The sequence below is a fragment of the Rhodococcus sp. IEGM 1307 genome (assembly GCF_030056915.1).
Classification (GTDB): domain Bacteria; phylum Actinomycetota; class Actinomycetes; order Mycobacteriales; family Mycobacteriaceae; genus Rhodococcus_F; species Rhodococcus_F opacus_D.
Window position 1 is genome coordinate 55,486 of record NZ_JASHKW010000012.1, and the last position, 228,920, is coordinate 284,405.

The following is a 228,920-nucleotide window of genomic DNA, read 5'->3' on the forward strand; positions in this document are numbered from 1 at the left end:
GGTGATGCGCGGAATGGAGCAGTGCCTTCGCCGTGCGGAGTCGGTCTCACACCGATTGGTCGTGGAGAGCGTGGAACGTTCGGTCCCGGCGAGTCTGGGGTATACCTCGCCGAAGAAACTCCTGATCGACGTGCTCCGGATCTCGGGCGCGGACGCGTCCGCCCGCGTCACCGCCGCCCGCGAGCTCGGGGTGTGGCACACTCTCGCTGGCGTTCCGATGCCACCGGTGTTGCCGGAAACCGCTGCGGCACAGAGCGACGGTGACATCGGCACGGATCATGTGCGGGCGATCGCGAAGGTGATGCGCAAGATTCCCCACGCCGTCGACAACGACGCGGTGGCCGACGCCGAGGCCGTACTGGCCACGTTGGCGAGGAGCGGAACCCCGGAGGATGTGGAGCAGGCGGGGCATCGGCTGCTGGCATACCTGAATCCGGACGGGAACCTTGGCGACGACCGCGACCGGAAACGCCGACGGGGCATCTCGATCGGCCGGCAGGACACCGAACTGATGTCGAGAATCTCCGGTGAACTCGACCCCGTCGCGCGGGCGATGCTCGATCCGATCCTCGCAAAATGGGCGCGGCCCGGAATGAACAATCCGGACGATCCCGACTCACCGGCCGGTGACGGCGAAGACCCGTCGATCGATCGTGACCTGTTGGCGGCGGCGGCCGCCCGCGATACCCGCACCGCAGCGCAGCGCAATCACGACGCCTTCAGCGCAGTGTTCCGGGCGCTGCTCGAGTCGGGGGTGCTCGGCCGGCACCGGGGTCTACCGGCCACAGTGATCGTCACGATGACACTCGAGCAGTTGGAGCAGGCGGTCGGGGGCCTGGCCACGACAGCCACAGGTGGGGTGCTCCCCATCGCGGACGCATTGGCGCTGGCCGAGGAGGCGCATCCGGTGCTCGCGCTGTTCGACCATGCGGGTCGTCCACTGCACCTGGGGCGGCGGCGTCGTCTGGCCAGCGCCGATCAGCGGCTCGCCCTGATCTCCTCGGACGGGGGTTGCACCCGGCCGGGGTGCTCGGCACCGGCGAGTCTGTGTGCGGTGCACCATGTCACGGACTGGCACAAGGGCGGACACACCGACATCGAGGGTCTCGCCCTGGTCTGCGACACCTGCCACGCTCAGGTCAACGACGGTCCGGCCGGGTGGGCGACGAGGTCCGCGCCCCGCCACTCCGCATACGCCGGCCGAACCGAATGGATCCCGCCACCACACATCGACCCCACCCGAAGACCCCGCATCAACCACCGACATCACCCCGGTGAGTTGATCGAGGATGCGCGGCGGCAGCTCACCCACAGTCCACCAGCAGGTGCCGGGGACCTCGCAGCACCGGGTTGGGCCGGTAGGGCGGCGGGTCCTCGACGAGGCGCGGATTGGGGAGGCGGCGGATGAGTTCGGCGAGCGCCATTTGCCCCTCGAGGCGGGCGAGGGGTGCGCCGAAGCAACTGTGGATGCCGCTGCCCAGACCCACGTGCTGGTTGTCCGCGCGGTCGGGAACGAACTTGTCGGCGTCGACGAAACGTTCGGGATCACGATTCGCCGATGCCAACGCGAGGACGAGGGGCGAACCCTTCGGGACGGTGACACCGTCGATTTCGATGTCCACGATCGGCGTGCGCTGGCCCAGGAGATGCACGGGCGGTTCGAAGCGGAGCAGTTCCTCCACGGCCTGCGGCATCAACTGCGGTTCGGCGCGAAGACGTTCGAGAACGTCGGGATTGCGCAGCAAGGTCAGCATGCCGTTGGTGATGAGGTTGACGGTGGTCTCGTGCCCGGCGATGAACAGCAGGATGGAGTTGGTGACCAACTCGACGGTGTTCAACTGACCGTCGGGCCCCGAATCGTTGGCAAGCCCCGACAACATGTCGTCACCGGGTTCGCGGCGACGGTCCTCGATGAGACCTGCCATGAACATGGCCATCTCCATCTGAGCCTTCTGCGCCACCTTCACCTGATCGTTGTCGGCGCTGGCACGCCGCGGGTCGATGGCTGTCACCAGCGCGTCGGCCCAGGCGTGGAACCGGGGTTCCTCCTCGTGGGGCACCCCGAGTAGTCGGCAGATCACGGTGACGGGGAAGGGGTACGCGAAGTCGTCGACGATGTCGATGCGCTCCTTACCGTCCAGCCCGTCGACCAGCTTCGTGACGAGTGCGGCGAGTTCGCCACGCATGGAGTCGATTCGGTCGGGGCTGTGCGGCGGACCGAACTGCCGCGTCGTCAGTCTGCGTAGTCGATCGTGCTCGGGCGGATCGAGTTTGAGGAAGGACTCCGGCCCCTCGCCGGCACGATCCGATCCGGGGAGTCCCGGTCCGCGGTTGTGCAGGTCGGAGCTGATCCGCGGGTCGTGCAGGAGTGCCTTCACGTCGTAGTACCGTCCGACGAGGTAGGAACCGTTGTCCTGCGGCGCCACCCGAGTCTCACGAAGTTCCTCGTACAGCGGATACGGATTCGGCCGGCTCGCCTGGTCGGTGATCCGCTGGAACAGCTGCGCACGCGACATGGACACTCTCCCTGTTACTTCGGTAGCGAGACGAACTCGACGCGACGTTCGGTGGGCAGATGGCCGGTCACCGCGACGGTGGGGCCGTGGCTGAGAACGGCCGGGTCCGGCAACTCCGACGCACGCACCTCGAACGGCTCCTCCCGGTCCATGACATCGAAGTCGGGGGGAAACGCCGCGGCAGACTCGATCAGTCCCCGGTAGAAGTCGAGCCACTTACCCTGATTGAACGCCACAGCGGCCGTGACGCGTCCGCGGAAGCCGTATGCCGCCACGAAACGCCGGTCGGCGACGGACCCCTGCGTGATCACCACCTGATCGGAGTAGGTGGGGATGCCCACGGACTTGATGTTGACGCCGAACTGGCTGGACCAGAACGCCGGAATCTCGAGGTGCGGCCGCCGGCGGAGACCGTCGTGGATCATGTTGTGCGCCGCCACCTCGGCCTGACCGATCGCGTTACCCCAGTGCTCCAATGCCAGCAGCTGGTAGTCGTAGAGCGGATGCGGTTGCCGCGCAACGTCGCCGGCGACGAACACGTTGTCGGTGACGATGCCGTTGATGTCGAACGCCCGGCAACCGGCGTCGCACGTGACTCCGCGGGGCCCGGCGGCGAGGCCGGAGCCGAACAGCCAGTCGGTGTTGCGGATACTGCCCTGCGCGACGATCGCCACGTCGACGTCGAGTGTGGTCCCGTCCGACAGATGCGCACGGCACAGCTGCCCGTTGCCGTCCCCGTCGAGCCCGGTCACCGTGACCCCGGTGCGCAGGTCGACGCCGTGGTCGCGTTGCATGTCGGCCGCGACCGCCGCCACCACTCCGCCGAGCGCGCCGACCAGCGGTGCCGGGCCGCGTTCGGTGACCGTCACAGACAGCCCGCGTTCCCGGCACACCGACGCGATCTCCGAGCCGGTGAACCCGGCCCCGATCACCAGGACATGACGTGGTCCGGCGGACAGTCGCTCGTTCAGCCGGCGTGAGTCGTCGCAGGTTCGGATGGTGAAGACGCCGTCGAGTGCGGCCTCGGACGAATTCGACCACGGCCTGGCGCGGACGCCGGTCGCGATCAGCACCTTGTCGAACTCGACGGTGTCGCCGTCGCTGAGAACCACCCGGTTGTGCTCCAGATCGAGACTGGTGGCCCGCACGCCGAGCCGCCACTGCGCGTCGAGGTCCGGGCGGAAGGGCAGCGCCGCGTGGTCGGGCGGCATGATTCCGAGGAGCACGGCCTTCGACAGCGGGGGCCTGTCGTACGGCTCGTAGGGTTCGTCGCCGATCAGGGTGAGGGAACCGTCGAAGCCCTGCCCCCGCAGTGCCTCCGCGGCGCGCAGGCCCGCGAGCGACGCTCCGACGATGACGATCCGCACGTCACTGCCCATCGTGTCGGTCGGGGATGTCCGTGGTGATGGCATGCACCGGGCACGCGGCGGCGGCTTGCGCCACGTGGTCGCGTTCGTCGTCGGTGGGGCCCGCGTCGTAGAGAAGAGCCTCTTCTCCGTGCAGGGTGAAGACGCCGGGTGCGAGGAACACGCACTGCGCGTAGCCCTGGCACCGATTGAGGTCGACGACGAGTTTCACGTCAATCATCCCGATTCTGAACAGTTCTGGTCACACGGGTCCACAGGACTGCGCGGCGCACGGCCGTCCGATCGCGTCGGGCGGAGGGCCTCCACCCGGAAACCAGTATTACGGAACGGCCAGTCTGTTCGGTTTCGATCCGCTGTTCTGGAGCCATTCAGAAATGTCGTGCCGCCCGCCCCCTACCGACGGGTAGAACCCTGGAGTAGTAACGCGAGTTACAAGTATCTTGCCGGAGTTCGTATCCTGCTGGCGAGAAACAACTTTCGGACACGGTCTCGATTCGGCAACACGGACGTCCGGATCGTGATGTGATGTGATGACAAGAGACCGGCAACGCCCAGTGGCGACACCTCAGAGGCGGAAGATTGACGATCGAAGCTCACCGCGACACCCGCGCGACACGGCACCTGTCCGCTTTGGACGCTGCAGTACAGATCCTGACCACCGCGCGCGGTAGCTCGTACAGCGCGGACCAGGCCTTCGACGAACTACTCGACTCCTCCATGCGGCATCAGGTCGATGTCGGGGATCTGGCGGAAGCTCTCGCCGACCTCGCCGACGGCGTGCACCCCGACGCCGACGACCATCGACGGGCACGGGACGTGGCCACCCGGGAATGGGGAGCCCTCCTGCCCGGCGACACCGGCTAACCGGCGCAGTCGATACAGGTCTGCGCGGCAGGCAGCGCGTCGAGTCGCACATCGGCAATCGGCAGACCGCACCGAATGCAGAGACCGTACGTCCCACGGTCGAGTCGCTGCTGCGCCGCCGCCAGGTCCTCGACCTCGCGCCTCGCGTCTGCCAGTAGAGCCGACACCTGGGCCCGTTCGAAGGCGATCGTCGAGCCCTCGGGGTCGTGTTCGTCGTCGTCCGTGGTGAATTCCGACCCCTCCACAATTGCGGTGAAGCGGCCGGTCAGCGAGGCGATGCGGCGTTCGGCATCGGCGCGTTCCTCGGCGATTCGGGTGCGGTGTTCCGGCACGGTCATGCCTGGATCAACATCGGCGAGGGTCCGGTGCTTCCCTGATAATCCGCTCGATCGATCCGGGACTTTCTGACAGGCTTCCCGGCATGGCACGCACATTCGAGGAGTTGGTGGCCGAGGCGGAATCCGTGTCGGTGGACGGCTGGGATTTCTCCTGGCTGGACGGCCGGGCCACCGAACAGCGGCCGTCGTGGGGGTATCAGCGTCTGATGAGTGAACGCCTCGCGCGCGCGGACGCCGCTCTGGACATCCAGACCGGGGGAGGGGAGGTCCTCGCCGGTGCAACGACGATGCCTCCCGTGATGGTGGCGACGGAATCGTGGCCGCCCAACGTCGCGAAGGCCACGGCGCTGCTGCATCCGCTCGGTGCGGTCGTGGTGGCCGACGCGGACGAACCGCCGCTGCCGTTCGCCGACGGCGCCTTCGACCTAGTGACGAGCAGGCATCCCGCGACGGTGTGGTGGGACGAAATCGCCCGCGTCCTGCGACCCGGAGGCACGTACTTCTCGCAGCACGTCGGGCATGCGAGTGTCTTCGAACTCGTCGAGTACTTCCTGGGGCCGCAACCGGAGAAGGTGCGGCGTGGCCGCCACTACGAGGACGAGAGTGCGGACGCGCAGGCCGCCGGTCTCGACGTCGTCGATCTCCGCTTCGAATCTCTGCGGATCGAGTTCTTCGACATCGGCGCCGTCATCTACTTCCTGCGCAAAGTGATCTGGATGGTGCCCGGCTTCACCGTCGCGGAGTACCGCGAACGTCTGCGGGAACTGCACGACCTGATCGAGGCGGAGGGGCCGTTCGTGGCCCACTCGACCCGCTTTCTCATCGAGGCCCGCAAACGCGGCTGACTCAGCCCATCGACTTCGACCCGTCGAGAGCCTCCCTGATGATGTCGGCGTGCCCGGCGTGCTGGGCGGTCTCCCCGATGATGTGGAGCAGGACCCGGCGCGCGGACCAGCGTGATCCCGGTTCGAACCACGGCGCCTTCGGCAGCGGATGCGAGATGTCGAGGTCGGGCAGCGAGGCCACGATCTCGTCGGTCCGGTGCGCCACCTTCGCGTAGCGGTCGAGGACGTCGGCCAGCGTCTCGTCGTCGCGGAGGGTGAACTCCTTCTCGCGATCGTCGGTGCCGGTGCCGTCCGCGGGACCGCCACGCACGGCGTCGGTGCCGCGCACGATGAAGTCGGCCCACACCCGTTCGACGTCCGACACGTGTTTGACGAGTCCGCCCAGGCACAGTTCGCTCGCCGTCGTGCGCTGGGCCGCCTGTTCGTCGGTGAGGTCCCGGACGGTGTAGCGGAGGAAGTAGCGGTGTTTCGCCAGCGACTCCAGCAAGTCGGCGCGCTCGCCGGTAGTCGACGATTTCGCGGTAGAGGTCACGGTGATCACCTGCTCCAGCCGGTCCGATGATGCGCATTCGACCGGAGCGGTCAGTTGCCGTGCACGGTGACATAACCGGTCGCGCGGCCGTGGGTGTCGAGTTCCCACCCCATCCGCTTCCGGGACCGGAGCGTGACCGACGAGTCGATGATCTCGAGGCTGGGGGCCCGGCTCTCCAGCCACTCCTGCACCCGCAACAGGTCGGGCAGCGAAGGCACCCACATGCTGACGAGGAAGTTCGCGGGTCCGGTGAGCGACATGCACAACCTCAGTTCGGGCCGGGCGTTGACGATCTCGACGACTTCCCGGTGTGCACGCACGGGCAGGCGACACCACCACGTGACGGTGATGGGCCACCGCGTCGCGTCCTGGGCCACGTCGCAGCGCAGCACCACGGCCCGGGAGCGCAGCAACCCCGCGAGCTGTCTGCGAACCGACGACGCGGGCCGGTCGATGACCGAGGCGATCTCGCGCGCGGATGCCCGGCCGTTCCGGGTGAGTTCGCGGACGAGCGCGCGGGCGACCTCGTCGGTCAGGCTTTCCGGCCGCGCCGATCCGGACTGCGGAGGGGTGTTCTCCAGTGCGGCGATCGCGGCGGACTGTGCCGTGTCCAGGGAATCGAGGCGCCAGCGGCTGCCCTCGGCGTGGAGTGCGGTGCACGTGTGGGTCCGGGTCGAATTGACACTCGGGTGGCGGGGCAATTCCTCGAGCACCAGGTCCGACAATTTGTGCAGGGATCCCGTCTGCACCGTCAGGATGAGGTCCCGCCCGCGCGCCGCATGCTCGATCGACGCCACCCGCGGGTCCCGGGTGAGCGCCTCGACCAGTGCCTTCGTGCCGCTGAGATCGCACGTCACCTCGATCATGGCGGTGAACGCACCGGCGCCCGTCATCGGCGCGGGGTACGCGGTGATCCAGGCCAGTCCGCGTTCGGTGATCGACTCCCACCGCCTCGCCAGCGTCGCGGACGTCGTCCGCAGGATCGGGGCGAGCTCGGACCACGTTGCGCGTGGACGAATCTGCAGTGCATGAATGAGCGAAAGCTCGGATTCTGTCAGCGTTTCGCTCATAAAACCTTCCATCAATCGGCGCAGATGATCGTTTTCGACGATCTCGGCGGTCCGTCGCTGTGCGGATCACAGCATATGACCACCGACGCATTCGGTCGAGAAAGTGACCACCGACATAAGGGAGAGCAATGAATCTCGTGGACGACGCCCGCGCCCTCCAGGGCGACCTCGTGCAGTTGCGTCGCGTGCTGCACCGCGAACCGGAGGTCGGACTGAACCTGCCGCGCACGCAGGAACGTGTCCTCGAGGCGTTGGCCGGCCTGCCGCTCGAGATCTCGACGGGAACGAACACGACGTCGGTGACCGCGGTGCTTCGCGGCGGCAGGCGCTCGATCGACGCCGCGCAGACGGTGCTGCTGCGCGCCGACATGGACGGACTCCCGGTCACCGAACAGACCGGACTCGACTTCGCGGCACAGAACGGCGCCATGCACGGATGCGGGCACGACCTGCACACCGCCGCGCTGGTCGGCGCCGCCCAACTGCTCAGCCGTCATCGCGACCAGTTGGCGGGCGACGTCGTCCTGATGTTCCAGCCCGGTGAGGAGGGGTGGGACGGCGCCAAGGTGATGGTGGACGAGGGTGTCCTCGACGCCGCCGGCCGCCGCGCCGACACCGCCTACGGCATGCACGTCTTCTCCTGCCAGAAGCCGCAGGGGCGATTCTTCTCCAAGGCGGGGACGCTGCTCGCGGCGTCGTACAAGCTGACGGTCACGGTGCGCGGGGCGGGTGGACACGGATCGTCCCCGTCGACCGCCCGGGATCCGATCACCGCGATGGCCGAGATGATCACGTCGCTGCAGATGATGATCACCCGGACGTTCGACGTGTTCGACCCCGTCGTGGTGACGGTCGCGAACGTGCAGGCCGGGTCGCGGCACAACATCATCCCCGACGATGCGCGGTTCGAAGCGACGGTCCGGTGCTACTCGCCCGCCACGTATGAGAAGGTGCCGGCGGCGCTGCGCCGGGTGCTCGAGGGGGTGGCGTCCGCGCAACGGGTCGAGGTCGACGTCACCGTGGCCCCGGAGTTCCCGATGACGATCAACGACGTCGACGAGGTCGCGTTCGGTGCCGAAGTGGTCAGCGACCTCATGGGCGAGGACCGATACGAGACGGTCACGCACCCGATGGCCGGGTCCGAGGACTTCTCCTACGTCCTGCAGGAAGTGCCCGGTGCGTTCATCGGACTGGGCGCGTGCATGCCCGGCGCCGATCCCGCTGCCGCTCCCATGAACCATTCGCCCCGAGCGCAATTCGACGACGCGGTGCTCGCCGACGCCGCCGCCATCTACGCCGGACTGGCCGTTCGACGGCTGGACAAGGCCCGGTCCGACAATGCTGCTGTGGCGGCGGGGAGCGACGCACGATGACCGAGATCGCCACCGAGAGCGGGACCGTGAACACCGTCCAGCAGAGATCCGAGCGCTGGGAGAAGACCCGCGCGATCGTCGGCGTGGGCACGGGCAACGGGATCGAGTACTTCGACTGGACCGTCTACGCGACGTTCGCCGCGTTCTTCGCCCCGCAGTTCTTCCACACCGGCTCCGCGGTCTCCGACCTGCTCGCGTCGTTCGGCGTCTTCGCCGTCGGATTCGTCGCCAGGCCGTTCGGCGGTCTGCTGTTCGGCTGGCTGTCGGATCGGCGGGGACGCAAGCTGTCGATGACGCTCGCCGTCGGACTGGCCGCGGTCGGCAGCCTGATCATCGGTCTGACCCCGACCCATCAGACGATCGGTGTCGCGGCGGCGGTGGTCCTCGTCGTGGCGCGCCTCGCGCAGGGCGTCGCGCACGGCGGTGAATTGCCCTCCGCGCAGACCTACATCGTCGAATTCGCGCCGACGGCCCGGCGTGGACTGTGGTCGAGTCTCATCTACATCTCCAACACCACCGGAGTCGTCGTCGGCACGCTTCTCGGCGCACTGCTCACGACGACGCTGAGTTCGGAGCAGATGGCCGACTGGGGGTGGCGGGTGCCGTTCCTGCTGGGCGGCGTGCTCGGGCTGTTCGTGCTGTGGATGCGGTCCCGGATGAAGGAGACCGAAGTCTACGAGGAGTCGGGTGACGAGACGGCGAAGCAGTCGATGTGGCAGCTGTTCCTGGCGCACCGGCGGCAGGTGTTCCAGATCCTGTTCTTCACGGTCGGCGGCACCGTCGTCTACTACGTGTGGGCCGTGTCGGCGCCGGCGTACGCGATCACCGTCCGGGGCATCGATCCGTCCGGCGCTTTGTGGGCGGGGGTCGGCGCGAACCTCGTACTGATTGCGTCGCTGCCGTTCTGGGGTGCGTTGTCGGATCGGATCGGACGCAAACCGGTGCTGTACATCGGCAACGTCGGTATCGCTGCCCTGCTGTTCCCGCTCAACGCCATGATCGGGCACAGCGCGGTCACGCTGTTCATCGCGATGGCGATCGCCCTGTTCGTGATGGGCGCGATCCTGTCCGTGATGCCCGCGATGATGGCCGAACTGTTCCCGACCGGATTACGTGCCGCCGGTGTCGGAGTGCCGTACTCGATCGGTGTGGCAGCGTTCGGCGGGACGGCCGCATACGTCGAGACGTTCTTCGCCGACCGCGGTACGCCGGAACTGTTCGAGTGGTACGCGCTCGCGCTGGTCGCGGTCTCGATCGCCGCACTGTTCACGATCCCGGAGACCCGGGGACGGGATCTCGCGTCCCAGACGTAGCGCACGTGAGTGGCAAAGTGTGCTCCCGCACGCTTTGCCACTCACGTGCGGGGAGGCTCTATCTTGAAGCGGTGAAGACACACTCGGTACGTATGGCGCGAGCCGCGGCAAGTGTCGCGATCGCATCTCTGACGGTGGGCGGCACCTGCCTCGCCTCCCCGGCCGCGTTCGCCGACGAGGCCGAACGCGCGCCGGGGAGCGTCGTGGAGGTCGAGCCGCTACCGGCCGACCTCTGGATCCCCGGCGCTGCCGACGCGCAGCGAATTACCTACTGGTCGATCGGGTCCGACGGGAGCCCCGCACTCAGCAGCGGCGCCGTGTACGTGCCATCGGGGGAGGCGCCCGACGGGGGATGGCCGGTGGTCGCGTGGGCGCACGGCACGTCCGGGCTCGCGGACGACTGTGCTCCCTCGCTCGTCGGTCCCGCGCTTCCCGAGCGTGACTACCCGTATCTCGGACGCTGGCTCGAGCAGGGATATGCCGTCGTCTCCACCGATTACGTCGGCCTCGGCACACCCGGTGTGATGCCGTACCTCGACGGAAAGGTCGAGGCGCACAGCGTCGTCGACTCGGTGAAGGCCGCCCGCGCCGTCGACGAGTCCCTGTCGAACAAGTGGGTGGTGGTCGGCCAGTCGCAGGGTGGCGGTGCCGCGATCACCACCGCCCGCTACGCCACCGAGTACGGCGGCGAGACGCTCGACTACCGCGGGGCCGTGGGAACGGGTGTGCCCGCGAACATCGAGCTGACACTGCTGCCGCTGGGCCCGGGGGTGCCGCCCACGGCGATCCCCGCCGGCCTCACGTCGTACCTGTTCTACATCCTCGCGGGACTGCGGTCGGCGCACCCCGAGATCGACCTCGACTCGTATCTCACCCCGCTCGGCGCCCGATACGTGGACGCCGCGGAGCAGCTGTGCGTCAACGACCTCCACGACGCCGCGGAGGGTGTGGTGGTCGGCGACCTGTTCAGTAAGCCGCTGAACCAGATCCCGAACTTCCATGGGCTGCTCGTGGACTACATGGGCGTCCCGACGAGTGGGTACGACCGTCCCCTGTTCATCGGGCAGGGGCTCACCGACATCGACGTGCCCGCGCCCTCGGCGTTCTCGCTGGTCGCGGCACTGACCGCCAACGGTGAGCCGGTCACGTTCAAGACGTATCCGACCGACCACAGCGGCACTCTCGTCGATTCGCAGGCCGACACCATCCCGTTCGTGCGGGGGCTGTTCGACGAGTGAACCCGGCACTGTCCAGATTCCGGACAGTTGCTCGCCGCGCCCACAGGCACTATGGCGTGGGTCACACTGGGTGGGTACGTTCGGGTGTGAGTCGTGCACCGGTGCACGACCCGACCCGCGCGCGGCAAGGAGTCGAGGTTGGAGTTTGGCGGCATGACCGGGCACGCGGCGATGCGGCCGGAGATCGCGTTGTCCTGGAAGCGTTCGGCGCTCAGCGGCCTGGAACCGAGTTCGACGCCGACCGGTGACCCCTGCTCCGACCTGGACAAGTCCAGCCGGCTGCTGCAGGCGGCCCGGCCCGTCCTCGACGAGATGGAACAGCAGATCCAGGGCACCGGATTCTGTGTCCTGCTCGCCGACCGCGACTGCCGCATCGTCGCCCGGCTCTTCGACGGCCCCCGACTCGAGCGCCTGATCGACGGTGCCGGGGCGGTGCTGGGTTCGCGGTTCGGCGAGGACTGCGTCGGGACCACCGCGCTGGGGACGCCGATGGAGGTCCGGCGTGGAGTCGTGATCCACGGCGAGGAGCACTACCTCGAGCGGTTCAAGGACCTCAGCTGTTACGGACACCCGATCGTCCATCCGGTGACGCGCCGCGTCGAGGGCATCCTCGACATGACGGGCGTCGCGTCGCGCGCCAACCCGCTGTTCGCCCCGTTCCTGGCCCGCGCGGCCGGGGACATCGAACGACGGCTGCTCGAAGGGTCCCGGGTGTCTCAGCAGCGGCTCGTGGACGCGTTCCAGCGGGTGTCGCCGCAGAATCAGATGGCGGTCACCGCGATCGGCGAGGACATCCTGCTCAGCAATCGGGTGGCGCTCGACCTGCTCCAGGTGTCCGATCACGCGACGCTGCGAGGACTTGCCGCGGACCTGCGTCCGGAGCAGTCGAAGACGGTGCGCATCCAACTGTCCTCGGGCGAACCGGCGTTGGTCCGCGCCGACCGCGTGGCGGGCACGGACGGCGGGGCCGTGTTCGTCGTCCGACCGGACCGCCGGACCAGCACCCCCATCCGGCGCGGCAAGTCCCCGTCGAGTTCCGTCGTCGAACGCAGCAGGTCGGAGTTGTCGCGGCTGCGGGAGACCCGGGATCCGGTGGTGATCAGCGGAGAACCGGGAACCGGCAGGACGACGGCGGTTCGTGATCTGGCCGGCGACCGGTCGCTCGTATGTATGGACGCCGCCGCCATCGCCCTCGACGGCGCCGACGCGTGGATCGACCGACTTCTCACGCTGGCGGCCGGACCCTCCGCGGTCCTGGTGATCGAGGAAGTGCAACTGCTGCCCGAGTCGATGCTGCCGCTGGTCGTGAAGATGCTGGCGGCCGACGCGGGGCCACGCATCGTGATGACGAGTTCCCCTCTGGGTGACCTGCCGCCGGGCGTGGCGGGTCTGGTGGGCCGCTGCCCCGGACAAGTGGTGCTTCCGCCGTTGCGACAACGCAGCCGCGAATTCGCCGACATCGCGCAGGGGATCCTCGATTCCGTCGATCCCGGTCTCCGGCTCACCGCGAGCGCGCTCGACGCTCTGATCGCCCGCGACTGGCCGGGCAACATCGCGGAACTGTCCGTCGTGCTGCAGGCTGCCGCGGGCAGGCGCAGCAGCGCGAACATCGCCGTCGTGGATCTACCCGACCAGTATCGGACGCCGACACGGGTGTCCCGGCTGGCCGGCCGCGAGCGCGCCGAACGGCAGGCCATCGTCGACGCACTGCAGGAGTGCGGCGGCAACAAGGTGCATGCCGCGGCCGCGCTGGGCATCAGCCGCAGCACGCTGTACGTCCGGATCCGAGCCCTCGATATCACCGTCTAGCTGCAGTTTCATCCACCGATCCGCGACCGTCCGGAGGTGTCCGAAGTCAGGACAGTTAGTGATATGGCAACCAGTGCACTATGAGCCACGTCACATTCACAACTTCGGAGGTTTTGATGACAGCGACGATCGAACCCAGCCAAGCGGAACTCTTGCCGTCGGTACGGAACTTTCTGTCCGGCACCAAGCGATTCCTCGTCGGAGGGCAGTGGGTGGAATCGGCGAGCGGTGAGACGTTCGAAACGATCGACCCGGCCACCGGGCACGTGCTGACCACCGTCGCGCGCGGCGGCGCCGAAGACGTCGACCGCGCGGTCCGGGCCGCTCGTACGGCATTCGACGAGGGCCCGTGGGCCACCATGAAGCCCAACGAGCGGGAACGGCTGATCTGGCGGGTCGGCGACATCCTCTCCGAGCGCGCCGAGGAATTCGGCCAGCTGGAGGCGCTGGACAACGGCAAGTCGGCCGGCATCGCCGCGGCAGTCGACGTCGCCTGGTCGGCCGACATCTTCCGCTACTTCGCGGGCTGGGCCACCAAGATCGAGGGCAGCACGGTCAACGTGAGCATGCCGTTCGTCCCCGGTGGCCAGTTCCATGCGTACACGCTGCGTGAACCCGTCGGCGTCTGCGGTCTGATCGTTCCCTGGAACTTCCCGTTGCTGATGGCCGCATTCAAGCTGGCCCCCGCGCTCGCCGCAGGCAACACGGTGATCCTCAAGCCCGCGGAGCAGACCCCGCTCACCGCGATCCTGCTCGGTGAGGTGTTCGAGGAGGCCGGCTTCCCGCCCGGCGTCGTCAACATCGTCACCGGCTACGGCGATGCCGGCGCGGCACTGTCGGCCCACGACGACGTCGACAAGATCGCGTTCACCGGCTCCACCGAGGTCGGGAAGAAGATCGTCGACGCCGCAAGGGGCAACCTCAAGAAGGTGTCGCTCGAACTCGGCGGCAAGAGCGCCAACGTCGTGTTCGCGGACGCCGACTTCGACGCCGCCGTCACCGGATCGCTCAACGCCTGGCTGTTCAACCACGGCCAGTGCTGCGTCGCAGGCACCCGGATGTTCGTCGAGGACAGCATCTTCGACGACTTCACCGCAGCGGTCGCCGAGGCCGCGAGCCAGGTCAAGATCGGCCCCGGACTCGACCCCACCACCCAGCTCGGACCGCTGGTGTCGCAGGAGCAGTTCGACAAGGTCACCGGCTACCTGGCCGCCGGACTCGCCGACGGCGCCCGCGCCCTCACCGGCGGAAAGCGCTGGGGCGACACCGGCTTCTACGTCGAGCCGACGGTGTTCGTGGACGTGAAACCCGAGTTCAGCATCGTGGAGGAGGAGATCTTCGGCCCCGTCGTCGCAGCGCTCCCGTTCAACGCAGAGGAGGGAGTCGCGAAGGCGGCGAACAGCAGCATCTACGGCCTCGCCGCCGGAATCTGGACCAAGGACCTGTCCAAGGCGCACCTCACGGCCCGTCAGCTCAAGGCCGGTTCGGTGTGGATCAACCAGTACAACGGGTTCGACACCGCCATGCCGTTCGGCGGATACAAGCAGTCCGGTTGGGGACGTGAGCTCGGGGCGACCGCCATCGATCTCTACACCCAGACCAAAGCCGTCAATATCGCACTCTGACCGTCACTCAACGAGGAGAAGACATGAAGACCAAAGCAGCGGTTCTGTTCGAAACGCACAAGCCGTTCGAAATCGTGGAACTCGAGCTCGACGGTCCGGGCCCCGGCGAAGTGCTCATCAAGTATGTGGCGGCAGGTCTGTGCCACTCGGACCTGCACCTCACCGACGGCGATCTGCCACCGCGTTTCCCCATCGTCGGCGGGCACGAGGGTTCCGGCATCATCGAGGAAGTCGGCCCCGGTGTCACCAAGGTGAAGCCCGGCGACCACGTGGTCTGCAGCTTCATCCCGAACTGCGGCACGTGTCGGTACTGTGCCACCGGCCGCCAGAACCTGTGTGACATGGGCGCCACCATCCTCGAGGGTTCGATGCCCGACGGCTCGTTCCGGTTCCACTCGGGCAAGCAGGATTTCGGTGCCATGTGCATGCTCGGCACGTTCGCGGAGCGCGCCACCATCTCGCAGCACTCGGTGGTGAAGGTGGACGACTGGCTTCCGCTGGAGACCGCCGTCCTCGTCGGCTGCGGTGTGCCGTCCGGTTGGGGCACCGCGGTGTACGCCGGCGGAGTGCGCGCCGGTGACACCGTCGTCATCTACGGCATCGGCGGACTCGGCATCAACGCCGTGCAGGGCGCGGTCAGCTCCGGCGCCAAGTACGTCGTGGTGGTGGATCCGGTGGCGATGAAGCGGGAGGCCGCCCTGAAGTTCGGCGCCACCCACGCGTTCGCGGACGCCGCGACCGCGGCGGAGAAGGTCAACGAACTGACCTGGGGGCAGGGCGCCGATCAGGCCCTCATCCTGGTGGGCACCGTCGACGAAGAGGTGGTGCAGAACGCGACCGCCGTCATCGGCAAGGGCGGCACCGTCGTCATCACCGGCCTCGCCGACCCCGCGAAGCTCACGGTGCACATCTCGGGAACCGACCTGACCCTGAACCAGAAGACGATCAAGGGTTCGCTGTTCGGCTCGGCCAACCCGCAGTACGACATCGTCCGCCTGCTGCGCCTGTACGACGCGGGTCAGCTCAAGCTCGACGAGCTGATCACCACCAAGTACACGCTCGAGCAGGTGAACGAGGGCTACCAGGATCTGCGGGACGGAAAGAACCTGCGTGGCGTGATCGTCCACGAGCAGTAGGCGGCTTCGCCGCCCGTGCGCCTTTCTGGTTGTGCTAGCTACCAGAAAGGCGCACGGGCGCGGAGCGCCACACGTCGGCGAGCAGGTCGTACGTCTTCAGCCAGGACTCGGTGTTCTCGGCATGGGAGGCGACGATCAGCTCGTCGGCCTGCGCGTGCTCGGCGAACTCGTCGAGGTACGTCTTGACCTCGGTCGGCGTTCCGACGGCGGAGTAGCGCACCATCTGCGCGACCTGCTGACCCGCCGGGGACGTCATGATGAGGTCGACCTCCTCGGGGGTGAATTTCTGCCCCCGACCGACCATCTGCACCACCCGCCGCCGCAGGGACGCTTCGAACTGCCGGTGCGCGTCCTCGGTGGTGTCCGCGGCGATGGCGTTGACGCCGGCGATCACGTACGGCTCGGACAGATCCTCGGACGGCTCGAACCGCTCCCGGTACAGCGTGACGGCGTCGACGAGCGAGTCGGGGGAGAAGTGGGACGCGTTGGCGTAGGGGAGTCCGAGCTTCGCGGCGAGCTGTGCGCCGAACGTCGAGGACCCGAGAATGTAGAGGGGAACGTTGGTGCCCTTGCCGGGGATCGCGTCGACGCCGGGAACCCGTGACACACCGCGGAGGTATGCCTGGAGTTCCAGCACGTCCTGCGGGAAGCGGTCCGCGGACGCCGGGTCGCGGCGCAGCGCATACATCGTCTTCTGGTCGCTGCCGGGGGCGCGTCCGAGTCCGAGGTCGATGCGACCGGGGTGCAGTGTCTCGAGGGTGCCGAACTGCTCGGCGATCGTCAGCGGCGCGTGGTTCGGCAGCATGATGCCGCCGGCGCCGAGCCGGATGCTCTCGGTGTGCGCGGCGACGTGCGCGATGAGGACGCTCGTCGCGGATGAGCCGATCGACGGCATGTTGTGGTGCTCCGCGTACCAGATGCGGCGGTACCCGCGGGTCTCCGCGAGTTGTGCGAGCTTCACGCTCGCATCGAAACTGTCCCGCGCCGTGTCGCCCTCGCGGATGTAGGCCAGATCGAGAATCGACAGAACAGCGCTCACGGGATTCGTCACCTTTCGTCACCAAGAACAGGCGCGAGAGGCTAGCCTCGCGCACTACCTCTGGGTCCAACCGCAGAGGTAGTGCGCGTATTCCTGGCTGCCGGAACGGTCAGGCGTCGACCAGGGGACGCAACGTGCGCCCGGTGAGTTCGACGATGCCGGGTTCGTGCCCGTTGGCGACGAGGTTGAGGACGATGCCGTCGATTCCCGCGTCGAGGACACGGGTCTTCAGCTGTTCGGCCACCTCGTCGGGGGCACCGCAGAACTGCCGGTCGGTGGCGGCGGCGCGTTCCTCGTCCGACGCCGTCGACAGGTCGACGCCCTGCGTGAGCAGGAAGTCGTGCTGAAGCTGCCGGGCGCGGTCGCCGTCCTCGTCGATGATGACGAAGGCCAGGTAACTGGTCTCCAGCGTGGACCGGTCGCGACCGATCTCCGAGCACCGGGTATCGAGAGCCTCGAGCTTGCGCGGCAGTTCGCGGGCGTTGCAGATGATGTTCAGGTGGTCCGCGAACCGGGCGGCGAGACCGAACGTCTTCTTCTCACCGCCACCTCCCAGCATGATCGGCAGGTCGTCGCGGATCCGCGGCTCGTTGATCGCGTTCTCGACGTGATACCACTTGCCGTCGAACGTCGGACGTTCGCCGTGCAGCATCGGCGCGATGATCTGCAGTGCCTCGTCGAGCCGTTCGAATCGGTCGGTGAACGTGCCGAACTCGTAGCCGTACTGCGTGTGCTCGAGTTCGAACCAGCCGGCGCCGATTCCGAGGACGGCCCGACCGCCGCTGGCGACGTCCAGGGTGGTCACCGCCTTGGCAAGCATGGGCGGGTTGCGGTAGGTGTTGCCGGTGACCAGCGCGGACAGCTGGATGTTGTCGGTGGCCGTGGCGAGGGCGCCGAGGGCGGTGTACGCCTCGAGCATCGGTTCGTCGGGCGCACCGATGCCCGGCAGTTGATAGAAGTGGTCCATCACGAATGCGGTGTCGAAGCCCGCGGATTCGGCCTCGCGGGCCTGCGCGATGACGGTCGGGAACAGGTCCGCGACGGGAGTGGAGTAACTGAAATTCGGCATCTGGTATCCAAGGCGAATAGTCACCCGTTCGACGCTACTCGGGTGGCGGCGCGGGCACCTCCCCGAATTCGGAGGGTAGGCGGGTACGCACCCTGGGGTGCCTGGTGAAGGCGGTGCGGGGCGAGGAGGCTGATGGTTGGTGCCATAGCAGTCGCCGATCCGACATCCGCGACGACTCTGCGCAGTGGGGTGGTGGAGTGCAGAGCGCAGCCTGAGGGGGAAAGATGAATTTCGATTTCGATTCGCAGCAGCAATCCGGCGGCACGGCGTGCGCTTGCCCGGAAAGGCCCGCGCCCGTCCGGCCCGACGTCGCCATCGTGGAACGCCCGCTCGGGCGCCCGGCGCGAGTGGCCGTGGGAGCCTTCCCGCTGACCGCGGCGCAGCGATCCATCTGGTTCGCGCAACAGCTCACGCCGGAGATCCCGTACGTCATCGCCCACTACGTCGATCTGCGCGGTCCGGCCGACCTTGCCGTTCTGTCTGAAGCCACCCGGCGCGCGAATCGCGAATTCGGCTGGGGAGCGGTGCGCCTGGTGGACATCGACGGGCAGCCGCATCAGGTCGTGGACCCAACCGTCGACGACCGAGTGCCCACCACCGACCTTCGCGGCGAGGGCGATCCCGTGGACGCTGCCCACCGCTGGATGCGGAACGACCGGAGCGCTCGCACCGACATGTACGACGGACCGCTCCTCGTCTCGCACATTCTGCAGCTGGGCGACGATCACTACTACTGGTACTCCCGCGCTCACCACATCGTGTCGGACGGGTACGCCGCGATGATGCTGATGAGCCGCACGGCCGAACTGTATGTCGCCGCCATCGAGGGCAGGGAGCCGCCGGACAGCCGGATCGTGGGGCCCGAACGTCTCGTGCGGGAGGACGCGACCTACCGTGCCTCGACCCGGTTCGCCCGGGACCGCGACTACTGGCGCGAATCCGGCGGCGACCTGACTTCGGTCCTCAGCCTCAGCGGTCGCACGGCGCGACCGGACATCGACGCGGGGACGGCGACCGGGCACCCGAGCCCGAGCAAGAGCTCACGGAATTCGACGGCGGTGACGGTCGCCGCCTTCGCCTCCTACCTCGCCAGGATGACCGGCGTCGACGACGTGGTCCTGTCGCTTCCGGTGTCGGCGAGAACGACGGCCCGCCTCAGGTATTCGGGCGGTTCGGTCTCCAATGTGATTCCGTTGCGGCTGAAGGGAATCGGCTCTGTCACCGTCCGTCAGGCGGTCGGAACCGCCGAGGCGGCGTTGACAGCGGCACTGCGGCATCAACGCTACCGCCGCGAGGACATCGGCCGGGACCTCGCCACGGGCGGTGTCGAACTCCTGCATTTCGGTCCGGTGGTCAACGTCATGATGTTCACGAAGGAGATCACGCTCGGCGCCGTGAACGGGACGGTCCGGGTACTCACCACCGGTCCCGTCGCGGACCTCGCCGTCAACATCTATCCGGGGGCAGAGGGCAGCGCCGCCCGCATCGACTTCGAGGGAAATCCGGCACTGTACGACCACGCCGAACTGACCGGACATCATGCGCGGTTCCTCGCCTACCTCGACAGGTTCACCGCATCGATCGAGTCGGAACGACCGGTCGCCGACCTCGACGTCTTCCTCGCCGGCGAGCGCGGAGAATTCGCTCCCGCGCAGGGACTTCCGGATGCCGACCCGATCACACTCGACCGTCTCCTCGCGGGGACCGTCGCCGACCACCCGGAGGCGATCGCGATCCGCGATCGCGGACGCGAACTGTCCTACGGCGACCTGGACCGGCTCGCCGGCCGGCTCGCCCGCGTCCTGACCGGTCGGGGCATCGGGCCCGAGAGCATCGTCGCGGTCTCCATCCCGCGGTCGCTCGAGTCGGTGCTGGCGTTGTGGGCCGTCGCGAAGGCCGGCGCGGCCTACGTTCCGATCGATCCCTCGCACCCGCGCGCTCGCATCGCGTACACCCTGGACGATTGCGGCGCGACGGTCGGGCTGACCGTCCACTCGGAGCGTTCCCGACTGCCCGGCACCGTCGCATGGTTGACCACGGATATCGACGACCTCGAAAACCTCTGCGGAGAAACATATTCCGAGACATTTCACGATACGGAACGGACCCGTCCGCTGCTCGTGGACCATCCCGCGTATCTGATCTATACGTCCGGGTCGACGGGAGCGCCGAAGGGCGTCGTCGTCACCCATCGCGGCCTCGCCAACCTCGCGCAGGAGATTCGGGACAAGTACGCGGTGTCCGCGCGTTCTCGTGTCCTGCATTTCGCCTCACCGAGCTTCGACACCGCGCTCGTCGAAGTGCTCGCGGCCTGTGTCGGCGGCGCGACGCTCGTCGTGACCCCGCCCGGGGTGTTCGGCGGTGAGGAACTGTCACGACTGTTGCGCGACGAACACGTCACTCACCTCCTGATGACGCCGTCCGCCCTGGCCGCCGTCGACTCCTGCGTCATGGACGAACTGGAGTTGGTGCTGGTCGGAGGGGAAGCGTGTCCGCAGGAGCTGGCGCGGCGGTGGGCCGGTGGCCGGACCATGCGGAACGCGTACGGTCCGACGGAGACGACGTGCAGCGTCACTCTCACGGATCCTCTGTCACCGGACGAGCGGATGACGATCGGCTCGCTCATGCGCGGCGTGGACGCGGTGGTTCTGGATCACCGTCTACGTCCGCTTCCGCCGGGCGCTGTCGGAGAGCTCTACCTCGCCACCCCGGCACTCGCCCGGGGTTACCATCGGCGCCCCGGGCTGACCGCGTCCCGGTTCGTCGCCGACCCGTTCGGTCGCAGCGGCTCCCGGATGTTCCGCACCGGCGACGTGGTGCGCTGGACGGCGGCAGGAACGCTCGAGTTTCTGGACAGGGCGGACGACCAGATCAAGATCCGAGGTTTCCGTGTCGAGCTGGGCGAGATCAATGCCGCGCTGAACACGCATCCGGGCGTCGCGTTCGCCGCGACGGTGGTGCAACGGAATTCGGCCGGAGATCCGACCCTGGTGTCCTACATCATGGCCGACGGGGACGCGTTCATCGATCGCGAGGCGTTGAAGGCGCACCTGGCACGATTCCTGCCCGACTACATGGTTCCGAAATCGATCATGCTCGTGAACTCGATCCCGTTGACGCCGACGGGGAAGCTCGACCGGGCGGCGCTCCCGCTGCCGGAGTTCGGCTCGGATTCGGTGCCTCATCGTGACCCGGAGACCCCGGCCGAGCGCCGCGTCGCACGGGTGTTCGCCCAGGTACTCGGCGTGGATACGATCGGCGCCGACGATTCCTTCTTCGATCTCAGCGGCGATTCGCTGTCGGCCATCCGGGTGGTCGCGACGATCAACGCCGAGCTGGGCACCACGCTGGGCGTGCGCGAACTCTTCGATGCACCGACGGTCGCGGCACTCGCACGGACGATCGCGGACGCCGGCGCACATCCGCAGAACGCGGGGCGGTCCGGCGGACCGAAATTGGGCGTCGCACCACTGCCGGACCGGGTGCCGCTGTCCCCGTCGCAGTACTACATCGACCGCACCAAAGGGGAACGCGCTCTCCACAGCATCCCGTTCACGGTACGAGTGCGCGGCGGATTCGACGTCGAGGTGCTGCGCTCGGCGATGGCGGATGTGCTGGGCCGACACCGCTCGCTGCGGACGGTGTTTCCCGACTCGCCGTCGGGGCCGTACCAGCGTGTGCTCGACGTGGCCGATGCGTTGCCCGACCTGACTCCGGTGGAGACCGGCGCCGCGGACGTGAAAGCGCAGACGTCGGAGCTGCTGTCCGCGGGATTCGACGTGCGGCGCGAGCCTCCTCTGCGCGCCCGGCTGTTCCGGCTCGGCGACGGCGACCACCTTCTGGCCTGCGTCGTCCACCACATCGCCGCCGACGGCTGGTCGCTCGCGCCGTTGGCACGAGATCTCGCCGACTCCTACCGTGCCCGGGCGAACGGCAGTGAGCCCGCATGGGAGCCTCCGGTCGTGCACTACGCCGACTACACGGTGTGGCGCCGGGCACTGCTCGGTGACGAGGCCGACCCGGACAGTGTCGCGTCCCGGCAGATCGCCCACTGGACGAAGGAGCTGTCGGGACTTCGGGGGGAGCTCGCGCTGCCCACCGATCGCCCCAGGCCGCGCCGGTGGACCTACCGAGCGGGGCGACTTCCGTTCTCCCTCGACGAGCATGCGCACCGCGGCCTGCTGGCCACCGCGCACGAGCACCACGCCAGCCTGTTCACGGCGCTCAGGTCGGCGGTGGCGGTCATGCTCGCCCGCGTCAGCGGCGACCCCGACATCGCGATCGGAACTCCGATCGCGGGCCGGGGAGACCCGGCGCTCGACGACGTGGTGGGGATGTTCGTCAACACGCTGGTTCTGCGCACCCGGGTGGACCCGACAATGACGCTGTGCGACATCGTCGATCGGTCACGCGGCGTGGAGCTTCGGGCTCTGGCAAATGCCGACGTGCAGTTCGAGCGACTCGTCCAGGTGCTCGACCCGCCGAGGTCGCCGTCCCTGCACCCGCTGTTCCAGGTTGCGCTGTCGCTGAACAACTTCGCTCCCGCTGCCCTGAACGTGTCCGGGCTCGACTTCGAGGTCACACCCCGTCCACTCGACATCGCCAAGTGCGATCTGCACTTCCACTTCACCGAACGTCACGACGTCGACGGGAGGCCCGCCGGAATCGATGCCGAACTGGTGTATTCCGCCGACCTCTACGACGCGTCCACCGCACAGGGTTTCGTCGACACGCTGCACACCATCGTCGACCCGATCGGTAGGTGACCCCGCGGAATCGACGTGGTAGAGATAGCTCATGAGCGGCATCCGGAGATCTGGTCGGGCAGCGGCGCTCGTTGCGGTCTTCCTCGCCATGGCCGCCTGCTCCGACCAGACGGGCACCGCAGTGAGCGAGCCGCCGACAACGACGACCGTCACCGCCGCGGACACGCCCGGCACCGAGGCGACCACGCCCGCGGGCCTGCCCTACACGGAGACCGAGCTCCAGGTCACGGGTTCCACCGGCCGCGTCGGCTACGACGTCCTCATCCCGCAGATCGAGGGTGGAAATCCGGCGGTCACCGCCGAGTTCAACGAATCGATGCGCGCCGCACTCCAGGACCAGATCGACGGCTGGGGCACCGACGCCTTCACGCTGAGCAGCCAGGAGCACAGCGTCGCGCACATCGGCGAGCACGTGATCAGCGGGCTGCTGGTGACGTCGTGGAACGCCGACCCACCCGGTGCGCATCCGACACCGATCGTCGCGACGGTGGTGGTGAATGCCGACACCGCCGCGCCGATCACGCTCGGTGATCTCTTCCCCGACCTGCCGGCGGGACTGCAGACGCTGTCGGACGAATCCGCGCGCCTGCTCCCCGCGACGGTCGCGGGAGCGGACTTCGAGCGCAGCGGCATCGAGCCGACCGAGGCGAACTTCGCGAACTGGCTGGCCACCCCGGCAGGCATGGAGATCCATTTCAACGACTACCAGGTGGGGCCGCACGCCATCGGACTCGTCACCGTCACCGTGCCGTGGGACGCCCTGGCCGACGTGATCGACCCCGCTCTCGCTCCCGTCGTGTCCAGTTAGGCGCTGCCCGACCGCTCACCGGGAACGAACCTGTGGCTGCCCGGTGCCGCGACCTACCGTCCCAGACAGGCCTTTGCTGCCGAATGTGTCTGTCGAATGGGAGAGGAGCGCGCCCGTGAGTGCACGCACCGAAGTTGATGCTCGTGCGAATCGGATCGGCGACGTGGACGCGGTTGTCGTCGGCGCGGGATTCGCGGGACTGTACGCCGTCCACAAGTTGCGGAGCCTGGGGCTGACCGTCCAGGGCGTGGAGGCGGCGGGAGGCGTCGGCGGAACGTGGTTCTGGAACCGCTATCCCGGCGCCCGGTGCGACGTGGAAAGCGTCGACTATTCGTACTCGTTCTCGCGGGAACTCGAGCAGGAGTGGGACTGGAGCGAGAAGTACGCCACCCAGCCCGAGATCCTGGCGTACATCAATCACGTCGCGGACCGGTTCGACCTGCGCGACCGTTTCCTGTTCGGCACCCGGGTGACCTCCGCGGAACTGGACGAGGAGTCGCTCCGGTGGGAGGTGCGCACCGACCGCGGCGACGTGCTGTCCGCCCGGTACTGCATCTTCGCGACCGGCGCGCTGTCCACCGCGAACATGCCGAACATCGCCGGCCGTGAATCGTTCACCGGGGACACACATCACACCGGACAGTGGCCGCACGAGGGTGTCGACTTCACCGGCAGACGGGTCGGGATCATCGGCACCGGTTCCTCGGGAATTCAGTCGATTCCCCTCATCGCCGAGCAGGCCGAGCACCTGTACGTGTTCCAGCGCAGCGCCAACTACAGCGTCCCGGCGGGCAACCAGACGTGGGACGACGAGATGCGGCGCGCGATCAAGGCGGGATACGACGAGCGCCGACGGCTGTCCCGGGAGAGCGGTGGCGGCTCGCCGTACAACGCACATCCGAAGTCGGCGCTGGAGGTCTCCGACGAGGCACGTCGCGAGGCCTACGAGACGCGATGGAAGCTCGGCGGGGTGCTGTTCGCGAAAACCTTTCCGGACCAGACGAAGACCGAGGCCGCGAACGCGACGGCACGCCAGTTCGCCGAGGAGAAGATCCGCCTGCTCGTCGACGACCCCGCCGTCGCGGACAAGCTGATCCCGAACGATCACCCCATCGGGACCAAGCGGATCGTCACCGACACCCACTATTTCGAAACGTACAACCGGCCGAACGTCACCCTGGTGGATCTGAAGGCGGCGCCGATCGAAGCGATCACCCCGTCGGGGATCACCACCGCCGACGCCGACTACGCCCTCGACACGCTGGTGTTCGCCACCGGATTCGATGCCATGACCGGCGCCCTCGACCGCATGCGGATCGTCGGGCGCGACGGTGTGTCGCTTTCCGAGTACTGGAGTGAGGGGCCGAAAACCTATCTCGGTCTGGGTGTTCCGGGGTTCCCGAACCTGTTCGTCGTGACGGGGCCGGGAAGTCCGTCGGTGCTGGCGAACATGGTGCTCGGCGCCGAACAGCACGTCGACTGGATCGCGGACTGCATCGAGCACCTGTGGGAGAAGGACCACGACGCGATCGAGGCGTCCGTCCCCGCCACCGAGCAGTGGGTGGAGCACTGCCGTGAGCTCGCCGCGCAGACCCTGTTCCCGTTGGCGAACTCCTGGTACATGGGTGCCAACATTCCGGGCAAGCCCCGCGTGTTCATGCCGTACCTCGGGGGCTTCGGCGCGTACGGGCGGATCTGCGCGGACGTCGCGGAGGAGGGGTTCCGCGGTTTCGAGTTCAGCCGTTCCCGGACGAGGCTGGCCGACCCGGTGGGATAGTTTCCCAGACATTGGTCAGCCGCGCAGACAATTGCCTGCGCGGCTGACCAATTCGTGGGAGAACGAGGTCGAGATCAGTCGGGGAGTGCGTACGTGGCCCACGCCTGCGCGAGCACGTCACCACCCTGCGTGCACGTGACGGTGACGTCCGCCATGCGTGTGCCGTCCTGGACGTACGTCTGCTGCAGCGACGCGGAGAAGTCCGCTGCGGACGGCACGGCCCGCCGGATGCGGGTGCGGAACCTGCGGAGAGTCCCGGGGAACTGCTCGGCGCAGTAGCGCTCCAGCAGGTCCACCGACCGGTCGTCGGACGTCGGAGTTCCGGTGAAGCTGTTCGTCCAGAACTCGAAGACCAGCTGCTCGTCGCGGTTGCGGAAGCGGACGAGCAGGTCGTGGTCGCCCACCCTCCGGACCTGCGGGGACAGGGCGTCGTCCGACGTCCGGTGCGGTCGCAGCAGGAGGAAATCGTGCTCGACGGCCGCTCCCGGCTCGGGTGCGACGACCACCCCGCTCGGGACGGCGTCGGCGCAGAGCCGGCGAACCTCCGCTGTGTACCGCTGCGAAGAGATGAGTGCGGCCATCGTTCCTCCCAATTTCCGGGTATGTGATCCGCACGGTAGTCGCCGCGGCCCGTAAACGGGGGGTGTGGTCCCTGTGATCGGGACGCCGAACTTCCGCTCTGAGGCGTGGATGCGAAAGCCTCTCGCTGAGTGGGAGAGTCGGGTACCGCAGCCGACCGCGTGCGTCGACTATGAGCTACACCACACCCCGAGGGTGTTCTTGACGTACAGCGAGGCGGAGGTAGACATGGCGCGCAACAGTGCCGTTGACGGCGACGAAGTCCGGATGATCGAAGTGGGATCGGCACCAACGCGTTTCGCGCGGGGGTGGCATTGCCTGGGTCTGGCGAAGACCTTCAGGGACGGCGCCCCGCATCAGGTCGATGCGTTCGGGACGTCGCTGGTGGTGTTCGAAACCTCGGACGGGACCCTCAGCGTGCTCGACGCCTACTGCCGTCACATGGGTGGCAACCTGGCGCACGGCACCGTGAAGGGCGATTCCATCGCGTGCCCCTTCCACGACTGGCGCTGGGGCGGCAACGGCAAGTGCACGGGAATCCCGTATGCGCGACGCGTCCCGCCGCTGGCGCGGACCCGGGCCTGGACGACCATCGAGCGCAACGGGCAGCTCTACGTCTGGAACGACCCGCAGGGCAACCCGCCGCCCGCCGACGTGACGATTCCCGAGATCGAGGGATTCGGCTCCCCGGAATGGACCGACTGGACCTGGAATTCGCTGCTCGTCGAGGGATCGCACTGCCGCGAGATCGTCGACAACGTGGTCGACATGGCGCACTTCTACTACGTCCACTTCTCGTTCCCGCGTTACTTCAAGAACGTCTTCGAAGGGCACGTGGCCACCCAGTACATGCAGTCGACGCCCCGCCACGACATCTCGGTGGGCACCAACTACGACGACCCCAATTCGACGCTGCGTTCGGACGCGTCGTACTTCGGCCCGTCCTACATGATCGACAAGCTGTGGAGCGAAGCGAACGGCATGATGATCGAGACTGTGCTGATCAACTGCCACTACCCGGTTACCGCGAATTCGTTCGTCCTGCAGTGGGGCGCCATGGTGAAGAAGCCCGAGGGGCTGTCCGACGAGGTGGCGAACGGCATGGCGGCGCAGTTCGCCGAGGGCGTGGAACTCGGGTTCAAGCAGGACGTCGACATCTGGCTCAACAAGTCGCGCATCGACAACCCGCTGCTGTCGGAGGAGGACGGGCCGGTGTACCAGCTGCGTCGCTGGTACCAGCAGTTCTACGTGGACGTCGAGGACATCACCGACGACATGACCAAGCGCTTCGAATTCGAGATCGACACCACCAGGGCGGTGCAGAGCTGGGAGGCGGAAGTCGCCGACAACCTCGCCAACGGCGTCGTGCCGCTCGACACCAACGCCTGAGCCGGCTCCGAGAAGAAGGACACGACAGATGACCCACGAGGTTCTCGACAACATCATGGCGATCGCGGATCAGCTCCGCGATCAGGCGCCCGAGGCCGAGCGGATCGGCCGGCTGCCCGACGACACGGCGAAGAAGCTCCGCGAGGCCGGGCCGATCAAGCTGCTCCAGCCCGGCAAGTACGGCGGCTACGAGGCTCATCCGCGCGAGTTCGCGGAGACGGTCATGGCCGCCGCGTCCCTCGACCCGGCCACGGGCTGGGTGTGCGGCATCGTCGGCGTGCACCCCTGGCAGCTGGCGTTCGCCGACCCGAAGGTGCAGGACGAGGTGTGGGCGGCCGACAACGACACGTGGATGGCCTCGCCGTACGCGCCGACCGGGATCGCGACCCCGGTCGACGGCGGCTACCTCTTCAGCGGACGCTGGCAGTTCTCGTCGGGAACCGATCACTGCGACTGGATCTTCCTCGGCGCGATGCTCGGCGACAAGGACGGCGCGATGGCCCTGCCGCCGAAGATGCTGCACATGATCCTGCCGCGCAGCGACTACGAGATCGTCGAGGACTCATGGAACGTCGTCGGCCTCAAGGGCACCGGTTCCAAGGACATCATCGTCCGGAACGCGTTCGTCCCCGACTACCGGGTGATGGACGCCGACGAGGTCATGAACGGCACCGCGGTGCAGAAGTTCGGGCGCACCGAGACGCTGTACAACATGCCGTGGTCGACGATGTTCCCGCTCGGGATCTCCTCCGCCGTGGTGGGAATCGCCGAGGGCGCTCTGGCCGCTCACCTCGACTACCAGCGCGACCGCGTCGGAGCGCAGGGCACCGCGATCAAGGACGACCCCTACGTGCTGTTCGCCGTGGGCGAGGCCGCCGCCGACATCAACGCCGCACGCCAGGAACTGCTCGCCAACGTCGACAGGATCTGGGACCTCGTCGAGTCGGGCAGAGAGGTCACGTTCGAGGACCGCGCGGCCGGGCGCCGGACGCAGGTGCGTGCCGCGTGGCGTGCGGTCACCGCCGTCGACCAGATCTTCGCCCGCTCCGGCGGCAACGCGCTGCGCATGGACAAGCCGCTGCAGCGGTACTGGCGGGACGCGCACGCCGGGCTGGCGCACGCCATCCACGTGCCGAGCACCGTCTACCACGCCTCCGCGCTCAGCTCGCTCGGCCTCGACCCGGCCGACAACCTCAAGTCGATGATCTGACCGCCGTCGGACCTCGAAAACAGCAGAAGGACAACACATGACAGACATCAAGGGGCTTGGCTACGTCAAGATCCAGACCAACGACCTGGAGCGGTGGCGCACGTTCGCGTTCGACGTGCTCGGATTCGCCGAGGGATCGGGCCCGGACGAGGACGCCCTGTACCTCCGCATGGACGAGCGCGCGGCCCGCATCGTGATCGTGCCGGGCGAGACGGACGAAGTCGTCACCATCGGGTGGGAGGTCCGCGATCATGCGGGCCTGGTCCGTGTCCAGGAGGCGGTCGAGGGCGCCGGAATCGCCGTCAAACCGCTGTCGGTGGAAGAGGCCGACGCCCGCCGCGTCGAAGAGGTCGTCACGTTCCAGGATCCGACCGGTGCGACGATCGAGGTCTTCCACGGCGCCGTCCTCGACCACAGCCCGGTGGTGACCCCGTTCGGCGCGAAGTTCGTGACGGGGGCGCAGGGTCTCGGCCACGTGGTGCTGCCGGTGATGGATTTCAGCGGGGCGTTCGACTTCTACACCGAGGTGCTCGGCTTCCTGCCCCGCGGCGCCTTCCGCATCCCGGCACCGCCGGAGTTCGGTCCGATGCGGGTGCGCTTCCTGGGCGTCAACGAGCGGCACCACAGCCTGGCGCTGTGCCCCGCACCGCACGGCGGGGCGCCAGGACTGGTGCACATCATGGTGGAGGTCGACACGCTCGACGCCGTCGGCCAGGCGCTCGACCGCGTCGTCAAGGACGGGTTCTCCGTCTCCTCGACCCTCGGCCGCCACACCAACGACAAGATGGTGTCGTTCTACGTGCGTGCCCCCGGCGGCTGGGACATCGAGTTCGGTACCGAGGGGATGAAGGTGGACGAGAAGTACTACTCCGCGGAGGAGATCACCGCCGACAGCTACTGGGGCCACGACTGGTCCGGAAGCGAGCCGCTGGCGGCCATGTGACGGGTATCCGGGCCCGGTGCACGCATCCACTCGATGCATGCGCCGGGCCTGTGGGCTGTTCGGGGCCGTTCGTCCAGCGCTATTGCAAATAGGTATATGCCTATTTATAGTAAGTGTCGCCAGTCACACACCGCGTCGCCGCACCGAGCAGCGCCGCTACGGAGGTCCCCATGACGACGACACTCAGCCCCACCCCCACCGCCGGCCTCGATCGCGCCGCCCTTCTCCTCGACGCCTTCGACGGCCCGGGCAGGCTCACGCTCGCGCAGATCGTGCGCCGCACGGGGCTTCCGCGCTCCTCCGCGCACCGGATGCTCGAACGTCTCGTCCAGCTGCGGTGGCTCCGCCGGGAAGGCCGGGACTACGAACTCGGCATGCGGCTGTTCGAACTCGGGTCGCTGGCCGTGCACCAGGACCGTCTGCACCGGGCCGCCCTGCCGTTCCTGCACGAACTCCACCGGCTCACCGGGCACGCCGTGCACCTCGCGGTGCTCGAGGGGATCGACGTCGTCTACCTGGAGAAGATCGCCGGACGGTTCGGCGTCGGGTTGCCGTCCCGCGTCGGCGGCCGCCAGCCCGCGCACTGTACGAGTGTCGGCAAGGTGCTGCTGGCCCATTCGCCCGAGTCCGTGGTCGACCGCGTCGTCGAAGCGGGTCTGCCCCGCAGCACACGATTCAGCATCGACTCGCCCGCGGCGTTCCGTGCCGAGTTGCAGAAGACCCGCGAACGCGGAGCGGCGTACGACCGGGAAGAGGATCTCGTCGGCGTCAGCTGCGTCGCCGTGCCGGTGGGTACCGACGACAACGTGGTCGCGGCCATCTCCGTGTGCGGTCCGAGCAGCCAGATCAAGCTCGATCACCGCCTGACCGCGCCGATCCGCATGTCCGCCAAGGGCACCTGGCGCAACTACATGGCGACCGCGACGCCGGCCGCCGGCCGCGCCGACCGATACTCCGCCTGAGGCGGGACGAAGGAGCACGAATGCCGCTCGACGAACAGGCCGAGACCATCCTCCGGGGACTGAACGAGAACTTCCCCCGGGTGGAGACCATGACGGGCGCCCAGGCGCGGGCGGCGACGAGGGCGGGACGCAAGGCCGTCGCCGACCCCGAGCCGGTCGGTAGTGTGCGCGACCGGGAGATCCCCGGCGGGGCCGGACCGATTGCCGTGCGGATCTATTCGCCGGCAGGGCATCCCGCGGAATCCCTGCCCGTCGTCGTCTTCTTTCACGGCGGCGGGTTCGTGATCTGCGACCTCGACAGCCACGACGGCTTCTGTCGCGCGATGTGCAACGGGATCGGCGCCGTCGTCGTCTCCGTCGACTATCGACTCGCCCCGGAATCGCAGTGGCCCGCCGCAGCGGACGACGCCTACGCCGCGACGTGCTGGGTCGCGCGGCACGCCCGCGAGTTCGGCGGCGATCCGGATCGTCTTCTCGTCGCCGGCGACAGCAGTGGGGGCAATCTCGCGGCGGTCGCGGCGCTGATGGCCCGGGACCGGGAGGCCCCCGCCGTCACCGGGCAGCTGCTGATCTACCCCGTCATCGAACCGGTCTTCGACACCGAGTCCTACGAGCTGTTCGCGGAGGGTCATTTCCTCACCCGCTCTGCGATGCAATGGTATTGGGATCAGTACCTGCCGACCCACCGCGAGACCGTACCCGCCTACGCCGCCCCGGTCCGGGCCGAGGACCTCGGCGGGCTTCCGCCCGCGATCGTGATCACCGCCGAACGTGATCCCCTCCGGTACGAGGGGGAGAAGTACGCCGGGGCGCTCGCCGACGCCGGTGTTCCCGTGCAGTGCCGGCGGGTCGAGGGAATGTTCCACGGATTCTTGACGATCGACGCGATGGCCGCGGCGCAGACCGCGCGGCGGGAACTGTGGCCTCGGCTCCGGAATCTGGTGGCCGAACCGGTGCGGACTCCGTCCGACTAGTCTTCGCGCTCCGTCTCGTCGTCCGCGTCCCGTGCCGCCTTCATCGCGGCCTGGTACTCCTTCTGCGCCTCACGGGAACGCCGGATCGAATGCGATGCGGTCGGTTTCGGCACACCGGGATGTTCCGGCGTCCCTTCACCGTGCATCCGCTCGACGGCCTCGTCGATGTCGGCGAGCATCTGCTTCGCGAGCTCGCTCTCGGCGGCGTAGTACCGCTCGGACCACTTGTTGACCATGTGCGCGAACGCCCACGTCGGTTCGACGTCGGAATCGCGGGCGTCGAGCGCGGCCTGCCTGCTCATCCCCTCCACGTACGAGATGTGCTCCTTCAGGGCATCTTTGAGCTGCTCCGGCTCGGTGAGGTGACCGAGCCACATGCGCAGCATCACGCCGTGCTTGAGGACGGGCGGATCGATCGGCGCCTCCCGCGCCCAGCTGCGCATGACGGCCATGCCCGCGTCCGTGATCTTGTACAGGCGCTTGGGTTTCACCCGTGCCTCGTCGTCCACGACGGTCCGGGACGTCACGTATCCCAGGTCCTCGAGCTTCTTCAGCTCCGAATACACCTGGCTGAAGGACGGGCTCCAGTAGAAGAAACGCACACTGTACGACGCCCACTTCTTCAGGTCGTAGCCGGACAGTTCCTCGCCGAACGACAGGATGCCGAGTACCGGCCAGCTCGTCGATCGGAGGCCGGCGAACCCGGAGCTCTGTGTGGGGTCGGACGATGGCATTTCCCGAGCCTATCAACCGTGCGCCGACTGCCGGACACGCGAAACCCTGCCGCTGGGCGGGACGGGGCATTCCCCGCCTGCAGGCGCCGCGGCCAGGCTGAACGCAACCCGTCGATCCGAGGAGACACGATGACCCGAACCGAAGAACCCGTGCCGCCGACGGCACGACGCATCGACCCCGCCGAGCTCAAGTCGGTGCTCGGCCACTTCTGCACCGGAGTCACGGTGATCACCGCGCACGACGGCGAGAGCCCACACGGCTTCACATGTCAGTCCTTCGTGTCGCTGTCGCTGGACCCGCCGTACGTGTCCTTCAGCCCCGCACGGACGTCGACCAGCTGGCCGCGGCTGCGGGCGAGCGAACACATCTGCGTCAACGTCCTCGCCCACGACCAGCGCGACGTGTGCGGGACGTTCGCGACCAGCGGCGCCGACAAGTTCGCCGACGTCGGGTGGTCGCACGCCCGCAACGGTGCCCCTGCGCTGGACGGTGTGCTGGCCCAGGTGCAGGCCACCGTCGAATTCGAGCACGACGCCGGCGACCACACCATCGTCGTCGCGCGCGTCACCGGTCTGGACGTGCTCAGGGATGCGCCGCCGCTCCTGGTGTACCGCGGCGGGCTCGGCATCTTCACCGCGGCCACCTAGCCGCGCTGTCTCCCGCTCCGCGGGAAAGGCTGTGGGAAACAGCAATTGACACCGGCAGAGTGTGATCGAGACCACTTCGGAAGGTGTGCACGATGAGCGTAGACGAGCAGAACTGGGACCGGGAGGTAGATCTCCTGGTGATCGGCAGCGGTGCCGGTGGCATGACCGCCGCCCTCGCCGGGGCCGAGCGAGGGCTCGACACCCTCGTCGTCGAAAAGTCCGGGGTGTACGGCGGTTCGACGGCACTGTCGGGTGGCGCCCTGTGGATTCCCAACTCGCCGATCCTCGTCCGTGAAGGCCGCGCCGACGACCCCGACGACGTCCGGAAGTACCTGGAGTCGATCGTCGGCAACAGCGTGCCGGCCGAGCGCCTCGACGCGTACATCGAGCAGGGGCCGGCCATGATGCGGTTCTTCGAACAGAACTGCCCGCATCTCCGGTTCTCCTGGTGCGAGGACTATTCCGACTACCACCCCGAGAACGTGGGCGGACGGCCGAAAGGGCGGACGGTCGAACCGCTGCCGTTCGACATGAACCAGCTCGGCGCCGACGGCGACCTGCAGCGGCCGAACTCCCTCGCGATGCCCGGTGGGCTGTACATGACGTCCACCGAGTTCCGTCACCTCAACATGGTCTTCCGCACCTGGGCCGGACGCAGGACCGCGCTGGGCGTCGGCTGGCGTTCGGTCGTGGCGATGCTGCGGCGCAGGCGGATGGAGACTCTGGGGCAGGCCCTCGTCGGGCGTCTGCGGCTCACGCTCCAGGAGGCCGAGGTTCCGCTGTGGCTGAATTCCCCGCTGAAGGGTCTGGTCACCGACGAATCCGGAGCCGTCACGGGCGCGGTGGTCGAGTCCGGGGGACGGGAACTGCGCGTGCGCGCCCGCCGCGGCGTCATGATGGCCACCGGCGGGTTCGAGCAGAGCGAGGAGATGCGCAAGCGGTTCCTCCGGGAAGGCGGCAAGGACAACTACAGCGCCGGCTCACCCGACAACACCGGAGACGGAATCGTCGCCGGCGAGCAGGTCGGCGCGGCCGTCGATCTGATGGACGACGCGTGGTGGATGCCGTCGTTCCGGCGGCCGGACGGCATCATGCACGTCCTGGTGTCGGAGCGGTCGATTCCGCCGTCGCTGATCGTCGACCAGAACGGCAAGAGGTTCACCAACGAGGCGTCCCCGTACGTGTCGTTCGTCCACGACCAGATCGCCGGTGGTCACGACCCGGTGTGGTTCGTTTTCGATTCGAAGGCCAAGAGCCGCTACCAGTTCGGTGGTGTGATGCCCGGGCAGAAGTTCCCCGCCGAGTGGTTCGAGACGGGGCTGATGCAACGCGCCGCAACCCTCGGCGAACTCGCGCAGAAGATGGGCGTTCCCGCGGAGTCGCTGACCGCGGAGATCGCCCGGTTCAACGGTTTCGCGCGTGCGGGGGTCGACGCCGACTTCGGTCGCGGCGACAGCGCCTACGACCGGTACTACGGCGACCCGCGACTGCCCAACCCGACCATGGACGAGGTGGAGAAGGCCCCGTATTACGCGGTGCGGATGGAAGCAGGCGACCTCGGCACCAAGGGCGGGCTCGTGTGCAACGAGCACAGCCAGGTGTGCCGCAGCAGCGGCGACCCGATCCCCGGGCTCTACGCCACCGGCAACACGTCGGCGTCCGTGATGGGCAACGACTACGCCGGTGCGGGCGCGACGATCGGTCCCGCGATGGTGTTCGGCTGGGTCGGCGCCCGGCACGCAGCCGGGGCGGGGCCCCGCAGTGTCACCGGGGCGGTGAGCTGAGTGCTTCCGGTCGAATGCCGGCGCTGCGGTAACGCGGTGCTCGTGGAGAAATACAGCGAGGCGCACACGAGCGTGCAATGGCTGGGCGACGCCGAGCAGACCTGCCCGGAGTTCGCCCGGCGTGCGCAGGAGGGGGAGCACTCGATGTTCGTCCCCACCTGCGGCGCGCTGCGCGGATCGATCGACGACGCGGTGGAGGACGGGCGGGTGGGGCTCTCCCTGCGCAGCTACCCGACTCCCGGCCGCCTGGACTAGAGAGGACAACCGATGTCACGGATGGCAGGCAAGGTCGCCTTCATCACCGGTGCCGGGAACGGCATGGGACGCAGTCACGCGGTCCGGCTCGCGGAGGAGGGCGCCGACGTCGTCGTCGTCGATCTGCCGTCGGCCGAGGCGGATCTCGCCGAAACCGGAAGGCTGGTCGGCGAACTCGGCCGGCGCGCGGTCGTCGCCCACGCCGATGTGCGTGACCCGTCGGCGTTGCGGGCAGCCGTCGACGCCGGAGTCGCGGAACTGGGACCCCTCGACGTCGTCGTCGCGAACGCGGGTGTCTGCGACAACCCCGGCCCGGCGTGGACGATTGACGACGCGGTCTGGCACCGATCGCTCGACGTCAACCTCACCGGTGTGTGGAACACGGCGAAGGCCGCGGTCCCGGCGATGCGGGACGGCGGCGGTTCCGTCGTGATCGTCAGTTCGACCGCCGGTATCAAGTCGGTGGCCGGGGCCGCCCACTATTCGGCGTCCAAGACCGCCGTGGTCGGGTTGGCCCGGACCCTCGCCAACGAACTCGGACCGCAGTTCATCCGGGTGAACGTGCTGCACCCCGGCGCCGTCGGTACCCGTATGACCCTGAACCCGGAGACGATGGCACGGCTGCGGCCGGACCTCGAGAATCCGACCCGGGACGACGTCGTCCCCGTCCTCGCGGCGAACCACATGCTGCCCGTCCCGTGGCTGGACTCGCGGGACGTCAGCAATGCGCTGCTGTTCCTGGCCTCGGACGAATCGCGATACATCACCGGCACACAACTCGTGGTCGACGCCGGACTGACCCAGAAGGTGTAGAGATGACAGGTCGAGTGAACGGAAGAGTCGTCCTGGTCACCGGTGCCGCACGCGGGATCGGCCGGGCGCAGGCGTTGCGGTTCGCACAGGAGGGCGCGGACGTCGTGGCCGTCGACCTGTGTGGCCCGGTCGGCACGGTGGTGACGCCACCGGCGAGTCCGGAGGACCTCGAGGAGACCGCGAAACTGGTCCGGGACACCGGCCGCCGGATCGTGACCGCGCAGGTGGACGTGCGTGACGGCGCGGTGCTCGCCGAGGCGGTCACTGCGGCGGCCGGCGAGCTGGGCGGGCTGGACTTCGTGTGCGCCACGGCAGGCATCACGTCCTCGGGTGCCGCGCTGGACCTCGACGCCGAGACGTGGCAGACGATGCTCGACGTCAATCTGACGGGGGTGTGGCAGACGTGCAAGGCGGCGGCGCCGCACCTGATCGAGCGGGGCGGCGGGTCGATGATCCTGACGAGTTCCATCGCCGGTCTGCGCGGGCTCGTCGGCGTCGCCCACTACACCGCGGCCAAGCACGGGGTGGTGGGCCTGATGCGGTCGCTGGCCAAGGAGCTCGCGCCGCACCGGGTGCGGGTGAACAGCGTGCATCCCACGAACGTGGACACGGACATGATCCAGAACAACATGGTGCGGCGGGCGTTCCGGCCCGACCTCGAGCACCCCACCCGCGAAGAGTTCGCGGCGGCGGCCGTGACGATGAACATGCTGTCGATTCCGTGGATCGAGCCGGTCGACGTGGCCAACGCCGCGCTGTTCCTGGCCTCGGACGAGGCGCGGTACATCACGTCCGTCGCCCTGCCGGTCGACGCGGGCAGCGTCAGCCGATGACCGATGCGGGCAGCGTCGGCCGGTAATCCCCGAGTCCGCCCCCCACCTGACGATCCGTGGTAGAACAGGTGTCAGTTTTGGGGGCGGACGAAGGGTGAATTCCGTGGATCTCGAGGCCGTCGCCGCGATCAGCAGGCTCAAGTACGCGTATCTGCGCGCCCTGGACACGAAATGCTGGGACGAGTTCGCCGACACGCTCCTTCCCGACGCAACGGCGAACTATGGTGAGCATCTCGCGTTCGAGTCGCGCGACGCGCTCGTCGAATTCATGAAGTCGAATCTGGGGCCGCAGACCATCACCGAACACCACTGCGGTCACCCGGAGATCGACGTCGACGGCGACACGGCGACCGGACGCTGGTATCTGTCGGACACCGTGCTGATCCCGGAACACGACATGGTGCTGCGCGGGGCGGCGTTCTACTCCGACCGCTACGTCCGCGGACCCGACGGCCGATGGCGGATCGCCCACACCGGATACGAGCGGACCTACGAGGCGGTGATGTCGCTGGCCGACATTCCCAGCTTCCGGCTGACGTCCAACCGGTGGGCAGCCGACACGGAACCCGGCAAAGGAGACTCGTGATGGGGACACTGGACGGCAAGGTCGCACTGATCACCGGCGCCGGTCAGGGCGTCGGCGCCGGCATGGCGTTCGCGCTGGCCAAGGAGGGCGCCCGGATCGCGGTGGTCGGGCGAACGGAGTCGAAACTCGTCGACACGTGCGCCGCCATCGCCGACTTCGGCGGCGTCGCCGAGCCGATCGTCTGCGACGTCAGCAAACGCGATCAGCTCGGCCCGATGGTCGACCGCGTCGTGGATGCGTTCGGTGGCATCGACATCCTCGTCAACAACGCCAACGCGAGCGCACTCGGACCGCTCCTCGACATCACTCCGAAACTTCTCGACCGCGCCATGGCCGTCGGCCCAGTGGCCACCCTGTTCCTCATGCAGCTGTGCTACCCGCACCTCAAGGCGCGTGGCGGCGGCTCGATCATCAACCTCGTCAGCTCCTCGGCGGTGCGGTGGGACACCAGCGGCTACGGGCTCTACGCGGCCACCAAGGAGGCGATGCGCTCGCTGACCCGGACCGCGGCCAGCGAATGGGGACCCGACGGAATCCGCGTCAACGCGATTGCGCCGCACGCACTGTCCCCGGGCCTGAAATGGTGGACGGAGAACAATCCCGAGGAGGCCGCCGAGTTCGTGAAGTCGATCCCGCTCGGCCGGATCGGTGATTGCGAGCAGGACATCGGACGTGCCGTCGTCTTCCTCGTCGGCCCCGACGCCGGGTACCTGTCCGGTGCCACCATCCCGCTCGACGGCGGCCAGGCGCGCTGGAGCTGATCGCCGACGATTGCCCCGAGCTTGCTCATTTCCCTCCCATCCGGTAGGAATTGCGTCGTGCATACGACTCACCTGGTGCGACGCCTCACCGTCGACCTGTGCCGTACGTGCGCCAACATCTGTTGTTGCTGATGGTCCGGCGCGCGTACCGCGTGCTGTCCACTCCTCGGTAGCCTCCGGCATCCGGTCATTCCTCACGCATTCTCCGCGTTCGCAGGTCCGGGCCGGTACGCCCGTCTCCAGGCACCATCACCCTCGCGGAAAGACATCATGAGCACTGCATTCGAAACCAGAACACCGTCGCTGACGCTCGACAAGTTCGGCCCCCACTTCGGCGCCGAGATCATCGGCCTGGACGTCGCGTCCGCCACCGACGACGAGGTGGCCGCGATCCGTTCGGCGTTGACCGAACACAAGGTGCTGGTCCTGCGCGGTCAGTCACTCGGCGACGCGAGCCACATCGAGTTCGGTCGCCGTCTCGGCCGGCTCACCGCGGGGCACCCCGTCCACGACAGCGGCGACGTCGCGCAGGAGGTGTACGCCCTCGACAGCCAGGACAACGGTTTCGCCGACGTGTGGCACACGGACGTGACGTTCATGAAGCGACCGCCACTGGGGTCGATCCTCCGTCCCGTCGTCCTCCCGCCGCACGGCGGCGACACCAACTGGGCCGACAGCCAACTCGCGTACGAGTCGCTGTCGCTGCCGGTCCGGCAGATGATCGATCAGCTGACCGCGGTGCACGACGGCAACCGCGAGTTCGGGTACTACCTCGCGCAGAAGCGTGGCGGCAAGGGAAACGTCTGGGACGGTGAGGAAGTCACCGCGCTCGTGCCTGTCGAGCATCCCGTCGTGCGGGTGCACCCGGAGACGGGACGCAAGGGCATCTTCGTGAACCCGGGCTTCACGTCCCACATCGCCGGAGTGTCCGAGGCGGAGAGCCGGGGAATCCTCGACTTCCTCTACGCACACCTGACCAAACCCGAGCACATCGTGCGGCACCGCTGGCGCCTCGGCGACCTCGTCCTGTGGGACAACCGCAGCACCGCGCACTACGCCAACCGCGACTACGGCACCCAGCACCGTGTCATGCACCGCATCACGCTGGAAGGTGACGTGCCCGTCGGCCCGCAGTAGAGCAACCTGCGCATTCGCCGGGCGGGCAGCGTCCGCAGCGACTACCGTCACGATCCGTGACCCCGGCATCGGACATCTCACGACGCAAGTTCCTCGCCTCCGCCGCTGCGGCCGGTGGCGCCGCCTTCCTCAGTTCGTGGGCGGGCCCGGTGATCGACCGCGCCTACGCGCAGGACCCGGGCGGTAGCGGGTCGTTGAACGACATCGAGCACTTCGTCTACCTCATGCAGGAGAACCGCTCGTTCGACCACTACTACGGCACGCTGTCGGGGGTGCGCGGCTTCGACGACCCGTCACCGGCGTGGCAGCAGTACGGCTGGACGCCGGGTGCCGGTCCGACCCCGACCGGGTTTCTCAACCCGTTCCGGCTCGACACCACGCAGGGCACGCACCTCGACGGCGAATGCATCAACGACCCCACCCATTCGTGGGGTCCGCAGCACGACGCGTGGAACGGCGGCGCGATGGACCGGTGGATGCCGGTGCACATCGCGCACGAGGGGCCGCTGAACGGTCCCGCGACGATGGGCTACTACACGCGCGCCGACATCCCGGTGCACTACGACCTCGCCGACGCCTTCACCATCTGCGACCACTACTTCTGCTCGGTACTCGGACCGACGGACCCGAACCGGCTGTACTGGATGACGGGCACGATCGACCCGGACGGGCTGGCCGGCGGGCCGCTGGTCGAGACGCCGACGGTGATCCCCAGGTTCGTCTACTCCTGGCGCACCTATCCGGAGAACCTGCAGGAGGCCGGCGTCAGCTGGAAGGTGTACGCCAACAAGGACCTCGGCCCCGTGTCGAGTGTCGCGCTCGACGGGATGCTCGGCTGCTTCACGCAGTACAGCGACCCGAATTCGGAACTCGCTCGCCGCGGTCTCGATCCGACGTACCCGAACGACTTCCGGGCCGACGTCGCGAACGGCACGCTGCCCGCGGTGTCCTGGATCGTGCCCAACATCTTCACGTGCGAGCATCCGGCGCTGCCCCCGGCCGCGGGCGCGGTTGGGATCGTCGAGGTACTCGACATCCTCACGTCGAACCCGGCGATCTGGGAGAAGACGGCGCTGATCATCAGTTACGACGAGAACGGCGGCTTCTTCGACCACGTCACCCCGCCCACACCGCCGCCGGGCACCCCGGGTGAATATCTGACGGTTCCGCTGAACACGGTGTCGGAGAGCGAGAACAATCCGGGTCCGATCGGTCTCGGTTTCCGGGTTCCGTCGCTGATCGTCTCGCCGTACAGTCGCGGCGGCCTCGTCGCGTCCGACACGTTCGACCACACGTCGCAGCTCCGGTTGCTGGAGAAGCGGTTCGGTGTGCCCGTCCCCAATCTCACCGAGTGGCGCCGCGGCGCCGTCGGCGACATGACGTCCGTGTTCGACTTCTCGTCGGCACCGAACGCCGGCGTTCCCGCGATGACCGACCCCGGGCCACGCCTGCAGGCGGCGATCGCGCAGTGCGGGCCGAACGTGGCCGCGGGGACGCTCAACGCCGGTGCGCCCTACCCTGTCCCGCCGAATTCGATGCCGGTGCAGGAACAGTCACCGCTGCGGCGTCGCCCCAGCGGGCTGATCTTGTAGCGGTCTCTCCTCAGAGGCGCACCGCCCGGCCCTCGTCGATAGACTGCAGGACCGCCAGTGCGGCGGTCACCGAACGCAGTCCGTCGTGTCCGGTCGCCACGGGTTCACCGTCCCCGCGGACGGCGTCGACGAACGCCCGGATCCCTGGTGCGTACAGGTTGTCGACGGTTTCGAGCGGGACGGTCGTGTCCTGGCCGTCCGCGACGATCCGCAGCGTTCCGGTGGGATCGGGGCGCATGCAATCGCCTGCGACGAGAGTGCCGGACGTTCCGTGGATCTCGAATCCGGTGACGGCGCGCGGGACCGTGTACGCGTCGTGGAGCGAGAACAGGGTGGACGTGCCGAGCACGCCGCTGGTCATCACGGCGTCCGCCGGACCCTCGCTGAGTCCCTGGCGCACGCCGACCGCCGTCACCGTGGTGGGTTCCATCCCGGTGACGAAGCGGAGCGTGTCGATGTCGTGCACCGCGAGGTCGAGGACGACCCCGCCGCCGACGCCGTCGAGGCGCCACCCACGCAGGGCCTGGCGCAGCAGAATGGCGTTGCTGACGCGCACCGACAGGAGGTCGCCGATCGCACCCTCCGCCAGCAACTTTCGCGCCGCGCGATGAACGGGATGGGTGCGGAGATGATGGTTCGTCGCGAAGACCACCCCCGCGGCCGCAGCCGCGTCGACCATCTTCTGCGCCTGAGTGACGTCGAAGGAGAGCGGCTTCTCGCACAGCACGTGCAGACCGGCGTCGATCGCGGCCATGGCGTGGTCGAAGTGCTTGTCGTTGGTCGAGGAGATGTAGGCGGCCTGGACGTCCCCGCCCACCGCGTCGCGCAGGTCACCGGTGGCGGACTCGATGTCGTGGGTCCTCCGGTAGTCCTCGGCGCGCGCCGCGTCGCCGCTGAGCACGACTGCCGCGGTCTGCCCGCACTCCCGCAACGCGGGGAGTACGCGTGTGGCGGCGACGTTGCTCGCACCCAGAATCGCCCACTTCATGAGCTTCGGTCCTTCCTCGGGCCGGTGGGTCCGGCCTTTCCTCGGCGGGACTGTACGCCGAGTTCCGAGAGCGCACTACTGTTCGATATGCGAACTGCCGGGCCGATCCGAGCTCATGGGCGGAGTGCGTCGACCTCTTCGCCGGAGGTCGAGGGATCCGGCGTCTCGTCGGTGGTCCCGCGCGTGCGCTGGCGGTAGATCCCGATTCCGACCACGGCCACGGCGAGTCCCATCGAGACGTACATCTGGCTCCTGGTCTCCGGCAGCACGAGCATGCCGACGCAGAGCGCGATGATGGCGGCGATGGTGCACCACGTCAGGTACGGGAACAGCCACATCTTCAGCGACAGATCCTTGCCCTCTGCCTCGAGGCTGCGCCGCATGCGCAGCTGCGACACCGAGATCGCCAGCCATACGAACAGGGCGATCGCGCCCGAGGAGTTGACGAGGAACAGGAACACGGTGTCCGGGTACAGGTAGTTCAGGCCCACGGTCAGGAACCCCACGACCGTCGAGACGAGGACGGCCTGGCGGGGAACGCCTGACGATCCGATCTTCGACAACGAGGCCGGCGCGTCGCCGCGGCGGGAGAGCGAGAAGATCATGCGGCTCGCCGTGTACAGGCCGGAGTTCAGGCAGGACAGCACGGACGTGAGCACGACGACGTCCATGATGTTGCCCGCCGCCGGGATGCCGAACGAGTCCATGACGGCGACGTACGGGCTCAGCGCGACGGAGGCGTCGTCCCAGGGGAGCAGCGTCACGACGACGGCGATGGAGCCGATGTAGAAGATGAGGATGCGCCACACGACGGAACGCACGGCGTTGCGCACTGCCGCCACGGGGTTGGCGGATTCACCGGCGGCGATGGTGGCGATCTCGGCGCCGAAGAACGAGAACACGACCACGAGGACCGCCGCGAACACGGCACCTGCCCCGTTGGGGAAGAACCCGCCGTGGCCGGTGAGGTTGGTGAGCCCGGGCGCTTCGACGCCGGGCAGGGCTCCGCAGATCGCGAGGACGCCGAGCACCAGGAAGATGACGATGGCCGCGACCTTGATCGACGCGAACCAGAACTCGAACTCGCCGAACGACTTCACGGACGCGATGTTCGTCAGCGTCAGCAACACCATCAGGATCAGTGCCCAACTCCACTGCGGGACGTCGGGGATCCAGCGGTTCATGATGACGGCACCGGCCGTCGCCTCGATGCCGAGGACGATGATCCAGAACCACGCGTAGAGCCAGCCGATGCTGAAGCCGGCCCAGCGGCCGATCGCGCGGTCGGCGTACGCCGAGAACGATCCTGTCTCGGGGTTGGCGGTCGACATTTCGCCGAGCATGCGCATCACGAGGATGACGACGATTCCTGCGAGCGCGTAGGCGACGAGTACGCCGGGGCCCGTCTCGCGGATCGCGACCCCGGAGCCCACGAAGAGGCCTGCGCCGATCACCCCCGCGATAGCGATCATCGAGAGGTGCCGCTTCTTCAGTGTGTGCTGAAGCTGCGGATCGGTGGTTCCTGACATGGAGAAATCCCTTCGGCGCTACTCCGGGTGTGATGTGCGTCGCTGATTCGGAAAAGTGTGTACGAGTCGTGGGGGCTCTGGAACCGCCGATTCGGTGAATTTCGGGCCGGCGAGATAGACGAAACGGCAGTACCACGCATCTGCGTCTTCTTGACAACGCGGAAACGCTATGGCTACCGTCACATTATTCGACCAGCGGACATGCGTTCGGTATACGAACGGGGCTTGTCCGGCACAAACGTAGACGGGACATCGGAATGAGCGATCACGCCTTCACCCCGGCAGCCGAGAAGCAGGCGCGAAGAGCAGCGCTGAGCAGTTTCGTCGGCGCGGTCATCGACTGGTACGACTTCCTGCTCTACGGGTTGGTCGCGGCACTGGTCTTCAACTCGGAGTTCTTCCCGAACGTCAGCCCGGCGATCGGGACGCTCGCCGCGTTCGCGACGTTCGGCGTCGGATTCCTGTTCCGGCCGCTCGGCGGCGTCGTGTTCGGCCACTACGGCGACCGCATCGGACGCAAGCGGATGCTGATCCTCACCGTGCTGATCATGGGCACGAGCACCGCCCTGATCGGGCTGCTGCCGTCGTTCGGGTCGATCGGCTGGTGGGCACCGGTCCTGCTCGTGACCCTCCGCGCCATCCAGGGCTTCGCCGTCGGCGGCGAGTGGGGCGGGGCCGCGCTGATGGCCGTCGAGAGCGCGCCGCCGAAGAAGAAGGCGTTCTACAGCAGCGGAGTGCAGGTCGGCTACTCGGTGGGGCTCATCCTCGCCACCGGATTCGTCATGCTCATGAGCAACCTGACCACCGAGGACGCGTTCAGTCAGTGGGGGTGGCGGGTTCCGTTCGTCGCCAGCGTCGTCCTGGTCGGTATCGGTCTGTGGATCCGCGCCGGCGTGCAGGAGAGCCCCGAATTCGTCGAGAAGGTGGAGAAGGTAGAGGAGGAGCAGACCGCGCAGGACAAGAAGCGGATTCCGCTCGTCGAGGCATTGCGCAACCACCCGAAGGCATTCCTCCAGATCATCGGTCTGCGTTTCGCCGAACTGTTCTCGATGTACATCGTGACCACGTTCGCGTTGAGCTACTCCACCCAGGAACTAGGGATGGAGCGCAACTTCATGCTCAACGTCGGCCTGCTCGTCGGTGCCGTGGGTATCGGCACCATCCCGCTGTTCGCGTGGCTGTCCGACAAGCACGGCCGGCGACGCGTCTACATCCTCGGCGCCCTGATCGGCGCGGTGTGCGCGTTCCCGTTCTTCATCTTCCTCGAGAACGGGTCGATGATCGGCACCGTCATCCTCGCCGTGCTCCTCGTCAACATCTCGCACGACATGGTCGTCAGCGTGCAGCAGCCGCTGTTCACGGAGATGTTCGGGGCCGAGTACCGGTACAGCGGCGCGGGCGTCGGATACCAGGTGGCCAGCGCGATCGGCGGCGGCTTCACCCCGTTCATCGCGGCAGCGCTGGTCACCGCCAGCGGCGGGTCCTGGCACCTCGTGGCCGTGTACCTCGCCGGCGGCTGCATCGTCAGCGCCCTGATCGCGTGGCGACTGCAGCCCGATGCGAGTACCGACGCGTCGGACGCCGCGACACCCGCGAAGCTCGCGAACGCGCACTGAACATGGCGGTCAGCCGAGGGACAGGTCGGAACCGATCCGCTCCGCGGTCGCAACGAGTTTCGGCACCACCGACACCTCGACGTCGTCCCGCGTGTACTGCGTGCCCTGCAGCGAGGAGTTGAGGGCGGCGACCACGGCGCCCGTCCTATCCCGGATGGGAACGGCCGCGCCGCGGATGCCGATCTCGAGCTCGTTCTCCGACATCGACCAGCCGTCGGCGGCGACCTTCCGAACCTCGGCGCGCAGTTGCTCGACGTCGGAGATCGTGTGGGGTGTGAAGGACTGGAATTCGGTGGCCTTCAGGTAGTCGTCGAGCGCGTCGGCCGAAAGCCCGGCCAGCAGAACCCGTCCCGTGGACGTCGCGTACGCGGGGAACCGCATGCCCACCGTGATCGAGATGCGAATGATCCTCGGCGAGCGGACCCGCGCCACGTACACCACGTCGGGACCGTCGAGGATGGTGACGGAGATGGTCTCGCCCAGTTCCTTCGCGAGAGCCTCGATGTGCGGGTCGGCGACCTGCGGCAGTCGCAGCGCGGCTAGGTACGAGAAGCCGAACCGCAGCACCCGGGGGGTGAGCGAGAAGCTGCGTCCGTCGAGACGCAGAAAACCCTTGTCCACCAGGGTGAGCAGAATGCGGCGCGCCGTGGACCGGGTGATCCCGACAGCCTGCGCCACCTCACTCAGCGTGCGTTCCCGGTGCTGCTCGTCGAAGCATTCGAGAACGGTCAGGCCACGGTCCAGGGACTCGAGGAAATACCGTTCCCCCGACGCCGGCTGCTCGGCCACCTCAGCAGCCACCTGTTTCGCACACGCCGTCATGCTACCGGGCGGCTAGGCGTGCCGGAGCCGGCTGAACGCCGCGTCCAGTGTGGCCAGTCCGCTCGTGTCGATGAGAAAATCGGATTCGAGGCTGTCCCGCAGTTCGTCGACGGTCGCCAGGTCGCGCCGCTCGGACGTCCCGCCGAGGTGGTGCACCGTCAGTCGCGTACCGGCCAGGGCGTAGCGGCGGTCTTCCGTCGCTCGCGCCGCCATCAGTCCGGTCACGAAATGCGATCCGGGCCAGGTCGACAGGTACCAGTTGGGGGCCTCGTAGTCGACGGGGAACTGCCTGGTGAGGTCGAACCGGTAGATGGTCCGCCACTCGTCACCGACGAGTGCCTGCATCGCGTAGTCGCCCGCGACGTCGACCAGCCGGAACGGTTCCAGCGGCGTGTCCTGCATGGTGTCCAGTTCGAGGCGCAGCGTGGTGTTGAGCGTCATGCCGCCGAACCCGACGTCGATGAGCCGCCGCTCGCCGGCCACGTCGACGAGCAACAGCATGTGCGAGCGCGGAGTGACCGCATCGATCGGAGATCCCCACAGAACCCGCGCGGCGAGCGGCGTCACGTCGAATCCGAGCTCGACCAGGACAGCGCGCAGCAGGAGATTCTGCTCGAAGCAGTAACCGCCCCTTCGGGATTCGACCAATTTCTGTTGCAGTGACGGCAGGTCGAGCCGGTTCGGTGTGCCGAGGAACGGGTCGAGGTTCTCGAACGGGATCGACCGGGCGTGATGTGCGGCAAGCTGGTTCAGCGTCGCCGTCGTCGCGGATCGGTCGCCGTCGTACCCGATCCGTTCGAAGTACCGCTCCAGATTCAGATCGCCCGCAGTGGCCACGGAGCACAGTCTAAGCGCGGCGAATGACCGATCAGAGGTCGTCGGGTGTTGCCGCGAGGTAGGCGGCGCCGCGCGGCGCGATCCGGTACCCGACGTCGAGGCTGTGCGTCAGCCCCGGTTGTCGGAGTCGTGATCGAGCTGATCCGGACCATCCCCGAGACGGTGTGGAACTCCGAGCCTCGAGCACCCGCGGAGCGGCCCAGCGGCGGAAGGCGACCGTGACGGTGCCGTCCGCCACCCCCTGCGCGATCTTCTGCGGAATGATCACCCGCCGTCACCTCCTCATGTGAGTGGCGATGCGTGGTCGAGGATACTTTGCCACTCACCTGGGGGAGGATGGACAGGGTGCGGTCGCGTGACGGGAGGACACCCATGGGACGGCGACTTTTCTCGGCCACGGCGTTGCTGGTGGCCGTTACGTGCGCGGCTTGCCAGTCCGAGGGGACTTCCGCGCAGCCGTCGACGAGTACCGCGGTCGCCGCGCCGGCAGGCAGCGAGCCCACGGTGATCGCCGCCGACCTCGACGTGCCGTGGGGGATCGCGCTCCTGCCGGACGGGACGGCACTGATCGCGGAACGGGACAGCGGCGCGATCCGGCACCTGCAGGCGAACGGCGACACGACCGTGATCGGCGAAGTGCCCGGTGTGGCGGCGCGGGGCGAATCGGGACTGCTGGGCCTGGCCGTCTCACCGGCCTACGCAACGGATCAGATGATTTACGCGTACCTGACCACCGACGACGACAATCGGGTGGTCGCCCTGCGGTTCGACGGCCGCAGCCTCGGCGAGCCGGCCCCGATCCTGACGGGCATCCCCGCCGGATCGATCCACGACGGCGGCCGGATCGCATTCGGGCCGGACGGCAACCTGTACGTCTCCACCGGTGAAGCCGGTGACCGGCCACGCGCCCAGGACCCGTCCTCACTCGGCGGCAAGATTCTGCGGATCAACCCCGACGGGTCGATCCCGGCCGACAACCCCACCCCCGGTTCACCGGTCTGGTCGCTCGGGCACCGCAACGTGCAGGGCCTCGCGTGGGACGACGCCGACCGGTTGTGGGCCACCGAATTCGGGGCGAACACCTGGGACGAGGTGAACCTCATCGAACCCGGCGGCAACTACGGATGGCCGGAGGTCGAGGGGCGGTCGGGCGAGGCGGGCTTCGTCGATCCGGTGGTCCAATGGTCCACCGGCGAGGCGTCCCCGTCCGGGCTCGCGTTCCAGGACGGCGCGCTGTGGGTCGCGGCGCTGCGCGGCGAACGACTGTGGCGGATCCCCGTGGCCGGTGACGGCGCGCTCGGCGAACCGCAGTCGCTGTTCGACGGAGAGTACGGGCGACTGCGTACCGTCGTCGCGACACCGGACGGTGCCGTCTGGTTCAGCACCAGTAACCGTGACGGGCGCGGCGATCCGGGGGAGGGCGACGACCGCATCCTCATGCTCCGCCCGTGAGTACTTGTTAACCGCGGGCGGTTAACAAGTACTCACGGGTCAGGAGGTCCAGGGGACGATCGGCGGCTTCACCCACATGATCTTCTCGTCGCGGTGCGCCGGGGTGGCGGCGGGATGGTCGGGGTGGCGCTCCGCCCACGCCGATTTCTGGTCGAGCAACTCGACCACGGTCAGCCACGTCTCCATGGTGCTCGGCGGGTTCGACCCGGCCGCCCGGGCGAGTTTCCGCAGCGTGCCGTCGGTGAGGTCGAGGAGTTCCTGACCGCTGATTCCGCGATCCCACACATACCGCGCGAGTCCCATCGCCTTCTCGCGACGTCGCTTCGCAGCGCCTTCGGTGTGCGCGAAGTCGACTTCCTGAGGTTCCATCGTCTTCCCTTCTCGTGCGCGTCACCACGGTAGGTCACCCGTGTCTCGTCCCGGTATCGTGGGAGGACGATTCTCGCAGCAGACGCGAGCGGACGGCGCGAGCAGTAGGGAAGACGGACGATGGGCAGGCAGCGCGGCGGTCGGGCTGCCCGGACATCCGACGGGGGTCCCGTCGCCGGCGTGTACCCGATCGACACGGGCACCTGCGAACTCGCGGAAGACCACCTCAATCCGCACGGCTGGGTGCTGAAGGTGAATGGGGTCGAGAGTTCCCACATCGACCTGTCGGACCCGACGCACCTCGATTTCGAGTACATGCGGTGGATCGCCGAGCTGGTCGCTTCGCACTGGGGGACGGATCAGCGGGTGCGGGCCCTGCACCTCGGCGGGGGCGCCTGCTCACTTGCCCGGCATCTCGCCGCCCGGTATCCGGACGCCCGGCAGGTGGTGGTCGAACTCGACGGTAAGCTCGCCGAGTTGGTGCGCGAATGGTTCGACCTCCCGCGGGCCCCACTGCTGCGGCTGCGGGTGGGGGAGGCGCGGGCGGTCACGGAGACGCTGACGGAGTCCAGCCGCGACCTGATCGTGCGCGACGTGTTCGCCGGGAACACGACTCCGGCGCCGCTGACGACGACGGAGTTCACCGGGCACGTGCGACGGGTGCTGGCGCCCGGCGGGATCTATGCGGTCAATTGCGGTGACACCCGCGACCTCGTCCTGGCGCGCCGGGAGGCGGCGACCATCGGCAGCGTGTTCCCGCACACCACGATCATCGCCGATCCCGCCATGCTCAAGGGCCGCCGCTACGGCAACATCGTGATCGCGGGCAGCGACGTGCCGATCGGCGACGACCCCGCACTCGTCCGCACACTGCTGGGTGGTGGTGTGCCTGCCCATGTCTGGGACGACCGGCAGGTGCGGACGTTCGCCGGTGCGGCGCGGGCGCTGCGCGACGCGGACTCCGGGAGCTAGACCAGCACCCAGATCAGCGAGGCCATCGCGAAGCCCACCACCGACAGGATGGTTTCGAGCACCGTCCACGTCTTCAGGGTGTCTTTCACCGACATGTTGAAATACCGTGACACGATCCAGAATCCGCCGTCGTTGACGTGGCTGGCGATGATGGATCCGGCCGACACGGCGATCACGATCAGGGCGATCTGCGGGGACGAATAGTTTCCGGCTGCGATCGACGGTTCGATGACGCCTGCGGTGGTGACGATGGCGACGGTCGCCGAGCCCTGGGCGATGCGGAGTGCGCAGCTGATCAGGTACGCGGACAGGATGACCGGGAGACCGAGTGCGTCCATCGAGTCGGCCAGGGCCTGCCCGACTCCGGTGGCCCGCAGCACCGCGCCGAAGAACGCACCGGCACCGACGACCAGCAGGATCATGCCGACCGGCTTCAACGCCGCCGCGGACATCGCACCGATCTCCTGCGCCGTGATTCCGCGCCGGGTCCCGAGCAGGTACAACGCCAGCAGGACGGCGATGGTCAGCGCGATCGTGGGTGTGCCGAGGAAGATGAGGACCGACAGCAGGGTCGAGCCTTCCTCGAGGACCACGTTGCCGACCGTCGCACCGAGGATCAGCACCATCGGGACGAGGATGATGAACGAGATCAGCCAGAGCGGCGGCGGGTTCTTGTCGGCTTCCTTCTCCTCCGGGATGAACTCGTCCGGGACCTCGATGATCACCCGCTTGCCGATCCAGCTACCCCAGACGACGCCACTGACGAACCAGGCGGGGATACCGCACGCGAGACCCATGATGATGATCCAGCCCATGTCGACGTGCAGCAGACCGGCCGCGGCGACGGGGCCCGGGTGCGGTGGCAGGAACGCGTGCGTCATGGACAGGCCGGCGAGCATCGGCATCGCGTACATCACCAGCGACTTGCCGCCGCGCTTGGCCGCCACGTACACGAGCGGGGCGAGGATGAAGATGCCGATGTCGAAGAAGACCGGGATGCCGAGCACGAGTCCGGTGACACCCATCGCGAGCGGAGCGCCCTTGGGCCCGAACAACTTCAGGAGCCGTTCGGTCAGGACGTCGGCACCGCCGGAGCGTTCCATCATCGCGCCGAGGACGGTGCCCAGGCCGATGATCGGGGTGATGTGCCCCAGGATTCCGCCGAACCCCTTCTCCAGGATCGAGTCGGCCGCCGACGTCGGGGTGCCGACCAGTTCGACCACCGACACTCCAGCGATGAGCGCGACGCCGACGCCGACGACGATCAGCGCGATGAACGGCTCGAGCTTCAGCTTGATGATGAGGATCAACAGCACGGCGATGGATACCGCTGCGAGAGTGAGTAGTCCGGCTGTGTCGTGCTGCAGCCAGTCGACGAACGACGTCATTGCGTCTCCAGGGGAGGTGGTGGGGTCGGGCGAGAGTGGGACTAGTTCGAGAGCGCGGCGACGAACGATCGTGCGCGGTCGGTGATGTCGGTCCAGTTGCCTGCCGCGACGCTGGACGGTGGGACGACGCTGGTGCCCGCGCACACCGCCAGCGCACCGGCGTCGAGGAACTGGCGGGCGTTGGAATCGTTGATCCCACCCGACGGCAGGAGTTCGACGCCGGGATACGGGCCGTGCAGGTCCGACAGGTAGTCGGGGCCGAGCCGCTTGGCGGGGAAGATCTTCACCGCGGCCGAGCCGAGGTCGACGGCCATGGCCACCTCGGTGGGGGTGAACGCGCCGAGGAAGACGGGAACCGACCGTCCCGTCGCGACTTTCGCGACGTCCGGTCGAAGGCCGGGGGTGACGAGGAACCGGGCGCCGGCGTCGATCGCGGCGGCGGCCTGATCGCCGGTCATCACGGTTCCGACGCCGAGGATGCTGCCTGCCGCGGCTGCGGCGTCGGCGGCGCGACCGAGATGATGGAGCACATCGGGCGTGGTGAACGTCAGTTCGACCGTCCGGATTCCGCCCTCGGCGAGGGCGTGGCACAGGTCCGCGGCGTCGGGGATGGTCTCCGCTCGCACCACCGTCAGTACCCGGTCGGCACGCAAAATGTCGATCTCGGTCATCGAACTGCTCCTCCTTCTTCGCGGCGCAACGATCTTCCGGCGGTCGCGCCGGTCAGGCGGCCGTCCTCGAGGGCGAGGCGGCCACGAACGAATACGTGGGTGATACCGGCCGCGGCCTGGCGCGGCTGCGCGTAGGTCGCGGTGTCGCTGACCGTCTCCGGATCGAAGAGCACGAGGTCGGCGGCGTAGCCGCGGCGGACGAAGCCGCGATCGACCAGCCGCAACCGCGTCGCGGCTCGGCCGCTGAGGTGACCGACGCACTCCTCGAGGGACATCAGGCCGAGGTCGCGGCTGTAATGCCCGAGGTAGCGTGCGAACGTTCCCCACCCGCGCGGGTGCGGTTTCGCGCCGACCAGCAGTCCGTCGCTGCCGCCGGTGTGCCGGGGGTGCTGCATGATCGCGCGCACGTTCTCCTCGTGGCCGACGTGTTGCAGGATGCCGCTGCCGAGTTGGTCGCGGATCAGGATGTCGATGCACACGTCGAAGGGGTCGCGGTTCTCGGCGGCGGCGATGTCCGCGACGGTCTTCCCGACGTAGTCGTCGAGTTCCGCGTTCTGCACGCCGCTGATCTCGAGCGTGTGCCACTCGGCGATCACCCCGTGGCAGCCGTCGGAGCCGGTGACCTCGAGATGCTCCCGGATGCGTTCGAGGGCAATCGGATCCCGGAGTCGATCGAGCGTCTGTTCCATGCTGCCCGCCGACGCCCAGCTGGGCAGGATCGCCGACAGCGTGGTGGCGCCGGGAAGATAGGGGTAGGTGTCGAGGCTGATGTCCGCGCCCGCGGATTCGGCCGTGTCGAGCAGGGCCAGCAGTTCCGGGGCGCGGCCCTTGTTGGGTCCGAAGTTCAGCGTGGCGTGGGCGAGATGCAGAGCGCACCCGGCCCGCGACGTCAGGTCGACCATCTCGGCGTAGGCCTCCATGGCGCCGGCGCCGTAGGACCGGTGGTGCGGGGAGAAGTAGCCGCCGTACTCGGCGACGGTCCGGCACAGTGCCAGCAACTCCTCGTTGTCCGCGTACATCCCCGGCGTGTAGGTCAGCCCCGCGGACAACCCGACGGCACCCTCCGCCATCGACTGCGCCACGATCCGCTGCATTTCCTCGATCTCCGACGGTGTCGCCGGCCGGTCGTCCCAGCCGACCACCAGCGCCCGGACGACCCCGTGCGGGACGAGATACGCGACGTTGGTGGCGATACCGCGGTCGAGTCGGTCGAGGTATTCGCCGACGCTCCGCCAGGAGAAGTCGAAATCCGAGGGATCGGTGTTCCACCCCGCGATCTTGCGCCGGACCACCGCGAGCACGTCGTCGGTGACGGGTGCGTAGGACAGCCCGTCCTGACCGAGTACCTCGGTGGTGACGCCCTGGGTGATCCGCGACGGGTGCTCGGGGTTCAGCAGGATCTGCAGATCCGAGTGGGCGTGCATGTCGATGAAACCGGGCGCGAGCACCAGGCCGTCGGCGTCGATCACCCGATCCGCGCGAGGGCATCCGGTCTCGGAGTGATCTGCCTCGGGCCGGATTTCGGCGATCCGGTCTCCGTCGACGAGCACGTCGGCGCGGTACCGCGGCGCCTCCGAACCGTCGACGACGGTGGCGGAACGGATCAGAGTGGTCATGATGTGAGTCCTCGGCCGGGGGATCAGAAGAAGGTGCGGATCAGGTCGACGACGACGGGATCGTCGGAGTCGTCGCCGACGACGGGAATCCAGCGCCACTTGTCGAACGCGGTGCACGGGTGGGAGAGACCGAGCCGGACGACGTCCCCGACACGCAGATCGTGTTCGGGCCGTGCGGGATCGAGCCGGAGGAACGCGTGCTGGTCGTTGACGGCGGTCACTTCGGTGCCGTCGAGGGGCCGCGGCGTCGCCCCGAGTTGGCCGGCGACGGCCTGCGCGGTGGGGAGTCCTTCGTCGAACGGGACGTCGCGCTTGCCGGCGTCCAGCAGGGCGAGGCCCGGCTCGGGGCGGGACACCACCCGGGCCCACGTGTGCATCGCCGACGTGAGACGACGCGCCTGCCTGTCTTCGCTGCGGCCGAACGGTGAGATCCCGGTGTAGAAGCCGTCGTCGTGGATGATGTATGCGCCGGCGCGGACCACCACTTTGGTTCTGCCGCCGGCAAGTTCGGCGAGCACCTCGGCGACCACGTCGAAGTAGGCGCTGCCGCCCGCGGTCACGTACACGTTCCGACCCTCGGGGTAGCGACCCTCGGCCTCGAGCCGGCGATGCAGTTCGGCCATCGACCGGAGGTAGGTGCGGACCCGGGTGAGGGATTCCTCGGAGGCGTCGTGTGCGAGGGCGCCCTCGTAACCGGAGACGCCGGCCAACCGCAGTGCGGGGCTCTCGCCGATACGGTCGGCCACCTTCACGGCCTCGGCCACCGAGCGTGCGCCGGTGCGTCCTCCCTCTCCGCCGAGTTCGACGAGCACGGGCAGCGGACGGGCCACCGTGACGTCCGCGAGTGCCGCGGTCATCGCGTCGACCGTCTGCGGGGAGTCGGCCCACATCAGGACTTCGAGTTCCGGGTTCGCGTCCATCTGCTCGGCCAGCCACCGCAGCGCGGTCGGGTCGACGAGCGAGTTCGCGATCTGCACCCGGCGCGCGCCGAATCGCACCGCCACCCGGAGCTGACCGAAGTTCGCGAGCGTGATTCCCCACGCGCCGCTGCGGATCTGCCGGTCCCACAGCACCGGAGACATCGTCGTCTTCCCGTGCGGAGCGAGGTCGACCCCGTGCGCCTCGCACCAGGCCGCCATGGTGTCGAGATTGCCGGCGATGGCCGTCTCGTCGAGGACCATGACGGGTGTGCTGAAGGCGGACAGCCGCGGCTGCGTTCCGAGGAACTCGGTCTTGGTGAGGCCGTTCGCCGCGGAGGGGAGGGCTTTGTCCACGTCGGACAAGCGCAGCTCGTCGAGCTCCGCCAAGGCGCCGGAATCGAGTGTGTCCGGTCCGCTGATCGTCATCGTCGATCCTGTCGTTCGGGTTCTGTGGGGCTGGTCTTCATCGGGGGGGAGGGCTGTGAAGTGCACCGTTGCGCTGTATGCAACGGTGATTGCGTTTTTGAGTCAGTTATGTCTAGCATTGGCCTGGGTCATCGTCAACGGTCCGGTGTGGCATGCATCGCCGGGGCGAGGGCTCTCGAAACGCAACTCCAGTGCCGGTCCGAGCAGTCGTAGAGGTAACAAGTGCAGGAATCGACCCCCACCCCCGAGTCCGGTGTCGCGTGCCTCGGTGAGGCGATGGTCCTGGTGGCCCCGGACTCGACACTCCACCTGGCAGGCGCCGAGGCGAACGTCGCCGCCGGGCTCGCCGCGCTGGGTGTCCCCGCCGCCTGGGTCGGACGCCTCGGTGACGACGAGTTCGGCACCCTCATCCGCACCGAACTGCAGGCGCGGGGTGTCGACGTCCGCGCGATCGAGGTCGATCCCGACCGGCCCACCGGGCACTACTCGAAAGCCACCGCCCTCGACGAGCACGGCGAGCCGCGAACGGACAGCCTGTATTCCCGGGCGGGTTCGGCGGCGTCGGCCATGGATCCCGGCTTCCTCGACGGGCCGGCGGTGGCGGACCTGTTCGGCCGCGCCGCCGTGGTCCACTGCAGCGGAATCACACCGGCCCTGTCCGATTCGTGCCTCGCGCTGATGCGGAGACTGCTCCGCGACCGGCCGGGAATCTCCGGTGTGGTCAGCTTCGACGTCAACTGGCGTGAGCAACTGTGGCCGGACGGCGACCCGCGGATGGTCGTGGAACTGGCGAATCTCGCCGATCTGGTTCTCGTCGGCGCGGACGAGGCCCTGCGCGTTCTCGGCACCGCGGATCCGCACGAGTTGCGGCTCATCCTGCCCGCCCCGGCCACCGTCGTCGTCAAGGACGGAGCGCATCGGGCGCTGGCCGTCGATCGCAGTGGCCGCAGTGTGGCTGTTCCGGCGCTCCGCGTCGACGTCGTCGAACCCGTCGGCGCGGGCGATGCCTTCGCCGCCGGATATCTCAGCGGTGTGGTGCGCGGCGAGGATCAGGCGCGGTGCCTGCGCCGCGGACACATCGGTGCCGCCGCCACCCTGACGGTGGCCGCGGACTCGGCGCCACCGCCGCCCGCCGAACTGCTGGACGAGCTGCTCCGGTGCTCCGAATCGGATTGGGCGGCCACGAGCGTCACCGCCAACGGTTTCTCCCCCCGAGAAAGTGGAGTGAACGGATGAGTCAGAGTGTCTCCCGCGCCCTGCACCTGCTGGTGCAACTCGGCAACGGTCCCGCCAATCTCGACCAGCTGGCCGAATCCACCGGGGTCCACAAGACCACCGTGCTGCGGCTGCTGCGAACGCTGTCCGACGAGCGGTTCACGTTCCGCGACAACAGCAACCAGTACCACCTCGGTTCCCGCATCTTCGAGCTCGCCGCGCAGGCCACCGATCAGCGGGAAGTCCGGCGCATCGCGTCACCGCACCTCGTCGCGTTCAACCGCGAATACGGGCGCACCACACACCTCGCGGCGATGGAGGGCGGTGACGTGGTGTACATCGACAAACTCGAATCGCACGACCAGATCAGGATGTACTCGCGAATCGGGCTGCGCGCCAACCTCAATTCCACCGCGGTCGCGAAGGTGATCCTCGCCGACCTGCCGGATTCGGAACTGCGGCCCATCGTCGACTCGATGGACTTCTCGGCCCGCACCGCCAACACGATCACGACGCCCGAACGCTACCTCGACGAGATCCGCATGGTCCGGGAGCAGGGCTGGGCGCACGATCAGGAGGAGAACGAGCCGTCCGTCAACTGCATCGGGGTGCCCATCCGTGGCGCGTCCGGCCGCGTCGTCGCCGCCGTCTCCGTCTCGGTGCCCGACGTCGTGCTCAGTTACGAACGCGTCCTCGACCTGCTCGAACCCCTTCAGGCCGTGGGGGCGCGGATCTCCCGCGACTGCGGATACCGCGCCCAGCCCTGACCGTCCCCCGTCCACCCGAAAAGTAACGACACACAGGAGAATCGATATGTCCGACACCACCGTCATCCGCACCGAAGGCGCCCCCGCCCCCGCGCACACGTTCAGCCAAGGCATCAAGAAGGGCAACATGCTCCAGGTGTCGGGGCAGGGTCCCATGGACCCCGTCACCAACAAGTACATCGCGGAGGGCGACGTGCGCGAGCAGACCCGTCGCACCCTCGAGAACGTCAAGGCGATCCTCGAAGCCGGCGGCGCGAGCGTGGAGGACGTGTTGATGTTCCGCGTCTACCTCACCACCCGGGACGACTTCGCCGCGATGAACGACGTGTACGGAGAGTTCATCGCGGCGAACGTGCCGAGCGGACAGCTGCCGTGCCGGACCACGGTGTTCGTCGACCTCCCGCACGAGGTCATGCTCGTCGAGATCGACGCGCTGGCAGTGACCGGCTAGGTCGCTACGCGGTGACGAGGTGCCGGCAGCTCATCCGCGGCGACATGGGCAGCTCGGTGAAGACGGGCTCGGACGTGTCCGCCGTCGGCACCTCCAGGTAGAGGTGGCTGCCGTCCGCCACGACCCCCTGCGGTTGCAGGCCGATCAGCTTAGCCACCACGTACGTGGCGCTCAGGCTGGTGACGTCGCGGATGATGCCGAGCCGCAGCAACGACCGCGTCTCGGCGATCGCCTCCTGCTCCCCGGCCCGCAGGACCAGCCGCAGCCCGGGCGACAGGGCCTGCGCGGCCACGGACACCGCGATGTTGTCCAGGTCGTCGGAGCCGACGGCGGCCAGCGCCAGGGCGCGGCCCACGCCCAGTCGCTCGAGGAGTTCACGGTCGCCGCCGTGCCCGACGACGGTCGGGATGTTCATCGACCGCACGAGCCGGAGGTTCTTGGCGTGGGGGTCGCGTTCGACGCCCACCACCGCGACACCGAGGGCCTGTAGCTCCCGGCACAGCCGGAGCCCGACCTGGCCGAGGCCCACCACGATGACGTGACCCGAGCGGGGCAGGACGCGGCTGCCCACCAGGCCGACCAGCCGGGGGCCGAGCAGGCGCTCGATGATTCCGGCGGTGAACATGGCCGTGAAGACGACGGTGAACAGCATCGCCACCGAGGCGAACACCGCGTAGGCGGGGCTGCCGTGGGTATCGGTTCCCGGGCCCACGGTGGTCACCACCCGCACCGCCTCGTTGAACGCGTCGAGCGGTGCCACGTGCTGGCCGAGCATCAGCCACAGCCAGTCGGCGAACAGGACCGCCAGGAGTCCCGCGAGCCCACCGAGCAGGATGCGCGTGCCGATGTCGTGCGACCGCAACAGTCCGGTTGCGCCGGTCGCCGCGGTGCGCCACCAGTTCCGCCGGGGCAGGTCGACGTGCGCGCCCTCGGGGTGGCCGTCGATCATGCGGACCGTCAACATGTGCTCGCCCGCGTGCCGGGCCGCGACGAGTTCGGGTTCCAGGCACGGACCGGCGAGCGTCGGTGCGGCCAGGTCTGCCGGTGACGTCACCTCGCACTGCGGGAGCAGCTGTGACAGCTGGTCCGCGACCGTGCGGTCGAAGATCGTCACCACCAACGGGATCGACGCCGAGATGTGCGCCGCGGCCAGCGCGTAGCGCAGCGCGACGACGTCGTCCCGCACCAGTACGGCCATACCGCAAGGTTCGTCCGCCATCGCCAGGCGGAGCTCGTCGTCGTCGGGGGCGACGAGATGGCGTACGTGAAAGTCCCTTTCGCGGAGGGATGCACAGACCCGTCGGGCCACGGTGGTTTCGCCGATGACGAGATATGAGTCGTTCACGTGTGGTCCTTCCGGCTCGGGATCACGAGAGCGTACCCGAGAAGAACCGCAGATCCCACACGAGAATGTGTACCGGTCAGTATCCTGAGATTTCCTGGAACACGTTACCGGCCAATGTTTTTCCGATCCCGGTGCCCTACTCGTCGGTAGGGCCCTGGACCGCGACCAGGGGCAGCCGCGACTCCGCACGGGAACACCGCTTCGGCGTCCGTGGTTGGGTGAGACATGACCCTCGATGCGAATGACGACCGGCGCCCACTTCTCGACCTCGTCGCCGCACACAACCGTGCGGTCCTCGCGACGATCAAACGTGACGGGCGCCCGCAATTGTCCAACGTGATCTATGCCTGGGACCCCGGCACGCAGACCGCGAGAGTGTCGGTGACGGCGGATCGGGCCAAGACCCGGAACGCCGCCCGCGACCCGCGGGTCTCGCTGCACGTCAGCGCGACCGGCTTCTGGAGCTACGCGGTCGTGGAGGGAGACGCGGAACTGAGCGCGGTCGCGGCCGATCCGCACGACGCGGCGGCGGACGAGCTCGTCGACGTGTTCCGGCTCGCGTCCGGAAAAGAGCACGACGACTGGGAAGAGTTCCGCCGCGCGATGGTGTCCGAGCACCGGCAGGTACTCCGGGTCCGCGCGACGAAGGTGTACGGCATGGCCCAGTTGCCCTGAGTGTGCGAAACGTAGCTGTGGCAGCCGGTCGGAGCCGGTGGGACGATTGAGTCATGCGCAGGAGACGGTGGCCGGCGGCACCGCCGCCTGCCACGGAGGGAATTGTGGTGCACGGGCCGGTGGAGCTCGTGACGAGCCGCGACCTGAGCCTGAGACTGGCGGAGGTCGTCGCGCACCCGACGGGCATGCTGCTGCGCGTCGAGCTGACGGCGAGAGGCAGATCCGCTGATCTCGCGCGGCACGAGACGCGTCCGCTGGACGATCCCGACGACCCGTCGGCGCGGTGGTCGTATCTCGCGGTGAACGTGCAGGTCGACGACATGGAGGGTGTCGCCGATCCACGCCACCCGCATTCGACGTCGAAGACCGACGCCGCGGACGCGTCTGAATATCACTCCGCGCCGCACTACTGGATCAGCGACTACCCGGAGTCGGGGACGATCACACTGACCGCGGCGTGGAAGGAAATAGGACTTCTGCCGAGAACCCGGACGATCACTCTCGGCCCGAATCCGAGTATGCGACCCGCCCGCTAGTCGTCGCGGGTAGACATACGAAGGTGCCCTTCGGCGCCGTGGGAGCGCCGAAGGGCACCTTCGCCCTGCGAGGGGAACGCAGATCAGGGCAGGGAAACCCAGGTGCCGAAGAACCAGAATCCGTGCGGGCTCGGCGCGGGGGTCTGCTGCTGTGGAGCGTGCTGCTGCTGTGGAGCGTGCTGCTGCTGAGGCTGCGGCGCCTGCTGCTGCTGGGCCGGGGCGGGGTTGTGGCCCACCGGGTCGGCGCTGGCAACGCCGGCTCCGATGCCGAGGGCTGCGAGGGCGATGCCACCGGTTGCGACGGCCTTGGTCACGACGGACTTCATGCGGTTCCTCCTGGAACGTATCGGATGCGGTGTCAGAACTTCCTGACACCGATCAGAGTGCTCCCCGTCCCTGCCGCAACTCTTCGCTCAGCCTGTCAATCGCCTGGGTGTCAGTGAGGCTGCTCCGCCAGTTTGGCGGCGATCACGCCGTTGAGCCGTTGCAGACCGCTCGGAGTGATGCCGTGGATCTGCCCCTCGATACTGCGCACGACATGCGTGTCGCTGAGGACCTTCTCACTCGACTGGATCAGAACCGTTCCGGCGCCGGTGAAGTCGAACTGCCGTTCCTCCCCGGAGTTGATTCCCATCATGTGGGCGCCCGCCGCGAGGAAGTTGCTGATCCACCCCTGGTCGTAATGGTGACTCGGGGACGGGCAGTCGGCCCACCCGACGAGCGCCTCCGGATCGATCCGCAGCGGCGGCTCGGCGAACATCACCGGGCCGTTGGACGACGCCAGGAACTTGCCGGTCCCGATGAGCGTCAGGAATCCCGGCACGATGGACTGGTTCAGGGCCAGACCCGGTTCGAACGCAAGGAGATTCGACGCCCGGATGGTGAGGTTGCCGTCGTCGAGGTCGTACGAGTTGATGTCGTAACCGCGGTCGCCGATGATCAGTTTCCCGAATCCTTCGGCCACCGCATAGTCGCCCATGTACAGCGGTGCGGAGAACTGGTTGGCGACCATGTGCAGTGCGGCGCCGTGCAATCCGTGGGTCAGGGCCTGGAACTGCATCTGACCGTAATAGGCGATCATCGCACCCTTGCGGATGAACCAGGGCGCGGTGAGGTCGATGCAGAATGCGTAGCTGTTGTCGGGAATGTTGTCGCTGGCGCCGAGAGTCGACGGATTGTGGATGGCGGTCACAGTTTCTCCTCCGAAGCCTGAACGTAGACGAGGCCCTGACCCGTGCACTGCAATTGCATTGCTTCCCCGACCCCGCGACCCATGGCCTCACGCCAGCCGACGGCGGATTTCAGTTCCACCTGGACGCTCCCGTACGTGCCGACGAAAGCGTCGGGGTCGACGAACACCGGATTCGGGCCGCCGACAGGGAGTTCGATGAAGCCGCCGTGTGCGAGCAGCACCGCCGACCCGTACCCGGACAACTGCGTGGTGAACATTCCGGTCCCGGAGAGGGCGCCTGCCGCCGCGCCGCGTAGGGCGCCGAGCATGCCGCGTCCGCCGCCACCACCGCCCTGACTCGTCACGGAGATCACCGAACTCTGCAGTCCCGCATTGTGCGCGAGCAGCCGGGACGCCTCGACACACAGCGCGCCACCCTGCGACATGTCGACGACATGCACCTCGAGTCCGGCGTGACCGTAGTGCACCTCGCCCTGCCCCTGCGCGAGCATCGTGCGTTCGTGCTCGCCCTGCATCATGCGTCCGGCCATCCGGGTGAAACCACCCATGCCCGCCATCGACTGGGAACCCGGCACCTGATGCGGCGAGAACTGCACCTGACCCGTGTAGAACAACATCGCACCCGTGCGCGCCACCACACCGCCTGCGGCGCCGACGTCGACCTTGACGACCTTCGAGTTCACTTTCGAGAAGACCATGGGGCTCACCGCTCTGCCGGTTGAATGGAGACGACGCCGTGACCGTCCCACTTGAGGGAGAAGGCCTCACCGTTGCCCTGGCCGACGGCGCTGCGCCACGACACGTCGGTCACGAACGACTGCGTCACCTGCCCGCGCGCCGAGACGAACGCGTCGGGATCGACCACCAGCGGGTACTGCGGCGACACCTCGAGGTGGATGAGTGGCCCGCCCGCCGACAGCAGTGCCACCTGACCCTGGCCGGAGACGGTCGTGGTGAACAGGCCCTGACCGCCGACCCCGCCGCGTAGTCCGGTGAACGTGACGTTGGTGTTCAGGTTGCCGCTCAAGGCGAGCAGCTGCTGCGATTCCACCTGCAGGGTCTCGTTCGCCAGGTCGACGACGGAGACGTACTGACCGCCCACCGCGAGGTACACGACACCGTGGCCGGAGCATTCCATCAGCGACAGGGCCTCACCCGTGGCGCGCCTCTTCATTCCGGCGAGGACCCCGTCACCGCCACCGAAACCTGCCGACTTGAAACTGACATTGCCCTCGTAGGCGATCATCGAACCCTGTATCGCCCGGATGGTGGTTCCGGCGAGCTGCGCCTCCACCACCTTCTTCGACTTGTCGAGCAGCCGCCCCATGGGTGCCCTTTCCAGTGTCGAGCGGCAGTGCCCGTGACCGAGTCACGAGCACTGCCGCTGGATGTGAGTACAGGCAGAACTTAGCCGACGGACACCGGGTCCTGCTCGTCTACGTCGTCTTCCGCTTGGCCCGCCGTCGCGACGGCCTTGCGGTTGCGGACGATGCTGGAGATGAAGGCGGCACCGATCAGGGCGACGCCGACGAGTCCGGTGACGTTCTCGTTGACGTGGTAGCCGATGGACACCAGCAGGATCACGGCCAGTGCGCCGATGGCCCAGTGGGCGCCGTGCTCGAGGTACACGTAGTCCGACAGGGTGCCCTTGCGGACCAGGAACACCGTGATGGACCGGACGAACATCGCGCCGACGAAGCCGAGGCCGAGGGCGATGATGATCGGGTCGGACGTGATCGCGAACGCGCCGATCACACCGTCGAAGGAGAATGACGCGTCGAGGACCTCGAGGTAGAGGAACAGGAAGAACCCGGCCTTACCGGTGGCCTTGGCCAGCTCGGTCGGTCCGCCCTTGGACCCTTCGACCAGTTCTCCGTCTTCGTCTTCCCCCGGAGTGTTGAACAACTCACCGAGACCGTTGACGGCGATGTAGGTGACCATGCCGAGGACGCCCGCGATCATCACCGTGGAGACCGTGTCCGCGGGGGCGATGTACGCGGCGGTGATCAGCAGCAGGGCGCCGGCGATGATGACGGCCAGCTGGTCGAGCTTGCCCGCGCGGGCAAGGGGCTTCTCCAGCCAGGACAGCCAGGTGATCTCCCGCTCTTCCAGGATGAAGCCGAGGAACAGCATCAGCAGGAACATGCCGCCGAACGCCGCGATCTGCGGGTGCGCGTCGGTGAGCAGCGTTTCGTAGCTGGCGCTGCCGTCGGGGAAGTACGCGGCACCGTCGGCAGGCGGGTTGAGAGCCAGGTCGAGGGCGGCGACGGGGCCGAGACCGGACGCGAGCCACACGATGACGAGGGGGAAGACCAGACGCATACCGAACACCGCGATGACGATGCCGACGGTGAGGAAGATCTTCTGCCAGAACTCGCTCATCCGGCGGAGCACGGTGGCGTTGATGACGGCGTTGTCGAAGGACAGTGAGATCTCGAGGATCGACAGGATCACCACGAGGAGGACGGCCTGGGGGCCTCCGTAGAGCGCCGCGATGATGATGGAAATCACCGTCACGGCGAAGGAGAGACCGAATATTCGCAGAACCACGAAGCGTGGCCTTTCTCTAGTGGGCATGCAGGGTGGCTACTGCAGGTGGACGAGCACCGGGGGAGGGTTTCACGTCAGGGCCGTGAAACCCTCCCCCGGCTGGAGAACGTGACGACTGTCAGACGTTGACGCCGTAGTCGCGGGCGATACCGGCCAGCCCGGACGCGTAGCCCTGTCCGATGGCGCGGAACTTCCACTCCGCACCGTTGCGGTACAGCTCGCCGAAAACCATAGCGGTCTCGGTCGACGCGTCCTCGGACAGGTCGTAGCGGGCGAGCTCGTTGCCGTTGGCCTGGTCGACGACGCGAATGTAGGCGTTGCGGACCTGACCGAACGACTGCGAACGGGTCTCCGCATCGTAGATCGAGACGGGGAACAGGATGCTCTCGATGTTCGCGGGGACCGCCGCCAGGTTGACGTTGATCACCTCGTCGTCGCCCTCGCCCGCACCGGTGGTGTTGTCACCGATGTGCTCGATCGAGCCGTCGGGGGAACGCAAGTTGTTGAAGAACACGAAGTGCTGATCCGACACGACCTTCTTGTCGGCGCCCGCACCGATGGCACTGGCGTCGAGGTCGAAGTCGGTGCCGGTGGTCGAGCGGGCATCCCATCCGAGTCCGACAGCCACCGCGGTCAGGTTCGGCGCCTCCTTCGTGAGAGAAACATTGCCGCCCTTGGTCAAGCTGACGCCCATTCAGGGGTCCTTTCGAGAGGAGGTGGGTGGACCCTCGACAACTGTCGAAGTTCCGGGTTCGTCGTGCAACACCACGATAATGAATTTGTCCGACTTGTCCCATCCCGCGAACTGTCCACAGGTTTGTGCACAGGCAATTCCGGACCACTCGGGGTTGTCGGCCCGACCAGTACGATTCAGGACGTGACGAGCGGATGGGCGGGACGCTTCCGAGGAAGAGCCCGGGGCGACGACTCGGCTCGTCGCGCCCACGACACGATGGTCGCAGCGTTTCTCGATATGGACAACCGGCAGAGCATCGCCGCCGCGGCCGTGGACGCCTCGGACCAGCTGACTCCGGAACGCGGAATCCGGCGGGCCTGGGAACCGGTTCGCGACGGGTGCTACCAGGCCGCGACGGCGTACCTGGCGGCGGAAGACCAATTCGAGAACGTGCAGACACCCGCGGCGGCCGCCGCGTACGAGCAGGTGACGCGGCAGTTGGTGGCGGCGACGCAGTCTCTCGACGAGTTCTATCGCACACATCGGGGCCATCTCGAGGAGTCGACCGCGATGCTGGCGGCCGTACCCCAACTCGCCCAGCAGGCGCTTCAGGTCGCCTCCGCGGCGCAGCAGCGGGTGCAGACCGAGGGCGGCGCGTACGCCGGCTACCCGTCGGTGCGCGACCGGGGAGCGGCGCTCGAGGCCGCGGTCGTGGCGCTGCAGGGCGCCCGTGGCGCCAATCCGGTCCGCGAAGCGGCAGCGCGCGTGCGGGAGGAGTCGGCGGCGCTCGAGAAGGCACTGGCCGCGGCCCCGTCCAAGGAACTGGACGCCGCTCACGCCGTGTCGTCGGTGACGACGAGGATCGCCGCGGTGCAGACGCGGGCGGAACGGCTGGCGCCCGCCTACTCCGCCCTGCTGCGCGAGTTCAACGCGGCCAGTTCGGCGGATCTCGTCCACAACGACCGCGAGAGCCGCAGGCACATCGAGCAGGCGCAAACCGATCTGCAGCAGGCGCAGAAGGCTCTGACCGCCGGAAATCCGGAGGGGGCGCTGGATCTGACCGCCGCCGCGCGGACCCATCTGGTCGACGCCGAGGCGAACGTCGACGGTGTCACCGATCGCCTGCTGTTGCTGCGGGAGGTCCGCGAGAACCCACGGGCCAAGGAGAACGAGATCAGATTTCGCCTCCGCGACGCCCAGATGTTGGCTGTCAATCGTGGTCTCGTGCGGGAATGGGGATCGGTCCTCGACGCTCAGCTCGAGCGGATAGACCGAATTGCAGGGACACTGACCGGGAGGCATCCCGACTACTGGGCGTACGTCGCCCAGCTCGATGCCGTGTCGGCGTTCATTGCCGAGGTGGTTCAGAAGATGAGAGGACACACAGGACAGCGATGACATGGGGGGACGATGAGCATTAGCGAAGAAATGATGCCGGCTGCGGTAAAGCACGTTCGGCACTTCCACCACCTCGATCCCGGGACGCACGGCCGGCTGTTCCTGCACGCTCCGCAGGCTCTCGGGCCGGACGAGGATCGCACGGTGCTGGCCGTCGCGCTGGGCGCGACGCTGTACGTGCCTGCGACGAGGTCCGACCTCGCGGACACGATCCTTCGCCGGTCCGGTGACGGGGTCTGCTCGATGGTCCTGGACCTCGAGGACGCGGTGGCCGACGATCAGGTGGAGGCGGCGCTGCTCAACGCCGTCGACGCGCTCGATCGGCTCGCCGTCCACGGTGGTGCGCGGATGCAGTTGTTCGTGCGGGTGCGGGCGGCCGAGGACCTTCGGCGGATCGCCGACCTGCTGACCACCGGCGTCGAGGTGTTGTCCGGATTCGTGATCCCCAAGTTCGGTGGTGCGACGGGACGTGCATTCCTCGACGAGCTGGCCGCGGCGTCGGAGCGGCTCGGCAAGCACCTGTACGCGATGCCGGTGCTCGAATCGCCGGCACTGGTGCACCGGGAGACCCGCGACGACGAACTCGCGAAGATCGGTGAACTGCTCGTCGAACACCGCGAGCGGATCCTCGCCGTGCGCATCGGCGCCACCGACATGTGTGCCACGTTCGGCATCCGCCGCGACCGCGACCTGACGATCTACGACGTGCGGGTGGTCGCGGACGCGATTGCCGGCATCGTCAACTTCCTGGGCCGCGCCGACGACACCGGACACGTCATCACCGGTCCCGTGTGGGAGTACTTCGCCGACCACGAGCGGATGTTCCGGCCGACCCTGCGCGCCACGCCGTTCGAGGAGCACAACGAGGTGCGGTTCCGTCAGCAGCTGGTCAGCCGGGATCTGGACGGTCTGCTGCGGGAAATCGCCCTCGACCGCGCCAACGGCATCCAGGGCAAGACGGTCATCCACCCCACGCACGTCGCGGCCGTGCACGCCCTGTCCGCGGTGACGCACGAGGAGTACCACGATGCGCTCGACATTCTCGGCGCCGAGGGCGTCGGCGGCGTCCAGGCGTCGGGATACCGCAACAAGATGAACGAAATGCGCCCGCACCGCAGCTGGGCCGAGAAGACACTCGTCCGGGCGAAGGTGTTCGGCGTGACAAACGAGGGAATCACGTTCGTGGATCTACTGACCGCTCTGGCCGTCCGATGAGCTCACCCACTGCCGTGCGCGCGGTGCCCTGGGCCACGGAACACCTGGGGTTGACGCTCGCCCACGTGGGTTCGGGCACGGGGCTGACCATCCCCGAACTCGTCGAGCCCGGCCTGCGGCGCAACCCGCGTCGTGCCCACCTGCTCGTCTCGACGGTCCTCGGCAAGCACGTGCCCACCGACCCGGGTGCCGTGATCGGCGCGGGCGACCGTCTCGGCGATCTGGTCGCCGACGTTCTCGGACCGGATGCAGATCCCGTGGTGCTCGGATTCGCGGAGACCGCAACAGGTCTGGGGCATTGTGTCGCGGCCCGGCTGCGCGCTCGGTGTTACCTGCACTCCACGCGCCGGGACGTCCCCGAGATCGGGACGTCCGCCGGGTTCGAGGAGGGGCACTCGCACGCGACCAGCCACCAGCTGCAGCCGACGTCCGTCGAGTTGTTCACGGGCGATCGCCCTCTCGTCCTCGTGGACGACGAGATTTCCACCGGCGCCACCGCGGTCGACGCGATCCGCGCGTTGCACCGGCAGAACCCGCGCAGCCGTTACGTCGTGGCGTCGCTCGTCGACATGCGCGAGCAGGGCCACCGGGACGCTGTCGACGCCGCCGCCGCCGAACTGGGGGTGCAGATCGACAGCGTGAGTCTGGCGGTGGGGCGCACCGAGCTTCCCGACGGCCTGATCGACTCGGTCGGTGCCCTTCCGGAACCGGTGCTCAACCCCGTCGGTGAGCGGACCGGGGCCGTCGAGCGCGCCGACATACCGTGGCCCGCAGCGGTTCCGGAAGGTGGCCGGCACGGGTTCCTGCGGGAAGACACCGAAGAGTTCGATGCGGCCGTCGCGTCGGCGGCCGCGGTGCTCCGGGACCGGCTCGATCCGCAGCGCCCGGTGATCGTCGTCGGACACGAAGAGCTGATGTACCTGCCTCTGCGAATTGCGGACGCGCTCGCCACGTCCGGTGTCCGGGTTCGTTTCCAGACGACCACGCGGTCACCCGCCTACGTGCTCGACCAGCCGGGATATCCGCTGCGCCGAGGATTCCGTTTCACAGCGCCCGAGAACGGTGAAGCGCAGCCGCGTTTCGTCTACAACGCCGAGTGGCCGGACGAGGACGCCGTCGTGGTCGCGGTGATCGACGCCGCGGCCGACACCGACCGGCTCACGGCGGCCGGCGGATTCCTCGACGTGCTCACCGCGTCGGGGACGGATGTGCTCCTGGCCGTCGTGTCCGGCGCCGACCCGCGGTCGCTGCGCGCCGCACGTGCGGGAGCGTCGACGTGACGGCGCCGCTGACCGGCCCGGCGTTCGGTTCGTACTCCGCCGACGAGGTGGGCTGGCTGCTCAAAGACCTGTCGCACGTCGACCTCGAAGCCGATGTCGCCGAGCGGGAGCGCCGAATCCAGTCGGGTGAGTCCCACTACGCAGAGACGCTGCCCATCGAGTACCAGCCCGACGCGGAGTACCGCGAGCTGTTCGAGAAGGTGCTGCAGGACAGCTCCATCCGGCTGGCGCGCGCCGTGGGGACGGTCACCGACCTCGTGCTGGCCGAGCGGGGCCGCGACGTCACCCTCGTGTCACTGGCGCGGGCGGGAACCCCGGTGGGTGTGCTCATGCGCCGCTGGGCGCGGGACGTCCACGGGTTGACGCTGCCGCACTACGCCGTCTCCATCGTCCGCGACCGGGGGATCGACGCCGTCGCGCTCGACTACCTTGCGCGTCATCACGACTCGAAGAACGTGGTGTTCGTCGACGGCTGGACGGGCAAGGGTGCCATCGCCCGCGAGTTGTCGCAGGCACTCGCCGAGTACCGCGAAGCCGGTGGCGCCGAATTCGACGACGACCTCGCCGTCCTCGCCGATCCCGGGCACTGCGTCCGCACGTTCGGCACCCGCGACGACTTCCTGATCGCCTCCGCGTGCCTGAACTCGACCGTGTCGGGCCTGGTGTCGCGGACCGTCCTCAACGACACACTGATCGGACCCGGCGACTTCCACGGCGCCAAGTTCTACGCGCACCTGGCGGGCGAGGACGTGTCCAATCATCTCCTCGATTCCGTCGGCGCGTCTTTCGGGGACGTACGCGAGCACGTTCCCGGCGACGTCGAGGACCTGCTGCGGTCGGACCGCACCCCCACCTGGGACGGCTGGAAGTCCGTCGAGGCGGTCCGGGAGCAGTACGGGATCTCGAGTGTGAACTTCGTGAAGCCGGGCGTCGGCGAGACCACCCGGGTGCTGCTGCGCCGGGTGCCGTGGCGGGTGCTCGTCCGCGATCTCGACGCCCCGGAGCACGCACACATCCGGCTACTCGCCGCCGCGCGGGCGGTCCCCGTCGAAGAGGTCCCCGGCCTGGCCTATTCGTGTATGGGCCTGATCAAGGATGTGACATGACCGCGCTGATCGCGACCGACCTCGACCGCACCATGATCTACTCGCGCGGGGCCATGGAACTCGCCGTCACCGAGAGTGACGTGGCCGAGCGGCCCGGCGACGAGGACCTCCTCTGCGTCGAGGTGTACGACGGCAAGCCGCTGTCCTACGTCACGTCGGCCGCCGAGGCCATGCTGCGGAAGCTCACCGCGTCCGCCGTGGTCGTGCCTACCACCACGCGCACCGTCGCCCAGTTCCAGCGCATCGACCTGCCGGGGGCGCCGTGGCGGTACGCGATCACGACCAACGGCGGCAACATCCTCGTCGACGGGGTGCCCGATGCGGGCTGGCGGTCGGGTGTCGACATCGCGATGGCCGACGGTGGAGCCTCGCTGGTGGAGGTCGGCGCCGAGCTGAGCCGACGCATCGACGACAGCTGGGTGCGTTCGTCCCGGGTGGCCGACGAGTTGTTCTCCTACCTGGTCGTGGACCTCGACGCGATGCCGGCCGGCTTCGTCGAGGAGTGGAACGACTGGTGCGTCGACCGGGGATGGGGGGCCTCCCGGCAGGGCCGCAAGATCTACACGATGCCCGACGCGGTGTGCAAGAGCCGCGCGGTCGCGGAGGTCCGTACGAGGCTCGTCGACGACGGAGTGCTCGCGCCGGAAGCGCCCGTGCTGGCGGCCGGGGACGGGGCCCTCGACGCGACCATGCTCAGTGCCGCCGACGCCGCCATCCGCCCCCGGCACGGCGAACTCGAAACCCTCGACTGGCAGCACCCGACCCTGTCGGTCACCGGAAGCAGCGGTATCGCCGCTGGTGAGGAGATCCTGCGCTGGTTCGCGGACCGTGTCGCGCGGGGTGCGGGGACGACGGCCGTCGGCTCTCTTTTGTAGGTTGTAGGCAAACAGACCAAACGGGACAAACCCGACGCTCCCACAGTGAAGGAACCACCGCAGTGTCCACTCCGCTAGCCAAGGGTCAGAACGGCCCGCTGAGCGTCGACGACGTCATCGTCTCCCTCGAACTGACGGCCGCCGCCGACCTGTCCGCGCTGCTCGTCACGGACTCGGGGAAGGTCCGTTCGGACGCCGACTTCGTCTTCTTCAACCAGCCGACCGGTCCCGGGGTGCAACTCGTGCCAGGAGCCACCGGGCAGGCGGCCTCGCTGAAGGTGTCGCTCGGCGCGGTGCCTGCCGACATCGCGCAGGTGCGCGCGGTCATCACGCTCGACGACGCCACCAGTAGCTTCGGCCGCTCCGCGCCGCCGACCGCCCGGGTCGCCGACGGCGCCGGAAACTCGCTGTACGAGTACAAGATCGAGGGGCTGAACTCCGAGTCGATCGTCATCGCGCTCGAGCTGTACCGACGCCAGGGCGCCTGGAAGGTGCGGGCCGTCGGGCAGGGCTATGCCGGCGGGTTCGCCGCACTGGTCACCGATCACGGCGTGTCCGTCGACGACGCCCCCGCACCCGCCGTCGCTCCCGTCCAGCAGCCGCCGGCGCCCGCACCGGCACCGCAGGCCGCCTACCCGCCGCCCGCCGCACCGGTTGCGCCCCCGGCTCCCGCTGCACCCCCCGCACCCGCCGCCCCGTCCGCTCCGGCCGAGGTCAGTCTCACCAAGGCACGACCGGTCAGTCTCTCCAAGGGACAGAAGGTCACGCTCCGCAAGGACGGTGGTGTCGCACTGACGTACATCCAGATGGGACTCGGCTGGGACCCGATCGAGAAGCGCGGCATGTTCGGGAACCGTTCCGCCAACGTCGACCTCGACGCGTCGGCGGTCCTGTTCGCGGACAACAACATGGTCGACGTCGCCTACTACGGTCAGCTGACGTCGAAGGACGGGTCGATCCGGCATCAGGGCGACAACCTCACCGGTGAGGGCGCCGGCGACGACGAGGTGATCCTCGTGGATCTCACTCGCATTCCGCCGCACATCTCGACCATCGTGTTCATCGTGACGTCGTACCGCGGGCACACGTTCGAGCAGGTGAAGAACGCCTTCTGCCGCCTCGTGGACACCACGTCGTCGGCCGAACTCGCCCGGTTCACGCTGCAGGGCGGGATGCCGTTCACCGGAATGGTGATGGCCAAGGTGTACCGAGTGGGCGGCGAGTGGAAGCTGCAGGCCATCGGTGAGGGCATTCAGGCCAAACACGCCGGTGAGGCCGCGCCTCAACTCGCCCGCTTCCTCGGCGTCTAGGGGCGGCGGTGACGGTCCACCTCGTTCCGGGGCAGAACGCCCCGCTGCCGTCGCGCGTACTGAGTTTCCGCGCAGTCGATGCGACGCCGATCGACGTCTCCGTGTTGATCGTGGACGGCGATCTGCGCACGCTGTCCTCGGACCATTTCGTGTTCTACAACCAGCGCCGCGCCGCCGGGGTGGAACTCGACGCGGACGGAACGGTCCGGCTGCAGCTGGACGAGGTGGACGCCGCTGCGGCGGGCGTGCTCTGCGTGGTCAGTGTCGATCCGGCGTCCCCGAACGGTCGGGCGACGCTGGCCCGCGAGGGGCTGTCGGCCACGCTCGCCGACGAAAATGGTCTTCCCCTGGTCGTTTTCGACGTCCCGCTGGTCGGTTCCGAGGCGGCCGCGATCTGCCTCGAGATCTACCGGCGCGGCACCGAATGGAAGGTGCGGGCCGTCGGGCAGGGATACGACGGCGGCCTCGCCGAACTCGTCTCCCGGCACGGGGTCGAGGTGGACGAACCCGCACACCCCGTCGCCGAACAGATTCCGGCGACACCCGGTCCTGCGGGCATCCCGCTCGACCCGGCCCACTCGTTCGAGAGGGCGTGGATGATCTTCGAGGATGCCGCCCGGTCCGCGGCCTCCTTCCGATCCTCCCGCGACTACGCGCAGGCGCGGCTGGACGACGAACTGTCCGAGTCGGTGGCCGACCCGTCCACGCGCAACAGTCCCGCGGTCGTGCAATCGCAGGCCAGGGCGCAGGAGCGGTGCGATGCCCTCGTCGCCGAGGCGCAGCGCAAATTCGACGGCGAGACTTCGCAACTGGCCGACGAACTCCGCGCCATCGACCCGCTGCTGCCGCGGTCGCTGGCCACCTTCGAATCCGCCGCCTGGACGAGCCCGGTCACCGCCACCGCGGTAACGGACGGGCTGAGGCTCGGCGAGTTGTCCGCACCCGATCTCGGTGAGCTGCGGGTGCCGTTCTGCGTCCATTACCCATTGGGGCGTCCGCTCTGGATCGTCGGCGATGCTGCCGAGGCCGCACCGGTGGTCGCGGCGCTGGCGGCGCGCATGCTGGTCGCGTCACCTGCGCCGGCGCAGCGGTTGGAGGTGGTCGACCTCAGCGGCTCGCTGCGCACGTTCACCGAACCCCTCGGCGCACGTCTGGCTTCGCCGGTCGTGTCCTCGGCGTCCGACATCACCGCCCGCCTCATCGCGCTGTCCGAGAGCGTCGACCTCGCCGAAATGGCGGCCCGCAGCGGAATCCGCGACACGCTGCCGGAGCCGCGGCTGGTGATCCTGGGCGACTTCCCGCACGGGTACGGCGCTGAGGACGCCGCCCGCATCGTGCACCTCGCCGATCACGGTCCCGCGGTCGGGACGTCGCTGATCATCGTCGGCGACAGTGCCTCGGCAGATTCGGATCCGGGTGTCGCGGTGCTCGCACGCATCGCGCAGCAGGTTCCGACGTCGGGGGTCCTCACCGTCTCCGACCCGTGGACCGGCAACGACTGGATTCTGACACCCGACCGGCTCCCGGATCACCCCCTCCACCGGGCCTCGGTGCTGGATTCACTGACCGGGCAGTAGATCCCTCGCCGCGAGCTCGCGTCACTCGTCGGGCAGTTCGACCCCGAGTTCGAGGGCCTTCGCGGCGACGGCGTCCGGGAAGACGTTGCGGAACAGGAACAGGTCCTGCCCGATCACCCAGCCGGGGGCGAGTTCCGTGGCATACCGCTCGAAGTAGCCGAGTTGCTTCCCGAACAGGACGAGTTCCTCGGGGCTGGCGACGCCCCATTTCTTGCCGATGCCGATCAGCGCCATGATGAGTTCGCTGAGCCGCAGCTCACCGAGGTCCCGGCCCAGCAGGGGTGCGAGGGCGGCGGCCACCTGGAGTCCGATCTCGTCGTCGGTGGCGTCGTTGTCGGTCGCGTAGCCGAGGCCCCGGATTCCGCGGGCCATCCGGGAGAAGTCGCCGTCGATCAAGGTCGCGTAGAACATGTCGCGCAGGATCTGCCGCCACGACTCGGGGAGCTCACCGACGATGCCGAAGTCGAGCATCGCGATGCGTCCGTCGTCGAGGACCCACAGGTTCCCGGCGTGCACGTCGCCGTGGAACGGGCCGTGGAGGATGACGGACTCGATCCACACCTTGACGCCGCGGCGGATCAGCATCCGGGTGTCCATGTGGACGAGGTCGGGGAACCGGTCGAGCGGCAGGCCGTACATGCGTTCCATGCAGATGACGTGCGGGCCGCAGTAGTCCCAGTACACCTCGGGGGTGGTGACGCCCTTGTTGTCGCCGAACGCCCCGATGTTGGTCCTGAACCGGGCCTGCCGGTCGGCCTCGACCGCACTGTTGAGTTCGGTCATCGTGGCCGCGTGGAGGTCGCGGATGATGGCGGTGGCGTTGGCGATGCGGAAGAACTCGAACAGCTTCTCGAGGATCCGCGCACCCCAGTACGCGGTGCGCAGGTCCACCACCATGCGGCGGAAGATGTCGGGGCGTTGCACCTTGATGACGGCTTCCCTGCCGTCGGGGAGTACGCAGCCGTGTACCTGCGCAACGGAGGCGGCCGCGAGGGGGACGTCGTCGAACGACGTGAACAGCGCGTCGACGGGATGCCCCAGGTCGGCTTCGATGACCCGGCGGGCCTCGTCGGCGGGCACCGGCGGCACGTCGTCGAGACATCGCAGACAGGCGTTGGCCAGCGGGGCGGGGAACACGCCGGAGGACGACGCCATCAGCTGACCGACCTTGACGAACGTCGGGCCCAGCACCTCGAAACCGTTGACCAGGCCCTCCGACGCCGCGTCCGCAAGGGTGCGGCCGCGACGTCGGACAGGCCAGGTGACCAGCGCGAACAGGGTGTAGGCGACGACGACCACGCCGATGACGATCGCCCGCCACAACTCCGCGGCGCGGAAATGGTCGAGGCTCGCGGAGTGCACGGTCAGGGCTGCAGGTGGCGGCCCCGAAGCGTACGGGCCGACCGGACGTGCCGTTGGCTCTTGCACAGTTCCTACCTTGCGTTCAGTCCTGCCTGCCGTTCAGAAGGGGACCATACCCCGACCGTTTCGGCGAACCCCTTTCAGTATGCGGTACCCGCCATCACATCATTTCGTTAGCAGAACTCAGAGTCCCAGCGCGCCTGCGAGTTCCCGCAGGGCAGGCACCGGATCGTCGCCTGCGGGGAGTACCTGGATGGCCACGTGATCGGCGCCCGCATCCAGATGTTCCCGGAGGCGACCGGCGACGTACTGCGTGTCGCCGTGGGCGGCGAGCGCGTCGATGAGGTCGTCGCTGCCGCCGTTCTCGATCTGCTCGTCGGTGTACCCGAGCCGTTTCAGGTTGTTGACGTAGTTGCGCAGGTGCAGGTACGGATTCTCGACGGCCGAACGTCCGATGGGGCGAGCGCGTTCCGGATCGGTGTCCAGCACGACCTTCTGCTCCGGCGCGATCACCGGGCCCGGGCCGAGCAGCTCCCGCGCTTCACGGGTGTGCTGCGGCGTGGTCAGGTACGGATGGGCGCCGGCGGCGCGGGCTGCGGACAGTTCGAGAACCTTCGGACCGAGCGCGGCCAGGACGCGTCGTCCCGCCGGGACGCCGGCAGCATCGAGGGCGTCGAGATACTCCACGAGCGCGGCGTACGGCTTGCTGTAGTTCAGGCCGGGCTGTTCGGGATGGCCGACGCCGATGCCGAGGAGGAAGCGCCCCGGATGACGGGCTTCGAGCCGGTGGAACGAGGTCGCGACCTCGTCGGCGGGGGCGGTCCAGATGTTCACGATTCCGGTCGCGACCGTGATGGTGGATGTCGCGTCGAGCAGGCGTTCGGCGACGTCGAGGTCGGCAGGCGGGGAGCCGCCGATCCAGATCGCGCCGTAGCCTGCCGATTCGATCGCTGCACCCACGTCGGGGGCCAATCCGCCGGCGTGACGCCAGACGCCGAACTGTCCGAGCTGCGGGGTTTCTGCTGTGGTCTCCGTCATGTGGCGTGCAACCTTCCCTCGTGGACATTCATTCCGGTGTTTCGGATTGTGGCTCTCAGGCCTGGTGCAGCCAGGAGCGGAACAGGAGCGCGCCCGCGGCGGCGAGCACGAGCGCGACGGGAACAGCCCACACCGGGCCATCCTCGCCGAGCAGACGCCGAGTGAGTCCGGCCAGCAGTGACGCGATGGCCTTCAGGATCCACATGGCGACCGGCACGAGCAGCACACCGAGCACGAGATGCACCAGCCACGCGCCGGCGAGCGTCGGGCCACCCCAGCTGTACTCGTAGGAACCGTCGGTGATCAGCCCGTAGAACAGGCCCCGGAACGCGGCGATCACGCTGAGGAACGCGAAAAACCAGGCCACCATCCCGATCAGGAGCGACAGCAGCGAGTGCGCCAACACGCGCAGCCACGACGGCGAACGCCGGTCGATCCGCTCCGACTCGCTCGGGTCGGCGGCAGCGAGTTGCCACCGCCCGGCCCAGCCATGTCGTCCGGTCGCCGCCGCGCCGAGCGAGACGAGGCCTGCGGGAAACGCCCTCAGCGCGAACAGGGCACGGCGAGCGGACTCGGTGGTGAACGGGTTCACCGTCGTCGAGTCGGCCTGGTCAGTTGACATGGCTCGACGCTATCGACCGACTCCGCCACCGCACATCATCCTGCAGAACGATATTCGCTACCGCAGGGGTAGCGGATCAGCTGCCGGGCGCCCGGTACTCGGCGTCCCGGCCCACCGCGTCGTCCACCTGCTCCGGCGTCAGCAGCACCACCGATTCGGACCTCGCCGCACCGGAAGCGGTGGTGCGGATCCCGAGCGCGGCGGCCGCGACGTCGTCCGGCACGTCGCCGATCACGAACAGATCCCGGCCACCCAGTGCGAAGTAGCAGGATTCGACTGTGCCCCCGACGCTTTCGACCATCTGTGTGATCGCGTCGCGTCGTGCGGTGCCGCCTTCGGCGAGTAATCCCTTCGCGCCTTCCGGTGAGTACGTGACCTGCCAGAGATATCTCGGCATCAGTGCCTCCTCGATTGTGGGTCCTCTCATGGTTCTCCCGGGACGGGCCACATGCAATAGGTTCCGGCGCTAGGGTCGTGAGATGGCTGAGGCCCGCGTAGGTATCTCCGGCTGGACGTATCCCGGTTGGCGCGGTGACTTCTACCCGGACGGTCTGGCCCATCGCAAGGAGTTGGCCTACGCCGCGGGGCGATTGACGTCGATCGAGATCAACGGGTCCTTCTATTCGTTGCAGCGACCGACGAGTTACGCGAAGTGGCGTGACGAGACACCGGAGGGTTTCGTGTTCGCCGTCAAGGGCGGTCGCTACATCACCCACATGAAGAGGCTGGTCGGCGCCGAGGCGGCGCTGGCGAACTTCTTCGCATCCGGGGTGCTCGCGTTGGGTCCCAAGCTCGGACCGCTGCTGTGGCAACTGCCCCCGACGCTCGCGTTCGATTCGACGAGTCTCGCAGCGTTCTTCGACCAGCTGCCGAGGACGACCACCGATGCCGCGGCGCTCGCGTCTCGACACGACGACAAGCTCACCGACGACAGGGCGTGGACGGAGACGGACGCCGATCGCCCCGTCCGCCACGCGCTCGAGGTCCGGCACCCCAGTTTCGACACGGAGGAGGCGAGGGAGTTGCTCTGCGCGCACGACGTCGCGTTCGTAGTCGCCGACACGGCAGGCCGGTACCCGTACGTGGAGGCAGTGACGAGCGATTTCGTCTACGCCCGGTTACACGGCGACAAGGAGTTGTATGCCAGCGGATACACGGACGAGGCGCTGGACGAGTGGGCCCGCAAGTTCGAGCGGTGGCTCGGGCAGGGACTCGACTGCTTCGCCTACTTCGACAACGACATGAAGGGGTACGCGCCGTTCGACGCGCTGCGGCTGATCGAACGGCTGCGCTGAGTGTCGGTGCCCCATGGCACAGTGAGCGCTGATCGACGGAGACGAGAAGAGGATCTACCGGATGTGGCCCACTCATTGGCCTGCTGTCGCGCGTGACATCGCCGAGGCATTGGACGCCGCCATCGTCGCGGGGCGCGCGTCGGACGCGTCGGCGCTGACCGAGGCGACGGAGGAACTGGCGGCCCTGCCTGCGGAGCAGGTCGGTGCGGTGCTGGCGGGGGTGGTCCGGGAACTCCTCGAGACGTTGCACCCGGACGGTCTGACGGGAGAGGACGTGCAGGACGTCCTGACCCGCTGCGCGCGGGCGGCGGCACTCTGGTTTCCGGCCGTCGACGTCGACTCGCTGGTCACCGTGCTGACCGGTGCACTCGGCGTGGCCGATGTCGAGGAGGACCCGCGCAGACCGGAGCGTGCGGTGGAGGCCGCGATCCTGGTGATCGCCGATCTGCTGAGTGCGGCGGAGGTGCCCGCCGACGGTTACGTCCGCCGGGCGCTCGACGAGATCGCGCGCGCCGAAACCGTCGAGATGCCCTGATTCGTTCAGAGTTCGGTGCGGATGTGATCGGCCAGCCGGGCGATCCGGTCCTCGTTGCGGCGGTAGTGGGTCCACTGGCCGATCCGATGGCTGGTGACCAGTCCGGCGCTCTGTAGGGCGGCCATGTACTGCGAGGCCGTCGATTGGGAGACCTCGGCCCTCGCCTGAATGTGCTTCAGGCACACGCCCACCTCTTCCGCGGGTTCGAGCTGTGGGGGAAAGCTGTCGGGGTCCTTCAGCCACTGCAGGATGCGTACGCGGGTCGGGTTCGACAGCGCCTTGAAGACGAGGGCCAGGTCGGTCGCGTCCGGAAGTTCACTCACAGACCCATCGTACCGCCATATCGCGATTTTCCGATATGTGTGCTTCACTCGGTATATCGCAATTTCGCGATATGACGATAGGAGTCGAATGATGGCGAAGCGCAGAGTTGCAGTGGTCGTCGGTGCGCGCGGGGTGATCGGCGGAAATCTGATCGACCACCTCGAGGCAACCGGGGAGTGGGAGATCATCGGACTGTCGCGACGCGGCGGACCCGACACCGGCCGGGTGCGGCACATCGCGGTCGATCTGCTCGACCAGCGCGACGCCGCCGAGAAGCTGGGTGAACTGCGCGACGTGACCCACATCTTCTACGCCGCCTACCAGGACCGTCCGTCGTGGGGGGAGCTCGTCGCGCCCAACGTCGCGATGCTCGTCAACACGGTGAACGCGCTCGAACCCGTGGCTGCCGGGCTCGAGCACATCAGTTTGATGCAGGGCTACAAGGTCTACGGCGCGCACCTCGGACCGTTCAAGACGCCGGCGCGCGAGAGCGACCCGCCGCACATGCCGCCCGAGTTCAACGTGGATCAGCAGCAGTTCCTCGAAGGCCGTCAGCGCGGCAAGAGTTGGACGTGGTCCGCGATCCGCCCCTCGGTGGTGTGCGGATTCGCTCTCGGCAATCCGATGAATCTCGCGCTGGTGATTGCCGTCTACGCGACGATGTCGAAGGAACTCGGCGTGCCGCTGCGGTTTCCGGGTAAGCCCGGCGCGTACACGAGTCTGATCGAGATGACCGACGCCGGACTGCTGGCGGAGGCGACCGTCTGGGCCGCGACCACCCCCGAGTGCGCGAATCAGGCGTTCAACATCAACAACGGCGATCTGTTCCGCTGGGACGAGATGCTGCCGAAGATCGCGGATTTCTTCGACCTGGACGTCGCACCGCCGCTGCCGATGTCGATGGACGTCGTCATGGCCGACAAGGAGCCGGTGTGGAACGACCTCGTCGCGAAGCACGGGCTGGCGCCGACGCCGTACTCGGACGTCTCGTCGTGGGCGTTCGGCGATTTCGTCTTCGGCTGGGACTACGACGTCATCGCCGACGGTTCCAAGGCGCGCCGGCTGGGTTTCCACCGTCACGTCGAGACCGAGCAGATGTTCCTCGACATCTTCCGCGACCTTCGGGCCCGGAAGGTCATTCCCTGAAAGACAAGGGGACTACCGGCGAAGCCCGGATTCGACGTTGGCGGCGATCCGCCGGAGCAGCCCGGCCAGGACGGCGCATTCGTCCTCGTCGAGCCCGGCGAGAAATTGCCGATCGCGTTCGACGCGCTGCGGGAACTCGGTGTCGACGAGTTGCCGCCCGGACTCGGTCAGGTGGAGCAACACGACGCGCCCGTCGCGTTCGAACGGTAGCCGTTCCACGAGTCCCAGCCGGGCCAGGCGGTCGACGTGTTTGGTGGTGGATGCGCCGCTGAGCATCGTCACGGCGGTGACCTCGCTGGCCCGCAGTGGCCGATCGCTGCGGGCGAGTACACACAGGACGTCGAACTCGGCGCGCGAGACCCCGCTCGCGTCCAGGGCACGGTCGAGTTGCTGCAGGGCCTGGGATCCGATCCGGGTGATGCGGCCCATCACTTCGATCGGTGACGTGTCCACTTCGGGATGGGTCTCGGCCCATTCGCGTCGAACGCGATCGGTGAAGTCCTCATCCGGACGTGGGGCAGTGCTCATGAAAACCATCGTAGCGACCAACTTCACACTAATTCAGAACTATTTTACTAGTGAAGTATACGGTACGCTGAGGCCATGCAGGCTTCCCCTCGATACGCACCCGACCTCAGCCGGCTCCATCACTCCCGTGGGGCGCTGGCCTATTCGATGGCGCCGTCGACGTGGCGCGGTGCGTTCGAGGTCCGGAACGCCGACGCCACCATCGCTCCCGCGCTGCGGGTGGGTGCGGCGACGGCTCTGGTGCTGGTCATCGGTGGTTTTCTCGGGCACGGCAACCTCGCGGGCTTCGCGGCACTCGGTGCGCTGACCGCCGCGTTCGGTCGATACGAGCCGTACCCGCGGCTCGCCCGCAAGGCGGGACTCGTCGGTGTCGCGCTCATCGCCTTCGTCGCCGGGGGAGCGCTCCTCGGTGCGGCGGGACTGTCACTCTGGCTGCAGATTGCGGTCATGTCCGTCGCGTCGGGCGTCGCCGCCTGGCTGCTGGCGGCGTTCCGCATCGCCGGTCCCGGGCCGGTCATCCTGGTCTTCGCGGCCACCGCGGCGGTCGGACATGCGACCCAGCTGTCCGATCTCGGCCCGGCGGTCGTGGCCGTGGCGATCGGTGTCGTCGTGGGCTGGCTCGCCGCCATGACGCCCTGCCTGTTCGTTCCTCTCGGTCCCGCCCGGCTGGCGGTGGCGCGGGCACTCGCCGCTGCCGCGGAACTGCAGCGTGCACACGACACCTCCGCGATCGCGTCCGCACGCAAGGCCATCGACAACGCGCGTGACGTGATCGCCCACAGCGGGCGGGGCCGGGACGGGCACTCCCACCAGTTGTTCGCGCTTCTCGCCGAAGCGGACACGGTCGTCGATCGGTGGGCGCACGAGCGTGACCACGACACTCTGCGTGCGCTCGTCGATCACGAGTCCGAACTGCGTAAGGTGAAGCGCCGCAGTGATCTTTCGGCCTTCGGTGCGGAGACCCCGGTGCTGCCGCAGCCGGGTGGCTTCTTCGCAGACGGCCTCCGTGCGCTGCGGTCGCGAGAGGGGATCGTCAACGCGGCCCGTATCGCCGCTGCCGCCGCGCTGGCCGGATGGATCTGTGTGGCAATGGGATTGGAGCATCCGCTGTGGGCGTCGATGGGCGCGATGGCCGCGATGCAGGGTTTCAACTTCAGCCAGACCGTGCAGCGGGGAATTCAACGCCTCGTCGGTAACGTGGCGGGCGCCGTCCTCGCCGCCGGGCTGATCGCCGCCGCGATGGGGTACTGGCAGACCGTCGTGGTCATCGTGGTGCTGCAAACCGTGACCGAACTGGTGGTCATCAAGAACTACGCGTTCGCGTCCGTCGCCATCACCCCCATGGCTCTGCTGCTCACCGGTCTCGGGTCGGCGGTCGCACCGGACATCGCGGTGAGCCGCATCGTCGACACGCTCGTCGGTGTGGTGGTCGGGGTGATCGTCTCCGCTGTCGCGATCAGCCGGACCGACCACCATCACGTGGGCTGAGGCCGCTCAGATCCCCGTCGCGGAGACGTAACCGGCGAATCCGATCGCGCACGCGCCTGCGCAGAGGATCAGGGTTCCGCATGCCACCGGCCACGCGATCGTGCGCCGCGCGATGCGCGCGATCGTGACCATTCCGCCGATCACGGTCACGAGTGCGGCGACCGCGAGCGCCACGCACACCGCGATCCACGCGTTCTCGGCGCTGCACGTCTCGGGCGGGCAGTAGTCCAGGAACAGCAGCCAGAACAGTCCCGCGACCGCGGAGATGCTGGCGACGGCGACCGCGACGACGAGTGCGGCCGCCGACACCGCCACGTCCCAGCCGTTCAGCCGCGGCTGATCGTCACCCGTATACGGGTGATTCCATGGCTGTGGCAGAGGCCCCCCAGGCTGCATTCCCGTCACAGTACATCGGACTCCGGGAGGATCGGCGGCGGCAGCGCAGCCCCGTCCGGGCGCAACCCGGCGAGGAACACCGTGATCAGCCGCGGAACGAGATTGGCCGTCGCGTCCTCGAACATCAGCACGTGGGGCCGGGTGAGCATGGCGATCCCCATGATGATCTCGAGCGGCACGACGTCCTCGCGCACCAGCCCGACGTCCTGGAGCCGGTGAATGAAGTCGGTGACCGTCGCCTTCGTGAGCTCCCTCGACTCGCGGACGTCGGGTGGTAGCTCGTCGAGACTGTTGACCAGCGCGGGAACCAGCGCTCCCATCCGCAGTTCGACCACGGCGTCGACGAACCGCCGCCACGCTCCCTCGGGGTCGTCGCCGCAGTCGTCCAGTCCCCGGACGGCGAGTTCCCGGACTTCGGCGAGCGTCGTCCGGGCCACGGCGTGGGCGAGCTCGTCCCGGCTCGGAAAGTTCCGGTAGAGGGTGGCGATCCCGACGCCGGCTCGCGCGGCGATGGCGTCGAGGGGCGCGTCGTGCCCGCGGTCGGCGAACACCACGCGGGCGGCCTTGATCAGGGTGTTGCGTCGTTCCAGCGCGTCTGCCCGCACGATTCCACCTCTTCCGTTGACAACCCAGCATAACCGGAGGAATATTCTCCACAAGGAACGGAGGGATTTCCTCCACTTAGTGAAGGGGAGTCCGATGACCACCTCGGATACCGGGACAGTCGCGCCGCGCACGGCGCCCACCGGGCGGTCGGCGCACGGCCCGTCCGATCCCGTAAAACTGACCGCTGTCGTGCTGGGACTCACCGCGGTGATCGCGCTCATGCTGCTGGCGTTCGCGTTGCCGGCCGTCAACAGCGGCCCGCACGACCTCCGGCTGGGCGTCGCCGGACCCGACGCGGCCGCCACCAGGGTCGACAACGCGCTCGCCGCGGGACACCCGGGCGCGTTCGTCACCGAGCGCTTTCCCGACGCCGACGCGGTCCGGACGGCGATCGAACACCGGGAGGTGGTCGGCGGCATCGTCGCGACACCGGACGGCATGAAGGTCCTGTCCGCCGGCGCAGGCGGGGCGCCCGTCGCGCAGACGATGAACGGCCTCGCGGCGGGCATGAGCAAGACTGCGGGACAACCCGTTCCGGTCGAGGACGTCGTTCCGCTGACGGCCGACGACCCCGCCGGCGTCGGTCTCGGCGCCTTGGCGCTTCCCCTGGTCTTCGGTGGCATGATCCCCGCGCTCGCGCTCGTGCGGCTGTTTCCGCGCAGTGTCGGGCGACGGGTCGCCGGGGCGGTGCTGTTCGCCGTGAGCGCCGGGGCGGTGCTGACGGCAATTCTGCAGTTCGGCCTCGGAAGCGTCGACGGCAACTACTGGACGACCACCGGTGCTGTCGTGCTCGGCATCGCCGCCATCTCGCTGACCGTTCTCGGGCTCGAATCGGTGCTGGGCACAGCGGGATTCGCGCTCGGAGCGGTGACTATGATCTTCCTTGCCAACCCGCTGTCCGGACTGGCGACGTCCGCGGCGTGGCTGCCGTCGGGGTGGGGCGCACTCGGTCAGTTGCTGCCACCAGGAGCGGCGGGAACCGCGGTGCGATCGACGGCGTTCTTCGACGGACACGGAGCCGGTGCGGCGGTACTCGTGCTGACCTGCTGGGTTCTGTTCGGGCTCGGCCTGTGCCTGGCATCCGGACTGCGTGAGCGCGGACTGCGTGAGCGGCGCGCCGGGGAAGAACCGGCCGTCGCCTGACGCTGTGGTTTGATGGCGGCATGGGGGAACGACGGATCGTCCGCCGACTGGTCGGCATCGGAGCGGGCCTCGGCGCGCTCGCCGTCCTCGTCGTCGCGGCCTCGACGGTGTGGATATCGCGGGAGGCCTCCGGCCATGTCTACGACGTCGACGACGCACCCGAGGCACCGGTGGTCATCGTCCTCGGCGCGCAGGTGCGCGACGGCAAACCCCGGGAGTACCTGGCCGGACGCCTCGACGTCGCCGTCCGTCTCGTGCAGGACGGCCGCGCGCGGGCGGTCCTCGTCTCCGGTGACGGAGCAGGCAGATCCGGCGACGAGATCGCGGCGATGACGGACTACCTGGTCGAGAAGGGCATTGACCCCAGCAAGATCGTCGGCGATCGATACGGGCTCGACACCTACGACACGTGCGCTCGCGCCGTCCAGACGTACGGTGTGACCACGGCGCTGATCGTCACGCAGGGATTCCACGTTCCCCGCGCGGTCGCGCTGTGCCGCGGTGCCGGGATCGACGTCGCCGGTGTCAACGCCGGATGCGAATGCCGCCCGATCACGATGGCCAGGAACACCGTGCGCGAATCGCTGGCCCGGCCGAAGGCCGTCCTCGACCTGCTGTCCGGGCGCGATCCTGTGGTGGTCTCCGAACCGGAGGACTCACTCGGGAAGGCGCTCGCCGCCGAGGACTGACCTCGAAGCGCCGCGGTGGGGAGGGCGCGTCGGTAGGCTTCTCCCGTCGACGATCGGGAGGCGGACGATGGTTGGTGCACGACCGGATCCCGGTCCGCGTGAAATCCGGAAATGGCGTCGCTACCTCGCCGACGAACGCGCCGAGGCGGCCGTCTACCGTGACCTCGCGAAACGTCGGACCGGTGAGGAACGCGAGATTCTGCTGGCGCTCGCCGACGCCGAGGGACGGCACGAGGCGCACTGGCGCGGGCTGCTCGGCGAACATGTCGGCAAGCCCGTGCGCGGTGATCTCCGCACTCGCATCCTCGGTGTGCTGGCCCGTCGGTTCGGATCGGTGTTCGTGCTCGCCCTCGCGCAGCGCGCGGAGACCCGGTCGCCGTACCCGACCGACGTCGACGCCACCGACGCCATGGGCGCGGACGAGCGGATCCACGAAGAGGTGGTGCGGGCGCTGGCGGCGCGCGGGCGAAATCGGCTGTCCGGCACGTTTCGTGCCGCCGTGTTCGGTGCCAACGACGGCCTGGTCAGCAACCTCGCCCTCGTGCTCGGCATCAGTGGTAGCGGCGTCGACAATCACATCGTTTTGCTGACCGGCCTCGCCGGTCTGCTCGCGGGCGCGTTGTCGATGGGTGCGGGCGAGTATGTCTCCGTGCGGTCGCAGCGTGAACTGCTCGAGGCGTCGGCGCCGGGGCAGGGCGCCCGTGAGGCAGTGCCGCTCCTCGACGTCGACGCGAACGAACTTGCACTCGTGTACCGCGCGCGGGGCATGCCCGCGCAGGACGCCGAGAAACGCGCGGCCGACGTGCTGCGGAGAGCCGTTCAGCCCGAGCCCGTTTCGGGTACGGAAACCGCCGACGAGCACGAGGCCATCGGCACCGGGCTCGGTGCGGCTGCCGCGAGTTTCTGCTTCTTCGCGTCCGGTGCGGTGATTCCCGTGTTGCCGTACCTCTTCGGCATGGAAGGCACCGCCGCGCTCGTGGTCGCTGCTGCGCTGGTCGGCGTCGCGTTGCTCGGGACCGGTCTGGTTGTGGGGTTGCTGTCGGGTGGACCCCCGGTCAAGCGCGCGTTACGCCAGCTGGCAATCGGGTACGGCGCAGCCGCCGCCACTTACCTGCTGGGCATGCTGTTCGGGACAGGCGCCTGAGAACGTCATCATCACCACGGGTGTGGAGCCGTAGCCGGGGACGGGAAATGTGCGCACCGTGTGCCGGGACCAGGACCCGTCGGACAGGGCGACGCGGGCGACTCCGGGAACACGGGCCGTGATCCGTTGCCGCACCGCCGCGAGGTCTTCGCCGTGCAGCAGTCCGATCTGCCCGCCCTCCGCCGCGGCAGACAAACCCGCCAGCGGTGCGGTGATCCATTTGATGGCGTACCCGTGCTGTGAATCGACCAGTGCCGCATGAACCCCCGCGACCGCGTGCACGGTCGACGCGATATCGGAGTCCATCACCCGGATCGCCAGTTCGCCGACGTCGGTCTTGTGCGTGACGTCGTGATCGACGCCCCGCAGCACCACTCCCTCGGGTGTCGCGACGGCTCGGCGCACGAACCGGACGAGGCGCAGCGTTCCGTCGTCGTGGCGGGCGATGAGTTCGCCGGACAGGAACTCGCCGTCCCGCGCGTTGTCGACGCGTTCCATCAGCACCGCGATGTCGGAGAGCCGCGGCACCCTCCGGTACAGGTCGGCGAGACCGAAGTAGTCGTGCTCCGGCCGGGTGTCCGCCACCCCGTACAGATTCCGGAACTCACGTGTCCATCGAGTGCGTCGCGGACCCGCCGACACGGACAGGTTCCATTCCCACCCTGCCGCCCGGTGCGGTTGGGGCACCGGACTGTCCGCACGACCGGTGAAGATCTGCACCGCGAGGACGTCTCCGCCCGGACCGAGTACCGGTTTCCCCACGACGAGATCGATGTCGCCCACCGTCTCACCGAGGGTCACCTGCACCGGCTGTCCCGACGACCTGACCGTGTCGATGGCTCCCGTCACCAGCGTCAGCATCCTGCCGCGGTAGACGTTGCCGAGCGGCCGGCACTGCCGCTGTTTGATGCCCTCCGCGATCACCGTCGGTGCGTCTCCCAGGATTTCGACCAGTATCCAGCCGTCTCCGCTTCCCCGTTGTTCCACTCGTACCGCCCCCCTCATGGCGCACGATCATCGCACGGCGGCGATCCGGATGCTCGGCGAGACGGTCGCTGCGACGGCGTTCAGTCCGGTGTGGTCGCGACGGCGTCCAGGAGCCCGGGGAAGCGGGATTCGATGTCGGATCTGCGCAGCTGAGCCATCCGCGAATTGCCGCGGTCGACCTGTTTGATCAGCCCGGCTTCACGCAGAACCTTGAAGTGGTGGCTGCGGGTCGATTTGGACACCGGCAGCCCGAACGACGTGCAGTGACGTTCCGCCCCGTCCGCCTCCACCATGAGCTTCTGCACGACCTCCAGTCGCAGGGGGTCGGCGAGAGCGGCCAGGACGGAGACCAATTGGATCTCGTCGAGCGCGGGATGTCCCTCGGCGTCGGGCACGGCGCACCTCCAGGTTCGGGTCGTCGACCACCAGAGTGGAGGTTCGTCTTGCATCGAACCTAACTCTGGTGCATGGTTCGTATTGTATCGAACCTCTGGTGCACGGGGGCCGCACACTTCAGGAAGGATCGACATGACCTCGGAGCTGACCACGTCGGATGCCACGACACCGACGTCACCACCCGAAACACCACCGTCCGCCCCGCGACGCGGGAACCTCACCCTCGCCGCCGTACTGCTGGCCGTTCTCGTCGTCCCGATGTCGATCTCCGGAACTGCGGTGGCGCTGCCCGCCATCTCCTCCGACATCGGTGGCGGCGCATCGGGCCAGCAGTGGGTGGTGAACGCGTTTAACCTGTCGTTCGCGTGCTTCACCCTGGTCTGGGGGTCGCTGTCGGACCGTTTCGGCCGCGGCCGCCTGTTCGCCGCCGGTGCCGCCACGTTCGCGGTCGGGAGCGTCGCCAGCGCGCTGGCCCCGAACATCGTGGTCCTCGACGTCGCCCGCGGCGTCGCCGGTCTCGGTGGCGCCGCCATCTTTTCGTGCGGCGCGGCCATCCTGTCCTCCGCCTTCGACGGGCCCGCCCGTTTGCGTGCGTTCGCCCTGTTCGGGACGACCGCGGGCATCGGTGTGGCGCTCGGACCGACGCTGTCCGGGCTCCTCGTCGACACGGCAGGCTGGCGGCCCATCTTCGCGGTCCAGGCCGCCGTGCTGCTCGTGGTGCTCGCGGCGACCCCGGTGATCGGACTGGCACGACCGGCCGGCGAGGGGGCCGCGAAGTTCGACCTCCTCGGCACCGTCCTCCTGGTGCTGGGTCTGCTCGCCGCGATGGTCGGCATCGTCCAGGGCGAACCCTGGGGCTGGGGCAGCCCGGCGGTCGTGACCTCCTTCGTGCTCGCGGTCGCGCTGCTCGTCGCGTTCGCCCGCGTCGAATCGCGACGTCCGGCTCCGCTGCTGGACCTCGAACTGCTCACCCACGCCCGGTTCATGGCCCTGTGCCTCGTTCCAGTGGCGGCATCGTTCGGCTTCGTCACGTTGCTCACCTACTTCCCGACCTTCCTCCAGTTCGTGGCCGGCCAGTCTTCGGCGAAGGCGGGTCTGGTGATCGTGCTCCTCACGATTCCGGTCGTGGTGGGACCGCTCGCCGCAGGCCGTGCGGTGGGCGCCGGGGTGAACCCGCTCGTGGTGATCTGGATCAGCCTGGGAGCCTTGATTTCCGGTGACCTGGGACTTCTGTTGGCGGGACCTGACACGGTGGTCGCCGTCATCGCGGTGCCGCTGCTCCTCGCGGGCTGCGGAATGGGACTGTCCGCCGGTCTCGTCGACGGTCAGGCGCTCGCCCTCGTCCCCGAGGAGAAGGCAGGTATGGCTGCGGGCGTGGTGAACACGATGCGACTGGGCAGCGAGGCCATCGCGGTAGCGGTGTACGCGGCGCTGCTCACCGGTCTCGTCACCCGCAGGGGCGAGGAAGCGCTGGCCGGCGTCGACGGCGTGGGCAATGCGGCGGACGTCGTCGGCAAGGCCGCCAGCGGCGATCTCGAGCAGGCCCTGGCGGCGGCCGGTCCGGACGTCCGGGACCAGGTGGCGCCGCTCGTGATCGACGCCTACAACAGTGCGTTCCACACGACGCTCGTCGTTCTGGCGGTCGTCGTCGCCGGATTGTCGGGTGTCATCGCGGTGCTGCTGCGACGCGGGGCGAGCGCGCGGTGACAGAGGCGGACGACCTGCGACAGCACTATCAGGTCGTGGTGGTCGGCGGTGGCCCGGTGGGATCGCTGACGGCGCTCGAGCTGGCGCGCAGCGGAATCGACGTCCTCGTCCTCGAGGCGGCCCCGCACACCACGGACGTTCCGAAGGCGGGGACGATCCACGCGCGGAGTATTCAGCTGCTCACTCGTCGAGGGCATTTCGCGGCGCCGGACGTCGGCGCAGGGGCCGCGTCGACCACCTTTCATTACGCCGGGGTCTGGGGTCTGGAGATCACGGCCCCGCCCGGCGAGGGACCGGCCATCGCCGGTATCGGGCAGAGCGATCTCGAACGACTCTTCACCGCACGGCTGATCGGTCTCGGCACCCCGGTGCTGAAGGCGGCGGTGGTCACGGACGTCGACCACGACGACGGCGGGGCGACGGTGACCTTCACCCACGAAGGACGCACCCGGGTGGTGGCGGCCGACTGGGTGGTCGGCGCGGACGGCGCCCGCAGCATCGTGCGGCGAAGTGCGGGCTTCACGGCGACGGAAACGGCGCCGACCGCCGCCGCGCTCCTGGGTCTCGCCGTCCTCGACGACCCCGCGAACGCCCCCAGGGGGTGGGTGCGCACCGAACGGGGCTGGACCGTCCTCAACGTCAATCACGCCGGCTTCAGTCGCATCATCACGTTCGATCTCGGTGGTCCGCACGAGGATCATCGCCGGCCCCTCACCGCGGAGGAACTGCAGGAGACGGTCGACAGATTCGCGGGCCGTCCCGTTCCGTTCCGCAACGCGCGGTCGCTGTCCCGGTTCAGCGACTACTCGCGGCTGGTCGACGACTACCGGCTCGGCCGGGTCCTTGTCGTCGGTGACGCTGCGCACGTGCACTTTCCGCTCGGCGGGCAGGGTCTGAACCTCGGTATCGGCGACGCGATCGGCCTCGGCTGGCGCCTCGCCCTCGTCGCGCGGGGACAGGCCGACCCGTCGGTGCTGGACGTGTACTCGCGGGAACGGCGCGCGTGTGCGGCCGGGGTGATCGCCAACGTCGCGGATCAGCGTGAACGTATGCGAATCGGCGTCGACGGGGACCGCCTGCGACACGAACTCGGTGTCCTGCTGGAGGACCGCGACCGCAACCGGGCACTGGGTTCGGCGATCAGTGCACAGAGTCAGCCCGCGCCCAGCGCTCTCCAGGACGCGGCGCGCGGCGACTTCGCCGCGAACACCGTGATCGAGACGGACACCGGAGTCACCGACCTGATCCGGTTGCACGTCGCGGCAGGAAACCGGGGCCTCTTGCTGTGCGGGGACGCATCGGAGTCCGTCCACGCAGTCGTCGAACCCCTCTGGGGCGAACGGGTGCGGCTGATTCGGGCGCGGAACCTCGGGGCCACCACCGTGCTCGTGCGCCCGGACGGTGAAGTGGCCTGGTCGGGGGAGTTGGGCGACGGCGGCGAACTCGTCGCCCGGCTCGCGGAGACGTTCGGCGGCTCCGCCGCCCGTGCGCGGTTGACGAGTGCAGGGACTCGTTAACCGCGCACGGGCGCGAAGCGCCTACCAGCGGACGGGAAGCGACGTCGGACGCCGGAGAAGCACTCCCGAATCCCACGGCACCGCGGCCGGTTCGGTCGCGAGACCGAGAGTCGGGAACTCTTCCGCCAGCCGGACCAGTGTCGTGGTGATCTCCATCCGGGCCAGCGACGCGCCCATGCAGTGATGCATGCCGTACCCGAACTGCAGATGGCGTTTCCCGTCTCGGAACGGGTCGATGAGTTCCGGGTGCGGGAACGTGTCGGGGTCCCGGTTCGCGGCGAAGGCGTCGGCGTAGACGAGGGCACCCACGGGGATCACGGAGTCCCGCAGCCGAACTTCGCGCGTGGCGATCCGGGGAAACGTCGAAATGTTTCCCAGCGGAAGCACCCGCAACAGCTCCTCGACCAACTGTGGCGCAGCGGCCGGTTCCTCCACCAGCAGCGACCACAGCGAAGGCGCCTGCAACAGGACGTACACGGCCTTCGCGAGCACGGACAGCACGTTCTGGTCGGCTCCGAGGACGGAGCCGAGCAGGATCGCGACGAGTTCGTCGTCGCTCAGCGGCGGTTCCGCCTCGCCCCGCGCCGCGAGGAATCGGTCGATCAACCCGCCCGGCTCGACGGGCCGCGTCCCCTGCACGAGATCGGTCACGTAGTGGTAGACGAGCCAGAAGTTCTCCAGCAGACCGGGAATGTCGGTGTCGTGCGACAACTGCACGACCCGCGACGACGGGCGGAAGTAATCGATGTCCGACTCCGGGATTCCGAGGAATCCGGCATTCACCTCGACGGGCAGGCGGTCGAGCACCGTCGCGAACAGGTCGGGGTTCTCCTCGTTGCGCAGCAACGCGATCCGCCGGTCGAGGATGCGGCGGACCGACCCCTTCAGCTTCTCGACGCCGGCGGGGCTGTAGTCGGCGTTGACGAAACTCTTCATCCGCGCGTGATCCGGGGTGTCCAGATTCAGCAGAAGGTCCGGGGGCATCGTGGTGGGCTGAAAACTCGGCCCGCCTTCGACGTTGGTCTCCTTCCGGCCGAAGGACGGATCCGTGAGTACCTTCAGGACGTCGTCGTACCGTGTGACGTGCAGGGCGGTGTGACCGCTCGGCAGGGTGATCTCCGGCAGTCCGGTGGGCCCCTCCGCGGTCACCGCGGTGTACGCGACCGGCGGGTCGAGGTACGGAATGTCGTTGATGGACACCGCGACATCGTGTCGGCGGCGACGTGGAGCGAGTGTCGAAATCTGGGTCGTCACGTCGTACTCCTTCTGTTGGTGGGATTCACAGGACGGCGGCGACGCCGGTCAGCCGGGACAGTTCACTCGACGCCTGGGCATTGGTGCGGAAATGGACGGCACGCCAACCGCTCTCGCGTGCCGCGCGCACGTTCTGCTCGAGGTCGTCGATCAGGATGCACTGGCCGGCGTCGACGCCGGCCGTCTTCTCCGCGATCGCGAAGATCTGGGGGTCCGGCTTGCGCGCCCCGACCAGGCACGAGTCGACGAGAGCATCGAGCGGGCCGGCGGGTTCGATGATCGGTCTCCAGAATCGCTCCCATTCGACCACGTTGTTCGACAGGACGCCGACGCGCAGTCCGTGAGCCTTCAGGCCCCGTAGCGTCGCGGCCATCGCCGTGTTAACCGTGATCCCGTCGAACCACTGCTCGCCGAACGTCTCCAGCCGCGCCCGGGTGAGGTCCAGGCCGGGGTCGGCGGCGGCGAGGTGCTCTCTCAGTCTCGCACCCCACTCGCGCTCGGTGATCTGGGCCAATTCGATCGGGGCGAGAGGATGTGCTCCGAGGTCGTCGCCGACGGCGCTCATCGCCGCCTGCAGGGCGGCGGGTGCGATGCCCGTCTTCGTTTCGTACGCCGCGAAGAGTTCGGCGAGCGGGGGTGAGAGCACGCCACCGAAGTCGAACCAGACCATGGTGTCGTCCCGTGTCGTCATCGGACGATCCGGTCGAGAGCGGCAGTCGAGGCGCTCACTCGTTGCAGGGTGACCCGGCCGTGGGCGATCTGCCGGCCCTCCTGCGCCAGAGTGACGGACAGGACGACCTGGCGGGAGCAGATTTCCGCCTCGGCGACGGCTGCGCAATCGGTCGGCAACTCCAGCTCACCGAAGCTCTCGAAGACGGCGTCACACCCCACGAGGACGAGCATTCGCGGGGACAGGCCGAACAATTCGTGCGCGGCAACGAGGGCGGTCTGGCGCATGGCCTCGAAGATCAGGGCGCCCGGCACGTGGTCGAGCGGGTGATCGAACAGGCCGGGATGGGCCTGATCGACCAGAACCTGGCTGCGCACGGTGTCGCCGGCGACACCGATCCGGCTGAGCACCACGTTGTCGAACGAATGTCGAGCCACCTCCCGAGGCTCGACCCGCTCGTGCAACGGATGCGGACGGGCGGGATCGAGTTGCAGCGGTGCCCGGCCCTTCTGCCGGAGGCGGTCCCACGCGTCGCCGGGCATCCACTGGATGGTCATGCTCATGGTGGCCGCGGCAGCTCCGTCCAGCGCCAGTGTCATTGCGAGCGTGATTCCGACGATGTCGGCGCCCCGTCGCTTCTCCGCGGTGATCGTGGCGTCCAGAACCCCCGCGGCGGGTGCGGGGCCCACTCTCACGGCGTCGAGGTCGACGACCTCGAGCGCTCCGGCATTGAACACGAACTTGGCGTCGAGCGGAGCGTCGACGTGCCGATGCGAGATGAGGATGGATGCCTGCCGGAACGTTTCGAGTAGCAGCAGCGGATCATACTGTCGTACAACGACATTGTGATCGCTGTAGTAGCTGTGGACTCTGGGGAGCTGCACACCGAGACGAAACTGTGGGTAGCTCTCGCAGATGATGTCGGTGAGGAAGACCTCGCAGATCGCGGCGCGGTGCACGTGTGCGCGGGGGATGGACGACGAATAGGACAGGGTCGGTTCCAGGACGGCGGTCATGTCGATTCCTTTCGTTGACAGCGGAATTCGCACGGGTCGACGCCGCCGAGCGACGACGGCGGTGATCGGTGGAATGCGGGACCCGTGCAGAACGGTGGTTCGCGCTGGAGCGGAAGAACGCGGGCGGGCCCGCAGCGCAGAGGGCGAGGAGCTCGGGGTCTCGTCGCGGACCGGGAATCCGGTGGATGCGCACGATCAGTGAATACCGGGCGATCCGGAGCGTCAACAGATGCAATCCGGTGTTCACCGATCCCTTGACGGTGTTCGGCACGCGAACACACCGGTCGAAAGTCGTTGACCTGCGGTATCGGTGACTCCGCGTTCGGGTCACTTCCGCCGTCACGTGGCAGGAGTCACAGCCTCGATTTCGGATCGGGACAAAAATGTTACCGCCAGGTATGGCGTGTGGTAACCGGCGAGCGTACAAGCGCGATGCTATGTTCCCCTCGCCGGTAGTGGCCGGAGTTGACGGAGGGGTCGGGGATGTCGAAGAGGTGGGTCGCGTCGGTCGCGGCAGTGGCGATCGGCTCGGGCATGATCGCCTATTCGAACCAGAACACCGCCGTCGCGGAACCCGAGCCGGTGTCCAACGGCCTACCCGGCAGCGGTCCCTGCGCGAGCGAGGTGTCGAACGAGACACATTCGCTGATACCGGAGAAGCTCGAGATTCCGATCCCGTACCCCAAGATCACGACGGTGCCGTATCCCGCCCCCGTCACCGAGCCCGTCCGCGTGTCGCAGGCGTTGCCCGCCGACACGTGCACCGATCCGTGCCCCGACCTCACCGACGAGACCGACCACGCCCCGGGAAACCTGTCGAGCGTGCTGAACATCCCCGACGTCAGCGTGAAATTCACACCCTTCCACTTCGGCATTCCCGTCCCGGGCGCCGACATCCAGTTGCCCCCACCGCCGCCCCTCGTGCACCCCGCGACCGAGGAGGCGCCGCGCAGCGCGGCCCCGGCCACCCCGAAGATCGGCGACGTGACCCGCGTGGCCAAGGTGACCGGGTCCGGTTCCGTCAGCCGCACCGACAAGCGTTACCAGGTCAACGGCACCGACCTCGGCATCATGTGGGAGAGCGCCCCCGACCAGGTCGCCGTCGCGTTCGGCGACACGGTCGGCAAGGGATTCCAGCCGCCCGGTGGTCAGGGCGACGACTGGCGCAGCAACGTCCTCGGTTTCAGCTCCGACCGCAACCTGTCCGACGGCATGAGCCTCGACAGCATGGTCCAGGACAGCCGATGCCACGCGGCGGAACTGCTCGACAGCCGCAAACTCGACAACATCGAGATCACCACCATCCCGACCTCGGGTTTCGCCGTCGGTAACCGGCAGTACATGAGCTACATGTCGATCCGCACCTGGAACAGCATCCCCGCCACGTGGTGGACGAACTACGGCGGCATCGCCTACTCGGACGACGGTGGATCGACGTGGACCAAGGACCCGTACGCGAAGTGGGACAACATCTTCGGTGTCACCAAGTTTCAGGTCGCGTCGATGGTCCCGGCCGGCGACTTCGTGTACATGTTCGGCACCCCCAACACGAGGCTCGGCGCCATCGGCCTGGCCCGCGTCCCGGCCGCCGATGTGCTGAACACGTCCGCGTACCAGTACTGGCAGAACGGCAACTGGACGCCCGTCGGTGGTTACACGGAGGCGACGCCGATCGTGGACGCCCCCGCCGCCGAATTGTCCGTGCGCTACGAGGAGGCCACGGGCAAATGGCAGATGGCGTACCTCGACACGTCCAAGGCGGCCATCGTTCTCCGTGAGTCCGACTCGCCGCAGGGCGTCTGGTCCGACGGGGCGCCGATGGTCAGCGCCGTCGAGTACCCGGAACTGTACGGCGGCTTCATCCACCCGTGGTCGAGTGGCGACGATCTGTACTTCACCATGTCGACCTGGTCCGACTACAACGTCTTCCTCATGAAGGCGGACATAGGCGGGTAGCGCCCGTGCGCCTTTTTGGTAGCTCCCGCAACCAGAAAGGCGCACAGGCCCGGAGGGCCTACAGCAGGCCGTGGCGGGGTGGGACGGTGCCCGACAGTGTCCACCGGCCGATGTGCTGGATCTTCCACCGCGTGGGGTCGTGCAGGGTGTGGGTGCGGGCGTCGCGCCAGTACCGCGACAGGTTGGACGTTTCCGATGCACTGCGGGTGCCGCCCAGTTCGAACAGCACGCTCGACGCCTCGAGTGACGCGCGGGCGGCGGCGACCTTGGCTGCGGCGGCGTCGATCGAGGCGACCGCGGCGCTCTGCTCGCTCAGGTCGCGCCGGGCTGCGTCGATGCTGCGCGCACCCTCCCGGAGGAGTGCCGTCGCGGACCGGACGCTGACCGCCGCCTCACCGGCCAGCTGGATCAGCAGGGGATCGTCGACGGCGTCGGTGACGCCCGCCTCGAAATAGGGCCGTGCCCGACGCGCGGAGCGCACGCCCTCGTTCAGGGCTGCTGCGGCGATCCCGGCGTCGATGGCGGCATGAAGGATCTGGGCCTGCGACCCGTACGTGGTGGGTGCGTCGAAGATGGGGGAGAACGGCACGACGTGGAATTCGGGCACCCGGACTGCGTCCAGGGTGACGGTTCCGCTCGCCGTGGTCTTCTGCCCCATGCCGTCCCAGTCGTCGACGATCGACAGTCCGGCGGCGGTGCGCGGCAGATAGGCGACGGCCTTGGCGAGCGTCCCCGTCGGAGTCGTCGTCCCCGGAAGGGTGGCCCGTACCGCGATCCAGTCGGCGAACAGCGCGCCCGTGCTGTAGAACTTGCGACCGTCGACGACGAAGTCGCCGCCCTGCTCGGTGAGCGTCGTGGCGTCGATATCGATCGTCGTCGCTCCGCGCTCGCTCTGGGCGTTGGCGAACCGGCGCCCCGCGAGCACCTCGGAGTAGAAGAATTCCTGCTGCGCGGGCGTGCCCTGGTGGCGCAGCACCTCGAGGAACGTGTAGTGGCTGTGCGGGATCTGCGCGATGCTCGGATCGCCCTCGGCGAGAAGGCGGAAGACTTCGGCCAGGGTTTCGGTCCGCGCGTCGATGCCGCCGTGCTTGCGGGGAACACCGAGTGCGAGCAGTCCGGACGCGGCGAGAGCGCCTACCTGTTCGTAGGGGAGTTGCCGACTGGCATCGCGGCCTGCCGCCTCCTCGGCGAACTGTGCGGCGAGCTCGGCAGCGACGGCGAGGGCTTCGGCCTCGTCACTGATGCGGTGGGCGCTCTGGACGGCGGTCATCCCTGTCCTCCCTGTACTGCTGTCATGCCGTCGAACCTCACACGGACCCGCGAGCCGGGTGAAGGGTTGGACGCGCACTGATTGGAAGGGTGGGCGTGAGCCGAGCAGACGGGTTGCATGCTGGGTATGTCAACCGAACACATCGCTGAGCAGATCAAGTTCGCCTACTGGGTGCCCAACGTCAGTGGCGGGCTCGTCACGTCCGACATCGAACAGCGGACCAGCTGGGATTACGAGTACAACAAGAAGCTCGCCCAGACCGCCGAGAACAACGGTTTCGAGTACGCGCTCAGCCAGGTCCGGTACGAGGCCAGCTACGGGGCAGAGTTCCAGCACGAGTCGACCAGCTTCAGCCTCGCACTGCTGCTGGCCACCGAACGGTTGAAGGTCATCGCTGCCGTCCACCCGGGTCTGTGGCAGCCCGCGGTGCTGGCGAAGCTGGGGGCCACGGCCGATCACCTGTCGAACGGCCGGTTCGCCGTCAACGTCGTGAGCGGCTGGTTCAAGGACGAATTCACCCATCTCGGGGAGCCGTGGCTCGAGCACGACGAGCGGTACCGGCGCAGCGCCGAGTTCCTGCAGGTGCTCCGCAAGATCTGGACCGAGGACGACGTCGACTTCCGTGGCGACTTCTACCGCATCCACGACTTCACCCTCAAGCCGAAGCCGCTGAACACGCCCGACCGTCCGAACCCCGAACTGTTCCAGGGCGGCAACTCCGCCGCCGCACGGCAGAACGCGGGCCGGTACTCCGACTGGTACTTCAGCAACGGCAAGGACTACGACGGCGTCACCGAACAGATCGTCGACGTGCGGAAGGTGGCGCGCGAGCACAACCGGGAAGTGAAGTTCGGGCTCAACGGATTCATCATCGCCCGCGACACCGAGAAGGAAGCACGCGACACCCTCCGCGAAATCATCGAGAAGGCGAACAAGCCCGCGGTCGAGGGATTCAGGTCCGCCGTCCAGCAGGCCGGCGCGTCCACCGCCGACAAGTCGGGAATGTGGGCCGACTCCACGTTCGAGGATCTCGTCCAGTACAACGACGGATTCCGCTCCCAGTTGATCGGGACGCCGGAGCAGATCGCCGAGCGCATCGTCGAATACCGCCGCCGCGGAGTCGACCTCATCCTGGGCGGATTCCTGCACTTCCAGGAGGAGATCGAATACTTCGGCGCCAACGTCCTGCCGCTGGTCCGCGAACTCGAGGCTTCCGAGAGGCTCGCGCCCGTGAGTGGTTAACGAGCCCAGGGACTCGTCAACCGCACACGGGTGGCGGAGCCGCCTACAGGTGCCGGGCCAGCGCGCGGCCCGCGGCCCGGCCGGAGAAGATGCAGCCGCCGAGGAAGGTGCCCTCGAGTGCGCTGTAACCGTGGACGCCGCCGCCGCCGAATCCGGCGACCTCACCGGCGGCGTAGAGACCCTCGAACGGTGTGCCGTCGGGCCTGATCACCTGCGAGTCCAGGTTGGTTTCGAGGCCGCCGAGGGTCTTGCGGGTCAGCAGGTGCAGCCGGACCGCGATCAGGGGACCGTTCTTGGGGTCGAGCAGTTCGTGGGGGCTCACGACGCGGGTGATCTTGTCGGCCAGCAGGTTCCGTGCATTGTGGATCGCCATGATCTGGAAATCCTTGGTGTAGCTGTTCTTCACCTCCCTGTCGCGGGCCACGATTTCACGTTCGAGGTCCTCGTACTTCAGCGGTGCCTCGGGGGTGAGGGCGTTCATGCCGTCGACGAGGTCACGGAGATTGTCGCGGACGACGAAGTCCGCCCCGTGCTGTTTGAACGCCTCGACGGGACCGGGCGCGCCCTTCTTGAGGCGTTCGGCGAGCAGCTTGAAATCGCGGCCGGTGATGTCGGGGTTCTGCTCGGAGCCCGACAGCGCGAACTCCTTCTCGATGATCTTCTGGTCGAGGACGAACCACGTGTGGTGGTGGCCGCTGTTCATGATGTGGTCGAGGGTTCCCATGGTGTCGAAGCCGGGGAAGTTGGGGCTGGGCAGGCGTTTGCCGTTGCCGTCGAACCACATCGACGACGGTCCGGGGATGATGCGGATGCCGTGGTTCGGCCAGATCGGGTCCCAGTTCTGGATCCCCTCGGTGTAATGCCACATCCGGTCGCGGTTCACGATGTTGCCGCCCGCGTTCTCGGTGATCTCGAGCATGCGGCCGTCGACGTGTGCGGGGACGCCGGCGAGCATGTTCTCGGGAGCCTTGCCGAGGCGCGCGGGCCAATTCTTCTTGACCAGTTCGGGATTGCCGCCGATGCCGCCGGACGTGACGACCACGGCCTGCGCGGCGAATTCGAATTCCCCGACCGGGGTCCGCGAACTCTTCACACCGCGTGCTTCGGTGGACGGTTCGAGGACGGTGCCGCGCACGCCGGTGGCGGCGCCGTCGGTGACGACGATCTCGTCGACCTGGTGACGATGCTTGAACGTGACGAGGCCCCGCTTCGACGCGGCCATCACGCGGGTGAGGAAAACTTCGACGACCCCCGGACCGGTGCCCCAGGTGATGTGGAAGCGCGGAACGGAATTGCCCTGTCCGAGTGCGGATCCGCGTCCGCGTTCGGCCCACCCGACGTTCGGCATCAACCGCAGCCCGAGGTCGTGGAGGTACTGCCGCTTCTCGCCTGCGGCGAATTCGACGTACGCCTGGGCCCACAGCCGCGGCCACTGGTCTTCGCGGGCTCGATCGAAGGCCGCGGTGCCCATCCAGTCCTGGATCGCCAGTTCGTACGAGTCCTTGATGCCGAGGCGCCGCTGTTCGGGGCTGTCGACGAGGAACAGGCCGCCGAGCGACCAGAAGGCCTGCCCGCCGAGATTCGCGGAACTCTCCTGGTCGACGACGAGGACCTTCCGGCCCGCCTTGACCATCTCGTAGGTGGCGACGAGTCCGGCCAGTCCGGCGCCGACGACGATCACATCAGCCTGTTCGGTCACGAGGACCCCTCTTTCCGGTGTGTGTGGGTGTGGGTGGTGTCGGGTTCGGTGTACGCGGCCACGACGTGGGTGAACAATTCGAGACGTAGTTCCCGGGCAGACGCGTCGTCGTCCTCGATGAGGCACTGGACGCTCGTGCCGTCGTGCAGGGCCACGAGCGCGCGGCCGAGCACCCGCGGATCGCCGACGACGCGGCGCCCGAGCCGGTGCAGCGCCTTCTCGAGGATCGGCACGATGGTCGCCAGAATCGTGTCCTCACGTGCTGCGAGGGCCTTCTTCAGCGACGGGTTGCGCAGGGCGTGGGCGGTGAATTCCGCGTTGATCCGGTACCACTGGTCGTCGACGGGGACGACGCCGAGCACCAGTTCGGTGCCGGCGCGCAGTTTTTCGGCAGGCGTGAGCCCCGCGAGGTCGATGCTGGACGAGTCGGCGGCCAGCCGGATCTGTGCGAGCATCGCGCTGGAGCGCTGTTCCCACATGGCGAAGAACATCTCGTCCAGTGATGCAAAGTTGGAGTAGAAGGCGCCGCGGGTGTAGCCACCGCGTTCGCAGATCTGCTCGACCGTCGACCGTCCGAAGCCGTTTTCGGCGAACACCTCGACCGCGGCGTCGAGCAGACGCCGGCGTGTTTGGCCTCGCCGTTTCGTCACCCGGCGGGGTGTGTCGGTGGCAGGCTCGGTGGAGCGCGCCGGCGACGTCGGCATGGGCCCTCCTCCGATCGGGTCGACAGCAGCCGTCGATACACTAGCGTATCGGATACACCAGTGTATCGAACTCGGCTGTCAGAGCCCGTTCGGAGAATTCTGCGGTCTCAGAGGTAGAGGTCCTGCTTTCGGATCAGGGCCGTCGCCACGACGCTGACGACCGAGGTGGCGACGAGGTATCCGCAGGCCAGCCAGGGAGTTCCGCCGGCGACGGCGATCAGGGCGGTGAGGATCATCGGCGTGATGCCCGATGCGTAGATTCCGGAGAACTGGTACACGACGGACAGGCCGGTGTAGCGGATCTCGGTGGGATATAGGCTCGCGTACAGCGTGCCCTGCGCACCGTAGAAGAGGGCGTGGACGACGCCGAACACGAGCACCATCGCGACACCGAACAGGATGAGATTCTCCGTGCCGAACAAGGCGAACGCGGGGAAGACCGCGAGCCCGTAGGCCCCGATCCCGACGAGGTAGATCCTCTTGGCGCCGTAACGGTCGACCAGCAGACCGGAGAACGGCAGGAGCACGGCCATGACCGTCGCGGCGACGGTGACGACCAGGAGGACGGGGATCTTCGCGAACTCCAGATTCTTGGTGGCGTACGTGATCGCGAAGACGCCCCAGGTGTTGAACGCGGCGCCCTCACCCCAGCGCGAGAGCAGGCCGAGGAGGGTGCCCCGGCGGACCCGGCCGCGGAACACGTCCTTCAGCGGAGCGGAGGAGCGCTTCGCGAGGTCGTGCACTTCCTGGAACGCCGGGGTCTCCTCGACCTTCAGCCGGACCACGAATCCGACGAATACGAGAATCAGGCTGAGCAGGAAGGCGATCCGCCACCCGTAGGAGAGGAACTGGGCGTCGTCGAAGATCACCTGCAACGCGGCGAAGACGCCGGTGCCCAGGGCCAGGCCCAGCGCCAGGCCGATCTGGGGAATGCTGCCGAAGATGCCGCGCTTCTTCGCGGGACTGTGTTCGACGGCGAGGAGCACGGCGCCCGCCCATTCACCGCCCAGTGCGAACCCCTGCAGGATGCGCAGCAGGAGCAGCAGGATCGGCGCGATCACCCCGACCTGCGCGGCCGTGGGCAGCACACCCATCAGAGCGGTGGCGATGCCCATGATGAACATGGTGAGCGCGAGTGTCTTCTTGCGTCCGATGCGGTCGCCGATGTGGCCGAAGACGACTCCGCCGATCGGCCGGACCACGAAACCGACCGCGAACGTGGCGAACGCCAGCATGGTGCCGACGAACGAACTCTGATCGGGGAAGAACAGCTGGTTGAACACCAGGCTGGCGGCCGTCGCGTAGAGGAAGAAGTCGTACCACTCGACTGTCGTCCCCAGGAGGCTGGCGGCGACGACGGTGCGGAGCCGCTTGCGCCGCTCGAGGTCGGACTCGGTCGAAGGTGTGTACGGGGCGTCGGACAGCGTAGTCATAGCGCGGCGACCGTAACCCTGCCCGCTGCGGTCGGGCACGATTCCGAATCACGGTGATCGAAACCCTCGCGCCCCGGCTTCGTCGTTGATGAACTGGCCTGCGCTGCCCATCTGTCGTCGACAAGAGGATCGCGCGTGTCTCTGCATTTCCACTGGTTCCTTCCCACCTACGGTGATTCCCGCAACCTGATGGCGGGTGGTCACGGGAGTTCCATGGCAGGAGACCGTCCCGCCACGCTGCGGTACCTCAATCAGATCGGCGCGGCGGCGGAGTCGAACGGCTTCGAATCGGTGCTGACGCCCACCGGCGCGTGGTGCGAGGACGCCTGGCTCACCACGGCCATGATGCTGGAGACCACGGAGACGTTGAAATTTCTGGTCGCGCTGCGGCCGGGTCTGCTCAGTCCCACGCTGGCCGCGCAGATGGCGGCGACGTTCCAGTGGCAGTCGCAGGGGCGGTTGTTGCTCAACGTCGTCACCGGCGGCGAGGACCACGAGCAGCGCACCTACGGCGACTACCTCGACAAGAACCAGCGCTACGCCCGCTGCGGCGAGTTCCTCGACGTCATCCGTCAGCTGTGGGCGGGAACCGGACCGGTCGACTACGCAGGCGACTACATCCGGGTGGAGAACGCCCAGTTGCAGCGCATCCCCGACCCGGTGCCGCCGATCTTCTTCGGCGGTTCGTCGCCGGCCGCGGGCACCGTCGCGTCCCAGTTCGCCGACACCTACCTCACCTGGGGTGAACCGCCGAGCGCCGTCGCCGGGAAGATCGCCTGGATCCGCGACCTCGCCGACGTCCAGGGCCGCACGCTCGATTACGGCATCCGGCTGCACGTGATCAGCCGCGACACGTCCGAGGAGGCGTGGGCCGAGGCCGACCGCCTGCTCTCCGCCCTCGACCCGGCGACGGTCGAGCAGGCACAGCAGAGCCTCGCCCGGTCGGGTTCCGAAGGTCAGCGCCGCATGCGTGAACTGCACGGCGGGGGAAGCGCCTACTCCGAGGACGCCGGAGTGCGTGCCCTCGAGGTGGCCCCCAACCTGTGGTCCGGTGTCGGGCTGGTCCGCGGCGGCGCAGGCACCGCGCTGGTCGGCTCCCACGAGGAGGTCGCCGACCGCATCGCCGAGTACGCGGCGCTCGGACTCGATCACTTCGTCCTCTCCGGCTACCCGCACCTCGAAGAGGCCTTCAACTTCGGCGAAGGGGTCCGGCCGATCCTCGAACGCCGCGGGCTCGTGCACTCGCGCAGTCACCGCCCCGGCGACCTGTCCGGGTCGACGGCGTTCCTGTCCTCGAGTCGGTAGCCACTGCCAGACTGGGGGCATGGCAGCGGTCGGGCGAGCGCGAACCTGACGGTCACCGAGATCTGCCGCCTCGTCGGTACACCAGCCTCGGGTCGTTCAGTGTCCAAATTCCGCCAGCTGGTCGGCGCGTCGCCGTCGGTGTATCAGGCGAAGTTCGCCGAGCACGGGGCGCCGCGCATCCCGGGTGCCACGTGTTCATGCACGGCTGAGCGACCGCCGGTGACCGCCGCAATTTCGGAGAAGAGCCGCCCCCTCGACGCCGACATGGCAGACGCGGTCCGCCGGTCGCTCGAGAGCGGGACGATGGGCAGATTCGGGTTGACCACCACCGACTGTCACGAGACGTACCGGGATTTGGTCGCCAGGGTCGTCGAGTTCACGCAGCCGCCGGCCGAACGGCCTTACGGCATCGAGGCGGTGATTCGTGAATCTTTCGGCGCAAACCCGGTCCTTCAGGTCCGGGATAGCCGATCTGGTTTTGTCGGACTGTGTGGCTAGTGTCTGGGTTATGGCGGGGAGGGTGGTGAAGCGGGCGTTCAAGTACCGTTTCTATCCGACTGTGGTGCAGGCGGATCAGGTGGAGAAGCGGGAGTACACGGGGGAAGATTTCGCTCACTGACGGCGAGCCGTCGATTGCATACTGACCAAGTGTCAGCGCGCCCGGTGGCGTCGAACGGCGTCCCGGTTCGCGCACTTCGGTGAGCAGTACCGCTGACGGCCGTTGCGGGACGTGTCGGCGTAGATGGCGGTGCACTCCTCGAGTGCGCAGCGGCCGAGCCGGTGCATGCCGCGGCCGACGAGGTGCAGTGCGGTGCCGACGGAGAAGAGCGCCTCGAGCACGCCAGCCAGCGACTGCTGGTCGTCACGGTAGTGGAGGTGCCAGCCGTCGCCGGCGTGGTTGGTCAGTCGCGGGTAGGCGGATGCCTTCGTGAGCATGAGGTTGACCTGTTCGGCCCGGGCTTCGTCGCTGGTGGTGTCCGCGATCGACGCCCACCGGTCGAGCATCGCGAGCACGTCGGCGAGGTCGTCGTCGGTGACGGGGAAGTCGACGACGATGCCGGCGTCGACGCATCGGTCGACGAGGTCGCCGGTCGAGTCGGGTGGGTGATTCGCGAGGTCGGCGGCGAGTGTGACCGCGTATTCGCCGTAAGGGTTGAGATGCACAATGCCATTACATCATGCTGGGTGCATGAGCGAACATCACGAACACGACTGGCAGGAAGTATCTCGGCATCGGACGAGCACGGGAGTCGTCACGTACCTCGGCTGCGCGTGCGGGCGGTGGCAGTTATCGCTGGTCGAGGCTTCGATAGAGGAATCTAGCCATATCTACGTCTGATCGCAGATCTGAATAGATTTGCCTACGAACCGCCGTGTGCCGGGTCGAGGGTCTGGCGTTTTCGGCACGAGGCGCACATAATCACCACGTGAGCCAAGTTACTGTTACTCCGAGTTCACCCATTCTTGCCCAATCGGGCGGAGAGGGTGGCGGTGCGGCGTTCGATCAGATCATCGGAATCTCGGTGGCGACGGCGATCATCACCGTCGGTCTGCTGTGGATCGCATACCTGCACCGCACACGCAAGATCACGTGGCTGCAGACGACCGCTGACACGGCGGCACGCGCGCTCGACCGGCCCCCGTGGGTCGCGCTGCCCCTGGTGACGTTCGTCGGGACCATCCTGACGGCGTTCTTCGGTTTCATCTGGGACGTCAGCCTGCACATCGGGCGAGGCCGCGACGACGGGCCGCTCGCGAACCCCGCGCACTATTTCATCCTCGTCGGACTCTTCCTGCTGTTCATCACCGGGATGCTGGCGATGATCCTGCCGCGCGACGAGAAACCCGGTCCGGCGGCGATCAAGATCACCCGCACCTGGTACGTCCCGGTCGGCGGCGTCCTGGTGGCCGGGGCGGGGCTGTACGCCCTCATCGGGTTTCCCCTCGACGACGTCTGGCACCGGATCTTCGGTCAGGACGTCACGCTGTGGGGGCCGACGCACCTGATGCTGATCGGCGGTGCGGGGCTGTCGCTGATCGGCGTCCTGCTCCTGGACTACGAGGGCCGGATGGCGACCCCCGGTGACACGAAGCAGGACAGCAGGCTGATCTGGTTCCTGCGGTGCGGCACGTTCGGTGGCCTGCTCATCGGCCTGTCCGTCTTCCAGATCGAATACGACTTCGGCGTCGAACAGTTCCGCCTCGTCCTGCAACCGATGATGATCGCGGGCGCGGCCGCGTTCACCCTGGTGGCGGCACGCATTGTTCTCGGACCCTTCGCGGCGATCGTGGCCGTGGCGGTGGCCGGCGTCGTGCGTGCGATCACGGCACTGATGGTGGGACCGGTTCTCGGCGCCCCCACGAACGTGTTCGAACTGTGCCTCGGCGCTGCGGTGCTGATCGAACTGCTCGCCCTGACACCGCTGATCAAGAATCGGGTGGCCTTCGGTGCCGTCGGCGGACTTCTCGTCGCGACGGTCGGGCTGTGGCTCGAGTCGCTGTGGATCGACGCCGTGTACATCTACCCCTGGCCCACCAGCATGTGGCCGGAGGCGCTGGCCATGGCCGTGCCCGTGGGCATCGCGGCCGGGGCCTGCGGCGCCCTGCTCGGGCGGGTGCTCCGATCCGAGGGACTTCCGCGTCCCGCGATCAGCCGCACCATCGTCGTCGCCACGGTCGTGGTGATCGCCGGGGCCACGGCCAACGGACTCGTCGCGACCGTCCCGGACAACGCCACGGCGACAATCGCTCTCACGGAGGCCGCGCCGGACGGCGGCCGGATGGTCGACGCGGAGGTGCGTATCGACCCACCCGATCTCGCCAGTGACAATCCCGCCTGGGTGTCCATTCTGTCCTGGCAGGGCGGCACCGGACTGGGCAACGGATTCACGGTCGACCGACTCGAACGCACCGGGCCCGGCACCTACCGGACTCACGAACCGGTGCCGGTCCACGGAACGTGGAAGACGTTGCTGCGCGTGCAGGACGGGCGCACGATGACGGCCGTCCCGATCTACCTGCCCAGCGATCCGGGCATCGGAGCCGAGGAACTCCCCGCCGTCGCGTCCTCGACCCGTGACTTCGTCCCGGAAATCACCATCCTGCAGCGGGAGCGGAACTTCGATCACCCGTCCTGGCTGTTCGGTGCCGCGTCGCTGGTCGTGCTCGTGTGCACTCTTGCGCTGATCACCGCGCTGGCCTGGGGAGCGGGCCGGATCAGCAAGTACACGCAGGGGCAGGCGGCCACCGGCACCCGCGAGGACGTGACGGTGACATGAATCCGGTGAACGGCCCGGACGTCGTCTACCTCGCCGATCACTCGGTGCTGCTGGCCATTCCCGCGTTCGTCCCTGCGTTCCTGGTGGCCGGCCTGGTCATCTACCTGGCGGTCCGGGACCGCAAGGCGGAAGCGGCCGAGAACGCCGAGAACGCGAAACACGGCCCGACTGAGAAAGACGAGGAGAATTAGGTGATCAGGCGGTTGGCCGGAGTTGTCGTGGTACCTGCTGTCGTCGCCGCCCTGGTGTCGGGCTGTGGAGGCGACGGCGACACGCCGGCAACGGAGGACGGTGTCGTGATCGACGTCGTGATCGACGGCGGTTCGGTGACACCGAGCAACGAGCGCATCGAGGCCGCGGTGGGGGAGACCGTCACCGTGCGGATCGAGAGCGACGCCGACGACGAACTGCACGTGCACGCCGTGCCGGAGCATTCGTTCGAGATTCACCCCGGAACCCAGGAAACCCAGTTCTCCGTGGACGTTCCGGGCCAGGTGGCGGTGGAATTGCACGACACGGGTAAAACGGTGGCCACCCTGCTCGTGCGTCCATGACCGTTGTTCTCGCGCACGGCCTCGGCGGATCCACCGACCTTCCGATCCCGTTCACGTATGCGCTGATCGGGGCGAGCTGGGCGCTCACCGTCTCCTTCGTGGTCCTGGCGTTCGCGTGGCGCACCCCGAAACTGGACCCGGACAGTCCCGGGCACCGATTGCACGGCTGGGTGACGCGGTTCGCCGACGCGCCGATCACGCGGAACGTGCTGGCGGCGTTCGGTCTGGTGTTCGCGGTGTGGGTGGCGCTCGCGGCGTTCTTCGGACCCTCGGAGTCCTCGGAGAATGCCCTGCCGGGCGTGTTCTACGTGCTGCTCTGGGTGGGACTGGTCGCGGTGTCGCTGGCGTTCGGACCGGTGTGGCGAGTACTCTCCCCGGTCCGCACGCTTCACCGATCGGTGTGCGCGGTGATCGGGCGCTCCCCGACGGAAGGCACTGCGCGGTACCGCAACTCGTGGGGGTACTGGCCCGCGGTCGCGGGACTGTTCGCCTTCGTCTGGCTCGAGCTCGCCTCCGGCGACCCGGGTTCCGTTGCCGCCGTGCGTACCTGGCTGCTGGTCTACGTCGTAGTCACGACGGTCGGGGCCTTCACCTGCGGCGAGCGCTGGTGTGAGCGGGGCGATCCGTTCGAGGTGTACAGCACGCTGGCGTCGCGGTTGTCTCCACTGAGCCGGGATCGGCACGACGGCCGGATCGTGCTGCGCAATCCGCTGGACCACCTGGGATCGATGCCCGTTCGTGCCGGCTCCGTCGCGTTGATGGCAACGCTGCTGGGATCCACGGCCTTCGACAGTTTCTCGGCGTTCCCGTGGTGGGCGCGGCTGGTGGACGGAATCGGTTCCCCGATCGGCGCGACTCTCGCGCGCACCGCCGGGCTCCTGGCGTTCATCGGCTTCGTCGGGGTGTCGTTCTGGGTGGCCTCGCGGGCCGCGGGCGGATTGCGGCCGGAGCAGCGCGCCGCCCTCCCTGGGCTGCTGTCGCATTCGCTGATCCCGATCATCATCGGCTACGTCTTCGCCCACTACCTGACGTATCTCGTGGAGAAGGGTCAGGCGACGGTGATCCTGCTGGCCGACCCGATGGGTCGGGGGTGGAACCCGCTGGGACTCGGCGACGCGGAGGTCTGGTACGTGCTGTCCGAGCACCCGGCCGCGACGGCGTCGATCAAGGTGCTGTGCGTCCTCGCCGGGCACGTCCTCGGAGTGATTGCGGCACACGACAAATCCGTACGGGTCCTGCCCCGGGGTCATCAGCTGACCGGGCAGCTGGCACTGCTGTTCACGATGGTGACGTACACCTTCGGTGGGCTGTACCTGCTGTTCGGCGGTTGACGACCCCGGCCGGGGGTCAGCGTGCGAGGACGACCGCAGCCTCCGCGGTGAGCGAGGCGAACGTGAACGTCTCTTCGAGGTAGAGCGTGACGTCGGTGGCGGTGTGGCTGTCGTAGCCGATCGACAGGTCCGTGCCGAGGGTCAGCTGGTTGTCGCCACCGCGGGTGGACAGCACGTACCCACCGCTGATGGCGGGTGCCCAGATGATGTCGCCGGTGACCAGGTCACGCAGGTGGTGGAACACGGGATGTCCCTCGTCGCGGGTCTCGCTGACCGCGGTGTACGCGTCGGCGTCGAGTACCACCGAATACGGTCCCTCGACACCGGCGAGTCGCAGCGCCGACAGCGCGGACGCCACGGCGTCGGGGATGAGCAGCGGATCCTCCGGCAGACTGAGAACCGGGTTGTCGCTGGACGGTCCGAGTCCGCGGATGCCCGCCTCGTCGAATCCCTGGAAGATCGACTGGTCTTCCGCGAACGCGACGGCCTTCGCGGCGTCCTTGACGGGCTGCCAGTCGGAATCGAGGGAACCCCGGGCGACGTCGTCGACCTCGGCGCGGCTGAGGGTGAACGGGAACCGGAGTTCCACGAGCGGGTCCACCTGCCGCTGCTGTGCGCGGATCCTGCTGTCCGATGTCTTGATCGGGGTGACCCGGCCGAGGTTGTGGGCCGAGTAGGAGTATCCGAACGGTCCCGCGACGTCGACGACGCGTCGACCGGCGACGTGCCGCTTGAACGTGCGGGCGGCCTCTTCGCCGATCTGCTGCCAGGCAACCTCGGTGACGGGTGCCAGGTTGCGGTGCAGATTGCTCGAATCACTCATTGCGATACTCCTTTGAGACCACCGATTTTCAGGGACAGGTCGTACGGGCCGGCCGCGGCCGGCCCGACCGGGTCTTCGGGTGCCGACTCCGCGTCGCCCGGCTCGTCGCCGAGCGATTCGAGCACATCCCGGCTCGGCACGAAGAACAACGTGCCGGTGGCCGCCGTGGAGAAGTCGAGGATGCGGTCGTAGTTGCCGGGCGGTTCGCCGAGAAACATGCGTCGCAACATCAGCTCGGTGACGGCGGGATCCTTGGCGTACCCGATGAAGTAGGTGCCGTACTCAGCCTCGCCGAGGCTGCCGAAAGCCATGTTGTCGCGGAGGATGTCGTGCTCGACGCCGTCGTCGTCGACGATGGTGTTGAGGGTGACGTGCGAATTGGCGGGCTGGACGTCGTCGTCGAGTTCGACGTTCTCGAGCTTGGTGCGCCCGATGACCCGTTCCTGTTCCTCGGTGCTCAGCGTGCTCCACGCGCTCATGTCGTGCAGGTACTTCTGCACGATCACGTAACTGCCGCCCCGGAAGTCGGGATCTTCGTCGCCGATCAGTGCGGCGTCCGCGGCGTCGTCGTCGGTGGGATTCTCGGTGCCGTCGACGAATCCGAGGAGGTCGCGGGAGTCGAAGTAGCGGAAGCCGTGCACCTCGTCGACCACGGTGGCGGCGGAGCCCAGCGCGGAGACGATCTGGCGGCCCAGTTCGAAGCACAGGTCCTTGCGGGCGGCCTTGATGTGGAACAGGACGTCACCCGGCGTGGAGGGCGCGCTGTGGACCGGCCCGGACAGCGGGACGAACGGATGCAGGTGCGCCGGCTTGGACGACGAGCTCACGCGGTCCCAGAACTGCGCACCGACACCGACCACGCAGGACAGCGAGCCGGCGAGTTCGCGGAATCCCACCGCCTTGAGCAGTCCGTCGATCCCGGAGATCACATCGCACACCGTCGTGCGGTCGTCGTCGGAGTCCCCGGCGACGAGCACCAGGAACAGGGAGGCAGGGCTGGGCGGAGTGAGGACTGATTGGGGTGCCAATCTCGCGACTGGGCCTGGCATCTTTGTCTCCGTTCACTTCGACGTACGACGCTGCACTGTCCGGAACCTCAGGTCCCATCTAACCGTTTCGAACCGCCAGGTTCCATTCAATCGGTCCGCCGCGCCGGTGCGGGACCCCGGAATCTGTCGGTGGTGGCTCCTATCGTCGAGGTCATGCCATTGTCTGTGTCCGAGCGCGAACAGTTCCTGTCCGAGCCGCACATCGCGGCGCTGTCGGTTTCCGCCGGTGAGAACCGCGGACCTCTGACGGTCCCGATCTGGTATCAGTACGCCCCGGGGGGTGATCTGTGGGTACTGACCGGCGCCGGTTCGGAGAAGGCGCGCCTCATCGAGGCGGCCGGGCGATTCACCATGATGGTCGAACGCGTCGACCCCACCGTCCGATACGTCTCCGTCGAGGGCGCGGTGACGCGCACCGTCCCGGGAACCGACGACATGCTGCGGGAGGTCACCGAGCGCTACCTCGCGCCGGAGAAGGTCGACGCCTACCTCGATTTCGCCCGGGCCGAACTCGGCGAACAGGTCGCCATCCATCTCCGCCCCGAGCACTGGCGATCGGCAGACATGGGTCCCGCCTGACCGTGGATCACATCGTGTACGGAGCCGTCGCGTTCTGTAGCTCCTCGAGAAAGTCGGAGGGCACCGTCGCCCAGTCCGGCCGCCACTCTCCGGCCAGCTGATCGGCCCGCAGATCTGCGACCAGCGCGACGACGAAGGGTCCGCCGTCGGGAAGCACGCGGTGGAGTCCACGTGCCGCGCAGATCGAGGCGATGGAGGCGAGGGCCTGCTTCGCCTCCTCGTCGCGGCCCGCGGCGGCGAGGCACGCCACCCGGAGGCGCTCGGCCAGCAGGTAGGCGCGGTTGCGGCCGGTGCCGGCCAGCCGATCGGTCCACTCCTGAGCCCAGGTGCACGCCAGCTCGATGTTCTCGCGCGCCCCGGTGGCGAGCAACATCCGGATCGCGGTGGTCTCCTCGACCTGCGCGACGATCTCGTCGATGCCCGACACCGGGCGCCGCCGGTCGTCGTGCCGGATTGGGTCCGGCGCCCCCAGTGAGGGATGCGGGGTGATGCCGAGTCGCCGGCGTTCGTTCTCGATGCGGGCCCGCAGGCGGGCGAGGGAGTAGGTCTGGGCCACCTCGAGTCCGGCGTGCAGGCGTGTCGTCGCCTCCTCACGGTCACCCCGGAGCGCCTTGACGTGAGCGCCGGTGACGAAGCGGGCGACCTTGAAGTCCACCCCACCGGTCTCGACAGCGAGGGTGTAACCGTCGTCGAGGAGACGTTCGGCTTCTTCGACGTCCCCGCGTTCGTAGAGCACCTCACCGAGCAGCGACCCCGCGAGCCGGGCGGACGGCGCTCGCGGCCCGCCCAGTTTCCGTCCGGCTCGGCGGGCCCGCCGGAAACGGTCGACGGCGTCGTCGACGTCGAGCTGCTCGTAGGATGCGACACCCAGATAGCTCTGACCGTGAACAACGTTGTGCGGTCCGGTGTTCCGCTCGTAGTAGGGCCGGGCCACCTCCTGGATCCTGCGCACCTCCGCGAAGTCGAAGCGGTACACGGCGGCGAACGTCGTGACGTTGAAAGCGGCGCACACCACCCACGGGGACATGGCCTCCGGCCGCGCCAGGCAGTCGGCGGCGAGTTCGTCAATCCGGTCGCTGCGGTCGTTGCGCAGTTCGGCCACCGCACGGACGACGCCCGCCTCCGCCCGCAGATCCGCCGTGTCGCTCGCGCTAGCGCCGCTGTGTTCGAGTGCCCATTCGGCTCGCTCGAGCGCGCGTTCGGCGGCCATGGTCCGGTTCGCCATCGCGTGCGCCCACGCCGTCGTGACCTGCAGCCGGGCGCTCGCGGCGACGAGAGCCGGTGGCAGCTTGTCGACCACCGCCGACAACGTCGCCGCTTGGGACTGCTCGAGCAGTATCAGTCCGTCGGCCTCGACGAGTTCCACGGCGCGTTGCTCTTCGCCGCCGGCGATGGCGTGGTCGACGGCCTCGCGGAGCAGGCTGTGGTCGCAGAACCAGCGGGACGCGATGCGGTGCAGTTCCCGGACGCGGTCGGGTTGGTCGCGTTCGAGCCGGCGGCGCAGGAACTCGGCGAACAGGGTGTGGTACCGGAACCACGTCCGCTCATCGTCGATGTGGCGCAGGAACAGGTCCCGGTCCTCGGCGGCCTCGAGCATCGCCTGCCCACGGGCGGTGTGCGCGAGGGCGCCGGCGAGGCTGCCGCACGTGCGCTCGGTGATAGAGGTGGCCAGCAGGAAGTCGAGCATCTCGGGTTCGAGGGTGTCGAGGACGTTCTCGGCGAGAAATTCGCCGATCGCGTGGTGACGGCCGGACAGTCCGGCGATCAGCTCGGAGGGGTCCGCTCGCCCGCGCAGTGACAGCGACGCCAGTTGGAGAGCCGCCACCCATCCGTCGGTGGAGTCGCGGAGCTCGGTGACGTCCTCACTGTCGAGGGGCAGGCCACCGAGGTCGACGAGGAACGATCGGGCTTCGGAATCGTCGAAACGCAGTTCGGAGTAGTCGATTTCGACGAGTTCGTCCTTGACGCGCATGCGGCTCATCGGCAGCCCGGCCCTGGTTCGGCTCGTCACCACGACCTGCAGGTGGTGGCAGCCGTTGTCGAGGAGGAACTCCAAGGCGGCGATCGTCGCGGGTTCGGACACGCGCTGCCAGTCGTCGATGATCAGGGCGATCCGTTCGCCGCTCTCGTGGATCTGGTTGACGAGCGAGGTGAGCACGTAGCGTTCGGCCTCGTCGTCGTGCTCCTCGAGGACCTGGCCGAGTTCCTTGGCCAGGTTGGGACGCACGCGGCGGATCGCCTCGATGAGGTGCGCGACGAACCAGACCACGTTGTCGTCGTCGTTGTCGACGGTGAGCCACGCGACGGCCACCCCCTCGTCGGCGAGGACGTTCCGCCACTGGGCGGCCAGAGTGCTCTTGCCGAATCCGGTGGGGCCGTGGATCACGGTCAGCAGGCGCCGGCGTCCGGCCCGCAGCAGGTCGATCAGCCGGTTCCGCTCGACGAGCTGGCGGGTCGCGGCGGGGGGCCGGAACCGGGTGGCCGGCGCGGGCGGTGGCGTCGACGCGTAGCGCGCCCGTCCCGTCGTGGACGTCCGGAACGGACCGGAGATGGTCGAGACCGCCCCGGGCGAGGAATCCTCGACGTGGTGCACCCCGGCGTCGACGGGCATTGCCATCTCGTCCACAGCCAATCCATGGTGGCGTTCGACCTCCCGCAGTTCGTCCCCGAACGCGGCGGCGGACGCGGGGCGATCCTCCGGTTTACCGGACATCGCCCGCTGGATCACGGCGCTGAGGTCCTCGGGGAAACCCTCGGTCCGCAGGTCCGGGACGGGTTGGGTGGTGATGCGCAGGAACTGCGCGATCACCTCCTCGCCGTTGTGCCGTTCGAAAGCCGCGTGCCCGGTGATCGCGCTGAACAGGGTCGCACCGAGGCTGTACACGTCGGAGGCGGCGGTCGGGGTCCGCCCCGACAGCACCTCGGGTGCGGTAAATGCGGGGGAGCCGGTGACGGTGCCCGCAGTCGTCTCGAACGCCCCCGACATCCGCGCGATCCCGAAATCGGTGAGCTGCGGTTCGCCGTACTCCGTCAGCAGGATGTTTCCCGGTTTGACGTCCCGGTGCAGGATGCCCACCCGGTGCGCGGTTTCGAGCGCACCGGCAAGTTTCACCCCGACCCGCAGGGCGTCGCTCCAGGGGATGGGCCCGCGCCTGCGGATCTGCGCGTCCAGCGAATCGTGGGGATGGAACTGCATCACGATGTACGGCCGGCCGGTGTCGGTCGTCCCGACCTGCATGATGTTGACGATGTGCGGGTGGCCGCTCAGCCGGCCCATGGCGCGCTGCTCCCGCAGGAACCGTTCGAGGTTCTCGGCATCGAGTGCCGCGGTGAGGACCTTGACCGCCACGGTTCGATCGAGTTCCGGTTGGGCACACCGATAGACCACCCCGAACCCACCGTGCCCGATCTCCCTGGCGTCCTCGAGACCGACCGCGGACAGCTCGGTTGCGAGTGTTTTCGACACCGACTCACGCTGGGTGGCGAGCGGGTCAAAATCGGTCATTCCACCACCTCTTCGCTCGTCATCGAGCATATCGCGGTACGCGTGACCCCGAGGCCGGACAATCGAGCGATGCCACACGTGCGGAAAATCGTGGATCTGTCACACACGATCGGGCCGGGGATGCAGGTGTATCCCGGCGACCCGGTGCCGACGCTGATCCGGCACTGCACTCTCGAACGCGACGGCTACAACGTGCTGGACGTCAGGATCGGTTCGCAGTCCGGGACTCATGTCGACGCCCCGGCGCATCTGAAGGCGGGGGCCGCGACCGTCGACCGGCTGGCACCGGAGCTGTTCGTCGGCCGCGGCGTCGTGTTCGACCTGCGCGAGCTCGTTGCGCGGCAGCGGATTACCCGCGAACTGATCATGTCCCGGGCGGGCGACGTCGGGCCGGGCGACATCGCCGTGTTCCATACCGGGTGGTCTCGCCACTACGGAACGGATGCCTACTACACACATCCATTCCTCGACCCCGAGGCGTGCGCACTGCTGCTCGACCGGGGAGTGCGGACGTTCTGCCTCGACGCCCCGAGCATCGACGAGACTCCGGACGAGGACCACGCCGACGCCGGATACCCGGTTCACCATCTGATCGCCGACGCCGGCGGAGTGATCGGCGAGAATCTGTGCCGACTCGACCGGATCGACTTCCCCGACCCGCTCCTCAGCCTCCTGCCGATCGCCCTGGAGGCCGGGGACGGAGCGCCCACCCGGGCAGTGGCGATGGAGCTTGCGGAGTAGTCGCGCTCAGCCGCCGGCCACGGACTGCAGAATCTGCAGTTCCTGCCCGGGCGTCACCTCGGTGCCGACGCCGCCGAGGAGCCGGACGTCCTCGCCGTCCACGTAGACATTGACGTACCGCCGCAGGGCGCCGGTCTCGTCGCGAATCCGCCGGCCGAGAATCGGGAACTCGCCCGCGAGGACGTCGAGCACGTGGGACACCGTCGAGGCGGCGTCGAGGGGAACGTGCACGGAGCGTTCACCGCCGACGATCGACGCCAGTGCCCGCGGAACCCGCACGGTGACGCCCCCGCTCATGACGCGATCACCGCGGCCCGCACACACAGGACGTCGGGCAGATGCGCCGCGACCGTGCCGAACGAGGCACCCTCGTCGGCGCTCCCGTAGACCTCGCCGCCGCGCGTGCCGAAATACACCCCGACCGGGTCGGCGGTGTCCACTGCGGCGGCGTCGCGCAGCACCACGTTGTAGTCGCGTTCCGGCAGCCCGCTGTCGAGGCGGGTCCAGCTGTTCCCGGCGTCCTCGCTCCGGTAGACGGCCAGCCGGCCGTCGGGTGGGATCCGTTTGCCGTCCGCCTCGATCGGAACGACCCAGATGGTTCCCTCCCGGCGGGGATGGGTGAGCATCACGAACCCGAAGTCCGTCGGCAGTCCGTCCGCGATCGACTTCCACGTGTCGCCGCTGTCGTCGGAGCGGTAGACGCCGTGATGGTTCTGGGCGTACAACCGGTCAGGAACGACGGCGTCGCGGGCGATCTTGTGGACGCACTGGCCGAACTCCGGGTTCGGGTCCGGCAGGAAGTAGGCCGTGATCCCGGTGTTGCGCGGCTCCCAGGACGCGCCCCCGTCCGTGGTGCGGTAGACACCTCCGGTGCTCATCGCGACATGCACCGTGTTCTCGTCCTGTGGATGAGGGGCGACGGAATGCGCTGCGGCACCGCCATATCCGGCTCCCCACTCGAGGCGGTGCGGATGGTCCCACAGCCCACGTTCGAGGTCGAAATGCTCGCCGCCGTCGACCGACCGCCACACCGAGATGGGTTCGCACCCCGCCCACACGACGCCCGGACGGTCGTCCGTGTCGGGCCGGAGCTGCCACACTCGCTCGAGCGCGGCGCCGTCACCGTCGCCGAAGCGGATGGCGCCGTGGTCCGGTTCGGTCCAGGTGGCACCCAGGTCGTCGGAGTGCGCGACGGTGGGACCCCAGTGCTCGGATCGGACCCCGACCAGAATGCGGGTGCGGCCGGCCCGCGTGTCGATCCCGATACTCGGAATCTCGTTCATCAGGAAGTGCGGGCCTGACAACGCCCAGGTGGCGCGGTCGCGGCTGGTGGCCAGCCACAGGCCCTTCTTCGTTCCGATAGCGACCAGGACCGTGTCGGGTGCGCTCATGAATCCATCGGACCACTCGGCCCCCGCAATTGGCAACGACCGGGCGGGAACTCTCAGCGGGCAGGCCCGTGCCCGATCCTCGCCCGCAGGTGGCTCAGCGCCCGGTGCTGGGCGACACGGACGGCGCCCGGAGTGGTGTCCAGGACCCGTGCGGTCTGCTCGGCCGACATTCCCACGATGACGCGCATGAAGAGGATCTGCTGGTGCCGGACCGGAAGGGTCTCGACGAGCTGGCCCATCTCGCCGCGCAGTTCGCGGCGCAGGACGTGATGCTCGGGGCCGTCCTCGACGTCCACCACATGATGTGCGGCAGCGCCGCGCGCGGTGGTCGGTGCGGACAACCGGGTGGCGCGGCGCCGCGCGTCGGACACCTTGTGCGCGGCGATGCCGAAGATGAACGACAGCAGCGACTTCCCCTGATTCTCGTACGTCCGCAGGGAACTCATCAACGCGAGGCACACATCCTGGGTGACGTCGTCGGCGGTGGCGTGCGGGTGATCCACCGACTCGAGCCTGCTCGTGCAGTAGCGGTGCACGAGTGGGTGCGCGATGCGGAGAACCTCTTCGACGGCGTTCTCATCGCCCGTCGCTGCGTGCGGCGCGAGGCGTTCCAACTCGGCTCTGGCGTCCAACTCGATCATGGTGTTCTCCCTGTTCCTGGTGCTGCATCCAGCCTCGGGGGAACGCGCGATCGTCGATAGGCACCGAAGGGTGCGGAAGTCGCCACCCCGGCTAGGACTTCATAGTGGGATCTAGGACACGCGCTAGATGAGCGCAGATTCGGCAACAGAGGTTGTTACCTTCGTGGCCATGGACCCTGTCCGTAACCCCTATGCGCCCGGCGCGGGGCAACGCCCGCCGGAGCTCGCGGGCCGAACCAGGCAGCTCGACGCGTTCGACGTGGTGCTCGAGCGGATCGCGCGCGGTCGCCCGGAACGCAGTGTGATGCTGACGGGTCTGCGCGGCGTCGGGAAGACGGTCCTGCTGAACCACCTGCGGTCGGCCGCCATCTCGCGGCGGTGGGGCACGGGGAAGATCGAGGCCCGCCCGGATCAGGATCTGCGGAGGCCGCTGTCGTCGGCGTTGCACATGGCGGTGCGGGAGATCGCGGGCTCGCATCGCGACCCCGACCGGGTGGAGGAGTTCCTCGGCGTCCTGAAGTCGTTCGCCCTGCGCGCGACGGCCGACAAGGGCATGCGGGAGCGGTGGCAGCCGGGCATCGACGCCCCCGCGGTGAAGGGTCGCGCCGATTCCGGCGACATCGAGATCGACCTGGTGGAACTGCTGCTCGACGCGTCGTCCCTGGCCCGCGACGTCGGGGTCGGGATCGCACTGTTCATCGACGAGATGCAGGACCTCGGCGCCGCGGACGTCTCGGCGGTGTGCGGGGCGTGCCACGAGCTCAGCCAGGACGCGGCGCCGCTGATCGTGGTCGGGGCCGGACTGCCGCACCTGCCCGCGGTGCTGTCGGCGTCCAAGAGTTACTCGGAGCGGCTGTTCAGCTATCACCGCATCGACCGGCTCGACCGGGTGTCGGCCGATCGGGCATTGATCGCGCCCGCCGAGCGGGAGGACGTGAAGTTCACGGACGAGGCGCTCGACGCGTTGTACGCCGCGGCCGACGGCTACCCCTATTTCGTCCAGGCCTACGGCAAGGCGACGTGGGACGTGGCCGCGGCCAGCCCGATCACCGAGGAGGACGTGCGGGTGGCCGCCCCCACCGCGGAGGAGGAACTCGCGGTCGGGTTCTTCGGGTCGCGGTACGAGCGCGCGACGCCTGCCGAGCGGGAGTACATGCGGGCGATGGCCGACCTCTCCGGGGACGACGGACCGGTCGCCACGTCGGCGATCGCCTCCGAGCTCGGCCGCAAACCCGCGTCGCTGTCACCGGCGCGGGACGGGCTGATCAAGAAGGGCCTGATCTATTCGGCCGAGCGCGGGTCGATCGGATTCACCGTGCCGCACTTCGGCAAGTATCTGCGGGCGCAGAACGACTAGCGGAATCTAGCTTTCTCTACGAATTTTCCTAGATAGCCGAAGATTGTCCTGTCGAGTGCCGGACGGGTTCGGGGCGCTGGCCCTCGCCGTGACTCCGGCGCATCCTGGAGGTACGACGAAGGGATCAGCGATGTCGGACACTGTCGCCCGCAAGGTCATCGGTGCACACCTCCTCGACGGCCGGATGGAACCGGGCGAGGAGATCTCGATCCGGATCGACCAGACCCTCACCCAGGACGCCACCGGAACCCTGGTGATGCAGGAACTCGAGGCGCTCCACCTCGATCGCATCAAGACCGAGTTGAGCGCGCAATACGTCGACCACAATCTGCTGCAGACCGACGAGAAGAACGCCGAGGACCACGAGTTCCTCCGCACCGCCGCGCTGCGGTACGGGTTGTGGTTCTCGAAGCCGGGCAACGGGGTCTCTCATCCCACCCACATGCAGCGCTTCGGTGTTCCCGGCAAGACCATGGTCGGTTCCGACTCGCACACACCGGCGGCGGGATCGCTGGGCATGCTCGCGATCGGCGTCGGTGGGCTCGAGGTCGCCATGGCGATCGCGGGTCAGCCCCTGCACCTGCGGATGCCTCAGATCTGGGGTGTGGAGTTGACCGGCAGGCTCCCCGACTGGAGTTCGGCGAAGGACGTCATCCTCGAGATGCTCCGCCGCCACGGGGTCAAGGGTGGGCTCAACAGAATCATCGAATACCACGGTGAGGGGCTCGCAACGTTGACGGCGATGGATCGTCACGTGATCGCGAACATGGGCGCCGAACTGGGCGCCACGACGTCCATCTTTCCCGCCGACGACGCCGTCCGCGATTTCCTGCGCGCCGAGGGCAGGGAAGCCGACTTCGTGGAACTGCTCGCCGATGCAGGCGCGGAATACGACGTGCACGAACACCTCGACCTGTCGACGATCGAGCCGCTGATCGCGAAACCGTCTTCGCCGGGAAACGTGGTGCCCGTCCGGGAGGTCGCCGGTGAGGACGTCAGCCAGGTGGTGATCGGGTCGTCCGCCAATCCCGGGCTGCGCGATTTCGCGATCGCTGCGGCCATGGTGTCGGGGAGGCAGACCGACCCGAGCGTGAGCTTCGACGTCAATCCGAGTTCGCGGGAGATCCTTTCCGATCTGACGAAGATGGGCGCCACGCTCGCGCTCGTCGTGGCAGGCGCGCGAATTCATCAATCCGGGTGCATGGGCTGCATCGGCATGGGCCAGGCGCCGGCGACCGGCCGGAATTCCCTCCGGACGATGCCCCGCAATTTCCCGGGGCGTTCGGGCACCCGTGAGGATTCCGTGTGGCTGTGTTCACCCGAGACGGCGGCGGCGTCGGCTCTCACCGGGGTGATCACCGACCCGCGGGACTGGGCGGAGAAAGTGGGGATGCCGTACCCGGAGATCACACTTCCGGACGAGGCCACCGTCAACACGGCCATGCTGGTGGCTCCGCTGCCCGAGGAGGAGGCTCGGCTCGTCGAACTCGTGAAGGGTCCCAACATCTCGTCCCTGCCCGAGTTTCCGCCCCTGCCCGACCGCATCGAGGCACCGGTGCTTCTCAAGGTCGGTGACAACATCTCCACCGACGAGATCTCTCCGGCCGGGGCGCGGGCCCTGCCGTTCCGCTCCAACATTCCCAAGCTGTCCCGGTTCACCTTCACCCAGGTGGACGAGACCTATCCGGCGCGCGCGGAGAAGACGGCGAAGACCACCGGGCATTTCATCGTCGGCGGTGACAACTACGGGCAGGGGTCCTCGCGTGAGCACGCCGCGATCACCCCGCGCTACCTCGGGTTGCACGCGGTGATCGTCACCTCGTTCGCCCGTATCCACTGGCAGAACCTCGCCAACTTCGGTGTCCTCGCGCTCGAATTCGAGAACCCGGACGACTACGACACGATCCGGCAGGACGACGTGCTTGTCCTCGACGGGGTTCGGGAGGCCATTCGTTCCGGCCCCCACCTGACCCTGTTCGACTCGACCCGTGACGTGGAGATCCCGGTGCGTCATCGGCTGTCCCCACGTCAGGTCGACGACGTGCTCGCGGGCGGATTGATTCCACAGCTGGCACGCAGGGAGTGATCAGCCGGTCGCCGTACACTCGGCGCCGATGAATGGAATTCAATCGCTGTGGGAGCGCATGAGCGCCGTCAGCCCCGCGCCGGCTCCCTGGATCGTTCAGGTCACGGCGGTGGTGGCGGTGATACTCGTCCTCGAACCGCACGCCTGGCGAGTCACCCGCAACGTGGTGACCATCGTGCACGAGGGCGCGCATCTGGTGGTCGCCCTGCTGTTCGGTCGAACGCTGAAGGGGGTGCGGCTGCACTCGGACACGTCGGGTGTCGCCATCTCGTCCGGCAAACCGACCGGGCTCGGTGTGGTCCTCATGACGTTCGCCGGCTACGTGGGTCCTGCCGTTCTGGGGCTCGGTGCGGCCTGGGTGCTGGGCACCCAGCACGCGGTCGCGGTGCTGTGGATCGGTGTCGTCGCTCTTGCGGCCATGCTGATCCTCGTCCGAAACCTGTACGGGTTGTTCTCCCTGACGGTGGTCGGGGCGCTGCTGTTCGGACTCGTGTGGTTCGGGACGCAGGACCAGCAGGTGGCCGCGGCGTATCTGATCACCCTGTTCATGCTCGTCGCCGCGCCGCGTCCGGTCCTCGAACTGCAGCGGCAACGCGCCCGCGGCGCAGCACCGGAGTCGGATGCGGATCAGCTGGCGCGGCTCACCCGCGTTCCCGGCATCGTCTGGGTGGGTCTGTCCCTACTCGTGACGCTGAGCTGCCTCGCACTGGGTGGCTGGTGGATTCTCCGTCCCGTCGGTGGCTGAGGCGCCCGCCAGGTATTCGGCCAGGATCGGTCCGATGACGGCCAGCGCCTCCGGGTCGGTCATCCGGGTGTGTGGGCGGTCGACGGTGTGTGCGATGACGTCCCCATCGATCCACGGCCGCCACGTCGCGCTCGCCGGAGTGGGCTGGGATCCGTTCCTGGCAGCGCCGAAGAACGCCAGGTCGCCGTCGAAGTGTCCCGGTACGAAGTCGGCGGCAGCGTCGACGACGTCGACGTAGTCCTCGTACAACCGGGTCAGCTGCTCCGGCCCGAGGTGCTCCGACGCCCCGCCGCCGAATTCCGTGAGCAGTTCCGGCAGCGTCGGTGCCGGGGTGTCCCGCTCCGCCGCCGCGTAGCTGTCGATCATCGCGAGCACACGCACCTCCTCGCCGAGCGAGCGCAACTCGACGGCCATCGCGTGCGCGATCACGCCGCCCACCGAGTACCCGAGCAGGTGATACGGCCCCCGCGGCTGCACACGGTGAATCTCCTCCACATATCGATGGGCCCGCTGCGTGATCGACGAAAACCGTTCGCCGGGCATGGTCACGGCGGGCGACTGCACCCCCCAGACGGGGCGGTCGGGGCCGAGATGCGCACTCAATCCCGCATAGCACCAGGCCAACCCGATGGCCGGATGGATGCAGAACAGCGGCTCCCGTCCACCGTCCGGGTGCAGCGGCAGCAACACCCCGAGTCCGGCGGAAGCGTCGGAGGCCGCCGCGAAACTCGACGAGATTCGCGCGGCGATGCTCTCCGCGGTCGCGTCGGCGAAGAACCATTCGAGGCGGACCTCGACCCGAGTCGTGGCGTGCAGCCGTGACGCCGCCCTGGTCGCGGACAGCGAGTTGCCGCCCAGTTCGAAGAAATTGTCGTCCAGCCCCACCAGACCCGTGCCGAGAACGTCCGCGAACACCGCGGTGACCAGTTTCTCGGTGCGGGTCGTCGGGGGACGGAACCGCTGCGCCCGCGGCACCCCCGGATCCGGAAGCGCCCGTCGATCCAGCTTGCCGTGGGGTGTGGACGGTAGCGCCTCCAGCACCACGACCTGGTTAGGCACCATGTAGCGAGGCAGCCGCTGTGCCAGTTCCGCCGACACGTCACGGGTGTCCACCACCATGTCCGGACGCGGCACCACGTAGCCGACCAGCCGGGCCCCCGTGCCGGCTGATTCGTACACGGCCGCCGCGGACTGCGCGACGGCAGCATGGCTTCGCAGCGCCGTCTCGATCTCCTCCAGTTCGACGCGCTGACCGCGGATCTTCACCTGGAGATCGCGCCGGCCGAGATAGTCGATCGTCCCGTCTCTGCGGCGACTCACCACGTCGCCGGTCCGGTACATCCGCTGACCGGGCGGTCCCCACGGATTGGCGGGGAATCGGGCGGCTGTCACCCCCGGCTGCCCGAGATAGCCGCGCGCCAACTGGGCACCGGCGAGGTAGAGCTCACCCGGAACGCCGACGGGCACCGGATGCAGCCGCGAATCCAGCGCGAGCACGCCGACGCCGTTCTGCGGCACACCGATCGGGACGGTCGCGGCCTCCGTGCCGACGACCGTGCGGGTCACAGCGACCGCCGTCTCGGTCGGGCCGTACTCGTTGTACAGCACGGCATCCGGGCACCGCGCGTGGAAACTGTGTGCCGTGCCGGGCGGCAGGACCTCCCCGCCACAGGACACCTGCCGCAGTGACGTGAGGTCCGCGTCGGGGATCGCGAGGATCTCGGCCAGCATCAGGGGAAGGAAGTATCCCGCGGTCACCCGGTGCCGTCCGATCAGCTCGGCGAGATGCCGCGGGTCGCGGTGGCCGTCCGGTCGAGCGATCACCAGCCGCGCACCGGCGATCAGCGGCCACCAGAATTCGCGGACCGAGGCGTCGAACGTGTACTGCAATTTGAGCATCACCGTGTCGTCCGCGCCGAGCGGGTCGGTGTCCTGACGCCAACTCAGGAAGCTCACGACGGCCGCATGGGTCACGACGACCCCCTTCGGGGTGCCCGTCGATCCCGACGTGTGGATCACGTACGCGGGGTTCTGCGCCCGCAGGGGAGCGATCCGGTCCAGGTCGGAGATCGGCGACGGATCGACGCCGGACAGGTCCAGTCGGTCGATGACGACGAGCTGTGTCTCCGCGGGCAGGACGTCGGAGAGGTCGAACCGATCGCGCTCGGTGGTGAGGACGACACGCGCGGCCGACGACCGGATGACCTGGGCATTGCGCTGCGCGGGCTGATCGGGGTCGATCGGCACGTACGCCCCACCCGCTTTCGCGACGGCATACATTCCGACGAGGAGGTCGACCGAGCGGCGAATCGCCAGTCCCACCATGGACTCCGGGCCGACGCCGGCGCCGATCAGGTGGCGGGCCAGGCGATTCACGTGCTCGTCGAGTTCACGGTAGGTGAGCGCACGATCTCCGGAGACGAGTGCGGTCGCGTCAGGTGAACCGGCGACCTGCCGCTCGGACAGATCGACGAGAGTCTCGCCGGAGGACGGCGCGGCGGTGGGGACGTCCGGGTCCGGATCGAGGAGGGCGAGGTCGCCGACGGACGTATCCGGTTGTGCGACGGCCTCGCTCAACATCCGGATGAACCGTTCGCCGATGTCCGCGACGGTGTGGTGGTCGAACAGGTCGGTGGCGTACGTGAACACCGCCGCACGCCGGGTGCGTTCCGTCGACGGGTCCGGATCGACGGTCACGGTGAGTTGCAGGTCGAATCGGGCCGACCGGGTAGGGGGAGTCATCGCCGACACCCGCAGTCCGGGCAGGGTGAGCGGGGTGTGGTCGAGGTTCTGGAACGCCAGGGCCACCTGAAACAGTGGATTGCGTGCACGTGACCGGGCGGGATCGAGCACCTCGACCACGGTTTCGAACGGAACGGTGGAGTGCGCGAACGCGTCCAGGTCGACCTCTCGCACGCGGCCGAGCAGGTCCGCGAAGCTTTCCGCGGGAATCACGTCGGTGCGCAGGACCAGGTTGTTGACGAACATGCCCACCAGGTCGTCGAGGGCTTGATCCCCGCGTCCCGCGACGGGAGTGCCGATCACGATGTCGGTGGATCCGCTGAGCCTCGCGAGCAACACCGCGAATACCGCGTGCACGACCATGAACGGGGTGACGGCAATGGCCGTAGCGGTGTGCTCGACCGCGCGATAGAGCACGTCGTCGAGCGCGAATTCGACTGTTCCGCCGCGGTGCGACGCAATGGCGGGATGCGGCCGGTCTGCAGGGAGGGGCAGCTGTTCCGGCGCACCCGACAACGTGTCCTTCCAGTACGACAGTTGCTGGGCGGCAACGGACTGCGGGTCGTCGCGGTCGCCCAGCAACTCGTGCTGCCACAGGGTGTAATCCGTGTACTGGACCGGTAACTCGGGCCACCGCGGTGCCTCGCCCGAGACCCGCGCCGCGTAGGCGGTCATCACGTCGCGGACGAGCACCGGCACCGAGAACCCGTCCGTGCTGATGTGATGGACCATGACGGCGAGCACCCATTCGTCGGGGGCCGGGGCGAACAGCCGGGCACGGATCGGCGGTTCGGCGTCCAGGGCGAAACCCTTCGACGCGAACGTCGCAACCCGCGCGGCGACGTCACCGCGGGACACGGGTATCGGTCGGAGTGTGGGAGCGGCCCGCGACACCGGGATCAACTGCTGGTAGGCCACGCCGTCACTGTCGGGATACACGGTGCGCAGCGGTTCGTGACGGCCCACCACGTCCGCGACGGCCGCGGTGAGCGCGGCGACGTCGAGTGCCCCGGTCAGCCGCAACGCCATCGGGATGGTGTATTCGGGGGAGCCGGGTGCGAGGCGGGCGAGGAACCACAGGCGTTGCTGCGCAGGCGACAGCGGCACGCGGGCCGGGCGCGGACGCACGGTGAGTGCGACGTGCGTCGCGCCGTCGGTCTGCTCGGTGACAGATGCCGCGAGCGCCGAGACGGTCGGCGTGTCGAACACCGCGCGCACCGGCACCGTCGTGTGCAGTGCGGCACCGATCCGGGACGCGGCGCGCGTGGCGGACAGGGAACTGCCGCCCACGGCGAAGAAGTTGGCCTCACGACCCACGAGGTCGAGTCCGAGCACCTCGGCGAACACTGTGGCCACCACCCGTTCGGCGGGCGTGTGCGGGGCCTCGAATTCGGTCGCCGGAGGGACGGGGTCGGGCAGCGCCGAGCGGTCCAGTTTCCCGTTCACGGTGAGCGGGACGGCGTCCACCACGACCACGATCGCGGGCACCAGCGTCGTCGGCAGACGCGTCGCCGCGTAGCGGATCAGCTGATCCGGATCGACCGTCTCGTTCCGTGCCGGGATCACGTACGACACGAGTGCGTCGACGCTGTCCCGCAGTTCACGCACATCCGTCGCCGCGAATCGCACGGTCGAATGGGTGAGAAGGGTGGCGTCGATCTCGCCGAGTTCGATTCGGACGCCGCGCAGTTCGATCTGCGAGTCGTTGCGGTGCAGATACTCGATCGACCCGTCGCGACGCCACCGACCCACATCGCCCGTCCGATACATCCGCTCCCCGGAGGTGCCGAACGGGGAGGCGACGAAGCGCGCGGCGGTCAGCGCGGGCCTTCGATGATAGCCGCGGGCGACGCCCGGACCGCAGATGTAGAGTTCGCCGGCCACTCCCGTCGGAACCGGATGCAGACGCGAATCCAGCAGGAGTACGGTGGCGCCGCGGACCGGACGGCCGATGGTGACCGGCCTGCCGGCCGCCAGGGGATCACTGATACTCGCCATGACCGTCGTCTCGGTCGGGCCGTATCCGTTGAACATCTGCTCCTGCGCCGCCCACACCGCCACGAGTTCCGGTGGGCAGGGTTCGCCGCCCACCACGACGACCCGGAGGTCGTGCAGGCCGCGCGGGTCGACCGTCGCCAGCACCGTCGGCGTGGTGAACACGTGGCTGACCCGCTCGCGGGCCAGCAGGTCCGTGAGCGGGTCGTCGGCCTGGACCGTCGGTGGTGCGAGCACCATGCAGGCGCCCGCACCGAGCGCGAGCAGTATCTCCAGCACCGAGCCGTCGAAGCTGGGCGACGACGCGTGCAGGGTGCGCGACGACGCCGTCACCGAATACCGCTCCCGTTGTTCCGCCGTGAAGTCGGCGAGACCGGTGTGGGTCACCACCACTCCCTTGGGATTTCCCGTCGAACCGGATGTGTAGATCACGTACGCGGGGTGGCGCGCATCGAGCGGCCGAGCACGGTCGGCATCGGTGACCGGGGCCGAAGAGTAGCCGCGACATTCTGTTCGGAAGTCCGGGTCGTCGAGCAACAGCCAGTCCGCACCGTCCGACAGGGCCTCGCGGTCTGCGGCGGTGGTCAGCCCGAGGGCGGCGCCGGAGTCGTCCATCAGGTACCGGACCCGCGCGGCGGGGTAGTGCGGGTCGACGGGCACGAACGCGGCACCCGTCTTCGCGACCGCCCACACGGAGACGACGGACAGGACCGAGCGCGGCACCCCGAGGGCCACGAGAGCCTCGGGTCCCACCCCGCGCCGCATCAGGGCGCGGGCGAGCCGATTCGATTCGGCGTCGAGTTCGCGATACGTCATCGACCGGCCGTCCGCCGTCAGCGCCGATTCCCCCGGATTCTGCCGGGCGGCAGCGGACATCAGGTCGGGCAGGGTGCGCTGAGGCACCGAAGGCGGTCCGTGATGCTGCGCCTGCTGTTCCGCGACGTCCCGCACGTCGATGTCGCCGATCACGGCGGACGGGTGTGCGAGCGCGGCCCGCAGAAGGCGCTGGAACCGGTCCGCGACTCCCGAGACCGTGTCGTCGTCGAACAGATCGGTGGCGTAGGTGAAAACGCACGATATCGGTCCCGGGGCGCCTGCGTCGTCCACTGATTCGGTGACCGTGAGCTGGAGGTCGAATTTCGCGGTGTGCGTCTCGATCTCGACGATGTCGGCGGAGATCTCCGGCAGGTCGATCACGACCGGCGCCGTGTTGTGATAGGCGAGCGCCAGCTGGAACAGCGGATTACGACTGCGGGACCGAGCGGGCGCGACCGCCTGCACAACCTCCTCGAACGAGACGTCCGCATGGGCGTACGCGGCCAGATCGACGTCCCGCACGCGGCCGATCATGTCGGCGAACGTGGTGTGCAGCGGGACGTCTGTCCGGAGCACCAGTGTATTGACGAACATCCCGACGAGATCGTCGAGTGCGCGGGGCCCGCGACCCGCGATCGGCGTGCCGACGACGATGTCCGACGTGTCGCCGAGTCTGGCCGCGAGGACGGCCAGCGCCGCATGCACCACCATGAACGGAGTGGCGTCGTGAGTACGCGCGAGAGCACGAATCCGCCGATGAATCTCGGCGTCGAGAATGAACTCGATGCTCGCGCCCCGGTGCGTCGTGACGGGCGGGCGCGCACGGTCGAACGGCAGGGGGAGCAGTTCGGGCAACCCGGACAGGGTCTGCGTCCAATACGCCAGTCCGCGCTGCCCGTCCTGCAGTTCACGCTGCCAGAGGGCGTAGTCGGCGTAGCGGACGGGAAGGGGCGTCCAGACCGGCGAGTTGCCCTGCGCCCGGGCGCGATATGCGGCCATCACATCCCGGGCGAGCGGTCCCAGCGAGAACCCGTCCGCACTGATGTGATGGACGACGAGGGCCAGCACCCATTCGTCGGCGCTCACCGCGAGAAGTTCGGTGCGAACCGGGGGTTCGGCGGTGAGGTCGAATCCGGGCGACAACAGGCCGCGGACCCGGCCGATCGGGTCCGTCGTCGTCCGCACCGTGCACGGCGGCACCGCGGAGGTGGGGAGAACATGCTGGCAGGGGACCCCGTCGTGCTCGGGATAGACGGTGCGCAGGGGTTCGTGCCGTTCGATCACGTCACCCACCGCCGCACACAGAGCCGATTCGTCGAGCGTGCCGGTGAGGCGGAGCACGACGGGAATGCTGTCGGTCGCCGAGCGTCCGTCGAGCCGGTTCAGGAACCACAGTCGCTGCTGTGCCAGGGACAGCGGCACGTGGGCGGTCGGGGCGCGGGGGACCAGGGGCGCCCGCCCGGCGTGGTGCGTTCGCTTCGCGAGATACTCCGACAGGTCCGCGACCGTCGGGTGGTCGAACAGTGCGCGGACGTCGACGGAGATTCCCAGCGCCGCTCCGACGCGGGCGACGGCTTGCGCCGCGGTCAGCGAGTTTCCGCCCGCCGCAAAGAAGTTGTCGTGCCTGCCCACCCCGCCGGTGCCGGTGACCTCCGCGAACACGAACGCGACCACGTCCTCGGTGGGGGTGACGGGCGGGTCGAAAGAGGAGGTCGCGGAGGCCGGTTCCGGTAGGGCGGCGCGATCCAGCTTTCCGCTGGTGGTGAGTGGCAGTGCCGCGAGCGGGACGACGGCGGAGGGAATCATGTAGTCCGGGAGCAGACCGGCGAGACGGTCGACGATCCGACGCTCATCCGGCGGCACACCGTCCGCGGCTACGACATAGGCGATCAGCCGATCTCCCGCTTCCGCGTCACGGTGCACCGTGACCGCCGCGTGGGTCACAGCCGGGTCGGACGTGAGCGCGGACTCGATCTCGCCGGGTTCGATGCGCTGGCCGCGGAGTTTGATCTGGAAGTCGGTGCGCCCGAGATACTCGAGCCGGCCCGACTGATTCCACCGCACCACGTCGCCGGTGCGGTACATCCGTCCACCGGTTCCGCCGAAGGGATCGGCGACGAAGCGTTCGGCGGTCAGGTCGGGGTGTCCGGCATACCCGCGCGCCAAGTACGCACCGGCAAGGTACAACTCGCCCCTTGTCCCGATCGGCGCCGGCCGGAGCCGGCTGTCGAGTACATACGTACGTATGTTGGAAATGGGACGGCCGATGGCGACCGCGGTGCCGAACTCGTTGCCGTCGACCGACTCCGAGGTCGCCGCCGCCGCCTCGCACGGGCCGTACCAGTTGTACAGCGCGGCGGGAATGCGTCCCTCGAATCGCGATGCCGTCGCCGCGGACAGGGGTTCACCCGCCGAGTACACGCGGCGCAGCGGGGCGAGTTCCCGCGGCCCGCACTGCTCCAGAAAGGCGTCGAGCATCGACGGCACGACATGGAGAGTCGTGATCGACTCCCGCGCGACGATCCGTGCGAGGTAGCGGGGATCGCGGTGACCGTCGGGTGCGGCGATCACCACCCGTGCACCGGTGTGCAAGGGCCACAGCAGTTCCCACGCGGAAATGTCGAACGTGAGAGGCGTCTTGTGCAATACCGCATCGGAACCGTCGAGCGGTGTCAGCGTCTGCGCCCAGCGGAACTGGTTCACCATCATCTCGTGGGTCACCGTCACGCCCTTGGGCCGGCCCGTGGAACCTGACGTGTAGATGACGTACGCGGCGTTCGCCGGATGCAGCGGTGCGCGTCGCTCGGAATCCGTGATAGATCGGGGGTCGTACCCGGTGACGTCCAACAGGTCGAGATCCACGCCGGCGACTCCGTTCGGGACCGTGCGATTGCGGGAATCGGACGTGAGGACCAGCGCGGGTGCGGCCGAGTCGATGACGAGTGCCGTTCGTCCGAGTGGGTGCTCGGGGTCCATCGGCAGGTAGGCGCCGCCGGCTTTCAGTACCGCGTGCAGCGCCACGAGAAGCTGGATCGAGCGGGGTACCGCGACACCGACGACGGTTTCCGGTCCGATTCCCTTCGCGACGAGATACCGGGCGAGTCGATTCACCCGTGCGTCGAACTCCGCGTACGTCAGTCGATCCGGGCCGAAGACCACCGCGACGGCCTCCGGGGAACGCTCGGCCTGCGCGTCGAACAGGTCCACCAGGGTCTGCGAGGGTACCGGTGCGTCCGTCGCGTTCCAGGTGCGCAGCACCCGCTCGCGCTCCTGATCGCCGAGGAGGTCGAGCCTGCCGAGGACGACGTGCGGATCCCCGTTGATGCACTCGAGGACGCGCCCGACGCGGGCGAGCAGGGCTTTCTCGTCGTACCGATGTGACCGGCACTTCGCCGTCAACCGGAGGGTCCGGGCGACTGTCACCGCCAGCGTCACGGCGTAGTGCGACGCATCGTGTGCGCGGACCTCGTCCAGTGTGAGTCCGTCGACGGGTTCCGGCAGCGCGGTGCGGTCCACGGGGTACGACTCGAACGCGACCAGCGTGTCGAACAGCGGCGCCACGCCGACTGCTTGCTGGATGTCCGCCAGGCCCAGATGGTGATGGTCCAGGAGGCGCACATGGTCGGCCTGTAGGCGGGTGAGCAGCATGGCGGTGTCGGTATCGGGGACCAGCGGGATCCGCACGGGCACGGTGTTGACGAACAATCCCACCGCACTCTCCACCCCGGCGACGTCCGCGGGCCTGCCGGAGACGGTCGCGCCGATCACGACGTCGTCCCGGGCGGTCGCCTGCCCGAGAACGATTCCCCAGGCCGCCTGCACGATCGTGCTCAGCGTGACGCCGAGCTCGGTCGCTCGCGCGGTCAGCTTTCGGGTGTCCTCCTCGCTCAGCTCCAGCACCGCCTCGGACGTGGTGGGGGTGGGTTCGGCCGACGCGGCGGGCTCGGTGATGCCGTCGAGAGCCGCGACCCACGCCCGCGCCGAGGCCTCGGTGTCCTTCGTCGCCAGCCATTCCAGGTAGTCGCGGTACGGGCTCGAATCCGGCGGCTCGGTGCGGACATCGTCGCGTTGGTAGGCGGTGAAGAGTTCGCGCACCAGCAACGGCATGGACCAGCCGTCCAGCACGATGTGGTGGGCGGTGATCGCCAGGTCGACGCGGTTCGGCCCCCGCGACAGCAGGGTGAACCGAATCAGCGGTGGGGCAGACATGTCGAAGCGGGTGGTGCGGTCGTCGCGCAGGACCTCGGGATCCTCTGTGACGTCCGTGAGGTCGACGTGCCGCCACCGCAGCGGCACGTCGTCGAGCACGAGTTGCACCGGGACGCCGCGACTGTCGCGCACGAATGCGGTGCGCAGGTTCGCGTGCCCCGCAAGGACGGCGCCGCATGCGCGCCGGAGCCGATCCTGATCGAGGTGTCCGGACAGGGTCAGGATCACCTGCATCGCATACGGATCGGCATCCGTACCCGCGAGTGCCGCGTGGAACAGCAGGCCCGACTGCAACGGCGTCAGCGGCCACACGTCGAGCAGACCCGGATGGTCCCGCTCCCACTCGTCGATGTCGTTGCGGTCCACGGCGACGAGCGGCAGATCGGACGGGGTGAGCCCACCGGCGCGCGGAGACCGCGCCACCGCGGCGAGCGCTGTCAGCGCCTGCTCCCACAGATCGCCCAGCGCCCGCACGTCCTCGGGCGCAATCGCACCCGCCGGGTATGCGAAGGTGGCGTCGAGGACACCGCGGGCGGTGAACGCGGTGATGTCGATCAGCGCGGTGACCGGCATCGACGGTTCCGCCGACGAGAACACGGCGGTGTCGTCCCGCACGGGGCGCCAATCATGTTCTGTCTCCGCGGTATCGAGCCGGCCGAGGTAGTTGAAGGCGACCTGGCCGAGGTCGTCCCCCGGATACCGCAACAGCCCGTAGCCGATGCCCTTGTCGGGCACCGCACGCAACTGTTCCTTGACCAACTTGATCGCGGTGCTTGCAGCAGGGCCGCCCGCGAACGCCTCGTCCAGATCGACGTCCCCGAGGTCGAGGCGAATCGGGAAGATACTGGTGAACCACCCGACGGTGCGGGAAAGGTCGGCGCCGGGGAGCACCGCTTCCTCGCGGCCGTGCCCCTCGAGCCGGATCACCGGCGCGGTGGCCGGTCGTCCCCGCCGGCGCTGCCACTGCGCGAGGGCGAGGGTGAGCGCGGTGAGCAGTGCGTCGTTGACCTCACAGCGGAAGGCGGCCGGGAGGCCGGTGAGCAACGAGTGCGTGACGTCCGCAGACACTTCCGTGTGGACCCGCTCCACGGTGGAATTCACGTCACGCCGCGTGTCGAGGGGGCGGGTGCCGAGCGGCGAATCCTCGTACGCGGTCATCTCACGCCAGAACGGCAGCTCGGACCTGCGGCCCGGCCGCTGCGCCTCCTCGATCAGGCCGTGCGACCACCGGCGCAGGGAGGTGCCGATCGGTGCCAGGGTAGGCGATATCCCCGCCTCCACCTGCGCCCACGCTGCCGCGAGATCGCCGATCAGGATTCGCCACGAGACCCCGTCGATCACCAGGTGATGGGCGACGAGGAGGAGCCGCCCGCGGCGCGTGGTGTCTTCCGGTCCGGGATCGAGCCAGACGCACTGCACCATCACGCCCGCAGCAGGATTCAACCGGCGGACTGCGGCCTCGTGTTCGTCCCGCGTACGCTGCGCCGGGTCGGCGTGGTCGGGCAGCGGGACCCGCAGGATCGTGCCCGCCGGCAGCGGTGCGCCTGCCGGGCTCACGGTGAGGAACGCCGTCCCGTCCGAGCCGCGCACGAGGCGCGCCCGCAGTGCGTCGTGCCGATCGACGACGGCGCCGATCACACTGTCCAGCGTGTCGGGATATACAGCGCGTGGCAGTTCCACCGCCACTGCCTGTGCGTACCGGTCGATGACGCCCGCCCGGTCGAGGAGAAATCGGGCCGCCGGGGTGAGCGGCATGTCGCCGACCCCGCCGCCCGGCAGTTCCGCGAGGACCGGTCTGTCGAGGTCGCTCCCCGCGACGTGGCCGAGACGGGAGATCGTGCGCTGCTCGAAAACGTCGCGCGGAGTGAACGAAATTCCCGCACTCCTCGCCCGGGAGGCCAATTGGATCGCCATGATGCTGTCGCCGCCGAGCGCGAAGAACGACTCGTCCACACCGAAATCGGACGTCCCGAGAACGTCGGCGTACAGGCCATGGAGTGTGCGTTCGCGCTCACTGCCGGGGGCGGTCCGGGAACGGGACGGGAGGCTGTGCTCGGGGAGGGCAGTGCGGTCCAGCTTGCCGGACGGGGTCAACGGAATGTCGGGGAGCACGACGACGGCGGCCGGCACCAGATGCGGTGGCAGTTCGGCGGTGAGGAACGACAGCAGCTCCTGCTCGGCCAGGGTGTCGGCGCCCACCACATACGACACGAGCTGATCGCCGGCCGTCTGCGAGCGAATCACGGTGACGGCGAATCGAACCGCCGGATGCCGGCGGAGTGTCGCGTCGATCTCGCCGGGCTCGACGCGTAGACCCCGGAGGTTCACCTGTTCGTCGCTGCGTCCGAGGTACTCGAGTTCGTGGTCCCGGGTCCAGCGGACCGTGTCGCCGGTGCGGTACATGCGGGTGCCCGCTGGTCCGTACGGGTCGGCGACGAACCGTTCCGACGTCTGCCGAACCCTGCGGTGGTACCCGCGGGCCAGGGCGGTCCCCGCGACGTACAGCTCGCCGACCACACCGGCGGGGACCGGGCGGAGCCGGTGGTCGAGGACCACGGCCCTCGTTCCGTGGATCGGCCGGCCGATGGTGACCGGTCCGGACTCGGCGAGAGGCGCGCTGACGGTCGCCATGACGGTAGTCTCCGCCGGACCGTACGCGTCGATTATCCGGCATCGGGATGCCCACCGAGACAACAGTTCCGGCGGACACTTCTCACCCGCGACGACGAGTGTGCGCAGGCCTCCGACCTCCCCGGGGTCCATCGACGCCAGGACCGACGGGGTGATCACCGCGTGGGTGACGCGTTCGGTGGTCATCAGCCGTGCGAGAGGGGATCCACCGAACACTGCGGGTGAGGCGATGACGAGCGCAGCACCGGGGCCGAAGGCCATCAGCATCTCGAAGACGGAGGCGTCGAAGCTCGGTGATGCGACATGCAGAACCCTTGCCGCGCTGTCGAGGTCGAGTCGGGTGCGCTGCGCGGAGACCAGATTGGCGATCCCGCGGTGGGTGACCACGACTCCCTTGGGAACTCCGGTGGATCCGGATGTGTAGATGAGGTAGGCGGCGTCGTCGAGTCGCGTTGTCGGCGTGGGCACATCGTCGGCGGTCGAGCCGCCCGACTCGTCGAGCAGTAGCCACTCGGTGCTGTCCGGCAGCGTGTTCGTGTATTCGACGGACGTCAACCCAACTGCCGCGTGGGAGTCGTCGAGCATGTGCCGAACACGGGCGACCGGGTAGGTCGGATCCACCGGCAGGAATGCCGCCCCCGTCTTCGCGACGGCCCAGACCGCACAGACGTAGTCGGAGGACCGCGGCAAAGCCACCGCGACGATGTCGCCGGACCCGACGCCGAATCGTGCCAGCGTCGCAGCGATCCGATCCGATCGCCCGTCGAGTTCGCGGTAGGTGATCTCGCGGCCGGCGCTGACGACGGCGGTCGCGTCCGGATGCTGCGCGGCGGAGGCGCGAAACACGTGGGCGAGCGTGACGGGCACGCTGTCGGGCGGTCCGGGGAAGGGGACCAGTGCCGCGGTTTCGTTCTCCGTGAGGACCGGGAGTTCACCGATCGGGTGGGCGGCATCGGCGTCGAGGAAGTGCCGGAAGTACCGCAGGAATCTCGTATGGTGCCCCTCGAGCTCGTCCTGCGAATACAGTCTCGGGTTCGCCTTGAAATCGAGGTGCACACGTCCTCGGGGACCGTACCGGTACAGATTCACCAGGAGGTCTTCGATCGGACCCGAAGACAGCACATGCAATTGGCTGCGTAGCGAACCGAGTTCCAACTCTTCGGGGAACAGCATGATGTTGACGGCGGGGCCGAACAGTCGCGGCCCGGACAGTGCGCTTCCCAGGTCTGCGCGAATGTCCTCGTGCCGGTACCGCTGATGCCGCAGGGCGCCCGACATCACGAGGCGCGTGCGGGACACCAGATCGCCGACAGTCCCTGTCCCCGCGGACGTGATGCGCAGCGGCACCACGTTGGACACCATTCCGCCGGACCGGCGCAGCGCCGCCGTCGTGCGTGCCGACACCGGCAGGCTGAGCGTGACGTCGTCCTCGCCGGTCATTCGCGCCAGATAGCCCGCGACCGCACAGACGGTGAGCGTCGCAGGATTGACGCCGTGCGCTGCCGCGCTCTTCTCGAGTTGATCGACGACCTCGGTGGTCAACGTTGCGCCGACGTGCCGGGAACCGGCGGTCGGCGGCGCGGAGCCGCGCGCGAGGGTGCTCGCGTGGGTGACACCACGCATCGTTTCTGTCCAGTAGTCCCGGTCGGATTCCCGGCGGGCGGAGGTGCGGTAGTCGGTCTCGAGTTCGTGGATGCGCCGCAGACCGACCGGACTGCTCGCGGGTGGTGGCAGTCCGTGCACCGCGGCGGTGTAGAGCGCGGCGATCCGGTAGAGCATCGTGACGGACCCGAAACCGTCCATCGCGATGTGGTGGGCGCGCGAATACCAGAAGTAATGGTCGTGTCCGACGTGGAGAAGGAACGAGACGGTCAGACGGTCACGCTGGATGTCGATCGGATCGGCGGTCTCGGTGCGCATCCACGCGTGCGCCGACGCCTCCGGGTCCGGCGTGTCCCGGAAGTCGAGGTAGCCGACGGAGGCGTCCAGGCTCGGGTCCACCCATTGCAGCGGTTGCCCGTCGATCTCGGAGACCTTCAGGAAAAACGACTCGAACTCGGCGGCCGCGCGGACACACGCGTCTGTGAGGGCGCTCCGGTCCAGGTCGCCGTGGATGTCGACGTACTGGGCGACCGACACCGGAACCGCGGGATCGACGTGCTGCGCGAGCCACATCCCCGCTTGCGCGGGTGACAGGGGGAACGCGCGCGCCGACGAGTCTCCGGGACCAACCGAGGTCGGTGAACTCATGCTGACTTCTCTCACGCATACGTCCCCGCACGACGCTGCTTGCTGGGGTGCCTCCATTCAGGAGTCTGCCCCAGTTTTCTAGGAGATTGCTTAGAAACGTCTAGATAGTGCTACTGCCGGTTGCAGTCGTGCGGTCATGCCACCTCGTGCTCTCCGCCGGCAGCGACTTTCCGCAGGCCACGGTAGGCGCCTTCCGGCGTCTGCCGACCCGCGACCACCGCCTCGACCTCGGCGGCAATGGGCATCTCCACGTTGTAGTCGCGGGCCAGTTCCATCACGGTGGGGGCCGTCTTCACGCCCTCGGCCACCTGCCCCAACTTTGCGACCGCCTCGTCGACCGTCATGCCGCGGGCGATGTACTCGCCCACCCGCCGGTTACGCGAACTCGGGCTCATACAGGTGGCGATCAGGTCTCCGACCCCGGTGAGTCCCGCGAACGTCCGCGGGTTCGCGCCCATCGCCTCACCCAGCCGGGTCATCTCGGCCAACCCTCGCGCCAGGACCATCGCGCGCGTGTTGTCGCCGACATCCAGCCCGTCGGCCATTCCCGAGGCGATCGCCACGATGTTCTTCAGCACGCCACCGAGTTCGCAGCCCAGCACATCGGTGTTCCGGTACACCCGGAACACGGCGGACGCGAACAACGGCTGCAACGCGGTGGCCACCCGAACGTCCTGGGTGGCCACGACCGACGCGGCCGCCAGTCCGTCCACGATCTCCCGCGCAATATTCGGGCCCGCGAGAAGCCCGACCGGATGCCCGGGCAGGCACTCGGCGATCACCTCGGTGGGTCGCAGCCGTGTTCCCGGCTCCAGCCCCTTCGCCAGCGACAGCACCGGCACCCACGCCCGCACCTCGTTGGCGATCTGAGCGAGGGTGCTGCGGACCGCGTGCGACGGCACCCCAACCACGAGAACGTCGGCTTCATGGGCCGCTTCGACGATGTCGGCTGTGGAGCGCATGGAGTCGGGGAGCGGGCGGTCGCCGAGGTAGCGGGAGTTGCGGTGCTCGTTGTTGATCTCGTCGGCCGTATCCGAGTTCCGCGCCCACAGCAGGGTCGGTGTGTTGTGGGCGGCGAGACCTGCCACCGTCGTCCCCCACGAGCCGGCGCCGAGCACGACGACGCGTACCGGGCGGGCCATTACCGGTCACCCATCGAGTTGATGCTGTCCATGACCTCAAGCCTGGCACTTGCCGGACGTTCACGAAGCTGATTCGGCAAGTCCCTGTGGCCGCTAGCATCCATTCATGCGTGGACGAATTGCAGGACTTGCGGCGTGTGTCGGTGTGCTCGTCTCCATGGCGGCCGGTGAAGCGCGCGCCGTGCCCCCGCCGCTCGGCGACGTGGCGGCAGTGCGAGCCGCCCTCCAATCGGCCGCCATGCCGATCAGCACCCGCACCGCGCAGTCGATCACGACCACCATCGAGCGCATCGCCGACGGTACACCGCGCTACAACTACTTCCCCCGATCGGTTCATCTCGTCGAGGGCACCGCCCAGCCGTTCCTGTACGACACCACCGCAGCCGACTGCCTCCCTGCCGGCTTCGGAGAGCAGAACGATTCGGTCGGTATCGCTCGCGCGATAGCAGGCCCCGCCGTCGACGAGAACCTTCCTGTCCCAGTCATTCCGCCGGGGAAGGTCAATGTCTTCTTCAGCGGGATGAACACGGCAATGTCGTCGCCACTGCAGGGCGACCTCGTCGAGGTCGCCTGGCTGAACCTCACCACCATGCAGTCGGGGCGAGCGCCGTTGTATCAGGAGCGGCCGGCCGACTACATCGTCACGCTGTCCAATACCCTCGAGACAGGCAGGGGCACAATCGTGTTCGTCGTCTTCGGGAGCATCCTCGACAACACCAGCCGGGCATTGCCGCCATGTGATTACGCCCCGGTGGTCGGCGTCGTCCAGGCGTGATCGCGCTGTCACGACGCACGCAGGCGTGCGATCAGTACCGCCTCGACCTCCGACTGTCGTGCCGCGGCCGGGAGCGGCGGGGCCGCCGATCGGTAGTGGTGCCCGGTCGGGGTGCCGAGGTCGATGAGGTGGGTGCCGCCGGGCCTGCTCACGGGACGTGCTGTCCAACCCGGTGCTTCCTTCGCGTAGTTGCAGGCCTCGCAGAGCCCGGACCCGTTTCGCGCGGTGGTCTTACCCAATTTACTGCGTGAGCGGATGTGATCGTGATGCCGGATCGGCGCATCGCACCACGGAGTCCGGCACGTCCGATCCCGCAGGTCGATCAGCTGTCGCAGGCCCTTCGGGAACGTGCGCGACCGGGACTCCATCGCCGTCAACGCCCCCGACTGGGGGCACGAATACACCCGCTGTAACGACGTCTCCGCGTCGGCATCGACAGAATCGGCCACCAGTTGCCGGGCAATCCCCGCCGGCACCGGCCCGAACCCCTGCAACTGCGCGGCCTCGTGCCCACCGGCCAGCAAGGTCTCGTCCGAGAGCACCAGATTCACCGCCACCGGCACCCCCGCCGCCACCGACGCTCCGGTGCCGCGGTCGAACAACAGATCCACCATCAGCTGATTGCGGGTGCGGCCACCGCTGTTCCCGGTGGCAATCAGGCTGTCGGCATCCCGACCCAGCGTGGCCTGGAGGCACACTGCTTGCTCCACCGGCATCAACACACTGAGGTAGGCCATCGAATCCGGCGCCGGCCGTGTCGTGACCCGACGCTCCGACACCGCCTTGCGATGCCGGGCCACGACCGCCGCGGCATCGAGTTCCACCGCCAACGCTTTCGCCCGCGCGATCAGACCGCGGTCGCCGACGCCGTCGAGGGTGGCCGGGTCCGAGCACAACCGGCGGTCCACGAAGCCCCGATCCGTCGCCGACAGGCACGCCGTCTCCCGCACCAACAACGTCGCTCGCCATTCGTTCAACCGGCCCGACCGCAACAGGGCCAGGGTGTGCGGCATCTCGTGCACCAACGCCCGCGCGAACCCGAGATGCCGACCACCGCGGTTCGGGGACTCCCTGCGCGCCAACGCAATCTGCGAGGCGATGCCGCGGTCCCAGTCCGCCCGCGGCAACCCGGCAGCCTTGCGGTCCGCGCGGATAGACGTGGCGACGTCGTCGGTGATCACCGCCTGCACCGCACACCCGACCGACTTCAACGCCTCGATCGCGTCGAGCAGATCGATGGCCAATCCCGCATCGCCACTCGCCGCCTCGGCACATTGCAACCGCGCCGTGAATGCGCGTAATTCCTCGAGAAGTAATGCCCCCACAACCAACCTCCCCCAAGGTCATTCGAAAACATGTTCGACTCTAGCAACCCATTCCGGACCGGGCAATACCCAAGTTGCCGAATGGGTAACGTGTGCATGGTCGGGGTGGAGGGGGAGTGCGACGAGAGCGTGACAGTGGTCGACCTCGCTACCACTTCCGTGCGGTGAGGAGGAGGTATTCCCAGTTCATCACGGTGCTGCCGGTGCCGTGGTCGAAACGACGTGCGAGATCGGCGAGTTCGTGATCCAGCGCGGCGACGCGGGCGGGGTCGTCAGCGATGTTCCGGTACACGGCGATGGACGGACCGTAGCGAGATTTGAAGTAGTCACGGAAGTCCTCGGGTGACCGGAATTGATCGATACGCACGGTGTGCCGGGTTGCTACGATGTCGGTGACGCGATGGCCGAACAATGCCCGGACGTGTTCTTCACGACCCCACAGTGGCGGGGGCTGCGCGCCCGGAGGGGGCGGGGGTGCATACGGTTTCATCGTTGCGAACATCTGCCCGATGAAACCTTCGGGGGTCCAGCTGAGTAGGCCGATCGTTCCTCCCGGTCGGCAGACGCGGACGAGTTCGTCGGCGCTCGCCTGATGGTGCGGGGCGAACATGACGCCGACGCACGACAGCACGGTGTCGAACTCGTTGTCGGCGAACGGCATGGCCTCGGCGTCGGCTTCGCGCCACTCCACCTCGGCTCCGAGTTCGGCGGCACGGCGGCGTCCGGCGTCGAACAGTTCGGGGGTGAGGTCACCGGCGACGACGCTCGCCCCGGACAGTGCCGCGGGGATGGCGGCGTTGCCGGAGCCTGCCGCGACGTCGAGAACGCGGTCGCCGGGCCTGACCCGGCTGGCGCGGACCAGGGCGGGCCCGAGGCCGGCGATGATGTCGGTGGCCAGGGCGGGGTAGTCGCCGAGAGCCCACATGGCGCGGTGTTTGTTCTTCAGGTCGCGGTCGGCTTGCACTGCGTCGATCGTGTCATCCATCTCGGTACTCCGGTGGGTCGGCTGCATCGGTCGAGATCCAGCCTGGCCGGATGGTGGTGCCCCGAACAGGCACCCTCGGGGTAGGTTCCCGCCACCTCGGCTGTCAGTCCTGGTCGCGGAACTGCGCGGCGAGTTCGCTGCGCGAGCGGATGCCGAGCTTCGCGTAGACCCGGGTCAGGTGGTACTGCACGGTCTTGACGGACAGGAACAGTTCGCCCGCAGCCTCCTTGTTGCTGGCTCCGCCGGCGACGAGTTCGGTCACGGCCCGTTCCTGCGGAGTGAGTTCCTCGAGTGTGAACCGGCTGCGTTTGAGGTTGAGGCCGCCTGCCTTGAGTTCGCGGTCGCACCGCTGCACGTAGGAGGTGGCACCGAGCGCGAAATATCCCTCCCGGGCGGCCTGCATGACGGCGTCCGCTTCGCGCCGCTTGCCTGCCCGGCGCAAAGTCTGGCCGTACGCGAAGTTCACGCGTGCCCGATCGTAGGGGAGAGGAAGTGTGTCGAGGTGCGTCAACGCCGTCTCGAACACGTCCCGGGCGGCATCGATGTCGCCACGCGCGCCGGCGACGCGACCGCGGGCGTAACCGAGGCGAGCCATAGCCGACCGGTGCCCGCGCTCCACGGCGCGTTCCTCGTGCGGGATGAGGAACGCGTCCGCGTCGTCGACGCGACCGGCCATCACGAGAGCGTTCGCGTAGACGTCGGGCCACTGCCAGAAGCCGGGCTCGTCGATGCCCTCCCGCGGTTGCAGGCGGGTGAGAGGCTCGAGCGCCCTGATCACGGCGGCGTAGTCGGCCTGCACTTCGGCGCATTGGGCGCGGGCCAGGGAGGACGGAATGAACATCATCGGGTAGTCGTGCGAACTCGCCGCCGCGAGGCGGAGGTGCTCCTGCGCAGCGGGCCAGTTTCCGCGGAGCGCGTGTGTCTGCGCGCCGGTCCAGTGCACGAGGGGCCGGACGAGGTCGAGCGCGGCGTCCTCGAGTTGGTGTGCGGCACGGTCGACCGTGGCGATCGCGCCGCTCCAGTCACCGAGGGCGAATTGCGTTCGCGCCAGCCAGGCCTGCGCCCACAGCGAGATGCGGGTCGAGCCCATCCGGAAGGCCGTGGGGACGGCGCTCTCGAGTTCCTGACGCGCCGATTCGGGATCGTCCAGCGCCAGGTCGAGCCAGCCTCTGGCCATGTCGAAGCGCTGGGACTGGGCACCGAGAGCGATCTTCGCGGACAGCGTGTCGTAGGCGGCCCGTGCCTCCACGATCTGACCCGTGGCAGCGAGTCCGAGTCCCATGATCGCCGCGGATTCGACGGCCGACGGATCGCCCGGATCGACGAGAGCCACGGCCCGGCCGGCCCATTCGACGAGGTCCGGTCCGTGCCAGCGGACGAGTGAGTCCAGGACGCGGCGCTGGCAGATCAGCGCGGCGGTCGCCGGATCGGTGTCCGGGTCGCATGCGGTCCAAGACTGGGTGAGCAGCAGATCGGCTTCCGCGGGTCGTCCCCGGAGGATTGCGAGGTAGCCGAGTACGGCGTCGCGTAACGGACTTTCGGGGAAGCTCTCGATCTCCGGCGCGAAAGCCAGTGCCTGGGGAAGGTTGCTGGCACCGACGAGGGCGTCGACGGCCCGGATGAGGCGTTGTTCGCGTTCGCCGCGGTCCGCGGTGAGGCGGCTCGACTTGATCAATGCGTCCGCGACGGCCGACCACGCCCCGACGGTCGCCCGCTGCGCAGAGTAGGTGTCCAGTTCGTCCGCGAGCGCGGGGTCGGCGAACGGCGCGGCCGCGGCGCGATGGTCCAGCCGCCTGCCCTCGTCCTCGACGATCTGTGCGGCATGATCGTGCAGGTCACGTAGCCGGATCGGCCCGAGGCTGCGGTAGACGGCGGCCCGGGTCAGCGGCGACGGGAAGGTCAGCACGGTCACGCCGCGATGCTCACCGACGGTGAGGAGGCCCGCCCGGTGGATTTCGTCGAGCGCTTCCACCGGGTGCTCGATGCCCGCGAGCGCGGCGGCGTCGGCGAATCGAGTATTACCGGCGAGTACCGCCGCCGATTCGACGAGCGCCCGGGCAGGCGCCGAGCACCCCGACAGTTGTGACTGCACTTTCGCGGCGAACGTGCGGGGCACCGGGAGCACTGGCTGCCACTGGCTCCACGCGCTCGGGTTGACTTCCTGCAGAAGTTGCGTGAGGTGCCGTGGATTCCCCGCCGTGTGCTGAACGAGCTGGTGCGCCACCTGGGCCGGAAGGTCGAGATGCGCAAGGGTATTCGCAAGTCTTCGGGTGTCGGACGCATCGAGCGGACGGACCTGGATCCGATGCCGGCGATGCCGGTCGAGGAGGTCGAGGACGTCCGCGGGAACACCCTCAGGAGGTTCCGAGTTCGTGACGAGGACGATCATTGCCGGTCGGTCGAGCAGGTGCACGGCGGAGGTCAGCGCCTGCAGTGAGGTGAGGTCTGCCCAGTGCGCATCGTCGAGCACGAAGACGAACGGAACGTCACCGGCAGGCGGATCCACTGCAGCGACGAGTTCGCGGGCGACGTCGACGGGGTCCTCCGACGTCACGGCCGCCCCGAGGAGCTGTTCGGCGACGCCGAAGGGATGGCCGGACGCCCACGGGGCGCAGACCGCGGAGAACGCCGGCAGGTCGGGATGTGCCGCGAGGAAGTGTTCCATCAGAGTGGTCTTGCCGACGCCCGGCACGCCTTCGACGACCACGACGGCGGGCGCGTTCTCGCGCGCCTCACGCAGGATCGACTCTAGTTCGGCGAGTTCGCGGGAACGCCCGACGAGCTCGATGTTCCCTGGGTCACTCACACCACTCACCGTATCGCGACGCCTGATTTCGGCGTGTTCCTGGCGAAAACTGGGAACGCTTGTACCGTGAGGTTAGAAGCTGCTGGTCAGAACGACTACGAGTCGAAGGATTCGGTGCATTCATGACGACGGAGGTTAACTCCACGAAGCTGGAACGGGTGGCGATCCGCTTTGCCGGAGACTCCGGCGACGGCATGCAGTTGACCGGCGACCGGTTCACGTCGGAGGCGGCGGCGTTCGGCAACGACCTCGCCACCCAGCCCAACTTCCCCGCCGAGATCCGGGCGCCTCAGGGCACGCTCCCCGGTGTGTCGTCGTTCCAGATCCAGATCGCGGACTACGACATCCTCACCGCCGGCGACCGCCCGGACGTTCTGGTCGCCATGAACCCGGCGGCGTTGAAGGCGAACCTGGACGATCTGCCGCGGGGCGGCATGATCATCGTGAACACGGACGAGTTCACCAAGCGAAATCTCGCGAAGGTCGGATACGCCACGAGCCCCCTCGACGACGACTCCCTCGAGGACTACGTGGTGCATCCGGTGGCGATGTCGACGTTGACGGTCGGCGCGGTCGAACCCGCCGGACTGAGCCGGAAGGACGGCGAGCGGGCGAAGAACATGTTCGCACTCGGACTGTTGTCGTGGATGTACAACCGCCCCACCCACAGCATCGAGCGGTTCCTGCAGACCAAGTTCGCAGCGAAGCCGCAGATCGCGGAGGGCAACCTCCTCGCGTTCAAGGCCGGATGGAATTACGGGGAGACGACGGAGAGTTTCGCGACCACCTACGAGGTGTCCGCGGCGACGCTCCCATCGGCCACGTACCGCCAGGTCACCGGGAACACGGCCCTGGCCTACGGGGTGGTGACGGTGGGACGGCTGGCGTCGCGGGACGTCTTCCTCGGCACCTATCCGATCACCCCGGCATCGGACATCCTGCACGAGCTGAGCAAGCACCGGAATCTCGGCGTCACCACGTTCCAGGCGGAGGACGAGATCGCCGGAATAGGCGCGGCGCTGGGCGCGTCGATCGGGGGCGCGCTCGGCGTGACGAGCACGTCCGGACCCGGACTGGCGTTGAAGAGCGAAGCCATCGGGCTGGCGGTGATGACGGAGGTCCCGCTGCTCGTCATCGACGTCCAGCGTGGTGGCCCGTCCACCGGTCTCCCCACGAAGACCGAACAGTCGGACCTGTTGCAGGCGATGTACGGACGCAACGGCGAGTCGCCGGTCGCGGTGATCGCACCGTGCTCACCCGCGGATTGTTTCGATGCTGCGGTCGAGGCCGCCCGGATCGCGTTCACGTACCGCACACCGGTGCTGTTGCTGTCGGACGGCGCCATCGCGAACGGCAGCGAACCGTGGGCCATCCCGGACGTGTCCGAACTGGACCGGATCGACCCCGGCTGCGACACGGCACCACCGGTGGACGGCGAGTTCGCACCGTACGCCCGCGACCGGGAGACGCTCGCCCGTGCCATGGCGATACCGGGAACGCCCGGGCTCGAACACCGCATCGGCGGACTCGAGAAGGCCGACGGCAGCGGCGACATCTCCTACGATCCCGCCAACCACGACCTCATGGTGCGGTTGCGCCAGGCCAAGATCGACGGAATCGCCGTTCCCGACGCGGTCGTCGACGACCCGTCGGGTGAGGCCGACCTGCTGCTCGTCGGATGGGGCAGCTCGTACGGACCCATCGGTGAGGCCTGCCGGCGTGCTCGCCGTGAGGGCAAGAAGGTGGCCCACGTGCACGTGCGCAACATCAATCCACTGCCCGCCAATCTCGGTGCGGTGCTGCACAGCTACGGGACCGTCGTCGCACCGGAGATGAATCTGGGCCAGCTCGCGATGATCCTCCGTTCGAGGTTCCTCGTGGACGTGCACTCGGTGACCAAGGTGCAGGGGCTCGCCTTCCTCGGCGACGAACTGCACGAGGTGATCGATTCCGCGCTGGCCGGAACGTTGCGTGAGCACGAGCTCGCGAAGACCGCCGACGCGCTCGCGTCGGCTACCTACCGATCGACCGGACCCCGGCAGGAGGAATCGGTGTGACACGGATGATCAGTCGTGTCGGTGCGGATCTGGGCCTGAGCGCCACCGCGCACGTGCCCAGGACCGACGAACCGCAGAAGGCCAAGGACTTCACGTCGGACCAGGAGGTCCGTTGGTGTCCGGGGTGCGGCGATTACGTCATCCTCGCCACGATCCGAAGTTTCCTGCCGGAGTTGGGACTCCGACGCGAGAATCTGATGTTCGTCTCCGGTATCGGATGCTCGAGCCGGTTCCCGTACTACCTGGACACGTACGGCCTGCACTCGATCCACGGTCGTGCGCCTGCCATCGCGACGGGTCTCGCGGTGACGCGCCCCGACCTGTCGGTGTGGGTGGTGACCGGAGACGGCGACGCACTGTCGATCGGGGGCAACCATCTCATCCACGCCCTGCGGAGAAACGTCAACATGACGATCCTGTTGTTCAACAACAGGATCTACGGGCTGACCAAGGGGCAGTACTCGCCGACGTCGGAGGTCGGCAAGGTCACCAAGTCGACGCCGCTGGGATCGGTGGACCACCCGTTCAACACGCTGTCCCTCGCGCTGGGAGCCGAGGCCACCTTCGCGGCCCGCGCCATGGACTCGGACCGCAAGGGGCTGACGGAGGTGCTGCGGCAGGCGGCGGCGCACCGCGGCACGTCGTTCGTGGAGATCTACCAGGACTGCCCGATCTTCAACGACGGCTCGTTCGACGTCCTACGCAAGGACGGTTCGGAGCAGCGCCTCATCCCGCTGACCCACGGCGAGCCGATCGTCTTCGGCGGAGCGGGCGAATACTGCGTCGTCCGATCGGGTTTCGGTCTGAAGGTGGTCGCGACCGCCGACGTCGACCTGGACGACATCGTCGTGCACGACGCCCACACCGACGACCCCGACTACGCGTACGCACTGTCGAGGCTCTCCGACCAGGACCTCACCCACACCGTGACCGGTGTGTTCCGCAGCGTCACACGGGACACGTACGACGACATGGTGCGCCTGCAGAACGAGATCGCGCGGGAGAAGGACCCGGTCGACGACGGCTCGCTGCAGCGACTGCTGACCGGTCACGACACCTGGACGGTGGAGTAGGCGGCCGCAGGCGCGGCGCGGGTGACCCGTGCGCGCGGAACGAAGAACGTCACGATCCCGCCCAGGACGGCGAGCCCGCGAAGACGTAGAACGCCACCTGGCTGCTGATGCCGGCGCTGATCAGTGTGCCGCCGATCAGGGGGCCGAAGATGCCGCCCAGTCGGCCGAAACCGGCGCACCAGGCCACCCCGGCGCCGCGCGCGGACGTCGAGTAGTAGTTGGAGACGAAGCCGTAGATCAGGACCTGCGTGCCGATGGTGCCGACTCCGGCGACGGCGACGGACGCGAGGAGCACGGGCAGCGGGAAGCCGAGCGTCAGGAGGATCAGGGCCAGCGCGGCGAGACCGAACGTCGTGGCGACGACGCGTTGCGGTCCGATGCCGTCGGCGACCTTGGAGGCGATCAGACCGCCGAGGATCGCGCCGCCGTTGAGGACGAGCAGGAACGACAGCGAACCCTTCGCGTTGAAACCGGCGTCTTCCATGATCTTCGGAAGCCACGTGTTGAGGCCGTAGGTGAGCAGGAGGCCGGAGAAGCTCATCATTCCGAGAAGCGCAGTGCCCCAGGCGTAACGGTGGGTCGCGAGTGCGGCGAAGCCGACCTTCTCGACGGAGGCCCGTTCCGCGGCGATCTCGTCGGCGTCGGGCATCGGGATGCCCGTGCGTTCGGAGATGCGGCGTGCCTTGTCCTCGTGGCCGCGGGCGACGAGCCACTTCGGCGACTCGGGCAGTTTCACGAGAGCCAGCGGAAGCAGGATCACGATGGGCAGTGCGCCGATCCAGAAGAGGCCGCGCCAGCCGATCGTGTCGCGCAGAACGATCGCGAGGAGGGAGGCGAGCACCCCGCCGGCGGGGACGCCGCTGTAGACGATGGCGTTGTACAGGTTCCGCTTTCCGGGAGGTGCGAACTCCGCCACCATCGCACCGGCGGTGGCGACGAGGCCACCGACCCCGATGCCGGTGAAGAATCGCAGCAGGCCGAACATGGTGACGTTGGTGGCCAACGCGGCGAGCCCCATTCCGATGGAGAACCACGCGATGTTGACGAGCATCATCCGCCGCCGGCCCAGGTAGTCGCCCACAGCGCCGGCGGTGAGTGCGCCCACCATGACACCGATGAGCGCGTACGAGCCCAATGCACCGGCCTGCTGCGCGGAGATCTCGCCGAGCTGGCCGGGATCGTTCATCAACGTCGGGAGGATGGTGCCGTACACGACCAGGTCGTAGCCGTCGAAGATGATCGCGATCGTGGCGATCGCGACGACCCACGTGACGGCACTACGGTGTCTCGGACTCGCCCAGGTATCGGGGGTGGTGGATGGGTTCATGGTGATCTCCGCTCGGTGGGTGTGACGGGGAACCGTTTCGAGATCTGTGGGCTGCTAGCCGAGGTCGCCACCGGCGACGGGCAGTACCGTCCCGGTGATGTACGTGGCCTCGTCGGAGGCGAGGAAGACGATGGCCGCGGCCTGCTCGTCCAGCGTTCCGTACCGCTTCAGCAGGGACGACTCGACGGTCTGGTCGACGATCTGCTGGTACCAGGCCTTTTCCTGATCGGTCTCCGCGCCGGGGCCGCGGGGAACGCGGCGAGCGGGCGCCTCGGTGCCGCCGGGTGCGGTGGCGACCACGCGGATTCCGTACTGTGCGGCTTCGAGAGCCAGGGAGGCGGTGAGGGCGTTGACGCCGCCCTTCGACGCCGCGTAGGGCACGCGGTTGACACCCCGCGTGGCCACCGAGGACACGTTGACGATGGTGCCCGACTGCTGCGCGATCAGGTGGGGGAGGACGGCGCGGCACGTCCACAGGGTCGGGAACAGCGACCGCTGCACCTCCGCCTGGATCTGCTCCGCCGTGTAGTGCTCGTACGGCTTGGCCCAGATGGTGCCGCCGACGTTGTTGATCAGCACGTCGAGCCGGCCGTGCTGCTGCCGCGCCTCGTCGATCGCCGCCTCGGCGTCGGCGAACTGTTCCAGATCGGCGGTGATGCTGTGCGCGTCGGTTCCGTTCTCGCGCAACCCCTTCGCGACGTCGTGGACGAGTTCGGCGCGGTCGATCAGGATCAGCGACGCACCCTCGGCCGCGAGTCGGGTCGCGACCGTCAGGCCGATGCCCTGCGCTGCGCCGGTGACCGCGACGACCTTGCCGTCGAAGCGATGCGGAGTGACGAGTCCACTCATGCGACGGCACTCCTCTCGATGGCGCGGCACATGGTGGCCTTCGCGTGCGCGCTGTGGCTGACGATCAGGTCGTGGGCGGCGGCCCGGTCGCCCTTCTCGAACGCGGTGACGATGTCGAGGTGGTCGTGCTGGATGTGTTCGTCCACCCAGTCCGCGGTGCGGAGCACCTTCGTCATGAGCTGCGTGACCTCCAGGCGGTTGTACGCCTCGAGCAGCACGTCGTTGGCGGTGCACCGGAACAGGAATTCGTGGAAGGCGGCGTTGGTGTCGGTGAAGGCGCCTGCGTCCGTGAGGTGGTCGTTCTCGATCGATTCGCAGGAGGTCTCGGCGAGGATCCGGTACTCGGACAGCTGTTCCTTCGTCATCCGGCCGATGGTCAGTTCCATCGCACCGAGTTCGAGCGCCATGCGGGCGTCGAACTGTGCGTCCGACTCGGACAGCGGCTGGTGTTCCTCACCGATCTCGTACTCGGGGGCCGCCTCGACGGCGTCGGCCGGCGGTGCGGACGCGTCGGCGCCACTCGGTGTCGCGGCGTTGTTGAACTTCTCGAAGTAGAAGTTCGCCGGCGTGACGCCCTCCGACTTCAGATGGTCGCGCACCGCCTCGACCATGGGAGGCGGACCGCACAGGTACACGTCCACATCGCCGTCGTTCAGGTGTGCGGGCTCGAACAGTCCGGTGACGTACCCCTTGTTCGGTGCACTGCTCTCCGGGTCGGACACGCAGTAGTCGAACGTGAACTGGGGCAGGGACTTCGTGTATTCCTCGAGCTTGTCCAGTTCCACCAGGTCCGCGTCGGACGAGACTCCGTAGACCAGGTGCACGGGGTGGTCGGCGGCGTCGGTGCGCATCTTGTCGAGGATCGACAGCAGCGGGGCCAGCCCGGTGCCGCCGGCCAGCAGCAGGGCGCGACGCTTCTGCTCACGCAGGAAGAAGCTTCCCATCGGGCCGGTGAACTCGAGCGTGTCGCCGACCTGTGCGCGGCTACGCAGGTACTCCGACATCAGGCCGCCGTCGGTGATCTTGACCAGGAACGACAGTTCCTTCGACGTGGGTCCGGTGCTGAACGAGTACGAGCGCGTCGCTTCGGTCCCGGGAACGGTGATGTTCACGTACTGGCCGGGGAGGAAAACCAGGTCGTCGCGGTTCGCGATCTCGATCGTGAACCCGATGGTCGTGTCGGAGAACTTACGGATCTCGGTGACCGTCGAGGTGAACGTGCCTGCGGCGGTCTTCGCGACGTCGGACGTCGTCGGGATCTGCAGCACCAGATCACTTTCCGGCATCATCTGGCACGGAAGGCAGTAGCCCTGCTCCGCCTCTTCGTCGGTGAGCGCTTCCTCGATGTAGTCGCCGCCGTCGTACGTGCCGGATTCGCAGAGCGACTTGCAGGTGCCGCACGCCCCGTCTCGACAGTCGAGGGGAATGTTGATGCGCGCGCGGTAGGACGCGTCGGCGACCGTCTCGTCGCCGTCACACTTGATGAAGCGGGTGATCCCGTCCTCGAAACTCAGTGCAACTTGGAAAGTCATGGAAAACAGCTCGATTCGCGAAGAATGGGGAAGAAATCAGATGTGGTAGATGTCGACCACGTGGTGGATGTAGTCGTTCTTGAGCACGACCTTCTTCTTCAGGATCAGAGGCTGCTCACCAGAGAAGTCGATGGTGTAGAACGAATTCCCGAAGTACGTGTCGACCGTGTTGTACCGGAAGTAGAGCGTGAACCAGTTGAACCGGACATCTACGACTTCGCCGCGACGGTCGGTGACCTCGACGTTCGAGATGTTGTGACCGGTGCGGGGTTCCGGAAGGCTCGTCGCGCTCGACCGGTCGGTCTTGATGCGGAACACCCGGTCCTCGATGCCACCACGATTGGCGTAGTAGATCAGTGAGATCTCGGTCATCGGGTCGGTGGTCAGGTCACCGTCGTCGGCCCACGCCGGCATCCAGAACTCGGAGTCGGGGTGATAGCACTCGATCCACTTCTCGAACTCGCGGTCGTCGAGGTAGCGGGCCTCACGGTAGAGGAACTGCTCGATGTCGTGCTGGGTGACAGTGCTTTCGGCTACTGTGGTCATGTTTCTCGTCTCCCTCAGCGGTTGTTCGCGGCAACGTCGGCGTCGAGCGCCTTGGTGAGCGCTTGCACCCAGTAGCCGTGCTGGATCGGGTAGAGGCCCTCGTCCTCGGTCTTCACACCACTGGAGATGGGATTGATGCCGATCTTCTTCGCACCCTCGTCGGGGCCCTGGAGTTGGTGGGTGACACCGCGGCTGAGGTCGTTGAACGGTGCGGCGCCGGCCTGGTACGTCTTCTGGCAGGAGCGGAACTCCTCGAGATCGTCCGGGGTGGCCATGCCGGTGGCGTTGAAGAAGTCCTCGTACTGGCGGATGCGGGCGGCGCGTGCCGTGCGGCTCTCACCCTTGGGGGCGATGCAGTAGATGGTGACCTCGGTCTTGTCGACGGAGATCGGACGGAAATGCCGGATCTGCGAACCGAACTGGTCCATCAGGTACACGTTCGGGTACAGGCACAGGTTGCGGGACACACCGATCATCCAATCGGCGCGGTCTTCGCCGTACTGGGCGACGAGTTCGTCACGACGCTCGTTGAGGGGACGGTTGGCGGGGTCCGCCCACTTGGTCCACAGCAGCAGGTGACCGTTGTCGAACGAGTAGTACCCGCCCTGCTGCTTCGACCACTTGCCGGCGTCCATCGCCTTCGTGGCGTTGGTGGACTCGCCGGACTCCCGACGTGACGTGGTCGCGGCGTAGTTCCAGTGGGTAGCGGACACGTGGTAGCCGTCGGCACCGTTCTCGGTCTGCAGCTTCCAGTTGCCGTCATAGGTGTAGGTGGACGCACCGCGCAGGACCTCGAGGCCGTCGGGCGACTGGTCGACGATCATGTCGATGATCTTCGTGGTGTCACCGAGGTGTTCCTCGAGCGGCGGGACGTCGGCGTTGAGGCTGCCGAACAGGAATCCGCGGTAGTTCTCGAACCGCGCGACCTTGGTGAGGTCGTGGGAGCCGTCCTTGTTGAACTGTTCCGGGTAGCCGGCCTCACGCGGGTCCTTGACCTTGAGAAGCTTGCCGGAGTTGTTGAACGTCCAGCCGTGGAACGGGCAGGTGAACGTGGTCCGGTTGTCCGTCTTGCGCCGGCAGAGCATGGCGCCGCGGTGGCTGCACGCGTTCACCAGGGCGTTGAGCTCACCCTCCTTGTTGCGGGAGATCACGATCGGCTGGCGGCCCATGTACGTGGTGAAGTAGTCGCCGACGTTCGGGATCTGGCTCTCGTGGGCCAGGTAGATCCAGTTGCCCTCGAAGATGTGCTTCATTTCGAGTTCGAACAGGTCCTCGTCCGTGAAAACGCTACGTCGCACCTGGTAGCGACCGGTTTCCGCGTCCTCGACGAGCGCGTCGGCCAGCTTGGCGCGCACGCCGTCGGACGGCGCTGTGTACAGGGTTTCAGTCATGGGATCCTCCAAGATCTCCGGGGGGCTTGCGCCCTGCGAGGGCGCCCGGGTCCGGCAATGAATCCCACTCTTGCAGCCTGTGCGCTGCATCACACTAGGCATTTACCGAGTACTGACTAGGACGTGTTCGGCATGCGCACGCCGAGGCTCGGAGGGCCTCGGCGTGCGCACGCGGGCCGACTTCACACGGCTGGCGTGAACTTCTCCCGGAAGATGCGTCGCGGAGCCATACGCCGGCGCTTGAATGCCTTGACGCCGGCGTCGACCATCGCCGGCGGCCCGCACAGGTACCCGGAGTATCCGCGACAGGTGTCGAAGTCCTCCACGAACGCGTCCGTGACGTAACCGGACCGCCCGGACCACGACTGGTCGCTCAGACACGGCACGTACCGGAAGCCCGGGTGCGCCCGCTCCCACTCCTGGAACAGGTCGACATCGTAGAGGTCGGACTCCTCGCGCACGCCGTGATACAGGTGGATCGCGCGGTCCGGAGCCGACGTGAGTGCCTGGCGGACCATCGATTTCAGCGGGGCGAGCCCGGTTCCGCCGCCCAGCAGGATCATCGGACCCGCGTCCTCCGGATCGAGCCGGAAGTCCCCGAGCGGCCCCGCCATCTCGACGCGCTCGCCGACGGACAGCGTGCCGAAGACCCAACCGTCCGTCGCGACTCCGCCCGGCTGCCTGCGGATGTGGAACTCGAGCTGTTTCGACTCGCCCGGCGTGTTCGCCATCGAGTACTGGCGGCGGTGGTCGGTGCCGGGTACTCGCAGTTCGACGTACTGCCCCGCGGAGAATTCGAGCGGGCTGTCGAGCGTGACGAGAACCCGCCGCGTGTCACGGGCGACGTCCTCGATCGCGCTCACGGTGCCGACGACGTCTCGCAGTGCGTGGACGGTGCCCGCCGGTGCCGTGTCCAGGCGTTCCACCACCGTGTCACTGCACGGGGTCGCCTGGCAGGCCAGCGCAAACCCCTGCTCGCGTTCGGCCCGGGTCAGCGTGTGTTCGGGCGACAGGCCGTGGTCGACCTCCCCCGATACGACCCGCAGCTTGCACGTTCCGCACGTGCCCTGGTTGCAAGAGTTCGGCATCCACACGCTGCCCCGGAGGAAGGCGTCCAGAAGCGGCTGGTCGGGGCGGCATTCCACCCTGTCCGCGGAGACCGAGACGGTGAAGGTCACGGCTACACCTCCCACGTGGTCCGGAGGGCGGTCGGGCCGCGGAAACCCCAGCCCCAGAACTCCACGTCCGCGCCGGAGTCACGTTCGAGGTTCGGGATCGCCTCGAACAGTTCCTCCAGGCCGATGCGGCAGACGTGGTTCGCGAAGTAGATGCCCGCGCACGCGTGATTGCCGGAACCGAACGCCAGGTGGGGGAGCGGGGGACGCGTCATGTCGTAGTCGGAGGGGGCGTCGTAGACGGCGGCGTCGTGGTTGGCCGAACCGTAGGACAACAGGACCACGGATCCCTCGGGAAGGAACACGTCCCCGAGCGTGACGTCCTTGGTGCTGATGCGGGCGGTCGCCGACCAGATCGGGGAGGTCCAGCGCATTCCCTCGGAAATCGCCCGCGGAATCAGCGCGGGCTCGTCGATGACGGCCTCCAGTTGCTCGGGGCGGGTGAACAGGCCCACGAGCGTCGACGCCATGCCGTGGCCGGGTTCCTGCATCGCGCCCAGCAGGTACACGAAGAGCGTGGGGTAGATGTACTCGCGGTCGCGGACCTTCCCTTCGGGCATGCCGTCGTGCAGCCAGTGCGAGATGGCGCTGTCGTCGGGTTCGACGATCCACTTGTCGATGAGCGGATCGACGACGGCCCGGATCTCTGCCTTGGCCTCGTCGCCCTGCACGAATCCCTCCGGGTTCGTGAACTCGCCGTCCGCGTCCACCCCGGCATTGGTGAAGGAGTTCGACAGCCGGTGGAACCAGTCACGCAACGTGTCCGAGCTGACGTCGTTCAACCCCAGCAGGTCACCGAGTGCGCGCACGCTGACGGGTTCGCAGTACTGCGAGACCAGATCGGCCTTGCCGTCGTTCTCGAACTGCTCCACGTAGCGACGCGCGATGGGGCGGACGAGTCCGTCGACCCAGCGGTCCACCTCCGACGGTTGCAGTGCGGGGTCGACCATCGAGCGGAGGTCGCGGTGGATCTCGCCGTTGACGCCGATCACCGCAGGGTGACCGAACGTGCGGCCGCCGGCCTTGGTGATGATTCCCTCGAAGTCGGGGCTGTTGGCGATGGTGCGGCACAAGTCGGCGGTGGTCGCGACGAACGAGCCGAGGACCGGGACGTAGGCCAGCGGCGCCTCGGCACGCAGCCGCTCGTAGACGGGGTACGGGTTGCGCTCGAGTTCCGTCATCGTGATCTCGTCGATCCAAGAGAGGGTGGCGGTCATCTGAATCTCCTCATTCAAAGCAACTGCTCGGAAACAACTTTCGTTGTGTGAGCGGGGTGAGGAAGAAGGTATGCCGTCGTACGAGGGTGGTCTAGCCACTCTGCGCGGTCTCTGGACCATCTGCGCGACTACTTGTGATTGCGGTCTCAGTTATCCTCGACTGGGCGTGACGACACGGTTTCAATGAGGTCGGAACGATTCTTCAGTGAGGCAGGTGCATGACGATGGCATCGACGATCACCGAAACCCAGGACTGGGATGCGGCGTCGAGGGCGGTGGCCGGTGCGTACTTTCCCCACACGTTGACCGACTTGTCGCCGAATGGAGCGATGAAGCTGTCGATGCGGACCGTCGACCTCGGCCCCGTCACTCTCGGGAGGTTGGGCTGGGGTGCCGACGTGTCGATCGAGTGCGACTATCCGGATGCGTACGAGATCAACATTCCGCTGTCCGGTTCGCTGGAGTCCTGTTCGCAGGGCGACACGGTGCTGTCGCGGCCCGGTCAGGCCACGGTCTTCCGGGCGGACGAGCCGACCTTGATCACCCGGTGGAGCGGCGACTGCTCGGTGCTCGGCGTCAAATTCGACAGCGCCTACCTCGAGCAGGAGGCTGACCGGATCCTCGGCTCCGACCTGCGGCCCGGGCTGCACCTACCGTCGCAGATCGATCTCACCGAGGCCCCGGGACACAGCTGGTTTCGTCTGGTGCGCTCATTGACCGCGCAACTGCGGGAGCCGGCCGACCTCCTGGCCAACCCGGTGGTCGGCCCACAGCTCGCCGGCGCGATCACCTCGGCGTTCGTCCTGGCCGTCACGCCCGACGAGGAGGTGCGCGGGGGCGCACCCCGACCGCGAATCGTCAAGCGAGTGCTCGACGGCCTCAACGACGACCCAGCCCGCGCCTGGACGGCAGCAGACATGGCCGAGTTGGCGGGTACCAGCGTCCGCCGGTTGCAGGAAGGGTTTCGCGAGTACGTCGGGCGCAGCCCGTCGGAATGCCTCCTCGACATCCGCCTGAGTCGCGCCGACGCCGACCTGAGGGCACTGGAACCCGGTGTCACGGTCTCCGAGGTCGCTGCCCGGTGGGGGTTCACCCATGCGGGCCGGTTCTCCGCCGCGTACCGCCGGCGGTACGGCAAATCCCCGTCAGAGCTGATTCGCTTCTGACGGGGATTGCGCGGCTGTGCGGTTACTTGTTGCCGAAGTACGAGACGTCGTCGTTGCCGATGAGGTCGGGGACCGTCCAGCCGTCGAGGTCGTATTCGGACAGGCACTGCTCGGCGAAGCCCTTCATGGAGGCGACGTCGCCACGGTTCTCGGCGGCGAACAGCAGTTCCGCCTTGACGTTTTCGTGGTTGCCGGAGTAGTTGCGCTCGTAGAGTTCGTGGCGGCCACCGAACTCGCTGCCGATCGAATCCCACAGGGCCTTCATGATCTTGACGCGTTCGACGGCGGTCATGCCGTCGGAGCCGCGGACGTACTTGTCGAGGTACGGCCGGACGTCGGGGCTCTTGAAGTCGCGGGCGCTCGAGGGCAGGTAGATCAGGCCGGACGCGACGTCCTGTTCGATGATCTCCTTGATGCGCGGGTAGCCCTGGATCATGAACATGCGGTACGTGAGGCCGTACTCGAGCTTCGGGATGACGGTGTCGCCGATCCACGGCTCGGGGTTGCGTGCCATCGATTCGGTGAGTGACCAGAACAGGTTTCGCCAGCCGATGACCTCACCGACGCGGGTCTGCACGCCGCGGAAACCGCCCGCGCCGGTGGCGTCGAGGGCCTTCATCAGCATGCCGGCGATGAAGTCGAGCTTCACGGCGAGACGGGTGCAGCCCTGGAAGGTGAAGCGGGGCAGGAATCCGGACTGCGGGAAGAAGCCGTTGATCTTGTCGACGTCGCCGTACATGAAGACGTTCTCCCACGGCACGAGCACCTTGTCGAAGATGAAGATGGTGTCGTTCTCGTCCATCCGGCTCGACAGCGGGTAGTCGAACGGGGTGCCCATCACGGCCGCGTTCTGGGTGAACGAGGACCGGCAGATCAGCTTCACGCCCGGTGCGTCCATCGGGACGGTGCAGATCAGGGCGAATTCCTTCTTCTTGATCGGCAGGCCGTAGTGGGCGATGAAGTTGTAGTTGGTGATGGCCGAGCCGGTGGCCACCACCTTGGCGCCGGAGACGATGAGGCCGGCGTCGGTTTCCTTCTCCACCTTCATGAACACGTCGCCGACCTCGTCGGGCGGGAGTTGCCGGTCGACCGGCGGGTTGATGATCGCGTGGTTCCAGTACAGGACCTTTTCCTGCGATTCCTTGTACCAGCGCTCGGCGTTGTCCTGGAACGGCGAGTACAGCTCCTTGTTGGCATGCAGGGTGCCGAGGAAGGAGGCCTTGTAGTCGGGCGACCGGCCCATCCAGCCGTACGTCATGCGCGCCCAGGTGGCGATGGCGTCGCGTTCCTTCAGCAGGTCGTCCGAGGACTTCGGCGCCTTGAAGAACGGCATCGTGACGCCGCCGTTGCCGGTGTCGGTGGGGGTGGTGACCTTGTCGACGTGTTCGCCCGTGTGCATCGAGTCGTAGAGGCGGGCGGTCATCCGGATGGGGTTGCGGAACGCGGGATGGGTGGTGACGTCCTCGACGCGCTCGCCGTGCAACCAGATCTCACGGTCGTCGCGCAGCGACTCGATGTACTCGTCACCGGTCATCGGCCGCGACGCGAAGTTGGCGGTGCGGTTGGCTTCGCAGTCTGCGGCCGGGTTGACCTTCGTCGGGTCGAGCGCGGTCTCGGGAGCGCTTTCGGTGGTGGTCATGGAATGTCCTTTCGGATCGGGCGGTCAGTTGACGGGCTGAAGATGGAACGGGGTGAAGGAGGTGGTGGAGTCGAACCAGCCGTTGTTCGGATCGTCCATCGATCCGTTCCATGCGGCCGACGCGGACGGTGAGCCGAGGTCGTGGAAAGTGCTCCGGTAGAACAGCAGCGGGTCCTTGCCGCTGGATTCGGCCGTGACGATCTCACCGATGAAGATGATGTGATCGCCACCGTCGTACTCGGCCCACGGCCGGCACGACAACGTGGCGGCGGCACCGCAGATGATGGGGGCGGTCGGCCCGTCGGCCCACACGGGTTCGGGGTTCTGCGGTCGCCCGGCGAAATGCATCGCGGTGTCCACCTGGTCGGCGGCGAGAATGTTGACGGCGAAGGGTGCCTTGCTCAAGTAGTTGCAGGCCTTGGACTTTCGGGTCAGGGTGATCTGGCACAGTCTCGGCTCGATCGAGACGGCGGTGAAGGCGGTGACCGTCGCTCCGTGCGGCAGGCCCTCGGAGTTGGCGCACGTGATGACCGTGACTCCGCTGGCAAACTGCCCGAAAATGTTCCGGAGTTCGCGTTGCTCCATGGTCGGAGCCTCCCTTCCTGTCCGGGGCGCTGATGAGGTACGGACGAAAGTACGACCGTGGGAACGGCGCGTCGATCCGCTGAGCGCGGAGGTGATCCGCTTTGCGCGGTGACTTGGATCACGCCGAAAATTGCAATCGAAGGTGTCCGTAGTCACACTGGTGCCATGCAGCCCGCGTCCAAGCTGATTCGCCCCGAAGATTGGGACGAAGCGTCGCACGTGGTGTCGGACGTGTACTTCCCGCACCGGCTGACCCCGCTGAACAGGTCGAACGCGGGCAATACCGTCGCGGAGGCGGTGGAACTCGGGCCTGTGAAGATCACCCACATCGGCTGGGGCGCGGACGTGTCGATCCAGTCGGACCACCCCGGCGCGTATGCGATCAACGTGCCGCTGTCGGGGCATCTGGAATCGGTGACCGGCAAGCACGAGGTGTCGTCCGTGCCCGGGGCGGGAACGATATGCCCGCCCGACACGACGACGCTCATCACCGACTGGAGCAAGGACTGCTCCATCATCGGCGTGCGCGTCGACCGCGACTACCTGCATCGTGAGATGGCGCGGATCCTGGCGCGGCCGGGACTGCGACTGCCCCCGCAGTTGGATCTGACCAGCGAGAACGGTGCCAGCTGGCTGGCTCTGGTGCGGTCGCTGCTCGACCAGATGCTGCGGTCGGACGGCATCTACACCAACCCCCTCGTCGCCGAGCAACTGTCGGGGGCGGTCACCACGGCACTGGTCCTGGCAGCGATCCCGGACGACGAGACGGCCGGTGCCGGTACCCGGCCGCGCATCGTCAAGCGCGTCATCGACGAGATCCACGCCGATCCCGCACGGGCGTGGACGGCGGCCGAGATGGCCGAGATCGCGGGTGTCGGGGTCCGCCGCCTGCAGGAGGGATTCCAGGAGTACGTCGGGGTGAGCCCCCGCGACTACCTGCTGGACGTCCGGCTCGAACGTGTCCACGACGACCTGCTGCGCGCGGACGGTTCACCGACGGTCGCCGAGGTCGCGATGCGCTGGGGTTTCACCCACACCGGTCGGTTCGCGGCGGCGTACCGCCGGAAGTACGGCGTGGCGCCCTCGGAAGCGCTCCGGGGCTGACGGTCCGGCGTCAGCTCACATAGGAGAAGATCGTCGCCATGCCAGCGGCAAGGTGATAGTCGTTGTGGCAGTGTGTGATCCACTGGCCAGGGTTGGTCGTGTCGACGTCGGCGGCGACGGTCTGCCCGGGGAGCACGATCACGGTGTCCTTCCGCGGTCCGGAGCCGTCCGACCGGGCGACGGCGAACGTGTGCCCGTGCAGGTGCATGGGGTGGAACATCATCGTGGGGTTCGTATAGACCAGCCGCACTCGCTGGTCCCGGTGGACGGTCAGCGGGGTGTGGGCGGGATAGGCCTTGCCGTTCACCGTCCACACGTACTGCTTCATGTCGCCGCCGAGCGACGCCTCCAGTGTGACACCCGGGTCGACGACGGGTAGCCGGACGGCGTCGGTGGCACGCAGGTCGGCCACGGTGAGTGGGGGAGCGCCCAGCTCACGGGGCGCCACGGCGGGATCGGGGGCTGCGCCGCCGCCGGTGCGCACCACCGCGAATGCCTGCGCGCCCTTCCCCTCGGCGACCGCGACCAGCGGGAACACCCCGTCCTGCAGGGTGACGACGGCGTCGTACCGCTCGCCCATGCCGATCAGCACCGAGTCGGTGTCGACCGGTTCGACGGGGAAACCGTCCGTGTCAGTGACGGTCAGCCGGTGGCCACCCAGCGCGACCCGGAACGCGGTGTCGTCGCCCGCGTTGATCAGCCGGATACGGGCGCGTTGCCCCGGCCGTGCCGTGAAGACGGCCGGATCGCCGGGGGGTTTCCCGTTCAGGAGGTACACCGGGTACCGGACGTCGCCGGAGTCACCGCCGAGCACGCGCGACGTCATCTCGGGCATGGACGTCATCCGCCCGCCGCGGAGTTCGTCGAAGACCTGCGACGGCGTGCGGTCGGTCAACCAGTCGGAGAGCACGACGACGAACTCGGCGTCGTAGTTCGCGGGAGCCCCGGGATCGTCGATGATCAGAGCCCCGTACAGCCCTCGGCCGCGCTGGAGATCGCCGTGCGTGTGGTACCAGTATGTGCCCGGGTCGGGCGGGATGAAGTCGTAGACGAACTCTGTGTCCGCCGGTATCGGAGCCTGCGTGACATCCGGGACCCCGTCCATGTCGTTGCGGATGGCCAGCCCGTGCCAGTGCACGGTGGTGGAATCCGGCAGCTGGTTGCGAAACCGCACCTGGACCCTGTCCCCGACGTTCGCCCGCAGGATCGGGCCCGGCAGTTGCGTGTTGTACAGCCACGCAGCAGTGCGTTTACCTGCGAGGTCGACATCGGACTGTGTCGCGGAGAGCTCGTAGGCGACCGGCCTCCCGCCGGGAAATCGCCGGGACTCGGCCTCGGCGAACGCGCGCACCTCCGGAGAGTCGGGTCCGATCGGGGCCTCGGTGTCGTCGGTTCGGGCGCAGGCCCCGGTGAGCCCGAGGAGTGCCGCTCCGGCTCCCCACTGCAGCACCCGCCGCCGGGACAACTGCACGTCGAGTGGACGGTTCCCAGGCATCCCCCCGCTCCTTCCGCGGGTAGACCGTTTCCCGTGACGCTACTCGGGCGGATTACGCCAGGGCGCCGATTCGCGCCCGGTCGCGGAGGGCGATGAGTTCGCGGGCGTGCGCCTCCAGCTTGCGGTCCTCGTCGGACTGCGGCACCCACTGCTGTACTGCCGTTGCGGCGCCGTCCTCGTCGACGGCGGCGACGACGGTGAGGCAGTGGGTGGTGAGGTTCATTTCCCGGGTGCGCGGGTCGCCGGATCGCACGTGCACCGAGATGTGCATGGTCTGCGCGCCGGTGTGCAGCAGGCGGGCATCGACCTCGACGACGTGCCCGATCTGGATCGGGCGGTAGAAACGCACCCCGCCGGCGTACACGGACACGCACGGCGTGCCGTTCCACGACGTGCCGCACAGGTAGGCGGCCTCGTCGATCCAGCGCATCACGGTTCCGCCGTGGGTCTTGCCGCCCCAGTTGACGTCGGTGGGCGCTGCGAGGAAGCGGGTGAGCGATTCCGGTGCGGTGCCCGCGTCGGTGTAGTTCTGCTTGCTCATCGCCTCTTCGATGTCGGCCCGCAGGCCGATGCGCATGACCGCCTCCTCGGACTCGGCGCGGTCGGTGGCGGTGACGGGCTGCCACGGCGGCACACTCGTCGGCTTACCGGAGTCGTCGACGGCGACGAAGATGATCAGGCAGTTGCTGGCCTCGGTGAACTGTCCGGTGCGCGGGTCGGCCGATGACACGGTGCACTGGATGTGCATGCTGGAGCGCCCGGTGTGGACGAGCCGGGCTTCGACCTCGACGAGGTGTCCCGACTCGATGGACCGGGTGAACTTGATGTTTCCCACGTAGGCGGTGACGCAGTAGCTCCCGCTCCAGCCGACCGCGCAGGCGTAGGCGGCCTTGTCGATCCATTCGAGGATCCGGCCACCCTGGACGGCCCCTCCGAGCGTCGCCACCTCGGTGGGTGCGGCCAGGAAGCGGAGGGTGATGCTGCGGGGAGGCGTGGTCATCGATGTGATCCTCGGGGATTCGACGTGGCCGGCACGAGGGCGCGAACCGGGGACGGCGAAACGTCGTTGTCCGCCGGTGGCGGGGAAATTATCCCACAGATGCACCGGGCCGACCCGTCCGCGATGTGAACGGGCCGAGGTTGACGAAAGCGTGTGACCACGCGCACACTCGACATCGACCGCACAGCGTTCTCAATGTACGCACAGCGTACGAGAGTGATCGGATCAGGTGATGACCTCAACGTCGACGACGACCGCACCTCACGTGGACCAGGCAGGCCTCGACCACGTCGACCGGGAGTTCTACCTCCCCGCGCAGCGAGTGCTGCCGTGGAAGGCGAACCTCGCGGCACTTCCCGGCGAGCCGGGAACTCCGCTCCGCATCGCGGGGGTCGTGCGCTCACGCGACGGCGAACCGCTGTCGGGGGCGGAACTCGAGATCTGGCACGCGGACGCCGGCGGCTGCTACTCCGGGTACTCCGTCGAGATTCTGCGCAACAACCTGCGCGGCATCGTCGTCACATGCGCCGGGGGCCGCTTCGACATCTCGACCGTGCAGCCGGCGCCGTGCGAATTCTCGAGCGCCCGAGGCGAAGCCGATGTCGGGCATGTCAACGTCGTCGTGCATGCGCGTGGCTTCCGGCCGCTCGAGACGCGCCTGGTGCCGACACCGGGCGCATCGCGAGAAGTGGACGCGTCCGCCGTCGAGTCGCTCGTCGACGTCGGGCTCGGCGGAGAGGTCTCCTGCGACTTCGTGCTCGACCCGATCTGACCGACGTGATGCCGTCAGCCGGCGAAGCCCATGTCCGTGCTCAGGGCGGCCGCGGCGGCGAGGACGCACGGAACGGCCTGTTCGCGGAACTGTGCCGGAGTGTTCCGCGCGGACGACGTGGAGCACGCGACCACGCCGACCACTGTGCCGCCGGCGTCGCGGACGGGGGCGGCCAGCGAGATCAGACCCTTCTCCAGCTCCTCGGACGTCAGGGCGAACCCCTGCTCGCGGACCTTGGCGAGTTCCCGTTCGAGTTCGGCTGCAGTGCCGATGGTTTCGGGCCCGAGTTTCTCGAATGTGGACTCGGCGACCACCCGCTCGACCACGTCGGCGGGAGCCCAGGCCAGGAGCGCGCGACCCATGGACGTGGCGTACGCGGGGACGCGGGTGCCGACGGAGACGTTGATGCTCATGATCCGGCGGACGGGAACGCGCGCCGCGTAGACCACGTCGGCGCCGTCGAGCACGCCGAGCGACGCGGACTCCTGGGTCTTCTCGGCCACCTCGAGCAGCCGGGGCATCGCGGCCTCGATCAGTGCGTGCGACTCCGAGTAGTGCTGTCCGATGCTGAGCACGCGGGGGGTGAGCGACCACCGGCCTCCCGAGCCGGCGACGTACCCCAGCTTCTGCAGGGTGAGCAGGATCCGGCGGACCGCGGGACGCGACAGTCCCGCTTCTGTGGCGAGTTCGGCGAGCGTCGGGTTCGGACGCTGCGCGTCGAATGCGAGGAGCACTGCGAACCCGCGCTCGATGCTCTGGATGTAATCGCGATCGCTCTCGGTCATTGCGGCCTCCACCAGCGATTCGTGTGCGTATTCGGACTTGGGGTTGACATTTCAATGTGACTGCGCGCACAGTAGTGGTGTACGCACAGCGTGATGTTAGTACGCATAGCGTACAGGATGCAAGACCCCTCGGCGCGTGAACACCCACCGCGTCGCCCAAAACTCGATATCAGCCCAATCCGATCCCCTCCCAGCCCAAGGAGAAACAGATGACCACCACCGAGAGCCCCACCGCCGCCGGATCCGGCTCCGCCGCCACCGACAAGTTCAAGGCCGAGCGCGTCACCGCCGACACCTCGCCGGAGCGGCTCGCGGCCATCGCCAAGGACGCGCTCGGCGCACTCAACGACGTGATCCTGAAGCACGGCGTCACCTACCCCGAGTACCGCGTGTTCAAGCAGTGGCTGATCGACGTCGGCGAGGGCGGCGAATGGCCGCTGTTCCTCGACGTGTTCATCGAGCACTCCGTCGAAGAAGTCCTCGCTCGCAGCCGCAAGGGCACCAAGGGCAGCATCGAGGGCCCGTACTACATCGAGAACGCCCCCGAGCTGCCGTCGAAGTGCACCCTGCCGATGCGGGAAGAGGACGAGAAGATCACCCCGCTCGTCTTCTCCGGCCAGGTCACCGATCTCGACGGCAACGGTCTCGCCGGCGCGAAGGTCGAACTGTGGCACGCCGACAACGACGGCTACTACTCGCAGTTCGCCCCGCACCTGCCCGAGTGGAACCTGCGCGGCACCATCATCGCCGACGAGAACGGCCGCTACGAGATCACCACGATCCAGCCGGCGCCCTACCAGATCCCGACCGACGGCCCGACCGGTCAGTTCATCGAGGCGCAGAACGGTCACCCGTGGCGTCCCGCGCACCTGCACCTCATCGTGTCGGCGCCGGGCAAGGAGTCGGTGACCACGCAGCTGTACTTCAAGGGCGGCGACTGGATCGACAGCGACGTCGCGTCGGCGACCAAGCCGGAACTCATCCTCGACCCGAAGACCGGTGACGACGGCAAGAACTACGTCACCTACAACTTCGTGCTCGACCCCGCGTGACCCGTTCCACCCGTAGAGAAAGTGATCCGATGACCGACCTGTCGATCGTCTCCGTCGAAACGACGATCCTCGATGTGCCGTTGGTGCGTCCCCACAAGTTCGCCACCACGTCGATGACGGCGCAGCCGCTACTGCTCGTCGCCGTCACGACCGCGGGCGGCGTGACCGGCTACGGCGAGGGCGTCGTCCCCGGCGGCCCGTGGTGGGGCGGCGAATCGGTGGAGACGATGCAGGCGATCGTCGAGAAGTACATCGTCCCGGTGCTGCTGGGCCGGGGTGTCGACGAGATCACCGGCATCATGCCGGACATCGAACGAGTCGTCGCCAATGCACGTTTCGCGAAGGCCGCCGTCGACGTCGCGTTGCACGACGCCTGGGCCCGCAGCCTGGGCGTGCCCGTGCACACGCTGCTCGGCGGCGCCTTCCGGAAGAGCGTCGACGTCACGTGGGCCCTCGGCGCCGCACCCGCCGAGGAGATCATCGAGGAGGCCCTCGGTCTCGTCGAGTCGAAGCGGCACTTCAGTTTCAAGCTGAAGATGGGTGCGCTCGATCCCGCCGTCGACACTGCCCGGGTGGTCCAGATCGCGCAGGCTCTGCAGGGCAAGGCCGGCGTCCGCATCGACGTCAACGCCCGCTGGGACAGGCTCACCGCGCTGAAGTACGTGCCCCGCCTCGTCGAAGGCGGCGTCGAACTGATCGAGCAGCCCACACCCGGTGAGCAACTCGAGGTCCTCGCCGAGCTCAACCGCCTCGTCCCCGTCCCGGTGATGGCGGACGAGAGCGTGCAGACTCCGCACGACGCCCTCGAGGTCGCACGCCGCGGCGCCGCGGACGTCATCGCCCTCAAGACCACCAAATGCGGTGGCCTGAAGAAGAGCCGCGAGGTGGTCGCGATCGCCAAGGCAGCCGGAATCGCCTGCCACGGAGCCACGTCCATCGAAGGCCCGATCGGAACCGCGGCGTCCATCCACTTCGCGTGCGCGGAACCCGGCATCGACTTCGGCACCGAACTGTTCGGACCGCTGCTGTTCAGCGAGGAGCTGCTGCAGGAACCGATCCGCTACGCCGACGGCCAGGTGTTCCTGCCCGAAGGTCCCGGACTCGGAATCGAGCTCAACATGGACGCAGTCAAGACCTGGACCAGGAACTAAGGAGCACACCACCCGATGGCACTCTTTCACGTCCGCATGGACGTCGCCATTCCCCGTGACCTCGACCCGACGGTCCGGGACGAGACCATCGCCAAGGAGAAGGCGTATTCGCAGGAGCTTCAACGCTCCGGCAAGTGGCCCGAGATCTGGCGGATCGTCGGCCAGTACAGCAACATCAGCATCTTCGACGTCGAGTCGGCCGACGAACTGCACGAGATCCTGTGGAACCTTCCACTGTTCCCGTACATGACGATCGAGATCATGCCGCTCACCAAGCACGGTTCCGACGTCAAGTAGGCGGCTTCGCCGCCCGTGCGCGGTGAGCGAGTCTCTGGACTCGTCAACCGCTCACGGGCGCGGAGCGCCTGCGAGCAGCTGGTCCACCGCGCGCACGCTGAGGACGTGGTCGAGCGCCATGGTGGCGCTGCCGACGACTCCCGACAGTTCCCCGTGCGTCCAGGGGAGGATCTGAAGCTGTTGGGTGGCAACGGCGATGGCGTTGCCGTACAGGGTTTCGCGTAGCCCGGCGACGAACGTGTCGTAGGCCTGCGCCATGTCGCCGCCGACGATCACGACCTCCGGGTTGAGAAGGTTGATCGCACCCGACAACACTTCGCCGATCTGCCGTCCGCTCTCGCGGATCATCCGCCGGGCCTCGGCGTCCCCGGCCAGGGCGAGGGTGATCACGTCGCGGATGTGGGTGACTTCGCGTCCCTGCTCCTGCAGATTGCGGACCAGCGCCCACCCGCCGGCCACGGCCTCGATACAACCCACATCACCGCAGCGGCACACCACACCTTGTGCCGCTGCGGTTTTCGTGTGCCCGATTTCGCCCGCCGCGCCGAGGGCGCCCCGCTGGAGCACACCACCGGACACGAGTCCGGCGCCCAGTCCGGTCGACGCCTTGATGAGCAGCATGTCGGCGAAGTCGCGGCGTTCTCCGCGCCGCTCCGCCAGCACCATGACGTTGGCGTCGTTGTCGACGAAGACGGGCGCGTCGGTGACGTCGGCGAGGAACGGCTGGAGGGGGACGCCGTCCCAGCCCGACATCATGGGGGAGTTCAGGCTGCACCCGCGTTCGGTGTCGACGGTGCCGGGGAGGCTGATCCCGATCCCGACCGTCCGTCCCGCGGTCTCGCCCAGACTCTTGCGCAGCGCGATGAGGCGTTGCGCGATGACGGGCATCAGCTCGGCCGGGCTGGTGCCGATCTCCTGCTCCACGTCCTCGGCGACGATGACGTCGCCGGCGAGGTCGCAGATGGCCAGCTGGGTGCGGCTCCGGCCGATGGCTGCCGACAGCACGACACCGGCCTGTACGTGAAACGAGAGCTTCACCGGCGGGCGACCGCCTGTCGAGACGCCCTCCTCGCGTTCGACGACGAGCCCCGACGCCTGCAGCGAGGAGACCCGGGCCGCGACAGCGGTGCGGGAGAGGCCGGTGAGGGTGCCGATCTCGGTGCGCGTCGTTGCTTGCCCTGCGCGAATGAGGGCGAAGACGTCGCCACCCGTCGCCGGGGAGGTCGTCGAGCGAGGCGTCCGCATGCAGGCCATTCAACCAACCGGACACGCGTCTGACAACGTAAGCCCCGGATCTTTGTTCGCAGAAATACTTAAGTCTGTATTGATCGAAAGCCAAAGGTCGCCTACTGTCGTCTGTGACGGCCCACACATCCGGCTTTCAGAGGGAGATGACATGTCACCAGCGACCACCGTGGAACCGTGCGATTTCGTCGTGTTCGGCGGAACCGGCGACCTGGCGGTTCGTAAGCTGCTTCCCGCGCTCTACCTGCGCGATCGGGACGGCCAGCTGCCCGCAGAAACCCGCGTGATCGGTGCCTCGCGAGCCGGTCTCGACACCGACGGCTACCGCGACAAGGTGCGAGGCGAACTCGCCCGGTTCGTGTCCGGCGATCAGCTGGATTCGGACACCTGTGAGCGATTTCTCAATCGCCTCGAATACGTCTCCGTCGACGCCGCGGACCCCGCGAACTGGGCGGGCCTCAGCGAGTGCCTCGCCGCGCGGGAAGGTTCGATCCGGGTCTTCTACCTGGCCTGCGCTCCCAGTCTGTTCGGGCCGATCTGTGACAACCTCGCCCTGAACGGTCTCGCCGACGCACAGTCCCGCGTCGTGCTGGAGAAGCCGATCGGACACGACCTCGCCTCGGCCCGCGCCGTCAACGACGCGGTCGGCGCCGTGTTCGAGGAATCGCAGATCTTCCGCATCGACCACTACCTCGGCAAAGAGAGCGTCCAGAACCTTCTGGTTACGCGATTCGCCAACACGTTCCTCGAACCGCTGTGGAACTCGTCGTCGATCGACCACGTGCAGATCAACGTCGCCGAGTCGCTCGGAGTCGGCAGTCGCGGCGGCTACTACGAGTCGGCGGGTGCCCTGCGCGACATGCTGCAGAACCACCTCCTGCAGATGCTCTGCCTCGTCGCGATGGAACCGCCCACCTACGTCGACCGCGAGACCGTGCGAGACGAGAAGCTCAAGGTCCTCCAGGCCCTCAAGCCGATGAGCCCGAAGTACGTCGAAAGCTGCACCGTCGCAGGCCAGTACGGCCCCGGCCTGGCCGACGGGATCGCCGTCCCCGGATACCAGGAGGACGTCGAGAACCCGGAGAGCACCACCGAGACGTTCATCGCCGTCAAGGCCGAGATCCAGAACTGGCGTTGGGCCGGCGTTCCGTTCTACCTGCGCACCGGCAAGCGCATGGACCGGCGCTGCTCGGAGATCGTGGTGCAGTTCAAGCCCGTCCCGCACCCCATGTTCCCCGGCAGCGAGGGCCACAGCGAACCCAACCGCCTGGTGATCCAGTTGCAGCCCCACGAGGGCATGCGGCTGCACATGACGGCGAAGGAACCTGGCCCCGGCGGTATCCGACTCAAGCCGGTGTCGTTGGACCTCAACTACATCGAAACGTTCAAGCGTCCGTCACCCGACGCCTACGAGCGGCTGCTGATGGACGTGGTCCGGGGTAACCCGACCCTGTTCATGCGCCGCGACGAGGTCGAGGCCGCCTGGGAGTGGGTCGAGCAGATCCTCGTCGGCTGGGAGAAGTCCGAGCGCGCCCCGCGCCGCTACCCGGCCGGCACCAACGGGCCCACCGACGCGACCACCCTGATCGAGCGCGACGGCCGCGCCTGGCACGAAGGAGTCACCGCATGACCGACGCACCCACACCGACGGCCGACGTGCACCCCGTCCTCGCCGCCGTCACCGAACGCATCATCGAGCGCAGCAAACCCGAGCGCACGGTCTACCTCGACCGTATCCGGGCGGCGGGGGACCGCGGCCCGGCGCGCGGCAAGCTGGCCTGCGCGAACCTCGCACACGGCTTCGCCGCGTCCGGCCCGGCCGACAAGAAGGCGCTGCGCAGCTTCGTCAAGCCCAATATCGCGATCGTCTCGTCGTACAACGACATGCTGTCGGCGCACCAGCCGTTCGAGCACTTTCCGCGGCAGCTGAAGGCCGCGGTCATGGAGGCCGGTGGCATCGCCCAGTTCGCCGGCGGTGTCCCCGCGATGTGCGACGGCATCACTCAGGGCCGCGACGGCATGCAGCTGTCGCTGTTCAGCCGCGACGTCATCGCGATGGCGACGGCGATCGGACTGTCCCACGACATGTTCGACGGCGCCCTCATGCTCGGAGTGTGCGACAAGATCGTGCCGGGGATGCTCATCGGCGCTCTGGGTTTCGGTCACCTGCCGACGATCTTCGTCCCGGCCGGTCCGATGACGTCCGGTCTGCCCAACAACGAGAAGTCGCGCGTGCGGCAGTTGTACGCGGAGGGTAAGGCCGAACGCGAGGAGCTGCTCGACGCGGAGGCGGCGAGTTACCACGGCGCGGGCACGTGCACGTTCTTCGGCACGGCCAATTCCAACCAGCTCCTCATGGAGGTGATGGGCCTGCACTTGCCCGGGTCGAGCTTCGTGAACCCCGGTACCCCGCTGCGTGACGCACTGACGTCGGAGGCGGGAAGGCGCGTCACCGGTCTCACCGCACTCGGCGACGACTACACGCCGGTCGGCGAGGTCGTCGACGAGAAGGCCGTGGTCAACGGTTGCGTGGCGCTGCTCGCCACCGGCGGTTCGACCAATCACACGATGCACCTCGTGGCGATCGCCCGCGCCGCCGGAATCACGCTCACGTGGGACGACCTGTCCGAGTTGTCCGCGGTGGTGCCGCTGCTCGCCCGGATCTACCCCAACGGCTCGGCCGATGTGAACCACTTCCACGCGGCCGGTGGACTCGGCTACGTCGTGTCCTCGATGCTGGACGCGGGACTGCTGCACGAGGACGTGAAGACCGTCGTCGGCCCCGGGCTCCGCCGCTACACCGAGGAACCGAAGCTGTCGGGCGAGGGCGTCGAATGGCAGCCGGGTACGCGAATCAGCCTCGACACCAGCGTGTTGCGCGGACCGGAAGATCCGTTCGACGTCAACGGCGGGCTCAAGATGCTGACCGGAAACCTCGGTTCCTGCGTGATGAAGACGTCGGCCGTCCACCCGGACCACCGCGTGGTGACCGCTCCGGCCAGGGTCTTCGACGATCAGCTCGACTTCCTCGCCGCGTTCGAGGCGGGCACGTTGACCGGCGATTTCGTGGCCGTACTCCGGTACCAGGGCCCACGCGCCAACGGGATGCCCGAATTGCACAAGCTCACCCCGGTTCTCGGCGTTCTGCAGGACCAGGGCCGGAAGGTCGCGCTGGTCACGGACGGCCGGATGTCCGGTGCCTCCGGGAAGGTTCCGGCGGCCATCCACCTGACCCCCGAGGCGGCCGTGGACGGACCGCTCGCGCGTGTGCGTGACGGTGACGTCCTGACCGTCGACGCCGTCACCGGCTCCGTGAACGTGCACCTCGACGACGAGGAACTGGCCGCCCGCCCGGCGACCGGTCGTGCACTGGGCGCCGACGAATGGGTCGGTACGGGGCGCGAACTCTTCGCCGGCCTGCGCGCCGCTGTCGGACCGGCGACCCAGGGCGCCAGCGTTTTCCACCCCCAACCCGTCTAAGGAGTATTTCAGTGACGAACAGCCCCTCCCTCCTCGACCGCGTCCCGGTCATCCCCGTCGTCGTCGTGGACGACCTCGGCGACGCAGTGCCGGTGGCTCGCGCGCTGGTGGCCGGCGGCATCCCGATGATCGAACTGACCCTGCGCACGCCGTGTGCTCTCGACGCCATCAAGGCGATCGCGAGCGAGGTGCCGGAGATCTGCGTCGGCGCGGGCACCATCGTGGAACCGGTGCAGGCTGCGCAGGCGGCCGACGCGGGAGCACAGTTCCTGGTGTCGCCGGGTAGCACCGAAACTCTGCTGAAGGCCATGACGGAGACCGGACTGCCGCACCTCCCGGGCGCGGCGACGGTCTCCGAGGTGCTCTTCCTGCTCGAGCACGGCTATCGCGAACTCAAGTTCTTCCCCGCCGAGGCGTCGGGTGGCGCGAAGTTCCTCGGCTCGATCCACTCACCCGTTCCGGCGGCACGGTTCTGCCCCACCGGCGGCATCTCGACGTCGAACGTCGGCGACTACCTGTCGCTGCCCAACGTCGGCTGCGTCGGCGGATCCTGGCTCACGCCCGCCGACGCCGTGAAGAAGAAGGACTGGGACCGGATCAGCGGCCTCGCGCGTGAGGCGGCGGCACTCGCCCGGTAGCAGGAGAAGCGGCGCGGTACGGTGAATTCGTGCGCGACAGTGACAACGGTGACTCCCAGAGGCCTGGTTCTCAGTCCTCGCTGAAGTCCGCCAACCAGCACCGCGTGGTCCGCGCGCTCCAGACGTCGGGTGAGCTCACCCAGGCGGAGATCGCGCGTCGCACCGGGTTGGCTCCCGCCACCGTGTCCAACATGGTCAAGGAATTGACCGCGGCCGGGATGGTCGCCGTGCCGGGCGGCGACCACCCCGGCCAGCGGGGCCGCGCGGTGCGACTGACCCGCAAGATGGGGCTCGCGGTCGGGATCGACTTCGGGCACCGGCATCTCACCGTGGCCGTCGCCGACATGGCACACGAGGTGCTCGCCGAGGAGCGCGTCGAACTCGGTGCCGGGCACCGCGCCGAGGATGGCGTGGTGCAGGCGGGCGCTCTTCTCGACGCGGCCCTCGATCGACTCGGCTGCGACCGTACGTCCGTCCTCGCGGTCGGAATGGGTCTGCCCGCGCCGCTCGAGACCGACACCGGCGAGGTCGGCGGCCCGTCGATCCTGCCCGGGTGGGTCGGTGTCGACGCGGCCGCCATCGCGTCGGAGTATCTCGGCACCGCGGTGCACGTCGACAACGACGCGAACCTCGGCGTGCTCGCCGAACACATGTGGGGAGCGGGCCGGGGAACCACCGATCTCGCCTACATCAAACTGTCCGACGGTGTGGGAGCCGGGCTCGTCCTCGACGGCCGGCTGTACCGCGGAAGAGGCGGCACCGCAGGCGAAATCGGCCACCTGACACTCGACGAGTTCGGTCAGGTATGCCGCTGCGGCAACCGCGGCTGCCTCGAGACCCTCGTCGCCTCGCACGTCGTGATCGGACTGCTCGCACCGAGTCGCGGCCCCGATCTCACCATCGCCGACATCGTCGCGATGGCCGAGGGCGGCGACGCCGCCTGCATCCGGGTGCTCGCCGACACGGGGCGGCACGTCGGGGTCGCGGTGGCGAGCCTGTGCAACCTCGTCAATCCCGAACGACTCGTCATCGGCGGCGAACTCGCGCTGGCCGGCGAACTGTTGCTCGGGCCGATGCGCGAGGTCGTCGGCCGCTACGCGGTGCCCAGCGCGGTCCGTTCCCTGGACATCCGCGTCGCCGAACTCGGCCCCCGGGCGCAGGTGCTCGGCGCCGTCGCGCTGGGTCTGCGATCCGCGCTTCCGGCCTGACTGTTCGCCGCTGAAGTCTCCCGCCAGCTTGTGGGGTGAACTCTGCGCACGTCACGGTAGCCTCGTTCATTTATGAACATATCTACGGTGAAGGTCGCCTATTTATGTTCACATCTTGACGGTTTCCTGTTTCGGTGCTTACTGTGTTCCGCACCACAACGAATGCGCTCTCGCGCAGGCCTCGGCTCGATCCGAGACTCGATCACCCCCTTGCTCACGAGGAGTCCCATGACTGAAAACGTCCTGTTGCCCGGTGCGGAATCGCCCGGCGACACAGCAGAGGGCACTTCGGTTCCCGTCCGTATCGCGGTCGTCGCCGCACTCGGCGGGTTGCTCTTCGGCTACGACAGCGCAGTCATCAACGGCGCGGTGTCGGCGATCGAGGGCAAGTTCCAGGTCGATTCCGCTCTCCTCGGATTCGCGATCGCCTCGGCACTGCTGGGCGCCGCGGCGGGAGCGATGCTGGCCGGGCGGATCGCCGACCGGTACGGACGCCTCGTCACCATGCGGGCCGCTGCGGTGATGTTCCTGCTGAGCGCCATCGGCACCGGATTCGCGGCCAACGTCGAGATGCTGGTGACGTTCCGGATCGTCGGCGGCATCGGTGTGGGTCTGGCCTCGGTCATCGCACCCGCCTACATCGCCGAGATCTCGCCCGCCCGGGTGCGCGGACGTCTCGGGTCGCTGCAGCAACTCGCGATCGTCACGGGCATCTTCGTCTCGCTCCTGGTCGACTACGCCCTCGCGGCCATCGCCGGCGGGTCGCAGGAAGAACTCTGGTTCGGGCTCGAGGCCTGGCGCTGGATGTTCCTCGCGATGTGCGTGCCCGCACTGGCCTACGGACTGCTGTCGCTGACGATTCCCGAATCTCCCCGCTACCTGATCGCCCAGGGCCGCCTCGGTGAGGCCCGCGGCATCCTCGCGGTCCTGCTCGGCGAGAAGGGCCTGGACCTCAAGATCGAGAGCATCCGCTCGACGCTGGCCCGCGAGACGCAACCGTCGATCCGTGATCTGAAGGGCTCCGCGTTCGGCCTGATGCCGATCGTCTGGATCGGTATCGGACTCTCCGTCTTTCAGCAGTTCGTCGGTATCAACGTGATCTTCTACTACTCCAGCGTCCTGTGGCAGGCAGTCGGCTTCGACGAGGGCAGCTCACTGCAGATCACGGTCATCACGTCGGTGGTCAACATCGCCACCACCCTCATCGCCATCGCCTACATCGACCGGGTGGGCCGGCGGCCGCTGCTGATCATCGGCTCCGCCGGTATGGCCGTGACGCTCGCGACCATGGCGTTCATCTTCGGCACCGCGTCCACCACCGTCGTGGACGGCGTCACGACGCCGCAGCTGACCGGACTGCAGGGTCCTATCGCCCTCGTCGCCGCCAACCTCTTCGTGGTGGCCTTCGGAATGTCGTGGGGGCCCGTGGTGTGGGTCCTGCTCGGCGAGGCGTTCCCCAACCGCATCCGGGCAGCCGCCCTGTCGCTCGCCGCGGGCGCTCAGTGGGCGGCGAACTGGCTGATCACCGTGACGTTCCCGTCCATGAAGGACTTCTCGCTGGGAATCTCGTACGGCTTCTACGCCGTGTGCGCGGTGCTGTCCCTCGTGTTCGTGTTGCGCTGGGTCAAGGAGACGAAGGGCGTGGAACTCGAAGCCATGCATTCGGATTCGGTCGCGTAGGACTAACCGCGCTGCGAAGAAGACACCCGCGAATAGCTCACTCGTGGGTGTCTTCTTCGTCCTTCATCTGCTCGACCGCCGTCGCGGATTCGCTCACGATCGCGCGCATGGCCGCCTCCGCCGCGTCGGCGTCGCCCATCTGAATGGACGACGCCACGACGCCGTGGAGGCGGATTGCTTCCGTCTCGGCGACGTGCGGCATCAGTGAGTGCCGGGTGCGGCCCTCGAGTACTTCCACGACGATCTGCGACATCGCGCGCAACAGGGGATTCCCCGACGCGGTCAGCAGCGTGCGGTGAAAATCGGAGTCGTGGGCCAGGTAGGCGTCCGTGTCCGCGGCGCGGGACGTCGACGACATTCCGATGACGGCGGCCGTCAGCGCCCCGCACTGTTCGGGCGTCGCGCGTGTCGCCGCGAGACGCGCGGCGAGCGGTTCGATGCCCGACCGTAGCTCGCTCAGGCTCGACAGCTGTTCGAACCGCTGCGGGCCGGCCAGCTTCCACCGAATCACGCTCGGATCCAGTGAATTCCAGTGCTCCTCGCCCAGGACGGTGATCCCGACGCGACGTCGCACGGCCAGCAGTCCGAGGGATTCGAGAACCCGAACCACCTCCCGGACGACGGTTCGGGAGACGGAGTACTGGGTGACCACGTCGTCGGCGGAGATCCGGGTGCCGGGTGCCACGACGCCGGCCACGATGTCGCTACCCAGCCGATCGAGCACCGTTTCGTGCAATTGCCGGTACTCGCCGCCGTCTGCGTTGGTCATCCGCCGATGTTCCCACGGTTGCCTCCATTGAACACACGTTGGCACGTGATCCAGACTCTAAGTAGTACTTAATAAGTCCGGGGCTTGAAATCATATGGTTTATGAGGCACAGTGACCTGAGTCACGAATAAGGGCAATTCCATCACCGATCTCCCTGGAGCAACAGAATGAGTACCGCGTCACTACTCGCAGCGGCCGACAGTGCCGGTCACGACGCGCGGCTGATCACGGCTGCCGTCGTCGGAGTCGCCGTCATCATCGCGCTGATCACCTGGCTCAAACTCCACCCGTTCCTCGCGCTGTCGATCGGCGCCGTCGGCGTCGGTATCGCCGCAGGTCTGGGCGGGCAAGACTCGGTGAAGGCGTTCGTCGAGGGCTTCGGGGCCACGATGGGCAGCGTCGGAATCCTGATCGGATTCGGTGCCATGTTCGGCAAGTTGCTCGCCGATTCCGGTGGTGCCGACCGCGTGGTCGACACCCTCGTCGGACGGGCGGGCCCGCGGACGCTGCCGTGGATGATGGCGCTGGTCGGCGCCGTGATCGGCCTGCCGATGTTCTTCGAGATCGGCCTCGTGCTGTTGATGCCCGTCATCATCCTGGTCGCGCGGCGTTCGGGGTTGTCGTTGATGCGGATCGCGATTCCCACGCTGGCAGGTCTGTCGGCCATGCACGGTCTCGTTCCGCCGCACCCCGGGCCCCTGGTCGCGGTGGCGGCCCTGAACGCCAACCTCGGACTCACCCTCGCCCTCGGCGTCCTCGTCGCGATTCCCACCGTCGTCATCGCCGGGCCGCTGTTCAGCAAGCTGGCGGCCCGCTGGGTGGACGTCCCCGTCCCCGAGCTCTACGTCACCGTTGAGGACCGGGAAGGCGCCGAAGCCGCCGCCGAGCGTCGCCGGCCCAGCTTCGCCGCAACACTGTCCGCCATCCTGCTGCCAGTCGTCCTGATGCTGGGCAAGGCGATCGCCGACGTCATCGCCGCCGACTCGGAGTCGCCCGCGAAGGCGCTGCTCGACTTCCTCGGAACACCGGTCGTGGCCCTCGGACTCGCGGTGCTCGCCGGGATGGCGCTCCTCGGCCGGGGTGGCGGCATGGACCGCAAGGCCATCGCCGTCTCGCTGGAGAGTTCACTGCCCCCGATCGCCGGAATCCTCCTCATCGTCGGCGCCGGCGGCGGATTCAAGCAGGTCTTGATCGACACCGGCATCGCCGACGTGATCGCCGACGCGATCAAGGACAGCGCCCTTCCCGTGTTGTTCCTCGCCTGGCTCGTGGCCGTGCTCATCCGCGTCGCCACCGGATCGGCCACCGTCGCGACGGTCACCGCGTCCGGCATCCTCGCACCCGTCGCCGCCGAACTGACCTCGACGCACGTCTCGCTGATGGTGCTGGCGATCGGCTCCGGCTCGCTGTTCCTGTCGCACGTCAACGACGCGGGATTCTGGCTGGTGAAGGAATACCTCGGCGTCACGGTGGTACAGAACCTGAAGACGTGGACGGTGATGGAATGCATCATCTCCGTCACCGGTCTCGCCGGGGTCCTCGCACTGAGCGTATTCATCTAAAGGGGGCTGAGAAATGTCGAGTGAGGTTGGTGAGATGCACGTGAGTACGCGCGAACCTGCAGGACGCACGCCGCAGACGGTAGATCCGGTCCTGGTGCTGATGGGGGTGTCCGGGTCCGGGAAGTCGACGGTCGCGGGAATCATCGCCGGCGCCATGGGCTGGGACCTCCAGGAGGGAGACGCCCTGCACCCACCCGCGAATGTCGCGAAGATGGCGTCGGGGCAGCCGTTGACCGACGAGGACCGCTGGCCGTGGCTCGATGTCGTCGCGGGGTGGATTCGGGAACACACCGAGAACGGTCTTCCCGGGGTCATCACCTGCTCGGCGCTGAAGCGCAGCTACCGCGACGTGTTGCGGGGCGACAACGTCGTCTTCGTGCATCTCGCCGGGTCGCGGGCGCAGATCGGGGAACGGCTGACCGCCCGGCTCGACCACTTCATGCCCCCGTCGTTGCTGGACACACAGATCTCGACGCTCGAACCGATCGAGCCGGACGAGGACGCGATCGTGGTGGACGTGGGCGGATCGCCCACCCAGGTGGCGACCGAGATCATCGCTCGGCTGGAGGAGCGACTGGCTCGGTGAACCTCCCGCAATCGGACGGAAATCGGTCGAAGTCGCTCGGTAACGGGCGGCTTCGACTTACCGTGGCGGGAGGTCTCGGGGAGCGGACGTGAGAAGTTTCGCGTGCGTTTCTCTCCGGATCGCCCTAGGGTGTCCACTTGGCTGGACAAGCGTCCGATACAACGGAGGGCAGTATGCGAACGCGTGAATCGATCGTGTGGCACTGGGATGTCAGTCGCCGAGCGCGCATGACGTTCTGGTTTGCCAGGGCTTTCGTCAAACCGCTGTTCACGATATGGCCGACGACGGACCGCGGCATCGAATTGCTGGCGACCCTCGACGAGCTGATCGACCGGCTTCCCAAGCCGAAGGGCCTCGACATCGAGGCGATCTCGCTCGGCGGGGTGCCCTGCGAGAAGATCACCCATCCGCGACCCACGGTCACGTCGATGGACGGTGCCACCATCCTCTACTTCCACGGCGGCGGATTCGTGTTCTGCGGGCTCGCCACCCACCGGGCACTGTGCGGACTGCTCGCCGCACGTTCGGGTGCGCCCGTCGTCTCGGTCGAATACCGGCAGCTTCCCAAGGGTGCGATCGGGGCGTCGCTGGTGGACGCCATGACCGCGTACACCGAGGTGCTGAAGGTCTGCGACGACCCCAGCAGGGTGATCGTCGCGGGGGACTCGGCGGGCGGATACCTCGCGATGAAGGTCGCGGAAGTTGCCGCGTTGCGGGGCCTCACCCGCCCGGCGGCCGTCATCGGGTACTCCCCGCTGCTCAACCTCGACCTCGAGGATCACGACCCCGATTTCATGAAACGTGACGCGTACCTACCGATGTCGCAGGTGGCCAAGCTGAAGGATCGCTGGCTGGCCGGGCCCGATCAGATTCCGGGCGCCCAGTCCCCGGTGAATGCGGACCCGGCACTGTTCCCGCCCGTTTTCTTCACCGCCGCCGAATACGAGATCATGCGGCCCGACGTGGAGATCATCACGGACCGGTTCGATCGGGAGGGGCGGCAGATCGAGACCCACATCTGGAGTGGGCAGATCCACGCGTTCCCTGTGATCGGTAAGGTGCTGCGGGAGAGTCGCACGATCATCGGACTCACCGTCGACTTCGCGTCCCGCGCGCTCACGGAGTCGAAGCGGCACTCGGCCTGAACGATGTGAACGGCAGAACGGGTGGGCCTGTGCCCACCCGTTCTGCCGTTCGGGTCTCACGCGGGGTTGAGCACCCTGCGCAGCAGCGGTGACACCGTGATCAGCAGTCCCAGCAGTGCGACTCCCGTGACGAGCACGAGGCCGGAGTGGAACTGGTGGAACCCGGCGCCACTGATCCCGGCGGCCGTGTGCGAGCCGGCGGTGACGAGTGCGGTGGTGAGTGCCAGCACGAGCGCGGCACCGACCTGCGCGGACGTCTGCACGAGGCCTGACGCCAACCCCTGCTCGGAGTCGTCGACGCCCGACGTGGCCTGGGCCATGATCGACGTGAAGCCCAGTGCGAAACCGACGCCCAGCAGCAGCACGCTCGGCAGGATCGCGACCGCGTAGTGGGGCTGGTCGCTCCCTGCGAAGAGGAACCACAGGTAGCCGAGGCTCAACGAGGTCAGTGCCGCGATGATCATGCGTGCCGTGCCGAACGCGTCGATCAGGCGTCCGACGAACGGCGACCCGAAGGCCACGATGATGCCGGCGGGCAGGAGACCCAGCGCCATCTCCAGCGGCGACCATCCGAGCACCGACTGCAGGAAGATGGTCATCATGAACTGGAAGCTCAGGTAGGAGCCGAACAGCGCGATGATGCTGAGGTTCGCCCGCACGATCGAGCCGACGCGGAGGATGCTCAGACGCACCAACGGGTGCGCCACCCGGTTCTCCACGACGAAGAACGACGCCAGCAGGGCTGCGGCCAGAGCGAACGAGCCCAGCGTGAGCGGATCGGCCCAGCCGCGGGCCGGTGCCGACACGACGGTGTAGACGGCGAGCAGCATTCCCGACACCAGCGTGGCGGCGCCCACGATGTCGTGTCCGCCGTTGTCGGCGGCGCGGTCGCGGGGGATCAGGACGGCGCCCGCGACCAGGGCGAGGACCGCGAACGGCACCGGCATCAGGAAGGTCCAGCGCCACCCGGCGCTGGTCAGCAGTCCGCCCAGGATCAGGCCGGACGAGTAGCCGCTGGCTCCGAAGACGGAGAAGATCGACAGCGCCCGGTTGCGGGCGGGCCCCTCCTTGAACGTGGTGGTGAGGATGGACATCGCGGTCGGTGCGGTGAACGCCGCGGCGAGACCCTTCACGAAGCGGCTCGCGATGAGCAGCGTGCCGTTGTCGACGAGTCCGCCGACCAGGGACGCGATCGCGAACACGGTGAGTGCGATCAGGAAGACGCGGCGGCGGCCGAGGAGGTCGGCAGTGCGCCCGCCCAGCAGCAGCAGACCACCGAATCCGAGTACGTATCCGTTGATGATCCATTGGAGTGAGGTGGTGGACAGCCCCAACTCGGTTCCGATGGAGGGCAACGCAACACCCACCATCGAGACGTCGAGACCGTCGAGGAACATGACGAGGCACAGCACGGCCAGGACGCCCCAGAGGCGGGGTGTCCAGGCCTGGTCGGTCGACGGGGTGGCGGTAGCGCCCGACGAGATGGCGAGGTCCGGGGTGGCGTCGCTGATAGTCACAGGGAGAATGTAGATGCATGTGCAATCAATGCGCAAGCACTAATTTCGTTTGCATTTAATTCGCTTGCACCTTTTGCGTACGCGCGCTAGGGTGCGGGGCATGAGCTCTGAAGCAGACCTGCGCGGCACGTGGCGGCTGCTTGCGAGCAGATACAACTCCATCGCCTGCGAGTTGGATCGTGAGATGCAACACGCCCACGGCCTGAGCATGAGCGATTTCGAGACGCTCGACCGACTCATGGACGCCACCTGCGAGCGACCCCGGATGCAGGACCTCGCGGCCGAGATGTACCTCAGCCCCAGCGCCCTGTCCCGGAGCGTGGCCCGGCTGGAAAGGGCGGGCCTGGTCGCGAGGGCGCTGTGCGAGGCGGACCGGCGGGGGGTGTTCGTCGACGTCACCGACGCCGGCCGTGAGGTGCACGCCGACGCCAAGAAGATTCAGGTGGGCGTGCTCACCGAAAGGCTCTCGGACGCAACCTGACCCGTCAGGTCAGTGAGGTGGGTGTCGCATAGTCGTCATACGGGAACTCGCCGTCGACGACGGCAGTCACCACGGTGTTCTCGAGCGTGATCGCCCCGCCGTGATTGTCCAGGAACGCGGTGTCCGCGGCGTCGCGCCCCGTCGCGATCCGCAGGAGTGCCGAACGCGGCGCCAGTCGGGTCGCGTCGACCACACGCCATTCGTCATCGACGAACGCCTCGACGACAGCATGGAAGTCCATCGGATCGCACCCCGGCGCGTACACGGCCACCAGCCTCGCCGGAATGGTGACGGCCCGCAGAAGCGCCACCGTGAGGTGGGCGAAGTCACGGCACACGCCCGCCCCGGACAGCATCGTGTCGACTGCGCTGTCTGTGGATCTGCTCGAACCCGCCTGGTACAGCAGTCGCGATCCCACCCAGGTGGTGATGTCCTGCAGCAGTTCCGAGTGCGGCTTGGACAGATTGAATTCACCGCCGGTGAAGCCGAAGAACTTGTCCGCCTCCGCATATCGGCTCGGGCGCAGATACTTCGACAGGTCGTAGTCGGTGACCGGAGGCGAATCGGCCTTACCCAGAACGGAAGCCGAGTACTCGACGTGCAGCGAGCCGGGTGCGCTGTCCAGGAGGTGGACGCGAGTACCGTGCTCCGCCACCATCTCTCGTGCCTCGACACGGTTACCGTCGAGGGTGAACGTCAACGATTCCGACAACTCCGAACCGGGCGTCCGGGCCACCGCGATCTTGAATTCGAGACTGGTGGCGTCGGTGACCTCGATGTCGAGAGTGGCGCTGACGTGACGTTTCATCAGCCCATCCTGGCATCCATCGTCCGGGGGTGCAGAACACCCCCGACGAAGTCAGGCCTGTACGCGCGGCCGCAACCACTCGACGAGGTCGTCGAGTACCTCCTCGTTCTCCGGTTCGTTGAACACCTCGTGGAACAGGTTTTCGTAGATTTCCACCGTGAGATCCTCCGAACCGACGTACTCCGCGATCAGTTCCGTGCCGTGCACACTCGCGAGTCCGTCGTCCTGGCCGTGCTGGAGAAGCAGGGGAATCGTCAGCGACGGCAGACGTTCCGGCAACCGTTCGGCGGCGAGGATCATCCCGCGCGCAATCCCGGCAGGCACCTTCCCGTGGTGGACGAGGGGATCCTCCTCGTACGCCGACACGACCGCAGGATCGCGGGAGACCAGCTTCGCGTCGAGCGACTCGACGGGCACTCCGGGCAGGAAGCGACCCACCAGCTTGCCGATCTCGACCACGATGCGCGGCGTGCCGCTCGTCACGTCGACCGCAGGCCCGGACAGCATGAGTGCCTTCAGGTCCTGCTGGTGGTCGAGTGCGTAGGTCAGCGCGATGGAACCGCCCATGCTGTGCCCGATGAGGAACCGGTCGGTGCCGGGCCAGTCCGTCGACGCGATGCCGAACAACTGGTGCAGGTCGTCGGTGAACTCGGTCCAGTCCTTGAGGTGGACCCGTTTGCCGCCCGACCGCCCGTGCCCACGGTGGTCGGGCGCGTAGATCGCGAGGTCGAGTTCCCCGAGCCGTTCGATCACATGGTCGTAGCGCCGGGCATGCTCCCCGAAGCCGTGGCACAGAACCAGCACGCCGCGCGGGCGCCGCTCGGGGAGCCACACGTCGTAGACGATGGGAATTCCGCCGACGCCGGCGAAGGATGATTCTCGATGCTGCATGATGCCCCTTCGTGGTCCGAATTCGACGACTCAGATCATTGCACGGTGTGGTACCCCGGCACGGGACAAATTAGGGTATCGGTCCCTTCGACAACAGGTCGATCACGGCGCGCGACGTGCGCCGCCGCAGCCACCCACGCGGTCCGTCCTCGCCCAGCGCGGCGCGGGCGGCGTTCAGGCCCGACACCCCGTGTACGCCCCCACCCGGGTGCGCGGAGGCGCTTCCCAGGTACAGGCTCTGAACCGGCGTCTCCGAACGGGACGTGCCCGGCCCCGGCCGGAAGATCAGCTGCTGATGGAGTTGCGCCGTCCCGCCGTTGACGGCACCGCCCACGAGATTCGCGTCGGCCGCCTCGAGATCCGACGGGCGCTGGACGACCCGTCCGACGACCCGCTCCGAGAAACCCGGTGCGTGCGCCTCGAGTACATCGTCGACTCGCGCGGCCAGCAGATCGGCGGACGCGTCGTCGGTGATGTCGCGCGGTAGATGCGTGTACGCCCAGGCGCTTTCGGTGCCCTCCGCCGACCTGGTGGGATCCGCGGTCGTCATCTGCCCGAACAGCAGGAACGGGCTGGACGGGACGGTGCCGGTGGTCAGGTCGGCCATCCAGTGGACGAGTCCGTTGTCGTCGGCCCCCAGGTGGACGGTGCCCGCACCGTTCAGGCTGGGGGAACGCCACGGAATCTTCTGCGACAAGGCGTAATTGACCTTCAGGACCGGCGTGTCCCACTCGAAATGCGCGAGGTCGGCCCGCACGCGGGCGGGGACGGCGTGGTCCGGAAGCAGCGACCCGTACACCGCGGGCGCAGAGACGTCGGCGATCACCGCCCGACGTGCCGTGTAGCGGCCACCCGACGCCGTCCGCACCCCCACGGCGCGACCCGACCGGACGTCGATCCCGGTCACGGCGTCGCCGTAATAGAAGCGCACACCCGCGTGCTCGGCTCGGCGCACCATCGCGGCCGACAACTCGCCCGCGCCGCCCACCGGAACGGGGTAACCGCCGTCCTGGGCGAGCATCGTCAGGATGTAACCCATGACGCCGCTGCCCGGTGCGTCCGGAGGGGTATCGGCGTGCATCGCGTTACCCAGCAACAGAAGTCGTGCCGCCTCACTGCGGAATAGTTCATGGGCCATCCGCCGTGCGGGCAGGAGGAGGAATCGGGCCAGCCGCAACGACTCGGCGGTCCCCAGCTGTCGCAGCAGTCGGCTCGGGCCACGCACGGGCGGGAACGGGCTGAACAAGGTGCTCAGCAGCGGTTCCTTGATGTCGTGCCACTGCTCGACGAGCGCCGTCCACGCGGCGCCGTCACCAGGTTGACGGCGTTCGAGGTCGGCGGCCGTATCCGCGGGGTCGGGATGGATCACCGGCGCGTCCTCGTCGGCGGCCGAGCGGGCGTGCCCGAGCGCGCTGGGCGCGTGACTCCACCGAAGACCGTGCGACTCGAGATCGAGACCGCGGAGCGCCGGCGACACGGTGGACAGGGGATAGAACGCGCTGAACAGGTCCGACGTGAAGCCCGGGACGAGTTCCGCCGACCTCACCGCACCGCCGGGCGTCGGCTGCGCCTCCACAACCGCGACGTCCCAGCCCGCATCCGCCAGGGTCGCAGCGGCGACGAGTCCGTTGGGACCGGATCCGATGACCACTGCGTCGACGTTGTTCACCCGACCAGGCTGTCAGAAAAGGCGGCGCTCCGCTCAGAGGGACGAGGGCGTGAACGACACCGGCAGGTGCTTGAGCCCGTTGATGAAGTTGGAGCGCAGGCGCTGCGCCGGTGCCGTCTGTTCCATATCGGGCATACGACGCAGAATCTCGCTCAGCATCACCTTCATCTCCGCGCGAGCAAGGTTGGCGCCGAGGCAGAAATGGTGACCACCGCCGCCGAACGCAATGTGCTGGGAATAGTGGCCGGTGGGCCGGTCGATGTCGAACGTGTAGGGGTCGTCGAACACGGCCTCATCGCGGTTTCCCGACATGTGCCAGATGACCACGCGGTCGCCCTCGGAGATCTCGACGTCGTGCAGCACGGTGTCCGTGGTCGCGGTCCGGCGGAACTGCATGACGGGTGTGGCCCAGCGCAACCCCTCCTCGATCAGAGCGTCGAGCTTGGACGGATCCTCGAGAACCTTCCTGCGCTCCTCGGGATTCTCCATCAGCGCCAGCTGGGTGTGTGAGATGGCGTTGCGGGTGGTCTCGTTACCCGCGACCGCGAGGAGCATGAAGAACATGTTGAAATCCAGTTCGCCCAGCTTCTCGCCGTGTACATCGGCCTGGATGAGAGCTGTCGCGATGTCGTCGCGCGGGTGCTTCTTGCGGTCCTCGAACATCTCCAGGCTGTACGCGAACATCTGGGCCGCCGCCGCCCGTTCCTGCCCTTCCTCGAGATGGAATTCCGGGTCGGACGAGCCGATCATCTGATTAGTTAGATCGAAGATCAGCTTGCGATCTTCCTGGGGCACCCCCAGGAAATCGGCGATCGCTTGAAGCGGGAGTTCGGACGCGACATCGACGACGAAGTCGCACTCGCCGCGCTCGATCACCGCGTCGACGATGGTCGTGGCCCGACGCGCGAGAATCTCGTGCAGCTGGCCGATGCGGCGGGGCGTGAAACCCTTGCTCACGATCTTCCGCAGCACCGTGTGGTCCGGTGGGTCCATGTTCAGCATCATCAGCTGCTGACCCGCCAGGTCGTCCGGGCGCAGGTCGTCGATGTAGGTGGCACCCCGCCACGACGAGTACGTCTCGGCGTCCCGGTTCACCGTCACGATGTCGGCATGGCGGGTGACGCACCAGAACGGGTCGCCGCGCTCGTCGAGGTGCCGGTAGACCGGGGCCTCCCGCCGCAATACGGCGAACATCTCGTGGGGCACGCCCTTCGCGAAGGTGTCCGGGTTGTAGAGATCGACGTCGGCGAGCTGCACTGTCCCTCCTGAGGCCTCACGTACGAGAATACGTTCTAGTCCTGGAGGATGTGGAACAACGAAAAACGGCTCCGGAGAATTGAATCTCCGGAGCCGTTTCCAGTGGTAGCGGGGACAGGATTTGAACCTGCGACCTCTGGGTTATGAGCCCAGCGAGCTACCGAGCTGCTCCACCCCGCGTTGCATTGACAACACTACACCCTTCCCGGAGTGCTCTTGACCAACCCCGGGGAGGGCTAGGTCACATCAGCCGGAACTGGACCATTTCGATGGCGTTCTCGATCGCCTCGGACACCTCCCGCAGGCGTTCGTCCGCGCCGGCCGCAGCGAGGATCTGCAGGCGGTCGGCGTCCCCCATCGGAATGTAGGTGGCGATCTCGTAGAGCCTCGTGCCGAGCGACCCGCGGAAACCGCCGATGACGGGAACGTCGGGCGGAACGTTGCCGGTCTCCGTCGCGAGACGGCGGAGGAGGCCGTACAGGAATTCGAGTCTCTCGATGAGGGACGGGAATTCGTAATCCGCTGTCTGGGTCCCGGTGTTCTCGTCCGGCCACACATCCACCTCGGCGATCGGATACGGGTTGTCGGGCAACCACTTCGACACCTTGATCCGTTCCTCGGTGCGGCAGAACAGCTCGTACCGCCCCTCGCCGATCGACGCGTGGGATTCGATCCGCGCGATGGTGCCGACATCGTGGCGGACATCGCCGCCGCCCACCTCGTTGCCGCGGGCAATGAGAACGACCCCGAAACGGGGACCGTCCGGTGAGTCCAGGCAGTCGCGGACCAGTTCCTGGTAGCGGGGTTCGAACACGTGGAGGGGGAGCTGCTGACCGGGCAGCATCGTCGAGCCCAGCGGGAACATGGGAAGCAGAGTCATCAGGGGATTCTCAATCGGGGTACGGGCGCCGCCGGCAGTGGGTCGACGCGATCGATCTCGTCCGTGAGGTGTTCCGACCACGTCAGGAGGCCGGCGATGTCGAGGCCGTGCGGCGCCTCCACCTCGTAATGCCGGATCCGGTCGTGGCCTTGGCGCAGCAGTGACCGCGCACCGGTCTTGTTGCCCCGCATCAGATGGGTGAGACCCACCGCGAGCTGGGCGAGCCCCTGCCACAGCTCCCTCTCGTCCTCGGGGGCGATCTTCCACGTACCCTCGAGGATCTCGTGGGCATGGAACGGCATGCCGTGGTCGAGTAGACGCTGAGCCTCGGTGATCGCCTCGTCGGGTGGTAATCGGAGGTCGTCGGGGATACGCGGCACCCCCTCGGCGTCGTGCGGCAGGGGTCGGCCGAGCTCATCGCGGGGGCGCGCGTTGAGGGGTTTCCCCGTCCCGTCCCTGTCCCGATCGGTCATGGGACAAGGGTAACGCTCAGCCGCGGGTCGGCGAAGGGTTGGCGACGGCCGCCGACACGCGTTTCGACAGCTCGTCGCGAACCAACCGGACTGTCGCGGACCGCAGGTGAACACGGTCGTCCTGGTGATAGAGGTACCGGCCGTCCGCTTCGACGTCGATCCAGGTCAGTTCACCCAGAACGGGCTCGTCGAGCCCGTTGCGAGCACCCCGAATGCAGATATACCCGATTCCGGTCCGTGGCCGGCCCACGATCCTTCGCAGGAGAGTGCCGTCGGAGGCTCGGGCGTTCTGCAGGACGGAAGTACCGCTGCCTCGGTTCTCGAGGTCGTCGGGGTGCGCAGTCAGGGACGGGGTCCGTCCGGGCGCACAGTCGGGCAGGTCTTTCAGGAGTTGGGTGGTCAGCCAATCGACGCCCGCGGTGCCGGCGTCGATCCGGATGTCGCCGCGGCCCGGTGCGCCGCGCAACTGTTCGGCAACGACGGCGACCCTGCCACGGATGCTGCCCCTCCGGCGAAGCCCCGACTCGAGTTCGGGGGAGGGGGCGAGCACCGTGACGGACAAGTGCGGATCCCGGAGCGCCTGGATCGCGGCGACCAGTTTCGGTTCGTCGAGCGCGGTCCGCCACTGCTCCAACTCGCGTTGCTGGAGGGCGTACTGGTCTTCCGTCGCGGCCGCGGACCGGTATTGCAGCGGGTACGGCATCCGGTCGAGATCGGTTGCCTCCCAGAGGCACATGAACTGGGCTGACGTCAGCCGCCAGTTCATGCGCCGATCACCGGGGGTGCGACGGGGTCGAGTGTGCCGATCAGTTCGTTGCCGTTGTCGACGGTGATGAGGTAGCTCGGCGTCTGATGCTCCGTGTCGCCATCGCCGTTGCCGCCTGCTCGACCGGGTGCACCCATCATCCCGGGTGCCATACCCATTCCGGGTCGACTCATGCTCGGTTTCACCGGGGTCGCCGCCGCAGCAGCGGCAGGCGCCCCTGCGCCGGCCGCGGCGCCACCGGACGGGATCGGACCACCCGGAACCACACCGCTCGAGTTGGACTCCGACTCGCGCTTGTCATTCTTCCGGCGCGCGCTCGACGCCGAACCCCCCACGCCCGAGCCGCCGGCACCGGACCGCGAACCTCCGACGAGTCCGCCGCCATAACCCGCGGCGCCCGCGCCCGTGCCGGACTGCGAACCCGCGCCGACCGCATTCTGCGCATTCGCAGCGGCAGTCTGTGCGGCCGAGCCGGATCCAGCCCCGGCGACCGGATTCGCAGCGGCTTCGGCATTCGCCGCGGACGTCGCCGCAGCATCATCCCCTGCGGAATCCCCGTCCGCGGGGTTCGCCCCGTTCGCCGACGAATCGCCCTCGCCCGACGCAGAGGAGGTATTGCTGTCGGTTGTGCCCCAGGAACCGGGACTGCCCGAGTTCGGCACAGTGAAGTTCGGATCGACGGAATCGATCCTGCCGTTGGGTGAGTGTGGCGCAGGAAGGACCGGCACATTCGTGCCCACGTCTTGGTAATTCGGGACGTAGATGTTCTGCAGCTTCCGAATGGCCTCTTCCCTCGCCGCATCCCGCGCTGCTTCCTGAGCCTCTGCGGCAGTAGGTGTGAGGGGAAGAAGGCTGAGGGGTTGCTCCGACATCGGTGCGGGGATGCTGTTTTTCACGTCCTGCGCAGCACTGCTGAGAATGTCGAGCTTCACGCCAATTGCTTGAACGCCCGAGGTCAACTGGTCACTCGCACCCGCTAGGGTATCCGTCGCCGCGAGTGCCGCGTCGGCGGCCGCGCCCTCCCACTTTTCGGCAATCGTGTTCTTGAGCAGGGCAAACCCGAACCCGATGGGTAGTGAGCCGACGATGGCGTGGCAGGCCTGAGCGAGCCCGCCGATGTCGTCGGGGTTCATTTCCTGCGTTTTCGCGTAAATCTCCGAGTGTTGCCAGCCCTCGAAACTCTCCATCGTGGTGATATATGGAGGGTCTATTTCGTCCGATCCGAGTTGCTCCGCCGACCTATGAAGCTTGCTGCGGTGCTGATCGCCGGCGCCACTGGGCAGCACAGCTTCGAAGAAGGGAGCGAGCGGGTCCTTCGGTGCCATTGTCAGGCCCCCTTCGGAATGAGCGGCTCAATGATTCGGGCGGTGTCCTCGAGCCCTGCGCACCATTCGGATTCGGGCGCATGCTTGCCGTTTCCCTCGAACACGCTGCGCGTGAAGCCGAGGATGCCATACGGGGTTTCGATGCTGAGGTCACATGCGTCGGACACACGTGGATCGAAGATCAAGATCGCGCGACGACCGTTGATATCGATGGGTGTCGAGTGGTCCTTCTTCTTCTCTTGTTCTTCTGCGAACGTGATGTTCCCGGACAGCACGTTCATGACGTAGCGGCGCTGAGGAGTGTCATAGCCACAGCCGAGAAAGGTGTAGCTGCCGCCCTTGAAGTCGGCGTTCGTCTCGCTCGCCGGATCGTAGCCAGCCTGGGCAAGGGTGGTGTCTGGGATGTCGAGGCAAGGGTCGAAGGGACCTGAGGGCGGTCGGACTGGTCGACGTGTCTGGGAACCCGGGTAGGCGTGACCACGGATTCAGCCTCCGGTTGAGGTTTAACCTCGGGTGTGCCACACCCGGCCAAGAGTGCCAATGAGACTGCAGCCAGAGCGATTGCGTTGCTTTTCATTGTTCGATTTCTCCGTGGATTCCGGCCAGTGCCCGCACAATGGCGCTGTCGGTATCTGCAAACGCGGCGCCCCCAGCCTGAAAGGTGTCCCGCATAGTCTCAATAACGAGACGAAACTGATTAAGGCGCTCCCTGACGGAACCGGAGCCATCGCCGCCGTTGAACTTGTCGTCGTACCGACCTTGGAGTTCCTTGGCTGAGTCGAATCCACCAAAACCTGAGACGTACCTCAATTGGTCGGCATACTTAATCGCCTGATCCATCTGCTCGATCATCGTGTTGCAGATGCCCACGCATCGTTGGATTGCGTCATCTTCCAGACACAGTGTTTTGCTCATCCCCATCCCCCAGTACTCGACAGGACCCCCACGGCCGCGTGCGGAGATGCTACCGCACAGGTGTGTCACTCGGTCTAGTGTGCAGCGACCCGATGTTCAGGCCGCGTGGAGGTATTCGATCAGGATGCGTTCCACTGGTGAGCTGATCTGAACCTCACGGAACGGCAACGGTTTCGGTAGTGGTGGTGCGGTTGATCGGTACCGGTGTCCGGTGGGGGTGTGGATCTCGATCTTGTGCAGTCCGCCGGGCAGCTGGTGGGGTTTGGCGTTCCACCCTGCGCCTTGTTTGGCGTAGTTGCAGGCCGCGCACAGGCCGGCGCCGTTGTGTGCGGTGGTCGGGCCCTCGTATTCGCGGGGTTGGATGTGGTCGTGATGCCGGATCGGCGCATCGCACCACGGTGTCCGGCACGTTCGATCGCGCAGATCGATCATCCTCGCCAACCCGGCGGGGAAGCAGCGGGCCTGGGACTCGGTTGCGGTCAGGGCTCCGGAGTGCGGGTTCGCGTACAGGCGGCGCAGGGTCACCCGCGCCTCGTCCCCGGTTTCCGGATCGATCGTGGCCTGGACCGCCTCATGTATCCAGTGCCCCGCGAGTGCCGCGGGGACGGGACCGTACCCCTGCACGTAGGCGGGCTCGGACCCTCGGTCGAGGAGCGCGCGGTCGGATATCACGAGGTTGACGGTGATCGGAGGTGTCGTCGCGGTGTGGGGCGTGCCGGTCACTCGGGAGACGAGGAGGTCGGCCATGATCTGCGACCGCGTTCGCTCGTCACCGGCGGCGAGGATGGAATCGGCGTCACGGGCGAGAGTCGCGTGCACCGCGACCCCCTGTGCCACCGGCAGCAGAGCGCTGACGTACGCCATGGTGTCCGGTGCGGGCGGGAGGTGACCCTCCTGTCCGATACCGCCTTGCGGGCCCGTCGCACCATGGCCTCGGCGTCGACTTCTGCAGCGGCCGCGCGAACTTTCGCGCACACCGCCTGGTCGCCGAGCCCGTCCAATGTTGCCGGGTCGGCGCACAGCAGGTAATCGAGTGCGGTGCGGTCTTCTCGGGTGAGGCACGCGGTTTCGCGGACGAGGATCGTTGCCCGCCACTCGCTGAGGACCCCTCGTTCGAGCAGCGCCAAGGTGCGGGGCATCTCGTGGACCAGAGCGGTGGCCATGCCGAGATGACGGCCACCTCGAAACGGTGAGTCCCGTCGTGCCAACGCCACCTGGTTGGCGATACCGCGCCCTCGATGTGCGACCGGCACTTGGCGGTCTGCTCGTGCGGTGCGGATGGAGGCGTCGAGGTCTGCGGTCACCCGGGCTTGCACGCCCGCACAGGCGGCTTTCACCTCTTCGAGTGTGCGAAGTACGTCGATGCGCGTCGCATCGTCGATATCCCGGTCGAGTTTCGGTAACTCGGCCAGAAATGCGGTTACCGCTGCTGCATCCACCCCGACCCCCCGGCTGCCGCCGATTCCCCCGAATCGAACGTATGTTCTAGTTTAGCCGACCCCGCGGGACCTTGGCAATACCTAGCCGGCACCCACCATGCGCATGGCGAGGTCGGCGTAGAGGTCCGCGACGGCCTCGGGCTCGGTGTAGGCGCCGGCCGGGAACCAGCGGCAGATGTCGACGCACAGAGACATGAGGGCGAGGGTGACGCCTTCGCTGTCGGGGACCGTGAATTCGCCGGATGCTGCCCCGGCGTCGACGACGGCGCGGACGATGTGGGTGATGTCACGGCGCAGTTTGACCACGTCGCGATAGTGCTCGGGCGTGAGTGCGTTGAGCTCGTACTGCACGACACGAGCCTGTGCGTGGTGCGTGGCCTGCCAGCTCGCGAATGCGCCGATCAGCGCCTGCAGCCTCGTCGAGGGTGCCTCGTCGGGGAGGTCTGCGCTCACGACAACGTCGAGTGCCGCGGTGTGGCCTTCGTAACTGATCGCGAAGAGCAGCTCCTCTTTGGATCGGTAGTGCGGGTACATCGCGGCGGGGCTCATGTCGAGGCGGGCGGCGATCTCGCGGGTAGTGGTGCCCCCGTAACCGCTGGTCGCGAATGCGTCGACGGCTGCGGCTCGGATGCGGGCGGCAGCCTTGGAAGGGCTGATCACCTGGTTCGGTGATTCGCTCATGTCTTTCTCCATCCTCGGCTGCGCGGCTGTTGACAATACCGCGCCGCGCCATCAGTATAAGCAAGCGCTTATAAAATAAGCACACGCTTACATGCTGGAAAGCGTGGACACAGTCAGCTGGATTTCGACAAAGGAGCGGTCATGCGACGCACCCTGTACGGCCCCGATCACGAGGCATTCCGCGAATCGGCCCGGGAGTTCGTGAACCGCAACCTCCTGCCGGTGGCCGACAAGCTCATCGAGCAGCGCTTCATCGACCGCGAGATCTGGCTCGAAGCGGGCCGCAACGGATTCCTCGGACTCGAGGTCCCCGAGGCATACGGCGGAAGCGAGGCCGGCGACTACCGGTTCAACGCGGTTCTCGCCGAGGAGCTTTCGCGGGCGAGTGCCGCCGTGTCGTCGAGCTTCGGCATTCACGCCGACGTCGTCGCGCCGTACCTCGTGCAGCTCACGACCGAGGAGCAGAAGCAGCGCTGGCTGCCCAAGTTCTGCACCGGTGAACTGCTCACCGCGATCGGCATGACAGAGCCTTCCGGCGGTTCCGACCTCGCCTCGCTCAAGACCACCGCGGTCAAGGACGGCGACGACTGGATCATCAACGGTTCCAAGACGTTCATCACCAACGGCTACAACGCCGACCTCGTGATCGTCGCGGCGCGCACCAGTCCCGAGAAGAAGTCCAAGGGCATCACCCTGTTCGCCGTCGAGACGGGCATGGAGGGCTTCGAGCGCGGCCGCAAGCTCGACAAGGTCGGCCAGCACGAGTCGGACACCGCCGAGCTGTTCTTCGAGAACGTGCGTGTGCCGTCGACGAACATCATCGGTGAGATCGACCGCGGATTCATCCACATGATGGAGATGCTGCCGCAGGAGCGTGTCGGCGCCGCCGTCTCGAACATCGCGCACGCCGCGCCGATCCTCGAAGAGACGATCCAGTACGCCAAGGACCGCAAGGCATTCGGCCAGTCCATCGGCTCGCTGCAGTGGAACAAGTTCCTCCTCGCGGACCTCGTCACCCGTGTCGAGGTCACCCAGGCCTACGTCGACAACTGCGTCGCCGCACACGCCGACGGTGAGCTCACCGCAGTGGACGCAGCCAAGGCCAAGTGGTGGACTGCTCAGGTGCAGAACGAGGTCCTCGACCACTGCGTGCAGCTGCACGGTGGCTACGGATTCATGACCGAGTACCGTGCCGCCCGTGCATGGATGGATGCCCGTGTCACCAAGATCTGGGCCGGTTCCAACGAGATCATGAAGGAACTGATCGGACGCGACCTCGGCCTCTGAACCCGTACCCCGTAGCCCGACGACAAAGGAGTCGCTTCGTATGTCCGTTCTCGACAAGTTCAGCTTGACCGATCGGGTGGTCGTCGTGACCGGTGCGTCGTCGGGCCTCGGGGTGGCGTTCGCGCAGGCCGCGGCGGAGGCCGGCGCCGACGTGGTGCTGGCAGCGCGCCGCACCGACCGTCTCGAGAAGACCGCCGAACTGGTGCGGGCCGCCGGACGTCAGGCGCTGTGCGTTGCGACGGATATCGCCGACCCGGCTCAGGCGCAGAACATGATCGACGCGGCCATGGAGAAGTTCGGCCGCGTGGACGTGCTCGTCAACAACGCCGGCGTCGGTACGGCAGTCCCCGCGACGCGGGAGACGCCGGAGCAGTTCCGGCAGGTCGTCGACATCAACCTGAACGGTTCCTACTGGGCGGCGCAGGCGGCGGGCAAGGTCATGAAGCCGGGCAGTGCGATCGTGAACATCGCGAGCGTGCTCGGTCTCACCACCGCGGGACTTCCGCAGGCCGCGTACGCCGCGAGCAAGGCCGGGGTCATCGGTCTCACTCGCGACCTGGCGCAGCAGTGGGGTGCCCGCAAGGGCATCCGGGTGAATGCGATCGCTCCCGGATTCTTCGAGACGGAGATGACGGACCAGTACCAGGACGGGTACCTCGAATCGATGAAATCGCGGCTCGTTCTCGGTCGCCTCGGTGACCCGGAGGAGCTGGCCGCGACCGTCGTCTGGCTCGCTTCGGACGCTGCCGCGTACGTCACCGGTCAGACGATCGCGGTGGACGGCGGCATCACCATCACCTGAGCGTCGGGTTGGGCGGGGCTGCCGTGCTGGCGTATAAGTAGGAAATGACCACGCGCACCGTCCATGAAGAGTGGGACGACCAGCCCGCCCCGTCGATGGCGGCCACCGATCTGTTGCGGGAGCCTCCGGCGACCCCGCGCGGTGCACGCACGCGCGCGGCGTTGGTGGCGGCCGCGCGGACGGTGTTCGAGCGGTCCGGGTACCTCGATGCCAGGCTCACCGACATCACGAAGGAAGCCAACTGCTCGACGGGGTCGTTCTACACCTACTTCGACAACAAGGAACAGGTGTTCGCCGCCGTACTGGAGGTGGCGCAGGAAGACATGATGCACCCGGGCATGAAACGGGTGCAGGACACCGACGACCCGTACGCCGTCCTGGAGGCGAGTAACCGCGCCTACCTGGAGGCCTACCGGCGTAACGCCAAGTTGATGGGGCTGCTGGAGCAGGTCGCGCACATCGACCCAGCGTTCGCGGACCTGCGGCGCCAGCGGGCCGACGCGTTCATCGCGCGCAACGCGCGGGGCATCGCGGAACTGCAGGCGCGGGGCATCGCAGATAAGGAACTCGACCCGATGCTTGCCTCACGGGCGTTGTCGGGGATGGTCAGCCGGTTGGCGTACAACGTGTTCGTGGCCAGCGTGAACGGGACCGACGGCACTCCCGTCGACTTCGACGACGTCGTGTTCACCACGACGCGCATCTGGGCAAATGGACTGAGGTTCCCCGAGCGGAGCTGAGCTCTCTCCGACGGCGTGATCGCGTGGGGATACCCAGGTCGACGAAACTGAATCCGACACCGGGTTCAGGTGTTTTCTGTGGAAGACTGGGGCCACGTCCGTGTCCCCTCGAGGGAGGAATCTCGTGCAGGTTGCGCAGAAGGTCGCCATCGTCACCGGTGGCGGAGGTGGAATCGGCGGTGCGCTCGCGGAGCGGCTCGCCGCCGAGGGGGCCCGGGTAGTCGTCACCGATCTCGATGCCGCATCGGCCCAGGCGGTGTCGGACCGGATCAACGCGACGCGTCCAGGGGCCTCGATCGCCCGCGGTGCCGACGCGTCCGACGACGCGCAGATCGGCTCGGTCATCGACGCTGCGGAGCACGCCTTCGGCCCCGTCGACCTCTACTTCGCCAACGCGGGCGTCGCGGCCGGGGAGGGCCTCGAACCCGACGATGCGGTGTGGGACCTTGCCCTCGACGTGAACGTCCGAGCGCACATCCGGGCCGCACGCCGCCTGGTCCCCGGCTGGATCGAGCGCGGTGAGGGGTACTTCGTCAGCACGGCCTCGGCCGCCGGGCTGCTTACCCAGATCGGTTCCGCCCCCTACTCGGTGACCAAACATGCCGCCGTCGGATTCGCTGAATGGCTGTCCGTCACGTACGGCGACAAGGGCGTCCGCGTCAGTTGCCTGTGCCCGATGGGCGTCAACACCAAGCTGCTCACCGACGACGCCGCCCTGTCGGCCACCGCCGCACGCGCCGTCACCACCGCGGGTTCGGTGCTCGAACCGTCCGAGGTGGCCGAATGCGTGCTCGCCGCAATGGAAGCCGAACAGTTCCTGATCCTTCCGCACCCCGAAGTGCTGGAGATGTATCGGCACAAGGGCACCGACTACGACAGATGGATCCGGGGAATGCGCCGCTACCAGGCCTCGCTCCTCGCCCAGCCGTCCTGACCCGACCGCACGAGGAGTCCGCATGTCGCTGTTCGACTTATCCGATCGCGCCCGGCAATACCAGACCGATCTGCTGGAGTTCATGGATTCGCATGTGTATCCGGCGGAGGTGGTGTACGAGGAGCAGATGCGGGAGTCGGGGGATCCGCATTTCCAGCCGCCGGTGTTGGAGGAGTTGAAGGTTGAGGCGCGGCGTCGGGGGTTGTGGAATCTGTTTCATCCGCATCCGGGGACGGGTGCGGGGTTGACGAATCTCGAGTATGCGCCGTTGGCGGAGATCATGGGGCGCAGTCATATTGCGTCGGAGGCGTGCAATTGCAATGCGCCGGATACGGGCAACATGGAGGTGCTCGAGTTGTTCGGTACGGCGGAGCACAAGGAGAAGTATCTGACGCCGTTGCTGGAGGGGACGATGGCGTCGGCGTTCGCGATGACGGAGCCGGCGGTGGCGAGTTCGGATGCGACGAATGTGCAGTTGTCGATGGTCCGGGACGGTGACGAGTATGTGCTGAACGGGCGGAAGTGGTTCGCGTCGAATGCGTTGCACCGGAATTGCCGGGTGTTGATCGTGATGGGGAAGACGGATCCGTCGGCGGCGCCGCATCGGCAGCAGTCGATGATGGTGGTGCCGATCGATGCGCCGGGGGTGACGGTGATGCGGGGGTTGCCGGTGTTCGGGTATCAGGATCGGGAGGGGCATGCGGAGATCGATTTCGCCGACGTTCGGGTGCCGGCCAAGGATGTGCTGAAGGGCGAGGGGGAGGGTTTCGCGATTTCGCAGGCGCGGTTGGGTCCGGGTCGGATTCACCATTGCATGCGGGCGATCGGGATGGCGGAGCGGGCGTTGGAGTTGATGTGTCGTCGGGCGTCGTCGCGGGTGACGTTCGGTAAGCCGGTCAGTGAGAATGCGAATGTTCAGGATTGGATTGCGGAGGCGCGGATCGAGATCGAGATGATTCGGTTGTTGACGCTGAAGGCGGCGTATCTGATGGATACGGTGGGGAACAAGGAGGCGCGGACGGAGATCGCGGCGATCAAGGTGGCGGCTCCGAATATTGCGTTGAAGATTGTGGATCGGGCGATTCAGGTGCACGGTGGGGCCGGTGTGACCGACGACTTCCCCCTCGCCATGATGTACGCCCATCTGAGGGCATTGCGTCTCGCGGACGGACCGGATGAGGTCCACAAGATGTCCATCGCGAGAAGAGAACTGCGTAAATACCGTACGAAGACCGAGAACAACCAGCATGGAGGAAACAAGTGAGCCAGGAACGTAGAACCGCCATCGTCACCGGATCGGCCCGGGGAATCGGCGCCGCCGTCGCGAAGCGGCTGGCAGGCGACGGCTACGCGGTCGCCGTCCTCGACCTCGACGAGTCCGCCTGCGCGGCAACCGTCGACGCGATCACGTCCGCCGGCGGCGAAGCGTTGGCCGTGGGCGCAAATGTCGCCGATGAGGCGTCGGTCGCCGCGGCGGTCGAGCGGGTGGCGGCCGAACTGGGCGCCCCGACGATCCTGATCAACAATGCCGGGATCACCCGCGACAACCTGCTGTTCAAGATGACCGTCGACGACTGGGACGCGGTGATGAACGTGCACCTGCGCGGCGCGTTCCTGATGTCGCGGGCCGTGCAGAAGTACATGGTGGACGCCAAGTTCGGGCGCATCGTGAACCTCTCGAGCACCTCGGCGCTCGGTAACCGCGGGCAGGTCAACTACTCCGCCGCCAAGGCAGGCATGCAGGGCTTCACCAAGACGCTGGCATTCGAGCTGGGCAAGTTCGGTGTCACCGCGAACGCGATCGCGCCCGGCTTCATCGAGACCGAGATGACCGCCGCCACCGCCGAGCGGGTGGGTGTCGGCTTCGAGGACTTCAAGAAGGCGGCGGCGTCGCAGATCCCGGTGAACCGCGTCGGGCAGCCCGAGGACATCGCGCACACCGCATCGTTCTTCGTGAGCGAGGGCGCCGGATTCGTGTCGGGTCAGGTCGTCTACGTCGCCGGTGGACCGAAGGACTGATCGATGAAGGCGTGGCGTGTACACGAATTGGGGCAGCCGAGGGACGTTCTGACGTTCGAGGACGTCCCCGACCTCGAACCGAAGCCCGGCGAGTTGCTGGTCAAGGTGCTCTCGGCGGCCGCGAACTTCCCGGATGTGCTGTTGTGCCGCGGCGAGTACCAGATCAAGCCGCCGCTTCCGTTCACTCCCGGTGTGGAGCTGTGCGGCGAGGTGGTGGGCCTGGGGGAGGGTGTCACCGAGTTCGCCGTCGGCGACCGGGTGATCGGCATGCCGAGCCTGCCGAACGGCGGGTTCGCCGAGCTGGCCGTCATGTCCTCGGCCACCGCGTTCCCCGCTCCGGAGGCCCTCGACGACGCCGAGGCGTCGGCGCTGTCGATCGGGTACCAGACGGGATGGTTTGCGCTGCACCGCAGGACGCAGATCCAGCCCGGCGAAACGCTGCTCGTGCAGGCTGCGGCAGGCGGAGTGGGCAGCGCGGCCGTGCAGCTGGGTAAGGCGGCAGGCGCCAAGGTGATCGGCGTCGTCGGCGGGCCCGAGAAGGCGGCATATACGCGGGAACTCGGTGCCGACCTCGTGATCGATCGGCACAGCGAGGACTTCGTCCAGGCCGTGAAGGACTTCACGGACGGCCGCGGTGCCGACGTCGTGTTCGATCCGGTGGGCGGCGACTCCTACACGAAGTCGACCAAGTGCATCGCGTTCGAGGGTCGCATCATCGTGATCGGATTCGCGAGTGGCACCATCCCGTCGCCCGGGCTGAACCATGCGCTGATCAAGAACTACTCGATCATCGGGCTGCATTGGGGGCTGTACAACGCCTACAACCCCGCTGCGATCCGGGAGTGCCACGACGAGCTGACGAGGATGGCCGCGGCCGGTGAGATCAAGCCGATGATCAGCGAGCGGCTCGGACTCACCGACGTCGCGGACGGCATCGCGAGACTCGGCGAGGGGACAACGGTCGGACGGGTGGCTTTCCTGCCCGGACGCTAGCGGTTGCGCTTCGCGTACAGCTCCTCGAGGTTGTGCCGCAAGGTCACCTCGGTGTTCTTCACGGCCGTTTCGACGAACGGTTCGACGATGAGACCGAGGGCCTTGCCGGCGAGACCGCCGGGGAGTTTGTACGCGAAGTCCACGCTGATCTCGGTCTTGTCCTCACCGTTTGCGGTGAACTCCCAGGTCGAGGAGTTGGCGGCGCCGTCGAGCGACGCCAGGGTGATGACCCGGTCCTGCTCCCACTCGGTGACCTCGAGCCGCGACCGCAGGGTGCTGGGGCCGATGTGGATCGCGGCGTCGAAGGTCGACTCCATCCCCTGGTCGAATTCCCCGATCGGACGGAACTCCGAGACTCCGAACATCCAGTCGGGGACAGTCCGGTAATCGTCGATGTACGCGAACGCCACGTGGATGGGGACGGCTGCGATCGCGGAGTGACGGACGTGGATCATCAGGTGGTCCCTGGCTCTCTGTCGGAGAAGGCTGTCGATCTGGGCGACCTCGTTCGACTCTAGTCAACTCCCGCGACCGCAGCAGGGGAGCGGCGGGTGCCTGTTCTACCGTAGGACCCATGACGGTAGAGGGCACCCAGCGCGGCAGTTCCTGGCGTGAGTACACCGACCAAGGCTTGTCCAAGGTTCTGGCCGCGGCGCTGGCGGCGTTTGTCGAGAAGGGGTACGACGGCGCGTCGATCCGTGAGATCGCGTCCCGCGCCGGTCTGTCGGTCCCCGGTCTCTATCACCACTACCCCTCCAAGCAGGCGCTGCTGGTGGGGTTGACGAACGCGGTGATGCGCGAACTCCTCGATCGCAGCCATGCGGCGGTGGCCGAGGCGGGTCCGACACCGGGCGAGCGGTTCGACGCGGTCATCGAGTCGTTGCTGCGGTTCCACATGTACCGGCGTGAACAGGCGTTCGTCGCGTCCAGGGAGACGCGGAGCATGGAACCGGAGAGCCGGAAGGCGTACATCGCGCTGCGCGACGAGCAGCAGGAGATGCTGGACGACATCGTCCGCGAGGGGGTGGCGGCCGGGCTGTTCCGGACACCGTTCCCGGAGGACGCGAGCCGTGCCGTCGTCACGATGTGCGTCGCGGTGTCCACCTGGTACCGGGAGGACGGGCCGCTGTCGCCCGACGAACTGGTCGAGCGGTACCTGGCGATCGCGAGGAGCACGGTCGGCGCGTCCGACTGAGTCTTGACCGGCCTTCGAAGGTGTGGAATTGTCGGGGACGACTTCGACCGAGCGAGTGATCGGTCGGTACCGGAGTCGTCGTACTGACTGGAGGTAGTTGTGGCGATCGATCTGTCCTACGCACCCGGGGTGACCGCGCTCGTCGAGAAGACCGAGGCGTTCATCCGCGAAGTCGTGCTGCCCATCGAGGACGAGCACGGCGGCGACATCACCGCTGCTGGTGGCGACACCCTGCGCGTGGAGCTGCAGAAGGCAGCCAAGGACGCCGGAGTCTTCGCCCCGCACGCACCTGTCGAGTACGGCGGGCACGGCCTGAACATGACCGATCGCGCGCCCGTCTTCGAGGCTGCGGGCTATTCGCTGTTCGGTCCGACGGCCCTGAACATCGGGGCACCCGACGAAGGCAACGTCCACATGCTCGCGCACATCGCCAGCCCCGAGCAGAAGGAGCGGTTCCTCGCCCCGCTGGCGCACGGCGACATGCGGTCGGCGTTCGCCATGACCGAGCCGTCACCCGGAGCCGGCTCGGACCCCTCGGCGCTGACCACGCGCGCCGAAAAGGTGCCGGGCGGGTGGAAGATCAACGGCCACAAGTACTTCATCACCGGCGCCGACGGCGCGGGATTCTTCATCATCTTCGCCCGCACGTCCGGCGTGCCCGGCGACCGCGGCGGCGCCACGATGTTCCTCACACCGGCCGACGCCGACGGGCTGAGGGTGGGCCGCCACATCGACACCCTCGACCGGGCGATGATCGGTGGGCACTGCGAGGTGTTCTTCGACGACCTGTTCGTCCCCGACAGCGGGGTTCTCGGCGAGGTGGACCAGGGATTCGCCTACGCCCAGGTCCGGCTCGGGCCCGCCCGGATGACACACGTCATGCGCTGGCTCGGAGCGGCGCGTCGCGGCCACGATGTCGCCGTGGCACACGTCGCGCAGCGTGACGGTTTCGGAGGCAAGCTGGGCGATCTGGGCATGGTCCAGAAGATGGTCGCAGACAACGAGATCGACATCGCCGCCAGCCGGGCACTGTTGACGCGGGCGTGCTGGGAACTCGATCAGGGCGGCCACGCGAGCAACTCCACGTCCATCGCCAAGACCTACGCGTCCGAGGCCATCTTCCGCATCGTCGACCGCTCCATCCAGATGTGCGGCGGTCTCGGCGTGTCCGGCGACCTGCCCCTCGCCCGGCTGTCCCGCGAGGTGCGACCGTTCCGCGTCTACGACGGACCGTCCGAGGTGCACCGCTGGGCCATCGCCAAGCGTGTCGTGGGTGCCGCGAAGAAGGCCGCGCGGGAGGCGGGCGCATGAGCGAACATCGGGGGCTCGATCTCGTTGCGCTGCGGAAGTTCCTGACCGCGTCGGACGTTCCTCTCGACGGCGAGTTGCGGGCCGACCTGATCGCCGGCGGCAAGTCCAACCTCACCTACGCCATCTTCGACGACTCCTCGCGGTGGGTGCTGCGAAGGCCGCCCACCGCGGGGCTCACACCCTCGGCGCACGACGTGGCCCGCGAGTTCCGCATCACCTCGGCCCTGCAGGGCACCGACGTCCCGGTGGCCGCCACCGTCGCACTGTGCGAGGACGACAGTGTGATGGGCGCGCCGTTCACCGTGGTCGAACACGTGACGGGTCAGGTGATCCGGACCAAGTCGGATCTCGAGGCGCTGTCCGGCGACGACATCGACTCGTGCACCGACGAACTGGTCCGTGTGCTCGGCGCGTTGCACAACGTCGACTACGACGCCGTCGGCCTGGGCGAGCTCGGCCGCCCGGACGGGTACGTGGCCCGGCAGGTCACATTGTGGGCGAGCCAGTGGGGGCGGGTGAAGACGACGGACTCCGCGGACGTCGACCGCCTGCATGCCGCGCTCGTCGAATCGATTCCGCAGCAGTCGGAGTCGTCGATCGTGCACGGCGACTACCGCATCGACAACACCATCCTCGCGTCCGGCGACGTGAGCACCGTCGCGGCGGTCGTCGACTGGGAACTGTCGACCCTCGGCGACCCGCTCACCGACGTCGCCCTGATGTGCGTCTACCGGCATCCGGCTCTCGACCTGGTGCTCGGCGAACCGGCGGCCTGGACGAGCCCGCGACTGCCGTCGGCCGACGACCTCGCGCAGCGCTACACCGTGGCGTCGGGGCGCGAACTGGTCCACTGGAACTTCTACCTGGCGCTCGCGAACTTCAAACTCGCCGTCATCGCCGAGGGCATCAACCACCGCTACCGGGTCGGCGCCACCGTCGGAGAAGGTTTCGACAAGGCGGGCGACGCGGTGCCCGAATTCATCGCGGCCGGCCTGCGCGCCCTGAAAGGACAGACCGTATGAGTCGCACCGCACTGATCACCGGCGCCTCACGTGGCATCGGACTCGGCATCGCCACCCGTCTCGCCGAACAGGGGTACGGGCTGACGATCACCGCCCGCGATCGCGATCGGCTCGAGTCCGTAGCCGCCGACCTGCGGACCGCGGGCGCGAAGGACGTCGTCGCGGTCGCCGGTGACCTCGCCGACGAGGAATCCGCGGGACGCGTCGTCGAGGCGCACACCGACGCGTTCGGGTCGCTGAACGCGCTGGTACTCAATGCCGGGGTCGGAACCGCGGGCCCCATCGGCGAGTTCCCCATGCGCCGATTCGACAAGAGCCTCGGAGTCAACCTGCGGGCGCCGTTCAGCCTGCTGCAGCAGTCGCTGCCGCTGCTCCGGACCGGTGCGGCGGAGAACCCGGGACGCGGGTCCAAGGTCGTGGCCCTGGCATCGATCACCGGCGTGTACGCCGAGGCGGGGCTCGCCGTCTACGGCGCGACCAAGGCCGCGCTGATCTCCCTGACCGAGACGCTGAACGTCGAGGAGTCGGGCAACGGCGTCTCCGCGACCGCGCTCGCCCCCGCGTACGTCGACACCGACATGTCCGCGTGGATCCACGACACGATCCCGCCCGAAGCGATGATCGAGGTCAACGACATCGTCGAACTCGTCGACGCCCTGCTGCGGCTGTCGTCGCGTGCGGTGGTCCCGAAGATCGTCGTGGGACGCGCCGGAACGGACGGCTACCGCGCGTAGTCCTCGTCCTCCTGGGCCTCGCCGCGCTTGCGGAAGAACTTGAACCCGGGGACGCCCTGGATCGCCTGGCGCACGCCCTGGACCTCCTCGAGGAGTTGGTGGATCTCCGGCGACACGGTGTCCAGGGTCGCCAGGATCGGCATCAGCCCCTCCATGCGCAGGGTCAGCTCGGGCAGGTGGTCCACCAACCCGATCGCGGCGTGAATCTCCTCCTCGGTGAGGTCGTCGACGAACCGCTGCGCCAGTGGGGCGGCCTTCGTCGCGAGCGGCTCGTACAGACTGATCAGCGTCTGTGCCGACGCGGATGTGTGCCCTGCCGTGGCGACGACGGTTGCCGCCGATTCCGCAACCGCGTTCGCCCTCGCCACCGCGATCTCGGCGCCGTCGCTGATCGCCTCGATGCGGGAAATCAGCTCCTCGACCTGGTCCAGGAGGGTGCCGATCCGGCCGGGAAGGGAGACGACGAGTTCAGCGGTATCCGCCGACCACCGGACGATCCCGGTGACGGTACGCACCAGGTCGCGGGTGCCGAGTTGTACGAGAGCCATCGGCCCATCCTGCCTGATGCCTTTCGCACCTCACGTTTCGGTCGTGGCAGACGTCTACCTTTCAGAGGCCCGTACACCTGGAAGGATTGGCACCGTGAATGCCGACCGAGCAGCACACACAGTCATCGATTCACCGATCGGCCCCCTGACGCTGGTGAGCGTCGACGGGGTGCTGAGCGGCATCTACATGGTCGAACACCGGCACCAGCCCGATTCCGCGACGTTCGGGGAACGCGACACCGCAGGTTTCGACGAGGCCATCACCCAGCTCACCGAATACTTCGACGGCAGGCGCACCGAGTTCACCGTCCCGCTCGCCGCGCGAGGCACCCCGTTCCAGCAACGAGTGTGGGACGCCCTGCGCACGATCCCGTACGGCGAGACGTGGACGTACGGTCAGCTGGCCGACTCCCTCGGCACCCCGACCGCGATTCGCGCGGTGGCGGCGGCGAACGGCAGAAATCCGATCAGCATCATCGTTCCGTGCCACCGCGTCATCGGGAGCAACGGCAGCCTGACGGGGTACGCGGGCGGGCTCGACCGCAAACGGTTCCTGCTCGAACGCGAAGCGGAACGGGCGGGACTCCGGCTGAGCCGATGACCCTGAAACCGTTCGAAGACGTCGTGGCCGAGCACGGCCCGACGGTGCTGCGGGTCTGCAGGGCCGTGGTCGGCCCGGTGGACGCCGAGGACGCCTGGTCGGAGACGTTCATCGCCGCGATGCGGGCGTACCCCGACCTGCGTCCCGGGAGCAACATCGAGGCGTGGCTGGTGACCATCGCGCACCGGAAAGCGCTCGACCACATACGTGCGCGTGACCGGCGGCCCGTCCCCACCGACGAGCTTCCCGAGCAGACCACCGACCGCGGACTTCCCGGCGGTCACGACCCCGAGTTGTGGAACGCGGTCGGCGCCCTGCCGATGAAGCAACGGGCTGCGGTGGCGTATCACTACCTGGCCGGGCTGCCGTACACCGAGATCGCGGTGATCCTTGGCAACTCCCCGGACGCGTCGCGACGGGCCGCCGCCGACGGGATTGCGGCGCTACGCAAGACCCTCTCGATCTCTGTGAGTGGAGACATCACATGAACATCCCCGACATCGTCTATGCCCTGTCCGCGTCGGACTCCGCGGTCGAGCAGAAACTGCGTGAGCGGCTCGCCGCCCTCGCCGCCGAGGCAGGTCTCCTCGACGTCGCGTACCGGACCCTCGACACCCCCGTCGGTTCGCTTCTGCTCGCCGCCACCGATCGCGGGCTGGTGCGGGTCGCCTTCCCCAATCAGGATCACGACGCCGTACTACAGACCCTCGCCGAGCAGATCAGTCCCCGGATCCTGCGCGCACCCGCCCGGCTCGACAGGGTGGCCCACGAGATCGACGAATACTTCCTCGGTGAGCGCACAAGCTTCGACATCCCGCTGGATTTCAGGCTGTCCAAGGGATTTCGGCTCGAGGTTCTCCATCATCTTCCCGAAATCGACTACGGGCACACCGCGAGCTACGCCGCGGTCGCGGCGGCCGCGGGCAGTCCGAAAGCAGTGCGCGCGGTCGGAACCGCCTGCGCCCTCAACCCGCTCCCGGTCGTGGTTCCCTGCCACCGGGTGGTCCGCAGCGACGGCAGCATGGGCCAGTACGCGGGCGGGCCGGAAGCCAAGTCGATCCTGCTGACTTTGGAGGCAGCGGCATGACTACCTTGACGCAACGCGTGAACGATCTGGATTGGCACGGTCTTCACGCCGAGACCGACGCCGCCGGATGCGCGCAATCGGAGCAGATCCTGACTGCCGAGGAGTGCGCGCAGATCGCGGACATGTACGAGGAGGTCGAGCGTTTCCGGTCCACCGTCGACATGGCCCGGCACCGCTTCGGCTCGGGACAGTACCGGTACTTCGACTACCCGCTACCGGAGGTCGTGGCCGAACTCCGTGCCGCCTTCTACCCGAAACTGCTTCCCGTGGCACGGGACTGGGCGGTCAAGCTGAGGAATCCCTCGCCGTGGCCGGACACCCTCGACGAATGGCTGGACATGTGCCACGACGCCGGTCAGAAACGGGCGACACCGATCCTGCTCAGCTATCGCGCGAACGACTGGAACGCCCTGCACCGTGACCTCTACGGTGACCTCGTGTTCCCGTTGCAGGTGGTGATCGGCCTCGACCGTCCGGGAGTGGACCACGAGGGCGGGGAGTTCATGCTCGTCGAGCAGCGGCCCCGCGCCCAGTCCCGGGGCACGGTGACGACGCTGCGGCAGGGGCACGCGCTGATCTTCACCACCAGGGACAGGCCCGTGCGCTCGACCCGCGGTTGGTCGACCGGGCCGGTACGGCACGGTGTCAGCACCGTTCGGCGCGGCACCCGCCGGACCCTCGGCCTGGTCCTGCACGACGCCGAGTGACCGTGATGTCCGCCTTGATACCCCGCCCCCGAACCGAGGTGGCGCCCGGCGCCGTCCACGTCCCCGACTGGCTCACGCCGGCCGAGCAACGCCACCTGGTGGCCGAATGCCGGCGCTGGGCCACCGGACCGGTCCCGATGCGGGCCGCGCAACTGCCGACGGGGCACCGCATGTCGGTGCAGACGGTGTGCCTCGGCTGGCACTGGAAGCCGTATTCCTACTCGCGCACAGCCGAGGACGCGGGCGGTGGCCGCGTGGCGCCGGTGCCCGACTGGCTGGTCGAACTCGGCCGGCGAGCGGTGTGCGAGGCCTACCGGCAGCCCGCCGACGGGTACACACCCGATGCCGCGCTGATCAACTTCTACGACGACACCGCGAAGATGGGCATGCACCAGGACAAGGAGGAGCGGTCCGATGCGGCCGTCGTGTCGTTGAGCATCGGCGACACGTGCACATTCCGCTTCGGCAACACCACCACCCGCACCAAGCCGTACACCGATGTCGAGTTGCTGTCGGGCGACCTCTTCGTCTTCGGTGGCGAGTCCCGGTTCGCGTATCACGGAGTACCGAAAGTGTTTCCCGGCACGAGCGATCCGGACTGCGGACTGACAACGGGCCGACTGAACATCACGCTGCGGGTGACGGGACTCGAGGACACATGAGAGTGCAACTGCCGTACCGGGGTCCGTTCACCCATGCGCCGTTGTGGGGCGCGCTCCGCGCCCACACCGTGTCCGGGCTCGAGCGACACGACCCCGACGGAACCCACACCCGGGTGGTGAACGGTCCGCAGGGGCCCGCGCTCGTGTCCGTCGTCGTCCGTCCCGCCGACGGGGACGTCGAGGCGCACCTGACACCGGCGGATCCCGGAGACATCGAAGCGCTGACCGCCGCGGTCCGGCGCTGGCTCGACCTCGACGCCGATCCGGGGCCGATCGACGCCGCGTTGAGCCGGCACCCGCTCCTGGCTCCGCTGGTGGCGCTGCGTCCGGGTCTGCGGCGCCTGGGGAGCGTGGACGGGTTCGAGACGGCGGTTCTGACCATTCTCGGACAACAGGTTTCGCTGGCGGCGGCCCGGACGTTCGGCAGCCGGCTCGTGCACGCGTACGGCCGGCCGGTCCACGACGGATTCTTCGCGTTCCCCGAACCGGAGACGCTGGCGGCGCTCTCACCCGAACAGTTGCGCTCGACCCTCGGCCTCACCGGCGCCCGGGCCAGGACGGTGCTCGCGCTGGCCCAGGCCGCGTCCGGCGGTCTGCGTCTCGGCGCGGACACCGACCCGGCCGAATTCCGGGCCGGTCTGCTCGCACTGCCCGGCATCGGTCCGTGGACAGCGGACTATCTGACGGTGCGGGTGCTGGCCGACCCGGACGCGTTCACACCCGACGACCTCGTCCTCAAACGCGCGCTGGGGGTCAGGACCGGCAGGCAGGCAGCGGAACTCGCCGAGTCGTGGCGACCGTGGCGGGCCTACGCGCTGTTCCACCTGTGGACGGAGGAAGCCTATTAGTCCTTGGCCTTTGCCAGCGCCGACGGCCACCAGATCTTCTTGCCGATGTCGTGGGAGAGCGCCGGGACGAGGATGCTGCGCACGATGATCGTGTCGAGCAGCACGCCGAACGCGACGGCGAAGCCGACCTCGGCGAGGAACACCAGGGGCAGCACACCCAGCACCGCGAACGTCGCGGCGAGCACGACACCGGCCGACGTGATGACGCCACCGGTCACCGCCAGCCCCCGCAGCACACCGGATTTGGTGCCGTGTTCCTCGGTTTCCTCGCGGACCCGGGTCATCAGGAAGATGTTGTAATCGATGCCGAGCGCCACGAGGAACACGAACGCGAACAGGGGAAACGCCGGATCTGCGTTCGCGAAATGGAAGACGTGGGTGAAGAAGAGTCCGCACACCCCGAGGGTGGCTGCGAACGACAGGACCACGGTGGCGATGAGGATGATGGGCGTGAGCAGGGCGCGGAGCAGGAGGGCCAGCACAACGAAGATGACGACGAGAACGATCGGGATGATCAGGTTCCGGTCGTGCACCGACGCCGTCTGCACGTCGAGCGTCGTTGCCGTGCTGCCGCCGACGAGAGCATCGGCACCGGGTACGGCGTGCGCCGCGTCGCGCAGTCGCTTCACCGTCTCGAGGGCTTCCGGGGAATCGTACGAGTCGGCGAGCGTCACGTTGACGACCATGCGCCCGTCGATCGGTGCGGCCGTGAGGAAGTCGGGTGCGCACCCCTGCCCGGCGGCCGAGGCCACCGCGGCCGGGTTGGACTTGACGAGTGCAGACAGCTTCTCGACATCGACCTGCGGGCACACCGCGCCGGGATCCGTCGACACCCCGTCCACACCGCTCACGGCCGCGATGACCGCCTCCGTCTGATCGGCATTGGTGACGATGACGGCGGGCGCGCCGGCGCCCGGATCGAACTTGGAGTCGTACAACTCCTGACCGACGACGGCGTCGGGCCGGTTGGTGAAGTTCTCCGACGACGACAGTCCGTCCGTCTTCAGACTGCCGATGCCGACCAGGAACAGCACGGCCAGCAGCACCGTCGTACCGATCCAGAGGGGACGGTCCTTGCTCCCGACCTGGGCGGCGATCCTGCCCCACAGACCGTGCGTGGTGAGGTCTGCGGCCTCGTCCACCCTCGGTTTCCGCGGCCAGAACACCCACCGCCCCGCCGCGGACAGCGCGACGGGCAGGAACGTCATCATCACGAGGTACGTGCACGCGATGCCGATCGCGGCGACCGGCCCGAGACTCTTGTTGGAGTTCAGTTCGGAGAACATCAGGCACAGCAGACCGAGGATGACGGTGACCGCCGACGCCGTGATGGCGGGGGCGGATTCCTTCCACGCCTTGATCATGGCGTCGAACCGGCTGGGATAGAAGTGCAGTTCTTCCCGATATCGGGAGATCAGGAGGAGCGCATAGTCGGTGCCCGCACCGATCACGAGGACGAACAGGATGCCCTGACTCTGTCCGGTGAGGGTGAGCACCTCCGCCTTGGCGAGGAAGTAGATGACCATCGACGCCAGGCCGAGCGCGAGGAGCGCCGAGAAGAGCGGGAAGAACCACAGCACCGGGGAGCGGTAGACCACCAGCAGGATCAGGACGACCACGAGCAGCGCGGCGCCCAGCAGTGCACCGTCGAGTCCGGCGAACGCGTCGATGAACGCCACCAGCAGGCCACCGGGACCGGCAGGAAGCACCTCGAGCCCGGCGGCCGCGTTCTTCGCGGCGGTGAGGACGTTCTCCTCGGTGGCGGCGAGCACATCGCCGGCGACCGCCGTGCCGTCCTCCTTCGCGACGAGGGGAACGAAGATCGATGCCGTGGTGCCGTCCTGGGAGAACTGTGTCTGGGCCATGCCTTCGGCGTCGACTCCGTCGACTGCCGCGATGGCGTCACGCGCCTGGGCGATCGCGGCCTTGTCCTGCTCGGTGAGCGGGGAGTCGCTGTGGAACAGCACGAATCCGGGGATGGTTTCGACGGTGAGGAACTTGGACGATTCGTTGGTGACGATCGTCGATTCGGCGGAACTCGACAGGTAGGCGGCGTTGTCGTTCTTCTGGACCTCGGTGAGCTTTCCCTGGAAGGAACCCCCGAATCCACCCGCGAAGAACGCGATGATGGCGATGGCCACGATGGTGAACGCAGGCCAGCGGTATCTGCGCGGCGTCTCGCCGCTGGTGCTCGAGTCCGTCGAATCCAACTTCGTCATGGGTTCTCCTTCGCCGCCCCCGCCAGCAGTGCGTCCCAGTACACCATGTCGAGCGCACCCGCGACACCGGAAATCCGCGCGGGTCAGGCCTCGTCGGAGGTTTCGGCGTAGCAGTCCCGCACCGCCACATCCATCGGGAACCGCACCCGCGTCTCGCCGAACAGCAACCGGGTGGCTACCTCGACTGCGCCCAGAACGTGCCGCGTCGCCGAGTCGGGGTCCCGGGTATGCACCATCACCTCGTCGTGCTGGAAGAAGACGAGTTCGCTGTCCGGGTCGTCGGCCAGCCGGCGCCGCAGGTCCGCGAGCACGCACAGTGCCCACTCGGCTGCCGTGGCCTGTACCACGAAGTTTCGGGTGAACCGGCCGCGTGACCGGGCGTCGCCGTGCGACCAGAAATCGGGCGACGGGGGTGGGCACGCCCGGCCGAGCCACGAGTGCACGACCTCGCCGCGTTCACCGGCACGGGCCGCCCTTTCCACATATTCGACGGCGACGGGAAAGCGGGTGCGCAGCAGGGTGAGCAGCGAACGGGCCTCGCCCGCGGTGGCGCCGTACAGAACACCGAGGATCGCGACCTTGGCCTTGCCGCGGTCGCCGTCGAACGTCTCCGCCGCGACCGGTGCATACAGGTCGTCGGCGCCCGCCGCGGCGACCATGCGGGCGTCACCCGACATGGCGGCCAGGATGCGGGGTTCGAGTTGGCCGGCGTCGGCGATGACGAACGTATGACCCGGGTCGGCGATCACGCTCGACCGCAGCGGTTTCGGAATCTGCAGTGCGCCGCCGCCCCGGCTCGCCCAGCGGCCGGACACCACGCCGCCGGGAACGTAGACGGGCCGGAACCGGTCGTCGTGGACCCAACTGTCCAGCCACTGCCAGCCGTTCGTGCTGAACAGCTTGGACAGATCGCGGTGGCGCAGCAGCAGCGGCACGGCGGGATGATCGACCTCGCGGAGCAGGTGTTTGCGGGTCGACGCGAGTTCGATGCCCTCACGGCGAAACGCGTCGACCACCTCGACGTGGGACGCCGGGTTGATGCGACGGCCGAACGCCGACCCGATCTCCACGGTCACGTCCTGGATGCGCTGAGGCAGGTCGTACCCGGCAGGCCGCGGCCCGAGCGCCGCCTCGAGGAAGGCGCGATGGGTACGGGTGGAGAACGGCAGGCCGTCGACACTCATCTCCGCGGCGGCCAGCGCGCCCGCGGACTCGGCCGCCACCAGCAGGTCGAGCCGTGCATCGTCACCGATCGTCTTCCGCTGTTCCGCGAAGTCCGCCACCACTTGCGCCGGATCCGTGGTGGGTGCGGTCTCGAACAGTCCGGGGCGTTCGTCGACGGGTTCGTCCGGCGGCGGCGCGGGAACACCGTCGCGCATGCTGAGGATGGCGTGGGTGAGCGCGAGGTCCTGGCAGCGCTGCACCCGCACCCCCGCCTTCAGCAGCGCCGGATAGACGGCCGCGGTACTCGTCCAGACCCAGCGGGGGTGTTCGGTCGCCTCGATGTCGCGGACCGCGGCCACGGCGTCGGAGTGTCGACGTGGGGACTCGACCGGAACGCCCGTGGGATCGGTGCGAACGGTCGTCGCGCCACCGTCGGCATCGGGAACCAGGACCATTCTCACGGGCCCAGTCTGCTCTGCGTCACCGACAGTCGATAATCCGCCGCCGGGCGAGGGCAAATCCGCAGGTCGGCACTACACTGAACGCAGACGCTTCTCGCCGGAAGGAGGGGCATCCGATGGCAACCATCGAAGAGTTCGAGCAGACGGTGACCGACAAGGTGATCGCCGGACTGCACGACAAGTTCGCCGACTACGAGCGCCGCGGAGTCGGACTCGCCGAACTCGGCGACCCCGATCGGTTCGTCGAACGGATCCTGGCGGCAGTGCCCGCCCCGCATCCCTGGTACGAACAGTTCGGCGCGGCCTGGTCGTCCGCGCCCGCGTGACTCACGCCCCGGCTGCGTCCACCGGTTCGGGTTCGGTCTGCGCCTTGTGGCGGCGATGCAAGCCCTTGCGGTCGTAGAACCGGGTGATGACGGCACCGAAGACGAGGCCGATGAGGAGGCCGGCCAGGGTCATCCACACGGCGTGGATGAGCCCCGCGTCGCCCGCCGCGCCGAAGAACATGATGGCGCGCACCCCGATGTAGATCTGGTGCATCGGTTCGAACTCACCGAGCCAGGTGTACAGGCGCGGCGCCGCCTCGAGCGGGATCGTGCCGCCCGACGAAGGCAGCGCCAGGACGACGAACACCAGCAGGTTGATGAGCAGGCCCAGGTTGCCGAACGCAGCCATCACGGACATCGCCGTGATCCCGACCGCGGCGATCGCGAAGGCGCCGTACTCCCACAGGGCGAGCGGGTCGGTGATCGGCAGGCCGAGGGCGGAGCTGATCCACAGGTACAGACCCGACACGATCATCGCCAGCACAACCATCACCGCCCACTTGATGAGCAGGGTGTTGAACCGTGAGATCGGGACCGCCTCGTTGTGGAGGTACAGCGGCCCGACCTCGGTCGGGGTGAATCCGAGCATGCCGTCGATGAGGGTGCTCGCGATGGTCGCACCGGTGAAACCGGCCAGGACGATGAGGAGCGCGTAGTAGAACGCCGCCAAGCCGAAACCGGTGCCGTCGGGCAGCGGGTTGTGGGCCACGACCCGCACGTCGATGGGGTCGTCGAGGACGAGCCGGCTGGCCCCCGACAGTTGGAGGTCGGGGGCTGTCGCCTGGAGTTGCTGCGTCACCTGGGTGGTGAGCTGCTCGCCCATCGTCTGATTGGCCTTGTCCAACGCCATCTCCCCGATGTTCTGGACGAGGTTCGCGCTGATCGTGCCCGCGCGGGGGTTCGTGTAGATCGTGATCACCGGACGTTCGACGTCTCCGGGAATCACGCCGGCCTGGGCGAGGATGAAGGTGCGCTTCGTGAAGTCGCTCGGTATGACGATCGCACCGTAGATTTCCCCGTTGTCCAGTGCGGACTGGGCCTGCGCGATCCCGATCTGCCGAAGTTCGACCTTGTTCGGATCGACACCCTCGACGAGCCCGGCGGTGATCTGGTCGCCGAAATTCTGCTGCTGCGGCGGGTTGGAATTGGGCGTGGTGTCGCCCTCGTCCTGATTGACGAGCGCGATGGGGAAGTGGTTGAGGTGTGTGGTGGGGTTGAGCATCCCACCCATGTACAGCGCGGCCAGCAGGGACATGACGACGGAGACGAGGAGCAGGGGAGCGATCCAGAACCGTGGTGTCCGGAGCACGCTCATCCTGCCTGCACCGCTGGTTTCGTGAGCCATGTCCCCTCGCATCCTCCCGTGTCCGGGCCGACCCTGGGATCGACCAGCCGGATCAAGAGTAGGTGGTGGGACCGCTCAGCGTGCTGCCGTCACCTCGAACCAGGCGTCGAGTGTCGGCTCGCCGACGAGGTCCACGAGATCCACCTGCACGCCGTCCGCCCGCCATCGTTCGACCAGCGCCATCACGCGCACGGAGTCCATTCCCTCGTCGAGGAGGTTCGCGGAATCGTCGATCTCGGCGACCGGGACGTCGAGCACGTCGGCTACGTCGGCGCGGATTCGGTCGCGGGTCGGAACTGTGCTGGGAGCGGAACTCACTATCATCCTCCGGTGCGTCGGTCGAACCACGGCCCGTTGAGCCGGTTCGACGACATGGGGTAGGTTGCTGGGTTAGTGAAGCCTAAGCATAGTTGCTCTCCGCGCGAACGGCGAAACGGAGAGCTGTTGCAACCGAATGTGAATGGATGACAATGGCTGGATTATCGCGATACGCAATCGACTTGACGCCTCTACGGACGAGTCGCGAGTTCCGATACATCTTCATTGCCCGCACGATCTCCATCTTCGGTCTGGGTCTGCTGCTGGTGGCGGTGCCGCTGCAGGTGTACGACATGACGAATTCCACACTGGCAGTGGGCGCGGCGAGCATCGTCGTGGGCTCCTCGGTGTTCATCGGCACCCTGTTCGGCGGCGTGATCGCCGACCGGTACGACCGCAGACCGGTCATCTCCCTCGCCCGTGCCGCAGCGGGCCTGGCCTTCGCGATCCTCGCGGTCAACGCGTTCCTCCCCACACCCCAGTTGTGGATCATCTACCTGTGTGGCGTGATCGAGGGCCTCGCCGGCGGCATCTCCGCGACCGCGCTGATGGCGGTGATCCCATCGCTGCTCCCCAAGGACAAGATGGCCGCCGCCGGTGCCCTGATGACCGTGATGGCCGACCTCGGCACGGTCGCGTCGCCGGCCATCGGCGGTGTGATCATCGCGGCGACATCCGTGGGCACCAACTACGTTCTGGCCGCGGTGTCCTCGGGAATCACCGCGTACTGCATCGCCAGGCTGCCCTCGCTGCCGCCGCCGGTCAAGAACACCGAGAGTCCGTTGCGGTCGATCGCCAGCGGCTTCACCTATGCCGCCAAGGACTCCGTGGTCGGCGGGACGCTGCTGGTCGGGTTCTGCGCGATGATGCTGACCGGCTGGAACGTGCTGCTGCCCGCCTACGCGAGCCAGGTTCTCCATGCCGGACCGGCGGCCACCGGACTGCTCTACAGCGCCCCCGCCGTCGGCGCCCTCACCGGATCACTCACGAGTGGCTGGACGGGAACTGCTCGTCGCGGTGGCCTGATCGTGTTCCTCGCGGCCGTGATCGCGTCGGCCGGGCTGATCGGCGCCGGCGCGTTCCCGATGATCGCGGTCACGTTCCTCGGGCTCGCCGCACACGGATTCGGCCGCGTCCTCGGTGACATCCTCCGGTACGCGGTCATCCAGACCGAGACGCCCGAGGAATACCGCGGACGCGTCGCCGGTGTGTGGGGCGCCCAGATCTCCACGGGCTCGGCTGCCGGAGCGCTCGTCGCCGGCGCCGTCGGCGCCGCGGTGGGTCCGCGTGAGGCGTTCCTCCTCTACGGGTCGGGCGGCATCGTGGTGCTTGCGGTTCTCGCACTGACCTTGAAGGGGTTGCGCACGTACAGCAGTGCCGCTGCCGAGGAGGACGACCTCTCGGCAGCGGCACAGTGACGCGTTCAGGTGGGAACTAGCTGGCCTGAGCGTTGTTCGCGGCCTGCGACAGCTGCGGGAGCAGCTTGTCCAGCAGCCACGGCATGCTGAGCACGTTCGGCGAGCTCGACGCGAACACCAGCGGCGGATCGGTCAGACCCACGTAGGCGCTGTCGCGCACGGCCTTCATCCCGGCGAACAGCGGGTTCGACTGGACCTCGTTCTGCAGCTCGGGCGACAGGTACCACGCGAGCAGCACGTCCGGGTTGTACGTCGGCAGCAGTTCCAGGCTGACGGGAGCCGCGAACTTGGTCTGGTCACTGCTCTCGCGCAACTGCTGGGCGAGCGGGTCGACCGTGAAACCGAGGCTGGCCAGCATCTTCAGACGAGGATCGGTGTCGAAGTAGAAGTTGTACGATCCCGGCTCGGTGCCGCTCCCGAATGCCACCGTCTTCCCGGCGAACTCGGGGTGCTGCGACTTCGCCTGCGCGAGGGTGTCCTGAGTCCGGGTCACCAGTGTCTCGGCCTGTGCCGACCGGCCGAGGGCCTTGCCGACGGTAGTGATCTGGTCTTCCCAGCTGGTGGCCCAGCGACGCTCCGGGTACGCCACGGTGGGGGCGATGGCCGACAGCTTGTCGTACTGCTCCTGGTTCACGCCCGAGTGCACGGCCAGGATCACGTCGGGGGCGAGTGCCGCGATCTGCTCGTACGGCATCTCCTTGCTCGACGCCGTCAGCAACGTGGGTTCCGCGTTCGGGTCGAGCTCTTCGAGCTTCGCCCGCGACCACGGCAGCAGGCCGTCGTCGGTTCCCGTGTCCGACTTCATGTTCTGCACGGCGACGGGCACGACGCCGAGCGACAGTGCCGCGTCCTCGCTGCCCCAGCCGATCGTGACGACGCGTTCCGGTGCCTCCGTGATCTCGGCGGTACCGAGCGCCGACGGAATCGACACGGGGAAGGCCGACGCGTCGGCCTGTCCGGTGGCGGATCCCGCCGCGTCGGTCGAGTCGGAATTCGACTCGCTGCAGGCACCCGCGAACAGCGCGGTTGCCGCCATCATCACGATTCCGGCTCTACGCCAATATCTTCCGGACGTTTTCATCGATCTCCCTGTTCTGTGTTGGTGGGGTTCATGTGCGAGCCGAACGAGGCGAGGGCCTCGTTCACGACGGAGCCGACTTCGCCGATCCAGCGGGGCTGGGTCATGTCCTTGTGCTCGCAGTCGAGGTCGTGGTTGACGATGGTGCCGGTCAGGTAGGGCCGCCACAAGTCGTACGTCGCCGCGGTCGCAGGGTTCCTGGCCGCAGTGAAGAAGAGCATGTCGGAGTCCACGACGATCTGTGAGGGTTCGGATTCGAGGCGCACGGCGTTCGCGAAGTTGTCGATCATCGCGGCCGGTGTGTGCTCGTTGATCCCGGCCAGCGCGCTGCCCTCGCCGCGCAGGATGTCGATCACCTGCTGCCGGTCGAGTCCGTCCTCCAGGAGCGGTTCCGGGTCGTAGCCGACCATGTAGAGCAGCGCGGCGAGCGCGTCCTGCTCCGTCGGCATCGAGGCCCACGCGTCCGACGGGAAGGAGTCGAGCATGACGAGCATGCCGAGTTCCTCACCCTGGTTCTGCAGTGCACCGGCGATGGCGTGCGCGACGACGCCGCCCAGCGACCATCCGAGGAGGTGGTAGGGGCCCTTCGGCTGCACGGTACGCATGTGCTCGATGTATTCGGCGGCCATGTCCTCGAGCGTTTCCGGCGGCCGCTTGGACGTCGACAGGTTGGAGGCCTGCACGCCGTACAGCGGGTAGTCGTCGTCGATGTGCCGCAACAGGCCCGAGTAACCCCAGCTGATTCCGCCGGCGGGGTGGAAGCAGAACACCGGTGGCTTGGACCCCTCGGTGCGGAACGGCAGGAGGACGGCCAGCGCGTCGGCGTCATGATCGTCGTCGAGACGGCCCGCCAGCTGGGCCACGGTCGGCGCCGCGAACAGCGAGGCCACCGTCGCGGTCACGGACAGCCGCTTCGAGATCGCACTCATCAATCCGGCCGCCATCAGCGAGTGGCCGCCGAGGTCGAAGAAGCTGTCGTCGATGCCGACCCGCTCGATACCGAGAGCCTCGGCGAACAACTGGCACAGCACCTCTTCGCGCGCCGTGCGCGGACCCCGCTCGGACACCTGCAGTGACAGGTGCGGAACGGGAAGCGACGACTGGTCGAGCTTGCCGTTGGGGAGGGTGGGGAACTCGTCGACGGCGATGAACGCGGCCGGGATCATGTAGTCCGGCAGCCTGCTGGCGGCGCGGCGGTGCAACTGGTCGGGGTCGATCCGGCCGCCCGGCACCGACGTCGCGTACGCGACGAGCCGCTGATCGCCCGGGCGGTCCTCGCGGACCACGACGACGATGTGCTCGACGTCCGGGTCACCGGACAGCACTGCCTCGATCTCGTTGAGTTCGATGCGGAATCCGCGCACCTTGACCTGCGAGTCGGCGCGGCCGGTGAAGTAGATCTGACCGTCCCTGCCCCACCACACCACATCCGACGTCCGGTACATGCGCCTGCCCGGCTCTGCGAACGGGTCGGCGATGAAACGTTCCGCCGTCTTGGGGCTCTGATTGCGGTATCCCCGGGTGACGCTGTCGCCCGCGAGATACAGCTCGCCGGACACGCCCGGAGGCACCGGCCGCAGCGCGTGGTCCAGGACGTACGCGCGCTTGCCGGGATCGACGACGCCGATGGGGACCGGACCTTCATGTCCCGGTTCGACGAGGGCCAGGGTGGCGTTGACCGTGCACTCGGTGGGTCCGTACGCGTTGAACAACCGGCGTCCGGGTGCGTACCGCTCGATCAGCTGGGGTGTGAGCTTCTCGGCGCCGAGCATCAGGTCGACGCCGTCCGGGATGGGATGCTCCGGCGGGAACGCGGCGGCGAAAGACGGTGGTACGCCGACGAAGTTCACGTCGTGTTCGTTGATGACGCGGGCGAGCGGCTCACCGGGGATGCGGTCGGCGTCCGTCGCGACCACCAGCGTTCCGCCCGAGAGCACACCCCACATGATCTGCCAGAACGCGAGGTCGAAGCTGATGGACGAGAAGTGGAGCGCCCGAGTGGTGTGGTCCATGCCGATCACGTCCGACTGCAGCGACAGCAGATCCGCGATGCCCAGGTGGGGGACGACGACGCCCTTCGGCACCCCCGTCGATCCGGACGTGTAGATGAGATACGCGGCGTCGTCGAGTTGCAGTGGTCTGCTCCGCTCGGCGTCCGTGGGGGCGGTGACCGGCTGGGTGTCGATCAGGGCCTGCAGGTCCGGATCGTCCAGGTCGAGAATGGGCACGTCGGTGCCCAGCGGGGTGCGGTCGGGCACACCGACGGAGGACGTGAGGATCGCGACCGGTGCGCCGTCGGCGAGCATGTGCGCGATCCGGTCGGCCGGGTACGTGGGGTCGACGGGAAGGTACGCGGCACCGCTCTTCAGCACGGCGAGAACACTGATGATCAGCTCGGCGGAGCGGTCGAGTGCGAGCGCGACCACGTCACCGGGGCCCGCGCCACGCGAGATCAGCAGGTGGGCAATCCGGTTCGCCCGTTCGTCGAGCTGCCGGTACGTGAGGGAGACCGCGGGCCGCACGCTCGCACCGACGGCGAGGGCCTCGGCGTCGGGTGTCTGCGCCACCTGCGCCGAGAAGTACTCGTCGAACGTGCGGGCCGGGACGGAGTGCTCCGCGTGGGACCATTCGCCGAGCACCCGGCCCCGCTCCCGCGGGGTCAGGATGTCGAGCCGGGCGATCCGCTGCTCGTGGTTGTCGACGAGCCGCTCGATCACCACGGCGAGGCGGTCCGCGAAGGATTCGACGGTCGCGGCATCGAAGAGTTCGGTGGAGTACTCGAACGTCACGTCGACCCCGCCGCTGTCCGGACGTTCCTGGAAGCGCAGCGCCAGATCGAATTTCGCGGACGTCGCGTCGAGCATCCGCACCGAGGCGGTGGTCCCGGCGAATCGCTCCGCCGCACCGTCCTGCTTCCAGTGCGACAGCATGACCTGGAACAGGGGATGGCGGGCCGACGACCGTGGGGGATTGACGAGTTCCACGATCCGGTTGAACGGCACGTCGGCGTGGTCGACGGCGTCGAGGTCGACGGCCCTGACCCGGTCCAGCAGTTCGTCGAACGTCGGGTCGCCCGACACGTCGGTCCGCAGGACCACCGTGTTGATGAAGCAGCCCACCATGTCGTCGAGGTCGGGGTGACTGCGACCGGCGACGGGCACGCCGAGGGCGATGTCCTCGCCGGCGCCCAGCCTTTCGAGCAGCACGGCCACGGCGGCGTGGACGATCATGAAGAAGCTCGCGCGGCGCTCGGCGGCGAGCGACTCGACGGCCGCGTGCAGCGACGGCGACAACGTGCGGTGGACGCTCGCGCCGCGGTTGGTGGGCAGGGCGGGTCGGGGGCGGTCGGTGCGCCAGCCCAGTTCGAGCGGCAGACCGGCGAGTTGCTCACGCCAGTAGTCGAGTTGGCCGGTCAGCAGCGGGGTCGCGTCGTCGCCGGCGCCTATGCGTTCGCGTTGCCACACGGCGACGTCCGGGAACTGCAACGGCAGCGGCGTGAACTCCGGTGCCCGTCCGGCGCGGCGGGCGTTGTACGCGAAGGCGAGATCGCCCAGCAGTTTCGACTGCGACCACTCGTCGCCGATGATGTGGTGCATCAACAGGACCAGTGTGTGCTGCGGTTCGTACAGCACCGCGCGCAGCGGCGGCTGGTCGGTGAGCCCGAGACCCACCGTCGTCATCGCCGCGATATGTCCCTCGATGTTGCCGACGTTGTCGACTCGTTCGAGCCGGACCTTCGCATCTCCGGCGGGAAGCACGACCTGGTGGGGCACCGAGTCGACGAGGGGGAACACCGTCCGCAACGACTGATGCCGGGTCACGACGTCCGCGAGCGCCGCGGAGAGGGCGTCGGGTTCGAGGCCTTCCCCGAAATCGACGGCCAGTGCCAGCAGGTACGTTCCACCGCCGGCGGCGCTGTCGAGGAACCACAGGCGTTCCTGCGCGGGTGACAACGGCACCGGCGTGCCCTCGGGGAGGTCCCGCGGGGACGGCCTGCTCGCCGGTACCTGCTCGCCGGCGTCCTCCAGTTGCGCGGCCACAGCGGCCACGGTGGGATTCTCGAAGACCGTGGCAACCCGCAGTGGCACACCCAGTTCCGCGGTGATTGCGGACACGAGAGCGGCGGCGAGGAGGGAGTTCCCGCCGAGTGCGAAGAAGTCGTCGTGGACACCGACCTGCTCGGCGCCGAGCACCGAGGTGAACAGGGGGAGGATCCGGGCTTCGGTGTCGGTCCGCGGTGTGTCGCCGGCCTGTCCGAGCCAACGGGGGGCGGGCAGCGCGTCCTTGTCGACCTTGCCGTTGTGGGTCAACGGCAAGCGGTCGAGCATCACCAGTGCGGACGGCGTCATGTACCCGGGGAGGGAGCGGACCAGGTGCGCCCGCACCTGCTCCTCGACGGCGTCGTGCTCGCCGCCCGGCCGGGGAACGACGTATCCGACGATGCGCTGGTCGCCGCCGGCCTGCTCGTGCACCGTGGCCACCGCCGCCTGCACGTCGGGCACCGCGGTCATCGCGGCGCCGATCTCGCCGAGTTCGACACGATAACCGCGCAATTGGATCTGGTCGTCGATCCGGCCGTGGTAGTGGAGCGCGCCGGTCGCGTCGTACCGTGCGAGGTCGCCGGTGCGGTACATCCGCGTCCCGCCGGGCGCGAACGGGTCGGCGACGAACCGTCCCGACGTCAGGCCGGGACGCCCGACGTAGCCCGGGGACAGTCCGGGACCGGACACGTAGATCTCGCCGGTCACGCCGGGCGGCACCGGACGCAGCCCCGGCCCGAGGACGTACGTGCGGAGGTCGCCGAGCGGAACCCCGATGTCCACCACGTCGGCGGCGGTGACCTTCGTGGCGGTGACGTGCACGGTGGTCTCGGTGATCCCGTACATGTTGACCAGTTCGGTTCCCGCATCCGGACCGGTCGCGGCGAACCAGGCGCGCAGGACGGCGGGGTCGAGAGCCTCACCGCCGAACACGACGTACCGCAGTCGCAGCCGGTCGAACGAGTCCGCGCGGACGAGGGCGTCGACGAGATGCCCGAACGCGGACGGCGTCTGGTTCAGCACCGTGACACCCTCGTCGACGAGGAGCGCGGCGAGGTCGGCCGGTGACGTGAGGGTGGCCTCGTCGACTGTGACGAGGCGGCCGCCGTGCAGCAGTGCACCCCAGATCTCCCAGACGGAGAAGTCGAACGCGTACGAGTGCAGCAGGGGCCAGCAGTCGTCCTCCGTGAACGTGAACCATTCGCGGGACACGTCGAACAGCCGCAGCACGTTACGGTGCGGAATCGGAACGCCCTTGGGGACGCCGGTGGATCCGGACGTGTAGATGATGTACGCGATGTCGTCCGCCTGCACGGCGTTCTCGAGTTCGCCGGACTCGGACTGTGCCGAGTCCTCCTCGACTCGCGGGAGGTCGCCGAGCAGGTCGGCGGATCCGATTCCCAGCGACGGCTGCGCGTCCCGCAGGATGAACCGCGCGCGTTCGGCCGGGGAGGACGGATCGATCGGCAGGTAGGTCGCGCCGCTGCGGAGAATCGCGAGGACGGCGACGATCAGATCGGTGCCGCGGGGGAGGCTGACGGCCACGACCGTGCCGCGGCCGGCGCCGGCCGTCCTCAGTTGCCGGGCCAGGGCGGCGCTGCGACTCGAGAGTTCCCGGTACGACAGATCGTTCACCGCGACGCGGTCCGGGTGGGTGCGCGCCTGGGCGAGGAAGGCGGAGACGATGCTGTCCGGAAGCGCCGCTGCCGTGCCGGTGGTCCGGTCGAGGCCGGCCGCCGACCGCCACAGGTCCAGTTCGTCCGGAGCGCAGACGTCGACCACGGAGACGGGTTCTGCTGCCACGGAGATGGTTCGGAGGTAGTGCGCGAATCGGTGTGCGTGGTCCCGGATCTCGTCGTCCGTGTAGACCTCGGGATTTCCGGCCCATTCGAGGGTGAGCTCGTCCCCGGCGCCCGAGACGGAGATGACCACGTCCTCCACCGGACCGGCGGCGAGCTGATGCACCGTGCCGACGGTGGGACCGAAAGCGATTCTGGCGGCGAACGGTTTGACGTTCACCACCGCTCCGCCGGTGGCGCGGCTGCCTGCGTCCCGGACGCGCTGGAACGGACGCGTCTCGGACAGTGCGGCGGCCACTCTGCCGATCACGTCGGCGAACGTCGGTCGTGCGTCGAGCGGAATGCGGAGCGGCACAATGTTCGTGGCCGTCACTGGCGACGTCAGCTCGATCCCGTTGCGGGCGAGCACCGGCACCCGGAGCGTCACCTCCTCCGCTCCCGTGTGGGCGCCGAGGTAGGCGGCCGCGGCCGCATAGACCGCTTCCGCCCACGTGGTCGCCTGCGCGGTGGCCGCCTCGCGCAGGCTTCCCGCGACGTCGGGGTCGATCGGGATCGTGTACCGATGGGGATCGGGGACGGGCCTGCGCACGGTGTCGCTGAATCCGACCGGACGCGAGGCCGACTGCGGCGCGCTGTCCGGGGCCGCGGCATCGAATTCCTGTGCCGCCTGGACGTGCGCCCGCAGCGGCGGGAATTTGGCCGGCCGGGGTTCGGTGCCCGCGAGCCGGGCCGCGTACAGCGCCGCGACGCGGCGGGTGAGCAGCGAATATCCGTAGGCGTCGAGCAATGCGTGCGGGGCGCGGAGGTACCAGAGCACACCGGAGTCGGTCGTGATCAGTGCCGTCCGCACGAGGGGAGCGGAGTCGAGGTCGAGCGGTCGGCGCACGTCCTCGCGCATCCACTCGAGGGCAGCGGCCCGGTCGCGTTGGAGACGTTCGAGTTCGGGGGCGTTGCGACGGTCGTGCACCTGGACGACGTCGGCCGAATCGGCACCGGGTTCGGCGTCGAAGCGGACCGAGAGCACCTCGGCCTCCTCGATCACCGTGCGTACCGCCGCGGCGACAGCGTCGATGTCGACGGGGGCGGCGACCTCCACGTACTCGGCCGTGGTGAATGCCGATCGGGTCGGGTCGAGATGGTGCCCGGCCCACAGCTCGCGCTGGGCGGCGGTCAAGCAGACGTCGGCCGTGTCCTCCCCGGTCTGCGGGGTGGACGGCGACGATATCGAAAGGGACATCTAACAGGCACTCCTGATGCTTTCGGCTTTCGGGCGTGGGGATTCCGGGCTTTCAGCTACTCAGCGTGTCAGGTTAGCCTAACCACATTGATTGTGGTCATCCGACTGCCGAGCACACCCGGCGCAGCTTCGGAACGAAGCGCTGCGCCGGAGTGTGGGCTTCGGGTCGACTCAGCCGACTTCGAGCGGGGAGAACGCGGAGACCAGCGCATCCGTGGTGGTCACCGAACCGCAGCGCTTCGCCGCATAGGTGAGCGCCATGAGGTGCTCGTCACGGCTGAAATCCGCGGTCGCGTCGGAGACCAGGAACGGCTGCACGTCCGACATGAACGCCTCGGCGGCACTCAGCATGCAGCCCATATGCGCGTAGACGCCCGTCACGATCAGCTGGTCGCGGCCGTGGTGGCCGAGCAACTGCCGGAGGTCGGTGCGCTGGAAGGCCGAGTACCGCCATTTGGTCACCTGGATGTCGCCCTCGCGGGGGGCGAGCGGCTCGACCACCTCGGTGTCCCGGCCCGACGTCAATCCGGGGCCCCAGAAGTCGGCGAGGATGCCGCGACGCGACGGGTGCTGGTCGCCCGGCTGCATCGTGTAGATCACGGGAATTCCGGCTTCCGAGCACAGTTCGCGGATCCGGACCATGTTCGCCATCGCAGTAGACATCGGCTCCGCACGCACGTCGTACGCGTCGATGAAGTAGTTCTGCATGTCGTGGACCAGCAGTGCGGAACGCCGGGGGTCGAGGCGCCAGGACACCTTCGATTCGGGGACCTCGTGGATCTCCGGGATCGTGTAGGTCGAAATGGGCGGGATGGCCATATAGTTCCTCACTGTCGGTCTTGTCGACGTCTGGGCGTATGCCGCGCGAATCGCGGTGAACGACAGCGCTCCGCTCCACCGCTCGCGCGTTCGGTTAGGCTAGCCTTTGCTACCAGGCTCTGCAATCGCCAGGTGTGTGGGTGCGCGGCGCACAGTAAGGTGACTGAGCGGTGGGGGCCGGGCACTGGCCTCCCGTGCCGAAGCCGCTGACCAGGAGAGACTGTTGACCACGCTGCTGTTACTGCTGCTGATCGTCGTCGTGATCGTGGGCATCGTGCTGATCCTGCGAAATCGGGCCGGGAAGAAGTCCACCCCTGCTGCCCGGGTCGATCCGCTGGCCGATTACCCGGAGGTCTACGACCCGTACAAGATCGGAGTCGGCGACATCATCACGTACGCCGGAATCGATCACGTCGTGCGCGGCACCATCACCCTCGACGAAGAGGGATACATCTGGCACGAACACCTCCTCGACGGGTCCACCGGTCAGCGATGGCTGACCGTCGAGAACGACGAGGGCAACCTCGACATGACGCTGTGGATGCGCCGCGAGGGGACGGGGCTCGAACCGAACGGTGACGTGATCCTCGACGACAGGGTGCACCGGCAGATCGAGCGCGGCACCGCCTCGTTCACCGCGGAAGGCACCACCGGAACCGCACCCCAGGGCATCGTCGACTACGCCGACTACGAGACGGCCGACAAGACCGGCCTGCTGTCCTTCGAGCGCTGGGCGCGGACGCAGTCGTGGGAGGTCTCCACGGGCCGCGCCGTCACGCGGGGTGAACTCACCGTGATCCACTCCGGTCCGCCGCAGTGACACTGCACGTCCTCGACATCGAGTCGCGTGATGTGACGGCAGAGGCACTCGGTCTCGTCGTTAATGCCGAAACACCGCTTCCGCTGGCCGAACTCACCATCACGCACGGTGACGACCGAGTGACGCTCGCAGTTCTCGGGGCGTCGCACGCGGTGACGGCGTCCGCGGCGGGCAGCCGAATCACCGAACAGGTCTCGTGCGACGCGGTCCAGGCAGGCGGCAGGCCGCTGCCCGTATCCGACAGCGCGAGCGGGTACCGGTTCGACTCGACCACCGACACCGTCGACCGCACCCACCTCGAGCAGACCGCCGACTGGCTGCGGCGCCAGGCCACCGAGGTGGACGGGTGGATCTGCGGGGCGTTCCCCGGCGACCACACCGCACTGACGGCGCTCACTGCGGCGAAAGATTCGGGCGGATGGGCCTGGCGGACCTGGCATCTGTACCCAGGAGACAAGGGCGGGGTGATCGTGAAGACTCGAAGCAGGTGGCAGCCGTGAGCCGGTTCAGTGCGCGCGTGCGACTCGCCCCGATGCTGCTCCTGGTGTTGGCCGCGACCGCGTGCGGCGGCGGCGTCCGCGACTACATCGCCGACACCTACGCCCTGCAGAACACCGCGGGCGACGCGAAGACGTACACGTCGAACGACCCCGTGGGGACGACCGTGTCGAACATCGTCGCCGAAGAGGACCCGGCGGCGCGGAAGGCCGACGGCGGCAGCGAATACCTGCGCTACGACGACGACATCGTCACGGTCAGCGCCGGGCCGGGTGGCGGCAGCCTCGTCCGCGTCGAAGACATCGACGGCCGGTACCGGAGCGGCGGGTTCGCCTATCTGGGGCCCGGTTTCAACCCCGGTTCACCGGCAGGCGGCGCCAGCGGCAGCGGCGGATCCGGAAGCGCGAAATGACAGAGAACACTCGACTGGGGAGAAGCGCGTGAACACCACCTACACGGCGGCAGCAACGGAAATCGGCAGCGTCGACGTCGGACTGCTCGCCGTCGGCATGCTCGGCACCCTGGCGTACTTCGTCATCGGCATCGCCGTCCTCGGAGTCGGCTTCGCGGTCCTCGACCTGGCAACCCCCGGCAATCTCCGGCACCAGGTGTACGTCGACAAGAACCCCAACGCGGCAATCCTGCTGGCGTCGAACCATCTCGCCCTCGCCGTCGTCGTGGTCACGGCGATACTCACCAGCTCCGACGGATTCGCGCAGGGACTCGCCGACTCCGCGGTCTACGGCCTCTTCGGTGTGCTGCTGCAGGTCATCGCACTGCGTCTGATGAACCTGCTGTTACCGGGGCAACTCGTCGGTCTGGTCGGGAACCCGCAGATGTGCGGTGCCGCATGGGCGGTCGGTGCGAGCCTCTTCGCCATCGGCCTCGTGAACGCCGCCGCACTCACCTGATCTCGTGACGACCACCGCGGCAGAGCCGAATATCTCCACCACCCGCGCGCTCGGCGGGCGGGCCAGGGCGTTCCTGCTCGCCGCGGTGGCAGCCTGTGCGGCGTGCGGGCTGATCTACGAACTGGCACTGCTGACACTGTCGGTCAGTCTGACCGGCGGCGGGATCACCCAGACGTCGCTGATCGTTGCGGGTTTCGTGGCCGCACTCGGAATGGGGGCCCTCGCCGCCAAGCCGCTGCTCTCCACCGCGGCCGCGTCGTTCGTGGTCGTCGAGATCGTCCTCGGCCTCGTCGGCGGGTTCAGCGCGGTGACGCTGTACGTGACGTTCACGTTCTTCGGTTCCAGCGCAATCGTTCTGGTGCTCGCCACCGCACTGATCGGTGTGCTGGTGGGCGCCGAGGTGCCGCTGCTGATGACGCTGCTGCAGTCGGGCCGCAGCGACACCGACGCCGAGAGCACCGGAAAAGTGCTGGCGAACCTCAACGCCGCCGACTACGCAGGCGCCCTGGTCGGTGGCCTGCTCTGGCCGTTCGTCCTGCTGCCGATCGCCGGGATGATCCGCGGCGCCGCCATCACCGGCATCATCAACCTCGTTGCCGCCGCGGTGGTGGCGCTGATCCTGCTGCGGTGGCAGCTGAGCCTGCGCACCCGGTTGCTCGCCGTCGTGGCAATGCTCGTCGCCGCCGCATGCATCGCGGTGCTGCTGGTGCGCGCCGACGGCATCGAGACCACGTCGCGGCAACGGCTCTACACCGACCCGGTGGTCGCCGCGGAAAGGTCGCAGTACCAGGAGATCGTGGTCACCGAGCGCGGGGGAGACGTGCGCCTCTTCCTCGACGGCGACCTCCAGTTCTCCAGCATCGACGAACATCGGTACACCGAATCGCTGGTGTACCCCGCGATGGCCGACGACCCGAAACGGGTGCTGATCCTCGGCGGGGGCGACGGCCTCGCCGCCCGGGAGGTCCTGCGACTGCCCGGGGTCGAGGAGATCGTGCAGGTGGAACTCGACCCTGCGGTCGTCGAACTCGCGAACACCCGGCTGTCCGGGCTGAATCAGGGAGCACTGCAGGACCCGCGCGTGCACGTCGTCCTCGACGACGCGTTCCGGTGGCTACGCCACGCACCCGATTCGGGTTTCGACGCCGTCATCGTGGACCTCCCTGACCCGGACACCCCGGCGCTCGGCCGCCTGTATTCCACCGAGTTCTACGGTCTCGCCGCCGCCGCCCTGAATCCCGGCGGACTGATGGTGGTGCAGTCGGGAAGCCCCTATTCGACGCCGGACGCGTACTGGCGCACCACGTCGACGGTCGCGTCCGCGGGTCTGGCCGTCACGCCGTACCACGTGCTGGTGCCGAGTTTCGGGGACTGGGGTTACGTCCTCGCCCGGCGGGGACCCGAACCGCCGGCCCTGCGCCTACCCCGCGACGTCCCCGAACTGCGCTTCCTCGACGAACCGACCCTCGCCGCGTCCGCGATCTTCCCGCGCGACCGTCCCCGCCGCGAACTCGAGCCCTCCACCCTCGACCGCCCGCGCATCGTCGACGACATGCGGAAGGGCTACGAGCGCTGACGCGCCCGTGAGTACTTATTAACCGCCGGGCGTTAATAAGTACTCACAGGCCGAAGGCATATAGTTCATAGATATACTAAAAGCGGAGGTGGCGGGCACTGGGCCCGCCACCAGCTCGCGATAGGGTTCCCCCATGACCGATGACGCAGCGCCGGTGCCCGTCGAGGTACCGGACGGCCTCGACTTCTGGTCGTTCATCGAACTGGCGAACCGGCGCCTGAGCACGGAATACGGCTCGACGCACGAACTGGCCACCCAAGTCCTCCTGACGTTGAACCGCGCGTCGAACGTGGTGACGTACGACCTGGAGTCGTCGATTCACCGCCCGCGCGGCCTGTCATGGTCGGCGTTCCGGCTGATGTTCGTGACATGGCTGGCCGGGCCCGTCGAGTCGAAGACGGCGGCCAAGCTCACCGGTATGAGCAGGGCGGCCGTCTCGAATCTGACGAAGACGCTGGTCGGTGGTGGTCTGATGGAGCGGACCCCGGACGAGCGGGACGGCCGGTCCGTCCAGTTGTCGCTCACCGAGAAGGGCCGGAGCGAGATCGGTGAGATCTATCGTGAGCAGAATGAGCGGGAACATGCCTGGGCGAGTGTTCTCACCGAGCCGGAGCAGCGCATTCTCGTCATGCTGCTGGACAAGCTGATCACCAATCGCAGCCAGTTCGACGTCCGCGGGCGTAACTGACCCTGCTGTGCCTCCCGGAAAATCTGTGCTTGCCATCACGCCCGCAATTTAGTTAATGTGTTTACTACTACGGACACGCACTTCTAGGGAGGCCGGTCATGGCGTTCTATCGGCACGTGGGCAACATCCCGCCCAAGCGGCACACCCAGCACCGTGACGACAACGGTCAGCTCTACTTCGAGGAATTGATGGGAGAAGAGGGCTTCTCCTCCGACTCCTCACTGCTCTACCATCGCCACATCCCGTCGGCGATCGTCGATGCCACCGTGTGGGACCTGCCCGACCAGAGCACGACTCCCAATCACCCGCTCAAGCCGCGCCACCTCAAGTTGCACGACCTGTTCCCGGACACGGTCTGGGCCGACACCGACGTGGTCACCGGACGCCGGTTGATCCTCGGCAACGCGGACGTCCGCATCTCCTACGTGGTCGCCGCCAAGGAGTCGCCGCTGTACCGCAACGCGATCGGCGACGAGATGGTCTACGTCGAATCCGGTGCCGCCACCGTCGAAACCGTGTTCGGCGCGCTCGAGGCGAAGCAGGGCGACTACGTTCTCATTCCGATGTCGACCACCCACCGCTGGATCCCGCAGGGACCGGAACCGTTGCGTGCCTACGCGATGGAGGCCAACAGTCACATCGTCCCGCCGAAGCGTTACCTGTCCCGGTTCGGTCAGCTGCTCGAGAACGCGCCCTACTGCGAGCGCGACCTGCACGGGCCGTCCGACACGCTGCAGGTCGAGGGCACCGACGTGGAGGTGCTCGTCAAGCATCGGACGTCGCACGGGATCGTCGGCACGCGAATGGTGTACCCGCACCATCCCTTCGACGTCGTGGGCTGGGACGGGTGCCTCTACCCCTACACGTTCAACATCTCCGACTACGAGCCCATCACCGGGCGCGTGCACCAGCCGCCGCCGGCGCACCAGGCGTTCGAGGGCAACAACTTCGTCATCTGCAATTTTGTGCCCCGCAAGGTCGACTACCACCCGCTGTCGATTCCGGTGCCGTACTACCACTCGAACGTCGACTCCGACGAGATCATGTTCTACGTCGGCGGAGACTACGAGGCGCGCAAGGGTTCCGGCATCGGCCAGGGCTCGATCTCGATTCATCCCGGCGGCCATGCGCACGGTCCGCAGCCCGGCGCGTACGAACGCAGCATCGGGGCCGAGTTCTTCGACGAACTCGCCGTCATGGTCGACACGTTCCGCCCGCTCGAACTCGGCGAGGGTGCCGTGGCGTGCGAGGACTCGGGCTACGCGTGGACGTGGGCAGGGCGGGGGCCGACGCCGTGATCTCCGCCCTCTTCGCCGGTCTCTGCGACGACGCAGCCCTCTTCCCGCCCGGAAACGCACCCCTGCCCGACGCCCTGCCCGCGCACGCCGGACATTTGTCGGCGCCGTACGCGGATCTGGTCGGTCCCTTCGTCTTTTCGGTCGCCCGGCTGGGCGAATTGACCCCCGGTGCGCTCGAACTGAGCCTGACGCTGCCCGGCGGTCCGGCCACGCTCGAACCCGCACTCGACCGCCTCGCGCAGATCGACGGTGCCACCGCGGTGGCACTCGAGATCGCGGTGCCCGCAGACCAGACGGCCGCGGAGTTCTTCGCTGCGATGGACGCCGTCGAGGCGCTGACCGCCGGGCTCGACGTGTTCGTGGAGGTGCCGCGTGGCGAGCGCCGGCCCGACTTCCTCGCCGCACTGACCGGCGGCCCGTTCGCGGCGAAGTTCCGCACGGGTGGCGTGGTCGCCGAGGCCTACCCGGACGAGACCGAACTCGCCGCTGCGCTGCACACCGTCATCGCGTCGGGAATCCCGTTCAAGGCCACCGCCGGACTGCACCACGCCGTCCGCAACACCGATCCGCACACGGGATTCGAACAGCACGGTTTCCTCAACGTGCTGCTCGCCACCCGGCACGCACTCGGCGGCGCCGGCGTCCACGAGGTGGCCGCCACCCTCGCCGGACGTGACGGCACACCGCTCGCCCGCGAGCTGCGCGACCTCCCGGCCGACGTCGTCGGCGCCGTTCGCACCGCCTTCCGATCCTTCGGCACGTGCAGCATCCTCGAACCCCTCGAGGATCTCGTCGCACTGCACCTCGTGCCGTCTTCCGTCCTCGCCTCCGCAGATCAAGGAGCCCACGCATGACCGTCCTCGACATCCCCGCAGATTCCCTCTTCGGAATCGAGAACCTGCCGTACGGCGTGTTCTCGACCGCCGACTCGACCCCACGGGTCGGAGTGCGGGTGGGAGATTCCGTCGTGGATCTCGCCGCCGCACTGGGTGACGACGTCTTCGCACAGCCCACCCTCAACGCCTTCATGGCGCAGGGCCGGGCCCGCTGGACCGAGGTCCGCAGGCAGATCACCGAACTCGTGCAGGGCGACGTCGCCGACACCGCGGTGTTCGCCGTCGAGGACGTGACGATGCACCTGCCGGTTGCCGTCGCCGACTACGTCGACTTCTACGCCTCCGAGTACCACGCCACGAATCTCGGGCGACTGTTCCGCCCCGACTCCGAGCCGCTGATGCCCAACTGGAAGCACCTGCCGGTTGGATACCACGGGCGGTCGAGCACCGTCATCGTGTCCGGCACGGACGTCATCAGGCCCTGCGGGCAGCGCAAGACCCCGGCTCAGGACGCCCCCGACTTCGGGCCGTCCCGCCGCCTCGACATCGAGGCCGAGATGGGCTTCCTCGTCGGTGTCCCGACGAAGCTGGGGGAGACGATCACCCCGGATCAGTTCGCGGAGTATGTGTTCGGGGCGGTCGTCGTGAACGACTGGTCCGCCCGCGACATCCAGGCCTGGGAGTACGTGCCGCTCGGCCCGTTCCTCGGGAAGAGCTTCGCGACGTCGATTTCCCCGTGGGTGGTTCCGCTCGACGCGCTCGAGGCGGCCCGCATCGACACCCCGACGCAGGATCCGCAGCCGCTGCCGTACCTGCGCGGCGAGGAGAAGTGGGGCCTGGACATCGACCTGGCCGTCGAATGGAACGGACACGTCGTGTCGCGTCCGCCGTATGCGCAGATGTACTGGTCGCCGGCGCAGATGCTCGCACACACCACGATCAACGGCGCCGCCGCCAGCACGGGCGACCTGTTTGCGTCGGGCACCATCTCCGGACCCGAGAAGGATCAGCGTGGTGCGTTCATCGAACTGACCTGGGGTGGACAGGAACCTGTCGTCGTCGGGGACGAGAAGCGCACGTTCCTCGAGGACGGGGACGAGATCGCCATCTCCGCCACCGCACCGGGCCCGAACGGCACCCGCATCGGCTTCGGTGAGGTGCGGGCCCGCATTGCTCCGCCTGTGAGTACTTGTTAACCGCGGGCGATTGTGTCTGAGTTCAGGACATGCAGGACAGTTGATGTCTCAGGACATCGAGGACACTG

200 protein-coding genes, 1 tRNA gene and 2 pseudogenes (1 of these 203 running past the window's edge) are annotated in these 228,920 nt (G+C 67.9%); 110 read left to right on the forward strand and 93 right to left on the reverse strand.

The features are described from left to right. A protein-coding gene (locus tag QM841_RS23245; protein WP_283333723.1) for an HNH endonuclease signature motif containing protein crosses the window boundary here: on the forward strand, positions 1–1,408 show its 3' portion. 122 nt of this gene lie to the left of the window's left edge; the window shows 1,408 of its 1,530 coding nt (coding positions 123–1,530); its start codon lies beyond the left edge, outside the window; its stop codon occupies positions 1,406–1,408. Here QM841_RS23245 and QM841_RS23250 read toward each other — a convergent pair. Genes QM841_RS23250 through QM841_RS23260 form a run of 3 tightly spaced genes read right to left on the reverse strand, consistent with a single transcriptional unit; the run spans position 1,305 to position 4,103 of the window. Continuing rightward, positions 1,305–2,516, reverse strand: a complete 1,212-nt coding sequence (locus QM841_RS23250) for a cytochrome P450 (RefSeq protein WP_283333724.1) — start codon at positions 2,514–2,516, stop codon at positions 1,305–1,307. The genes QM841_RS23245 and QM841_RS23250 overlap by 104 nt on opposite strands. Positions 2,517–2,530: 14 nt before the next feature. Continuing rightward, on the reverse strand, positions 2,531–3,895 hold the full coding sequence (locus QM841_RS23255; protein ID WP_283333725.1) for an NAD(P)/FAD-dependent oxidoreductase: 1,365 nt from the start codon (positions 3,893–3,895) through the stop codon (positions 2,531–2,533). Next, positions 3,885–4,103, reverse strand: a complete 219-nt coding sequence (locus QM841_RS23260) for a ferredoxin (RefSeq protein ID WP_005251142.1) — start codon at positions 4,101–4,103, stop codon at positions 3,885–3,887. Before QM841_RS23260 ends, QM841_RS23255 begins: the two co-directional genes overlap by 11 nt. A gap of 359 nt (positions 4,104–4,462) precedes the next feature. Between QM841_RS23260 and QM841_RS23265 the strand changes: the two genes are divergently transcribed. After that, complete coding sequence (locus QM841_RS23265) at positions 4,463–4,747, forward strand: ANTAR domain-containing protein (protein WP_280780564.1); 285 nt, start codon at positions 4,463–4,465, stop codon at positions 4,745–4,747. Here QM841_RS23265 and QM841_RS23270 read toward each other — a convergent pair. Beyond that, a complete protein-coding gene (locus QM841_RS23270; RefSeq protein WP_280780563.1) occupies positions 4,744–5,085 on the reverse strand; it encodes a TraR/DksA family transcriptional regulator in 342 nt (113 codons plus the stop codon). The two genes, QM841_RS23265 and QM841_RS23270, sit on opposite strands and share 4 nt — an antisense overlap. An 83-nt stretch (positions 5,086–5,168) precedes the next feature. Here QM841_RS23270 and QM841_RS23275 point away from each other — a divergent pair, with 83 nt between their 5' ends. Beyond that, a complete protein-coding gene (locus QM841_RS23275) occupies positions 5,169–5,930 on the forward strand; it encodes a class I SAM-dependent methyltransferase (protein WP_283333727.1) in 762 nt (253 codons plus the stop codon). Between the two features lies 1 nt (position 5,931). On the opposite strand, the gene QM841_RS23280 is transcribed toward QM841_RS23275, so the two are convergent. Continuing rightward, the gene (locus tag QM841_RS23280) at positions 5,932–6,471 is read right to left on the reverse strand and encodes a DinB family protein (protein ID WP_283333728.1); all 540 of its coding nucleotides are present in this window, start codon (positions 6,469–6,471) and stop codon (positions 5,932–5,934) included. A gap of 41 nt (positions 6,472–6,512) precedes the next feature. Then, positions 6,513–7,532, reverse strand: coding sequence for an Lrp/AsnC family transcriptional regulator (locus QM841_RS23285; RefSeq protein ID WP_283333729.1), 1,020 nt, complete (start codon positions 7,530–7,532; stop codon positions 6,513–6,515). Between the two features lie 128 nt (positions 7,533–7,660). On the opposite strand from QM841_RS23285, the gene QM841_RS23290 reads away from it, so the two are divergent. The 6 genes from QM841_RS23290 to QM841_RS23315 all read left to right on the forward strand — a co-directional run bounded on the left by QM841_RS23290 (position 7,661) and on the right by QM841_RS23315 (position 16,026). Continuing rightward, the gene (locus QM841_RS23290; RefSeq protein WP_283333730.1) at positions 7,661–8,905 is read left to right on the forward strand and encodes a M20 metallopeptidase family protein; all 1,245 of its coding nucleotides are present in this window, start codon (positions 7,661–7,663) and stop codon (positions 8,903–8,905) included. Next, on the forward strand, positions 8,902–10,218 hold the full coding sequence (locus QM841_RS23295; RefSeq protein ID WP_283333731.1) for an MFS transporter: 1,317 nt from the start codon (positions 8,902–8,904) through the stop codon (positions 10,216–10,218). Before QM841_RS23290 ends, QM841_RS23295 begins: the two co-directional genes overlap by 4 nt. Positions 10,219–10,310: 92 nt before the next feature. After that, the gene (locus QM841_RS23300; RefSeq protein WP_283333935.1) at positions 10,311–11,456 is read left to right on the forward strand and encodes a lipase family protein; all 1,146 of its coding nucleotides are present in this window, start codon (positions 10,311–10,313) and stop codon (positions 11,454–11,456) included. Between the two features lie 93 nt (positions 11,457–11,549). Continuing rightward, positions 11,550–13,265 carry a sigma-54-dependent Fis family transcriptional regulator gene (locus QM841_RS23305; RefSeq protein WP_502943284.1) on the forward strand — a complete coding sequence of 572 codons (1,716 nt, stop codon included), beginning with the start codon at positions 11,550–11,552 and terminating at the stop codon, positions 13,263–13,265. A 116-nt stretch (positions 13,266–13,381) separates the two neighbouring features. Further along, the gene (locus QM841_RS23310) at positions 13,382–14,890 is read left to right on the forward strand and encodes an aldehyde dehydrogenase family protein (RefSeq protein WP_283333734.1); all 1,509 of its coding nucleotides are present in this window, start codon (positions 13,382–13,384) and stop codon (positions 14,888–14,890) included. 23 nt (positions 14,891–14,913) lie between these two features. After that, positions 14,914–16,026, forward strand: coding sequence for an NDMA-dependent alcohol dehydrogenase (locus QM841_RS23315; RefSeq protein WP_283333735.1), 1,113 nt, complete (start codon positions 14,914–14,916; stop codon positions 16,024–16,026). A 34-nt stretch (positions 16,027–16,060) separates the two neighbouring features. On the opposite strand, the gene QM841_RS23320 is transcribed toward QM841_RS23315, so the two are convergent. Then, positions 16,061–17,065, reverse strand: a complete 1,005-nt coding sequence (locus QM841_RS23320; protein WP_283333736.1) for an LLM class flavin-dependent oxidoreductase — start codon at positions 17,063–17,065, stop codon at positions 16,061–16,063. 109 nt (positions 17,066–17,174) lie between these two features. Beyond that, on the reverse strand, positions 17,175–18,158 hold the full coding sequence (locus tag QM841_RS23325; RefSeq protein WP_280780554.1) for an LLM class F420-dependent oxidoreductase: 984 nt from the start codon (positions 18,156–18,158) through the stop codon (positions 17,175–17,177). 200 nt (positions 18,159–18,358) lie between these two features. Between QM841_RS23325 and QM841_RS23330 the strand changes: the two genes are divergently transcribed. From QM841_RS23330 to QM841_RS23340, 3 genes are all read left to right on the forward strand, one after another. Further along, positions 18,359–22,900, forward strand: a complete 4,542-nt coding sequence (locus QM841_RS23330; RefSeq protein WP_283333737.1) for a non-ribosomal peptide synthetase — start codon at positions 18,359–18,361, stop codon at positions 22,898–22,900. A gap of 31 nt (positions 22,901–22,931) precedes the next feature. Continuing rightward, entirely contained in the window at positions 22,932–23,708 is a 777-nt protein-coding gene (locus QM841_RS23335; RefSeq protein ID WP_283333738.1) for an RsiV family protein, read from the forward strand. 154 nt (positions 23,709–23,862) lie between these two features. Then, a complete protein-coding gene (locus tag QM841_RS23340; RefSeq protein ID WP_283333937.1) occupies positions 23,863–25,485 on the forward strand; it encodes a flavin-containing monooxygenase in 1,623 nt (540 codons plus the stop codon). Positions 25,486–25,559: 74 nt separating this feature from the next. On the opposite strand, the gene QM841_RS23345 is transcribed toward QM841_RS23340, so the two are convergent. Next, positions 25,560–26,066 (reverse strand): hypothetical protein, encoded by a 507-nt coding sequence (locus tag QM841_RS23345; protein WP_283333739.1) that lies wholly within the window; start codon positions 26,064–26,066, stop codon positions 25,560–25,562. A 226-nt stretch (positions 26,067–26,292) separates the two neighbouring features. Here QM841_RS23345 and QM841_RS23350 point away from each other — a divergent pair, with 226 nt between their 5' ends. The 5 genes from QM841_RS23350 to lipP1 all read left to right on the forward strand — a co-directional run bounded on the left by QM841_RS23350 (position 26,293) and on the right by lipP1 (position 31,542). Next, positions 26,293–27,453, forward strand: a complete 1,161-nt coding sequence (locus QM841_RS23350) for a 3-ketosteroid-9-alpha-monooxygenase, oxygenase component (RefSeq protein WP_283333740.1) — start codon at positions 26,293–26,295, stop codon at positions 27,451–27,453. 28 nt (positions 27,454–27,481) lie between these two features. Beyond that, on the forward strand, positions 27,482–28,663 hold the full coding sequence (locus tag QM841_RS23355) for an acyl-CoA dehydrogenase family protein (RefSeq protein ID WP_283333741.1): 1,182 nt from the start codon (positions 27,482–27,484) through the stop codon (positions 28,661–28,663). Between the two features lie 37 nt (positions 28,664–28,700). After that, positions 28,701–29,606 (forward strand): biphenyl-2,3-diol 1,2-dioxygenase, encoded by a 906-nt coding sequence (gene bphC / locus QM841_RS23360; protein WP_164059770.1) that lies wholly within the window; start codon positions 28,701–28,703, stop codon positions 29,604–29,606. A 170-nt stretch (positions 29,607–29,776) separates the two neighbouring features. Then, on the forward strand, positions 29,777–30,568 hold the full coding sequence (locus QM841_RS23365) for an IclR family transcriptional regulator (protein WP_164059771.1): 792 nt from the start codon (positions 29,777–29,779) through the stop codon (positions 30,566–30,568). Positions 30,569–30,588: 20 nt separating this feature from the next. Then, on the forward strand, positions 30,589–31,542 hold the full coding sequence (gene lipP1, locus QM841_RS23370; protein ID WP_283333742.1) for a LipP1 family hormone-sensitive lipase: 954 nt from the start codon (positions 30,589–30,591) through the stop codon (positions 31,540–31,542). On the opposite strand, the gene QM841_RS23375 is transcribed toward lipP1, so the two are convergent. Further along, positions 31,539–32,276: a PadR family transcriptional regulator gene (locus tag QM841_RS23375; protein WP_271209576.1), complete on the reverse strand. Its 738-nt coding sequence runs from the start codon at positions 32,274–32,276 to the stop codon at positions 31,539–31,541. The two genes, lipP1 and QM841_RS23375, sit on opposite strands and share 4 nt — an antisense overlap. 129 nt (positions 32,277–32,405) lie before the next feature. On the opposite strand from QM841_RS23375, the gene QM841_RS23380 reads away from it, so the two are divergent. The 9 genes from QM841_RS23380 to QM841_RS23420 all read left to right on the forward strand — a co-directional run bounded on the left by QM841_RS23380 (position 32,406) and on the right by QM841_RS23420 (position 40,685). Continuing rightward, positions 32,406–32,924, forward strand: a complete 519-nt coding sequence (locus tag QM841_RS23380; protein ID WP_280780547.1) for a flavin reductase family protein — start codon at positions 32,406–32,408, stop codon at positions 32,922–32,924. Positions 32,925–33,016: 92 nt separating this feature from the next. Then, positions 33,017–34,708, forward strand: coding sequence for an FAD-binding protein (locus tag QM841_RS23385; protein ID WP_283333744.1), 1,692 nt, complete (start codon positions 33,017–33,019; stop codon positions 34,706–34,708). Next, positions 34,709–34,963: a hypothetical protein gene (locus QM841_RS23390; RefSeq protein ID WP_005258959.1), complete on the forward strand. Its 255-nt coding sequence runs from the start codon at positions 34,709–34,711 to the stop codon at positions 34,961–34,963. Positions 34,964–34,975: 12 nt separating this feature from the next. Next, positions 34,976–35,776 (forward strand): mycofactocin-coupled SDR family oxidoreductase, encoded by an 801-nt coding sequence (locus tag QM841_RS23395; protein ID WP_283333746.1) that lies wholly within the window; start codon positions 34,976–34,978, stop codon positions 35,774–35,776. 2 nt (positions 35,777–35,778) lie between these two features. Continuing rightward, positions 35,779–36,609: a mycofactocin-coupled SDR family oxidoreductase gene (locus tag QM841_RS23400; protein WP_283333747.1), complete on the forward strand. Its 831-nt coding sequence runs from the start codon at positions 35,779–35,781 to the stop codon at positions 36,607–36,609. Positions 36,610–36,712: 103 nt separating this feature from the next. Continuing rightward, entirely contained in the window at positions 36,713–37,195 is a 483-nt protein-coding gene (locus tag QM841_RS23405) for a nuclear transport factor 2 family protein (RefSeq protein WP_283333939.1), read from the forward strand. Further along, on the forward strand, positions 37,195–37,956 hold the full coding sequence (locus QM841_RS23410) for an SDR family NAD(P)-dependent oxidoreductase (RefSeq protein ID WP_005258951.1): 762 nt from the start codon (positions 37,195–37,197) through the stop codon (positions 37,954–37,956). The genes QM841_RS23405 and QM841_RS23410 overlap by 1 nt, the downstream gene beginning before the upstream one ends. Before the next feature lie 270 nt (positions 37,957–38,226). Beyond that, on the forward strand, positions 38,227–39,093 hold the full coding sequence (locus tag QM841_RS23415) for a TauD/TfdA dioxygenase family protein (protein WP_009475163.1): 867 nt from the start codon (positions 38,227–38,229) through the stop codon (positions 39,091–39,093). Positions 39,094–39,149: 56 nt separating this feature from the next. Beyond that, the gene (locus QM841_RS23420) at positions 39,150–40,685 is read left to right on the forward strand and encodes a phospholipase C (protein WP_283333749.1); all 1,536 of its coding nucleotides are present in this window, start codon (positions 39,150–39,152) and stop codon (positions 40,683–40,685) included. A gap of 10 nt (positions 40,686–40,695) precedes the next feature. On the opposite strand, the gene QM841_RS23425 is transcribed toward QM841_RS23420, so the two are convergent. Continuing rightward, the gene (locus tag QM841_RS23425) at positions 40,696–41,673 is read right to left on the reverse strand and encodes a Gfo/Idh/MocA family protein (protein ID WP_283333750.1); all 978 of its coding nucleotides are present in this window, start codon (positions 41,671–41,673) and stop codon (positions 40,696–40,698) included. Between the two features lie 113 nt (positions 41,674–41,786). Further along, positions 41,787–43,202 (reverse strand): amino acid permease, encoded by a 1,416-nt coding sequence (locus QM841_RS23430; RefSeq protein WP_283333751.1) that lies wholly within the window; start codon positions 43,200–43,202, stop codon positions 41,787–41,789. Positions 43,203–43,459: 257 nt separating this feature from the next. On the opposite strand from QM841_RS23430, the gene shiA reads away from it, so the two are divergent. After that, complete coding sequence (shiA, locus tag QM841_RS23435; RefSeq protein ID WP_283333752.1) at positions 43,460–44,818, forward strand: shikimate transporter; 1,359 nt, start codon at positions 43,460–43,462, stop codon at positions 44,816–44,818. Positions 44,819–44,827: 9 nt separating this feature from the next. Here shiA and QM841_RS23440 read toward each other — a convergent pair whose 3' ends face one another. Genes QM841_RS23440 through QM841_RS23450 form a run of 3 tightly spaced genes read right to left on the reverse strand, consistent with a single transcriptional unit; the run spans position 44,828 to position 46,745 of the window. Beyond that, complete coding sequence (locus tag QM841_RS23440) at positions 44,828–45,607, reverse strand: IclR family transcriptional regulator domain-containing protein (RefSeq protein ID WP_280780538.1); 780 nt, start codon at positions 45,605–45,607, stop codon at positions 44,828–44,830. A gap of 45 nt (positions 45,608–45,652) precedes the next feature. Beyond that, complete coding sequence (locus QM841_RS23445) at positions 45,653–46,477, reverse strand: arylamine N-acetyltransferase family protein (protein WP_283333753.1); 825 nt, start codon at positions 46,475–46,477, stop codon at positions 45,653–45,655. A 31-nt stretch (positions 46,478–46,508) separates the two neighbouring features. Beyond that, positions 46,509–46,745 (reverse strand): hypothetical protein, encoded by a 237-nt coding sequence (locus QM841_RS23450; RefSeq protein WP_283333754.1) that lies wholly within the window; start codon positions 46,743–46,745, stop codon positions 46,509–46,511. Positions 46,746–46,849: 104 nt separating this feature from the next. Here QM841_RS23450 and QM841_RS23455 point away from each other — a divergent pair, with 104 nt between their 5' ends. Continuing rightward, positions 46,850–47,929, forward strand: coding sequence for a PQQ-dependent sugar dehydrogenase (locus tag QM841_RS23455; protein WP_283333756.1), 1,080 nt, complete (start codon positions 46,850–46,852; stop codon positions 47,927–47,929). Between the two features lie 39 nt (positions 47,930–47,968). Here the strand turns inward: QM841_RS23455 and QM841_RS23460 are convergent, their stop codons facing one another. Next, positions 47,969–48,298 carry a hypothetical protein gene (locus QM841_RS23460; RefSeq protein WP_283333757.1) on the reverse strand — a complete coding sequence of 110 codons (330 nt, stop codon included), beginning with the start codon at positions 48,296–48,298 and terminating at the stop codon, positions 47,969–47,971. Between the two features lie 120 nt (positions 48,299–48,418). On the opposite strand from QM841_RS23460, the gene QM841_RS23465 reads away from it, so the two are divergent. Next, positions 48,419–49,270, forward strand: a complete 852-nt coding sequence (locus QM841_RS23465) for a spermidine synthase (RefSeq protein ID WP_283333758.1) — start codon at positions 48,419–48,421, stop codon at positions 49,268–49,270. On the opposite strand, the gene QM841_RS23470 is transcribed toward QM841_RS23465, so the two are convergent. Genes QM841_RS23470 through QM841_RS23485 form a run of 4 tightly spaced genes read right to left on the reverse strand, consistent with a single transcriptional unit; the run spans position 49,267 to position 54,291 of the window. Then, a complete protein-coding gene (locus QM841_RS23470; protein WP_009475153.1) occupies positions 49,267–50,658 on the reverse strand; it encodes a GntP family permease in 1,392 nt (463 codons plus the stop codon). The genes QM841_RS23465 and QM841_RS23470 overlap by 4 nt on opposite strands. Positions 50,659–50,699: 41 nt before the next feature. Continuing rightward, positions 50,700–51,329 carry a bifunctional 4-hydroxy-2-oxoglutarate aldolase/2-dehydro-3-deoxy-phosphogluconate aldolase gene (locus tag QM841_RS23475; RefSeq protein WP_283333759.1) on the reverse strand — a complete coding sequence of 210 codons (630 nt, stop codon included), beginning with the start codon at positions 51,327–51,329 and terminating at the stop codon, positions 50,700–50,702. Further along, complete coding sequence (locus QM841_RS23480) at positions 51,326–52,945, reverse strand: N-acyl-D-amino-acid deacylase family protein (protein ID WP_283333760.1); 1,620 nt, start codon at positions 52,943–52,945, stop codon at positions 51,326–51,328. Before QM841_RS23480 ends, QM841_RS23475 begins: the two co-directional genes overlap by 4 nt. Positions 52,946–52,968: 23 nt before the next feature. Then, on the reverse strand, positions 52,969–54,291 hold the full coding sequence (locus QM841_RS23485; RefSeq protein ID WP_283333761.1) for an amino acid deaminase: 1,323 nt from the start codon (positions 54,289–54,291) through the stop codon (positions 52,969–52,971). 222 nt (positions 54,292–54,513) lie between these two features. Here QM841_RS23485 and QM841_RS23490 point away from each other — a divergent pair, with 222 nt between their 5' ends. Genes QM841_RS23490 through QM841_RS23500 form a run of 3 tightly spaced genes read left to right on the forward strand, consistent with a single transcriptional unit; the run spans position 54,514 to position 56,724 of the window. Next, on the forward strand, positions 54,514–55,527 hold the full coding sequence (locus tag QM841_RS23490; RefSeq protein ID WP_283333763.1) for a sugar kinase: 1,014 nt from the start codon (positions 54,514–54,516) through the stop codon (positions 55,525–55,527). After that, positions 55,524–56,273, forward strand: a complete 750-nt coding sequence (locus QM841_RS23495; protein WP_005251230.1) for an IclR family transcriptional regulator — start codon at positions 55,524–55,526, stop codon at positions 56,271–56,273. The genes QM841_RS23490 and QM841_RS23495 overlap by 4 nt, the downstream gene beginning before the upstream one ends. A 46-nt stretch (positions 56,274–56,319) precedes the next feature. Then, positions 56,320–56,724, forward strand: coding sequence for a RidA family protein (locus tag QM841_RS23500; RefSeq protein ID WP_009475147.1), 405 nt, complete (start codon positions 56,320–56,322; stop codon positions 56,722–56,724). 4 nt (positions 56,725–56,728) lie between these two features. Here the strand turns inward: QM841_RS23500 and QM841_RS23505 are convergent, their stop codons facing one another. Then, the gene (locus QM841_RS23505; protein WP_280780526.1) at positions 56,729–58,069 is read right to left on the reverse strand and encodes a potassium channel family protein; all 1,341 of its coding nucleotides are present in this window, start codon (positions 58,067–58,069) and stop codon (positions 56,729–56,731) included. 225 nt (positions 58,070–58,294) lie between these two features. On the opposite strand from QM841_RS23505, the gene QM841_RS23510 reads away from it, so the two are divergent. Together QM841_RS23510 and QM841_RS23515 are read left to right on the forward strand one after the other, a co-directional pair. Beyond that, positions 58,295–58,744: a PPOX class F420-dependent oxidoreductase gene (locus QM841_RS23510; protein WP_283333764.1), complete on the forward strand. Its 450-nt coding sequence runs from the start codon at positions 58,295–58,297 to the stop codon at positions 58,742–58,744. Between the two features lie 53 nt (positions 58,745–58,797). Beyond that, positions 58,798–59,280, forward strand: a complete 483-nt coding sequence (locus QM841_RS23515) for a hypothetical protein (RefSeq protein ID WP_283333765.1) — start codon at positions 58,798–58,800, stop codon at positions 59,278–59,280. An 83-nt stretch (positions 59,281–59,363) separates the two neighbouring features. Here the strand turns inward: QM841_RS23515 and QM841_RS23520 are convergent, their stop codons facing one another. From QM841_RS23520 to QM841_RS23545, 6 genes are all read right to left on the reverse strand, one after another. After that, the gene (locus QM841_RS23520) at positions 59,364–59,606 is read right to left on the reverse strand and encodes a hypothetical protein (RefSeq protein WP_283333766.1); all 243 of its coding nucleotides are present in this window, start codon (positions 59,604–59,606) and stop codon (positions 59,364–59,366) included. 110 nt (positions 59,607–59,716) lie between these two features. Beyond that, positions 59,717–60,472: an AIM24 family protein gene (locus tag QM841_RS23525; protein ID WP_283333767.1), complete on the reverse strand. Its 756-nt coding sequence runs from the start codon at positions 60,470–60,472 to the stop codon at positions 59,717–59,719. Then, positions 60,469–61,170 carry an AIM24 family protein gene (locus tag QM841_RS23530; protein ID WP_283333768.1) on the reverse strand — a complete coding sequence of 234 codons (702 nt, stop codon included), beginning with the start codon at positions 61,168–61,170 and terminating at the stop codon, positions 60,469–60,471. The genes QM841_RS23525 and QM841_RS23530 overlap by 4 nt, the downstream gene beginning before the upstream one ends. Before the next feature lie 5 nt (positions 61,171–61,175). Further along, entirely contained in the window at positions 61,176–61,799 is a 624-nt protein-coding gene (locus tag QM841_RS23535) for an AIM24 family protein (RefSeq protein ID WP_280780522.1), read from the reverse strand. An 80-nt stretch (positions 61,800–61,879) separates the two neighbouring features. Then, complete coding sequence (locus QM841_RS23540; RefSeq protein ID WP_280780618.1) at positions 61,880–63,022, reverse strand: DUF475 domain-containing protein; 1,143 nt, start codon at positions 63,020–63,022, stop codon at positions 61,880–61,882. Between the two features lie 118 nt (positions 63,023–63,140). Then, positions 63,141–63,716, reverse strand: coding sequence for a TerD family protein (locus QM841_RS23545; RefSeq protein WP_009475137.1), 576 nt, complete (start codon positions 63,714–63,716; stop codon positions 63,141–63,143). 258 nt (positions 63,717–63,974) lie between these two features. Between QM841_RS23545 and QM841_RS23550 the strand changes: the two genes are divergently transcribed. The 7 genes from QM841_RS23550 to QM841_RS23580 all read left to right on the forward strand — a co-directional run bounded on the left by QM841_RS23550 (position 63,975) and on the right by QM841_RS23580 (position 72,459). Continuing rightward, positions 63,975–65,096, forward strand: a complete 1,122-nt coding sequence (locus QM841_RS23550; RefSeq protein WP_283333941.1) for a hypothetical protein — start codon at positions 63,975–63,977, stop codon at positions 65,094–65,096. A 12-nt stretch (positions 65,097–65,108) separates the two neighbouring features. Further along, a complete protein-coding gene (locus QM841_RS23555) occupies positions 65,109–66,311 on the forward strand; it encodes an HpcH/HpaI aldolase/citrate lyase family protein (RefSeq protein WP_283333770.1) in 1,203 nt (400 codons plus the stop codon). After that, entirely contained in the window at positions 66,308–67,591 is a 1,284-nt protein-coding gene (locus QM841_RS23560) for a phosphoribosyltransferase family protein (protein ID WP_283333771.1), read from the forward strand. Before QM841_RS23555 ends, QM841_RS23560 begins: the two co-directional genes overlap by 4 nt. After that, on the forward strand, positions 67,588–68,697 hold the full coding sequence (locus tag QM841_RS23565; RefSeq protein ID WP_283333772.1) for a cysteine protease StiP family protein: 1,110 nt from the start codon (positions 67,588–67,590) through the stop codon (positions 68,695–68,697). The genes QM841_RS23560 and QM841_RS23565 overlap by 4 nt, the downstream gene beginning before the upstream one ends. Further along, positions 68,694–69,572: an HAD family hydrolase gene (locus tag QM841_RS23570; protein WP_280780518.1), complete on the forward strand. Its 879-nt coding sequence runs from the start codon at positions 68,694–68,696 to the stop codon at positions 69,570–69,572. The genes QM841_RS23565 and QM841_RS23570 overlap by 4 nt, the downstream gene beginning before the upstream one ends. A 62-nt stretch (positions 69,573–69,634) precedes the next feature. Continuing rightward, positions 69,635–70,882 (forward strand): TerD family protein, encoded by a 1,248-nt coding sequence (locus QM841_RS23575; RefSeq protein WP_280780517.1) that lies wholly within the window; start codon positions 69,635–69,637, stop codon positions 70,880–70,882. A gap of 8 nt (positions 70,883–70,890) precedes the next feature. After that, a complete protein-coding gene (locus tag QM841_RS23580; protein ID WP_283333773.1) occupies positions 70,891–72,459 on the forward strand; it encodes a TerD family protein in 1,569 nt (522 codons plus the stop codon). 21 nt (positions 72,460–72,480) lie between these two features. Here the strand turns inward: QM841_RS23580 and QM841_RS23585 are convergent, their stop codons facing one another. The 4 genes from QM841_RS23585 to QM841_RS23600 all read right to left on the reverse strand — a co-directional run bounded on the left by QM841_RS23585 (position 72,481) and on the right by QM841_RS23600 (position 75,878). Next, the gene (locus QM841_RS23585) at positions 72,481–73,887 is read right to left on the reverse strand and encodes an ABC1 kinase family protein (protein ID WP_283333774.1); all 1,407 of its coding nucleotides are present in this window, start codon (positions 73,885–73,887) and stop codon (positions 72,481–72,483) included. A gap of 117 nt (positions 73,888–74,004) precedes the next feature. Further along, entirely contained in the window at positions 74,005–74,859 is an 855-nt protein-coding gene (locus QM841_RS23590; protein WP_280780514.1) for an LLM class F420-dependent oxidoreductase, read from the reverse strand. A 55-nt stretch (positions 74,860–74,914) separates the two neighbouring features. Continuing rightward, positions 74,915–75,481 (reverse strand): hypothetical protein, encoded by a 567-nt coding sequence (locus tag QM841_RS23595; RefSeq protein WP_283333776.1) that lies wholly within the window; start codon positions 75,479–75,481, stop codon positions 74,915–74,917. A gap of 76 nt (positions 75,482–75,557) precedes the next feature. Further along, positions 75,558–75,878 carry a GYD domain-containing protein gene (locus tag QM841_RS23600; RefSeq protein WP_283333777.1) on the reverse strand — a complete coding sequence of 107 codons (321 nt, stop codon included), beginning with the start codon at positions 75,876–75,878 and terminating at the stop codon, positions 75,558–75,560. Between the two features lie 82 nt (positions 75,879–75,960). Between QM841_RS23600 and QM841_RS23605 the strand changes: the two genes are divergently transcribed. Together QM841_RS23605 and QM841_RS23610 are read left to right on the forward strand one after the other, a co-directional pair. Further along, positions 75,961–76,776, forward strand: coding sequence for a DUF72 domain-containing protein (locus QM841_RS23605; RefSeq protein ID WP_280780512.1), 816 nt, complete (start codon positions 75,961–75,963; stop codon positions 76,774–76,776). A gap of 61 nt (positions 76,777–76,837) precedes the next feature. Continuing rightward, positions 76,838–77,311, forward strand: coding sequence for a hypothetical protein (locus QM841_RS23610; protein ID WP_283333778.1), 474 nt, complete (start codon positions 76,838–76,840; stop codon positions 77,309–77,311). A gap of 5 nt (positions 77,312–77,316) precedes the next feature. On the opposite strand, the gene QM841_RS23615 is transcribed toward QM841_RS23610, so the two are convergent. Then, positions 77,317–77,634: an ArsR/SmtB family transcription factor gene (locus tag QM841_RS23615; protein ID WP_016882591.1), complete on the reverse strand. Its 318-nt coding sequence runs from the start codon at positions 77,632–77,634 to the stop codon at positions 77,317–77,319. Between the two features lie 88 nt (positions 77,635–77,722). Here QM841_RS23615 and QM841_RS23620 point away from each other — a divergent pair, with 88 nt between their 5' ends. Next, positions 77,723–78,781, forward strand: coding sequence for an SDR family oxidoreductase (locus tag QM841_RS23620; RefSeq protein WP_283333779.1), 1,059 nt, complete (start codon positions 77,723–77,725; stop codon positions 78,779–78,781). Between the two features lie 12 nt (positions 78,782–78,793). Here QM841_RS23620 and QM841_RS23625 read toward each other — a convergent pair whose 3' ends face one another. Continuing rightward, entirely contained in the window at positions 78,794–79,318 is a 525-nt protein-coding gene (locus QM841_RS23625; protein ID WP_280780508.1) for a MarR family winged helix-turn-helix transcriptional regulator, read from the reverse strand. A gap of 66 nt (positions 79,319–79,384) precedes the next feature. On the opposite strand from QM841_RS23625, the gene QM841_RS23630 reads away from it, so the two are divergent. Further along, positions 79,385–80,797 (forward strand): FUSC family protein, encoded by a 1,413-nt coding sequence (locus tag QM841_RS23630; protein ID WP_283333780.1) that lies wholly within the window; start codon positions 79,385–79,387, stop codon positions 80,795–80,797. A 6-nt stretch (positions 80,798–80,803) separates the two neighbouring features. Here the strand turns inward: QM841_RS23630 and QM841_RS23635 are convergent, their stop codons facing one another. Both QM841_RS23635 and QM841_RS23640 read right to left on the reverse strand, forming a co-directional pair. Beyond that, positions 80,804–81,193: a hypothetical protein gene (locus tag QM841_RS23635; protein ID WP_280780506.1), complete on the reverse strand. Its 390-nt coding sequence runs from the start codon at positions 81,191–81,193 to the stop codon at positions 80,804–80,806. Positions 81,194–81,198: 5 nt separating this feature from the next. After that, on the reverse strand, positions 81,199–81,798 hold the full coding sequence (locus QM841_RS23640; RefSeq protein WP_009475118.1) for a TetR/AcrR family transcriptional regulator: 600 nt from the start codon (positions 81,796–81,798) through the stop codon (positions 81,199–81,201). A 94-nt stretch (positions 81,799–81,892) separates the two neighbouring features. Between QM841_RS23640 and QM841_RS23645 the strand changes: the two genes are divergently transcribed. The 3 genes from QM841_RS23645 to QM841_RS23655 all read left to right on the forward strand — a co-directional run bounded on the left by QM841_RS23645 (position 81,893) and on the right by QM841_RS23655 (position 84,775). After that, entirely contained in the window at positions 81,893–82,942 is a 1,050-nt protein-coding gene (locus tag QM841_RS23645; protein WP_283333782.1) for an ABC transporter permease, read from the forward strand. 20 nt (positions 82,943–82,962) lie between these two features. Further along, the gene (locus tag QM841_RS23650) at positions 82,963–83,631 is read left to right on the forward strand and encodes a SanA/YdcF family protein (protein WP_283333783.1); all 669 of its coding nucleotides are present in this window, start codon (positions 82,963–82,965) and stop codon (positions 83,629–83,631) included. A 67-nt stretch (positions 83,632–83,698) separates the two neighbouring features. Beyond that, positions 83,699–84,775 (forward strand): VIT1/CCC1 transporter family protein, encoded by a 1,077-nt coding sequence (locus QM841_RS23655; protein ID WP_283333784.1) that lies wholly within the window; start codon positions 83,699–83,701, stop codon positions 84,773–84,775. Here the strand turns inward: QM841_RS23655 and QM841_RS23660 are convergent. Continuing rightward, complete coding sequence (locus QM841_RS23660; RefSeq protein WP_283333785.1) at positions 84,698–85,762, reverse strand: GAF domain-containing protein; 1,065 nt, start codon at positions 85,760–85,762, stop codon at positions 84,698–84,700. The genes QM841_RS23655 and QM841_RS23660 overlap by 78 nt on opposite strands. 80 nt (positions 85,763–85,842) lie before the next feature. Further along, positions 85,843–86,157, reverse strand: coding sequence for an ArsR/SmtB family transcription factor (locus tag QM841_RS23665; protein WP_280780503.1), 315 nt, complete (start codon positions 86,155–86,157; stop codon positions 85,843–85,845). Between the two features lie 133 nt (positions 86,158–86,290). Here QM841_RS23665 and QM841_RS23670 point away from each other — a divergent pair, with 133 nt between their 5' ends. Continuing rightward, positions 86,291–87,865 (forward strand): MFS transporter, encoded by a 1,575-nt coding sequence (locus tag QM841_RS23670; RefSeq protein WP_283333786.1) that lies wholly within the window; start codon positions 86,291–86,293, stop codon positions 87,863–87,865. Next, positions 87,862–89,382, forward strand: coding sequence for an FAD-dependent oxidoreductase (locus QM841_RS23675; RefSeq protein ID WP_283333788.1), 1,521 nt, complete (start codon positions 87,862–87,864; stop codon positions 89,380–89,382). The genes QM841_RS23670 and QM841_RS23675 overlap by 4 nt, the downstream gene beginning before the upstream one ends. Positions 89,383–89,403: 21 nt before the next feature. Here QM841_RS23675 and QM841_RS23680 read toward each other — a convergent pair whose 3' ends face one another. Genes QM841_RS23680 through QM841_RS23690 form a run of 3 tightly spaced genes read right to left on the reverse strand, consistent with a single transcriptional unit; the run spans position 89,404 to position 92,322 of the window. Then, a complete protein-coding gene (locus tag QM841_RS23680) occupies positions 89,404–90,636 on the reverse strand; it encodes a cytochrome P450 (RefSeq protein WP_283333789.1) in 1,233 nt (410 codons plus the stop codon). A gap of 25 nt (positions 90,637–90,661) precedes the next feature. Further along, positions 90,662–91,327: an HAD family hydrolase gene (locus QM841_RS23685; RefSeq protein WP_283333791.1), complete on the reverse strand. Its 666-nt coding sequence runs from the start codon at positions 91,325–91,327 to the stop codon at positions 90,662–90,664. Continuing rightward, positions 91,324–92,322: a ScbA/BarX family gamma-butyrolactone biosynthesis protein gene (locus QM841_RS23690; RefSeq protein WP_283333792.1), complete on the reverse strand. Its 999-nt coding sequence runs from the start codon at positions 92,320–92,322 to the stop codon at positions 91,324–91,326. Before QM841_RS23690 ends, QM841_RS23685 begins: the two co-directional genes overlap by 4 nt. Before the next feature lie 483 nt (positions 92,323–92,805). Between QM841_RS23690 and QM841_RS23695 the strand changes: the two genes are divergently transcribed. Further along, a complete protein-coding gene (locus QM841_RS23695) occupies positions 92,806–94,278 on the forward strand; it encodes a glycoside hydrolase family 183 protein (protein WP_283333794.1) in 1,473 nt (490 codons plus the stop codon). A 58-nt stretch (positions 94,279–94,336) separates the two neighbouring features. Here QM841_RS23695 and QM841_RS23700 read toward each other — a convergent pair whose 3' ends face one another. Then, on the reverse strand, positions 94,337–95,548 hold the full coding sequence (locus QM841_RS23700) for an SfnB family sulfur acquisition oxidoreductase (RefSeq protein ID WP_283333795.1): 1,212 nt from the start codon (positions 95,546–95,548) through the stop codon (positions 94,337–94,339). Positions 95,549–95,674: 126 nt separating this feature from the next. Between QM841_RS23700 and sfnG the strand changes: the two genes are divergently transcribed. Continuing rightward, positions 95,675–96,790, forward strand: a complete 1,116-nt coding sequence (gene sfnG / locus QM841_RS23705; protein WP_105415672.1) for a dimethylsulfone monooxygenase SfnG — start codon at positions 95,675–95,677, stop codon at positions 96,788–96,790. A 43-nt stretch (positions 96,791–96,833) separates the two neighbouring features. Here the strand turns inward: sfnG and QM841_RS23710 are convergent, their stop codons facing one another. From QM841_RS23710 to QM841_RS23720, 3 genes are all read right to left on the reverse strand, one after another. Beyond that, on the reverse strand, positions 96,834–98,489 hold the full coding sequence (locus QM841_RS23710; RefSeq protein ID WP_280780495.1) for an FAD-binding dehydrogenase: 1,656 nt from the start codon (positions 98,487–98,489) through the stop codon (positions 96,834–96,836). Further along, the gene (locus tag QM841_RS23715) at positions 98,486–99,193 is read right to left on the reverse strand and encodes a TetR/AcrR family transcriptional regulator (protein WP_283333798.1); all 708 of its coding nucleotides are present in this window, start codon (positions 99,191–99,193) and stop codon (positions 98,486–98,488) included. The genes QM841_RS23710 and QM841_RS23715 overlap by 4 nt, the downstream gene beginning before the upstream one ends. Positions 99,194–99,300: 107 nt before the next feature. Beyond that, complete coding sequence (locus QM841_RS23720; protein ID WP_283333799.1) at positions 99,301–100,626, reverse strand: MFS transporter; 1,326 nt, start codon at positions 100,624–100,626, stop codon at positions 99,301–99,303. Between the two features lie 135 nt (positions 100,627–100,761). Between QM841_RS23720 and QM841_RS23725 the strand changes: the two genes are divergently transcribed. From QM841_RS23725 to QM841_RS43450, 3 genes are all read left to right on the forward strand, one after another. Further along, the gene (locus QM841_RS23725) at positions 100,762–101,931 is read left to right on the forward strand and encodes an LLM class flavin-dependent oxidoreductase (RefSeq protein WP_283333801.1); all 1,170 of its coding nucleotides are present in this window, start codon (positions 100,762–100,764) and stop codon (positions 101,929–101,931) included. A gap of 99 nt (positions 101,932–102,030) precedes the next feature. Continuing rightward, a complete protein-coding gene (locus tag QM841_RS23730; RefSeq protein ID WP_280780491.1) occupies positions 102,031–102,429 on the forward strand; it encodes a VOC family protein in 399 nt (132 codons plus the stop codon). A gap of 10 nt (positions 102,430–102,439) precedes the next feature. Next, a complete protein-coding gene (locus tag QM841_RS43450) occupies positions 102,440–102,550 on the forward strand; it encodes a helix-turn-helix domain-containing protein (RefSeq protein WP_280780490.1) in 111 nt (36 codons plus the stop codon). Between the two features lie 32 nt (positions 102,551–102,582). Here QM841_RS43450 and QM841_RS23740 read toward each other — a convergent pair whose 3' ends face one another. After that, a complete protein-coding gene (locus QM841_RS23740) occupies positions 102,583–103,095 on the reverse strand; it encodes a CGNR zinc finger domain-containing protein (protein ID WP_283333802.1) in 513 nt (170 codons plus the stop codon). 263 nt (positions 103,096–103,358) lie between these two features. Here QM841_RS23740 and QM841_RS23745 point away from each other — a divergent pair, with 263 nt between their 5' ends. From QM841_RS23745 to QM841_RS23760, 4 genes are read left to right on the forward strand one after another with little or no spacing between them, the layout of a single operon-like run. Continuing rightward, entirely contained in the window at positions 103,359–105,209 is a 1,851-nt protein-coding gene (locus QM841_RS23745) for a hypothetical protein (protein WP_283333803.1), read from the forward strand. After that, positions 105,206–105,400, forward strand: coding sequence for a hypothetical protein (locus QM841_RS23750; protein WP_283333804.1), 195 nt, complete (start codon positions 105,206–105,208; stop codon positions 105,398–105,400). The genes QM841_RS23745 and QM841_RS23750 overlap by 4 nt, the downstream gene beginning before the upstream one ends. Next, the gene (locus tag QM841_RS23755; RefSeq protein ID WP_283333805.1) at positions 105,401–105,763 is read left to right on the forward strand and encodes a hypothetical protein; all 363 of its coding nucleotides are present in this window, start codon (positions 105,401–105,403) and stop codon (positions 105,761–105,763) included. Next, positions 105,760–107,094 carry a hypothetical protein gene (locus QM841_RS23760; RefSeq protein ID WP_283333806.1) on the forward strand — a complete coding sequence of 445 codons (1,335 nt, stop codon included), beginning with the start codon at positions 105,760–105,762 and terminating at the stop codon, positions 107,092–107,094. Before QM841_RS23755 ends, QM841_RS23760 begins: the two co-directional genes overlap by 4 nt. Before the next feature lie 16 nt (positions 107,095–107,110). On the opposite strand, the gene QM841_RS23765 is transcribed toward QM841_RS23760, so the two are convergent. Then, entirely contained in the window at positions 107,111–107,917 is an 807-nt protein-coding gene (locus QM841_RS23765; protein WP_005251300.1) for a family 1 encapsulin nanocompartment shell protein, read from the reverse strand. Next, positions 107,914–108,966, reverse strand: a complete 1,053-nt coding sequence (locus tag QM841_RS23770) for a Dyp-type peroxidase (RefSeq protein ID WP_283333808.1) — start codon at positions 108,964–108,966, stop codon at positions 107,914–107,916. Before QM841_RS23770 ends, QM841_RS23765 begins: the two co-directional genes overlap by 4 nt. Positions 108,967–109,119: 153 nt before the next feature. Here QM841_RS23770 and QM841_RS23775 point away from each other — a divergent pair, with 153 nt between their 5' ends. Then, complete coding sequence (locus tag QM841_RS23775; protein ID WP_005251302.1) at positions 109,120–109,545, forward strand: pyridoxamine 5'-phosphate oxidase family protein; 426 nt, start codon at positions 109,120–109,122, stop codon at positions 109,543–109,545. 7 nt (positions 109,546–109,552) lie between these two features. Here the strand turns inward: QM841_RS23775 and QM841_RS23780 are convergent, their stop codons facing one another. Continuing rightward, entirely contained in the window at positions 109,553–113,050 is a 3,498-nt protein-coding gene (locus QM841_RS23780; protein ID WP_283333811.1) for a serine/threonine-protein kinase, read from the reverse strand. A 69-nt stretch (positions 113,051–113,119) separates the two neighbouring features. Here QM841_RS23780 and QM841_RS23785 point away from each other — a divergent pair, with 69 nt between their 5' ends. Then, positions 113,120–113,791, forward strand: coding sequence for a cyclase family protein (locus tag QM841_RS23785; protein WP_280780463.1), 672 nt, complete (start codon positions 113,120–113,122; stop codon positions 113,789–113,791). Positions 113,792–113,797: 6 nt separating this feature from the next. Here QM841_RS23785 and QM841_RS23790 read toward each other — a convergent pair whose 3' ends face one another. From QM841_RS23790 to shbA, 3 genes are read right to left on the reverse strand one after another with little or no spacing between them, the layout of a single operon-like run. Continuing rightward, positions 113,798–114,088 (reverse strand): MoaD/ThiS family protein, encoded by a 291-nt coding sequence (locus QM841_RS23790; RefSeq protein WP_280780462.1) that lies wholly within the window; start codon positions 114,086–114,088, stop codon positions 113,798–113,800. Next, positions 114,085–115,182, reverse strand: coding sequence for a WD40/YVTN/BNR-like repeat-containing protein (locus tag QM841_RS23795; RefSeq protein ID WP_283333813.1), 1,098 nt, complete (start codon positions 115,180–115,182; stop codon positions 114,085–114,087). Before QM841_RS23795 ends, QM841_RS23790 begins: the two co-directional genes overlap by 4 nt. A 53-nt stretch (positions 115,183–115,235) precedes the next feature. Continuing rightward, positions 115,236–115,823: an RNA polymerase sigma factor ShbA gene (gene shbA / locus QM841_RS23800; RefSeq protein WP_283333814.1), complete on the reverse strand. Its 588-nt coding sequence runs from the start codon at positions 115,821–115,823 to the stop codon at positions 115,236–115,238. A gap of 169 nt (positions 115,824–115,992) precedes the next feature. On the opposite strand from shbA, the gene QM841_RS23805 reads away from it, so the two are divergent. From QM841_RS23805 to QM841_RS23815, 3 genes are all read left to right on the forward strand, one after another. Continuing rightward, a complete protein-coding gene (locus tag QM841_RS23805) occupies positions 115,993–117,180 on the forward strand; it encodes a DUF8462 domain-containing protein (RefSeq protein ID WP_029539211.1) in 1,188 nt (395 codons plus the stop codon). Between the two features lie 130 nt (positions 117,181–117,310). Beyond that, the gene (locus QM841_RS23810; protein ID WP_283333817.1) at positions 117,311–119,266 is read left to right on the forward strand and encodes an aconitate hydratase; all 1,956 of its coding nucleotides are present in this window, start codon (positions 117,311–117,313) and stop codon (positions 119,264–119,266) included. Between the two features lie 28 nt (positions 119,267–119,294). Beyond that, positions 119,295–120,011: a M50 family metallopeptidase gene (locus QM841_RS23815; RefSeq protein ID WP_280780458.1), complete on the forward strand. Its 717-nt coding sequence runs from the start codon at positions 119,295–119,297 to the stop codon at positions 120,009–120,011. Here QM841_RS23815 and QM841_RS23820 read toward each other — a convergent pair. Further along, positions 119,946–134,654: a non-ribosomal peptide synthetase gene (locus QM841_RS23820; RefSeq protein WP_283333819.1), complete on the reverse strand. Its 14,709-nt coding sequence runs from the start codon at positions 134,652–134,654 to the stop codon at positions 119,946–119,948. The genes QM841_RS23815 and QM841_RS23820 overlap by 66 nt on opposite strands. 134 nt (positions 134,655–134,788) lie before the next feature. Next, entirely contained in the window at positions 134,789–135,796 is a 1,008-nt protein-coding gene (locus QM841_RS23825; RefSeq protein ID WP_105415523.1) for an NAD(P)H-dependent glycerol-3-phosphate dehydrogenase, read from the reverse strand. Between the two features lie 106 nt (positions 135,797–135,902). Here QM841_RS23825 and QM841_RS23830 point away from each other — a divergent pair, with 106 nt between their 5' ends. Next, positions 135,903–136,571, forward strand: coding sequence for an Rv1157c family protein (locus tag QM841_RS23830; protein ID WP_283333823.1), 669 nt, complete (start codon positions 135,903–135,905; stop codon positions 136,569–136,571). An 8-nt stretch (positions 136,572–136,579) separates the two neighbouring features. On the opposite strand, the gene QM841_RS23835 is transcribed toward QM841_RS23830, so the two are convergent. The 3 genes from QM841_RS23835 to QM841_RS23845 form a co-directional block, all read right to left on the reverse strand. Continuing rightward, complete coding sequence (locus tag QM841_RS23835) at positions 136,580–137,896, reverse strand: HNH endonuclease (protein ID WP_283333824.1); 1,317 nt, start codon at positions 137,894–137,896, stop codon at positions 136,580–136,582. Positions 137,897–138,044: 148 nt separating this feature from the next. Further along, positions 138,045–138,881 (reverse strand): class I SAM-dependent methyltransferase, encoded by an 837-nt coding sequence (locus QM841_RS23840; protein ID WP_283333825.1) that lies wholly within the window; start codon positions 138,879–138,881, stop codon positions 138,045–138,047. A gap of 103 nt (positions 138,882–138,984) precedes the next feature. Then, positions 138,985–141,687, reverse strand: a complete 2,703-nt coding sequence (locus QM841_RS23845; RefSeq protein ID WP_283333827.1) for a helix-turn-helix transcriptional regulator — start codon at positions 141,685–141,687, stop codon at positions 138,985–138,987. Positions 141,688–141,809: 122 nt separating this feature from the next. Between QM841_RS23845 and QM841_RS23850 the strand changes: the two genes are divergently transcribed. Next, entirely contained in the window at positions 141,810–143,744 is a 1,935-nt protein-coding gene (locus QM841_RS23850; RefSeq protein WP_283333829.1) for a 2-oxoacid:acceptor oxidoreductase subunit alpha, read from the forward strand. A 5-nt stretch (positions 143,745–143,749) separates the two neighbouring features. Next, on the forward strand, positions 143,750–144,817 hold the full coding sequence (locus tag QM841_RS23855; RefSeq protein WP_283333943.1) for a 2-oxoacid:ferredoxin oxidoreductase subunit beta: 1,068 nt from the start codon (positions 143,750–143,752) through the stop codon (positions 144,815–144,817). Here QM841_RS23855 and QM841_RS23860 read toward each other — a convergent pair. The 7 genes and pseudogenes from QM841_RS23860 to QM841_RS23890 form a co-directional block, all read right to left on the reverse strand. Beyond that, positions 144,793–146,144, reverse strand: a pseudogene (locus tag QM841_RS23860) (MFS transporter). The gene QM841_RS23855 and the pseudogene QM841_RS23860 overlap by 25 nt on opposite strands. A gap of 54 nt (positions 146,145–146,198) precedes the next feature. Further along, entirely contained in the window at positions 146,199–146,993 is a 795-nt protein-coding gene (locus QM841_RS23865; RefSeq protein ID WP_283333831.1) for a 1,6-dihydroxycyclohexa-2,4-diene-1-carboxylate dehydrogenase, read from the reverse strand. After that, positions 146,990–148,525, reverse strand: a complete 1,536-nt coding sequence (gene benC / locus QM841_RS23870) for a benzoate 1,2-dioxygenase electron transfer component BenC (protein WP_283333833.1) — start codon at positions 148,523–148,525, stop codon at positions 146,990–146,992. Before benC ends, QM841_RS23865 begins: the two co-directional genes overlap by 4 nt. Positions 148,526–148,561: 36 nt before the next feature. Beyond that, the gene (gene benB, locus QM841_RS23875) at positions 148,562–149,071 is read right to left on the reverse strand and encodes a benzoate 1,2-dioxygenase small subunit (RefSeq protein ID WP_283333834.1); all 510 of its coding nucleotides are present in this window, start codon (positions 149,069–149,071) and stop codon (positions 148,562–148,564) included. A 14-nt stretch (positions 149,072–149,085) separates the two neighbouring features. Next, complete coding sequence (benA, locus tag QM841_RS23880) at positions 149,086–150,462, reverse strand: benzoate 1,2-dioxygenase large subunit (protein ID WP_283333836.1); 1,377 nt, start codon at positions 150,460–150,462, stop codon at positions 149,086–149,088. Positions 150,463–150,644: 182 nt separating this feature from the next. Continuing rightward, complete coding sequence (locus QM841_RS23885) at positions 150,645–151,640, reverse strand: 2Fe-2S iron-sulfur cluster-binding protein (RefSeq protein ID WP_283333837.1); 996 nt, start codon at positions 151,638–151,640, stop codon at positions 150,645–150,647. A 2-nt stretch (positions 151,641–151,642) separates the two neighbouring features. Then, positions 151,643–152,854, reverse strand: a complete 1,212-nt coding sequence (locus QM841_RS23890) for a cytochrome P450 (protein WP_283333838.1) — start codon at positions 152,852–152,854, stop codon at positions 151,643–151,645. Positions 152,855–153,072: 218 nt separating this feature from the next. On the opposite strand from QM841_RS23890, the gene QM841_RS23895 reads away from it, so the two are divergent. Further along, positions 153,073–154,020, forward strand: coding sequence for an AraC family transcriptional regulator (locus QM841_RS23895; RefSeq protein WP_005562308.1), 948 nt, complete (start codon positions 153,073–153,075; stop codon positions 154,018–154,020). A 22-nt stretch (positions 154,021–154,042) separates the two neighbouring features. Here QM841_RS23895 and QM841_RS23900 read toward each other — a convergent pair whose 3' ends face one another. Both QM841_RS23900 and QM841_RS23905 read right to left on the reverse strand, forming a co-directional pair. Beyond that, complete coding sequence (locus tag QM841_RS23900) at positions 154,043–155,659, reverse strand: 4-hydroxyphenylacetate 3-hydroxylase family protein (RefSeq protein WP_007297195.1); 1,617 nt, start codon at positions 155,657–155,659, stop codon at positions 154,043–154,045. 24 nt (positions 155,660–155,683) lie between these two features. Next, complete coding sequence (locus QM841_RS23905; protein ID WP_164059868.1) at positions 155,684–156,244, reverse strand: flavin reductase family protein; 561 nt, start codon at positions 156,242–156,244, stop codon at positions 155,684–155,686. Positions 156,245–156,409: 165 nt separating this feature from the next. Between QM841_RS23905 and QM841_RS23910 the strand changes: the two genes are divergently transcribed. After that, positions 156,410–157,348: an AraC family transcriptional regulator gene (locus QM841_RS23910; protein ID WP_164059869.1), complete on the forward strand. Its 939-nt coding sequence runs from the start codon at positions 156,410–156,412 to the stop codon at positions 157,346–157,348. Between the two features lie 10 nt (positions 157,349–157,358). On the opposite strand, the gene QM841_RS23915 is transcribed toward QM841_RS23910, so the two are convergent. Then, complete coding sequence (locus QM841_RS23915) at positions 157,359–158,843, reverse strand: multicopper oxidase family protein (protein ID WP_283333842.1); 1,485 nt, start codon at positions 158,841–158,843, stop codon at positions 157,359–157,361. Positions 158,844–158,895: 52 nt separating this feature from the next. Then, entirely contained in the window at positions 158,896–159,843 is a 948-nt protein-coding gene (locus QM841_RS23920; RefSeq protein ID WP_005573872.1) for an acyl-CoA thioesterase, read from the reverse strand. Positions 159,844–160,075: 232 nt separating this feature from the next. Between QM841_RS23920 and QM841_RS23925 the strand changes: the two genes are divergently transcribed. Next, on the forward strand, positions 160,076–160,615 hold the full coding sequence (locus QM841_RS23925) for a dioxygenase family protein (RefSeq protein WP_283333844.1): 540 nt from the start codon (positions 160,076–160,078) through the stop codon (positions 160,613–160,615). Positions 160,616–160,629: 14 nt separating this feature from the next. Here QM841_RS23925 and QM841_RS23930 read toward each other — a convergent pair whose 3' ends face one another. Then, positions 160,630–161,400: an IclR family transcriptional regulator domain-containing protein gene (locus tag QM841_RS23930; protein WP_283333846.1), complete on the reverse strand. Its 771-nt coding sequence runs from the start codon at positions 161,398–161,400 to the stop codon at positions 160,630–160,632. Between the two features lie 209 nt (positions 161,401–161,609). Between QM841_RS23930 and catA the strand changes: the two genes are divergently transcribed. The 3 genes from catA to catC are packed head-to-tail and all read left to right on the forward strand — an operon-like array spanning position 161,610 to position 163,900. Then, entirely contained in the window at positions 161,610–162,452 is an 843-nt protein-coding gene (gene catA, locus QM841_RS23935) for a catechol 1,2-dioxygenase (protein ID WP_283333848.1), read from the forward strand. A 29-nt stretch (positions 162,453–162,481) separates the two neighbouring features. Beyond that, on the forward strand, positions 162,482–163,603 hold the full coding sequence (locus tag QM841_RS23940; protein ID WP_283333850.1) for a muconate/chloromuconate family cycloisomerase: 1,122 nt from the start codon (positions 162,482–162,484) through the stop codon (positions 163,601–163,603). 15 nt (positions 163,604–163,618) lie between these two features. After that, entirely contained in the window at positions 163,619–163,900 is a 282-nt protein-coding gene (gene catC, locus QM841_RS23945; RefSeq protein WP_283333852.1) for a muconolactone Delta-isomerase, read from the forward strand. Between the two features lie 51 nt (positions 163,901–163,951). Here the strand turns inward: catC and QM841_RS23950 are convergent, their stop codons facing one another. After that, positions 163,952–165,145, reverse strand: a complete 1,194-nt coding sequence (locus QM841_RS23950) for an ROK family transcriptional regulator (protein ID WP_283333854.1) — start codon at positions 165,143–165,145, stop codon at positions 163,952–163,954. Between the two features lie 151 nt (positions 165,146–165,296). Between QM841_RS23950 and zwf the strand changes: the two genes are divergently transcribed. From zwf to QM841_RS23975, 5 genes are all read left to right on the forward strand, one after another. After that, the gene (zwf, locus tag QM841_RS23955; RefSeq protein ID WP_283333856.1) at positions 165,297–166,775 is read left to right on the forward strand and encodes a glucose-6-phosphate dehydrogenase; all 1,479 of its coding nucleotides are present in this window, start codon (positions 165,297–165,299) and stop codon (positions 166,773–166,775) included. Beyond that, positions 166,772–168,625 carry a phosphogluconate dehydratase gene (gene edd / locus QM841_RS23960; RefSeq protein WP_280780438.1) on the forward strand — a complete coding sequence of 618 codons (1,854 nt, stop codon included), beginning with the start codon at positions 166,772–166,774 and terminating at the stop codon, positions 168,623–168,625. The genes zwf and edd overlap by 4 nt, the downstream gene beginning before the upstream one ends. Before the next feature lie 11 nt (positions 168,626–168,636). Continuing rightward, positions 168,637–169,263 carry a bifunctional 4-hydroxy-2-oxoglutarate aldolase/2-dehydro-3-deoxy-phosphogluconate aldolase gene (eda, locus tag QM841_RS23965; RefSeq protein WP_283333858.1) on the forward strand — a complete coding sequence of 209 codons (627 nt, stop codon included), beginning with the start codon at positions 168,637–168,639 and terminating at the stop codon, positions 169,261–169,263. A gap of 29 nt (positions 169,264–169,292) precedes the next feature. Next, positions 169,293–170,471, forward strand: coding sequence for an ROK family transcriptional regulator (locus tag QM841_RS23970; RefSeq protein ID WP_283333860.1), 1,179 nt, complete (start codon positions 169,293–169,295; stop codon positions 170,469–170,471). 228 nt (positions 170,472–170,699) lie between these two features. Next, a complete protein-coding gene (locus QM841_RS23975) occupies positions 170,700–172,151 on the forward strand; it encodes a sugar porter family MFS transporter (protein ID WP_009475028.1) in 1,452 nt (483 codons plus the stop codon). Positions 172,152–172,188: 37 nt separating this feature from the next. On the opposite strand, the gene QM841_RS23980 is transcribed toward QM841_RS23975, so the two are convergent. After that, a complete protein-coding gene (locus QM841_RS23980) occupies positions 172,189–172,920 on the reverse strand; it encodes a FadR/GntR family transcriptional regulator (protein ID WP_005251406.1) in 732 nt (243 codons plus the stop codon). A gap of 167 nt (positions 172,921–173,087) precedes the next feature. Between QM841_RS23980 and QM841_RS23985 the strand changes: the two genes are divergently transcribed. The 3 genes from QM841_RS23985 to QM841_RS23995 all read left to right on the forward strand — a co-directional run bounded on the left by QM841_RS23985 (position 173,088) and on the right by QM841_RS23995 (position 176,213). Further along, entirely contained in the window at positions 173,088–174,482 is a 1,395-nt protein-coding gene (locus tag QM841_RS23985) for a GntP family permease (RefSeq protein WP_105415481.1), read from the forward strand. Between the two features lie 34 nt (positions 174,483–174,516). Further along, positions 174,517–175,068 carry a gluconokinase gene (locus QM841_RS23990; RefSeq protein ID WP_105415478.1) on the forward strand — a complete coding sequence of 184 codons (552 nt, stop codon included), beginning with the start codon at positions 174,517–174,519 and terminating at the stop codon, positions 175,066–175,068. Positions 175,069–175,241: 173 nt separating this feature from the next. Continuing rightward, positions 175,242–176,213, forward strand: coding sequence for an alpha/beta hydrolase (locus tag QM841_RS23995; protein WP_283333864.1), 972 nt, complete (start codon positions 175,242–175,244; stop codon positions 176,211–176,213). A gap of 56 nt (positions 176,214–176,269) precedes the next feature. On the opposite strand, the gene QM841_RS24000 is transcribed toward QM841_RS23995, so the two are convergent. Beyond that, positions 176,270–177,766 (reverse strand): MFS transporter, encoded by a 1,497-nt coding sequence (locus QM841_RS24000; protein ID WP_283333866.1) that lies wholly within the window; start codon positions 177,764–177,766, stop codon positions 176,270–176,272. Positions 177,767–177,830: 64 nt separating this feature from the next. Here QM841_RS24000 and QM841_RS24005 point away from each other — a divergent pair, with 64 nt between their 5' ends. Next, complete coding sequence (locus tag QM841_RS24005) at positions 177,831–178,211, forward strand: MarR family winged helix-turn-helix transcriptional regulator (RefSeq protein ID WP_283333868.1); 381 nt, start codon at positions 177,831–177,833, stop codon at positions 178,209–178,211. A 4-nt stretch (positions 178,212–178,215) separates the two neighbouring features. Here the strand turns inward: QM841_RS24005 and QM841_RS24010 are convergent, their stop codons facing one another. The 13 genes and pseudogenes from QM841_RS24010 to QM841_RS24070 form a co-directional block, all read right to left on the reverse strand. Then, positions 178,216–179,019 carry a transglutaminase-like domain-containing protein gene (locus QM841_RS24010; protein ID WP_164059878.1) on the reverse strand — a complete coding sequence of 268 codons (804 nt, stop codon included), beginning with the start codon at positions 179,017–179,019 and terminating at the stop codon, positions 178,216–178,218. A gap of 51 nt (positions 179,020–179,070) precedes the next feature. Continuing rightward, a complete protein-coding gene (locus QM841_RS24015; protein ID WP_105415470.1) occupies positions 179,071–179,910 on the reverse strand; it encodes an alpha/beta hydrolase in 840 nt (279 codons plus the stop codon). Positions 179,911–179,980: 70 nt separating this feature from the next. Beyond that, complete coding sequence (locus QM841_RS24020) at positions 179,981–181,579, reverse strand: phytoene desaturase family protein (RefSeq protein WP_283333871.1); 1,599 nt, start codon at positions 181,577–181,579, stop codon at positions 179,981–179,983. 33 nt (positions 181,580–181,612) lie between these two features. Further along, the gene (locus QM841_RS24025) at positions 181,613–182,836 is read right to left on the reverse strand and encodes a cytochrome P450 (RefSeq protein WP_283333873.1); all 1,224 of its coding nucleotides are present in this window, start codon (positions 182,834–182,836) and stop codon (positions 181,613–181,615) included. Between the two features lie 103 nt (positions 182,837–182,939). Continuing rightward, a tRNA-Met gene (locus tag QM841_RS24030) sits at positions 182,940–183,016 on the reverse strand. A gap of 61 nt (positions 183,017–183,077) precedes the next feature. Next, entirely contained in the window at positions 183,078–183,716 is a 639-nt protein-coding gene (locus QM841_RS24035; protein WP_283333874.1) for an LON peptidase substrate-binding domain-containing protein, read from the reverse strand. Further along, a complete protein-coding gene (locus QM841_RS24040) occupies positions 183,716–184,189 on the reverse strand; it encodes a DUF309 domain-containing protein (protein WP_283333876.1) in 474 nt (157 codons plus the stop codon). The genes QM841_RS24035 and QM841_RS24040 overlap by 1 nt, the downstream gene beginning before the upstream one ends. A 16-nt stretch (positions 184,190–184,205) precedes the next feature. After that, complete coding sequence (locus QM841_RS24045; protein ID WP_283333878.1) at positions 184,206–184,955, reverse strand: ESX secretion-associated protein EspG; 750 nt, start codon at positions 184,953–184,955, stop codon at positions 184,206–184,208. Further along, entirely contained in the window at positions 184,952–186,280 is a 1,329-nt protein-coding gene (locus tag QM841_RS24050) for a hypothetical protein (RefSeq protein WP_283333880.1), read from the reverse strand. The genes QM841_RS24045 and QM841_RS24050 overlap by 4 nt, the downstream gene beginning before the upstream one ends. A 2-nt stretch (positions 186,281–186,282) precedes the next feature. Next, positions 186,283–186,765 carry a DUF3558 domain-containing protein gene (locus QM841_RS24055; RefSeq protein ID WP_349307415.1) on the reverse strand — a complete coding sequence of 161 codons (483 nt, stop codon included), beginning with the start codon at positions 186,763–186,765 and terminating at the stop codon, positions 186,283–186,285. Between the two features lie 88 nt (positions 186,766–186,853). Beyond that, positions 186,854–187,195: a hypothetical protein gene (locus QM841_RS24060; protein WP_283333882.1), complete on the reverse strand. Its 342-nt coding sequence runs from the start codon at positions 187,193–187,195 to the stop codon at positions 186,854–186,856. Positions 187,196–187,291: 96 nt separating this feature from the next. Beyond that, a pseudogene (locus QM841_RS24065) lies at positions 187,292–188,634 on the reverse strand (HNH endonuclease signature motif containing protein). Between the two features lie 81 nt (positions 188,635–188,715). Continuing rightward, on the reverse strand, positions 188,716–189,315 hold the full coding sequence (locus tag QM841_RS24070; protein ID WP_283333883.1) for a TetR/AcrR family transcriptional regulator: 600 nt from the start codon (positions 189,313–189,315) through the stop codon (positions 188,716–188,718). A 141-nt stretch (positions 189,316–189,456) separates the two neighbouring features. On the opposite strand from QM841_RS24070, the gene QM841_RS24075 reads away from it, so the two are divergent. The 7 genes from QM841_RS24075 to QM841_RS24105 all read left to right on the forward strand — a co-directional run bounded on the left by QM841_RS24075 (position 189,457) and on the right by QM841_RS24105 (position 196,090). Next, entirely contained in the window at positions 189,457–190,602 is a 1,146-nt protein-coding gene (locus QM841_RS24075; protein ID WP_283333885.1) for an acyl-CoA dehydrogenase family protein, read from the forward strand. 40 nt (positions 190,603–190,642) lie between these two features. Next, a complete protein-coding gene (locus QM841_RS24080; RefSeq protein WP_005251443.1) occupies positions 190,643–191,404 on the forward strand; it encodes an SDR family NAD(P)-dependent oxidoreductase in 762 nt (253 codons plus the stop codon). A 44-nt stretch (positions 191,405–191,448) separates the two neighbouring features. Then, a complete protein-coding gene (locus QM841_RS24085; protein ID WP_005569496.1) occupies positions 191,449–192,144 on the forward strand; it encodes a TetR/AcrR family transcriptional regulator in 696 nt (231 codons plus the stop codon). Between the two features lie 124 nt (positions 192,145–192,268). Next, entirely contained in the window at positions 192,269–193,078 is an 810-nt protein-coding gene (locus tag QM841_RS24090) for an SDR family oxidoreductase (protein WP_283333887.1), read from the forward strand. 22 nt (positions 193,079–193,100) lie between these two features. Next, positions 193,101–194,342: an acyl-CoA dehydrogenase family protein gene (locus QM841_RS24095; protein WP_283333889.1), complete on the forward strand. Its 1,242-nt coding sequence runs from the start codon at positions 193,101–193,103 to the stop codon at positions 194,340–194,342. Then, positions 194,339–195,097, forward strand: coding sequence for a 3-oxoacyl-ACP reductase FabG (gene fabG, locus QM841_RS24100; RefSeq protein ID WP_283333890.1), 759 nt, complete (start codon positions 194,339–194,341; stop codon positions 195,095–195,097). Before QM841_RS24095 ends, fabG begins: the two co-directional genes overlap by 4 nt. Before the next feature lie 3 nt (positions 195,098–195,100). After that, positions 195,101–196,090, forward strand: a complete 990-nt coding sequence (locus tag QM841_RS24105; RefSeq protein ID WP_283333892.1) for an NADPH:quinone oxidoreductase family protein — start codon at positions 195,101–195,103, stop codon at positions 196,088–196,090. Here the strand turns inward: QM841_RS24105 and QM841_RS24110 are convergent. Then, a complete protein-coding gene (locus QM841_RS24110) occupies positions 196,087–196,545 on the reverse strand; it encodes an SRPBCC family protein (protein WP_280780417.1) in 459 nt (152 codons plus the stop codon). The two genes, QM841_RS24105 and QM841_RS24110, sit on opposite strands and share 4 nt — an antisense overlap. 119 nt (positions 196,546–196,664) lie before the next feature. Between QM841_RS24110 and QM841_RS24115 the strand changes: the two genes are divergently transcribed. From QM841_RS24115 to QM841_RS24130, 4 genes are all read left to right on the forward strand, one after another. Next, positions 196,665–197,285: a TetR/AcrR family transcriptional regulator gene (locus QM841_RS24115; protein ID WP_007296545.1), complete on the forward strand. Its 621-nt coding sequence runs from the start codon at positions 196,665–196,667 to the stop codon at positions 197,283–197,285. 99 nt (positions 197,286–197,384) lie between these two features. Then, positions 197,385–198,596 carry an acyl-CoA dehydrogenase family protein gene (locus QM841_RS24120; RefSeq protein WP_009480718.1) on the forward strand — a complete coding sequence of 404 codons (1,212 nt, stop codon included), beginning with the start codon at positions 197,385–197,387 and terminating at the stop codon, positions 198,594–198,596. Next, positions 198,593–199,618, forward strand: a complete 1,026-nt coding sequence (locus tag QM841_RS24125; protein ID WP_105423309.1) for a phosphotransferase family protein — start codon at positions 198,593–198,595, stop codon at positions 199,616–199,618. The genes QM841_RS24120 and QM841_RS24125 overlap by 4 nt, the downstream gene beginning before the upstream one ends. After that, positions 199,615–200,352 carry an SDR family NAD(P)-dependent oxidoreductase gene (locus QM841_RS24130; protein ID WP_283333896.1) on the forward strand — a complete coding sequence of 246 codons (738 nt, stop codon included), beginning with the start codon at positions 199,615–199,617 and terminating at the stop codon, positions 200,350–200,352. Before QM841_RS24125 ends, QM841_RS24130 begins: the two co-directional genes overlap by 4 nt. Here QM841_RS24130 and QM841_RS24135 read toward each other — a convergent pair. Further along, positions 200,340–200,900 carry a ribulose 1,5-bisphosphate carboxylase large subunit gene (locus QM841_RS24135; RefSeq protein WP_280780415.1) on the reverse strand — a complete coding sequence of 187 codons (561 nt, stop codon included), beginning with the start codon at positions 200,898–200,900 and terminating at the stop codon, positions 200,340–200,342. The genes QM841_RS24130 and QM841_RS24135 overlap by 13 nt on opposite strands. A 94-nt stretch (positions 200,901–200,994) precedes the next feature. Between QM841_RS24135 and QM841_RS24140 the strand changes: the two genes are divergently transcribed. The 6 genes from QM841_RS24140 to QM841_RS24165 are packed head-to-tail and all read left to right on the forward strand — an operon-like array spanning position 200,995 to position 204,805. Continuing rightward, complete coding sequence (locus QM841_RS24140; RefSeq protein ID WP_283333899.1) at positions 200,995–201,501, forward strand: methylated-DNA--[protein]-cysteine S-methyltransferase; 507 nt, start codon at positions 200,995–200,997, stop codon at positions 201,499–201,501. Then, the gene (locus QM841_RS24145) at positions 201,498–201,989 is read left to right on the forward strand and encodes an RNA polymerase sigma factor (RefSeq protein ID WP_283333901.1); all 492 of its coding nucleotides are present in this window, start codon (positions 201,498–201,500) and stop codon (positions 201,987–201,989) included. Before QM841_RS24140 ends, QM841_RS24145 begins: the two co-directional genes overlap by 4 nt. Next, positions 201,986–202,588, forward strand: coding sequence for a methylated-DNA--[protein]-cysteine S-methyltransferase (locus tag QM841_RS24150; protein ID WP_283333903.1), 603 nt, complete (start codon positions 201,986–201,988; stop codon positions 202,586–202,588). Before QM841_RS24145 ends, QM841_RS24150 begins: the two co-directional genes overlap by 4 nt. Then, complete coding sequence (locus QM841_RS24155; protein WP_283333905.1) at positions 202,585–203,295, forward strand: 2OG-Fe(II) oxygenase; 711 nt, start codon at positions 202,585–202,587, stop codon at positions 203,293–203,295. The genes QM841_RS24150 and QM841_RS24155 overlap by 4 nt, the downstream gene beginning before the upstream one ends. Before the next feature lie 5 nt (positions 203,296–203,300). Further along, positions 203,301–203,957, forward strand: coding sequence for an alpha-ketoglutarate-dependent dioxygenase AlkB family protein (locus QM841_RS24160; RefSeq protein ID WP_283333907.1), 657 nt, complete (start codon positions 203,301–203,303; stop codon positions 203,955–203,957). Beyond that, positions 203,954–204,805 carry a DNA-3-methyladenine glycosylase family protein gene (locus QM841_RS24165; protein WP_283333908.1) on the forward strand — a complete coding sequence of 284 codons (852 nt, stop codon included), beginning with the start codon at positions 203,954–203,956 and terminating at the stop codon, positions 204,803–204,805. The genes QM841_RS24160 and QM841_RS24165 overlap by 4 nt, the downstream gene beginning before the upstream one ends. Here QM841_RS24165 and QM841_RS24170 read toward each other — a convergent pair. After that, positions 204,802–207,024, reverse strand: a complete 2,223-nt coding sequence (locus tag QM841_RS24170) for an MMPL family transporter (protein WP_283333910.1) — start codon at positions 207,022–207,024, stop codon at positions 204,802–204,804. The two genes, QM841_RS24165 and QM841_RS24170, sit on opposite strands and share 4 nt — an antisense overlap. An 83-nt stretch (positions 207,025–207,107) precedes the next feature. Beyond that, positions 207,108–208,643, reverse strand: coding sequence for a bifunctional 3'-5' exonuclease/DNA polymerase (locus QM841_RS24175; RefSeq protein ID WP_283333946.1), 1,536 nt, complete (start codon positions 208,641–208,643; stop codon positions 207,108–207,110). Between the two features lie 122 nt (positions 208,644–208,765). Between QM841_RS24175 and QM841_RS24180 the strand changes: the two genes are divergently transcribed. Beyond that, the gene (locus tag QM841_RS24180) at positions 208,766–208,975 is read left to right on the forward strand and encodes a hypothetical protein (RefSeq protein ID WP_054245510.1); all 210 of its coding nucleotides are present in this window, start codon (positions 208,766–208,768) and stop codon (positions 208,973–208,975) included. Between the two features lies 1 nt (position 208,976). On the opposite strand, the gene QM841_RS24185 is transcribed toward QM841_RS24180, so the two are convergent. Both QM841_RS24185 and QM841_RS24190 read right to left on the reverse strand, forming a co-directional pair. Then, the gene (locus QM841_RS24185; protein WP_280780407.1) at positions 208,977–210,320 is read right to left on the reverse strand and encodes a YhgE/Pip domain-containing protein; all 1,344 of its coding nucleotides are present in this window, start codon (positions 210,318–210,320) and stop codon (positions 208,977–208,979) included. Between the two features lie 75 nt (positions 210,321–210,395). After that, the gene (locus QM841_RS24190) at positions 210,396–210,644 is read right to left on the reverse strand and encodes a phosphopantetheine-binding protein (protein ID WP_037205604.1); all 249 of its coding nucleotides are present in this window, start codon (positions 210,642–210,644) and stop codon (positions 210,396–210,398) included. 146 nt (positions 210,645–210,790) lie between these two features. Here QM841_RS24190 and entS point away from each other — a divergent pair, with 146 nt between their 5' ends. After that, complete coding sequence (entS, locus tag QM841_RS24195; RefSeq protein WP_283333913.1) at positions 210,791–212,056, forward strand: enterobactin transporter EntS; 1,266 nt, start codon at positions 210,791–210,793, stop codon at positions 212,054–212,056. Positions 212,057–212,072: 16 nt separating this feature from the next. On the opposite strand, the gene QM841_RS24200 is transcribed toward entS, so the two are convergent. From QM841_RS24200 to QM841_RS24210, 3 genes are all read right to left on the reverse strand, one after another. Next, positions 212,073–213,137, reverse strand: coding sequence for an iron-siderophore ABC transporter substrate-binding protein (locus tag QM841_RS24200; RefSeq protein ID WP_283333915.1), 1,065 nt, complete (start codon positions 213,135–213,137; stop codon positions 212,073–212,075). Next, the gene (locus QM841_RS24205) at positions 213,134–220,210 is read right to left on the reverse strand and encodes a non-ribosomal peptide synthetase (RefSeq protein ID WP_283333917.1); all 7,077 of its coding nucleotides are present in this window, start codon (positions 220,208–220,210) and stop codon (positions 213,134–213,136) included. Before QM841_RS24205 ends, QM841_RS24200 begins: the two co-directional genes overlap by 4 nt. Before the next feature lie 171 nt (positions 220,211–220,381). Continuing rightward, on the reverse strand, positions 220,382–221,029 hold the full coding sequence (locus QM841_RS24210; protein WP_283333919.1) for an isochorismatase family protein: 648 nt from the start codon (positions 221,027–221,029) through the stop codon (positions 220,382–220,384). Between the two features lie 223 nt (positions 221,030–221,252). Here QM841_RS24210 and QM841_RS24215 point away from each other — a divergent pair, with 223 nt between their 5' ends. The 9 genes from QM841_RS24215 to fahA all read left to right on the forward strand — a co-directional run bounded on the left by QM841_RS24215 (position 221,253) and on the right by fahA (position 228,852). Then, positions 221,253–221,849 carry a DUF4178 domain-containing protein gene (locus QM841_RS24215; RefSeq protein ID WP_105423341.1) on the forward strand — a complete coding sequence of 199 codons (597 nt, stop codon included), beginning with the start codon at positions 221,253–221,255 and terminating at the stop codon, positions 221,847–221,849. Continuing rightward, on the forward strand, positions 221,846–222,349 hold the full coding sequence (locus QM841_RS24220; RefSeq protein WP_283333922.1) for a DUF2617 family protein: 504 nt from the start codon (positions 221,846–221,848) through the stop codon (positions 222,347–222,349). The genes QM841_RS24215 and QM841_RS24220 overlap by 4 nt, the downstream gene beginning before the upstream one ends. Next, positions 222,337–222,759, forward strand: coding sequence for a DUF4247 domain-containing protein (locus tag QM841_RS24225; protein WP_283333924.1), 423 nt, complete (start codon positions 222,337–222,339; stop codon positions 222,757–222,759). The genes QM841_RS24220 and QM841_RS24225 overlap by 13 nt, the downstream gene beginning before the upstream one ends. A gap of 28 nt (positions 222,760–222,787) precedes the next feature. Beyond that, positions 222,788–223,258, forward strand: a complete 471-nt coding sequence (locus QM841_RS24230) for a DUF350 domain-containing protein (RefSeq protein WP_005251488.1) — start codon at positions 222,788–222,790, stop codon at positions 223,256–223,258. A gap of 4 nt (positions 223,259–223,262) precedes the next feature. Then, positions 223,263–224,834 carry a polyamine aminopropyltransferase gene (locus QM841_RS24235; RefSeq protein WP_283333926.1) on the forward strand — a complete coding sequence of 524 codons (1,572 nt, stop codon included), beginning with the start codon at positions 223,263–223,265 and terminating at the stop codon, positions 224,832–224,834. A gap of 133 nt (positions 224,835–224,967) precedes the next feature. After that, on the forward strand, positions 224,968–225,522 hold the full coding sequence (locus tag QM841_RS24240) for a MarR family winged helix-turn-helix transcriptional regulator (RefSeq protein ID WP_005261372.1): 555 nt from the start codon (positions 224,968–224,970) through the stop codon (positions 225,520–225,522). A 98-nt stretch (positions 225,523–225,620) separates the two neighbouring features. Further along, a complete protein-coding gene (locus tag QM841_RS24245; protein WP_283333928.1) occupies positions 225,621–226,820 on the forward strand; it encodes a homogentisate 1,2-dioxygenase in 1,200 nt (399 codons plus the stop codon). Beyond that, the gene (locus tag QM841_RS24250; protein ID WP_283333948.1) at positions 226,817–227,674 is read left to right on the forward strand and encodes a hypothetical protein; all 858 of its coding nucleotides are present in this window, start codon (positions 226,817–226,819) and stop codon (positions 227,672–227,674) included. The genes QM841_RS24245 and QM841_RS24250 overlap by 4 nt, the downstream gene beginning before the upstream one ends. Then, on the forward strand, positions 227,671–228,852 hold the full coding sequence (gene fahA, locus QM841_RS24255; RefSeq protein WP_280780398.1) for a fumarylacetoacetase: 1,182 nt from the start codon (positions 227,671–227,673) through the stop codon (positions 228,850–228,852). Before QM841_RS24250 ends, fahA begins: the two co-directional genes overlap by 4 nt. Positions 228,853–228,920: the final 68 nt, after the last annotated feature.

Coding starts and splice junctions, on each gene's coding strand:
- QM841_RS24145 (WP_283333901.1), top strand. CDS start 201,498: ATGACCCTGAAACCGTTCGAAGACGTCGTGGCCGAGCACGGCCCGACG.
- QM841_RS23630 (WP_283333780.1), top strand. CDS start 79,385: ATGCAGGCTTCCCCTCGATACGCACCCGACCTCAGCCGGCTCCATCAC.
- fahA (WP_280780398.1), top strand. CDS start 227,671: ATGACCGTCCTCGACATCCCCGCAGATTCCCTCTTCGGAATCGAGAAC.
- QM841_RS23500 (WP_009475147.1), top strand. CDS start 56,320: ATGTCCGACACCACCGTCATCCGCACCGAAGGCGCCCCCGCCCCCGCG.
- QM841_RS24240 (WP_005261372.1), top strand. CDS start 224,968: ATGACCGATGACGCAGCGCCGGTGCCCGTCGAGGTACCGGACGGCCTC.
- QM841_RS23920 (WP_005573872.1), bottom strand. CDS start 159,843: ATGACCACGCCTCCCCGCAGCATCACCCTCCGCTTCCTGGCCGCACCC.
- QM841_RS24185 (WP_280780407.1), bottom strand. CDS start 210,320: ATGGCTCACGAAACCAGCGGTGCAGGCAGGATGAGCGTGCTCCGGACA.
- QM841_RS24165 (WP_283333908.1), top strand. CDS start 203,954: ATGAGAGTGCAACTGCCGTACCGGGGTCCGTTCACCCATGCGCCGTTG.
- lipP1 (WP_283333742.1), top strand. CDS start 30,589: ATGCCGCTCGACGAACAGGCCGAGACCATCCTCCGGGGACTGAACGAG.
- QM841_RS24180 (WP_054245510.1), top strand. CDS start 208,766: ATGGCAACCATCGAAGAGTTCGAGCAGACGGTGACCGACAAGGTGATC.
- QM841_RS23300 (WP_283333935.1), top strand. CDS start 10,311: ATGGCGCGAGCCGCGGCAAGTGTCGCGATCGCATCTCTGACGGTGGGC.
- QM841_RS23830 (WP_283333823.1), top strand. CDS start 135,903: ATGCGTGGACGAATTGCAGGACTTGCGGCGTGTGTCGGTGTGCTCGTC.
- QM841_RS23315 (WP_283333735.1), top strand. CDS start 14,914: ATGAAGACCAAAGCAGCGGTTCTGTTCGAAACGCACAAGCCGTTCGAA.
- QM841_RS24070 (WP_283333883.1), bottom strand. CDS start 189,315: ATGAGCGAATCACCGAACCAGGTGATCAGCCCTTCCAAGGCTGCCGCC.
- edd (WP_280780438.1), top strand. CDS start 166,772: ATGACCGACGCACCCACACCGACGGCCGACGTGCACCCCGTCCTCGCC.
- catC (WP_283333852.1), top strand. CDS start 163,619: ATGGCACTCTTTCACGTCCGCATGGACGTCGCCATTCCCCGTGACCTC.
- QM841_RS24130 (WP_283333896.1), top strand. CDS start 199,615: ATGAGTCGCACCGCACTGATCACCGGCGCCTCACGTGGCATCGGACTC.
- QM841_RS23570 (WP_280780518.1), top strand. CDS start 68,694: ATGACCGCGCTGATCGCGACCGACCTCGACCGCACCATGATCTACTCG.
- QM841_RS24010 (WP_164059878.1), bottom strand. CDS start 179,019: ATGAAACGTCACGTCAGCGCCACTCTCGACATCGAGGTCACCGACGCC.
- QM841_RS23620 (WP_283333779.1), top strand. CDS start 77,723: ATGATGGCGAAGCGCAGAGTTGCAGTGGTCGTCGGTGCGCGCGGGGTG.
- QM841_RS23905 (WP_164059868.1), bottom strand. CDS start 156,244: ATGGAGCAACGCGAACTCCGGAACATTTTCGGGCAGTTTGCCAGCGGA.
- QM841_RS23995 (WP_283333864.1), top strand. CDS start 175,242: ATGCGAACGCGTGAATCGATCGTGTGGCACTGGGATGTCAGTCGCCGA.
- QM841_RS23930 (WP_283333846.1), bottom strand. CDS start 161,400: ATGACCGAGAGCGATCGCGATTACATCCAGAGCATCGAGCGCGGGTTC.
- QM841_RS23380 (WP_280780547.1), top strand. CDS start 32,406: ATGACCCGAACCGAAGAACCCGTGCCGCCGACGGCACGACGCATCGAC.
- benC (WP_283333833.1), bottom strand. CDS start 148,525: ATGACTTTCCAAGTTGCACTGAGTTTCGAGGACGGGATCACCCGCTTC.
- QM841_RS23750 (WP_283333804.1), top strand. CDS start 105,206: ATGAATCCGGTGAACGGCCCGGACGTCGTCTACCTCGCCGATCACTCG.
- QM841_RS23385 (WP_283333744.1), top strand. CDS start 33,017: ATGAGCGTAGACGAGCAGAACTGGGACCGGGAGGTAGATCTCCTGGTG.
- QM841_RS23330 (WP_283333737.1), top strand. CDS start 18,359: ATGAATTTCGATTTCGATTCGCAGCAGCAATCCGGCGGCACGGCGTGC.
- QM841_RS23610 (WP_283333778.1), top strand. CDS start 76,838: ATGTGGCCCACTCATTGGCCTGCTGTCGCGCGTGACATCGCCGAGGCA.
- QM841_RS23670 (WP_283333786.1), top strand. CDS start 86,291: ATGACCTCGGAGCTGACCACGTCGGATGCCACGACACCGACGTCACCA.
- QM841_RS23975 (WP_009475028.1), top strand. CDS start 170,700: ATGACTGAAAACGTCCTGTTGCCCGGTGCGGAATCGCCCGGCGACACA.
- QM841_RS23760 (WP_283333806.1), top strand. CDS start 105,760: ATGACCGTTGTTCTCGCGCACGGCCTCGGCGGATCCACCGACCTTCCG.
- QM841_RS23455 (WP_283333756.1), top strand. CDS start 46,850: ATGGGACGGCGACTTTTCTCGGCCACGGCGTTGCTGGTGGCCGTTACG.
- QM841_RS23850 (WP_283333829.1), top strand. CDS start 141,810: ATGACGACGGAGGTTAACTCCACGAAGCTGGAACGGGTGGCGATCCGC.
- QM841_RS24210 (WP_283333919.1), bottom strand. CDS start 221,029: ATGGCCATCCCGCCCATTTCGACCTACACGATCCCGGAGATCCACGAG.
- QM841_RS23775 (WP_005251302.1), top strand. CDS start 109,120: ATGCCATTGTCTGTGTCCGAGCGCGAACAGTTCCTGTCCGAGCCGCAC.
- QM841_RS23815 (WP_280780458.1), top strand. CDS start 119,295: ATGAATGGAATTCAATCGCTGTGGGAGCGCATGAGCGCCGTCAGCCCC.
- benB (WP_283333834.1), bottom strand. CDS start 149,071: ATGACCACAGTAGCCGAAAGCACTGTCACCCAGCACGACATCGAGCAG.
- QM841_RS24125 (WP_105423309.1), top strand. CDS start 198,593: ATGAGCGAACATCGGGGGCTCGATCTCGTTGCGCTGCGGAAGTTCCTG.
- QM841_RS23635 (WP_280780506.1), bottom strand. CDS start 81,193: ATGCAGCCTGGGGGGCCTCTGCCACAGCCATGGAATCACCCGTATACG.
- QM841_RS24095 (WP_283333889.1), top strand. CDS start 193,101: ATGTCGCTGTTCGACTTATCCGATCGCGCCCGGCAATACCAGACCGAT.
- QM841_RS24035 (WP_283333874.1), bottom strand. CDS start 183,716: ATGACTCTGCTTCCCATGTTCCCGCTGGGCTCGACGATGCTGCCCGGT.
- QM841_RS24205 (WP_283333917.1), bottom strand. CDS start 220,210: ATGTCCCTTTCGATATCGTCGCCGTCCACCCCGCAGACCGGGGAGGAC.
- QM841_RS23865 (WP_283333831.1), bottom strand. CDS start 146,993: ATGAGTGGACTCGTCACTCCGCATCGCTTCGACGGCAAGGTCGTCGCG.
- QM841_RS23425 (WP_283333750.1), bottom strand. CDS start 41,673: ATGAAGTGGGCGATTCTGGGTGCGAGCAACGTCGCCGCCACACGCGTA.
- QM841_RS23470 (WP_009475153.1), bottom strand. CDS start 50,658: ATGACGTCGTTCGTCGACTGGCTGCAGCACGACACAGCCGGACTACTC.
- QM841_RS23950 (WP_283333854.1), bottom strand. CDS start 165,145: ATGCGGACGCCTCGCTCGACGACCTCCCCGGCGACGGGTGGCGACGTC.
- QM841_RS23430 (WP_283333751.1), bottom strand. CDS start 43,202: ATGTCAGGAACCACCGATCCGCAGCTTCAGCACACACTGAAGAAGCGG.
- QM841_RS24105 (WP_283333892.1), top strand. CDS start 195,101: ATGAAGGCGTGGCGTGTACACGAATTGGGGCAGCCGAGGGACGTTCTG.
- QM841_RS23295 (WP_283333731.1), top strand. CDS start 8,902: ATGACCGAGATCGCCACCGAGAGCGGGACCGTGAACACCGTCCAGCAG.
- QM841_RS23460 (WP_283333757.1), bottom strand. CDS start 48,298: ATGGAACCTCAGGAAGTCGACTTCGCGCACACCGAAGGCGCTGCGAAG.
- QM841_RS23350 (WP_283333740.1), top strand. CDS start 26,293: ATGGCGCGCAACAGTGCCGTTGACGGCGACGAAGTCCGGATGATCGAA.
- QM841_RS23510 (WP_283333764.1), top strand. CDS start 58,295: ATGACCCTCGATGCGAATGACGACCGGCGCCCACTTCTCGACCTCGTC.
- QM841_RS23825 (WP_105415523.1), bottom strand. CDS start 135,796: ATGGCCCGCCCGGTACGCGTCGTCGTGCTCGGCGCCGGCTCGTGGGGG.
- QM841_RS23605 (WP_280780512.1), top strand. CDS start 75,961: ATGGCTGAGGCCCGCGTAGGTATCTCCGGCTGGACGTATCCCGGTTGG.
- QM841_RS24005 (WP_283333868.1), top strand. CDS start 177,831: ATGAGCTCTGAAGCAGACCTGCGCGGCACGTGGCGGCTGCTTGCGAGC.
- QM841_RS43450 (WP_280780490.1), top strand. CDS start 102,440: ATGGCGGGGAGGGTGGTGAAGCGGGCGTTCAAGTACCGTTTCTATCCG.
- QM841_RS24190 (WP_037205604.1), bottom strand. CDS start 210,644: ATGATAGTGAGTTCCGCTCCCAGCACAGTTCCGACCCGCGACCGAATC.
- QM841_RS24085 (WP_005569496.1), top strand. CDS start 191,449: ATGACCACGCGCACCGTCCATGAAGAGTGGGACGACCAGCCCGCCCCG.
- QM841_RS23275 (WP_283333727.1), top strand. CDS start 5,169: ATGGCACGCACATTCGAGGAGTTGGTGGCCGAGGCGGAATCCGTGTCG.
- QM841_RS24175 (WP_283333946.1), bottom strand. CDS start 208,643: ATGGTCCTGGTTCCCGATGCCGACGGTGGCGCGACGACCGTTCGCACC.
- QM841_RS23925 (WP_283333844.1), top strand. CDS start 160,076: ATGACCTCAACGTCGACGACGACCGCACCTCACGTGGACCAGGCAGGC.
- QM841_RS23335 (WP_283333738.1), top strand. CDS start 22,932: ATGAGCGGCATCCGGAGATCTGGTCGGGCAGCGGCGCTCGTTGCGGTC.
- QM841_RS23345 (WP_283333739.1), bottom strand. CDS start 26,066: ATGGCCGCACTCATCTCTTCGCAGCGGTACACAGCGGAGGTTCGCCGG.
- QM841_RS23560 (WP_283333771.1), top strand. CDS start 66,308: ATGAGCTCACCCACTGCCGTGCGCGCGGTGCCCTGGGCCACGGAACAC.
- QM841_RS24135 (WP_280780415.1), bottom strand. CDS start 200,900: ATGGCTCTCGTACAACTCGGCACCCGCGACCTGGTGCGTACCGTCACC.
- QM841_RS23355 (WP_283333741.1), top strand. CDS start 27,482: ATGACCCACGAGGTTCTCGACAACATCATGGCGATCGCGGATCAGCTC.
- QM841_RS24170 (WP_283333910.1), bottom strand. CDS start 207,024: ATGACGAAGTTGGATTCGACGGACTCGAGCACCAGCGGCGAGACGCCG.
- QM841_RS23600 (WP_283333777.1), bottom strand. CDS start 75,878: ATGCCGAGATATCTCTGGCAGGTCACGTACTCACCGGAAGGCGCGAAG.
- QM841_RS23785 (WP_280780463.1), top strand. CDS start 113,120: ATGCCACACGTGCGGAAAATCGTGGATCTGTCACACACGATCGGGCCG.
- QM841_RS23625 (WP_280780508.1), bottom strand. CDS start 79,318: ATGGTTTTCATGAGCACTGCCCCACGTCCGGATGAGGACTTCACCGAT.
- QM841_RS23535 (WP_280780522.1), bottom strand. CDS start 61,799: ATGGGGCGGCTGCTCGACAAGTCGAAGAAGGTGGTGGAGGCGCAGCTC.
- QM841_RS23805 (WP_029539211.1), top strand. CDS start 115,993: ATGGACCCTGTCCGTAACCCCTATGCGCCCGGCGCGGGGCAACGCCCG.
- QM841_RS23715 (WP_283333798.1), bottom strand. CDS start 99,193: ATGCCGACGTCGCCGGCGCGCTCCACCGAGCCTGCCACCGACACACCC.
- QM841_RS23915 (WP_283333842.1), bottom strand. CDS start 158,843: ATGCCTGGGAACCGTCCACTCGACGTGCAGTTGTCCCGGCGGCGGGTG.
- QM841_RS23285 (WP_283333729.1), bottom strand. CDS start 7,532: ATGAGCGAAACGCTGACAGAATCCGAGCTTTCGCTCATTCATGCACTG.
- QM841_RS24245 (WP_283333928.1), top strand. CDS start 225,621: ATGGCGTTCTATCGGCACGTGGGCAACATCCCGCCCAAGCGGCACACC.
- QM841_RS23820 (WP_283333819.1), bottom strand. CDS start 134,654: ATGAGTTCACCGACCTCGGTTGGTCCCGGAGACTCGTCGGCGCGCGCG.
- QM841_RS23840 (WP_283333825.1), bottom strand. CDS start 138,881: ATGGATGACACGATCGACGCAGTGCAAGCCGACCGCGACCTGAAGAAC.
- shbA (WP_283333814.1), bottom strand. CDS start 115,823: ATGATCGAGTTGGACGCCAGAGCCGAGTTGGAACGCCTCGCGCCGCAC.
- shiA (WP_283333752.1), top strand. CDS start 43,460: ATGAGCGATCACGCCTTCACCCCGGCAGCCGAGAAGCAGGCGCGAAGA.
- QM841_RS23595 (WP_283333776.1), bottom strand. CDS start 75,481: ATGTCAACTGACCAGGCCGACTCGACGACGGTGAACCCGTTCACCACC.
- QM841_RS23990 (WP_105415478.1), top strand. CDS start 174,517: ATGCACGTGAGTACGCGCGAACCTGCAGGACGCACGCCGCAGACGGTA.
- QM841_RS24200 (WP_283333915.1), bottom strand. CDS start 213,137: ATGAAAACGTCCGGAAGATATTGGCGTAGAGCCGGAATCGTGATGATG.
- QM841_RS23720 (WP_283333799.1), bottom strand. CDS start 100,626: ATGACTACGCTGTCCGACGCCCCGTACACACCTTCGACCGAGTCCGAC.
- QM841_RS23790 (WP_280780462.1), bottom strand. CDS start 114,088: ATGAGCGGGGGCGTCACCGTGCGGGTTCCGCGGGCACTGGCGTCGATC.
- QM841_RS23795 (WP_283333813.1), bottom strand. CDS start 115,182: ATGAGCGCACCCGACACGGTCCTGGTCGCTATCGGAACGAAGAAGGGC.
- QM841_RS24160 (WP_283333907.1), top strand. CDS start 203,301: ATGTCCGCCTTGATACCCCGCCCCCGAACCGAGGTGGCGCCCGGCGCC.
- QM841_RS23410 (WP_005258951.1), top strand. CDS start 37,195: ATGGGGACACTGGACGGCAAGGTCGCACTGATCACCGGCGCCGGTCAG.
- QM841_RS24155 (WP_283333905.1), top strand. CDS start 202,585: ATGACTACCTTGACGCAACGCGTGAACGATCTGGATTGGCACGGTCTT.
- QM841_RS24015 (WP_105415470.1), bottom strand. CDS start 179,910: ATGCAGCATCGAGAATCATCCTTCGCCGGCGTCGGCGGAATTCCCATC.
- QM841_RS23415 (WP_009475163.1), top strand. CDS start 38,227: ATGAGCACTGCATTCGAAACCAGAACACCGTCGCTGACGCTCGACAAG.
- QM841_RS23810 (WP_283333817.1), top strand. CDS start 117,311: ATGTCGGACACTGTCGCCCGCAAGGTCATCGGTGCACACCTCCTCGAC.
- QM841_RS23765 (WP_005251300.1), bottom strand. CDS start 107,917: ATGAGTGATTCGAGCAATCTGCACCGCAACCTGGCACCCGTCACCGAG.
- QM841_RS23400 (WP_283333747.1), top strand. CDS start 35,779: ATGACAGGTCGAGTGAACGGAAGAGTCGTCCTGGTCACCGGTGCCGCA.
- QM841_RS23255 (WP_283333725.1), bottom strand. CDS start 3,895: ATGGGCAGTGACGTGCGGATCGTCATCGTCGGAGCGTCGCTCGCGGGC.
- QM841_RS24060 (WP_283333882.1), bottom strand. CDS start 187,195: ATGAGCAAAACACTGTGTCTGGAAGATGACGCAATCCAACGATGCGTG.
- QM841_RS23685 (WP_283333791.1), bottom strand. CDS start 91,327: ATGACGACACGGGACGACACCATGGTCTGGTTCGACTTCGGTGGCGTG.
- QM841_RS24110 (WP_280780417.1), bottom strand. CDS start 196,545: ATGATCCACGTCCGTCACTCCGCGATCGCAGCCGTCCCCATCCACGTG.
- QM841_RS23290 (WP_283333730.1), top strand. CDS start 7,661: ATGAATCTCGTGGACGACGCCCGCGCCCTCCAGGGCGACCTCGTGCAG.
- QM841_RS23655 (WP_283333784.1), top strand. CDS start 83,699: ATGGTTGGTGCACGACCGGATCCCGGTCCGCGTGAAATCCGGAAATGG.
- QM841_RS24080 (WP_005251443.1), top strand. CDS start 190,643: ATGTCCGTTCTCGACAAGTTCAGCTTGACCGATCGGGTGGTCGTCGTG.
- QM841_RS23780 (WP_283333811.1), bottom strand. CDS start 113,050: ATGACCGATTTTGACCCGCTCGCCACCCAGCGTGAGTCGGTGTCGAAA.
- QM841_RS23480 (WP_283333760.1), bottom strand. CDS start 52,945: ATGACCACTCTGATCCGTTCCGCCACCGTCGTCGACGGTTCGGAGGCG.
- QM841_RS24040 (WP_283333876.1), bottom strand. CDS start 184,189: ATGACCGATCGGGACAGGGACGGGACGGGGAAACCCCTCAACGCGCGC.
- QM841_RS23910 (WP_164059869.1), top strand. CDS start 156,410: ATGCAGCCCGCGTCCAAGCTGATTCGCCCCGAAGATTGGGACGAAGCG.
- entS (WP_283333913.1), top strand. CDS start 210,791: ATGGCTGGATTATCGCGATACGCAATCGACTTGACGCCTCTACGGACG.
- QM841_RS23700 (WP_283333795.1), bottom strand. CDS start 95,548: ATGACCGCCGTCCAGAGCGCCCACCGCATCAGTGACGAGGCCGAAGCC.
- QM841_RS24045 (WP_283333878.1), bottom strand. CDS start 184,955: ATGAACTGGCGGCTGACGTCAGCCCAGTTCATGTGCCTCTGGGAGGCA.
- QM841_RS23645 (WP_283333782.1), top strand. CDS start 81,893: ATGACCACCTCGGATACCGGGACAGTCGCGCCGCGCACGGCGCCCACC.
- QM841_RS24075 (WP_283333885.1), top strand. CDS start 189,457: ATGCGACGCACCCTGTACGGCCCCGATCACGAGGCATTCCGCGAATCG.
- QM841_RS23520 (WP_283333766.1), bottom strand. CDS start 59,606: ATGAAGTCCGTCGTGACCAAGGCCGTCGCAACCGGTGGCATCGCCCTC.
- QM841_RS23985 (WP_105415481.1), top strand. CDS start 173,088: ATGAGTACCGCGTCACTACTCGCAGCGGCCGACAGTGCCGGTCACGAC.
- QM841_RS23545 (WP_009475137.1), bottom strand. CDS start 63,716: ATGGGCGTCAGCTTGACCAAGGGCGGCAATGTTTCTCTCACGAAGGAG.
- QM841_RS23365 (WP_164059771.1), top strand. CDS start 29,777: ATGACGACGACACTCAGCCCCACCCCCACCGCCGGCCTCGATCGCGCC.
- QM841_RS23940 (WP_283333850.1), top strand. CDS start 162,482: ATGACCGACCTGTCGATCGTCTCCGTCGAAACGACGATCCTCGATGTG.
- QM841_RS23260 (WP_005251142.1), bottom strand. CDS start 4,103: ATGATTGACGTGAAACTCGTCGTCGACCTCAATCGGTGCCAGGGCTAC.
- QM841_RS23980 (WP_005251406.1), bottom strand. CDS start 172,920: ATGACCAACGCAGACGGCGGCGAGTACCGGCAATTGCACGAAACGGTG.
- QM841_RS23690 (WP_283333792.1), bottom strand. CDS start 92,322: ATGACCGCCGTCCTGGAACCGACCCTGTCCTATTCGTCGTCCATCCCC.
- QM841_RS23495 (WP_005251230.1), top strand. CDS start 55,524: ATGAGTCAGAGTGTCTCCCGCGCCCTGCACCTGCTGGTGCAACTCGGC.
- QM841_RS24050 (WP_283333880.1), bottom strand. CDS start 186,280: ATGGCACCGAAGGACCCGCTCGCTCCCTTCTTCGAAGCTGTGCTGCCC.
- QM841_RS23890 (WP_283333838.1), bottom strand. CDS start 152,854: ATGACCGCCACCCTCTCTTGGATCGACGAGATCACGATGACGGAACTC.
- QM841_RS23855 (WP_283333943.1), top strand. CDS start 143,750: ATGATCAGTCGTGTCGGTGCGGATCTGGGCCTGAGCGCCACCGCGCAC.
- QM841_RS23465 (WP_283333758.1), top strand. CDS start 48,419: ATGGGCAGGCAGCGCGGCGGTCGGGCTGCCCGGACATCCGACGGGGGT.
- QM841_RS23375 (WP_271209576.1), bottom strand. CDS start 32,276: ATGCCATCGTCCGACCCCACACAGAGCTCCGGGTTCGCCGGCCTCCGA.
- QM841_RS23650 (WP_283333783.1), top strand. CDS start 82,963: ATGGGGGAACGACGGATCGTCCGCCGACTGGTCGGCATCGGAGCGGGC.
- zwf (WP_283333856.1), top strand. CDS start 165,297: ATGTCACCAGCGACCACCGTGGAACCGTGCGATTTCGTCGTGTTCGGC.
- QM841_RS24150 (WP_283333903.1), top strand. CDS start 201,986: ATGAACATCCCCGACATCGTCTATGCCCTGTCCGCGTCGGACTCCGCG.
- sfnG (WP_105415672.1), top strand. CDS start 95,675: ATGTCAACCGAACACATCGCTGAGCAGATCAAGTTCGCCTACTGGGTG.
- QM841_RS23550 (WP_283333941.1), top strand. CDS start 63,975: ATGGTCGCAGCGTTTCTCGATATGGACAACCGGCAGAGCATCGCCGCC.
- QM841_RS24115 (WP_007296545.1), top strand. CDS start 196,665: ATGACGGTAGAGGGCACCCAGCGCGGCAGTTCCTGGCGTGAGTACACC.
- bphC (WP_164059770.1), top strand. CDS start 28,701: ATGACAGACATCAAGGGGCTTGGCTACGTCAAGATCCAGACCAACGAC.
- QM841_RS23555 (WP_283333770.1), top strand. CDS start 65,109: ATGAGCATTAGCGAAGAAATGATGCCGGCTGCGGTAAAGCACGTTCGG.
- QM841_RS23900 (WP_007297195.1), bottom strand. CDS start 155,659: ATGACCACCACCGAAAGCGCTCCCGAGACCGCGCTCGACCCGACGAAG.
- QM841_RS23515 (WP_283333765.1), top strand. CDS start 58,798: ATGCGCAGGAGACGGTGGCCGGCGGCACCGCCGCCTGCCACGGAGGGA.
- QM841_RS23270 (WP_280780563.1), bottom strand. CDS start 5,085: ATGACCGTGCCGGAACACCGCACCCGAATCGCCGAGGAACGCGCCGAT.
- benA (WP_283333836.1), bottom strand. CDS start 150,462: ATGACTGAAACCCTGTACACAGCGCCGTCCGACGGCGTGCGCGCCAAG.
- QM841_RS23250 (WP_283333724.1), bottom strand. CDS start 2,516: ATGTCGCGTGCGCAGCTGTTCCAGCGGATCACCGACCAGGCGAGCCGG.
- QM841_RS23395 (WP_283333746.1), top strand. CDS start 34,976: ATGTCACGGATGGCAGGCAAGGTCGCCTTCATCACCGGTGCCGGGAAC.
- QM841_RS23590 (WP_280780514.1), bottom strand. CDS start 74,859: ATGACGGAGACCACAGCAGAAACCCCGCAGCTCGGACAGTTCGGCGTC.
- QM841_RS23530 (WP_283333768.1), bottom strand. CDS start 61,170: ATGGTCTTCTCGAAAGTGAACTCGAAGGTCGTCAAGGTCGACGTCGGC.
- QM841_RS23310 (WP_283333734.1), top strand. CDS start 13,382: ATGACAGCGACGATCGAACCCAGCCAAGCGGAACTCTTGCCGTCGGTA.
- QM841_RS23895 (WP_005562308.1), top strand. CDS start 153,073: ATGACGATGGCATCGACGATCACCGAAACCCAGGACTGGGATGCGGCG.
- QM841_RS23485 (WP_283333761.1), bottom strand. CDS start 54,291: ATGACGATCAGCGGACCGGACACACTCGATTCCGGCGCCTTGGCGGAG.
- QM841_RS23695 (WP_283333794.1), top strand. CDS start 92,806: ATGTCGAAGAGGTGGGTCGCGTCGGTCGCGGCAGTGGCGATCGGCTCG.
- catA (WP_283333848.1), top strand. CDS start 161,610: ATGACCACCACCGAGAGCCCCACCGCCGCCGGATCCGGCTCCGCCGCC.
- QM841_RS23770 (WP_283333808.1), bottom strand. CDS start 108,966: ATGCCAGGCCCAGTCGCGAGATTGGCACCCCAATCAGTCCTCACTCCG.
- QM841_RS23475 (WP_283333759.1), bottom strand. CDS start 51,329: ATGACCGAGATCGACATTTTGCGTGCCGACCGGGTACTGACGGTGGTG.